General features: G+C 55.9%; 146 protein-coding genes and 1 pseudogene (1 of these 147 only partly in view). 79 read left to right on the top strand and 68 right to left on the bottom strand.

Going from position 1 to position 190589, the window contains the following annotated elements:
• Positions 1 to 110, top strand: a pseudogene (locus F5984_RS26800) (IS5-like element ISMra2 family transposase); the annotation flags it as partial.
• Positions 111 to 731: 621 nt separating this feature from the next.
• On the opposite strand, the gene F5984_RS21725 reads toward F5984_RS26800, so the two are convergent.
• From F5984_RS21725 to F5984_RS21665, 14 genes are all read right to left on the bottom strand, one after another.
• Positions 732 to 1427, bottom strand: coding sequence for a sulfite exporter TauE/SafE family protein (locus F5984_RS21725; protein WP_152126314.1), 696 nt, complete (start codon positions 1425 to 1427; stop codon positions 732 to 734).
• Positions 1424 to 1852, bottom strand: coding sequence for a FixH family protein (locus F5984_RS21720; RefSeq protein WP_152126313.1), 429 nt, complete (start codon positions 1850 to 1852; stop codon positions 1424 to 1426). The genes F5984_RS21725 and F5984_RS21720 overlap by 4 nt, the downstream gene beginning before the upstream one ends.
• 59 nt (positions 1853 to 1911) lie before the next feature.
• Entirely contained in the window at positions 1912 to 3399 is a 1488-nt protein-coding gene (gene ccoG, locus F5984_RS21715) for a cytochrome c oxidase accessory protein CcoG (RefSeq protein WP_152126312.1), read from the bottom strand.
• Between the two features lie 13 nt (positions 3400 to 3412).
• Positions 3413 to 4237, bottom strand: coding sequence for a cbb3-type cytochrome c oxidase N-terminal domain-containing protein (locus F5984_RS21710; RefSeq protein WP_152126311.1), 825 nt, complete (start codon positions 4235 to 4237; stop codon positions 3413 to 3415).
• Between the two features lie 10 nt (positions 4238 to 4247).
• Positions 4248 to 4418: a hypothetical protein gene (locus F5984_RS26605; protein ID WP_185155606.1), complete on the bottom strand. Its 171-nt coding sequence runs from the start codon at positions 4416 to 4418 to the stop codon at positions 4248 to 4250.
• A gap of 78 nt (positions 4419 to 4496) precedes the next feature.
• Positions 4497 to 6695 (bottom strand): cytochrome-c oxidase, cbb3-type subunit I, encoded by a 2199-nt coding sequence (ccoN, locus tag F5984_RS21705; protein ID WP_152126310.1) that lies wholly within the window; start codon positions 6693 to 6695, stop codon positions 4497 to 4499.
• A gap of 12 nt (positions 6696 to 6707) precedes the next feature.
• A complete protein-coding gene (gene ccoS, locus F5984_RS21700) occupies positions 6708 to 6881 on the bottom strand; it encodes a cbb3-type cytochrome oxidase assembly protein CcoS (RefSeq protein ID WP_152126309.1) in 174 nt (57 codons plus the stop codon).
• A gap of 179 nt (positions 6882 to 7060) precedes the next feature.
• A complete protein-coding gene (locus F5984_RS21695; RefSeq protein ID WP_027302685.1) occupies positions 7061 to 7813 on the bottom strand; it encodes an acyl-CoA desaturase in 753 nt (250 codons plus the stop codon).
• Between the two features lie 208 nt (positions 7814 to 8021).
• Complete coding sequence (locus tag F5984_RS21690; protein WP_246169245.1) at positions 8022 to 10457, bottom strand: heavy metal translocating P-type ATPase; 2436 nt, start codon at positions 10455 to 10457, stop codon at positions 8022 to 8024.
• A gap of 84 nt (positions 10458 to 10541) precedes the next feature.
• Positions 10542 to 11246, bottom strand: coding sequence for an alpha/beta hydrolase (locus tag F5984_RS21685; protein WP_152126307.1), 705 nt, complete (start codon positions 11244 to 11246; stop codon positions 10542 to 10544).
• A gap of 2 nt (positions 11247 to 11248) precedes the next feature.
• Positions 11249 to 11788: a DUF4442 domain-containing protein gene (locus tag F5984_RS21680; protein ID WP_152126306.1), complete on the bottom strand. Its 540-nt coding sequence runs from the start codon at positions 11786 to 11788 to the stop codon at positions 11249 to 11251.
• Positions 11789 to 11945: 157 nt separating this feature from the next.
• Positions 11946 to 12905, bottom strand: coding sequence for a YheT family hydrolase (locus F5984_RS21675; protein WP_152126305.1), 960 nt, complete (start codon positions 12903 to 12905; stop codon positions 11946 to 11948).
• Positions 12906 to 12920: 15 nt separating this feature from the next.
• Positions 12921 to 13370, bottom strand: coding sequence for a DinB family protein (locus F5984_RS21670; RefSeq protein WP_152126304.1), 450 nt, complete (start codon positions 13368 to 13370; stop codon positions 12921 to 12923).
• A gap of 123 nt (positions 13371 to 13493) precedes the next feature.
• Complete coding sequence (locus F5984_RS21665) at positions 13494 to 13907, bottom strand: MarR family winged helix-turn-helix transcriptional regulator (RefSeq protein ID WP_246169242.1); 414 nt, start codon at positions 13905 to 13907, stop codon at positions 13494 to 13496.
• Positions 13908 to 14055: 148 nt separating this feature from the next.
• Between F5984_RS21665 and F5984_RS21655 the strand changes: the two genes are divergently transcribed.
• The 3 genes from F5984_RS21655 to F5984_RS21645 all read left to right on the top strand — a co-directional run bounded on the left by F5984_RS21655 (position 14056) and on the right by F5984_RS21645 (position 20369).
• On the top strand, positions 14056 to 14442 hold the full coding sequence (locus tag F5984_RS21655) for a hypothetical protein (protein ID WP_152126303.1): 387 nt from the start codon (positions 14056 to 14058) through the stop codon (positions 14440 to 14442).
• Positions 14443 to 14621: 179 nt separating this feature from the next.
• The gene (locus tag F5984_RS21650) at positions 14622 to 19031 is read left to right on the top strand and encodes a CusA/CzcA family heavy metal efflux RND transporter (protein ID WP_152126302.1); all 4410 of its coding nucleotides are present in this window, start codon (positions 14622 to 14624) and stop codon (positions 19029 to 19031) included.
• 141 nt (positions 19032 to 19172) lie between these two features.
• Complete coding sequence (locus F5984_RS21645; protein WP_152126301.1) at positions 19173 to 20369, top strand: efflux RND transporter periplasmic adaptor subunit; 1197 nt, start codon at positions 19173 to 19175, stop codon at positions 20367 to 20369.
• Between the two features lie 68 nt (positions 20370 to 20437).
• On the opposite strand, the gene F5984_RS21640 is transcribed toward F5984_RS21645, so the two are convergent.
• From F5984_RS21640 to F5984_RS21570, 15 genes are all read right to left on the bottom strand, one after another.
• Entirely contained in the window at positions 20438 to 23224 is a 2787-nt protein-coding gene (locus F5984_RS21640; protein WP_152126300.1) for an ATP-binding protein, read from the bottom strand.
• A gap of 41 nt (positions 23225 to 23265) precedes the next feature.
• The gene (locus tag F5984_RS21635) at positions 23266 to 24633 is read right to left on the bottom strand and encodes a sigma-54-dependent transcriptional regulator (RefSeq protein WP_152126299.1); all 1368 of its coding nucleotides are present in this window, start codon (positions 24631 to 24633) and stop codon (positions 23266 to 23268) included.
• 149 nt (positions 24634 to 24782) lie between these two features.
• Positions 24783 to 25877, bottom strand: a complete 1095-nt coding sequence (locus tag F5984_RS21630) for a glycosyltransferase family 4 protein (protein ID WP_246169239.1) — start codon at positions 25875 to 25877, stop codon at positions 24783 to 24785.
• Positions 25878 to 25934: 57 nt separating this feature from the next.
• Positions 25935 to 27143 carry a DUF1972 domain-containing protein gene (locus F5984_RS21625; protein ID WP_152126298.1) on the bottom strand — a complete coding sequence of 403 codons (1209 nt, stop codon included), beginning with the start codon at positions 27141 to 27143 and terminating at the stop codon, positions 25935 to 25937.
• A 105-nt stretch (positions 27144 to 27248) separates the two neighbouring features.
• On the bottom strand, positions 27249 to 28388 hold the full coding sequence (locus tag F5984_RS21620) for a glycosyltransferase family 4 protein (protein ID WP_152126297.1): 1140 nt from the start codon (positions 28386 to 28388) through the stop codon (positions 27249 to 27251).
• A gap of 144 nt (positions 28389 to 28532) precedes the next feature.
• Complete coding sequence (locus tag F5984_RS21615; protein WP_152126296.1) at positions 28533 to 29813, bottom strand: glycosyltransferase; 1281 nt, start codon at positions 29811 to 29813, stop codon at positions 28533 to 28535.
• A complete protein-coding gene (locus tag F5984_RS21610; protein ID WP_246169237.1) occupies positions 29810 to 30538 on the bottom strand; it encodes an acyltransferase in 729 nt (242 codons plus the stop codon). Before F5984_RS21610 ends, F5984_RS21615 begins: the two co-directional genes overlap by 4 nt.
• Positions 30535 to 32949: a hypothetical protein gene (locus tag F5984_RS21605; protein WP_152126295.1), complete on the bottom strand. Its 2415-nt coding sequence runs from the start codon at positions 32947 to 32949 to the stop codon at positions 30535 to 30537. Before F5984_RS21605 ends, F5984_RS21610 begins: the two co-directional genes overlap by 4 nt.
• Before the next feature lie 257 nt (positions 32950 to 33206).
• Entirely contained in the window at positions 33207 to 34523 is a 1317-nt protein-coding gene (locus tag F5984_RS21600; protein WP_152126294.1) for an O-antigen ligase family protein, read from the bottom strand.
• Positions 34524 to 34590: 67 nt separating this feature from the next.
• A complete protein-coding gene (locus F5984_RS21595; RefSeq protein WP_152126293.1) occupies positions 34591 to 35718 on the bottom strand; it encodes a glycosyltransferase family 4 protein in 1128 nt (375 codons plus the stop codon).
• Positions 35670 to 36962 carry a lipopolysaccharide biosynthesis protein gene (locus tag F5984_RS21590; RefSeq protein ID WP_152126292.1) on the bottom strand — a complete coding sequence of 431 codons (1293 nt, stop codon included), beginning with the start codon at positions 36960 to 36962 and terminating at the stop codon, positions 35670 to 35672. The genes F5984_RS21595 and F5984_RS21590 overlap by 49 nt, the downstream gene beginning before the upstream one ends.
• A complete protein-coding gene (locus F5984_RS21585; protein ID WP_152126291.1) occupies positions 36959 to 39154 on the bottom strand; it encodes an exopolysaccharide transport family protein in 2196 nt (731 codons plus the stop codon). Before F5984_RS21585 ends, F5984_RS21590 begins: the two co-directional genes overlap by 4 nt.
• Before the next feature lie 153 nt (positions 39155 to 39307).
• Complete coding sequence (locus F5984_RS21580; RefSeq protein ID WP_152126290.1) at positions 39308 to 40072, bottom strand: polysaccharide biosynthesis/export family protein; 765 nt, start codon at positions 40070 to 40072, stop codon at positions 39308 to 39310.
• On the bottom strand, positions 40069 to 40512 hold the full coding sequence (locus F5984_RS21575; protein ID WP_152126289.1) for a response regulator: 444 nt from the start codon (positions 40510 to 40512) through the stop codon (positions 40069 to 40071). The genes F5984_RS21580 and F5984_RS21575 overlap by 4 nt, the downstream gene beginning before the upstream one ends.
• Positions 40513 to 40755: 243 nt before the next feature.
• Positions 40756 to 43263 (bottom strand): glutaminase family protein, encoded by a 2508-nt coding sequence (locus F5984_RS21570; RefSeq protein WP_152126288.1) that lies wholly within the window; start codon positions 43261 to 43263, stop codon positions 40756 to 40758.
• Between the two features lie 170 nt (positions 43264 to 43433).
• Between F5984_RS21570 and F5984_RS21565 the strand changes: the two genes are divergently transcribed.
• On the top strand, positions 43434 to 44414 hold the full coding sequence (locus F5984_RS21565; RefSeq protein WP_152126287.1) for an alpha/beta hydrolase: 981 nt from the start codon (positions 43434 to 43436) through the stop codon (positions 44412 to 44414).
• 566 nt (positions 44415 to 44980) lie between these two features.
• Here F5984_RS21565 and F5984_RS21560 read toward each other — a convergent pair.
• The 3 genes from F5984_RS21560 to F5984_RS21550 form a co-directional block, all read right to left on the bottom strand.
• Positions 44981 to 46231: an NAD(P)/FAD-dependent oxidoreductase gene (locus F5984_RS21560; RefSeq protein ID WP_152126286.1), complete on the bottom strand. Its 1251-nt coding sequence runs from the start codon at positions 46229 to 46231 to the stop codon at positions 44981 to 44983.
• On the bottom strand, positions 46228 to 47232 hold the full coding sequence (locus tag F5984_RS21555; RefSeq protein WP_152126285.1) for a 4-hydroxyproline epimerase: 1005 nt from the start codon (positions 47230 to 47232) through the stop codon (positions 46228 to 46230). The genes F5984_RS21560 and F5984_RS21555 overlap by 4 nt, the downstream gene beginning before the upstream one ends.
• A 184-nt stretch (positions 47233 to 47416) precedes the next feature.
• Complete coding sequence (locus F5984_RS21550) at positions 47417 to 48331, bottom strand: dihydrodipicolinate synthase family protein (RefSeq protein ID WP_152126284.1); 915 nt, start codon at positions 48329 to 48331, stop codon at positions 47417 to 47419.
• A gap of 173 nt (positions 48332 to 48504) precedes the next feature.
• Between F5984_RS21550 and F5984_RS21545 the strand changes: the two genes are divergently transcribed.
• From F5984_RS21545 to F5984_RS21535, 3 genes are all read left to right on the top strand, one after another.
• On the top strand, positions 48505 to 49389 hold the full coding sequence (locus F5984_RS21545; RefSeq protein WP_152126283.1) for an AraC family transcriptional regulator: 885 nt from the start codon (positions 48505 to 48507) through the stop codon (positions 49387 to 49389).
• A 164-nt stretch (positions 49390 to 49553) separates the two neighbouring features.
• Positions 49554 to 51773, top strand: a complete 2220-nt coding sequence (locus F5984_RS21540) for a S9 family peptidase (protein ID WP_152126282.1) — start codon at positions 49554 to 49556, stop codon at positions 51771 to 51773.
• Positions 51774 to 51812: 39 nt separating this feature from the next.
• Positions 51813 to 53456, top strand: coding sequence for a M1 family metallopeptidase (locus F5984_RS21535; RefSeq protein WP_152126281.1), 1644 nt, complete (start codon positions 51813 to 51815; stop codon positions 53454 to 53456).
• Between the two features lie 228 nt (positions 53457 to 53684).
• Here the strand turns inward: F5984_RS21535 and F5984_RS21530 are convergent, their stop codons facing one another.
• Positions 53685 to 54938 (bottom strand): Hsp70 family protein, encoded by a 1254-nt coding sequence (locus F5984_RS21530; RefSeq protein WP_152126280.1) that lies wholly within the window; start codon positions 54936 to 54938, stop codon positions 53685 to 53687.
• A 184-nt stretch (positions 54939 to 55122) separates the two neighbouring features.
• Between F5984_RS21530 and F5984_RS21525 the strand changes: the two genes are divergently transcribed.
• The 4 genes from F5984_RS21525 to F5984_RS21510 all read left to right on the top strand — a co-directional run bounded on the left by F5984_RS21525 (position 55123) and on the right by F5984_RS21510 (position 61010).
• Complete coding sequence (locus F5984_RS21525; protein WP_246169233.1) at positions 55123 to 57531, top strand: TonB-dependent receptor; 2409 nt, start codon at positions 55123 to 55125, stop codon at positions 57529 to 57531.
• A 96-nt stretch (positions 57532 to 57627) separates the two neighbouring features.
• Positions 57628 to 58194, top strand: coding sequence for a hypothetical protein (locus F5984_RS21520; protein ID WP_152126278.1), 567 nt, complete (start codon positions 57628 to 57630; stop codon positions 58192 to 58194).
• Between the two features lie 360 nt (positions 58195 to 58554).
• Complete coding sequence (locus F5984_RS21515) at positions 58555 to 59664, top strand: 5-methyltetrahydropteroyltriglutamate--homocysteine S-methyltransferase (RefSeq protein ID WP_152126277.1); 1110 nt, start codon at positions 58555 to 58557, stop codon at positions 59662 to 59664.
• 47 nt (positions 59665 to 59711) lie between these two features.
• Positions 59712 to 61010: an MFS transporter gene (locus tag F5984_RS21510; protein ID WP_152126276.1), complete on the top strand. Its 1299-nt coding sequence runs from the start codon at positions 59712 to 59714 to the stop codon at positions 61008 to 61010.
• 10 nt (positions 61011 to 61020) lie between these two features.
• On the opposite strand, the gene F5984_RS21505 is transcribed toward F5984_RS21510, so the two are convergent.
• Positions 61021 to 61377: a type II toxin-antitoxin system VapC family toxin gene (locus F5984_RS21505; protein WP_152126275.1), complete on the bottom strand. Its 357-nt coding sequence runs from the start codon at positions 61375 to 61377 to the stop codon at positions 61021 to 61023.
• A 10-nt stretch (positions 61378 to 61387) separates the two neighbouring features.
• The gene (locus F5984_RS21500; RefSeq protein ID WP_152126274.1) at positions 61388 to 61567 is read right to left on the bottom strand and encodes a hypothetical protein; all 180 of its coding nucleotides are present in this window, start codon (positions 61565 to 61567) and stop codon (positions 61388 to 61390) included.
• Between the two features lie 57 nt (positions 61568 to 61624).
• Between F5984_RS21500 and F5984_RS21495 the strand changes: the two genes are divergently transcribed.
• From F5984_RS21495 to F5984_RS21435, 13 genes are all read left to right on the top strand, one after another.
• On the top strand, positions 61625 to 63115 hold the full coding sequence (locus F5984_RS21495; protein ID WP_152126273.1) for an acyl-CoA synthetase: 1491 nt from the start codon (positions 61625 to 61627) through the stop codon (positions 63113 to 63115).
• 129 nt (positions 63116 to 63244) lie between these two features.
• Positions 63245 to 63640: a malonate transporter subunit MadL gene (gene madL / locus F5984_RS21490; protein WP_152126272.1), complete on the top strand. Its 396-nt coding sequence runs from the start codon at positions 63245 to 63247 to the stop codon at positions 63638 to 63640.
• Entirely contained in the window at positions 63615 to 64379 is a 765-nt protein-coding gene (madM, locus tag F5984_RS21485; RefSeq protein WP_152126271.1) for a malonate transporter subunit MadM, read from the top strand. The genes madL and madM overlap by 26 nt, the downstream gene beginning before the upstream one ends.
• A gap of 56 nt (positions 64380 to 64435) precedes the next feature.
• Positions 64436 to 65896 (top strand): BTAD domain-containing putative transcriptional regulator, encoded by a 1461-nt coding sequence (locus tag F5984_RS21480; protein WP_152126270.1) that lies wholly within the window; start codon positions 64436 to 64438, stop codon positions 65894 to 65896.
• A gap of 84 nt (positions 65897 to 65980) precedes the next feature.
• Positions 65981 to 67210, top strand: coding sequence for a cytochrome P450 (locus F5984_RS21475; RefSeq protein WP_152126269.1), 1230 nt, complete (start codon positions 65981 to 65983; stop codon positions 67208 to 67210).
• Between the two features lie 47 nt (positions 67211 to 67257).
• On the top strand, positions 67258 to 68331 hold the full coding sequence (locus tag F5984_RS21470) for a PEP/pyruvate-binding domain-containing protein (protein WP_152126268.1): 1074 nt from the start codon (positions 67258 to 67260) through the stop codon (positions 68329 to 68331).
• Positions 68332 to 68467: 136 nt separating this feature from the next.
• Positions 68468 to 70279, top strand: coding sequence for a PEP-utilizing enzyme (locus tag F5984_RS21465; protein ID WP_152126267.1), 1812 nt, complete (start codon positions 68468 to 68470; stop codon positions 70277 to 70279).
• Between the two features lie 215 nt (positions 70280 to 70494).
• Positions 70495 to 71085 (top strand): HD domain-containing protein, encoded by a 591-nt coding sequence (locus F5984_RS21460; protein WP_152126266.1) that lies wholly within the window; start codon positions 70495 to 70497, stop codon positions 71083 to 71085.
• Positions 71086 to 71087: 2 nt separating this feature from the next.
• Positions 71088 to 72515: an aldehyde dehydrogenase family protein gene (locus F5984_RS21455; RefSeq protein WP_152126265.1), complete on the top strand. Its 1428-nt coding sequence runs from the start codon at positions 71088 to 71090 to the stop codon at positions 72513 to 72515.
• A 3-nt stretch (positions 72516 to 72518) separates the two neighbouring features.
• Positions 72519 to 73166, top strand: coding sequence for an HD domain-containing protein (locus F5984_RS21450; protein WP_152126264.1), 648 nt, complete (start codon positions 72519 to 72521; stop codon positions 73164 to 73166).
• A 153-nt stretch (positions 73167 to 73319) separates the two neighbouring features.
• Entirely contained in the window at positions 73320 to 74075 is a 756-nt protein-coding gene (locus F5984_RS21445) for an SDR family NAD(P)-dependent oxidoreductase (RefSeq protein ID WP_152126263.1), read from the top strand.
• Between the two features lie 272 nt (positions 74076 to 74347).
• A complete protein-coding gene (locus F5984_RS21440) occupies positions 74348 to 74668 on the top strand; it encodes a 2Fe-2S iron-sulfur cluster-binding protein (RefSeq protein ID WP_152126262.1) in 321 nt (106 codons plus the stop codon).
• Positions 74665 to 75873, top strand: a complete 1209-nt coding sequence (locus tag F5984_RS21435; protein ID WP_152126261.1) for an NAD(P)/FAD-dependent oxidoreductase — start codon at positions 74665 to 74667, stop codon at positions 75871 to 75873. Before F5984_RS21440 ends, F5984_RS21435 begins: the two co-directional genes overlap by 4 nt.
• A 49-nt stretch (positions 75874 to 75922) precedes the next feature.
• On the opposite strand, the gene F5984_RS21430 is transcribed toward F5984_RS21435, so the two are convergent.
• Positions 75923 to 76801: a helix-turn-helix domain-containing protein gene (locus F5984_RS21430; protein ID WP_152126260.1), complete on the bottom strand. Its 879-nt coding sequence runs from the start codon at positions 76799 to 76801 to the stop codon at positions 75923 to 75925.
• Between the two features lie 193 nt (positions 76802 to 76994).
• On the opposite strand from F5984_RS21430, the gene pcaH reads away from it, so the two are divergent.
• The 7 genes from pcaH (at position 76995) to pcaF (ending at position 85086) form a co-directional block, all read left to right on the top strand.
• The gene (gene pcaH / locus F5984_RS21425) at positions 76995 to 77702 is read left to right on the top strand and encodes a protocatechuate 3,4-dioxygenase subunit beta (RefSeq protein WP_152126259.1); all 708 of its coding nucleotides are present in this window, start codon (positions 76995 to 76997) and stop codon (positions 77700 to 77702) included.
• 10 nt (positions 77703 to 77712) lie between these two features.
• On the top strand, positions 77713 to 78231 hold the full coding sequence (pcaG, locus tag F5984_RS21420) for a protocatechuate 3,4-dioxygenase subunit alpha (protein WP_152126258.1): 519 nt from the start codon (positions 77713 to 77715) through the stop codon (positions 78229 to 78231).
• A 24-nt stretch (positions 78232 to 78255) separates the two neighbouring features.
• Positions 78256 to 79563, top strand: coding sequence for a 3-carboxy-cis,cis-muconate cycloisomerase (gene pcaB / locus F5984_RS21415; RefSeq protein ID WP_152126257.1), 1308 nt, complete (start codon positions 78256 to 78258; stop codon positions 79561 to 79563).
• A gap of 103 nt (positions 79564 to 79666) precedes the next feature.
• On the top strand, positions 79667 to 80827 hold the full coding sequence (gene pcaDC / locus F5984_RS21410; RefSeq protein ID WP_152126256.1) for a bifunctional 3-oxoadipate enol-lactonase/4-carboxymuconolactone decarboxylase PcaDC: 1161 nt from the start codon (positions 79667 to 79669) through the stop codon (positions 80825 to 80827).
• A gap of 280 nt (positions 80828 to 81107) precedes the next feature.
• Positions 81108 to 82301: a 4-hydroxybenzoate 3-monooxygenase gene (locus F5984_RS21405; RefSeq protein WP_152126255.1), complete on the top strand. Its 1194-nt coding sequence runs from the start codon at positions 81108 to 81110 to the stop codon at positions 82299 to 82301.
• 154 nt (positions 82302 to 82455) lie between these two features.
• Positions 82456 to 83799 carry a 3-oxoacid CoA-transferase gene (locus tag F5984_RS21400; RefSeq protein WP_152126254.1) on the top strand — a complete coding sequence of 448 codons (1344 nt, stop codon included), beginning with the start codon at positions 82456 to 82458 and terminating at the stop codon, positions 83797 to 83799.
• A gap of 81 nt (positions 83800 to 83880) precedes the next feature.
• Positions 83881 to 85086, top strand: coding sequence for a 3-oxoadipyl-CoA thiolase (pcaF, locus tag F5984_RS21395; protein WP_152126253.1), 1206 nt, complete (start codon positions 83881 to 83883; stop codon positions 85084 to 85086).
• Positions 85087 to 85153: 67 nt separating this feature from the next.
• On the opposite strand, the gene fbp is transcribed toward pcaF, so the two are convergent.
• The 3 genes from fbp to F5984_RS21380 form a co-directional block, all read right to left on the bottom strand.
• Positions 85154 to 86173 carry a class 1 fructose-bisphosphatase gene (fbp, locus tag F5984_RS21390; protein WP_152126252.1) on the bottom strand — a complete coding sequence of 340 codons (1020 nt, stop codon included), beginning with the start codon at positions 86171 to 86173 and terminating at the stop codon, positions 85154 to 85156.
• A 4-nt stretch (positions 86174 to 86177) separates the two neighbouring features.
• Positions 86178 to 87770, bottom strand: a complete 1593-nt coding sequence (pckA, locus tag F5984_RS21385; RefSeq protein WP_152126251.1) for a phosphoenolpyruvate carboxykinase (ATP) — start codon at positions 87768 to 87770, stop codon at positions 86178 to 86180.
• Between the two features lie 192 nt (positions 87771 to 87962).
• Positions 87963 to 89021, bottom strand: coding sequence for an NHL repeat-containing protein (locus F5984_RS21380; protein ID WP_152126250.1), 1059 nt, complete (start codon positions 89019 to 89021; stop codon positions 87963 to 87965).
• Between the two features lie 338 nt (positions 89022 to 89359).
• On the opposite strand from F5984_RS21380, the gene F5984_RS21375 reads away from it, so the two are divergent.
• Positions 89360 to 90847, top strand: a complete 1488-nt coding sequence (locus F5984_RS21375) for a helix-turn-helix domain-containing protein (protein WP_152126249.1) — start codon at positions 89360 to 89362, stop codon at positions 90845 to 90847.
• 6 nt (positions 90848 to 90853) lie between these two features.
• Here the strand turns inward: F5984_RS21375 and F5984_RS21370 are convergent, their stop codons facing one another.
• From F5984_RS21370 to F5984_RS21350, 5 genes are all read right to left on the bottom strand, one after another.
• Entirely contained in the window at positions 90854 to 91852 is a 999-nt protein-coding gene (locus tag F5984_RS21370; RefSeq protein ID WP_152126248.1) for an ABC transporter ATP-binding protein, read from the bottom strand.
• An 87-nt stretch (positions 91853 to 91939) separates the two neighbouring features.
• Positions 91940 to 93439, bottom strand: coding sequence for a SusD/RagB family nutrient-binding outer membrane lipoprotein (locus F5984_RS21365; protein WP_152126247.1), 1500 nt, complete (start codon positions 93437 to 93439; stop codon positions 91940 to 91942).
• A gap of 21 nt (positions 93440 to 93460) precedes the next feature.
• A complete protein-coding gene (locus F5984_RS21360) occupies positions 93461 to 97078 on the bottom strand; it encodes a SusC/RagA family TonB-linked outer membrane protein (protein ID WP_152126246.1) in 3618 nt (1205 codons plus the stop codon).
• 22 nt (positions 97079 to 97100) lie between these two features.
• A complete protein-coding gene (locus F5984_RS21355; RefSeq protein ID WP_152126245.1) occupies positions 97101 to 98111 on the bottom strand; it encodes a FecR family protein in 1011 nt (336 codons plus the stop codon).
• Positions 98104 to 98811, bottom strand: a complete 708-nt coding sequence (locus F5984_RS21350; protein ID WP_152126244.1) for an RNA polymerase sigma-70 factor — start codon at positions 98809 to 98811, stop codon at positions 98104 to 98106. The genes F5984_RS21355 and F5984_RS21350 overlap by 8 nt, the downstream gene beginning before the upstream one ends.
• Before the next feature lie 123 nt (positions 98812 to 98934).
• Between F5984_RS21350 and F5984_RS21345 the strand changes: the two genes are divergently transcribed.
• Positions 98935 to 99459: a GNAT family N-acetyltransferase gene (locus F5984_RS21345; RefSeq protein WP_152126243.1), complete on the top strand. Its 525-nt coding sequence runs from the start codon at positions 98935 to 98937 to the stop codon at positions 99457 to 99459.
• On the opposite strand, the gene ruvC is transcribed toward F5984_RS21345, so the two are convergent.
• Positions 99431 to 100015, bottom strand: coding sequence for a crossover junction endodeoxyribonuclease RuvC (gene ruvC / locus F5984_RS21340; RefSeq protein WP_152126242.1), 585 nt, complete (start codon positions 100013 to 100015; stop codon positions 99431 to 99433). The genes F5984_RS21345 and ruvC overlap by 29 nt on opposite strands.
• 32 nt (positions 100016 to 100047) lie before the next feature.
• Here ruvC and F5984_RS21335 point away from each other — a divergent pair, with 32 nt between their 5' ends.
• From F5984_RS21335 to F5984_RS21270, 14 genes are all read left to right on the top strand, one after another.
• Entirely contained in the window at positions 100048 to 101019 is a 972-nt protein-coding gene (locus F5984_RS21335) for a lysylphosphatidylglycerol synthase domain-containing protein (RefSeq protein ID WP_152126327.1), read from the top strand.
• The gene (locus tag F5984_RS21330) at positions 101016 to 102191 is read left to right on the top strand and encodes a glycosyltransferase (protein ID WP_185155605.1); all 1176 of its coding nucleotides are present in this window, start codon (positions 101016 to 101018) and stop codon (positions 102189 to 102191) included. The genes F5984_RS21335 and F5984_RS21330 overlap by 4 nt, the downstream gene beginning before the upstream one ends.
• A gap of 165 nt (positions 102192 to 102356) precedes the next feature.
• The gene (locus F5984_RS21325; RefSeq protein ID WP_246169247.1) at positions 102357 to 102938 is read left to right on the top strand and encodes a polysaccharide deacetylase family protein; all 582 of its coding nucleotides are present in this window, start codon (positions 102357 to 102359) and stop codon (positions 102936 to 102938) included.
• On the top strand, positions 102931 to 103998 hold the full coding sequence (locus tag F5984_RS21320; RefSeq protein ID WP_152126240.1) for a glycosyltransferase: 1068 nt from the start codon (positions 102931 to 102933) through the stop codon (positions 103996 to 103998). Before F5984_RS21325 ends, F5984_RS21320 begins: the two co-directional genes overlap by 8 nt.
• A 70-nt stretch (positions 103999 to 104068) precedes the next feature.
• The gene (locus F5984_RS21315; RefSeq protein WP_152126239.1) at positions 104069 to 104593 is read left to right on the top strand and encodes a GAF domain-containing protein; all 525 of its coding nucleotides are present in this window, start codon (positions 104069 to 104071) and stop codon (positions 104591 to 104593) included.
• Between the two features lie 218 nt (positions 104594 to 104811).
• Positions 104812 to 106875, top strand: a complete 2064-nt coding sequence (locus F5984_RS21310; protein WP_152126238.1) for a patatin-like phospholipase family protein — start codon at positions 104812 to 104814, stop codon at positions 106873 to 106875.
• Positions 106876 to 106989: 114 nt separating this feature from the next.
• Positions 106990 to 108405: a Gfo/Idh/MocA family protein gene (locus tag F5984_RS21305; protein WP_246169230.1), complete on the top strand. Its 1416-nt coding sequence runs from the start codon at positions 106990 to 106992 to the stop codon at positions 108403 to 108405.
• 506 nt (positions 108406 to 108911) lie between these two features.
• The gene (locus F5984_RS21300; protein ID WP_246169227.1) at positions 108912 to 109706 is read left to right on the top strand and encodes an OmpA family protein; all 795 of its coding nucleotides are present in this window, start codon (positions 108912 to 108914) and stop codon (positions 109704 to 109706) included.
• 23 nt (positions 109707 to 109729) lie between these two features.
• Positions 109730 to 110500: an oxygenase MpaB family protein gene (locus tag F5984_RS21295; RefSeq protein WP_152126237.1), complete on the top strand. Its 771-nt coding sequence runs from the start codon at positions 109730 to 109732 to the stop codon at positions 110498 to 110500.
• A gap of 39 nt (positions 110501 to 110539) precedes the next feature.
• Complete coding sequence (locus F5984_RS21290) at positions 110540 to 110962, top strand: DUF4174 domain-containing protein (protein ID WP_152126236.1); 423 nt, start codon at positions 110540 to 110542, stop codon at positions 110960 to 110962.
• A gap of 56 nt (positions 110963 to 111018) precedes the next feature.
• Entirely contained in the window at positions 111019 to 111462 is a 444-nt protein-coding gene (locus F5984_RS21285) for a DMT family transporter (RefSeq protein WP_185155604.1), read from the top strand.
• A 2-nt stretch (positions 111463 to 111464) separates the two neighbouring features.
• Complete coding sequence (locus F5984_RS21280; RefSeq protein WP_152126234.1) at positions 111465 to 112040, top strand: PD-(D/E)XK nuclease family protein; 576 nt, start codon at positions 111465 to 111467, stop codon at positions 112038 to 112040.
• Entirely contained in the window at positions 112033 to 113316 is a 1284-nt protein-coding gene (locus tag F5984_RS21275) for an MDR family MFS transporter (RefSeq protein WP_152126233.1), read from the top strand. The genes F5984_RS21280 and F5984_RS21275 overlap by 8 nt, the downstream gene beginning before the upstream one ends.
• A gap of 61 nt (positions 113317 to 113377) precedes the next feature.
• Complete coding sequence (locus F5984_RS21270) at positions 113378 to 114847, top strand: Gfo/Idh/MocA family protein (RefSeq protein ID WP_152126232.1); 1470 nt, start codon at positions 113378 to 113380, stop codon at positions 114845 to 114847.
• Positions 114848 to 114937: 90 nt separating this feature from the next.
• Here the strand turns inward: F5984_RS21270 and F5984_RS21265 are convergent, their stop codons facing one another.
• Positions 114938 to 115102, bottom strand: a complete 165-nt coding sequence (locus F5984_RS21265; protein ID WP_019986810.1) for a lmo0937 family membrane protein — start codon at positions 115100 to 115102, stop codon at positions 114938 to 114940.
• A 478-nt stretch (positions 115103 to 115580) separates the two neighbouring features.
• Here F5984_RS21265 and F5984_RS21260 point away from each other — a divergent pair, with 478 nt between their 5' ends.
• Both F5984_RS21260 and F5984_RS21255 read left to right on the top strand, forming a co-directional pair.
• Positions 115581 to 118772 (top strand): TonB-dependent receptor, encoded by a 3192-nt coding sequence (locus F5984_RS21260; RefSeq protein ID WP_152126231.1) that lies wholly within the window; start codon positions 115581 to 115583, stop codon positions 118770 to 118772.
• 105 nt (positions 118773 to 118877) lie between these two features.
• Positions 118878 to 119741: a glycerophosphodiester phosphodiesterase family protein gene (locus F5984_RS21255; protein ID WP_152126230.1), complete on the top strand. Its 864-nt coding sequence runs from the start codon at positions 118878 to 118880 to the stop codon at positions 119739 to 119741.
• A 109-nt stretch (positions 119742 to 119850) separates the two neighbouring features.
• On the opposite strand, the gene F5984_RS21250 is transcribed toward F5984_RS21255, so the two are convergent.
• Together F5984_RS21250 and F5984_RS21245 are read right to left on the bottom strand one after the other, a co-directional pair.
• Positions 119851 to 120843 carry an aldo/keto reductase gene (locus F5984_RS21250; RefSeq protein ID WP_152126229.1) on the bottom strand — a complete coding sequence of 331 codons (993 nt, stop codon included), beginning with the start codon at positions 120841 to 120843 and terminating at the stop codon, positions 119851 to 119853.
• A gap of 54 nt (positions 120844 to 120897) precedes the next feature.
• Complete coding sequence (locus tag F5984_RS21245) at positions 120898 to 122340, bottom strand: glycoside hydrolase family 30 protein (RefSeq protein ID WP_152126228.1); 1443 nt, start codon at positions 122338 to 122340, stop codon at positions 120898 to 120900.
• A 276-nt stretch (positions 122341 to 122616) separates the two neighbouring features.
• Between F5984_RS21245 and F5984_RS21240 the strand changes: the two genes are divergently transcribed.
• Positions 122617 to 123309 carry a hypothetical protein gene (locus F5984_RS21240; RefSeq protein WP_246169225.1) on the top strand — a complete coding sequence of 231 codons (693 nt, stop codon included), beginning with the start codon at positions 122617 to 122619 and terminating at the stop codon, positions 123307 to 123309.
• A 79-nt stretch (positions 123310 to 123388) separates the two neighbouring features.
• Here F5984_RS21240 and F5984_RS21235 read toward each other — a convergent pair whose 3' ends face one another.
• Both F5984_RS21235 and F5984_RS21230 read right to left on the bottom strand, forming a co-directional pair.
• A complete protein-coding gene (locus tag F5984_RS21235; protein ID WP_152126226.1) occupies positions 123389 to 125917 on the bottom strand; it encodes an ATP-dependent Clp protease ATP-binding subunit in 2529 nt (842 codons plus the stop codon).
• A gap of 81 nt (positions 125918 to 125998) precedes the next feature.
• Positions 125999 to 126583, bottom strand: a complete 585-nt coding sequence (locus tag F5984_RS21230; protein ID WP_317163131.1) for a WbqC family protein — start codon at positions 126581 to 126583, stop codon at positions 125999 to 126001.
• Between the two features lie 119 nt (positions 126584 to 126702).
• Between F5984_RS21230 and F5984_RS21225 the strand changes: the two genes are divergently transcribed.
• The 5 genes from F5984_RS21225 (at position 126703) to F5984_RS21205 (ending at position 136623) form a co-directional block, all read left to right on the top strand.
• Positions 126703 to 127572 carry a lysophospholipid acyltransferase family protein gene (locus F5984_RS21225; protein ID WP_152126224.1) on the top strand — a complete coding sequence of 290 codons (870 nt, stop codon included), beginning with the start codon at positions 126703 to 126705 and terminating at the stop codon, positions 127570 to 127572.
• 161 nt (positions 127573 to 127733) lie between these two features.
• Positions 127734 to 129086 carry a sigma-54-dependent transcriptional regulator gene (locus F5984_RS21220; RefSeq protein WP_152126223.1) on the top strand — a complete coding sequence of 451 codons (1353 nt, stop codon included), beginning with the start codon at positions 127734 to 127736 and terminating at the stop codon, positions 129084 to 129086.
• Between the two features lie 161 nt (positions 129087 to 129247).
• Entirely contained in the window at positions 129248 to 130387 is a 1140-nt protein-coding gene (locus F5984_RS21215; RefSeq protein ID WP_246169218.1) for an FIST signal transduction protein, read from the top strand.
• Complete coding sequence (locus F5984_RS21210; protein WP_152126222.1) at positions 130374 to 133760, top strand: PAS domain-containing hybrid sensor histidine kinase/response regulator; 3387 nt, start codon at positions 130374 to 130376, stop codon at positions 133758 to 133760. Before F5984_RS21215 ends, F5984_RS21210 begins: the two co-directional genes overlap by 14 nt.
• Before the next feature lie 319 nt (positions 133761 to 134079).
• Positions 134080 to 136623, top strand: coding sequence for a DUF5686 and carboxypeptidase-like regulatory domain-containing protein (locus tag F5984_RS21205; protein ID WP_152126221.1), 2544 nt, complete (start codon positions 134080 to 134082; stop codon positions 136621 to 136623).
• 38 nt (positions 136624 to 136661) lie between these two features.
• Here the strand turns inward: F5984_RS21205 and F5984_RS21200 are convergent, their stop codons facing one another.
• Positions 136662 to 137669, bottom strand: coding sequence for a bile acid:sodium symporter family protein (locus F5984_RS21200; protein ID WP_152126220.1), 1008 nt, complete (start codon positions 137667 to 137669; stop codon positions 136662 to 136664).
• A 71-nt stretch (positions 137670 to 137740) separates the two neighbouring features.
• Positions 137741 to 138709, bottom strand: a complete 969-nt coding sequence (locus tag F5984_RS21195; RefSeq protein WP_152126219.1) for a Ppx/GppA phosphatase family protein — start codon at positions 138707 to 138709, stop codon at positions 137741 to 137743.
• Between the two features lie 81 nt (positions 138710 to 138790).
• Between F5984_RS21195 and F5984_RS21190 the strand changes: the two genes are divergently transcribed.
• Together F5984_RS21190 and rpsU are read left to right on the top strand one after the other, a co-directional pair.
• Positions 138791 to 139141 carry a histidine kinase gene (locus F5984_RS21190; RefSeq protein WP_152126218.1) on the top strand — a complete coding sequence of 117 codons (351 nt, stop codon included), beginning with the start codon at positions 138791 to 138793 and terminating at the stop codon, positions 139139 to 139141.
• A 183-nt stretch (positions 139142 to 139324) separates the two neighbouring features.
• Entirely contained in the window at positions 139325 to 139522 is a 198-nt protein-coding gene (gene rpsU / locus F5984_RS21185) for a 30S ribosomal protein S21 (RefSeq protein ID WP_019986836.1), read from the top strand.
• A 302-nt stretch (positions 139523 to 139824) separates the two neighbouring features.
• Here rpsU and F5984_RS21180 read toward each other — a convergent pair whose 3' ends face one another.
• The 6 genes from F5984_RS21180 to F5984_RS21155 all read right to left on the bottom strand — a co-directional run bounded on the left by F5984_RS21180 (position 139825) and on the right by F5984_RS21155 (position 147090).
• Positions 139825 to 140787, bottom strand: coding sequence for an SGNH/GDSL hydrolase family protein (locus F5984_RS21180; RefSeq protein WP_152126217.1), 963 nt, complete (start codon positions 140785 to 140787; stop codon positions 139825 to 139827).
• Positions 140788 to 140817: 30 nt separating this feature from the next.
• Positions 140818 to 141645 (bottom strand): alpha/beta hydrolase, encoded by an 828-nt coding sequence (locus tag F5984_RS21175; protein ID WP_152126216.1) that lies wholly within the window; start codon positions 141643 to 141645, stop codon positions 140818 to 140820.
• 93 nt (positions 141646 to 141738) lie between these two features.
• Entirely contained in the window at positions 141739 to 142791 is a 1053-nt protein-coding gene (locus F5984_RS21170) for an LLM class flavin-dependent oxidoreductase (protein WP_152126215.1), read from the bottom strand.
• Between the two features lie 117 nt (positions 142792 to 142908).
• Positions 142909 to 144762: a glycoside hydrolase family 97 protein gene (locus F5984_RS21165; protein ID WP_152126214.1), complete on the bottom strand. Its 1854-nt coding sequence runs from the start codon at positions 144760 to 144762 to the stop codon at positions 142909 to 142911.
• A 22-nt stretch (positions 144763 to 144784) separates the two neighbouring features.
• Complete coding sequence (locus tag F5984_RS21160) at positions 144785 to 145801, bottom strand: zinc-binding alcohol dehydrogenase family protein (RefSeq protein ID WP_152126213.1); 1017 nt, start codon at positions 145799 to 145801, stop codon at positions 144785 to 144787.
• Positions 145802 to 145884: 83 nt separating this feature from the next.
• Positions 145885 to 147090 carry a class I SAM-dependent methyltransferase gene (locus F5984_RS21155; protein ID WP_317163130.1) on the bottom strand — a complete coding sequence of 402 codons (1206 nt, stop codon included), beginning with the start codon at positions 147088 to 147090 and terminating at the stop codon, positions 145885 to 145887.
• 100 nt (positions 147091 to 147190) lie between these two features.
• On the opposite strand from F5984_RS21155, the gene F5984_RS21150 reads away from it, so the two are divergent.
• A complete protein-coding gene (locus F5984_RS21150) occupies positions 147191 to 148804 on the top strand; it encodes a SulP family inorganic anion transporter (protein WP_152126212.1) in 1614 nt (537 codons plus the stop codon).
• Between the two features lie 229 nt (positions 148805 to 149033).
• On the opposite strand, the gene F5984_RS21145 is transcribed toward F5984_RS21150, so the two are convergent.
• Complete coding sequence (locus tag F5984_RS21145) at positions 149034 to 149330, bottom strand: LysR family transcriptional regulator (RefSeq protein ID WP_152126211.1); 297 nt, start codon at positions 149328 to 149330, stop codon at positions 149034 to 149036.
• Between the two features lie 226 nt (positions 149331 to 149556).
• On the opposite strand from F5984_RS21145, the gene F5984_RS21140 reads away from it, so the two are divergent.
• The 13 genes from F5984_RS21140 to F5984_RS21080 all read left to right on the top strand — a co-directional run bounded on the left by F5984_RS21140 (position 149557) and on the right by F5984_RS21080 (position 165898).
• Positions 149557 to 151230, top strand: a complete 1674-nt coding sequence (locus tag F5984_RS21140) for a hypothetical protein (RefSeq protein WP_152126210.1) — start codon at positions 149557 to 149559, stop codon at positions 151228 to 151230.
• Between the two features lie 10 nt (positions 151231 to 151240).
• Positions 151241 to 151690 (top strand): hypothetical protein, encoded by a 450-nt coding sequence (locus F5984_RS21135; protein ID WP_152126209.1) that lies wholly within the window; start codon positions 151241 to 151243, stop codon positions 151688 to 151690.
• Between the two features lie 101 nt (positions 151691 to 151791).
• Entirely contained in the window at positions 151792 to 152211 is a 420-nt protein-coding gene (locus F5984_RS21130; RefSeq protein WP_152126208.1) for an IS1/IS1595 family N-terminal zinc-binding domain-containing protein, read from the top strand.
• Positions 152212 to 152333: 122 nt separating this feature from the next.
• The gene (locus F5984_RS21125; protein ID WP_185155603.1) at positions 152334 to 153749 is read left to right on the top strand and encodes a porin; all 1416 of its coding nucleotides are present in this window, start codon (positions 152334 to 152336) and stop codon (positions 153747 to 153749) included.
• Positions 153750 to 153805: 56 nt separating this feature from the next.
• On the top strand, positions 153806 to 155389 hold the full coding sequence (locus F5984_RS21120; protein WP_152126207.1) for an MFS transporter: 1584 nt from the start codon (positions 153806 to 153808) through the stop codon (positions 155387 to 155389).
• Positions 155390 to 155471: 82 nt separating this feature from the next.
• Positions 155472 to 155702, top strand: a complete 231-nt coding sequence (locus F5984_RS21115) for a DUF6814 family protein (protein WP_152126206.1) — start codon at positions 155472 to 155474, stop codon at positions 155700 to 155702.
• 133 nt (positions 155703 to 155835) lie between these two features.
• On the top strand, positions 155836 to 156048 hold the full coding sequence (locus tag F5984_RS21110) for a hypothetical protein (RefSeq protein WP_152126205.1): 213 nt from the start codon (positions 155836 to 155838) through the stop codon (positions 156046 to 156048).
• On the top strand, positions 156041 to 158806 hold the full coding sequence (locus F5984_RS21105; protein ID WP_152126204.1) for a sensor histidine kinase: 2766 nt from the start codon (positions 156041 to 156043) through the stop codon (positions 158804 to 158806). Before F5984_RS21110 ends, F5984_RS21105 begins: the two co-directional genes overlap by 8 nt.
• A complete protein-coding gene (locus tag F5984_RS21100) occupies positions 158793 to 159167 on the top strand; it encodes a response regulator transcription factor (RefSeq protein ID WP_152126203.1) in 375 nt (124 codons plus the stop codon). Before F5984_RS21105 ends, F5984_RS21100 begins: the two co-directional genes overlap by 14 nt.
• 81 nt (positions 159168 to 159248) lie before the next feature.
• Positions 159249 to 161186, top strand: a complete 1938-nt coding sequence (locus tag F5984_RS21095) for a propionyl-CoA synthetase (protein ID WP_152126202.1) — start codon at positions 159249 to 159251, stop codon at positions 161184 to 161186.
• Positions 161187 to 161284: 98 nt separating this feature from the next.
• Positions 161285 to 163186 carry an acetate--CoA ligase gene (acs, locus tag F5984_RS21090; RefSeq protein ID WP_152126201.1) on the top strand — a complete coding sequence of 634 codons (1902 nt, stop codon included), beginning with the start codon at positions 161285 to 161287 and terminating at the stop codon, positions 163184 to 163186.
• 231 nt (positions 163187 to 163417) lie between these two features.
• A complete protein-coding gene (locus F5984_RS21085) occupies positions 163418 to 164146 on the top strand; it encodes a 3-keto-disaccharide hydrolase (RefSeq protein ID WP_152126200.1) in 729 nt (242 codons plus the stop codon).
• Between the two features lie 111 nt (positions 164147 to 164257).
• Positions 164258 to 165898, top strand: coding sequence for a catalase (locus tag F5984_RS21080; protein ID WP_394367443.1), 1641 nt, complete (start codon positions 164258 to 164260; stop codon positions 165896 to 165898).
• A 322-nt stretch (positions 165899 to 166220) separates the two neighbouring features.
• Here F5984_RS21080 and F5984_RS21075 read toward each other — a convergent pair whose 3' ends face one another.
• The 4 genes from F5984_RS21075 to F5984_RS21060 all read right to left on the bottom strand — a co-directional run bounded on the left by F5984_RS21075 (position 166221) and on the right by F5984_RS21060 (position 170637).
• Positions 166221 to 167426 (bottom strand): DUF1624 domain-containing protein, encoded by a 1206-nt coding sequence (locus tag F5984_RS21075; RefSeq protein ID WP_152126199.1) that lies wholly within the window; start codon positions 167424 to 167426, stop codon positions 166221 to 166223.
• On the bottom strand, positions 167410 to 168321 hold the full coding sequence (locus F5984_RS21070; protein ID WP_152126198.1) for a 3-keto-disaccharide hydrolase: 912 nt from the start codon (positions 168319 to 168321) through the stop codon (positions 167410 to 167412). Before F5984_RS21070 ends, F5984_RS21075 begins: the two co-directional genes overlap by 17 nt.
• 107 nt (positions 168322 to 168428) lie before the next feature.
• Entirely contained in the window at positions 168429 to 169694 is a 1266-nt protein-coding gene (locus F5984_RS21065; RefSeq protein ID WP_152126197.1) for an asparagine synthetase B, read from the bottom strand.
• Positions 169695 to 169860: 166 nt separating this feature from the next.
• Entirely contained in the window at positions 169861 to 170637 is a 777-nt protein-coding gene (locus F5984_RS21060) for a UDP-2,3-diacylglucosamine diphosphatase (protein ID WP_152126196.1), read from the bottom strand.
• A 119-nt stretch (positions 170638 to 170756) separates the two neighbouring features.
• Between F5984_RS21060 and F5984_RS21055 the strand changes: the two genes are divergently transcribed.
• From F5984_RS21055 to F5984_RS21045, 3 genes are all read left to right on the top strand, one after another.
• A complete protein-coding gene (locus F5984_RS21055) occupies positions 170757 to 171542 on the top strand; it encodes a hypothetical protein (protein ID WP_152126195.1) in 786 nt (261 codons plus the stop codon).
• Positions 171543 to 172045: 503 nt separating this feature from the next.
• A complete protein-coding gene (gene gltB / locus F5984_RS21050; protein ID WP_152126194.1) occupies positions 172046 to 176659 on the top strand; it encodes a glutamate synthase large subunit in 4614 nt (1537 codons plus the stop codon).
• Between the two features lie 173 nt (positions 176660 to 176832).
• Complete coding sequence (locus F5984_RS21045; RefSeq protein ID WP_152126193.1) at positions 176833 to 178320, top strand: glutamate synthase subunit beta; 1488 nt, start codon at positions 176833 to 176835, stop codon at positions 178318 to 178320.
• A gap of 96 nt (positions 178321 to 178416) precedes the next feature.
• Here F5984_RS21045 and F5984_RS21040 read toward each other — a convergent pair whose 3' ends face one another.
• The 3 genes from F5984_RS21040 to F5984_RS21030 form a co-directional block, all read right to left on the bottom strand.
• Positions 178417 to 179259 (bottom strand): endonuclease/exonuclease/phosphatase family protein, encoded by an 843-nt coding sequence (locus tag F5984_RS21040; protein WP_152126192.1) that lies wholly within the window; start codon positions 179257 to 179259, stop codon positions 178417 to 178419.
• 109 nt (positions 179260 to 179368) lie between these two features.
• Positions 179369 to 180028 carry a DUF6766 family protein gene (locus tag F5984_RS21035; RefSeq protein ID WP_152126191.1) on the bottom strand — a complete coding sequence of 220 codons (660 nt, stop codon included), beginning with the start codon at positions 180026 to 180028 and terminating at the stop codon, positions 179369 to 179371.
• A gap of 23 nt (positions 180029 to 180051) precedes the next feature.
• Positions 180052 to 181131: an AI-2E family transporter gene (locus F5984_RS21030; protein WP_152126190.1), complete on the bottom strand. Its 1080-nt coding sequence runs from the start codon at positions 181129 to 181131 to the stop codon at positions 180052 to 180054.
• Between the two features lie 331 nt (positions 181132 to 181462).
• On the opposite strand from F5984_RS21030, the gene F5984_RS21025 reads away from it, so the two are divergent.
• Positions 181463 to 184381, top strand: coding sequence for a hypothetical protein (locus F5984_RS21025; protein ID WP_152126189.1), 2919 nt, complete (start codon positions 181463 to 181465; stop codon positions 184379 to 184381).
• Positions 184382 to 184425: 44 nt separating this feature from the next.
• Here the strand turns inward: F5984_RS21025 and F5984_RS21020 are convergent, their stop codons facing one another.
• Positions 184426 to 184959 (bottom strand): hypothetical protein, encoded by a 534-nt coding sequence (locus tag F5984_RS21020; protein ID WP_152126188.1) that lies wholly within the window; start codon positions 184957 to 184959, stop codon positions 184426 to 184428.
• Between the two features lie 84 nt (positions 184960 to 185043).
• On the bottom strand, positions 185044 to 187545 hold the full coding sequence (locus tag F5984_RS21015) for a TonB-dependent receptor (protein WP_152126187.1): 2502 nt from the start codon (positions 187543 to 187545) through the stop codon (positions 185044 to 185046).
• Between the two features lie 332 nt (positions 187546 to 187877).
• On the opposite strand from F5984_RS21015, the gene F5984_RS21010 reads away from it, so the two are divergent.
• From F5984_RS21010 to F5984_RS21000, 3 genes are all read left to right on the top strand, one after another.
• Positions 187878 to 189350, top strand: coding sequence for a DEAD/DEAH box helicase (locus tag F5984_RS21010; protein ID WP_394367444.1), 1473 nt, complete (start codon positions 187878 to 187880; stop codon positions 189348 to 189350).
• A 6-nt stretch (positions 189351 to 189356) separates the two neighbouring features.
• The gene (locus F5984_RS21005) at positions 189357 to 189707 is read left to right on the top strand and encodes a bleomycin resistance protein (RefSeq protein WP_152126185.1); all 351 of its coding nucleotides are present in this window, start codon (positions 189357 to 189359) and stop codon (positions 189705 to 189707) included.
• A gap of 188 nt (positions 189708 to 189895) precedes the next feature.
• On the top strand, positions 189896 to 190589 hold the 5' end (the start) of the coding sequence (locus tag F5984_RS21000; RefSeq protein ID WP_152126184.1) for a carbohydrate binding family 9 domain-containing protein. It continues 1478 nt past the right edge of the window; only the first 694 of its 2172 coding nucleotides appear in the window; it begins with the start codon at positions 189896 to 189898; the stop codon falls past the right edge of the window.

Genomic DNA, 190589 nt, shown 5'->3' with positions numbered 1-190589 from the left:
ATTTTAACCGCTTGAAACAGTATCGCCGGGTAGCAACTCGCTACGAAAAAACAGCCAGCAGCTTCTTGGCGATGGTTCATCTGGCTTCAAGTATGATTTTGTTGCTCTGATTGTCCACACACTCTAGGTTAGGGGGAGATGCTTTACCCGAACGCCCCGTCAGGGGCCCAATATTGGTAGAAAAGACGTCTCCTCGGAACACCAGAGCCCCGAAGGGGCGTAACCTTAAACAAGTTACGCCCCTTCGGGGCTCTGACCTTGGGTCCATGCTCGGGTTGGCTACCCATGTTCAGCCCCTACGGGGCATCAAAACGAGCGTTGAGCCAAAAACATCAAGACTTTAAAATTTGGGATGACTCCTATTCTGTAGTTTTACAACACTATAAATTAACGTGTGTTGAGGAAAATTGCTGGCGCTCAGGGCTTCGACAGGCTCAGCCTGACTGGATGCTCCCAAGTTTATAATTGAAGGTCAACCCCTCTGGGGTACTACAAGATCGTTTTCTTTCGGTAGTGGAGCAGAATTAGTTTGGACTTCGAATTAGCCATCCCACCACGGGGGCAAAATACGTTGCCCCATCGGGGCTCCCTGTTAATAGCTCATGCGTAACGAACCCGGTTTAGCCATTGGGGGTTTTCCGGCCCAAAAACTCCTGTTTTGAATAATTCGGTTTAATGCTGCCTGATCGCATACCGTGCATAAAGTAAATCTCCCGGCACTTTACCCCTCTTCAGCCGTGGCAAACAGGAATTGGCTTGTTGGGTGCCGTTTTATCCATCCAGTGCGGGTACACACTCAACCCCCGAATCAGTAGCAATACGCCCACCAGAATAGTGGCTACGGGCAAGGCACGGGTGAGTCGTTGGCGAAGCGGTACTGTGAGGTAGGCCGTCAGGGTGCGAATGCCCAGCAGGGCGGGCAGGGTACCGAGGCCAAAGAACAGCATGTAGGTCATGCCAGCCAGTGGGCTCGCACTCACGAGCGTACCCGTAAGGGCCGTGTAAATAAGCCCACAAGGCAACAGTCCGTTCAGGAAACCCAGGCCCAGAAAAGCCCCCAGCCGAGGCTGAGTTAGCAACCGCGCCATCACTACCGACAGGCCCAGCTTGTGCGTGAGCGAACTCGCTACGCCACCGTGTGCCCGGCCGCTAAACCCCCAGATCAGCAGCAACAGCCCCGACCCGATGGATACCGGGCCTTGCAGATTAACCAGCCAGAGCCCCTGCCCTACCAGGCCCACTACGGCCCCCAACAACCCATAGGCCGAAAGCCGCCCGAGTTGGTAGGTAAGTAAGCCCCAGGCCCGTTGGTGCTGCGGCAACCGTCCCAGTGGAAGGGCCATGGCCAATGGGCCACACATGCCTACGCAATGCAGGCTACCCGCCAGCCCCGTCAGGAAAGCCGCTGCCCACCACCACGTGCTCATAATACCAGCTCTTTTTCTGCGTAGTAATCATGCTCGCCGTCCGACCAGCTGATCTGCACTTTCCAGAAGCCACTCGCCAGTTTGGCGGTCGATACCGTTCGGGCACCGGCCGGCCCGGCCATCAGTGTCTGATGAACGTCGAGCCGACGGTCGGCGGGGCGGTAAAACGTTACTTCGCCTTTCTGCACGGCAGCCGCCAGTGTAAACGCGACTTCCTGCCGGGCGGCCTCGTAAGTCATGCTCACAGGCGCACCCAGCCGGGCCGTATTGACAACGCGGTCGATGTGCTGCTGGTATTTAATCTCGTCCTGATAGTAGTCATCCCGAACGAGGTCAACACGCTGACGGGTCATCCAGAACACCATGCTGCCGATAAAACCGGCAAACAAAACGAAGGTGAGCACAATGCTTTTTCCCCAGTTCATAGGTTTGTTGTGGTCATGGCGGGCGGGGCCGGTGTTACCGCAGCCCCGCCCGCCGGTGTTTATTTCATCGGACCCAAAAAGGTCGTTTTTACCTTGTCAACAACTTCCCCATCCGACAGCACCTCAATTTGGAGTGGGGTACTCGCCATCTGAATCGAAGATTCGGGCAGGAGAATAAAGAAAGTACCCTTAGCCAGTTCGTTGGCGGGGGCTTTGGTTATGGGTTGCACAAACCGCAGTTTGGCGTCGGGGTTGGTAATCCGAAACTGCACCGTGCGGGCGTCGTAGCTTTTGTTGACCAGCTCGACCAGGTACAGGTTCGACACCAGGTTGCCGGCTTCGCGCTGATACAGTTGGCCCGGTGCGCGTAACACGGTCACTTCGAGGGCAGTGCGGCTTACCATCAGGTACACGAGCACGCCAATCAGAGCGAGCAATACGCCCGTGTAAGCAGCCATACGGCCCGAAAACCGGGTAGGCTTACCTTTTTCAATGCCGTTGAGCGAGTCGATACGGATAAGGCCACGGGGGCGCTCAATCTTGTCCATGATCTGATCGCAGGCATCAATGCAAAGCGTGCAGTTGATACACTCCAGCTGGGTGCCGTTGCGAATGTCGATACCCATCGGGCAAACCTGCACGCATAGCTTACAGTCCACACAATCGCCTTTGGCCCTGGGGGCCATAGCGGGCGCTGTGGGGGCGGCACCAGCCTTCAATTTAAGGGCTTCGGTCACCGCGTTCCAGCTTTCGGGCTGAGCCGGCGAGGCCGCCCGTTCCTTCTTGCCACGGGGTTCGCCCCGGATGTAATCGTAGGCGACAACGAGCGAGCTTTTATCGAGCAAAACGCCCTGCAACCGGCCGTAGGGGCAAATGGTTGAGCAAACAATCTCGCGAAGCTTCGCAAAGACGAGGTAAAAAACAGCCGTAAAAATGAGCATGGCCGACAAACCGGCGAGATGCTCGGTTGGGTTGTCGGTGATGAGTTTTACCCACTCATCGCGCCCAATGATATAGGCCAGAAATGTGTTGCTGATGATGAACGAGATGAGAAAAAACACCCCGTGCTTCAGGCTTTTTTTGAGAACTTTCTCGGGCGTCCAGGGCCCGGCATCCAGCCGCTGCCGGGCCTTGTAATCGCCTTCGATCAGGTGCTCGATCTTGCGGAACACCATCTCCATAAAGATCGTCTGCGGGCAAGCCCAGCCGCACCACACCCGACCATATACCACCGTAAACAAGGCCACAAACGTGATAAACGTGAGCAACCCAATCGCAACCAGGTGAAAGTCCTGCGGCCAGAACGTAGCCCCGAAAAAGATAAACTTCCGCTCCATCACGTTGAACAGGAACAACGGGTGTCCGTCAATCCAGATAAACGGTCCGGCAAATAAAGCGGCCAACAGTACCCAGGCCACAACGGTGCGCCAGCGGGTAAACCGACCACTCTGCGCGCGGGGATACAGCCAGCGCCGTTCACCTGTCGAATCGGCAATGGGCACCCGGTCGCGGAAGCTTTGGGGGGGAGGTACTACGTTACTTTCCATGGTTGTTGAGTAGTTAATTCATAGCGACGGGGGTCGCTTCTTTTTCGCCCTGCGGTTCTTTAGCACCGGCGGGCTTGGTTCCCTGCAACGACAGAATATAGCTGGATACCTGCTGAATTTGCAGCGGATTCAGCTGCTTTTTCCAGGAGATCATGCCCTTTTCGGGTACCCCTTCGGTCACAACGTGGAAGATCGACTTCACGTTGCCACCGTGTAGCCAGTACTCATCGGTGAGGTTAGGGCCTACTTTACCTTCGGCATTAGCACCGTGGCAGGCCGTACAATACTGCGTAAACAATACCTGCCCCTCGCCAATGCTTTTGGCATCCTTAAGCACCGTCACCGAGTTTTCATTAATTGAGCCCGCTACTTTCTTGATATACTCTTCGCGTTGCTGCTCGGCAATGGCTACCTCCTGCGTGTACTCCTGCAACTGATCGTCGCCGGTTTTGAAAACCTCGAAAATGGCCAGATACACAGCCGCAAAGGCAATTGTCCCGTAAAAGAGGTACATAAACCAGGGCGGGGTTGGGTTGTCGAGTTCATGGATATCGTCATAGGCGTGTTCCATCATCAGCTCACGCTCCTGATGCAGGGGCTTCAGGCCGGTGAAGTGTTGCCAGAACGTTTTGCTTTCCTGAGCTTCGGCAGCCGGGTTGAGCATCGCCCGAATCTTGTAGAACAACATAAGCGACACCACCGCCAGCACCACGCAGCCAGCCAGCACCAGCAGCAGAATCGTAACCATCAGCAGGTCTTCGCCATCGCGCAGCTTCCAGAACGACGACGATTCGGGTGCCACCATCAGCACCAGGCTATTGAACAAATGGGTATTCATAATTAGGAGGTTAAGCATCGAGGGAATCTTCCAGCGGCAAACGACTGATTCGTTCTATGTGCTTACGATCGATAAAAAACAGGTACAGCCCCACCAGTACGAAGAAGACCAGAAAGATCATAAATGAGGTGACGAGGTAAACGTCGGCACCGGGCATCTTGGATATGAATTGCTTAAACATGGCTTTATTTGAGGAGTGATGATCGATGACTGGAAAGCTAACGCAACCAACCACTCACCGATCATCCCGTGTCATTCGTTAATTACTGGCAGTTTCGAGTTTCTTGATGTCGGTACCCAGCCGTTGCAGGTACGCAATCAGGGCAACAATTTCCCGATCCGACTGCACCTTGATGCCTTCTTTGGCCAGCCGGTCGCTGATTTCCTGCGCCTGCTTGTTCAGGTCGGCGTTGGCGTTGGCAATGGCTGAATCATCGTACGGCACCCCTACTTTGCTCAGGCCGCGCATCTTGGCCGAGGTGGTCGATACGTCAAGTTGCTGGGTCAACAACCACGGGTAAGCCGGCATAACAGACCCTGGCGACATCGACTCGGGCTCCCGCATGTGGTGGTAGTGCCACGAGTCGGGATACTTGCCCCCTTCACGGTGCAGGTCGGGTCCGGTACGTTTCGAGCCCCACAGGAAGGGGTGATCGTACACAAACTCACCGGCTTTCGAGTAGTCGCCGTATCGTTCGGTTTCGGAACGGAATGGCCGCACCATCTGACTGTGGCAGTTCACACAACCCTCACGGATGTACAAGTCACGGCCCTGCACCTCCAGCGGTGTGTACGGCTGTACCGACGCGATAGTGGGTACGTTGGACTTTACCATGAAGGTCGGCACCAATTCGACGAATGAGCCAATCAGGATCATCACGAGCGAGCCAACCAGCAGCGGCATCGGCTTGCGCTCAAACCAGCGGTGCCAGTAGGTATCGGAGCCCGTTGGGGTGTAGGCTTTAGTCAGGGCGGGTGCTTCGGCGGGTTCGTTGGCCGTCAGCGAGCCGGCAGCCATCGTTTTAAAGAGGTTGTACGCCATCACGATAGCCCCGATCAGGTACAAACCGCCACCCAGGGCCCGCATTTTGTGCATCGGCAGAATCTGGAGCGTGGTTTCGAGGAAGCTCGGGTATTTCAGCACGCCTTCGGGCGTAAACTCTTTCCACATCATACCCTGCGTGAAGCCCGAAATGTACATCGGAACGGCGTAGAACAGAATACCCAGCGTACCGATCCAGAAGTGCACATTCATCAGTTTTTTCGAGTGCAGGGGCGTGTGGTACATGCGCGGGATGAGCCAGTACAGAATGGCAAACGACAGGAAGCCGTTCCAGCCCAGAGCCCCTACGTGTACGTGCGACACGACCCAGTCGGTAAAGTGCGCAATGGCGTTCACGTTTTTGAGCGACAGCATCGGGCCTTCAAACGTGGCCATACCGTAGGCGGTCAGGCCCACCACCATGAATTTCAGGATGGCATCTTCGCGTACTTTGTCCCAGGCCCCCCGCAATGTAAGCAGACCGTTGATCATCCCTCCCCACGAAGGCGCAATGAGCATAATCGAGAACACCACACCCAGCGACTGCGCCCAGTCGGGCAGTGAGCTATACAATAAGTGGTGCGGACCAGCCCAGATATAGATAAAAATAAGGGCCCAGAAGTGCAGAATCGACAATTTGTACGAGTATACCGGACGGTTGGCCATTTTGGGCAGGAAGTAGTACATCATACCCAGGTACGGCGTTGTCAGGAAGAATGCCACCGCGTTGTGGCCATACCACCACTGCACAAGGGCATCCTGCACACCGGCGTAGAGCGAGTAACTTTTAAACAGGCTCACCGGCATCTCCATCGAGTTGACCAGGTGCAGCACAGCCACCGTAATAAACGTGGCGACGTAGAACCAGATCGCTACGTACAGGTGACGCTCCCGGCGCTTGATGATCGTACCGAACATATTCACCCCGAAAGCCACCCACATGAGCGTAATGGCAATGTCGATAGGCCATTCGAGCTCAGCGTATTCTTTGGAGGTAGTCAGGCCGAGCGGCAGGGTAATAGCAGCCGCCACAATAATGGCTTGCCAGCCCCAGAAGTGAATCCGGCTCAGCAGGTCCGAGAACATCCGGGCCTTACACAACCGCTGAAGCGAATAGTACACACCCATAAAAATGGCGTTGCCCACAAAGGCAAAAATAACCGCGTTGGTGTGCAACGGCCGAATCCGCCCGAAGGTGGTGTACTGATTGCCGAGGTTAGCCGCTGGTGCAAACAACTGCGTGGCTACGAGCACCCCGACGAGCATTCCGACAATACCCCAGATGATGGTGGCAATGGCGAAATTGCGGACAATGGCGTTGTCGTAGCTGAAATGCTCCACGTCGGGAGATTGACCGCGCCCAAGCTGGGTTCGGTCGGCTGAGATGATCGTAGGGGGTTGCTGCGAAACATTCATAAAGGTAATAGACTAGTTATTGGGTACGTCGGTCGTAGAAGTTGAGTCAGTATCATCGAGCAGAATACGCATCGAGGGTGTGTAGAGGTCGTCGTGCTGACCGTTGCGCATCGACCAGAAAAAGGCACCCAGAAACCCCAGGGCCATCATCAGGCTGACGCCGATCATAAAAAAGATAATGTGCATAACCGTCGATCTTTGGTTATGCAAAACTGCCTTCCGGCCGGTTGGCAAAGCATGAGGTACATCAGGCCGTAGGTTGATTAAGTTCAGGCGCAAAAGTCAATGAGCGAATGAGTGACTGAGCGATTGAGTGAATTATACGCTCAATCACCCATTCGCTCACTCGCCCAATCAACCATTAACTACATGTATTTCAGGTCATTATTCGCCTTGAGCCGGATAATCCCGATGGCGTTCATCAGGCGGATGATCGGGTAGGTCGGGTCGAACTCATGCCAGCGGAAGCCGCCAAAGTTGGCCCGCCCCCCAAATTTGTGGTGATTGTTGTGGTACGATTCGCCCATCATCAGGAAATCGAACGGCAGCAGATTTTTGGCGGTGTCTTCCAACTCAAAGTTGGCGTATCCGTAGCGGTGGGCGTACCAGTTGATGATTGCCCCGTGAATAGGCCCCATCAGGAAGTGAATCGGCAGCAACAAAAAGAACCAGGGCGAGGGCGCAAAGGCAATATACACCAGCGTATACAGCGTGCCCCAGGCCAGGCGTACGGGCCACCGGTCGCCGAGCCACTCCATAAACACCCAGTTGGGCACCCCTTTCTTAAACTTGGCCGGAATATGGTCGCGGTTGTTGACGATGTCGTTGTAGAACAGGCGCGTTTTCCACATCATATCGAAAATGCCTTTGGAGTACGAGGGCGAATGCGGGTCATACTCGGTATCGGCATGGGCATGGTGCAGGCGGTGCATAATCCCATACGCCCGTGGGCTCAGAAACGACGAACCCTGCCCGATAAACGTCAGAATATAAAAGAATTTCTCCCAGCGGGGACTCATCGTAAACATGCCGTGAGCCGCGTAGCGATGCAAAAAGAAGGTTTGTGTAAAAATGGACAGGTACCAATGACCCAGAAAGAAGAGGATAATAACAAGCATAGTACAAATGAAAAATGGCAAGGCAAAGTTGCCCCCGCCCCCCGGTTACAGGCATGACGAAGGTCAAGCAAAGGGCTGATTTGGGACAGGAGAGATTGAGTGAATGAGTGATTGAGCGAATGAGGACTGTACGCCCTGATTGGCAATTGTGCCCTACCATTTCAAAACTCACCAATTCACTCAATCACTCATTCACTCATTCGCTCAATCACTCAATCGATCTATTCACCCGCATCCCGATGGTTGCAATGAGGACCATGGTGGTTGAGCTGAGGGGCATCAGGATGGCGGCAACTACCGGCGAGAGATTGCCGGTGAGGGCGTAGCTAAGGCCCACAAAGTTGTAGAGGAGCGAAATCATGAAGCTGAACCGGATGAGCCGCATCCCGAAGCGGCTATAGCTCAGGAACTGGGGCAACTCGCGCAGGGCACCCGCTTCCAGAATACCGTCGCTCGCGGGGGTAAACTGCACTGTATCGTCGGTGACAGCAATCCCCACATCGGCCTGTTTGAGAGCTCCCGCATCGTTGAGGCCATCACCAACCATCAGTACCCGGTGGCCTTTGGCCTGAAGCTGCCGCACCACGTCGAGCTTTTGTTGCGGACTGCATTCAAACACCATCCGGTCTTTGCGGAACCAACGGCTCAGTTGAAGCCCGGTTGAGCTGCGCAGGGCCGAGGCATGGTCGCCCGAGAGCAGGTGTAATGTATGGGTTTTGCCCAATTCGGCCAGCATCGACTCGATACCCGGCCGGTACTGACCGGGGAACCGGAAGCAGCCCCGGTAGTGCCCCTCGATGCTCAGGTGAACCACGGAGTCGCCGGTATTGACGGGTTGGCCCGCCCCTTCGTCGCCGACAAATTCGCGCCGACCGAGCTTGACCAGCCACCCATCTACCAACGCCAGAATTCCCTGACCAGCCACCTCCGTGAAGCTTTCGGTTGGCAACGGGTGTGCTGCTTCAAAATGGGTATTGAGCCGCCGACTCAGCGGGTGCGCCGACTGCCGAACCAACGATTTTACCATCGATTGCTCGTACGGGGTCAGTGGGGCCGTAAACTCTTCCTGCACACGGGCGGGGGTTGTGGTGGTCAGGGTACCGGTTTTATCCAGAATAACGGTATCACAGGCGGCCATCTGCTCAATCACATCGGCATTGCGGAGGTATAACTTCCGCTTGCCTAACAGCCGCAGGCCATGCCCAAGGGCCACCGGATACGAGAGCGACAACACGCACGGACAGGCTACAATCAGAATGGCTGTAAAGGCATTGACAGCCGTACCGGCATCGCCCCGGTATGCGTACCAGTACAGCCCCGTGAGGGTAGCAATAGTCAGCACCGAGAGGGTAAAATACTTCCCTACGTAATCAGCAAAGGTGGTAAACCGACCCGATGAGGCCGGGGCCGGGGTTTCGCCCGCTTTTTCGGCTTTTCGGAAGGTGTCGTTGTTCCAAAGCTGGGTGAGGTAGCTCTGCGAGGTTTCGCGCACCACTTCGAGGTCGATGGCCTCGCCTGTTTGCCGACCACCAGCAAACAACAACGTGCCCGGCTCCCGGCGTTCAGGCTCCGACTCTCCCGTTACAAACGAATAATCAATCAGACCGGAGCCCCGGTAAAGCATTCCATCGGCCGGAATCAGCTCACCGTGCCGAATGCGGATATGGTCGCCTTTGCGGAGATTCCCCACCGGCACCGGCACTTCGCGGTCGGCTTCGAGCCGCATCACCGCCAACGGAAAATAGGACTTATAGTCGCGCTCAAACGACAGAAAATCGTAGGTGCGTTGTTGAAACCACTTTCCACACAACAAAAAGAAAATCAACCCCGTAACGGAATCGTAATACCCCGCGCCGTTGAGCGCAAACACCTCGTAGGTACCCCGGAAGTAGGCTACCAGAATACCGAGCAAAATTGGAAAGTCGATGTTGATGATACCCCGGCGCAGGCTTTGCCAGACGGACTGGAAATAGCCCGAACCCGAAAAAAACACCACGGGCGTCGCCAGAATCAGGTTGATAACCCCAAACCATTGCTTAAAGGTGGAGTCTTCGAGGCCGAGGTATTCGGGAAAGCTGAACAACATGATGTTGCCCGCGCAGAAACCGGCCACCGCCAGGCGATACAGCAAGGGGCGGTACGTGGGTTTCTGGGCATCTTTGACCACATCGTTGAGGCTGATAAGCGGCTCGTAGCCGAGCGAACTGAGCAGCTCAACTACCTCGCGTAACGACAGGTCGGGGTGCGAAAATGTCAGGTGTACCTGCTTTTTAAGAAAATCGACGCGGGTTTGCCGAATGGCCGGGTTGATGCGGTACAGGTGCTCCAGCAACCACAGGCACGAACTACAGTGGATAGTGGGTACGTAAAACGTGACCGTGGTTTGCGTCTCGTTCCGAAACTCCACCAGTTGTTGCTGCACTTCGGGCAGGTCCAGAAACGCAAACCGGGCAATAGCCTGCGGCCGCGCCTGCTGAATACCCGGCCGGTTGTTGAGGTCGTAGTATTGGCAAAGCTGGTGTTCACTCAGGATCGTATAGACCGTGCGGCATCCGTCACAGCAAAAGCTTTTTTCGCCAGAGGTGATGGGCTGTTCAGGACAGGGGTTGCCGCAGTGATCGCAGGAGGTGGCAGTCGTAACCATGAGAATGCTATCAAACGTACCTGCAAGGTCTCTCCCCCACGCCCAAACTGGCATGACCCCCGTCACCACCCGTTCTGATTCCCGTCAGTCCTGTTCGGCAGCACCCGGCAGCCCACGCCCGAATAGTCGCTTAATCACCTCGCGTTCAACCACATGCTTACCGTCGAAAGGCACTACCTGCAAGGTGGGCAAATCAGCTTGCAGCCGGGCTATGTAGGCTTCGGGGTCAGGCATTTGCACAATGTATTCGTCGGCCTGGCCGTAGATATACAGCGTTTCGAGGGAGGCCAGGGCTACCGGGTCAATCACATCGGCCAGCCCGTTGGGAAAGAAACCCGCCCAGAGCACCAGCCGCACCACGGCCTCGCCCCTACCCGCGCCCAGCCGATTGGCCAACCACCGACAGGCTGTAGCGGCTCCCTGCGAAAAGCCAAACAGGGTTACGCGCAGGGGCTTACCGGTCAGGTGGTACTGAGCCAGCACGGTATCGTACAGGGTGTTCAGGTAGGCGGTATAATCGGCAATTTCGTGGTCGCGGTCTTCGCGGGTTATCCACGAAGCCCCGATTTTGCCGTATTCGGCATCGAGGTACAACCGCGACAACCCCTCCGGTGCCACCACAAGTGTGTGGTCGAGGGCGAGCACATCGAACCGCCGGATAAAGTAGCGGGCTAGTTGGCCATAGCCGTGCAGCACAAACCAGACATCGGTAATCTGTTCGGGAGAGTTGCCACCCAGGGTGTAGTAGCGAGCCGTTCGGCTCACGGTCAAATGGTGTTCCTGCGCCATAATTAGTGATTTTGAAAGCGCGACGACTGCCGGTCACCTTTGCGCTGTTCGTAGTGGGCTTTATCGGCAATGTAGCATATCCGTTCAATTTCGGCGTGCACAACGCCCGCGCTATCCACCCATTGCAGGGTAAACGGGTATTCGGTCTGCCCCTTTTGGGCTACCTCCTCCCGTATCCGGGCCAGCACATCGTCGGTCAGTTCGTAGCGCATGTAGAGCGTTGTTCGGCCGGGTTTCCGAAACCGAATACTGGCCGCTTTGTCCCAAACCACAAACCGGCTGCCCAGTACCTGCAAGATCATGAGCATGTAAAACGGGTCCGACGCGGCAAACATACTCCCGCCAAATATGGTCCCGACAAAGTTGTAGGTCCACACGTTGCGCCGGAGCCGCAGATGCACCTCGCGCCAGTCGCCCGACCAGAACAGGATTTTGCCGCCCGTTCCGAAATACATCGGGTACCAGTTCATAATCGTCCGAAACCGCCAGGTTTTGAACGATTCGCGCCGGTGGGTTTCTAAAAATTGAGGTCGCTTAGCCATTTTGTGCTGATGTCTTGGTCTCAGTGCTGGACATTAGATATTGGACATTAGACGTTAAACCTCCATCTCTAAAGGTAGTATGTCTAACGTCCAGTGTCTGAAATCCGAAGTCCAGTACTGAATATCTTGGTTGCCATTATCCCGTCAGAGAGGCTCTCTACACGCCCGATTCCAGAAAGGCTACCGCTCGCTCTTCGGCCCAGCATCGGTTGAGCGAATGGTGCGAAAACCCGCAGTGCCCGCCGTGCCGGGGAATTTCGAGGGTTACGGCCGGGGCATTTGCCACCAAGGCCGGATTGTAGCACTCTTCGGGCAGAAACGGGTCATTTTGGGCATTCAGAATTAAGGTCGGTACGGTAATCTTGTCCAGAAAATACATCGACGCATTGTGCGCGTAATAGTCGTCGGCATCCTTAAACCCGTGAATAGGCCCACTGTAATACTCATCAAAATCGCGCATGGTTTTGATGCGGTCGATATATGACAGGTCGATGTCGTGCTGCGTTGCCTTCTCGCGGACCTTGGCAATGAGCGTTTTCAGAAACCGCTTATCGTAAATCCGATTACTCAACCGCTTGAAATGATTGGCCACCGCATCGAGGTCGAGCGGCACCGAAAACGTCACCACCCGCTTAATCAGGCTCGGGATGTTGGCTCCCTGCTCACCTGCGTACTTGAGCGTCATGTTGCCCCCGGCGCTGAACCCCAGCAGAGCCACCTCATCGTACGCGCCACTCGCCACCACCCGCCGGACAATCAGGTCAAGGTCGTCGGACTTACCAATGTGGTACGAGGTACGCAGCCGGTTCTGTTCGCCGGCGCAACTCCGAAAGTTCCAGCCGAGGGCGTCCCAGCCTGCCCCATTCAGGGCCTTCACCATGCCTTTGAGGTACGGGCGGTGGGCGTCGCCTTCGAGGCCGTGGGCCACGATGCCCAACCGCCGATTACCCCGGCGTGCCCAGTCGAGCAGGAGAAAGTCGTTATCGGGCGTGTCGATGCGCTCACGCTCGTACGTGACCCCGTCCACGCGTCGGGCCATGCTCGGCCAGATGGTTTGCAGGTGTCCATTCCAAAGGTAAACCGGGGGTTTTACCCGGTCATGCGTAACGTAGGGCATTGGTTAAGCGAACGGTTAAAACTGACTGCCTTTCTTGGCCGCCTGCGCAATCTGACCGGCATGGTACGAGTTATGGTGCATCAGAAACGCCAGCACGCCCATGCGGGTCGAAACCCCGAAAGGCGTCTGAATCTCTTCGGTCCACTGTTCGTCGGGCAAGGCCGAAATCTGCTCCGCAATCAGGGCGAAACTATCCGTTACAAACTGCTTTAGCTCGTCGAGGTCAATGGGTTGCCCGGTATCCGATACGCCACCCACCGCCCGGGTTTTGATAGTTACGGGCCTGCCAAAGATAATCTGGGCGAAGTTGTGCATGGCCTCGGCCGCGTGGAGGGCAATAAACCCGGCCGAAGCCGTTTCGGGCGTCAGTCGATTCTGGTAGTTTTCAGGGGTCAGCTTGTTGATAGGCCCTTGCGCACTTGCCTGATTGATGCGCCACAGGTTAGCCAATAATTCTCCGGTCATACAGATTTTTAGTTTATACGTTTTGGTTCAGCGTTCGTAAAAACGAGGAAACAGCCGTTTTGCTCAGACCCTGCTTGCGGTTTCGGTCCGGTCATCAATTTTCGTTTAGTCCCACACACGAAGTCAGGGCTCCGGGCGGGCGGGTGGCTGAAGCCGGGCCGAGAGTACACTCAAACCATCAATGGCTTCGGGGCCCAGGTCTTCGCGGAGCGATGCATTCAACTGTTTCCAGATTTTATGGCACCGCTTGGCCGTTATCGTGCCCGACTCGGTCAGGTGCAGCCCCGCCCGCACGTTGGCATCGAGCCAGCCGTGGCGCTGCAACAACTGAATATCGCGGCTCATAGCCGACTTCTCAATCAGCAACGCCTTTGAAAGCGTCACCTGCCGAATACCGGGCTGGGCAAAAATTCGCATCAGCAGCGCGGCCTGCGCCATCGTGACGCCCTCCCCCGCAAACGCGTCGTTGTAGCGCATCGTCACCACCCGCGCCAACATGCGCAGTCGGCCTGCTACACAGTAGTTTTCTGTTTCCACGTCGTAAAGGTAAACGGTAAAGTTGTATATGCAACTATACCGTACATCACCTACCAAATTGTTGGACTACTTCTAAATTAGGTAACAAAGGATTTCGTCGGGAATTTTTACATTTGCCGAACGTTACCGAAGTAACCTCTCCAACCGCATGAAGTCGATTGTCGCCCTTTTACTGGCCACACTGATTCTGGGAAGCAGCACGCTGCCCATTTTCAGCATCGATCAGTCGGCGCGGTGGGCACAGGTGCTCCGGCATTACGAGCAGCATCAGCAGGAGAACCCGCAACTCGGTTTCATCGATTTTCTGAGTATGCACTACGGGGCTGATTCTGAACACCAGAAACACCCTAACCACTGCCACCACGATATGCCGATCGTGGGTCATTCGGTGCCGGTATCTCCGCCCGCTATTCTGGGTTTCAGTGCCTCCCCTCTTGTGCAGATCATACCCCTCGCACAAGCTCTTTTCAAACGCCAGAACGACCTCTATTCGTTTCTGGGTGTATTCTCCCTGATTAATCCGCCCCGACGGTAGTTCGGACTCTTCGGCCGGATTCGTATGCCCGTACCTTTCGGTAACCGGGCCGTAATACCCCGATTTGGCCAGTTTGCGCACGTCGGGCCGTAGGTTTCCTCGCGTCGGCACTCCGACTCCATTTTCCGTTTATCCCCTTTCCGAACAGGCGGCCTCAGGTCGTCCTTCCCGCTTATCCCATGCTGGACAGTATCATTCATTTTTCCATCCGTAACAAGCTGATTATTGGGCTCTTTACGGCCGCCCTTGTTATCTGGGGGGGCTATTCGCTCACGCAACTCCCCATCGACGCCCTGCCCGACATTACCAATAATCAGGTGCAGGTCATCACCCGTAGCCCGGCCCTGTCGGCTACCGACGTCGAACGGCTCATTACGTTCCCGGTCGAACAAACGATGGCCACCCTACCCGACCTGGTCGAAATCCGATCGTTTTCGCGCTTTGGGCTCTCGGTGATCACCATCGTGTTTACAGAAGACACCGACGTGTACTGGGCCCGTCAGCAGGTTTTTGAACGGCTGGCGCAGGCCCGTTCGCAAATACCGCCCTCAGCCGGAGACCCCGAACTGGCTCCTGTTACGACCGGTCTGGGCGAAATTTACCAGTACGTGGTGCAGCCCAAAAAAGGGTTTGAAAAGCGTTACTCCCCCACCGAACTCCGCTCCATTCAGGACTGGATTGTCCGGCGGCAACTACTGGGCACCCCCGGCGTGGCCGACGTCAGCACGTTTGGCGGGTACTTAAAACAGTACGAAGTGGCCGTAGACCCGGCCCGGCTGGCGGCTGCGGGCGTGAGCATGAACGAGCTGTTTACGGCCCTCGACCAGAATAATCAGAACGCCGGCGGGGCCTACATCGACCGGCGGCCCAATGCCTTTTTTATCCGAACCGAAGGTCTGCTCACCAACCTCGGCGATGTAGGCAGCGTAGTGGTGAAACAAACGGGCGAAGGGGTGCCGGTACTCGTGCGCGACCTGGCCGAGGTGCAGATTGGCCATGCCGTGCGGTACGGGGCCGTCACGCGCAACGGCGAAGAAGAGGTAGTGGGCGCAGTGGTGATGATGCTGAAAGGCGAAAACTCGTCGCGCGTGATTGCCAACGTGAAAGAACGCATAACCCTGATCGAGAAGTCGCTGCCCGAGGGGGTCGAGATTGTGCCGTTTCTGGACCGAACCGACCTTGTCAACCGGGCCATCAGCACGGTATCGCGCAACCTGATCGAAGGGGCACTCATTGTTATTTTCGTACTGGTGCTCATGCTCGGCAACTGGCGGGCGGGCGTGGTGGTGGCTTCGGTGATTCCGCTGGCCATGCTCTTTGCGGTGTCAATGATGAACCTGTTTGGGGTATCGGGCAACCTGATGAGCCTGGGGGCCATCGACTTCGGCCTGATTGTGGATGGGGCCGTGATTATTGTGGAGGCTACGCTCCATCACCTCGCCATTCGCACACGGGGGCTGGGCCACCGGGCCACGCTTACGCAGGCCGAGATGGACGATGAAGTGTTTGAATCGGCCAGCCGGATTCGGTCGTCGGCCGCGTTTGGCGAGCTCATCATTCTGATTGTGTACCTGCCTTTGCTGGCTCTGGTGGGCGTGGAGGGCAAAATGTTTCGGCCGATGGCCCAAACGGTGGCCTTTGCCATTCTGGGGGCGTTTATCCTGTCGCTCACCTACGTCCCCATGCTCTCAGCCCTGTTGCTGAGCAAAAACGTGCAGCCCGAAGGCCATCAGACCATTTCGGACCGGATCATGGGCTTTTTCCATCGCATTTATGACCCAACTATCCGCTGGACACTGGCTCACCGGGGGCTGGTTGTGGGCACCGCTGTGGCCGCGTTTGTCGGGTCGCTGATGCTCTTTTCCCGGTTAGGGGGTGAGTTTATCCCGGAACTCGACGAGGGCGACTTTGCCGTGGATACCCGCCTGATTCCGGGCAGCTCCCTCTCCGAATCCATCGACGCTACGCTCAAAGCCGAGCGGATGCTCAAGGCCAAATTCCCCGAAGTAAAACAGATTGTGGGCAAAATTGGCGCGGGCGAAATTCCGACCGACCCGATGCCTATCGAAGCGGCCGATATGATGGTGATTCTGAAAGACCCGAGCGAATGGAAATCAGCCACCAACATGAACGAGATGGCCGAAAAAATGCACGCCGAACTCTCCAGGTTGCCGGGCGTCAGCTTTAGTTTTCAACAACCGATTCAAATGCGATTCAACGAATTGATGACCGGCATCCGGCAGGATGTGGCCGTAAAACTCTACGGCGAAGACCTCGCTCAACTTTCTGAATACGCCCGCCGAATTGGCCGGGTGGTGGGTGGTGTACCCGGCGCTACCGAGCTGTACGTAGAACAAGTGTCGGGCCTGCCCCAAATCGTAATCCGGTTCGACCGGGCGGCCCTGGCCCGCTTTGGTATCGCCATTAACGACGCAAACCGACTGGTACAGGCCGCGTTTGCCGGTGCCGAGGCCGGTATGGTCTACGAGGGCGAGCGCCGGTACGGGCTGGCGGTACGCCTGCGCGAGCAGAGCCGTCAGCAACTCAACGACGTGCAGAACCTCTTGCTCAGCGGGGCCAACGGGCAGGCCGTACCGCTCGGACAGGTGGCCGATGTACGGTTTGAAAACAGCGTGAACCAGATTCAGCGCGACAACGCCCAACGCCGGATTACGGTTGCCTTCAACGTGCGGGGCCGCGATGTTGAATCCGTTGTGAACGACCTCAAAGCCCGGCTCGACAAGGAAGTAAAGCTCCCGGCGGGGTATTACGTGACGTTTGGTGGGCAGTTCCAGAACCTCGAAGAAGCCCGCAAACGGCTCTCTATTGCCGTTCCGGTGGCCTTGGGGCTTATTTTCCTGCTCCTCTACTTTACTTTCGGCTCACTCCGGCAGGCGCTGCTGGTCTTTATGGCCATTCCGCTCGCAGCTATCGGGGGCATTCTGGCCCTTTGGGTGCGCGATATGCCGTTCAGTATCTCGGCCGGGGTGGGTTTCATTGCCTTGTTTGGGGTTTCGGTGCTCAACGGCATTGTGCTCATTGGCGAGTTTAATCACCTTCGGCAAGAAGGCAATCTCTCGCTTTTCGACCGGATTCTGGCCGGTACCGCCACCCGGCTGCGGCCGGTGCTGATGACCGCTCTGGTGGCATCACTCGGCTTTTTGCCAATGGCCCTCTCCACAACGGCCGGGGCCGAAGTGCAAAAACCGCTGGCCACCGTCGTGATTGGCGGGCTTATTTCGGCCACCCTGCTCACGCTGCTTGTGCTGCCCTGCCTGTACTGGTGGGAACAAAACGGATTTCGGGGCCGGAAGGGTGAATCACGGTCAACCCCGACACCAGCGGCCGGTACGGTAGCCCTCTTCGTGCTGATGGGTTTGGTAGGGCTTGGCCTCCCGAAAGCGACTGCCCAAACGCCCGCACCGGTATCCTTGCAACAGGCTATTGACCGCGCGCTGGTCGATAACGGGGCTGCCCGAATCGGCGAGCTACAGGTGGCCGTACAGCGAACCGCCCGGCCTACGGCTCTGGTTGTACCCCGCACCGATGTCACACTCCTGAGCGGCCAATACAATAGCTACCGGTGGGATAACAACCTGACAGTAGCCCAAACACTCCCCAACTTTCGGCTCAACAACCGGTTGGGCCAACTGGCCGATGCAACCATCCGTGGCAGCGAACTGGCGGCTCAGGTAACGCGCAATGAATTGCGTACGCAGGTCCGGTCGGCCTATTACCAACTGGTGTACCTCAACGAACGGGCCCGGCTGCTGGGTGGGCAAGATAGCCTGTTAGTGGAGTTCCGACGGGCTACCGACGTACGCCGACGTACCGGCGAGGGGACGGCCCTTGAGGTGGCTACGGCCGACAACCTGCTGGGTGAAGTTCGGAATCTGGTGGCGCTGACAACGGCCGATCAGGCCATTGCCCGCAACGACCTGCAAACGTTACTTCACACGACCACCCCACTCACCGTGGCCGATACTGAACTGAGTCGGCGGGCTATTCCGCCCCTGTCCGACTCTGCTCTGGCCCAAAACCCCACGCTCGCCCTGTTGCAGCAGCAAACAACCATTGCTCAGCAACAAATTGGTGTAGAACAGGCCCGGCTCCGGCCCGACCTGACCGTGGGCTATTTCAACCAGTCGCTGCGGGGGCCGCAAACCACCGATGCCGGGCAGGAACGCCTGTACGGGGGCGGCAACCGGTTTCAGGGCATTCAGGCCGGGGTTTCCATTCCGATCTTTGCCAAGGCTGGCCGGGCCCGCGTGGCTACCGCCCGGCTGGAACAACAGGTCACTGAGGCCACGCTGACGTACAACCAACGAGTGTTGCAGGGAAGTCTGGCCGCAGCCGTGCAGGAGATTCGGAAGCAACAGGCCAGCCTGTCGTACTTTGAGCAGACGGGCCTCCCCACTGCCCAACAACTGGCCGAAGGAGCCCGTAAGGCATTTCGGGCGGGCGAGATTGGGTACGTGGAGTATTCGCAAGCCCTCACCCGCTCCTACCAGACCCGCACCAACTACCTCGACACGATCAACGCCTACAACCAGGCCGTTATCATCCTCGAAGGACTGCTGGGGCAGTAAGTGATTGAGTGATTGAGTGAATGAGTGATTGAGCGGGCGCGCAGCCTGAATGAGTGCATCAAACTCATTGTTCATTCTGCATTATCCATTCCTCATTGTTCATTCCACATTATTCATTATTCATTACGAACAATTCCGTCCATGAACTATATAGCCATTGCCCTGATACTTACCCTTTCCTTCGCCTGTAAGCCTAAAACTGAGTCGGGGGAGAGTACCGATAAACCGACAACCGAAGCCACTGCCCAAACCCCGGCGGATTCGGCCGAGGCACCTTCCGACGAGGTGATTCTGACGGCCGACCAGATTCGGCTGGCGGGCGTCGCCACGGGTCCGGTTGAGTACCGCAACCTGAGCCAAACCCTCGCCCTGAACGGCCGGGTGGTGGCCGGTGCCCAGAATCGGGTATCTATTTCAGCCCTGCAAGGTGGGTTTGTTCGCCAGATCACCCTGTTGCCCGGTCAACGGGTGCGCAAAGGGCAGGTGCTGGCGCGGGTCGAAAACCCCGACCTGATTCAGGTGCAACAGGACTACGCCGAAAACCGCGCCCGCCTAACCTACTTAGAGGCCGAATACGCCCGGCAGCAAGAGCTGAGCCGCGAAAATGTGGGGGCTCTGAAGGTATTTCAGCAAACCAGTGCCGACCTCAACGCCACCCGCGCCCGCCTGAGCGCGCTCGCCCTGCGCATCCGCCGGTTGGGTCTCTCGCCCGAATCGGCCACGAAAGGGCAGTTTACGAGCACCTATACCGTCAGCTCACCCGTCAACGGTGTGGTGACCGAGGTGCCCGCTAATCTGGGCCAGTACGTACAACCCGCCGACGTCATTGCCCAGTTGGTAGGCACTGATCAGCTGTTTGCCGAACTGACTGTGTTTGAAAAAGACCTGCCTCTGGTTCAGGAGGGCCAACGGGTACGGGTGCGGCTGGCGGGCGCAGGCCGGGGCGAACAAACGGCCCGGATTTACCTCATTAACCGCAGCATCGACACCGACCGTTCGGTTCGGGTACTGGCCCGGTTTGAGGGAGGCTCATCGGCGGCTACCTTCCCGCCCAACGCGTTTTTGCAGGCCGTTGTGGAGCTGGGGGCCAACCGCTCACCCGCCCTCCCCGAAGGAGCCATCGTGTCGTCGGAGGGGAAGGAATATATTTTTGTTGCACAGACTCCGCAGGGCGGCAATACACCTTACAAGGCCCTGCCGATCCGCCGGGGCGTTACCGAAGATGGATACTCGGCCGTTGTGCTACCCGCCGGTTTCGACCCGGCCCAAACACCGGTGGTTGTCAAAGGTGCCTACGCTATTCTCTCGCAATGGAAAGGCGGAGGGGAGGAAGAATGATTGAGTGAATGAGCGAAACGCATTATTCATTCCCCATTATTCATTATTCATTCCCCCATCCCCATTTCTCACAACATTTTCAACTGTTGTACTACGGCCCGAATCGACTGTTCAAATTCATGGAGAAGCACCCCCAGCTCTTCGGATTTGGTATCGGTTTGGGCCATTTTTTCAATTTGACGAATAACTACGCCCTGTCCTTTTACCTCCAGATTGTCGATTGACGGTTTGATTCGGTGGGCCAGTTCGCGCACCGTTTTCATGTCGCCATTATCGTGGGCGGTTATCATACGCGACGCAATGGCGGGCGTTTCCCGACAAAACAGCTCGACCATAAGCCCGATAAACTCACGGTTGCCACGGCCCACAGCCTCCAGTTTTGCGAGGCTGTAAAGCACCGGCGGGGGCGGTTCGCACGGGGCCGAATGCCCTGAGTCCAGCCAACGCGTAAGCTGATTCAGGAGGGCGCGTTCCTCAAAGGGTTTGGCCAGAAAATCGTTCATACCGGCGCTATAACAGGCTTCTTTCTCGCTGCGGATAGCACTGGCTGTGAGGGCAATAATTGGCAGTGTGGAGCTGATGTCGCGCCGAATGAGCCGGGTAGCTTCCAACCCATCCATCACAGGCATTTGTACGTCCATCAACACCAGATCAAACGACTCCTGCAGCAGGGTACTTACGGCCTGCTTGCCATTAACAACCTCGGTAATCTGTACATTGTACGGCTTGAGAATCATTTTCACCACCAGCCGATTCATCTCGTTATCTTCAACCAGCAGAATCCGTTTCCCCGGCAAAAAGCCTTCCTGCGGAGTCAACTGTTCCTGCTTGTTCATATCCGCCGTATGGCCAATGGGGAAACTCAGCCGAACGGTTACGGTTGTGCCTTTTTGGGGCCCACTCTCAACCGCAATGGTCCCACCCATGAGGCCAACCAGTTGCTTCGTGATGCTCATACCCAGACCAGTTCCGCCATATCGGCGCACAATGCTACCGTCTTCCTGCGTAAACGTATTGAAAATCTTCTCTTTGAAATCAGGATCAATGCCGATACCAGTATCAATCACCTGTAGCTCTACCTCCTGCACCCCCTCTTTCTGCCAACCCAGGCAAGCCACCGTTACCCGACCCTGATCGGTAAATTTGAGGGCATTGCCCAGCAGGTTGACTAAAATCTGATTGAGCCGATAAGGATCACCGAGCAAGACCGGCGCAATACCCGAATCGATGCGCGTAACCAGTTCGAGTTGCTTTTCTTCGGCCTGATGCGCCAGCACATGCACCGCCCCCTTCACCAACTCCGGCAGGTTGAACCCGATTTGTTCGAGCGAAAGCTGACCGGCTTCAATCTTCGAAAAATCCAAAATATCGTTCAGAATCACGAGCAGATTACTGGCCGCCGTGTTGATCGTTGTCAGCAAAAACTGCTGGCCTTCGGTGAGGGTCGTTTTGGTCAGCTGCTGCCCCAGGCTCAGAATGGCATTCATCGGCGTCCGAATCTCGTGGCTCATGTTGGCCAGAAACAGTTCTTTAGCCCGCGAGGAGTCTTCGGCCTGTTGCTTGGCAATGCGCAATTCGGATTCCAGCTGTTTTTGCTTTGTAATGTCGAGATGAATACCCGTTGAGCCAATCACCTCGCCCGTATCAGCGTATACGGGGGCCCCACTGATGAGCCACCACATGGCTTCGCCATGCTTGTTCTGAACGGCTATCTCATAGGTGTCCGTGGCACCCATCAGCCGACTTTCGTTCTTCGACTTAATAAAGTCGGAGGTACGTCCGCCCAGCATAATCTCGCTGGCAACCCGGCCAATCAGCTCGTCGGGTTCGTAGCCGCTCATCGCGCAAAAACTCTGATTGGTGTACACCACTCGCTCGTCGAGATCAACCTCAATGAGGCCCAGGTTCATGTTTTCGATGATGCGCTGGTATTTTTCGCGTTGCCGCTGTGAAGCATCCTCGGCCCGTTTCCGGCGCGAAATATCGGAGTATTTCCAGAGGTTACCGGCAAACGCGCCGTCGATCATTAGGGGGATGTAATCTCGCTCAAACGTCCGGCCGTCGGCCAGTTCCATTTCTTCGCCCAGCACCGGCTGTCGCTCGGTCAGAATCTGATTCACCCGACTGACAAACGTATCGGGCGTCCGAAAAAACGACTTGTACTGCTCTACCATAGAGCGGCAGTCGAGGCCCGTCAGCGTATCCGGCGAGTCGGAAATCCGGAACATATCACAAAACTTGCCGTTGGCCACCACCACTGTGCGGTGTTCGTCTTCGAGCAGCACCCCTTCCTGCAATTGAGCCACCAAATTAGCCAATCGGCTTGCCTGACGGCTCAGCCGGTGTTCCTGCTGATGGTGATCGGTCAGAATAGTCGATACCCCCCGGAGCAGCAACGGCTGCCCCTCGGCCGAGTAACCGAACACCCGCCCCCGGTCGAGGAGGTAATAATAGCCGCCATTGTACCCACGAATCCGGTACGTGACCCGAAAATGGACTTGCCGCCCCAACCGGCAGGCTTCCTGCTCATACAGCCAGGTCTGTAAGTCCTGCGGGTGCACCAGCGTTTGCCAGTCGGCGGGGGGTTGGCTGTCGGCCGGGTAACCCAGGCACTGGTAGTAAATTGGCGATCGGTGCAGTTGATCCGACCGCAGATCGACCGACCAGTTAGCCTCACCAAGCCCATCAAACAGCGATTGCCATTGGGTATCAAGTCTATTTTTTTCATCCTCAAGCGCCTTAATCTGCGCTTCGAGTTGTTTTTGCTGAGCCAGTAACTGGTCAATCTGATTCTTGGGCATACCCACTGAAAGTTCGGCAGAAGGTATTGTAAACGAAGCCAATGGCTGTTCCATACCTGGTCAATGTTGGGAAACGGGGAGAGGTACTTGTTTTTTCAAATGAGCGAGAGTTCGTTATTCTGAATCATCTTATAAATCGTCGATTTGCCAATGTCCAGCTTTGCCGCGACCAGCACGACATTGTTATCGTACCGTTTCAGGTGCGACCGAATGATCTGAATCATGTACTGACGCAGCGTACCGCCCTCGGGCTCCACAGAGAGTTGGGAGACCGGATGGCTGGTCATCAGCAGGTCATCGGGCCCGATAATCTGCCCGTCGGACATGACAGCGGCCATCTGCACCAACGCCCTCAGCTCGCGAACGTTGCCCGGAAACCCGTACCGGAGCAGTTTTGCCGTAGCCGGGGGAGCAAAGGCGGGCGGAGTCATGCGGTTTTCGTGGCAAAAATCATCCAGAAAATGCCGGGCCAGCAACATAATGTCCTCGGGGCGGTCGCGGAGGGGTGGCAGGGCAATTGGCAGGCCCATAAGCCGGTAATATAAATCCTCGCGAAAACGCCCCTGCCGGACCTCTTCGAGCAGGTTTTTGTGCGAAGCCACCACCAATCGAATATCCAGCCCCACGCGCTCAGAGCCGCCCACCCGTACCAGTTCGCGTTCCTGCAATACCCGCAGCAGCTTGCTTTGCAACGACGGGTCCATTTCGGCAATCTCGTCGAGAAACAGTGTGCCTTTATTCGCTTCTTCAAACCGGCCAATCTTGCGGCTTACAGCCCCGGTAAACGCCCCTTTTTCGTGACCAAACAACTCGCTTTCAACCAGTTCACGCGGAATAGCGGCCATATTAACGGCCACAAACGGTCGTTTGTCCCGGTCGGAATAGTCGTGAATAGCCCGGGCAACCAGTTCTTTTCCAGTACCGGTTTCGCCCGTGATCGACACGTTGATGTTGGTTCGGGCGGCCTTCCCGATCAGGGCAAACACCTTCCGAATAGCGGGGCTGTTGCCGATAATGAGCGGACAACCCACCGGACCACTGCCCAGCGGATCGGGTGCCATTTCTACCTCCGACAAAACGGGTTGCCCTTCCCTGATTTTCAGAATCGCGTTCCAGAGCAGGTCTTTGGTCCGGTCGTCTTTCACAAAATAATCGTGTACGCCAGCCTGCAAAAGCGCCACGGCTGTTTCGACATCCTGCTGCTCGCTAATGACGATAACGGGCGTGTTCGGAAGCCGCTCCCGAATCCGCGCAAACAGTTGTGCACCGTCGGTATCGGGCAGCGAATAGTCGATCGTTATCAGGTGAGGTGGGTTCTCGGCGATCTGATTCAGGCACGCTTCACCCGTCACAAATCGGTGAAGTTCGTAGTCTGGATTAAGCGACAGATGGTATTTCAGCACTTCGCCATACCAGGGATCATCCTCAACAATGAAAATGCGGTAAGGACCCGACTCCTTCATAAAACATATAGGTTACCCAAAAGAAACTACTTACGATTCAATACATATGAACAAAGCAAATATGATTAAAATTTGTTTCAAATTGCCAGAATCAGGCAATATTTAGCACTATTTAATATACAAGCCCAGCTTTTACTATTCATTATCAATTAGTTACTTTCCAGCTTCTTAACCAGTCTATAACTTTGAAGGAACGAATGGCTCAGCTGAATCAGCGCCGTATAGCCTATTGTAACCCCAATTTGCCCGATAAAGACGGTAGATATACTCAGGAAATATAACGCAACGGGCGACAGAATCACAACCAGACTATGAACGCTCAGTAACCGGAGGGTAATTTCAGAGTGAGCAAACCGGTGTTTAAGTAGCCAGTGATGCATATGATTTCGGTCGGCGGCAAACGGCGAATTGCCCCGCATCATGCGGCTGCCAAATACCCGAAGGGCGTCAATTACCGGTAGCATACAACAGGCCGTGATGAGGCACAATGCCTGGGGAGCGTAGGCGTTGGCCTGCCCATACGCCCCCTCCATCAGTGCCATACCGATGCTAACCATCAGAAACCCCAGCACCACCGACCCACCATCGCCCATAAACAGGCGGGCCGGTCGCCAGTTGAACTTCAAGAATGCCAGTAACGCCCCGGCCAGCGGACACAACAACGCCAGCCAGCCGGGCTGATGCAGAAACCACGCCAGGCCCGACAGCACCAGCGTATTGAGTAAGGCCAGGCTCCCGGCCAGCCCATCGATGCCGTCGATGAGGTTAAATGCATTGGCCATACCGGTCAGAATGAGCATGGTGAGACCATACTGCACCAGCAGCGGCAGGGTCTGAATCCCGAACAATCCGTGCAACGACGTAAGCCGGATCCCGTAATGGGTAACCGCCAGCGCGCACCCCAGCTGGATACATAACCGAACCAGAGCGGGCAGGTTGAGCCGATCATCAATCACCCCGGTGACCATCAGCACCAGCGATGCCAGAATCAATACGGGTTGTTGCCCGGCGAGCACCTGCATAGGCGTGTATAACACCGACACCGCTAACAGGGCCAGCCCAATGGTTAGCCCCCCGATAGCCGGAATCAGCTGCTGATGAACCTTTCGACTATTGGGCCGATCGACCAGCCCCAGCCGGGGGCTCAACCGAATCAGTACGGGCAACAAGGCCCAGCAAACGCCAAGGCCCAGAACAAAACCAAGCAAGCGCAGGGGTATTCCGTCAAGTTCAGTGGGAATCACGGGGAGTAAAAGTTTACGGTTTGCAGATTACGGTTTACAGTTGGGGCACTTATTCACTCATTCATAAAAATGCGAGGGGGCTTTCAAATGGGCCAGCTCCGACTCGACGAGCCAATCGGCCGGTAAGCGCCGACCGGCCAACGACGTCAGCTTGCTCTTGTGGGGGCTCTGAATCACTTTCCGCACCAGAAACGCGTATTTCTGCGCAATGACCGCCCAGGTGTACCGCCGGTAAGCAATGGTTTTCATGGACTCGGCCTGCCGCAGGAGTTCGGCCACCGAGGTTTGCTGAATATGCTCCACCAACTCGCGGGCCGACCGGAAAAACAAGGCCTGGTTTTCGGTCGTGGTGCGGTTGTAATTCACGTCATAGGCAATGACGGGCAAACCGAGGTACATGGCCTCCACCAGCGACGGGTTGGTACCGCCCGCGCTATGTCCGTGAATGTACACGAGGCAGTTGCTACGCAGCAGGTCGAGTTCGCGCTGATTATAGATCGGGTCCAGAAGCAACAGGTTAGCGTGCTTCTCGTAGCGGGTGCGGAGGTCGATGCCGTACTCGCTGTTGGCCCAGTTACCCACCAGCACGAGCGTATGCCGGGGCAGTTGGGCAAAGGCTTCGAGAATCAGGTGAATGTTGTTTTCGGGCTCAATCCGGCACACGGTAAAGGCATACGGCCGGCTCAGAAATGGGTACTTCTCGCGGTCCGTAGCATTAGGACTTACCGACAGGGTGTGGTCGGCCCCGTACTCGATAATATTGCTGAGGGTTTTGTAGCGAATGGCCGTGTAGTTCTGAATCGACTCGTTATCGGCAATATCGGCATGCGAATAGCGCACGGCCATCCACTCGGCAGCCCAGAGGTACCAGCGCGCCAATTTGCTCCATTTGTTGCGCTTCCATTCAATGCCGTCAATGGAGATCACGATTTTTTTGCGGGTAAACCACCGTACAAACGGCAACATCATCCCCCCGCTTACGCCCAGAATCAGGAGCACGTCGGCGTACAGCAGGGCGTGCAGAATACTCACGCAGTCGTACACAATACTTTGCAGCCCGTTGGCGTCGAAGGGCAGATAAATAAGCCGGGCCCCTTTGTAATGGGTCTTTCGTTGCTCGGGGGTGTATTTTTTGGCGGTGCAGTAAACCGAGATGTCCAGTTCGGTGCCAAGCTGGTCTACCAGATGTTCGGCCAGGGTTTCGAAGCCGCCGTATTTGGCGGGCACTCCTACCGTTCCAATGATTGCTACTGAGGTCTTTTTCATCGAATTCGATGCATACGCTTGAATGGTGACAAAATTGAGTACCTAATCCGTGCCAAACCGCTCAGAGGGCATTATACCCCCTTTTTCGGGCCTGAACGGGCGTGTTTACTCCCGATTCTGGACAACGTTTTCCAGCCTGTGTATTAAGTGCGTATCGGACAAACCAAACGCGGCAGCCATACTCTGACGAAAGCGGGCAGGCCCGAAAAACCGAGCCCGTTTGCGGGCTGCTTCGGCCATCTGGAGATACAACTGTATGTCGGACGACAGTTGCCCCAGCGACTTTACGAGGGCGGGCATCCGGTTCACATCAATTTTGAACCCTTCGCGGCCGTCGTCAATCAGCTCACAAATGCCGCCCACCGTGGGTGTAATGACTGGTCGCCCGCAGGCCATCGCTTCCAGAATTGTCATGCCGAAGGTTTCGACCCAGGCATCAGGATGCGACAGGTTCAGCACCACGTGTGCCTGTCGGTAAAACGGAATGGTATCAGTCTGCGCCGGGTACACGGTGCAGTTGGCAGGCGGGTGGGTCTGTGCAACAAAGTCCGCTACGCCGTTCGGGTCGGTGTTGAGCACCAGCAAAAACCGGATGTGCGGCAGTTGACGGGCGCAGGCCACCAACTCGTTGATACCCTTGTAGGCTTTGTTGGAACACAGCATCAGAGCCGTAAACGGCGTTACCATGTTGGGCGTACTGATTCGGGTGGCTTCTACCCAGAACCGGTCGGGCAGGGTGTTGTACACCAGTTGGGCGGAGGGCCGGCGGAGGGCCGTTTGCTGCCGGGTGTACTCCGACACAAACAGGGCCCGCTGAGCCGTACGGTCGGCCACCCACCGCAGCCCGTCTCGCAACAGGCGGGGCCGGATACTGACCTCGTGCACGTGGTATGTGACGGGGCACCGCCGAACCTTGCCCGCCAGCGCAGCCCCAAACGGTAGCAGGGTATTAATGTACAACTGGTCGCCGGGCCGGAGAAAAAATAGCAGCCGGACAAAGAGCCGTACCTGCACCCCCAGAAAATTGAGCAGGGTTACGAGTTTACTCGGCGACCATCGGTACCCAAGCGGGTGCGTATTGGCACTGGGGAAGTCGCTCAGAAACCCACCGGTAGACGCGGTCGCGGTAAACAGCTCGACCGAATACCCCGATTGCTGGAGGGCTTCGAGGGCCTGCCTGAACACAAGCGGGCTCCCGCTCCAGTCGTTGAGGAGATGCACCGCAACCAGACGTTTGGAAGACATAGTTTAGCTCTGTTTAAAATTGAATGTATAGTGTAGAATGCAGAACAAACAATAAACAATCTGATAATCAGCATACTAATCCATCATTCGTTGTGCGTTATTCATTCTACATTACGCATTGTACATTATGCATTATCCATTCATTCAGCTAGTTTGGATACCCGGAATCCCGGCGTAAATCTGCCGGATCTGCTCGCCCCGCACCGACCAGGCAAAGGCCGTCTCGAAGCGTTGGCGAGCCAGTTGGCTTTCGTGTCGGAGATAGTCGGGGTGCCGAAACAGCCGGAGCAGATGCCGGGCCATTTGGACCTCTCCAGCCGTCAGATCGGTGTCAGGCACACGCAGCTCGGAGTCGGGCGGCACCAGTTGACCGGGGCCTTCGTTGTCCCAGCAAAGCACTGGCAGGCCGTAGCTCATGGCCTCGGCCACCACCATGCCCGCCCCTTCGTGCGACGGAAACAGGAATACCGATGCCGACCGGTAGCAGTCGGCCACCTCGTGTTTGGGCAACCAATTGATGATGTCGGTGCAGTCCATAAGCCCCTCCTGCGCCAGCAACTGACGGATCAAAGGTTCGGCGGGTCCACTGCCCACCAGCGTTAGCCGAACGCGGCTTTGTTCGGCCCGGCTCAGTTGCCGGTGAAATTGGCCAAAAGCCCGCACCGTACTGGTAAACCCTTTGAGTGGCACAAACCGCCCCACCGAAAGCACCCGAAAACAGTCAGCTTCGGATGTATCAACCTCTGCCGAACCAGAACCAGTCGGCACCATCTCTGCCAGCGAAACGGGCTCAGAGGCCACGGAGGGCACAATTGTGTAGCGATGCGGGGCAAGCCCCAGCACCCGAGCCGCCGACGGATTCATGCAGAGCACATGGGCCGCCCGACGTTTGGTTAGGCTCAGAAACGGGTCCAGCGCCCAAAACGCCCGCTTGAGTGCCCAAAGGAATCGGTCTTTCAGCAGGGCACCGCGCCCAAACGGACGCAGAGCGGCTTCGGGCACGGCCGGATGGTGTCCCACCGGCCCCCACACGAGCGGCTTGCCCAGCAACCAGAGAAACGTGGGCGTCCAGTCGTTATGAAAATTGAGGTTGTGAACCAGCTGCACGGGCAACCTTTGGGGCCACAGCCACAAGGCCAGACTCAGTTGCCAGCCATAATAGTAGATCATGGACAGCAAAGGCCCTTTTTTCCAGAAACGCAGCCAGGCAGGCCAGTCGAAGTACAGAAACCGAATCCGTTGCCGCAACGAGTCCAGCTCAGGGTGTTCGGCCCAGTACCGGTCGATGGCGGGTTGGTTGTTGGCTCGGGTTACGGCAATCACCTGCGCACTTCGGGCAATCTGGAGGATAAAATTCCAGCCCATGCCGTCTTCGGAGCCTTTGTAGGGATTCACGGCATAGGCCGTTACGAGTACCGTTTTCATGCCTGTACCGGGTTAGATGGAACACCCTCTGCCGGCACCCGCGACCGAATAAGCCGGGCCGGTACCCCACCAATCAGGCTGTTTGCCGGAAAACTCCGGGTTACCACAGCCCCAGCCGCCACCACGCAGCCCGACCCGAGCGTAACCCCACTGAGCACCGTAACCTTGCTGCCAATCCAGCAGTCGGACCCGATCTGAATGGGCAGCCGGTCGACGCCCTGCAACCGAATCGGCACCGTTGGGTCGTCGAATCGGTGATTTTCGGGGTGGCAGCTGAAATACTGCCCGATAATGCAGTCATCGCCGATACTGAGCCCCCCGGCCCCGCCCAGATACGCAAACTCGCCAATACCCACCCGGTTGCCAATCCGAATGTACTCGCCGGGGTTGTCGAGCGTTGTCGACACAATCAGTCGGCTAAACGCCCCGATGCTCACCCCATCGCCGAGCCAGATCCCCCCGGTGCTCAGGGCCGAACAATACACCCCATCGCCCAGCTTCAGAAACCGACCCCAGCGAATCTGAGCGAGGTTAAAAAACCGGACGCCCCGGCCCCGCAGCATCCACCGGGGTGTTCGGCCCCATAGCAGCACACGCCCTCCGCGAGCCAGCGCACCCAGCTGTTGCAGACCGAACGACGCGATTACCCCCAGCCCCAGGGCGCTTGAAAACCGGAACTGCGGGTTACGGAGCCGGATTAACCGTTCGAGTACAGAACTGATCATAACGAATAGGTTTGAATACGGTCGATAATCAGACGGATGGTGCGGGGTAATTGCCGGTTGAGCACGGGCAGGTACTCCGACGACGGGTACCGCTCCTGCAACTCGCTGAACAGTTGCAGATATTGATCCGTCAGTTCGGTGATGGTGGCCGCGTCGAGTTCCTGTTTCCGGCGCAGAATTTCGTCGGCCGGGGCGTAGAGAAACACATTGAGCCGGGGCTTGAGCAACAGACTGTACAACCGGCGGGCTAAGCCCTTGGGCAGGTTGATGTTGCTCCGGCGACCGTCGTTGATAAAATCGAAGTAGTACCGATCGTACAGAACAATGTAGCCCCGCCATACGTACTTCACCTGAATGTAAAACTGCCCGAACAGGTAGTCGGCGTAGTAGTACCCAAACCGTAACAGCGACGACAACCGACTTTGGTTGGTACCCTGCCGGGGCAGGGTGTCGGCCGCCCGTTGTTCGGCCTGCTGCTTGCCGTATTTCCAGGCACTCAGAATTGGCAATACCGACGGCCGGTGCCGCAGCACCACCACGCGGTGCCGCAATCGCTTCTCGATCTGATACCGGGTTTGCTCAATCACGGTCGATTTTCCGGCCCCGTCGACTCCGCTGAACGTGACCACCAGCCCCCGCCGGGGCCGGAACGAACTAAGTGTATCGGCCGCGTAATTGATCCGGTTGAACAGCCCCCGCCAACCCCGGTTTTGGGGCATCTGCCGGATTTGCATCAGCTCATCGGTCGCCGTCATGGTAGCCTCTGATGCGCCGTACAGCCTCTGATACCGCTCGGGGATGGGTGCCTTGTTGAGCCGGTAAAACCGTTGAATGAATTGCATAGCGTGTTCGTTACGGGGTAAATTGAGACCGTGGGGCGCGGTGGTAGCCTGCTCCCAGACCGGCCCGGCATTCATGAATTCGATTTGTTTCCGCTTGAATCGCCAAAGCAGATCAATGTGCAGCCGGGTCCGGTCGGGGCACTGAACATGAAGCTGCGCCATAAAACTGCGTGACTCCACCACGCCCTGCTCCCAGAGCGGGTGTTTCTGTAAATAATCAGTCAGCCGGGTGGCCTCCAGTTGGGGTAAACACAAATCCAGATCCGATGACTCAGGCAGGTCGATCAGTTGCCGATGGGTGAACTTGAGCGCGGCATGGGGCCGACCGTGCAACCAGAACGCCAGATCGTACAGAAGCAATTGCCGGTCGGCCAGTACGTGCCGCCGGTGGAGCCAGTAGGTCAAGGCGTCGTTCCAGGTCTGGAGGAGCCAGTGAATCTGCCCATGCCAGTCGGTTTGCTCACTGTACACGCCCAAGTAGTACGTGACCGTGTAGATGAGGTAAAGCATTTCGGCTTCCTCGGTATCCAGGTCGTAGGCATCGCCCGCGGGTTGCCATTCGGGGCGGCTCAGCAGGGCGTCCACCTCCCGCCGAATAGCTCCGTAGCCCCGGTTTCCCACCAGGATAGCCGACTGATACACATAATGAAACAGATCGTACCAACCCGGCAGGGCGTCGTGCTGCAACTCCCAGTCGAACACACACAGCCGATGGTCACGTACCATCACGTTCCAGGGCGTGAAATCGCCATGTGCCGACGCCACCGGTACGAATTGCCGGTCGTCGAGACTACCCATGAGCCGGTCGAGCTTGTCAATGAGACTGACAGGCAGCCGTGCGTCGTTGCGGTCGCGCAACCGGGCCAGCCGTTGGCGGGTCTGTTGCCAGAAAACGGTGTCGCGCAGGGGCTGCTGCTGCCAGTCGCGATGAAGCAGTTCGGTGAGCCCGGCCACTGGCAAATCGGTAAATGAACCGGCCGGGCGGGATGGCGTCGCGCCCATGTCTTCCTGCACGAGCACACCCTGCCGGTAGCCCAGCAGTTGGGGAACATCGACTTGTTGGAACGGTTGTGCCTGCACCCGACGGAGTGCCCGCGCTTCGCGACGTAAGTTGCACACAGCCGGGGGCGCCAGGGCAATTTTGACAAACCCACCCGCAGCCTGACCGTCGTTATACCAAATCACCAGCTTACGATTGGGTCCGGCCGTTCCGGTGAACAACGCCCACCGCTCAGCCCGTTGCCGCAACCATTGGGCACCCGTGGGTGTGGTGTACAACGTGATCGGTTCGTGCGCAACCAGCCGACCCAGCCCCCAACGGAACAGGATTTGGGTTACGCGCACAAACAGGCGCCCCCGTACCCCACCCGGATGGTAAAACCGGAGAAAATGGGGCGACTTAGCCCCGGCCGGCCACAACCAACGGATGGTGCCGTCGGGGTTGCGGAACAACTGACAGGGCAACGGCTCCGAATGGGTCGCCGACCGAACCGCAGCCAGCGGGACACCCAACCGACCCAACCCGGCCTGTAACCGGCTCACATCTGACGCGTAGCGATATTCATTCATAAGTACCAGGACAAAATCGAATGTATAGTGTATGATGCACAATACAGAACGGTAACTAATAATCTGACAATCAACAGAATGAACCTCATTTATAGTACATTCTTCACTTCTGGACCTTCGGACTTCAGACACTGGGCGTTAGACTTATTACCATTCTGTAGGGAGGTCTAATGTCCAGTACTGAGGGGGCATTGTCCATTCACTTAATTTCAAAGACTTTATACCACCCACTAGCCGGATCGCCGGGCCGCACTCTTTCAGGCTACTCGCCCCGCTCTTTCGCTCTTTAATTCCGGCCTTCGTCGGAACAGGAAAAGCTTTTCGCGGGGGGTAAGCCGCGGGTTTATCGAGAGGCTGATGTAGAAAATGAGGAGTTGGTAAAACAGGATACCGTAGTTGGTTTCGCCGAAAATGCCGAACTCCGTAAACGAGTTGATCATGATCGGAATAAGCACCCCCACGCAAATGAGGCTCTTTTCGCGTTCGGCCACCTGCATGAAGCCACGGATGGTGAACACCAGTTGAAACACCACAATGGCGAAGCCCACAAAGCCCAGATTCATCAGCACCTGTATGAAGGTGTTGTGCGTCATTTTAGCCGCGTAGGTAAAAATGTGTTCGCCCTGGAAATAATCGGTGTTGGCAATCCGCATGAAGCCGAACCCGAAAAACGGGGCTTTGGGCAGTCCCTCGGTAAGTAGCGCCTGCCAGAACGGTAACCGGCCAGTCATGCTCATCACCTCATCGAGGCCACCGCCATGCTCTTTGATCAGGAGTGTGTTTACCGCCACCGGAATGGCCAGCAACGCCCCGGCGTACATGAGGATCTTGAGCCGGGTGTTGGACGACTGGCGGATATGAAAAAACGCAATGAGCAGACAGCCGATTGTGGACGAACGGGAGCCCGTCAGGACAATAGCCCACAGCAGCAAACCGATTTTTACGGCCGTCCAGACGACCCGGTGTTTGCGGTAAAAATTGAAAATAAAACACGACACCCCCACGGCACAAAGCATCCCCAACTCATTGGGATTCATGATGAAACCACCCAGTCGGGCCTCTTCGCCCCCGTGCGTAAGCCGGTAAAACGTGTCGGGATCGACGTACATACCCACCAGAAAAATGGCAATCATCATCATGACCGCGTTGCCAATAACGTGGTACATCTTGACGGCACTCCCGGCAAAAAAATAGTCGATCAGGATAAAGCAGGCGATGAAATAGTAGCAAAACACCAGCGCTTCGAAATCCATAAACCACTGCAAACCCGAGTACCCCGGATCGGTAGACCACAGAATGGAGATAAATCCCAGCAACAGGTACGCCCCATAGAGCAAGGGCGACAGGCTGTGCTGCCAGCCAAACGAAGCAATAGCCCCCCGCCCGATTATAGACCGGTACAGGTACCAGATGGAACCCGTCATGGCAATCCGGCTGATAACCTTGATCACCCGCGTAATGGCGATGTTGTTGCTCCAGGTAAAGAATCCACCCAGCTTCACAAACAGGATGATTGTCAGCCAGAAGCTTACCATCCGCAAAAACCGGGTATGATCGGGCGCAAGGGAGGGCATGGGGGTTTATAGTTTTGGGTTGCTGGTTTTTGGTTCGAGGTTTGACGTGGGGGATGGCCTCGCCCATTCACTCATTTACGCATTCGCTCATTACTTTCTCGTAGAGCTGGTTCAATCGGTCGAGTTGGCGGGGCCAGTTAAACTCTTCCTGCACCATTCGGCGGGCGTTTTGCCCGAGGGGCCGAAGTCCGTCGATCAGCCATTGGGCATACAACCGATTCAGTCCGTCGGTCACTTCGGGGGGCGTCCCTTCTCCGGCCACCCAACCGGCCTCGTAGGTTCGTATTTCATTGGCGAGGTTGGTAGCTTCGGAGACAAGGCACGGGATTCCGAGCGAAGCGGCTTCGAGCACCGACACCGGCAGCCCCTCGTAGCGTGACGCATGAACAAACACGCTGCATCCGTAGAGAAGCTCAAACTTGTCGGAGCCATATTGCCCACCCCAGAATTTCACCGAGTCACCCAGGTCCAGCCGATTGGCCAGATCTTCGAGGGGTTGCCGGTCGGGGCCGTCGCCAATGAGCCACAGCCGGGCCGAGGGCACCGTTTTGGCAAACTCCGCAAACCCTTCAATCAGCCGGTCGATGCCTTTGTGGTCAATATCGAGCCGACCACAGAACCCCACCGTAAACGTGCCGGTATCGTGGGTGATCCGCTCAGGCATGGCGTTGTATCCGTAGGGCACCATGACCGATTTCTGGTTCGGGTACAGGCGTTGCAGTCCATCTACTTCGCTTTGCCCCAGCATATGCACAGCCCCGGCTCCGGCCAGCAATCGGCTCTCGAACAGGCGGAAATACAGCTTCTTCTGAAAGAAATTGCGCTGGAGCGCGTGCCAGTTGTAGTTCCCGTGGGGGGTAATCAGGTACGGAATATGATGCTGTTGCAGAAACCGCGCGGCCGCATAAAACCGGGGTACAAACCCACCGTGCAGCTGCACAATCACCTCACCCCGGCGGGCCAGCATGGCCTCTTTCCACGATTGACCCACCCGAAACGGGTTCGGGCTCGCTTCAAACAGTCGGGTTTTGTAGACTCGCTCCGGGTAGTTGTGCACCATATGCGCCGTAAACCCCCAAACCTCCACAGCCATCCCGGCCTGTTGCTGTTGGGTAGCCAGCTCATGCACCACTTTGTTGACCCCGTTCATTCGGGCCGGATTGGCTTTGCCGAGAATAAGGTGAATGATTTCCATGTGAATAATCCAGAATGATGTAACACCAGCAGCCAGTACCCGATAAGCACCGCCTGCGTCAGAAAAAGGCCCGCCAGAACGCCCTTCAGGCCATGCTCGCGAATCAGCCAGGATGCAGAAGCCAGGTTGAGAGCCGTGGCCAGCGCATACCCGATAAAGTAATGTTTGGCCAGCTGCCGCACCCGGAGCAGTATCCGAATCGGGTAGCCCAATACCACCAGCACGTACACTAACGCCAACCCGTACACGACGTACGCAAACGGTTGGTAGTCGGCACCGCCTGCCAGCACCAGCAGGGGCTCAGCTCCGAGCACCAGCCCCACCAGCACGGGCACCATAGCCAGCCCACTTTTGCGGAGTATAGCCCCCAGATACCCGACCAACTGGGCGGGTTGGTGAGCCAGTTGGGCCGCCCGTGGAGCCACGTAACTTTCGAGCGCCTGCAACCCCACGTTGAGCAGGCCAAACACGTACTGCGCCAGCCGAAGGGCACCCAGGGCCGCAGCGCCCAGCCACCAGCCGCCCGCTACAAGGAGAAAGTTACCAGCCAGCCATTGCGTCAGGGCCGAGAGCAACATCCAGCCACCCTGTTGCCGGTGTTCCTGCCCGACCCGAGCCAGATCGGCGGAGTGCGGGCGGGCCGGCCGGAGCCACCAGATACCCAGCCCTACCGAGGGCAGAAACGTGAGCCCCACCAGCCAGAGCGCCACCGACAACGACAGGCCGCCCTGCACCCGAAACCAGACCAGCCCGGCCAGTTGGCCCGCGTTGGTGAGGGCATCGAGCCAGAGTGCCTGCCCCGCCCGTTGCTGTGCCAGCAGGGTTTTTCGGACGAAATCCTGCAACAGATACAAGCCCGTAGCCACCACAGCCGCCCCCAGTTCCGCCGGACCAAAGCCCGGCAGACCGCCCGACCACAGCCCATTAGCCAGGCCCGCCAGCGCCAGCAGGCCTACCAGCCAGCCCAGTTGTGCGTACAATAGCCCGTCGGTGTAGGGCTTTTTGTCGGCCTCGGGCAGGCTTGGCCACACCACCTGATAGAGGCCGCTGCCAGCCGCCTGTTGGAGCGAAAGCAGAAACAACTGCGCCAGCACTACGGCTGAGTAACGCCCGTAAGCCACCGGGCCGAGCGCCTGCGCCAGCAACAGGTTGGTAGCAAACGCCGACCCACTGACCACCACCTGATCGGTCAGGACCAGTCCTTTTTCGGACGTAAAAAGCGGTATCAGACGGCGGACTATCATGCGGGCAACGATTTGGGTTCGGTAGCCGGGAGCATGGGCCGACTACGCCGAACGATTCCTTCGAGTAGTTCGCGGAGAAGCGACGGCATGTAGCCCGCCCGGTTGAGCACAAATTGCAGATTGGGCAACCGGAGCGAATCGCGCAGCAAATCGGCCTCACTAATGCGGTCCTGCCGCGTGCGTCGGCTGTCAAGCAGCATCAGGTTCAGCGTAGCCGACGCCATCAGCATGGCCCCGGCCGACTCGTGGGCGATGGCCGCATTTTTGACCAGCACCACGTCGAACCGGCTCCGCCAATCGGCCAGCATGGGGTGCCAGCCAATCGGCCGCTGCCAGTCCTGCCCGGTTTTAGGCAGGTTCACGTATTCCAGAGCCGACCAACCGCTCAGTTCGGGCAGGGTACCGTCGGCATCGACGACCAACACGGTTTTACCGAGGTTCACCAGGGCGCGGGCCAGCCCCTTGGTAATGGTGCGTTTGCCTTCGAGCGGATCGAACGACGACACCACCACTACCGAGCCGGGCTGTAACCATTCCCGTATGTCCATGTGCAGGGACCACTGCCGAAACAACAGCTCCGACTGCCCCCGTTTGGTCAGGCGAGGCACCGAAGCCACCACGGGCGTATCGGAATTTTTCTGAATCACCGTCTCCGAATCGACCCGGGCTTTAAGAAAATGGACCCCGTAAATCACGATCACCGCGCTCAGCAGGCTCAGAAAACCAGCCAGCACCTTAATCAATGTTGGGTTGGGCGATACGGGCGTGCGGGGCACTTTGCCTTCCGTAATAACCCGGTGAAACGAGATCGTAGCCGCCCGGGCAATGTCGGCCTCAGTCCGTTTTTGGTGCAGAAACCGGTAAATCTGCTCGTCGAGGCTGAAGTTGCGCTCCAGCACGGTCATTGTCTTTTCTTTGGTAGGCAAGCCCACAAAAGCAGCTTCGGCCTCTTCGATGGTTCGGTTTAGATCACGGTATTTGATCTGCTGATTCACGAGCGTATTGTTGATGCTCTCGCGCATGTAATCGGCCAGGTCCTGAATCTGGGTATCCACCAACCGCACCTTTTCATGGTCGGGGGTGTAACGCACCAGCAGATCGCGCCGATCGCCCTGCAACTGCTTCATTTTCTTCACGATCTCGGTTGAGAGCAGATCGGTGAAAGCCTCGAAGTTGGGGGCTGTTTTCAGAAAATCAGGGTTACGCCGAAGCGACTTATTGAGGCTGTCGATGGCCAGAACATTCATGTGGACGCTCGACAGTTGTTTTTTCAGATCAGCAATTTTCCGAAGGTCTGTTTCGGTTTCCTGCCGGATGTTGATGATGTTTTTGGCATTGCGATAGTCTTCAATGGCCCGCTCACTCGCCGTGAGCCGGTCACGGTAGTGGGTCAGCTCTCTATTCAGGAAACCAGAGGTGGTGTCGGCCGCCCGGAACCGATCCTCTACCCCATCGGCAATGTAAGCCGCAGCAATGCCATTGACCACATCGGCCGCTTTCTGGGGCACCGAGCTTTTGTAGCTGATCCGTAACACCGGAATATCCTTGTCCATGGCCATCACGTCGAGGTCAGCCATCACCGACTCCACCACGCTTTCGGGGGTTCGGACCATAAACTCGTACCGGTCGTTCAGCACCAGATTGGGGCGGGCTGCCAGCACGGCCTCATTCCGACCGATGTACAGCGTGCCGCCCTCGATATGCACCACCCGGTTGAGTTCGCAGGGCACCGTTTTCCCGTTGGGCAGGGTAATTGTGAGCAACGAATCGCGGTACACGGTCAGGCCAAACGGCAGATTGTACAGGGCCGGATCGGTGAAACCCGCCGAAATCCGCACCGGCGACTGACCGTACAGGTCGGCTTTACGCAGGTTGCCCACCCGCCGGATAGTCACACTCAGATCGAGCGGGGCCAATGCCTTTCGGAGCAACACGTTCGATTTCAGCAGCTCGACTTCGGCCAGAATCTTATTGGTACTCACAAACACATCAAAATCCTTGTACAGGTTGGCGCTTGGGGTTCCTTCGCTTACGTCGGCCAGCTTTATCTTCGCCATGCTCTCGTACATAGGCGTTGCGTAGCCGAGGTACCGATTGGCGGCAAAGAGGCTCAGCCCCATGCCCACCACAATCAGCGGCAGGCCCCGCACAAACGGCCTCAACAATCCCAGCGTTTTGGACAGCTCAGACATGCTACTCGTTTACGTGAATGGATACTGAATAATGCACAATGGGACAATGGAAAATGAACAATGAGTAATGGGCAATGAATAGCGAATTAATTCACTGATTATCAACCACCTAATTATCCATTCTACATTATACATTTCATTTTGACTGGATACTTAGAAAAACGTTTTGAACAACACTGCGAGGGTGGTGATGGCGCTTGCAATGGGCAGCACGCCCGGCCCGGCCCGCTTGTCCCAGAGCTTGCTCTTACGCGCTGGTACGTAGATCACGTCGCCGGGCAGAATGGCAATGTTTCTCGCTTCGTAATTGTCCATCCGGGTCAGGTCGACCACGATGGTGTGCGGCTGTTTGTCAATCGTCCGAATGACTTTCACCGCCTGCCGGTCGGCGTACATATCGAAGTCGCCCGCCCGACCCACCATCTCCACCAGGGTGTTAGCTTCTTTTTCGAGCAGAAACTTACCGGGGCTACGTAACTCACCCAGCACCGTCACCTCGCGGTTAAGCACCCGCACGTCGACAATCGGGTCGACAATCCATTTGCGGAACTCGGTCAGGAGCCGTTCACGGGCTTCGAGCAAGGTCAGCCCGGCCACACGTACCCGGCCAATTTTGGGCACGGCCACATCGCCGTTAGCATCCACCATCACCCACTTACCGTACACCTCGTTGGCGCTGTAAATGCTGTACAACGAGCCCACGCTGAGGTCGTCGTGGTTCCAGATGCTGATGCTCACCTTATCGTCGGGCCGGATTCGGTACTGCACCTTATCGAGTCCGAAAAAGGTTGAATCAACGGGCGCGGCATTGGCCGACGAATCGGCCTGAAACAGGTTGTGATGGGTAGCGCAGCCCGAGAGCCAGATCAGGCCCACGAACAGGAGTAAGCGACCCACTCCGTGCACAAGCCAACTCATACGCGTCCGAACAGATTTTTGAGTTTACGCCAGCGGTTGTGCGGAGCCTGCTCCAACAGTGCAATCACGTGTTGAATTTTTTTCAGAACCCCTTCAATTTTGGGGAGCGTATTTTCCCCTTTGATGATGTAGTCGAAGGCACCATACTTGAGCGCATCAACGGCCACCTGCAGGTCGTCCTGCCCCGAGATAATAACCGGGTAAATGTCGGGGTTGAACCGCTTGATTTTCCGGAGAACTTCGAGGCCGTCGAGGGGTTCCATCCGGTAATCCAGGAAGATGATATCGGGCTGATCGGTCAGGTGATTGAGGCATTCCTGCCCGTCGCTGAACAAGGTAATCTGGCTGTAGCCCAGGCTCCGAATCTGCTGTTCGTACAAGCTCTGACAGAACGGATCGTCATCAACGATGAAAATGGACAAGGTGTAGTTATGGGGCATATCACGGAATCGTTTGGCCTCCCTTTAGTCCAATTCTGTGCCATCAGGTCAATTCCTTGAAAAACAATGCCTTACCCCATTTTAATCTCCTATATTTTCTACCGGGTGGAATCCATGTCTACGATCTGGAACGTTAGTTCCTGTTCTTCCACCCGCACCGAAGCGTCCCGGTAGTAAACAAAAACCCCTGTCCGAACACGTCGGACAGGGGTTTCGAAAGGGTGTTTCAGAACGGGCCTGAACTTACTTTTTCGCCTTGCCGGGGCCAATGCGGCTTTCGAGCATTTTGATAAAATACCCACCTACCACCGAGCGGGCCTGAAAGCCCACTTGCTTGGCGTTGGTGGTCTCGTGCCAGTCGGTGAGGGGAACGCGGCTTGGGGTCTCGTTAGCAAACTTCCAGATTGGTGTAATCAGGGCCTGAAAGTCGCGCTCAGAATCAGCCATTGTCGCCGTCCACATAATCCAGTCTGATTTGGTGTAGGTTTTCCGGCTGTCGAGGGGCAGGCCGTAGGGTTGCTGGTTTTTGAGGTAGAACGCAATCTCTTTTTGTGCCACCTCTTTCGGGAACACATTCAGCCCGAGCAGCTTATCCCACACGATGTTGTATTTCTGGCTCCAGCTACCCGCCGTTTTGTCAAACGTCAGGGCGTAGCGGTCGCCGAGGTCGTCCATCTGCATCCATTTGCGGGCCAGTTCGCGGGCCAGCGTCAGGTGCTCATCGGCCGTTTTTTGGTCGCCCAGCGCCTGTGCCATCTGCCCATAACAGGCAATACCCATAATAGCCTTGGCCGAGAGGTTGGCATTGCGGGCGAGGTGGCCGGCAAAATCGTCGGTACAGAGCTGATTGGCCGGATCGAAACCGTCGCGTTTCAGAAACCCAACCCATTTGGTCAGCGTGGGCCAGTGTTGGCGGGCAAAGTCGGGCTTGCCGTCCATCTGCACGGCGGCCGCCGTCAGAATCACCATGTTACCGGCTTCTTCCACGGGCATATCTTCGCCGTAGGTTTGCCCGTTAGCCAGCGGGTAGGTGCCTACATCGTGGGCCGGGAAGTCTTTTTTCCAACGACCCGACTCGCTGTACTCGAATATAAACCGGAGCAACCCTTTAGCCAACTCGTTGTTGTACACCAAAAAGAGCGGGGCCGAAGGGTACGTCACGTCGACGGTGCCGATGGAACCGTTGGAAAAATTCTCTTTGGAGAAAAACAGGACTTCGCCGGTTGGGCTTGCCACAATTTTATGGGCTGCAATAGCCTGCCGGTAAGCCAGCACGCACAGATCGGCGTACTCTTTACCGCCCGCTTTCTGGGCGTCGGCCCGGAGTTTGGCGTCGAAGGCGGTGCTTTTCTGCCGCAATTGGTTGTATTCTTTACCGGCCGTCTGCAGCAGCTCGTTCATGGTCGTTTTACCATCCCGACGCCACCAGGGCCGCAGGTTCTCGCCGAAGTACTGTACCGAGTACAGGTCATCGTAAGCGAGCATCAGGTATTTTTGCACCGGCTTAGCCCCTACCGAACCCATCGGCAGATTAACGGCCAGGGCCAGTTCGGCGGCAGCTCCTTTTTTGCCACCCAGCGCACCGGCGGGCAGTTTACCGCTCTCGGCAAACGCCTGTTTCAGGCTCTCCAGCGAGCCCGTAGCCAGTTGCATACCGGCTCCATTAGGCACGGCGAGGTACGCGTAGCCCCAGTCGATACGCACGTTATCGCCTTTCTTTTTCAGTACGGGCTGATCCTGCGTGCCTACCTTGAGCCAACGCAAATTACCCGACTGCCCCGCATCCGTAACCACACCCTGTCCGGCGGTGTTAGTGGCTACCGCGCCCGATTCGCCAAAGAACACTTCCACTTTGTGGGCTTTTCCGTCGCGGGCGCGGGCGTTGAACGTCACATACGTAACCGGACGGGCAACCACCTCCAGATCCTCCAGCAACAGGGGCGACAGGAAATTAACTTTCAGATCGACGGGCCCCGCCGTAAACGTGTATTCGGTTTGCGTGGCCGTGACCTTTACGTCGGTTTGGGTGGCTTTAGTGAGTGTCGGTACCTCGGCCGGGCTCACCAGGCCCACGTCAATAATGGCCCCGCCAACCGGACTCACGCAGTGCGCAGCCAGCACATTACGACCGGGTTTGAGGGCTTTCTGCCCCTCGGCCGAGAGCGGCAGGTATATGTGGTCGCCCGCGCAGCATTTTTTCTGGAGAATCTGCACGCCGTTCAGGTACACCTCCACGTCGTCGTCGTGGCTGATGGCCAGCAGGAGCTTCGAGGGGTCAGTTTTACCGTCGTACGTAAACTCGCGCCGAACGTGAATCCCGTTTTTGTCGGACCGGCTACTGTTCCAGACCGTGCGGGCATCGGGCGTATTCCCAAACGGGCCGGGACCTGTTTTCCAGCCCTCAGCTTTATAATCAAGTTGCTGCCAGCCCGGCTGCGGTTGCTCAAAGGTGTATTGCGCCATGTAGGGCTTTGCCTCGCCGGTAGGCAGCAGAGCGTTGTACACGGTTGGCGCAGCCCCGAGAAACCCATACGCTTTACCATCGACACGTACCACGCCTTCGAGCGACTGTGGTTTGCCGGTCCAGTGGCGGGTAGGGCTATCGTTGAGGTTATCGGTATTGCTCCAGAGGCTAAAGTAAGGGTCGTGCGTAACCAGCGGGTACGAAGGGGGCCGGAGCGTTTGCGCTGAGGCCGGGCCAACCGTCAGGGCCGAGGCCAGCAGGATAAGTTGAAGAGATAGTTTGGTCATTCGTGTACAGTTAGCAGCCGACGAGTCGCCAGCCGTTTCATAAAGACACAAAGCGGGGGAGTGTCTACTAATTGGGGGCAGAAATTTCGTTCAGTAGCTCATCTGAGTCAGAAACTTCCAGACGCGCCACCGTTTACCTTTGCGTTCCGAACTCTCCTTTTCGACACAGTATGCCACGCACTTTGCTCTTTTTGGGGGCTTTCCTCCTCGGCTCTTCCTTAACGTCGGCTCAGATAGGCCCTACGGGTGGCCGCGATACCTCGTTCACGGTACGTAAATCGTTTATTCAGGAGAAAAAAAAGCAGCCGAACATCACCCTTGCCGACTCGACGCTGCCACTGGGCGTACGCGTGACCCGTAACCTCCCGTACAGCACCCCGACGCCCGGCCGCTCCCTCCTGCTCGACGTTTACGCGCCCCCGCAGAGCCGCACCCGCCAGCACCCGGCCGTACTGATGATTCATGGGGGTGGATGGCGCTCCGGCGACCGCTCGCACAACAACACGATGGCGGGGCGGCTCGCCGAGTGGGGCTTTGTGGCTATTCCGGTCGAATACCGCCTGTCGACGGAAGCGCTGTACCCGGCGTCGGTGCATGATGTAAAAGCGGCTATTCGCTGGATGCGGGCCAACGCCAAACGGTACCAGATCGACCCGAACCGGATAGCGGTGCTGGGGTTTTCATCGGGTGGGCAACTGGCAGCGCTGATAGGCAGCACCAACGACAAACCCCTTTTTGAAGGTATGGGTGGGCATCCGAACCAATCGAGCCGGGTGCAGGCCGTTGTTGATATTGACGGGATTCTGGCGTTTATTCATCTCGAGTCGGGCGAGGGCAATGATACCCGGTCGACCTCGGCGGCTACGTACTGGTTTGGGTACTCTAAAACTGAAAAACCAGAGCTCTGGAACGAGGCTTCGGCCCTGCATCAGGCCGGCCTAACTACCCCGCCCATGTTGTTTCTGAATAGCTCCGTGGAGCGCATGCACGCCGGTCGGGATGATCTGATGAAAAAGCTAAACGGATTCGGCGTTTACACCGAAGTACACACCTTTGCCGACGCTCCGCACACGTTCCTCTTTTTCGAGCCGTGGTTTACCCCGACGCTCAACTACATCACCGGGTTTCTGAATCAGACCCTGAAAAAGTAGTGCTGGGGTTTTAGTTTTTGGCTCCCCTGATGGTCTGCTCTCAGTATCGCATGATCCGCGAAAATGGGCTTAATCCGCGCCGTTCGCGGGCTGATTTGTTTGGATTTAAATGGCACGCGAATGACACAGATCAAGCAGATTGACGCTGATAGTTTCGATGGTCAATCCGTGAAAATCAACCAAATCTGCGTCATTCGCGTGCTAATTTCCTGGATTAGCTCATCAATATAAATAGCACGCGGATGACGCGGATTGGCCGGATAGACGCCGATAGTTTTTGATTAACAATCCGTGAAAATCAACCAAATCTGCGTCATTCGCGTACCAATTCATTTAAATAATTGCACGCGGATGACGCGGATTGGCCAAATTGACGCTGATAGTTTTGATGGTTAATCCGTGAAAATCGCCCTAATCCGCGTCATTCGCGTACCAATTCATTTAAATAATTGCACGCGGATGACGCGGATTGGCCAAATTGACGCTGATAGTTTTGATGGTTAATCCGTGAAAATCGCCCTAATCCGCGTCATTCGCGTACCAATTCATTTCATTCGTCGCCCTCCCTAAAACCGATCCAGTCGGAACGGGGTCAGATCCATACTTTCAGGCCGGTTAGCTACAGTTTCGGCGACCAACAAACCGGTAGCAGGCCCCAGACTCAGGCCCATCATGCCGTGGCCGGTGGCCAGCGTAACGTTATCGAACCGACCCGCCCGACCAATGTACGGCAGACCATCGGGTGAACAGGGCCGCAGGCCCCGCCATACGGCATCCACGGCGGGCATCTGCACGGGCAGTTCGGGATAGTACTGATTGATGGACTCGGCAATGCCCCGCACACGGTTCAGGTTCACGGTCAGGTCGGTACCGGCCACTTCGAGCGTACCCGCAAATCGGAGGTCACTCCCCATCGGCGTGGCCGTGGCGCGGGCTTCGAGCATGATGGCTGGCACACGCACATTGGGTGTGAGACCGCGTAACATAAAGCTGTACCCTTTGCCCCCCTGCAACGATAGATTTACCCCCAGCCGGGCGGCAATCTCCGGCGACCAGGCTCCGCCCGCCACCACTACTTCATCAACTGCCACCTCATTTCCAGCCGTTTGCACCGCCGTAACCCGGTTACCATTCGTACCGAAACCCGTTACGGCCGTACCCGTTACGAACCCGACGCCCTGCCCACGCAGGTAATCGAGCAGAGTCCGCACCAACGCGCCGGGGTTCAGGTGCGCATCGCCGGGGTAGTACACCGCCCCGCGCACGTCTACACGTACATCGGGCTCCAGGTCCTGCACCTGTGTACCATTGAGCACCTGTGCTTCGATACCGGCCCGGTTGGCCACCTCAGCTTCTTCGGCCATTTCGTGCTCGGCCGATGCCGTTTTGTAAAGCATAAACAAACCCCGCTCCTGCCAGCCAAAATCGGCCAGCGGACTCGAGGGGCCAGCCAGTTCGATATAGAGTTTCTTGCTCAACAGGCTCAGGTCGCGCAGGGCCGGAATGGCCCGCTCAACATGCCGGGCGTTGGCATGGCGGTAAAACAACCAGCCCCACCGCAGCAGGTCGGCACTCAGGCGGGGCCGCACATAAAACGGGCTTGTCGACCGGAGCATCCAGCGCATTCCTTTTGCGATCATGCCCGGTTGAGCCAGCGGGATAATGTGGCTCGGGACAATCATGCCCGCGTTGCCAAACGAACACCCGTCGGTAATGGGGTTCTGATCGAAAACCGTAACGCGGTAACCCGCCCGGTGCAGGTAGTACGCCGAGCTAAGCCCGACAATCCCCCCGCCAATGATACCTACGTGTGTCATACTACCTGAAAGCCAAATCGATACGGATCGTTTTCGTCCAGAATAAGGTGATTGTAGCCGTGAATAATGGCCCACCCTTCAATGCTTGGCACAATAGCGGGCTTACCGGCCAGAGTAGTTTCGGCCTCTATGCGTCCGTTGAAAATAGACCCGATAATGCTTTCGTGCACGAAGGTTTCGCCCGGTTTAAGCCGCCCCTGTGCGTACCATTGCGCCATGCGCGCCGAGGTGCCGGTGCCACAGGGCGAACGGTCGATGGCTTTGTCGCCGTAAAAAACGGCGTTGCGGGCCGTGGAGGTTTCCTGAAGAGGTGTGCCCGTCCAGAGCACATGGCTCAGCCCGTTGATGGTCGGGTTTTCGGGATGCACAAACGTGTGCTCGGCGTTGATCCGCTGCCGCATGGCCCGTGCCCAGTCGACGAGCTGACTCGCGTTGAAATGCTCCAGACCGGGGAAATTGGGTTGTGGATCGACAATAGCGTAGAAATTGCCGCCATAGGCCACATCGACCACCAGCTCGCCCAGGTCGGGGCACTGAACCGTGATATTTTCGGCGGCCAGGTACGACTTGATGTTCGTGATCTTCACCGACTTCACCTTTTTCCCTTCCTGAACGTACTCGGCCCGGACCAGCCCGGCTGGTACTTCGAGGTGGAGCACACCGGGCGTTTTCGGTACAATCAGGCCCTGCTCAATGGCAACAGTTACAGTACCAATGGTGCCATGTCCGCACATAGGCAGGCAACCCGACGTCTCAATAAACAGCACCCCGGCATCGTTGGTGGGGTCGGTGGGTGGGTACAAAATACTGCCCGACATCATGTCGTGCCCACGCGGCTCAAACATGAGCGACTGCCGAATCCAGTCATATTCCCGCAGGAAATGCTGCCGTTTTTCGCTCATGGAATTACCCACCAGATGCGGAATACTACCGCCCGTAACCACCCGCACGGGGTTACCGCAGGTGTGCGCGTCGATGCAAAAAAAATGGTAATCTGGCATTGCTAATGCAGTATGAAGTGATTAAGGGTTTAGGAGTTAATGAACAATGAACAATGAACAATGAACAATGAACAATGAACAATGAACAATGAACAATTTATAATTCATAAACTGATAATCAGCACCATTATTCATTATGCATTGTACATTATTCATTATGCACTATCCATTCACTTAGTCTCCCTTATTGAGCAACAGCGAGGCTTGGACGTACGGCCAGCTGCTTTTGGATGATATTCCAGACCCGCTCGCGCTCTTCGCCTTCGAGCACCAGGCGGGGAGCCCGCACGTACTCCGAACCGATCTCAGTAGCTGTAGCGGCCAGCTTGATGTACTGCACCAGTTTGGGCAGAATATCCAGTTCGAGCAGGGGCATAAACCAGCCGTAGAGCGCGCGGGCCGCTTCGAGCTGACCGGCTTTCATCATATCATACAGGGCCACGGTTTCGGCGGGGAACGCATCCACCAGGCCAGCCACCCAGCCGTCGGCACCTACCGCAAGGGCTTCCAGAGCGAGGGTATCCACCCCGTTCAGAATCTTGAACCGGTCGCCAAAGGCATTGCGCATCCTGACGATGTTCGTCACGTCGCGGGTCGACTCTTTCACAGCCTGAATGTTGGGTAGCTCGGCCAGTTGCTCAAACATGGCAATGGTGGTCATGATCTTGTAATCGACCGGATTGTTGTAAATCATCACCGGCAGCGATGTCGACTCGGCTACGGTACGGAAAAAGGTGACCGTCTCGCGCGAATCGGCAAAGTAGCGCATGGGGGGCAACAGCATGAGTCCATGAGCACCGGCGGCCTCGGCCTCGCGGGCACAGGCTACGGCTTCGCGGGTTGCCTGCTCCACCACATTCATGATCACGGGCACCCGGCCGGCGCTCACATCAAGGCCACACTCCAGCAAGTCGAGTTTTTCGGGGCGGGTAAGCGTGCTGGCTTCACCGAGCGAACCACCGATAATCAGGCCATGTACACCCGCGTCGATCTGAGCGTGCAGGTTCTTTTCAAAAAGGGCCAGGTCCAGCCGATCGTCGGCGGTGAAAGGGGTCAGAAGGGCGGGGTACACACCTTCCCATTGTACAGGCATTGGCATAGTCAGTTCGGGGTTATATGGTACGTGTTTTGAGTTCGCCGTTAAGCAGTCGAAAGTATAGCCTCAAATTTCGGCCGGTTTCGGTCCGTACCCTTGCACCTTCTTTGGCCGGTTCTAATACAATTTTCACCAGTATTACCCGACTATCGCCCCATCTCCTTATTTTTAGTACCATGAAGCCTTTACTTTTCCGGGTTCCTTCGGTTGATACCCGCTCGTTTCGGGTACAAGTCGACCGGGGGCCGTACTTTTACGACCGACTGCACTTTCACCCTGAATACCAGCTTACCCTCATTCGGGAAGGCACCGGAACGCAGGTGGTTGGCGACCGAATCGATCAGTTTCGGCCGTTCGACATCTTGTTGCTGGGTACCAACCTCCCCCACGTTTTTCGGAACGATCCGGCTTATTTTGAGCCCGGTTCACCCTTACAGTCGCTATCCTATTCGGTGTACCTGCGTTTCGACCCAGCGCAGGGTCCCCTGTTTGGCCTGCCCGAACTCGACCACCTGACCACGCTCTTCACCGAGTCGCGCCACGGTATTCGGCTACGGGTGGGGCAAGCCAGCCCCCTCACCGAAAAACTGGAGCAACTGCATACGCTCCGGCCATTTGAGCAACTGACCCAACTCCTCGACGTGCTTGACCAGTTGACCACCCACCCCGGCCGTGAAATGCTCTCGGCCGTAGCCTACGAGAAGCCCCGACGACCCGACGACCATCAGCGGCTCGACCGGGTGTTTGCCTATATCATGCGGCACTACGCCCAACCCATCACGCTCGACGATGTGGCGGCCGAAGCGAACCTGACTCCGGGGGCTTTCTGCCGATTTTTCCGGCTGCATACCCGCAAAACATACTCGCAGCTTCTCAATGAGGTGCGGGTTGAGCACGCGTGCCGGTTGCTTCAGGAAACCCCACAACCCGTGAGTCAGATTGCCCTCGCCTGTGGGTATCCGAACCTGTCGCATTTTAACCGGCAGTTTCGGCAGATTACCGGCATGACCCCAAGCCGGTACCTGCGTACCCTCCACGACCACCCACAAATTGATGAGTAGCCCCTCAGCCACTCGTTGCCATCCGTGTAAATGTCATTTGGCAAATGTTCCAAATGGGCTTTTTTTGTGTAGCAAAACAAGGGAGCGGACCTACACTCTTTGCCGAACCGGTGCACCGGGGCGCGGCCCGCACTCATTCACTCTTTCACTCTTTATTTCTCCTGATGCGCGTTGCTTCTTTTTTGCATCCACGGGTAACTACCGCTCTGCTGTTAGGTCTGGTGAGTACACCGTTTTTATCGCTCGGACAGGGCCGGGGAACCGGTGGTGGACGATGGTCGGCCGACGGACGCACCCTGCTGGCCGTGGATAACGGCGGTATTGTTCGCACCGATGTGGTCACCGGCCAATCGACCGTGCTGGTACCTACTGCCCAGCTTAAACGCCCCGACGTTCGGACGGGCGACACCCCGGCCCCTTTGCCCGTTGCTGATTTTGAGTTCAGCCGCGACTCCAGCAAGGTGCTCCTGTTTACCAACACCGCCCGGGTTTGGCGGTACAACTCCCGCGGTGACTACTACCTGCTCGACCGGGCCTCGGGTACGGTTCGGCGCGTGGGAGCCGGTCAGCCGGGGCAATCGCTGCTGTACGCCAAACTATCGCCCGACGGCAGCCGGGTAGCCTACGTGAGCCGTAACAATATCTACGTGGAAGATGCCGCCAACCCCGGCAAAGCCACCGCCCTCACTACCGACGGCACTCGCAAACGCATCAACGGCACCTTCGACTGGGTGTACGAAGAGGAATTTGGATGCCGCGACGGGTTTCGGTGGAGCCCCGACAGCAAGCAGATTGCGTACTGGCAGGTGGACGCGACTAACATCCGCGACTATCTGATGATTAACACCACCGACTCGGTGTACTCGCGGGTGATTCCGGTCGAGTACCCCAAAGTAGGTGAAGCCCCCTCGCCCACCCGAATCGGCGTGGTGAGCGCGTCGGGCGGGGCCACGACCTGGCTCCAAATTCCCGGCGACCCGCAACAGCACTACCTCACCCGCATGGAATGGGTACCTACGGGCAACACACTGATTATTCAGCAGCTCAACCGCAAGCAAAACAGCAGTATCCTGTTTCTGGGCCAACCTACTGGTTCGGTAACGCCTATTCACCGCGAAACCGATGCGGCCTGGATCGACGCCAAAGCCCGCTGGAACGGGGGCGACCCAAGCGGCTGGGAATGGCTCGACGGCGGTAAGTCGTTTTTATGGGTTTCGGAGAAAGACGGCTGGCGGCACCTCTACCGCATCACCACCAACGGCAAAACCGAGACGCTGCTCACACCGGGGCAGTACGATATGGCCAAAATTAACCGCATCGACGAAGCGGGTGGTTATGTGTATTTCACGGCCTCGCCCGAAAACCCCATTCAGCGGTATCTGTTTCGGGTGCGGCTCGATGGTAAAGGCAAACTCGAACGGCTGACACCCGCCGGGCAGGTTGGCACGCACGATTACAATGTCTCGCCCAACGGCCGCTACGCCCTGCACTCGTTCAACAGTCACCAACAGACACCCGTGCGCGAGTGGGTACAACTGCCCGATCATAAAGTAGTCCGGCCACTGGGTGGCAGCGTGGGCACCCGGCCCGGTCGGGATGTGCGTTTCTTTACGGTCACGACGGCCGATGGCGTGACACTCGACGGCTGGATGGTACGCCCTGCCAATTTCGACAGCACGAAGAAATACCCCGTGGTGTTTCATGTGTACGGCGAACCCGCGAGCGTGACTACCAACGACGTGTTCTCGGCGGGCAGCAACAACCTGTTTGCCGGCGATATGGCCAAGGCTGGGTATTGTTATGTGGCCCTCGACAACCGGGGCACGCCCAACCTCAAAGGGGCAGCCTGGCGCAAAAGCATCTACCGGCAAATCGGGCGGCTCAACATCCGCGATCAGGCTATGGGCGCGCGGAAGCTGTTTGAGCAACATAACTGGCTCGATACCAGCCGCGTGGCCGTTTGGGGCTGGAGCGGGGGCGGCTCTACCACCTTGCACCTGTTGTTTCAATATCCCGAAATATACAAGACTGGTATAGCCATTGCGGCCGTTGCCAACCAGTTGTTTTACGACAATATTTACCAGGAACGCTACATGGGTCTGCCGCAGGAAAACCGCGAGGATTTTGTGGCCGGGTCGCCCATTACCTACGCCAAAAACCTGCGCGGCAACCTGCTCTATATTCACGGCACAGGCGACGATAACGTGCACTACGACAATGCCGAGGTGTTGGTCAACGAGTTGGTGAAGCACAACAAGCAGTTTCAGTTTATGGCCTACCCCAACCGAACCCACGGTATTTCGGAGGGCGAAGGCACCACCGAACACCTGCGCACGCTGTACACCAAATTCCTGACCGAACACTGCCCTCCAGGACCACGATAAGCGGGGTTTAGCTACCCCATATATAAACCCATCTACTGAATGCAGAACAGACTAAAAACGCTTTGGCTCGGAAGCCTGCTGTTGCTGGCCACCACCGGCCTGGCACAACGGTATGAGTTTACCCGCGCCGATACGCTCCGGGGCTCTATCACGCCCGAACGGGCCTGGTGGGACCTCGCCTATTACCACCTGCAGGTTCGGGTGCAACCTACCGACAGTACCCTCAGCGGAAGCACCACCATTCGCTACCGGGTTCTGAAACCCGCCCAAACGATGCAGATTGACCTGCAACGGCCCTTACGCATCGAAAAAGTTGAGCAGGACGGCCGCACGCTGACGTTTCGGCAGGATGGCGACGCGTATTTCGTGACGCTCCAGAAACCGCAGCAAACCGGCCGCACCGAATCCATTACGGTCTTTTACGCCGGAAAGCCCAAAGTAGCCAAGCGCCCCCCCTGGGATGGTGGCATGGTTTGGGCCCGCGATGAAACCGGCAAACGGTTTATCGCAACGGCGTGTCAGGGTCTGGGCGCAAGTGCCTGGTGGCCCTGCAAAGACCATATGTACGATGAGCCCGACTCGATGCGCATCAGCGTGACCGCCCCCGAAGGTCTCACCGATATTTCGAACGGGCGGCTCCGGCAGGTAACCCCCAATGCCGACGGCACCCGCACCTTCGACTGGCACGTGGTGAACCCCATCAACAATTACGGGGTGAATCTGAACATTGGCGACTATGTGCAGTGGGCCGACACCCTTCGGGGCGAAAAAGGGGTGCTCGACCTCTCGTTTTACGCCCTGCGCCATCACGAAGACATGGCCCGCAAACAATTTGCGCAAGCCAAACCCATGCTGCGGGCCTTTGAGCACTGGTTTGGCCCCTACCCGTTTTACGAAGACGGCTACAAACTGGTCGAGACGCCGTATCTGGGTATGGAGCACCAAAGCTCGGTCACGTATGGCAACGGTTTTCAGAACGGGTATCGCGGCCGCGACCTCTCAGGCACCGGCTGGGGGTTACTCTGGGACTTTATCATCATTCACGAGTCGGGCCACGAGTGGTACGCCAACAACATCACGTACAAAGATGTGGCCGATATGTGGGTGCACGAAAGCTTCACGAACTACTCCGAAAACCTGTACATCGAGTACCTCTACGGCAAAGATGCCGGTGCCGCCTACGTGATTGGATGCCGCAACCTGATTCGCAACGACAAACCCATTGTGGGCGTGTACAACGTAAACCAGTCGGGTTCGGGCGATATGTACTACAAAGGGGGAAATATGCTGCACACGATTCGGCAGCTTGTGGGCAACGACGAAAAATGGCGGCAAATTCTGCGGGGTATGAACAAGACGTTCTACCATCAGACCGTAGCGGGTCGTCAGATTGAAGCGTACATGAGTAAGCAGGCCGGGCGCGACCTGAGCAAGGTATTCGACCAGTACCTGCGCGACACCCGCTTACCTACCCTCCAATACCGCCGGACGAAAAGTGGTTTTGAATATCGCTGGGCCAATTGTGTGGAGGGATTCAACATGCCGTTGGAGGTGTGTCTGGGCGAGTCGGGGCCGCAACAGTTGCTCAGCCCCACTACGCGCTGGCAGAAACTGACAACCAAAGCCACTACCCTCACCGCCGACGCCGACTATTACGTGCTGGTGACAGTAGTAACCAAATAGGACAAGTTTATTTTTTGACCGCCCGGCGGCCCGGAGGATTACAGGATGTACAGGATTTTCTTCAATAAAAAGAATCCTGTACATCCTGTAATCCTGTCGAAAAAAGCTTTCATCGAGCTTATCACAAAGAACTTGTCCTGCACTCGGTCGCAAAGACCAGAGCTACCCTTGTGCATTTTATCCAGTGCTGAGAATTACGGATACGATACCCCGCATTCACATTCAGGCTCAAAACCGGGCGCGGCTATCATAACCCAGTCCCAACCCCACACTCGACAGTTTGTTCTGATCGGCAAGTTCGGCTTTGGGAAACAACTGCCGAAACAACGCCTGTACCGACCTGACTTCGGTAGAGCCACCCGTCAGAATAACCAGCTCAATGGCTTCGGGGCCTACGCCAGCGGCTTGCAGACACGCCCGCGCCGAGGTCTCAATGGCCCGTACATCGTCGGCAATAGCTTCTTCAAACAGAGTCCGTGCAACCGGAATCCCAAACCCTTCCTGAATAAAATCGAACTGTGTATCGTAGAGGTCTACGTCCGAAAGGGCAATTTTGGCCTCTTCGGCCCCGGCCAGCAGCATATGCCCCGTTTCGCGGACAAGCACATCGAGCAGCCGACCGTACCGCGTTTTATCGTGCGACTCGTGCAGGAGTTGCCGGGTCTGCATGATTAGCTTGGGCGTGTAGAGGAAGTTGACCTTACTCCACTCCGCCAGGTCGTGAAAAGGCTTAAGCGGCACTTCCAGATTCTTGGAGCCGTAGGTGGTTCGGTAGCCTATTTCGGGCATGATGGCCGCCAGACTTAGGGCTTTATCAAAATCATTTCCCCCGATACGAACTCCGGTATTAGCCAGAATATCCGACGCCCGGTCAGGCTTGTTCACGTACCGGCTCGACAAGCGGATGACGGTAAAATCGGACGTACCACCGCCCAAATCGGCAACAATAGCCAGCTTTTCGCCCGAAATACTAGCCTCGTGGGCAAACGCGGCCGCAATGGGCTCAAACTGAAACTCGATGTGCTTGAACCCCAGCCGCCCGGCAATGGTCCGAAGTTCGGCCTGCGCCTGCTCGTCGGCCTGCGGGTCATTATCGACAAAATGGACCGGTCGGCCCATTACCACATTGTCAATCGTGGCCCCGGCCTGAGCCTCTGCTCCGTCTTTCAGATGCTTCAGAAAGGCCGTGATGATGCCCCCGAAATTCATGGCCGCCCCGTTTACGAGCGTCCCCTGTTTCATGAGTGAGGTACCCAACACCCGTTTCAAACTCCGCATAAACCGCCCCGGCTCCCGGTCGAAAAACCGCCGAACGGCCACCCGACCGTACAACGCCTTGTTGTTTGCCTGTTGAAAAAAGATGGCACTCGGCATGGTAACGTGGTCCTGCTCAATCGGCACCAGCCGAATCTCGCCGTTCAGATCAATGGCAATGGTGGAGTTCGACGTACCAAAGTCGATGCCGCAGGAAAGGGGTTTCATTTGCTTCACGTGTTAGGCCCGTTTCTGGGCAAAAAGGCCGCAAAAGTACCACTTTTTACCCAAAACTGTTTGTTATACGGCTCTTTTGTCGATGGTTAGAGGACCTCTCCCTCCTTTTTACAACATTGTTGCAGAAAGTTTTTGCAACAATGTTGCGGCTGCTGTAGTTTTGTGGGTACGAATGATGAACCAGTATCTAATCAGTAACCGGGCCAACGCCTATCTGCGTCCACTCATCAGCCTGTTGAGTCTGGCGTGGTTCCTGTTGCCACTCGGGGTTCAGGCCCAACTGACCCCAGCCTGCACGGGTAGTTTATCCGGTCAGATTCTGACGAGCGCGCCAGCAAGTGCGGGTCTGCCCGGCGCCACTATTTATATCCGCGAGCTGCAACGCGGCACCCTTACCGATACCGAAGGTCGGTTTCGGCTCGACAATCTGTGCCCCGGCCAATACACCGTCGAATACCGGTTTCTGGGCTTTACTTCAGTTACTGAATCAGTACGGGTGCCGGTGGATTCAGTTCGGCAGATAACCCTGAGCAACGACGCCCGCAACCTGCCCGGCGTCGACGTGACGGAGCACCGGTCAGAAGCCAAACAGATTCTACAGACACAAAGCGAACTGGCCGGTATAGCCCTCGACCAAAGCCGGGGTCTTACCCTCGGAGAGAGCCTGAAAGCCATTGCCGGGTTATATTCCATTCAGAGCGGGCCCGCCATTTCTAAGCCCGTTATTCACGGTCTGTATAGCAACCGGATTCTGGTGTTGAACAATGGGATTCGGCAGGAAGACCAGCAATGGGGCAGCGAACACGCTCCGCAGGTAGACCAATTTGTGGCCTCGCGGCTGACGGTGATTAAAGGGGCAGCGAGCATCCGGTACGGTTCCGATGCCATTGGTGGCGTTATTCTGGTTGAACCGAAAGCGATGCCCTCTGCACCGGGCATTCACGGCGAGGCCAACCTGGTAGGGGCTACCAATGGACGTATGGGCGCGGTATCGGGCTTTTTGGAGGGCGCATTCGACCGCAAACTGACCGGACTTAGCTGGCGGGCGCAAGGGACTCTGAAACGGGCCGGCAATGCCCGCGCACCGGGTTATTTTCTCGAAAACACCGGTTTTCAGGAACGCAACTTCTCGGCCGACCTCCACTACGACCGTAAGCACTGGGGGGCCGAAGTGTACTACAGCCAGTTTAACAACCAGATTGGGATGTTCAGGGGGGCGCAGGTCGGCAGCCTGAGCGACCTGTACGCGGCCATTGCCCGCCCGGAACCGCTCGTACAACCGGGCTTCACGTACACCATCGACCGCCCGTTTCAGGACGTTCAGCATCAGTTGCTCAAAGGCCGGGCCTATTACCGCTCCGAATCGTTTGGCGAACTGACCCTGACCGTAGCCAGTCAGCAGAACACACGGGAGGAGTACGACCGCTTGTCGTTCAGCCGGGTAACCACGCCCGAGTTGTACCTGAAACTGAATACCCAAACCGCCGACCTCATTTGGGAACATCCCGTAAAGCGTACCCCATCGGGTGGGGTGTGGTCGGGGAGTGTGGGCGTCAATGCGCTCACACAGGGCAACGTTCGGCGGTATCTGTTTCTGATTCCGAATTTCAGGGCCAACGGCCTGGGTGGGTTCATCATCGAACGATACGCCTATAACCGCTGGATTTTTGAAGGGGGCCTCCGCTACGATGTACGCACCCTGCGGGCCTTTTTCCTCAACGAAACAGACGATCAGGTCTTTAGCCGCTCGCACCGCTGGGATAACGCCAACGGCTCATTCGGGGTCTCGTATGAGCTGCGCCCCAACCTGACCCTGACCACCAACCTGAGCACGGCCTGGCGGGCTCCTAACGCCAGCGATCTGTACGCGAATGGCCTGCACCAAAGCTCAGTGGCTTACGAACGGGGCAACCCCAACCTCAAAGCCGAGCAGGCTTACAACGGAAACCTGGCCCTCGCCTACACCGGAGAGCGGTTGTCATTTGATATTGGCATCTTCAATAACCTCATAAACAACTACATCTATCTCAAGCCCGATTCGGTACCGACCATTCGGCAACGGGGGGCCTTCCCGGCCTACAGCTACGATCAGGTGCGGGCCTTGTTTCGCGGCATCGATGCCACCATCAGCTATAAACTAAGCCAGCCACTCACGTTTACCTCGAAAACCTCGTTGCTGTGGGCCTACAACCAAACCGCCCGCGACTACCTGGTGCTGGTTCCTCCGCAACGGTCCGAAAACAGTATCCGGTACGAGTTTACCGACCAGGGGCGGGTATCGGGTCTGTACGTACAGGCAAGCCTGCTCGCCGTTGCCCGGCAACACCGGGTACCAACGGTGTCGAGCGAGATGCGCGAGGGGACACTTATTTTCCGGGGCGACTTTGCCCCTCCGCCACCGGGTTATGTGCTGCTCGGCGCCGAAGCCGGCCTGACCCTGCGACTAGGTAACCAACCGGTACAAGTGATTCTGACCGGCGCAAATCTGGCCAATACAGTCTACCGCGATTACCTCAATCGGTTCCGGTACTTCGCCGACGAACCAGGGCGTAACCTCAGCCTAAAACTCAAAGTAGCAATCTAAAACTCTTAACCGATTTGCTCCCACTCGCCCACGTTGGCGGGGTTCGGAGTACTATGTTCAATTGCAAACTGTTTCACCTAAAAACAATCTACCTTCATGTTTACAAAGCGCTTATTTCTCCCCCTCCTTGCCGTAGCTCTGCTGACAGGTGCCTGCAACCGTGACGAAGAAAATGTAGCCCCCGACGAAGACAACGAGCGCATCACCACCGTGACCCTGCGGCTCACCAACAAAGCCAATGCCGGGGAAACAGTAACAGCCGTACTGGATGGACTCGCAGCCGATGGTAGCCAGCCGGGCACCTTAGCCGCCAGCCTGATTCTGAAACCGAATGCAGCCTACTCAATGCGAATTGAACTAGCCGACAAGAGCAAAACGCCAGCCGCTGATATCACCGCCTACATCAAAGACGAAGCCAACGAGCACCTGCTGGTGTACCGTCCATCGGCGGGCCTGAATATGACTGTAACGCCCAACGACCGGGATACAAACCCGGCTCCCGGGCCGTTTCCGGTTGGTCTGACGGCCGACGTAACCACCGGTGCCGCCAGCTCAGGGAAACTCAATGTGGTATTACGCCACCAGCCCGGCACTAAAAACGGCACCGCTACCCCCGGCACCTCCGACCTCGACGTGAATTTCGACGTATCGATTCGGCAGTAGTGGGTTAGCGTTTATGGTTTTGGCGGACGCCTGTTTGTTTACCAGATTGTGCTACTATGTGTCTTTGATTTAGGCACGACAACATAGACCCTGACAAACAGAAGGCACAATGGCGATGTCTGTGTCAGACTGTTAAGCCACCCCCTCCTGATTTCAGGAGGGGGCAGGGGGTGGTTAAAACTCAGCCCCCCTTCGGCTCTGCCCGAAATTATATTTTACCTAAAAAAGTGAATAAAGCCCTTTGCGTCATTTAGACGTAAAGGGCTTTTATTATTTTTGGCCAAATGAGCCACGGGTGAAACCTCCATCTGTAACCACCTTGCCGCTTTACAACCTGATTCTTAGCTGATTCATATTCCTATGAAAACTCCCCCCTTCCGCGCCGACCATGTCGGCAGCCTGTTGCGTACCCCGGCCGTCAAAGAAAACCGTCAGAAATGGAAACAAGGCGAAATTCCGGCCGACGAGTTGCGGGCCATTGAAGACGAAGCCATTGCCGAGACCGTTCAGCGGCTCGAAGCCACCGGGATGCGGTCAATTACCGACGGAGAATTCCGACGGGACTATTTTCACCTCGACTTTTTGAAAGAACTGTCGGGCGTGAGTGTCACGGGGGGTATCGAGGCTAATCCGCAGGCCAAAGTGGCCGAAGATGGGTTTAAACCACCCGTACTGAGCGTGACGGGTAAACTCCGGCACGTGAAAGACATTCAGGTGGCCGATTTTAACTACCTCAAGTCGGTCACGACGCAAACGCCCAAAGTGTCGATTCCGTCGCCCACGATGATTCACTTCCGGGGTGGCCGCAAATCCATCGATATTCAGTCGTACCCCGACATGGACGAGTTTTTTGCCGATTTGGCGGCCGCCTACCGGCAGGAAATTGACCACCTGTACGCGGCCGGTTTGCGGTACCTACAACTCGACGACACGAACCTGGCTTACCTCTGCGACCCCAAAATGCGGGCGGCCGCCGTGGAGCGGGGCGAAGACCCCAACGAGCTTCCCCGAACCTACGCGGCTCTGATCAACTCGGTGATTGATAACCGACCCGACGACCTTACCGTGGGCATTCACCTCTGCCGGGGCAACTACCGTAGTACCTGGTTTGCCGAGGGTGGATATGAGCCCGTGGCCGAGGTGCTGTTCAACACGATTAACGTCGACGCGTATTTTCTGGAGTATGACGACGAACGCTCCGGCGATTTTGCCCCGTTGCGGTTTGTGCCCAACCACAAATCTGTCGTACTCGGTATTGTTTCGTCGAAAGTACGGGCGCTGGAAGACATGGACGACCTGTGCCGCCGAATCGACGAAGCGGCTGCCTACATGCCACTCGATAACCTGTGCATCAGCCCGCAGTGCGGTTTTTCATCGACCCACCACGGCAACGACCTGACATCCGACGATCAGTGGCGCAAACTTGAGCTGGTGGTCGATACGGCCCGAAAGGTATGGGGAACCGCCTAACGCCTTTAGCTATCTAAACGCCTTTATTCCCTTACCGGCTCGTATTTATGGAAGTAAGTCCTACCCTGCTGATTGATCAGCGCCCGATTTCGCGGCTCCAGTACGCTACTGTCTGGATTTGTTTTCTGATGAACATGCTCGACGGCATGGATGTCATGGTGATTTCGTACGCGGCCCCGGCCATTGCCAAAAGCTGGAACGTACGGCCCGAAGCCCTCGGAGCGGTGTTCAGCTCGGGCCTGTTCGGGATGACGGCCGGGGCCTTGTTCATGGCCCCCTACGCCGACAAAATCGGCCGCAAAGCCATGATTATGCTCAGTGCCCTGATTATGGGAATCAGTATTTACCTCACGGCGCTGTCGACGGGCATTGGTCACCTGATTATCTACCGGTTTATCAGCGGGTTAGGTATTGGTTGTATGCTGGCGAGTACGGCCGCGCTGGCGTCGGAGTACACCCCCCACAAAACCCGCGATTTCTGGGTGAGCTTCGTCATTGCGGGCTACCCGGTGGGGGCGGTGCTGTCGGGGCTGGTAGCGGCCCGTGTTATTCCCGACCTGGGCTGGCAGAGCATTTTCGAGATTGCGGGCGTGGCCACGTTTGTAACCCTGCCCCTGATTGGGCTTTTCCTGACCGAATCGCTCGAGTTTTATCTTAAATCGCAACCGGCGGGGGCCCTGGAAAAAGCCAATTCGATCCTGACCAAAATGGGGCAATCGACGTACAGCCAACTACCGGCCAAACCGGCTCGTCAGGCTGTTATTCCGGTCAACTCACTGCTGGCCAACGACTACAAGATTCCAACACTTCAGCTTTGGGCGGCCCTGTTTCTGGCGTTTGCCACCCTGTATTTTCTGACCAGCTGGATTCCCAAACTCGCCACCAATGCCGGCCTTTCGATGGAACTGGCCATTTATGCGGGCACGGTGTTTAACGTAGGCGCGTTTTTCGGGATTACCATTCAGGGGTACTTTTCTAGCCGATTTGGCCTCAAACGCACCATCGGTTTATACCTGATTATGACGGGAGTGGTGATGATCGCCTTCCGGTTTTTTATGGGTTCGGATACGCTGTTGCTGGTGTTTGGCCTGCTTGGATTCGGGATTCAGGGCGGCTTCGTGGGGCTTTACGCCGTAGCGGCCCGGATGTACCCAACCGAGTTTCGGACAACGGGCGTGGGCTGGGCTATCGGCATGGGCCGGCTGGGGGGAATCATTGGCCCGGCAGTGGGCGGTATTCTGATCGGAATGGGGCTCTCGATGGTCACTAACTTCCTGATCTACGCCGTTCCGACCATTTTCGCGGGCATCATGACCCTGTATATTTCCTCGAAAAAAGTGAGTTAGGTCAAGGGCACTAATACTCCAGTAAGATGAGGTCTAACCCACTTATTTTGGCGAAGTCTGTATCGAATGTGAGCAGCGGAATACCTAAAAATAGTGCTGTAGCAGCAATGACAGCATCTGGGAGCTTGATGCGATGCCTTTTACGAAGCTGAATTGTCTGCGCTTTAATGGCAGGAATCAGTTCAATGAGTCGACAATTTTCATCATCAATGAAATACCGAATTTGCTGTTCACTTTCTTCATCAAGACGAGGAAAACTGAGCAACTCAATTTCAGTGATAGCAGAAATATACAAGACTTTATCCTCAATGGCTTCGACTACTTTTTCGCTTCCATTAAAGAAATAAATCAGGGAGTTCGTGTCCATCAAGATGGAATCACTGCCACTCATCGCGCATCTGTTTTTGATACGTCAAGCCATCGACGGGGAATTTAATCTTCCCTGCATACTTTTTCGGGTCGAAACCTTTGCGGGCTTTTTTGGGCTGGCTCGCTATTCGTTTCAAAGCCTCATCAACGGCTGAGGCTGGCGCATCTTTAGGAATCCGAATAACCATGCTGTTCTCTTTTTAATCAAATATACAACGACAACCTGACACATAAAAGACCATTTCATGCAAGGAATTTTTACCAATGCGTACCGTAACCCGGCCGCTACGGCGATTGTGGCCGACGGTCATGCCTACACCTATGGTCAATTGCTCGATGCCTCGGCCCTGATGGCTACGCAACTCCTCAACGGCACTACCGACCTCGCCGAAGCCCGTGTTGCGTTTATGGTAACGCCCGGCTTCGACTACGTACGGGTACAATGGGGAATCTGGCGGGCGGGTGGTGTTGCGGTGCCCCTGGCCCTGTCGTACCCGCTGCCGTCGTTGCGCTATGTGATTGAGGACACCGACGCCCAAATTGTGGTTGCCGATACGGCACATGCCCAAATACTGGCTCCTCTGGCGGCCGAAAAAGGGTTTCGGTTGATTACCCTCGGCGACGATGAGCCAAGCCTTCAGCCCGCCACGCTGCCTAACCTGACACCCGAACGCCGGGCCATGATTCTGTACACGAGCGGCACCACCAACCTGCCCAAAGGGGTAGTGACTACGCACGCCAATCTTGAAACTCAGATTTCGACCCTCATCGACGCCTGGCAGTGGTCGTCGGCCGATTACACATTGTGCGTGTTGCCCCTGCATCATGTGCACGGTATTGTCAATGTGGTGTCGTGCGCACTTTGGGCGGGGGCTACGGTGCAGTTTATGCCCCAATTCTCGGCCGAAGCCGTTTTCGACACCTTCGCCGAGGGGCGTGTCAATGTATTTATGGCCGTTCCGACCATCTATTTCAAACTGATTTCGTACTGGGAGAGCCAACCCGCCCCACGTCAGGAGGCTATTTCGGCCGTATTAGCCCGGTTCCGGCTAATGGTGTCGGGCTCGGCTGCGCTGCCGGTGTCGGTGCTCGAAAAATGGCAGGGCATCAGCGGGCATACGCTGCTCGAACGGTACGGCATGACCGAAATCGGCATGGGAATCAGCAACCCCTACGTGGGCGAGCGCCGGGTTGGCTGCATCGGAAAACCTTTGCCCGGTGTGGGGGTTCGGCTGGTGGATGAAGCCAACGCCGAAGTTGGCAACGGGCAACCGGGCGAAATTCAGATCAAAGGGGCCAATGTGTTTCTGGAATACTGGAACCGCCCCGAAGCCACCCAAAACGCGTTTACCCCCGACGGCTGGTTCCGTACGGGCGACATTGCCGTGGTCGAAGATGGCTACTACCGTATGCTCGGCCGCGACTCTATTGACATCATCAAATCGGGGGGCTATAAAATATCGGCTCTTGAAATCGAGGAAGTTTTGCGCACCCACCCCGCCCTGAGCGATTGCAGCGTGGTTGGGGTGCCCAACGACGAGTGGGGCGAACTGGTTTGTGCCGCGTTGGTACTAAAAGATTCTTCGGTTTCCGCAGCCGACATTAACACCTGGTTACGGGAGCAGATGCCAGCCTACAAAATTCCCCGGCAGTACCGAATCGTGGACGAGCTACCCCGCAATGCAATGGGCAAGGTGACTAAAAACGACCTTAAACCTTTGTTTCAAACGGCTTAAAAACACAAAACCATAAACTCATCTCAGTACTGGACATTGGACTTTAGACACTGGACTTTAGACCTGTTGAGCGGTTGTAGCGAAGTCTAAAGTATCATGTCCAGCACTGAATAAACTCATCCCAAACCGATGATTATTTACGGCGTTGCCATTCTGGCATTTTGCTATGTGATGGGTCAACTGGCGGGCGAACTTCTGGGTCAGCTCATTGGCGTTGACGCCAACGTGGGCGGGGTTGGCTTTGCCATGCTGCTGCTGATTCTGTTTAACGACTGGTTCACCCAAAAAGGGTATACCGACCGCCTGACCGAAGGCGGTATCCAGTTCTGGAGCCAGATGTACATCCCGATTGTGGTGGCTATGTCGGCCACACAAAACGTGAAAGTGGCCGTTTCGAGCGGTCTGATTGCTGTACTGGCGGGCGTTGTTCCGGTACTCCTGTGCGGGGCCGTAATTCCGCTGCTGGCCAAACTCACTACTCCCAAAACCACCGAACAACATGGAGCTTATAGGCCGGTTTCTTGAAAAAAATGGGCTGATTGTCGCGTTTCTGCTCGTCGGTCTGCTCATGTACCTCTCCGAGATTCTTTCGCGCCGGCTCACCAACCGTAAAATCCCCGGCTCTGCCATTGCTATTTTGGCCGGGCTTACCCTCGCCTACTGGGGAGGGCTGTATTCCGGGGGCGAAAAAGGGGTAGCTGATCTGAAAATCTTTTCGGGTTTCGGGCTGATGGGCGGGGCTATGTTTCGCGATTTTGCCATTGTCTCCACCGCCATGGGTGCCAGCTTTACGGTGATGCGCCAAACCGGTTGGGTAGGTGCACTGTCGCTGTTTCTGGGCATTGTGCTTTCGTTTGTGGGTGGCGTAGCGGTAGGGTTGCTCTGGGGGTACACCGACGCCGTCAGTCTGACTACCATCGGGGCCGGTGCCTGTACGTACATTGTGGGGCCGGTAACGGGCGCGGCCATTGGGGCCAGCTCCGACGTGATGGCCCTGAGTATTGCCGCAGGCGTGGTGAAAGCCGTGGTAGTGACCATTGGTACCCCGCTGATGGCCCGCAGCATTGGCCTGAATAATCCGCACACGGCCATGATTTTCGGTGGGCTGATGGGCACCACCAGTGGCGTCTCGGCCGGATTAGCCGCCACCGACCCAAAACTGGTGCCTTACGGCGCCTTAACAGCCACGTTTTATACGGGGCTCGGTTGTCTGGCGTGTCCTTCCGTCTTGTATCTGCTGATGCGCCTGGTGTTTGGCGGGTAACGAGCTGATTAAACTGCTCGTTTTATCTTTACCGTTCTAACGACCCCGCTCCCGTCATGTCGCGTTTTATCGGCCTGTTTACCGCATCGGAAGAAAGCCTCTGGCAGGGGGTTACGGCTCTCTTGTCGGCCGGGCAAACCGTGTACATCACCGACGAACACACCCTGCCACAGGTTCGGGCGGCCTTGCCCGTGAGCGATTCGGTGGAGGTGGTGTCTTCGGCAGAGGTTTACCTGCGCGAGTTGGTGGTGCGGGCCCGGCCCGTGGTGGAGTCCCTCGCCCGGCGGCTCGATGAGCTGCCCCCCGGCCCCGTGACCGTTTTTCTGGAAATGACCTGGGCCGTGCGGACCCCTTCGGGCGACATCTACCTCCGCGAACTTCAGGAAGCCCTGCAACAACTGCTTGCTGAGCGCCCTGCCCTAACGCTCGTTTGCCTGTACAACGAGTCGATTCTGCTCGAAGACCAGTTGTTACTCGGTCTGTTTTCGCACCCGGTCGTGTATGCGCAGGCGGGGGTTTGCCCAAACCCCTACTACCTGCCGCCCGCCATCATTCGGAAAAACAACGCCAAGCAGCGGTTCGATTACTGGCTGGCCAACATCGACCCACACCGGGCCGCCCCCACGCCATCACCAGCCAAAGACCCCGTTGCCGAAAAAAAAGCGTACCCGGTTGAGAAACCGTTTCAGAAAATGGTGGCCCAAACCGCCGAAGGACGCTGGAAAATCCGGTGCTTTGGCGAACTCCGGATTCACCGCGAAAACGGCGAACTGGTCGACTGGAACACCAAGGCTGGCTCTACCCGGAAGCTCAAAACCATTTTCGCGTTTTTGCTGCTGCGGGGCGAAAAAGGAGCCACCGCCGACGAAATGGCCGACCTGCTCTGGCCAGAAGCCGAAAGCGAACAGCAGGCCATGAACCGACTCTACCATGCCGTACGCTACCTCCGGGCCGTACTCAACGGCAGTGCCACCGACACCCGGCAGTCGTCGTTTGTGGTGCAACAGAGTTCAATTTATTACCTCCGCCTGCCCTACGATAGCTGGATTGACCTGCCTATGTTTCAGGAGCTGTGCTTCAAGGGGAATCAGCATCTGACCGACGGTAATCTGGAAGCGGGTAAGATATGCTACGAATCGGCCGAACGATTGTATAGTGGCGACCTGTTCAACGATATTCCGCTCAAGTACATCGACAACAACGAAAACGACTGGTGCTGGAGCAAACGCACCTGGTACCGCGATATGTACCACAAACTGCTCTACAGCCTGGCCCGGATTCACCGGCAAATGGGCAACCTGGCCCAGGCCATTGCCTACGCCGATAAAACCCTCGACGAAAACCCGAACCTGGAAGAAGGCCACCGCGAAAAAATGCTGGCCCTGGCCGAATCGGGCCGAATAGATGCTTTACATCGGCAATACCGGATTTACGCTGAATCGCGTAAAAAATTCAACCTGGGGGCTCCTTCCGACGAAATCCGGTTATTGTACCTAAATCTTTCAAGAAATAATTAAAAAACTTCTATAAAAACCAAAGATTAACCAAAGAAAGGCCAGTTATATTTGGTTACGTTTTTACAAAACCAACGTGTAACGCCCATGAGTGGTTGCCCCTATCACCAGACCCGCGAGGAGTTCAAGCCTTTCGACTTGACCAACCCCTTTCCGTTTTACAAGCAGGCCCGTGAAGAGGAGCCTGTTTTCTTCAGCGAAGAACTCGGCTACTATGTCGTGACCCGCTACGAAGACATCAAGGCGGTTTTCAGCAACTGGAAAACGTACACCTCCGAAAACGCACAGTCGCCGTTTAAGCCCATTGCCCCCAAAGCCAAGGCCCTCATGGAAGCACACGGCATGATTGGGCTGTCGGGGCTGTCGGGGCGTATCCCACCCGACCATACCCGCATCCGGCGCATTGTGAGCATGGCGTTCAACGTAAGCCGGTTCAAGAAACTGGAGCCGCGCATTCGGGAGCTGGCAATTAACATGATTGGTCAGTTTCAGGCCGATGGCCACGCCGAAATGGTCCGTCAGTTGGCCTACGACCTGCCTGCCTTTGTTATTTTCATGCTCCTGGGCGTACCCAATGAAGATGTGCAGCAGGTGAAAAGCTGGGCCGAAAGCCGCCTGCTCATGACCTGGGGCGACCTGACCGAAGACGAGCAGCTGGTTCATGCCGAGAACATGATTAAGTACTGGAACTACTGCCAGAATCTGGTGAAGCTACGTCACGAAAACCCCACCGACGACCTCCCCGGCGACCTGGTTCGGCTTCAGGCCGAAGGGCACGAAATAAGCGACCGCGAGATTGCCGCCATGTGCTACAGCCAGTTGTTTGCAGGCCACGAAACTACCACCTCGCTTATTGGCAACGCCATCCGGGAGTTGCTGCTCAAGCGCGAAAGCTGGGAGGCTATCTGCGCCAATCCGGCCCTCATTCCGAACGCGATTGAAGAGGTGCTGCGGTATTCACCCTCCATTGTATCATGGCGTCGGCGGGCCCTCGAAGACAGCACCATCGGCGGGGTACACATCCCGGCGGGCTCAAACCTGCTGCTTGTGATGGGCTCAGCCAACCGCGACGAAGCTCAGTTTGAACAAGGCGAAACCTTTGATATTGAACGCACCAACGCCAAAGAGCACCTGTCGTTTGGGTACGGGATACACTTCTGCCTCGGCTCTCCCCTGGCCAAGCTCGAATCCAAAATTGTCCTGGAAGAACTCACCCGCCTGATCCCGAATCTCCGCATCAAGCCCGATCAGGTGTTCAAATTTGCCCCCAACACCTCCTTCCGTGCCCCCGTAGCCGTTGAGGTGGAGTGGGAATAAAGCTGAACGCCAATTCGCTCATTAACCCTTGTAAGCATTCCTACCTGATGAAGTATACCCTGTTTTTCAAAGAAGCCCAACCCGAAGACTACCCTCTGCTGGGTGGTAAGGGTGCCAGTTTGGCCAGCATGAGCGCGGCTAACCTGCCCGTACCGGTTGGTTTTTGCGTGACCACGCACGCTTATTCGGCGTTTCTGCACGCATCGGACCTGTTCGACACGATTATGGCTCAGGTCGACGGGATTGACTGTGCCGATGTGGCTCAGCTCGACCAAAAGTCGGCCGAAATCCGGGCCCTGCTTCTGGACAAACCCCTGCCGGCCGAGGTTGAATCGGTGATTCGGGGTTCGTACCGGCAACTGTGCGACCTGACCGGCCTGCCGGGCACCCTGCCCGTAGCGGTGCGGTCGAGCGCCACGGCCGAAGACCTGCCCGACGCGAGCTTTGCCGGTCAGCAGGACACCTACCTCTGGGTAGTTGGTGAAGATGAAGTGATTGAACACGTACGCCGGTGCTGGGCCAGCCTCTACACGGCCCGCGCCATCAACTACCGCCGGAATCAGAATATCCCCGAAAACGATGTGCTGATGAGCGTAGTGGTGCAAAAGATGGTCAACGCCCGCACAGCCGGGGTAGCCATGACCCTCAACCCCACTAACGGCGACCGGTCTAAAATTGTGATTGATGCCTCCTGGGGACTGGGTGAGGCCGTGGTATCGGGCGAGGTAACCCCTGATAACTTCCTGGTCGACAAGGTGATGCTGGAAATTATCAAAGCAGACATTCAGCACAAGGCCATCGAACACGTGCCCGACCGGGTTAATCGCCGGGTACTCACCCGCGATATTGAGCCCGACCGGGCTGCTCAGCCCTGCCTCACCGACGATGAGGTGAAAGCCGTGTGCCGAATCGCCAAAACGATTGAAAAGCACTACCGCTGCCCGCAGGACATTGAGTGGGCGCTGGATGCCGACCTCCCCGACGGCGAGAACTTTACGCTCCTGCAAAGCCGCCCCGAAACGGTCTGGACACAGAAAAAAGCGACCACCCAGGCCACGACCAAAACCGGCATGGAGGGCATTCTGAATACCCTGATGAACCCACTCGCGGCCCGTCAGTAACCTCCTTTTACCCCCGTAACATACGATCAACCGGCTTCAGGTTCACCCGTTTGCACAGCCTCTAGGGCAAACTCGGTGGACCAGAAGTCCGGCTACTGCTCACCCGTAATCGAATTTCCTTTAACCACAATCCAGCATGGACAACAAATTCATTAGCCCGTATGACCACCACGCGCCAGCGGGTGCCGAGAATTGGAAAGACCTGTACCCGTACTATATGGTGTTTCAGGACAACCTCAAGGAGTCGGAAAATGCCAAGTTTTTCTTCTGCGACTCGCAGCACTGGCCCAATGTGTTTAAACCGTTCGACGCCATTACGGTTGAGTTTGCCGTAAAGTGCCTGAGCCAGTACAACACCCGGCAGTGGCTTATTCCGCCCGCCAACGGCATCGACTTCAAAATTCACAACGGCTACTGCTACATGAGCCCCGTAGCTGTGGCTCCTGAGCTGATTGCCGAGCGCGTACCGCAGTTTCTGGAGCGGGCCGGGTTCTACTTCCAGAACTGGAACGACCTGCTCGACAACTGGCACAAAAAAGTAAAAGCGACCATCGACGAGATGGAAGCCGTTACGTTTGAACCGCTGCCGGAAGTGATTCCGATGGACTGGGTAACGGGCGGTGTGGGCCTCGACCCTACCTACCACCTCATTCATAACTACACCAAAATGATTGACCTGTGTTACAAGACATGGATGTATCATTTTGAGTTTCTGAACCTTGGCTACGCAGCTTATCTCGATTTCTTCGGGTTCTGCAAAGAGGCTTTCCCCGGTATCCCCGATCTGTCGATTGCCAAAATGGTACAGGGTATCGACTCGGAGCTGTTCCGGCCCGACGATGAACTGCGTAAGCTGGCCAAGCGGGCCGTGGAACTGGGTGTAGCCGATACCCTCATCAACCACGATCTGACGGCAGCGCTGGCGGCCCTCGCCGAAACCGAAGCCGGGCAGCAGTGGATTGCCGCCTGGGAAGGAGCCAAGTACCCCTGGTTCAACTTCACGGTGGGCAACGGCTTCTACTCGACCGATAAATACTGGATTGAGCACCTCGAAATTCCGTTTGGCTACGTGCAGGACTACGCCCGCAAGGTGCTGGCTGGTGATAGCATCGACCGCCCAACAGAGGCCATTGCCGCTGAGCGCGAACGCATTACCGAAGAATACCGCGACTCACTCTTTGACGAGGAAGCTCAGGCTGCTTTTGATGGCAAGCTGGGGCTGGCCCGCGTGGTGTTCCCCTATGTAGAGAACCACAATTTCTACATTGAGCACTGGGCAATGAGCGTGTTCTGGCGGAAAATGCGCGACCTGGCCAACGTACTCACGGGCGCGGGCTTCTTTGCCGACCCGAACGATATGTTCTACTTCCGGCGCGAAGAAATCCAGAACCTCCTGTTCGACTACGGTCGGGGTTGGGCCATGGGTGTACCGGCCATCGGGCCAAGCTACCTGCCCGGCGAAGTAGCCCGCCGGAAAGCCATCGTCGACGCGCTGTCGACGGCACCACCCAAGCCAGCCTTCAACGAGCCGCCGACCGTAGTAACCGAGCCCTTTACCATTATGCTCTGGGGTATTACCACCGAAAGCGTGCAGGGCTGGCTGACCACAGCCGAGGTAACCAACAAACTCAAAGGCATGGCGGCTTCGCCGGGCACGGTGGAAGGTGTGGCCCGTGTCATCAACAACGCCGATGAGCTGGGTCTGCTTCAGGAAGGCGAAATTCTGGTGACCCGTATCACCGCCCCCAGCTGGGCACCGGTGTTCGGCAAAATCCGGGCAACTGTCACCGACATTGGCGGCATGATGTCGCACGCGGCTATTGTATGCCGCGAGTACGGCCTGCCCGCCGTTACCGGCACGGGTTCGGCCAGCACCACCATTAAAACCGGCGACCTTATCCGTGTTAACGGGGCGCAGGGCGAAGTAACGATTTTACAGGCAGCTTAATTTTTGTTTTGGGTTTATGGTGTTGCTACCTCACCCCCAACCCCTCTCCTTAACCAGGAGAGGGGAGACGAAACCGCCCACCTTGACATTCTGAGGCCACTTTTGGGCCATAGTGAGACCTAAAAGCCTCTACAAGTTGGGGTAGACCGGGGTGAGGTAGCTTCTATCGCACGGCTCAATCATCTAATTTCCAATACCGCTCTTTACCTATTTACATGGACGACGCCCACTCAACCATCCTGAAAGCGGCCGAAACGTATATGCGGGTGCGCCAAAACGATGTGCATATCCCAATCTCATATGGGTACGCCATGCGCCTTGCCCACTCGTACCCGGAGGCCGATAGAGACATTGTGGCTGCGGCCATCATCCTGCACGACATTGGCTGGTACTCTATCGACGAGGACGATATTTTCAAGAAAGGCTTTCAGACCGAAAATTACCTCTACAGCGATGTGCGCTACCTCCACGAGTCGGAGGGCGTTCGGTTGTCGGCCCCGTTGCTGACCGAGCTGGGGTATTCGGCCGACTTTATCCAGCGCGTAGGCACCATTATCGACGGGCACGATACCCGCCGGGAGGCCCACTCGCTCGAAGACAAAATTGTGCGCGATGCCGATAAACTCTGGCGATTTACCGTCACGGGGGTCAGCATTGCCAGTACCTGGTTTAAACTGGTTCCGAGTGGGTACTGCCGTCGGCTCGTGACCGAAGTGATTCCTTATTTGCACCTGCCCGAATCGGTAGCGATGGCCGAGGCCGACCTCGCCGATACCCGCGCAACGTTGTGCTGTGACGTAATCTGAGTATGGAAAACTTTATCAAGGGTAGCTGGTCGAAGCCGAATTCGGGGCGATATGCCGAGGTGCTCAACCCCTGTACGGGCGCGGTCGTGGATACGTTTGCCTGTAGCGACCTGACCGATGTGGCGCAGGTAATGCAGGTGGCGCAGGAGGCTTACCGCGACTGGCGCAAAACACCCGTAGCCGTGCGGGCCCGGTTGCAGCACGCAGCCGCCCGCCTGATGCGCGAACAGGCCGACGAACTGGCCCAAATCCTCGCTCAGGAGCTGGGACGACCCATGGTCGGTTGCCAAACCGAGATAAGCCGCAGCGCTGACCTCCTCGACTTTTACGCCGAGGAGGGGCTTCGGCTCAAAGGCGAAATTCCGCTGCATAACCTCGACGGCGAAAAGGCCCTGATTGTCCGCGAACCGGTTGGCGTAGTGGTGGCTATCACCCCGTTCAACTACCCCATTACACTGCTCACCATGAAGCTGGGCGCGGCCCTGATTGCGGGTTGCGCGGTGGTGTCGAAGCCGTCTGAAGATACGCCCCTGTCGACGCTCCGGCTTGCCGAACTGTTTATGCAGGCCGGTTATCCGGCGGGTGTGTTCAACGTGATTACCGGCTATGGCCACGAAATCGGTAACGCCCTGATTGATCACCCGGCTACGGCCAAAATAGCCTTTACGGGCGGTACCGGCACCGGCAAGCGCATTGGCGCATTGGCGGCCATGCACAACAAGCGGGTCACGCTTGAACTGGGCGGGCAGTCGCCGGCTATTGTCTGCGCTGATGCCAACCTCGCCGTGGCCGTACCAGCCATTGTGCGGCACGCGTTTGCCAACAGTGGGCAGTTTTGCTACCGCGTGAACCGGCTGTACGTGCACGAGAGCATCTACGACGGGTTTCTGGAGCAGATGGTGGCGCTCACCGCTAACCTCCGCGTGGGCCATCCCCAGTCGGGGGCCGACATGGGGCCGATGGTGAACGCCAAAATATACCAGAACAGCGAGGTACAGGTAGCCGATGCCCTGAGCAAAGGGGCTGTCCTGAAAACCGGAGGTCAACGGCTAACGGGACCCGACTACGACAATGGCTGGTTTTTCCCGCCAACGGTTCTGGCCAATACCGATCATTCGATGAAAATCATGACCGAAGAGACCTTCGGGCCGGTGGTGGGTGTGATGCCGTTTAGTACCGTGGAAGAAGCCGTCCAACGGGCCAACGATTCAGAATACGGCCTGGCTGGGTATGTGTTTTCAGAAAACCTGAGCACCGGCCTGCGCGTAGCGGAGTCGCTGGAGGCTGGGTCGGTCTGGATTAACAACATCCATCGTTCGTACCACGATGTTCCCTTTGGGGGCTACAAGCAGAGCGGAATCGGGCGGGAGAAAGGCCGGTACGGGGTGGAGGCTTATACCGAGCTGAAAACCATCTACCTCAACTACTAAGCCATGACCTCAACGCAAACCGCTCTCTTTTTCGATACGCCCGCCGGGAATCTGGAGGCTGTTTGGCTCCGGGCGCGGCCGCATCTGAACGTGCGCAACAACGACGAACACACGCTTTTTTCGTTTTTGTACGCCAAAACGCTCTGCGAAACCTACCCCGATGCCGACGCCGGACTCGTACTACCCGCCATTCTGTTGCACGATACGGGCTGGTCGAAGATTCCGCCCGACAAGATTCTGCACGCGTTTGGCCCGAACAATAAGTACCCCGAACTGACACGGCAGCACGAACTGGAAAGCCTCGACATTGCCATGCCGGTGCTGACTCAGTTAGGCTACGCCGATGAGGCCGTCGAGCAGATTCTGAACCTGATCGACGGGCACGATACCACCAAACACGCCCGCTCACTCAATGATGCCATTCATAAAGATGCTGACAAACTTTGGCGGTACACGCCCCACGGCAACCGCATCATTGGCGAGTGGTTCGAAATCGGCCCGGCCCAGGTGCTGGATATACTCGAGAACTTTGTGTTACCGGGTTTTCTGACCGACGAAGGCCGCCGACTGGCAACCCTGCTGCTGCAAACAGCCCGGCTTAATCTGGAAATGAGTGAATGGGGGCGGGTCGTCGCTCCGGGGCGGCAGTGAGTGATTGAGAGCTCAACAACAATAAGTACCCAAGCAAAAGTAAATGCACGATGTAAAATGTATAACAAATCGACTGATAATCAGCCACAACCCCATTATACATTTTACATTGTACACCCAAACTAGACCACTACACTCTTTCACTCTTTATTCATGCTCAACTACACGGACAAAATAGTCGTCATCACTGGGGCTGCCGGGGGCCTCGGCCGAACCTTTGCGCAGGCCTTTGCCGCTCAGGGAGCCCACGTTGTGGCCTGTGACAAAAACAAAGCTGGAGCCGACGAAACAGCCCAACTGGTTGGCGGTCTGGGGCTGGAGGTCGACGTAACGGATGCCGCATCGGTCGAACGCATGACCGGGCAGATTCTGGAAGCCTACGGACGAATTGATGTGCTGATCAACAACGCGGCCATCTACGCGACCATCAACCGCAAGCCGTTTTACGAACTCGCCGATTCGGAATGGGATTTGGTAATGAACGTCAACCTCAAAGGAGTTTGGCAGTGTACCAAAGCGGTAGTCAAGCCCATGATAGAGCGGTTTAAGAACGAGGGCATTGGGGGTAAGATCATCAACATCTCATCGGCAACGGTTATGAGTGGCTCGCCCAACTGGTCGCACTACGTAGCCTCCAAAGGGGGGGTTATTGGCCTCACCCGCTCCATGGCGAAGGAATTGGGTGGTTTCAACATCAACGTTAACGCCATTGCGCCCGGTTTCACCTTGACCGAAGCCAGCCTGAACCTGATGGAAAATGCCGGGCAGTACGGCGTCGACCGGGGGGCTATCAAACGTCCATCAGCCGCCGAAGATATTGCCGGAACAGCCTTATACCTGGCCTCGCCCCTGTCGGATTTTGTAACGGGCCAAACCGTCATTGTCGACGGAGGAAAGCAGTTTATTTAAAAAAAGGAGAAAGGAGGAAGGGAGGAAAGGCAGTAAACGCTATTTCACCCCCATGCCCAGTCCCATCTTCAAATGGCCAACACAAAGATCAGCGTTCATCCGCTCTATCTGTGTCATCTGCGTTCAATTTACACGGATTCGCAATCCAAACGGATTAGCACGCGAATAAAACGGATTAGGCAGATTTTCACCCGTAAATCAGTGGCCTTAGTACGGAACAAACCATTTAATCGAGCAGTGCTGGATCGCTGGCTCATTCACTCAATAGAATCATGCCAAAAGTAACCTACATCGAAACAAGCGGAAAAGAGCATCTGGTCGATCTGCCGCTCGGCGCTACCCTCATGGAAGGGGCTGTACAAAACGACGTGAAAGGCATTGTAGCCGAGTGCGGGGGTTCCTGCATGTGTGCTACCTGCCATGTGTATGTCGACGACGCCTTTCTGGACCGGCTCCCCGACATGGAGGAGGAAGAAAACGAGATGCTCGACGGAGCCTCGGCCGAACGCCGGGCTAACAGCCGACTGGGCTGTCAGGTACGTATCTCGAACCAACTGGACGGGCTGATCGTCCGTATTCCCGATAAACAATGAAACCGCGTATTGTCATAGTCGGGGCGGGTCACGGGGGTATTCAGGCAGCGGCATCGCTCCGCGAAGAGGGTTTCGAGGGAGATATTACGCTGCTTTCTGAAGACCCCGCCCTGCCCTACCAAAAACCACCGCTGAGCAAAGGCTATTTGCAGGGCAAACAAACCGACGAGGCCATCCTGTTTCGGTCGGCAAACTGGTACACCACCAACCAGATTGACCTGCAGTTGGGCGTGTCGGCCACGCACCTCGACCCGGCAACCCATCAGCTGACCACCTCGGCAGGCGATACCCTGACGTACACGCACCTGATTCTGGCAACAGGTGCCGCTAACCGGCGGCTTCCGCTACCCGGTGCCGATGAAGTGTTGTACCTCCGTACCCTGGCCGATGCGCAGCAAATTGGCGACCGCCTGGCGCAGGCCGAGCGGGTCGCCATCATCGGCGGTGGTTTTATCGGCCTCGAACTGGCGGCCGTAGCCGTTGAAAAAGGCAAGGCCGTAACGGTCATCGAGTATCAGCCGCGACTCATGCAGCGGGTGTTACCCCCGGTGATCTCCGACGTGTTTGGGCGTACCCATCTGCAACATGGTGTTCAATTACGGCTGGGCGTGGGGCTACAGGCTATCCAAAAACAAGGACATTCACACACCTTGACCCTGACCGACGGCCAAAGCCTGACTGCCGATCTGGTGGTTGCGGGAATTGGGGTTATTGCCGAAACGGGCTTGGCCGCATCGGCGGGTCTGGTGTGTGAAGATGGTATTCGGATCAATGAATACGGGCAAACCTCGGTACCAGACATCTACGCCATTGGCGACTGTGCCGCGCACGATAACCCTTATGCGGGCAAGTGCCTCCGGCTCGAGTCGGTGCAAAATGCTGTCGACCAGGCCAAAACCGTAGTGAGCCATCTGCTGGGGAATCCACGGCCGTACCGGGCCGTACCCTGGTTCTGGACCAATCAGTACCATCTGAAATTGCAAATGGCCGGGATTTCGGCGGGTTTTGATACCTACGTGATCCGGGGCGACGAAGCCGCCGACAAGTTTTCGGTGTACTACTTCAAAGCGGGCAAGCTGCTGGCGGTCGACTCGCTTAATCGCCCGGCCGACCACCTCAACGCCCGTAAGCTCCTCGAAGCGGGTGTTACGCCCACCGAAGCGCAAATTACCGACCTGATTTTCAACCTCAACGGGGTTTTATAGTCAGGAACACGGATTGCAGGGGGCAACAATCCGTGTTCCAACCTCGCCCCTACTTCCCCTGTCGCCGGAACGCCCCCGGCGTTAGGCCCGTCTGCTTCTTAAACAGGCGCGAAAAGTAAGCCGGGTCTTTGAAATTGAGCAGATACGAGATTTCTGACAGCGAATAACTCGTACCGAGCAGGTATTTCTTCGCTTCGCCAATGAGGTAATCGTGCACCACCTGCAAGGCCGATTTACCCACCACCGACTGGCATACCCGATTCAGATGCACCGTCGTAATTGACAACTCACGGGCGTACTCCTGCACCGATTGGGTTTGGTAGCCCGACTGCCTGATGAGTTTCTGAAACCCCTGAAAATACCCCAGCGTGCGGTTGTCGGCCTTCTGAATAAACACACTCGAAGCCAGACTCAACCGGTATAATTGCACCCAGAGTAGCTGCACCCAAAAGCCCAGCGCCCGCTCCTTCTCCAACTGATCGCCCGCCAGCTCGGCACAGATCCGATCCCGCAGCGCCACCAGTTGAACAAAATCTGGCTCCGACTCACGAAACGTCAGGTGATTCAGTCGGTTTACCTCCAGCAGCACGTGCGGGGCCGTTTTAAAAAAAGCGTCGAGTGCCCCTTCCGTAATTGTAAATACTTCGCCGACCATGCCAGCTTCAAACAGAAACCCATGCAGCGTATTGGTCGGGATAATGAGCACACAGGGCGGATTGAGCGGCACCCGGTTTTGCTCGGTGAGCAACACGCCGTTGCCTGAGGTAAAGAAAAAGACCTGCAACAAGTCAGTGTGCAAATGCGTGTCGATAGCCCAGTCGTACCGCCGACTCCTCACCTCCAGCAATTCATGGTGAATAAAGCCGTCGGTAAACGGATGCTGTTTATCGCCATAGAGCCCTTCAAAGTTTTTGAGTGCCTTCCGCATGGGTTCTGGAGTATCGGTTCTGGTGTCTAATGCGTAAAGCCAGTCGTGCAATTATGTTCCAATTAGACAATTTCAGACCTCAATAACCAATAAATGTTCGATTTGTACAAGCTTAATTTTTATTTATCCAAGATAGTTTAGCACCCTAACGGTAGTTTTGCGTAGTGACTTTCCTAAGCAAATACGCGCACGAATGAGCCAGCTTATCTATAATCCGTTTGATCGGGAGATGCACCCACCGTACCTGTCGCCCGAGTACAAATCAACCCTGTTGCGGGCTCCCAGCCAGCCGTTGGTGGTGGTTAAACAATCGCTTTCCGAACTGTCGGGGCCTGTTTTCGGCGATACGAATGTCGGCCCACTCGACCACGACCTGACCAAAAACGCCCGCCGGAACGGTGAACCCCTCGGTGAACGGATTGTGGTTCACGGTAAAGTGACCGACGAAAACGGCCGACCGGTTCCGTTCACGCTCATCGAGATTTGGCAAGCCAACGCAGCCGGGCGTTACGTCCACAAGGTCGATCAGCACGATGCGCCCTTAGACCCCAATTTTCTGGGTGCGGGCCGGGTTCTGACCGATGCCGAGGGCAACTACAAATTTTACACCATTAAGCCGGGCGCTTACCCGTGGGGCAACCACCACAATGCCTGGCGGCCCAATCACATCCATTTTTCGCTGTTCGGGCCCAACATTACCACCCGGCTCGTCACGCAGATGTACTTCCCCGGCGACCCGCTCCTGCAGTACGACCCTATTTTCCTGGGAGTGCCCCCCAAAGGCCGTGATTTGCTTATTTCAACCTTCGACCTCGACATTACCGAACCCGCTTTTGCCCTGGGCTACCGGTTCGATTTTGTCCTGAGAGGCAGTAAGGCCACCCCTTTCGAAACCGTTTAACCCGACCGACATGCTACAGACACCTTCGCAAACTGTGGGCCCGTACTTCGCTTACGGCCTCACCCCCGAACAATACCTGTACGACTTCAAAAGTCTGGTCGGGAATCAATTGGTTGATCCCCTGAACACCCCCGATGCCATCACCATCACGGGCCGGGTATTCGACGGACAGGGGCAACCCATTGCCGACGCCATGATTGAGCTATGGGACCCCGCCAACAAGCGGTTTGGCCGGTTTGGTACCGGTACCGACCCGCAGAACCGGTTTGTATTTCAGGCCACCAAGCCCGGCTCGGTCGATGGGCAGGCTCCGCACTTCTGGGTGATTGTGTTTATGCGCGGGCAACTGATTCACTCATACACCCGGCTTTATTTTGCCGACGAGGCCGACCTAAACGCAGCCGACCCCCTGCTCAACACCGTACCCACCGAACGGCGGGCAACTCTGCTGGCGCAAAAAGCACCCGGCGGCTATACCTTTGATATTTTTATGCAGGGCGACAACGAAACCGTGTTTTTCGAGGTTTAGCCTGCTCACCCAACCGGCCTGATTATGTCTCTGTACAGCGGTCTTTTTTACAGTTCGGAAGTCGAGCCAATGGTATCGGCCGAGGCCATGCTGGGCCGTATGCTCGCGTTTGAGGGGGCATTGGCACAAGCACAGGCCGGGTGCGGGCTCGTTCCCGAACCGATGGCCCAAATCATTGCCGATTGCTGCGCGCACCCGCTCCTCGACCTTTCGAAACTACAGGCTGAAGTCGCGCTGGGGGGCAATGCCGCCATTCCGCTGGTAAAGCAGCTGACGGCACAGGTACGCGGACAAAGCGAAGAGGCTGCCCGGTACGTGCACCTCGGCGCCACCAGTCAGGATGTCGTCGATACGGCTACCATACTGACAATCAAAGCCTTTTCAGACTGGCTAAACAACCGGCTGGCGGCTGTAGAGGAACAACTTACCCGGCTCACCCGCACCTACCGAACCACCGTGATGCCCGGCCGCACCCTGTTACAACAGGCCAAGCCCATTACGTTTGGGCTCAAAACCGCGGGCTGGCTCGACGCGCTTCGGCGGAGTCGGCAACGGCTGGCGGAGGGGCAAAAACGGGTGCTGGTGCTGCAACTGGCCGGAGCGGTCGGAAGCCGTAACGCGTCGATTCCGGCCGGGGTCCATCGGGCAATGGCTACGCGGCTGGGTCTCTCCGAATCGGTTTCGTGGCATACCCAACGCGACAATCTGGCCGAGTTTGGGGCTACGTTGGGGATTCTGACGGGCAGCTTCGGCAAAATAGCCCGCGACATTGCCCTGCTGATGCAAACCGAGGTAGCCGAGGTATTCGAAGGCAAAGCCGAGGGTAAAGGCGGGTCGAGCACAATGCCGCACAAGCGTAATCCGGTTACCTGCACGGCCATATTGGCCAACGCCAACCGGGTGCCGCAGCTGGTAGCAACTCTGCTCGCGGCAATGCCGCAGGAACACGAGCGGTCGGCGGGGTTGTGGCATTCGGAGTGGGATGTGCTGACCGAGATAATGCAGCTCACGGCCGGGGTCGTGGACAAGGGTCTTGATCTACTGACCAATCTGGAAGTAGACCCCGACCGGATGCGGTATAACCTCGAACAAACCAATGGCCTGATTTACGCCGAAACCGTCTCGCTCGCTCTGGCAGCCCATCTGGGGAAAGCCGAAGCCCATGCGAGGGTGGAAGAGGCAAGCCGGGTTGCGGTTGCCGAAAAGCGGCACTTGAAAGCGGTGTTGGAAGGCATGAATCTCCCCCTAACCAACCTCGACGCCCTGTTTGACCCCATGAACTCACTCGGCGAAGCCCTCGCCCTCATTGACTCGGTTCTGGCGAGGTCATAACGAGTTTATAGTTTTTAGTTTATAGTTTTTGGTTAGCTCGCATTGCCGTCTGTCGCCCACACCCATTCACTCATTCACCAATTCGCTCATTCGCTAATTGCCCATGTCTCTGAACTACAAACTTTCTGGCACACCCAACAGCCCGGTTTTGATTTTCTCAAACTCGCTCGGTTCGGAAATGAGCATGTGGGACGAGCTTTTGCCGTACCTACTGCCTTATTTCCGGGTACTCCAGTACGATACCCGGGGGCACGGTGGCAGCTACCAACCGACAACGCTGCCGGGCGACGGTTCGCCCGGCGACGCCTACACCATTGCCCAGCTCGGCGAAGATGTAATCAGTCTGATGGATGAGCTGGGTATCGAGCAGGCTTATTTCTGCGGCCTGTCGATGGGTGGCCTTACAGGTCAGTGGCTGGGCATCCACCGGCCCGACCGAATCAAAAAGCTGGTTATCAGCAACACAGGCGCTAAAATCGGCAACGACGAACGCTGGAACGGCCGCATTGCCACGATCACTGAGCACGGCATGGCCGCCATTGTCGACGATACGATGGAACGATGGTTTACCCCCCTGTTCCGGGCCGACAATACCAGCCGTGTCGCGCAGATGCGGGCCATGTTTCTCCGAAGCCCCGTGCCCGGCTATGCAGCCTGTTGCGCGGCCATCCGTGACGCTGATTTTCGGCAGGACCTCAATCGGGTTTCGGTCGAGACACTCGTGATTACCGGCGACGAAGACCCCGTGACCAACGTGGAGCAGGCTCAGTTTCTGCAAGCCAACATCCAGTCGGCCAACCTGGTGGTGTTGCCCGCCCGGCACCTCGCCAGTACCGAGCTGCCCCGCCAATACGCTCAGATACTCATCAATTTTCTGGTCGGCGACACCCGCTACGAGCAGGGAATGCACGTTCGGCGGACGGTGCTGGGCGATGCCCACGTAGACCGGGCCAACAGCCAGACGACCGAGTTTACGGCCGACTTTCAGGATTTTATCACGCGCTACGCCTGGGGCGAAATCTGGACCCGGCCGGGCCTTCCCAAGCACAGCCGGAGCCTGATTACTCTCGCCATGCTCATTGCGCTGAACCGGAAAGCCGAATTTCAGATGCACGTGCGGGCAGCCATTCACAACGGAGTTAGCCCCGACGAGATCAAAGAAGTCATCATGCAGTCGGCCCTGTATTGCGGGCTACCGGCAGCCAACGAAGCCTTTCATGCCGCACAGGAAGTGCTGGCAACCTTACCGATAAACCACTCGTAAACAACCCGATTCGGGCGTTTCAGGCGATTGTTACTGGCTGCTGAGGCAAGCCACAGCTCTCCTATTGCCCAGGTAAGTACAGAAATGGGTAATGCAGAAATGGAAAATGTAGAATGGACAATGCAGAATGGACAATGCAGAATGGATAATTAACAAAATGCACCCTTGTTCACTGTGTATTATCCATTATTCACTATTCATTTTTCACTGTTCATTATTCATTCCCCTACAAGCCCAGGCGCTTTCGGCCGAAACCCGGAATCCAAACCACAATTCATGTATGAAAACGATTAAAACACAGGTAGGAATTATTGGCGCAGGCCCCGCCGGGCTCACGCTGGCTCACTGGCTCAAAAAACACGGCATCGACTCGGTCATTATTGAGCACCGCAGCCGCGAGTACGTGGAGGCACGGGTGCGCGCAGGCTTGCTGGAGCAAAACACCGTGGATATTCTCAAAACTCTGGGGCTGGCCGACCGGCTCGTACGTGAAGGCCACGAGCACCACGGCGTGTACCTGAGCTTCGACGGCGAACGTATCCGGGTACCTTTCGGCCCCTACACCAACGGGCGGCACATTACCATTTACGGGCAGCAGGAGGTTGTTAAAGACCTGACCGATGCCTGGATTACGGGGGGCGGCACGATTCTGTTTGAGGCCCCCGCCCTCGAACTGGCCGATTACGACACGAAGCACCCAAAAATCTATTTCGAGCAAAACGGCCAAAAAGGCGTTGTGGAGTGCGATTTCATTGCCGCCTGCGACGGATTCCACGGGCTGGGCCGTAAAACCCTGCCTAAGAATTCGTACAAAGAGTATTCGCTCACGTATCCGTTTAGCTGGCTGGGGATTCTGGCCCACGTGCCGCCCTCGTCAGACGAGCTTATTTATGCCTACCACGAGCGGGGCTTTGCCCTCCACAGCCTGCGGTCGTCTACGGTGAGCCGTTTGTATATTCAGGTTGAAAACGACGACAAAGTGGATAACTGGTCTGACGATCAGATTTGGGAAGAACTATCAGTACGGCTGGGCACGCCGGGCTGGAACCTGCAATCCGGCCCAATTTTTGAAAAAGCCATCACCCCTATGCGGAGTTATTTTATCGATAACATGCAGGCCGGGCGGCTGTTTCTGGCGGGCGATGCCGCGCACATTGTACCGCCCACGGGTGGCAAAGGTCTCAACCTCGCCATTGCCGATGTGAAGCACCTGGTAGATGCATTTATCGATTATTACCACAACAACTCGACCACCGGGCTGGACATGTACACGCCCACGGCCCTCCGGCGCATCTGGCGGGCACAGGATTTTTCGAACTTTATGACCACGCTCCTCCACAAGCAGGACGAACACGGGTCGTTCCAGTACCGTCTGCAACGGGCCAAATTCGACTACATTCGTATTTCAGACAATTACGCGGCCACCGTCGCCGAAAACTACGTCGGTCTGCCTTTTGAATCGTTTACTAAATGAATAGTTAAGTGAAGGAATAATGCACAATGGGTAATGAATAATGTACAATGGGTAAAGGATAATGCTATTGATTATCAGCTTATCCATTATGCACTATACATTATTCATTGTGCACTATACATTATTCATTCTCCACGACACCTACTCCAACATAATGAAGCAAGTACCAATAATTGATAGTCAAACGGCGGCCGGGCTGGTTAAAGAGGGCGATGTGCTCCTGCAAGGCGGTTTCGGAATGACCGGCAACCCGGTTCACCTCATGCACGCCCTCGCCGAGCTGGGAACCGGGAATCTGACCTTTGTGGGCAACAATACCGGCGAGGCCGGTCTGGGCGGAGGCCGTCTGTTGCGCAACGGGCAGATTCGGAAAATGATTGGTTCGTTTTTCACATCGAACCCCGACGCCGTTAAGGCCGCCCAAAGCGGGCAGGTTGCCTACGAACTGTTGCCACAAGGAACCCTCGCTGAGGCCATCCGGGCCGGTGGAGCCGGAATCGGTGGTTTTTACACCCCGACATCGGCCGGTACACCGCTCGCCGAAGGTCGCGAAACCAAGGTGATCGACGGGGTCGAGCAGGTGTTCATCAAAAGCATTCGGGGCAACGTGGCGTTTATTCGGGCCTGGCGTGCCGATACGGCTGGGAACCTGCAATACCGCATGACCGAAAACAACTTTAACAAGGCGATGGCGACAGCCGCCGACCTGGTTATTGCCGAAGTGGAAGAAATTGTACCGGTGGGCGCTATTGCCCCCGAACACGTGCATACGCCCGGCTGCTATGTCGACTATCTGGTGCAGGCGACGCTTACGCTCGAAGACCTCGGCAGTTCGGCCTCGGTATCATCGTCGAAAAAAGTAGACGAAGTCCGCATGAATATGGCCCGGCGGGCATTGGCCGAGCTGAAAAAAGGCGATGTGGTCAATCTGGGCATTGGTATTCCAACGCTCGTAGCCGACCTGATCACCGACGAGCACGGCATCATTATGCACACCGAAAACGGGATGTTGGGCGTTGGCCCCGTACCAGCCGACGGTGGTGGCGCGATGGATTACCCCGTTAATGCGGGTAAGATTCCGGTAACGGCCCTCAAAGGCAGCAGCTATTTCGACAGCGCCGACTCGTTTGCCATGATTCGGGGTGGGCATATCGACGTGGCCATTATGGGCGGCCTGGAAGTGGACGAACAGGCGAATCTGGCCAACTGGGCCGTGCCGGGCAAGCCGTTGCTGGGCGTTGGCGGGGCTATGGACCTGGCCAAAGGAGCTAAGCGGCTGATCATCACCATGACGCATACCAACCCCGACGGCTCGTCGAAGGTGGTGCCCCAATGCTCGCTGCCACTCACGGCAACGGGTGTTGTCGATATGATTATCACTGATCTGGCCGTTTTTGCGTTCCCCGACGGGCAGCTTACCCTAATCGACCTTATGCCCGGCGTGACCCTGGACGACGTTCGGGCCAAGACGAGTGCGACATTTAATGAGCGCATTTAATGAGTGAATGAGTGATTGAGCGAAAACGGAATACATTCACTCAATCACTCATTCACTCAATCGCTAATTCACTCAATACCTATGGATTCATTCATCATCGATGCCGTCCGGACGCCTATTGGCAGTTTTGGAGGTAGTTTGTCGCCCGTGCGGGCCGACGACCTGGCGGCTTTGCCTATCCGAGAACTCCTGTCGCGCAACCCAAACGTCCCGGCCGACGCCATCGACGACGTGATACTGGGTTGCCACAATCAGGCCGGCGAAGACAACCGCAACGTGGCCCGTATGGCCTTGCTACTGGCCGGTTTACCCTATACCGTACCCGGCGAAACCGTCAACCGGCTCTGCTCGTCAGGCATGTCGGCGGTCGTACACGCCAACCGGGCTATTAAGGCTGGCGATGGCGATCTGTTTGTTGCGGGGGGCATGGAGCACATGACGCGGGGCCCCTGGGTCATCTCCAAAACCTCGAAACCGTTTGGCAACGACGCCCAAATGTTTGATTCGAGCTTTGGCTGGCGGTTTGTCAACCCTAAAATGCAGGATCTGTACGGCACCGATGCGATGGGCGTTACGGCCGAAAACCTCGCCGATCTGTATACTATCAGCCGCGACGATCAGGATTTGTTCGCTTATAACTCGCAACAAAAAGCGGCCAGAGCCCAACAGGCGGGTCGTTTTGCCGATGAAATTGTAGGCGTTCAAATTCCGGCCCGCAAAGGCCCCGCTACGGTGTTCGATGCCGACGAGTTCATTAAGCCCCAAACCACGCTGGAGGTACTGGGCAAACTGAAGCCGGCATTTAAAAAAGAAGGCGGTACGGTTACGGCAGGCAACGCGTCGGGCCTGAACGATGGCGCAGCGGCCATGCTGCTCGCTTCCGACGAGGCTGTTCGGCGGTACGGCCTTACACCCAAAGCCCGGATTGTGGCCTCGGCCGTTGCCGGGGTGGAGCCACGCATCATGGGCATCGGCCCCGTACCGGCTACCCGCAAAGCCCTTCAGAAAGCAGGCCTAACGCTCGATCAGATCGACATTATCGAGCTGAACGAAGCCTTCGCGGCTCAGTCGCTCGCCTGTACGCGGGCCCTCGGGCTGGCCGACAACGACCCCCGCATCAATCCCAACGGCGGAGCCATCGCGCTGGGGCACCCGCTGGGTATGTCGGGCACCCGAATTATTCAGACGGCCGCGCTCGAATTAGCCAAAACCGGCAAACGCTACGCCCTCGCTACCATGTGCGTAGGCGTAGGCATGGGGTACGCTATCATCATCGAACGGGTATAAACTGAATGAGATTTACCCCAAAGGCCCGCCAGATTATCTGGCGGGCCTTTGGGTTTATAAAACATGGCTACAGCTCGTCGACCATGGCGGCCGAGCCGATGTACAACGCCGAGCGCTGATGCACCGAAACCGGGGCTACGTCGAGAATCGACTCGTGCCCGTTGGTGGCCCGCCCCCCGGCTTGTTCGACAATGAAGGCCATCGGGTAACATTCGTACAGAAGCCGCAGCTTGCCGTTGGGCGATTTTACCGTGGGCGGATACAGGTAAATCCCGCCTTTGATCAGATTCCGGTGAAAATCGGCCACGAGTGAGCCAATGTACCGCCCCGTAAACCGACGTCGGCGGCAATCGGACAGGTAGGCCTGTACATGCGCGGGGTAGTCCTCTACGTTGCCATCGTTGCACGAAAAAATAGTACCGACCGGCGGCTGCCGCAGGTTAGCGTGCGACAGGATGTATTCGCCCAGCGAATTGTCGTATGTGAAGCCGCTCACACCCGCGCCCGACGTAAGCACGAGCAGGGTCGATGAGCCGTACAGAATGTACCCGGCGGCAATCTGGCACCGCCCCCCCTGCAAAAAGTCAGCTTCGGTAGCCTCGGTCCCCACGGGCGTTATCCGCCGATAAATCGAGAAAATAGTCCCAATGGACACGTTTACGTCGATGTTCGACGAGCCGTCGAGCGGATCAATAGCCACCACATAGCGGGCATTCACGTTGCCGGTATGCACAATATCGTCGTCTTCTTCCGAGATAATGGCGCATACCTCACCCCCATTTTTCAGAGCCCGGATAAATCGGATATTGGCGATCACATCGAGTTTCTGTTGGGTTTCGCCCTGTACATTGCCCGAACCGGCCGAGCCGGCAATATCCATTAACCCCGCCCGATTGATTTCGCGGTGGACAATCTTGCTGGCCAGGGCAATGTCGCGCAGCAATTGCGACAACTCACCCGTTGCGTACGGGAAGTCATTTTGCCGACGCATGATGTACCGGTCGAGCGTAGTGCCCACCGGCATGGCCAACTCACCGTTTTTCGATGCATTAGACCGCCCCGTGATTCGTTCCTGATGGATAAGCATACCGTTACAGGGCTGGAGAGTATGATGCTAACTTACTCGCAAACAAGCTATTCAGGTGCTCGGCTTTAGCATCATACGCGGCCGGATCGGCCCAGGTCTGACGGGGGTTGAGTACCGTTTCGGGCACGCCGGGGCAGCTTGTAGGCATCTGTACGCCAAACACGGGGTGTTTCTCAAACGTCACCTCGTTGAGCGTGTGGTTGAACACCGCCCGGATCATGGCGCGGGTGTAACCCAATTTCATGCGCTCGCCCACACCATAGCTGCCGCCCGTCCAGCCGGTGTTGATCAGCCAAACGCTTGTTTGATGCTCCCGGATTTTGTCGCCCAGCATCCGGGCATACACTGTCGGGTGCAACGGCATAAAGGCCGCCCCAAAACAAGCCGAAAACGTTGCCTGCGGCTCCGACACGCCCATTTCGGTACCGGCTACTTTCGCGGTGTAGCCCATCACGAAGTAATCCATAGCCTGCTCAGGCGTAAGCCGTGAAATAGGCGGCAATACCCCGAACGCATCGCAGGTGAGGAAGAAAATGGCCTTCGGGTGCGAGCCAACCGAGGGTACAACGGCATTGTCGATAAAATCAATGGGGTACGAGGTCCGCGTGTTTTCGGTAATCGACGTATTGGTGTAGTCAACGGTATGGCTGTTGCGCTTGAAACAGGTATTTTCCACGATAGACCCATACCGAATCGCGTCGAAAATCTGCGGCTCCCGCTCGCGGGTGAGGTCGATCACTTTGGCGTAACAACCCCCTTCGAAGTTAAACACGCCCTCATCGCTCCAGCCGTGTTCATCGTCGCCGATGAGCCCGCGTTCGGGATCGGCCGAGAGCGTGGTTTTGCCCGTGCCCGAAAGCCCAAAGAAAATAGCGACATCGCCCTCAGCACCCCGATTGGCCGAGCAGTGCATGGGCAATACGCCCTGAGCAGGCAGCAGGAAGTTCAACGCCGAGAATACACTTTTTTTGATCTCCCCCGCATAACCCGTGCCTCCAATCAGCACCACCCGCTTGCTCAGGTTCAGAATAGCGAAGTTGGCGTTGCGGGTACCATCTTCGGCCGGGTGCGCCAGAAACTCAGGCACGGCCAGAATGGTAAAATCGGGCTCAAAATCGTCCAGCTCGTCTTCGGTTGGCCGGAGAAACATGTTCGCACAAAACAGGTTTTGCCAGGCAGAGGTCGTCAGAATACACAGTTTCAGGGAGTAGCGGGGATCGGCCCCGGCCATAGCGTACCGTACGTACACCTTCTGGTATTCCAGAAAATGACACATTTTACGGTGCAGCCGATCAAATTGTCCGGCATCGAACGGAATATTGACAGCCCCCCAGTCGACTCTCGACTCGGTCAGTTCGTCTTTAACAATGTAGCGGTCTTTGGGCGAGCGCCCTGTAAACTGCCCGGTAGAGCACATCAATGCCCCCTGATCGGTCAGTTGCCCTTCGTTGCGTCGTAGCGCGTGCTCGACCAGCGCAGCGGGCGGCAACTGAAAGTTCAACTCCTTTACATCACTGATTTTGAGGAAAAGCAACGCTTTTTCATCGGGCGTGTCGAGAGCAAAAGCAGAAGTTGGCTGTATTTCCTGGGCTACCATGCGGTTATTTTTTAGTTGGTCATCCTATTCTGGGCATGAAGATAAAAAGCGGATTGGATAAAAATAGCGAACGTTCGCTATTTTTATCCAATCCGCACAAATTCTCTCTTTTATACTAAAAGCTCCTGAAATAATTTAAACAGGAGTCGTAAACGGGTCAATTCATACAGCCTGGGCGCGTAGCCTCGCTCCTTACTTCAAAAAGGTGCTGACTATTCCCTCAGCCGAAAGCTTCCGAATACAGTTATTACCGCCGTCGACAATGTAGAGATTGCCCCGACTATCGAACGTAATGGCGTTGCCAAGCGGAAAATTGAACATGGCCTGCCGGGCCGGGCCATCTTTGTAGCCCTCCGTGGCCCGACCACCCATATTCACGCCTTTCTGGATTGTACTGTTCCCGGCCACATCGGTCACCTGATTCTGGGCAATTTTGATAATCCGATGCAGCCGGACATCAGCAAAATGGAGTTCCCCTTTCGGCGAGAAAGCTAATGGGCCGGGAGTAAACAGCTCGGCAGTCTTTACATCGCCGGGCGTGTACACCGGGTGAAACTCACGCTTGCCGCATTGCCCGGCCACCACACTCACCGTAGCTTGCTTACGGTCGGGGGTCAAGGTCAGTTTTTTGATACAGCGCGGGTAAGCATCACTGATGTACAGGTTGCCCTGGGCGTCGGTGGTTAGCCCATCGATTATGTCAAACCAGAGTTTTTCGCCGGTAGCTTTGTCGCGCAGTGTGGTCACCTCCCCGGCCGGGCTGATGTGCCGGATCACGTAGTTGTGATAACTCAGGTTGGTATTGGGCGTTTTCTCATCGGCGTCTGTCACGTACATATTACCGGCCCGGTCCATCGTGATATGGTCGAGACTCCGAAAATTAGCTTTGGCCAGCGGCCCGTCGATTACGCTGTACTGGTACGGCTGTCCGGCAAAGAGGCTGATTTTACCGTCGGGGGTTATTTTTCGGATGAGGTTATCGCGGGTGGCTACTACAAACAGATTATCGCGGGCGTCGATAGCCATGTAGTTAATTCCGACGGTCAGGGGTTTGATGTAGTTTTTCCAGCCATCGAGCACCAGCGTTGGCTTACCGTCGGGGGTCACTTTGAGCAGCCGGTCACGAACGCCCACCCACACATTATCGCGGCTATCAACGGCCACGCACCGTACCCCGCTTACCGACAGGTTGTCCTGTGCCTGCGCGGTGAGGGTTACTAAAAGGAAAAAGTAAAGAAATTGTGTACGCATAGCTCGTATCTATTTAGGAATGAATGGTGCCATTGTCTGGCCTGAGGTTCGGTTAAGTTAGTGTACCCTACCGTGAAATTTACCATGACCGGCTGCTGGTGTTGCTGGTTTTTCGTGAATGGTTATGGGGCGTATCGTATGTTTGTCTGCGCAAGCCGGTAAAGACCCTCGTCTCAGTACTAGACATTAGATGTTGGACATTAGACGTTAGACCTCCATATATAAAGGTAGTAAGTCTAATGTCCAGTGTCTAAAGTCCGAATGTCCAGTACTGAGGACCCTCGTGTGTATTAGGTGCTAAACCCGGCTGGATCAATCTCTACACTTATTTTTGCGGCATGGCATCGGATCGGGAAAAGGTACGTTTGGTATTTGGGTTAAAAGTAAGGCAGTTGCGCACAGAGCTGGGTTTGTCGACCTACGACCTGGCCGATCAGACCGGTCTGTCACCTTCGTACCTGAATGAAATCGAGAAGGGAAAGAAGTACCCGAAGACCGAAAAAATCTTCGCGCTGGCCAAAGCGTTACAAACCGATTACGACTCACTGGTGTCGCTGCGGGTGAGCAAACAGCTGGAGCCGGTCGTTGAACTGTTCGATTCGAATATTCTGAACGAGCTTCCTCTCGACCTGTTTGGCATTGAACCGGGGTATTTTCTGGAAGTGATGGCCAATGCCCCGGCCAAACTGAGCGCCCTCATCAGTACGCTCATCGAGATTGGGCGGAATTACGACTTGCGCGTCGAGCAGTTTTATTTCTCGGTGTTGCGGACGTATCAGGCCATGCACGACAATTATTTTGAGGACCTCGAACTGGAAGCCGACCAGTTTCTGAGCGAACACCCGCTCCCCTCTGACCCAACCCACTGCCCCGACTGGCTTTTCGACCTCCTGACGCATACCTACGGCTGCACCATTCAAACCTACGATGCGGCAGAACAACCCGATTTGGCGGCTCTGCGGTCGGTGTACTTACCTGAAAAGAATACCCTGCTCCTCAACCGGCAGCTTTCCAACGAGCAACGGGCCTTCACGCTGGCGCGCGAAATTGGCTACCGGCGGCTCAAGGCAACCATCCGGCCGCTCGAATCGTCGGTGCTATCGGCCCGGTCGTTTGAGGAGGTGTTCAATAATTTCAGAGCCTCGTACTTTGCCCGCGCCGTGCTCATTCCCCGGCAGCGGCTCATCAACGAGCTGACCGAGGTGGCCGCGTCGGGAACGTGGAGCAATAACCGGCTCCTCGACATGATGCTGCCGTTTGCCGTGACACCGGAGATGTTTCTGCTCCGCATGACCAACGTGCTTACAAGTCATTTTGGGCTGAAAGAGCTGTTTTTCATCCGGTTCAATCAGGGCGCCGACGGGCGGTACACGCTCAACAAGGAGCTGCACCTGAGCAAGTTGCACACGCCCCACGGCACCGCCCGCAACGAGCATTATTGCCGTCGGCAGGTGTCAGTTACGATTCTGACGGAGTTACGGCAGCTACAGCAGTCCGGTGCCTGGAACGGGCAACCCATCTGCCGGGCGCAGCAGATTACCTTTTCGACCAACGGCAACACGTATTTCGTGTTTTCCATTGCCAAGTCGTCGCCCCCAACCACCACTAACAGCAGCATTAATATCGGCTTTCCGCTCACGCCCCAACTGCGGGAGGTGTTTCGGTTTCTCGACGACCCCGCCATTCCGAGCACGTCGGTGGGCGAAACCTGCGAGCGGTGCCCTATTGCCGACTGCACCGTACGGGCCGCCCCTCCGGTGGAACGAGCGCGCGAACATCAGACGCACCAAACACTAACCACTATCGAAAAACTCCGGTTTGGGTAAGCGGCCTCAATCAACCCACACAACGGCTGCGGGGTCGAGGGTCAGTCGAACCCGGTCACCTTCAGAAATGGGCTCAGCGGTATTGGCGAGCAACCGGACGTACCTTGACATGGCCACCTCAATTTCGGAGAACCCACCCTTGTAATATACCGCCTTCACGACGCCCTCCACGCCGTCGGGGAGGCCCACCCGGATTCGTTCGGGCCGGATACAGGCGTAGCGTTCGGGGTTTGGGTCAGTACCGAGGCCCAATTGCGGCAGGTATTTAGCTTTGATCAGATTGGCAGGCCCCGTCATCCGGGCCACGTAGGCCGTGCGGGGGGCTGTGTACAGCTCGCGGGGCGTTCCCATCTGGATAATCTGTCCCTGATGCATCACACCGAGGGTATCGGCAATAGACAGGGCGTCGGTGGCATCGTGCGTCACAAACAGGCAGGCCGTTTGGTGTTCGGGGTCGTGGCGCACCAATTCGAGCAGCATAGCCCGTACAATGGTCCGGTTGGGCAGGTCGAGGTGCGCAAACGGCTCATCGAACAGCAACACAGGCGGCTTCTCGGCCACGGCCCGCGCAATAGCCACCCGTTGTTTCTCGCCCCCCGAAATCTGTTTGGGCGTTCGGTCCTGCACGGCCTCAAGCCGACAGATTCGGAGCAACTGGTCGACCCGGTAGTTCTGGTACGCTTTTTCGTAGTACCGGATGGTGTAGGCGATATTTTCGCGCACCGATACATTGGGCATAAGCTGATACTCCTGATGCACGAGCCGGATGTCGGGGTGCCCGGCCACGAGCACTTCCGAGGGCCCCTTGAGCCGCTCACCGTGCAGGCGCACCTCGCCGGTATCGGTATCGGTCAGGCCAGCCAGCAAATTAAGCAGCGTGCTTTTACCCGAACCGCTGGCCCCCACCAGGCCCATAATCTGACCCGGCTGCAACTGGAGCGACACGCGCCGAACGGCCCGGACATCGGCCGTAAAGGATTTAGAGATAGAGAGGGCTTCGAGCAAGTTCGTAGGGGTACGTGTTGAACGGGCAAAAATAGAAGGGCCCGGCCTTCTTTCTGCAAGAAGCCGGGGCCCAACGGGTATTTTATTCTATCGTTTGTCCCACCACACGCGGCTCAGGTACGTGTCGCCCCGGTTCAACCGGCTCGCAGCTTCGTTGTAGTTGGTCGCGTTGCGCAGGCGCTCCGTACTCGAATACACCCCCCGGCGCGGAATCTGACCGCCGGTCACACCGGGATTCGGGCCGGGCGTCAGGCGGGGATACCCCGTCCGGCGCCACTCAGCGTAGGCCTCGTAGTTGCGCATAAACAGGCTGATCCATTTCTGAGTCATAATTTGCTCCAGCTTCTCCTCGTCGGAGCCAGTCAGTTTACCCTGCCGACCTATGTATTCGGCAATGGCCGTCTCGGCGATGTTGTACGGCTGCACCTGCATGGCCGCCCGAATACCGGCCTGATAGAACCCTTCAGCCTGCGACGGGTTGAGGCCCGCCCAACCGAGCAGGGCGGCTTCGGCCCGGTAAAAACAAAGGTCCGAAAACGTCAGAAACAGGTACGGGAAGGTGGCTTTGCGGTCGTTGAAAACCGCGATATTCATGTACGAATAATCGTCGCGGTTGATAATCACGCTACCGCCGAGGGCCACCCCAAGCCCCCGGTAAACAGGCTTACCGGCTTTCTTGGAGTTCTCAGTTGGCTCGGCTATCCGGGGCAAACGGGGGTCGTTGCGGGTCTGGAGGGCGTCGACAAAAGCAGCCGCCATCTGATTCAGTTCCTTACTGCTGTTATAACTCGCAATAATCGGGTGGTAGCCCAGGGCGTTGCCATCCAGCGTGTTGGTAGGCATGGCTGCGTTGTCGGCGTTGCCCACAAATACGGGGCCTGCCAGAGCCTCGGTCACGGTTTTCTGGGCCAGGGCGGGGTCGGCAAAGCGAATCCGCATTCCCATACGCAGCTTCAGCACGTTGGCAAACTTGCGCCACTTCTCAATATCCCCTTTGTAGACAATATCGGCGGACCCGAACGACACATCATTCCGGCTCAACTGGGCCACGGCCCCATCCAGATTACTGATGAGCGAACGGTAAATATCCTCCTGCTTATCGTACTTGGGCAACAGGGCCAGATTATCGTCGGGCATACCGGCCTGGGTGTACGGAATGTCGCCCCAGAAATCGGTCATGCGTTGCCAGATAAACGTTTCGTAGATTTTGGCAATGGCGAGTTTGGTACGGCCGTTGGGCGTATCCTCCTGCCCTTTCAGGGCTCGGTTCCGAATTTGGGCCAGGTTCTTAATCAGGTCGTAATGGTTACGCCAGTTGTTGGTCTCGTACAGGTCGCGGTCTTCGAGGTACTGCGACGGGGCCGAGAGGGAGCCACTGGCCCACTGCTGAATCCAGGAGCCAACCTGCCAGTTGTTGTCGCCATCGGCCGTAATACCGGAGAGTTGCGCCTGCGTGAGCAGGTACTCAGCCGGCACGCTGGCCGGGGCTACCGGCGAGGTATTGATCTCCTCAAAATTTTGGGTACAACCGACTGCCAGCGTCGTCAGCGCGACCATCAGCAGGCGGGGTGTTGCTATCGTTTTCATCTTCACGGAAACAAATGCCGGTTAAAAACTCAGATTAAGGTCCAGACCCACGGTCCGCATCAGGGGCAGCGAGTGTTGCTCCATACCCATAGTGCCGGAGTTCACGTTGACCGACGCATTTTCGGGCGAGAACCCATCGGTATGCCGTTCGAGGTAGCCGAGGTTACGTCCGTACACGCTCACTGCCAGCGACTTAAACGGTGTCCGCTTGAGCCAGTCGGCCGATAGCTGGTAGCCCAGCCGCAGCTCGCGGATAGCAATGTAGCTGGCGTCGTACAGGAACTCTTCGGCAATGGCAAAGCCCTTGTCTGAGGCCACCCGGTTCCAATACGCCTGCGCCGTTGTCGGGATGTCGTTGGGCTGACCGGTGCTGACCCACTTCCCGTTTTCGAGCTTCGCCTTCACGCCTTCGGCAATGAGGCCGCCCTCACGTCCTTCCAGGGTACGCTTCGAGGTTCCGTAGGCAGCCTCCTGCACACGACCCTGCGAGAAAATCTGACCACCCCGCCGGATGTCGATCAGCGACGAGAATACCAGACCCTTGTACGACAGGCTGTTGCTCAAGCCGCCAATCCAGCGCGGGCTGGCGTTGCCAATAGGCTGGGTCGAGATACTCTGCCGAACGGGCAGGCCCTGCGTGTCGATCAGACGGTTGCCTTTCTCGTCTTTCACCCAGGCATAGTCGGCCTGGCTCAGTACACCATAGGGTTCACCGGGCTTAGCCGTCACACGGATGTTCCGGTCCGACCCAATCACCAGTTCCGATACCCCGTCGATCAGTTCGAGAACCTTGTTGCGGTTCACGGCGAGGTTGAAACTGGCTTCCCACGTCAGGCCCGACCGCGACCGCACGGGTGTGCCGCCCACAAGGAGTTCGATACCCTGATTCTGAATTTTACCCGCGTTGGTGAGCTTGGTCGAGTAACCCGTCGACTCCGAAATCACGATGGGCAGAATCTGGTTGCTTGTTACCGAGTGGTAGTACGTGAAGTCGATGTTCATCCGGTTGCGGAACAGCCGCACCTCAGCCCCGGCCTCGTACGATTCTTTCAGCTCGTTTTTGAGGTTCGGGTCCACAATGGTGTTGGTGTATGTCGCCAGCGGTAATCCCTGAAACGTGTTGGCATTCAGGTTGTAATAGCCCGTGGTCGTGTACGGGTTGCCCGACCGGCCAGCCTGTGCCCACGACCCACGTAGTTTGAGGTAGCTGAGGTAGTTGTTTTGCAACCCCAAAGCGTCGGATACCACCAAGCTGCCCCCCACCGAGGGATAGAAATACGAGTTGTTCTGCACGGGCAGCGTACTCGACCAGTCGTTACGTGCCGACAGGTCTAAAAACGCGTAGTTTTTAAACCCTACACTGGCCGATGCGTACACCGAATTGATAACCGACTCCACCAGGTTGTAGCTTGGCGTGTTGAGCACGGTACGACCCACGGCGTACAGGCCCGGAATACTCAACTGCGACCCGAAGTTGCCCACCAGCCGGTAGCGGTTGTTCTGGTGGTTGGCCCCGGCCAGTACGTTCATCGACCAGGTCTCGCCAAAGTCGTGGTTGTAGGTCAGCAGCAGGTCGGCGTTTTCGGTTTTGTTGTACTCATTATTTTCAAAGACATCACCGGTTTGGGCTACCCGTGTGCCTACCGCCCGCCAGCCGTACTGCCGTTCGTAGTAAAAATCGGTGCCGTAACGCCCCTGTACCGAAAGCCCTTTGGCAATTTCGTAGCTCAGTTTGGCGTAACCAATTACCCGGTCGCGGGTGTCGCCGTTGCGGGTGTTGTTGATGGTCCAGAATGGGTTGGATGTAACCGAGTTGCTCTCAAAAATTTTCTCCCCACCCACAAAGAAGCCGTTGCCGCCCAAATCGCGCGACAGCCGAATATCTTTGGCACTGTACTCATACCGGCGCAGGCCATCCATCGACAGCGAGCGGGGCACGTACAGGAAGCGGTACACCGGGTTGGCCCCGTCGTCGCCTACGTAGGGGCGGTTCACCACGGCCTGATTGATGTAGTTCAGCTTCATGTCGAGGTTGAGGCCCTTCACAATATCGGTAGCTACCTTCACAGTCACGCTGTTGCGCTTGAGGGTATTGGTCGGCACAAAGCCATCATTGCTGAGGTTGGCCACCGAAATGAAGTAGTTTGTATTTTCACCGCCCCCATCGACGCTCAACGTGTGGCTCATCTGCCGCTCAGGGCGGAAAAAGGCGGTGTATGGATCGTCGATTGGCCGGTACTGAAGCGTATCGCCCCACATATCCTCGTAGGTTTGGCCCTGCATTTTGGGCCCCCAGCTACCGCGCGTAGTTGGGTTACGCCCACCAGCCAGTTTAGGAATACCGCCCGTCAAAGCCGCATCGTAAGGCACCACCGAACCATCGGCTTTGCGGTAAAATGTAAAGGCTCCGTTGTACCCTTGTCCATACTCACTCTGGTAGTCGGGTTTAACCAGCGCCCGACCGACCGACACGTTACCGGAGTATGACACCGTTGGTTTCCGGTTGCGCCGACCGGCCTTGGTCGTGATGAGGATAACCCCATTGGCACCGAGTTGGCCGTACAAAGCCGCCCCGTTGGGTCCTTTGAGCACCGAGATTGACTCAATATCGTTTGGGTTGAGGTTCGAAATGCCATCGCCCCCATCCAGACCGCTTTGCAGCGCAAACGAGCCAATGCTCCGCCGGTTGGAGTTGTCGATGGGCACCCCGTCGATCACGTACAGCGGCTGCGAATTGCCCGACAGCGACGAGTTTCCGCGAATCACCACCCGCGACGAGCCACTCATGCCCCCCGCCGAACTGGTCACCTGCACGCCCGGCACTTTGGCCGAAAGCGCGTTGGCCAAATTCGTTTCGCGGGCGCCCACCAGGTCGCGGCCCTGAATCTCGCCCGTTGCGTAGGTCAGGGCTTTTTTCTCCCGCTTGATACCCAGCGCCGTGACGACTACCTCATTGAGTGTCTGGTCTGACGACGAAAGAGCTACGGCCAGCACCGACTCGCTCGTGAGTGGCACCTCGCGGGTTTGGTAGCCGATAAACGAAAAAACAAGCGTGGTAGCCTCCGCCGGAACTGCCAGCTTGAAGTTACCTTCGCCATCGGTGGTAGTTCCCCGGCTGGTGCCTTTCACGGCGATGTTTACGCCCGGCAGACCCTGCCCCGACAGGCCGTCGGTTACTTTACCGGTAATAGTCCGGTCATCGGCCAGGCGGGTTGTTTCGGGTCGGTTGCCGGTCTCGTCGGCCGTTGATTCGGGCAGGGTAGCCTGGTCGGTTTGTGATACCGATCGCGCCCGACGGTCGGCCCGGCGCACCACGTAGGCACCATTTTTTAGCTGGCGAAACTCAAACCCTGTCGATTTGAGCAGCTCGGTCAAGCCCGCTTCGAGGGTGTTGGTCCGGCTCAGCACCTGACCCGGCACCATTACCTGGTTCATACCTGCTTCTTCAAACAGAATATCAACGCGGTAACGCTGTTGCAGACTATTGAGTGCGTCGGTCAGGCGCACCGCCCGGGCCGGTTGCCCGTCGGACGTTTGCTGGCGGGCAAGGGCCCGGGGGGCCATCGCCAACGTCTGGGCCGAGGTGGTATGATGCAGCAACCAAAGCCCCATACACCCGTACAGTAGTGGTTTGTTCATAACTTATCTAGTAAGGATTCTTCTATTCGGTACTATCATTATCGGCAAAAGCGGGCTCTATCCGCACGGCTTTTTCGGTTTGGGTTACCCGCACATCAAACAGTTCGGTGAGGGCCGTCAGAATATCGTCGGCAGTGCGGGCGTGGAATTGCCCGCTCAGTTTCCGGTCGGCAAGTTCAGGGGCAAGAGTCACCCGCAGGCCGAAGTTATCTTCCATTAGCTGAGCCACTTCGGGCAGGGGGGTCTGCCGAAAATCGTAGCGAAACAGTTTCCAGGCAGGTTCGGTAGGCACCGGGTCGGCACTACGCCCACGCTGCAACGCCGTGCCGGGCCGTACCCGCACCCACTCGCCGGGGAGCATCGTGAGGGTTTGCGGGCGCTGCTGCCTGCCGTAACGGAGCTGAACCTTACCCCGGTTGAGAACCACGCGGGTGCCCCGGCGGGTGTTCATCACAAACTCGGTTCCGAGCACCACCACCTCGACCCCATCGGCCCCGGTCACCACAAACCGCTGGGCATCGGGGGTATGTACTACAGCAAATTCGGCTTCACCGCGCAGGCTCACCTGCCGGGTCGAGCGACCAAACCCGAAGCGGGGCAGCTGGAGCGCAGAGTTGGCGTTGAGCGTCACCCGGCTACCGTCGGGCAACACCACCGACCGAATTTCGCCGTACTCAGTGGCAATGGTTCGCGTATTCCAGTACGGCTCCGTAAGCGTTAGCAACCCGGCTAAACCCGCCAGGCCGAGCGAGGCCGCTACCCCCATGAACAGGCGTGGCCACCGGCGCACACGCACCGGAGTCGCGGGTTGGGCCTCGGCCGTTTGGGCGAGCTGGGTCACAAACCGGGCATAGGCTTCGGTATCGTCGACCACGAGTTGGGGCTGTTGTTGCTCCCGGCGCTGCAACTGCGCGTAAAATATTTCCTGATTGGCCGGGTCGAGTAACCACGTTCGGATCAGTTGCTTCTGCAATGGAGTAGCCCGCCCATCGAGGTAGGTCTGAAGCAGTTCGGGCTGAATCGGGTTATCCATTGGTGGGTGTGAAATAACGTGAAAGCAGATAAAGACCGGGGCCGTACGCCAGTATCAGCACAAGCCACTCGCCCCGGAGGGCTTTACGCAGCCGCCCAAGGGCGCGGGTCAGGTGATTTTCGACGGTCTTGGGCGTGAGTTGCAGTTCGGCAGCAATGTCGGCCTGACTTTTACCTTCAAACCGGCTCATCATAAACACGCGCTGTGCCTGTGGGGGTAGCGTTTGCACGGCCGCCCCAATCTGTTGCACCAGCTCATCGAGAAAAATGATCCGGTCGGGCTGATCGTAACCTGTGGTGGCGGTCAGCTCGTCGAGCGAGTCGGGCAACGACTCAATGGGGCCAAATTCGGCACGCAGATAGTCGATAGCCCGGTTGCGCACGGCCCGGAAGAGATAAGCCCGGTAACTGCTGGTTATGTTTTCGTACGCACGGGTACGCCAGAACGTCAGAAACACTTCCCCGACGATATCCTCGGCCACGTCGCGCCCGTACACGAACCGCACGGCATGGCTGCACAAATCGCGGTAGTACTGCCGAAACAGCAACGCGCAACCCTGCGTCGGGTCTTTGGCAAACGCCTGCCGAACAAAAAAGTCGGGGTCGGTACCCGCCCGGCTCACATCCGGTTGCTGTCCCAAACCAGGTGCGGGTGGCCCAGCTGGCGAGGAAGCATTTTCAGAAGAGGTAGAAAAAGGCATAGGCAGGCTGAAGGACGTATAACGTGAAGACGATTTTTTTGGACGTTACCCCCAATGCAGACGGAAAACTTTTCAACACCGATATAAGAAGGTGTTATTTTGTGCTTACTCCGTTTACCACGCATGACTATCCGCCCTGCCACGCCAGCCGATCAGGCTGCCCTGCTCGCCCTACACCGGGCCGTTGCCGAAGACCCCAACGGCATTGCCCGTATGCCCGACGAAATCACCGATGTCTACATTGCGTCGTTGCTCGACCTGCGCCCGCCCGTAGGCCTGCAACGGGTCGTTACCGACAAGTTGGGTGAATTAATGGGCGAAATTCATGGAGAGCGGTACAGGTTACGCATTTTTGACCATATTCTGACCGGCCTGACGGTTGTGGTGCATCCCCGGCATCAGGGCAAAGGGGTGGGTAAGGCTTTATTTAGCCAGTTTTTGCGCGATGTACGGCGGGTGTTTCCTGCAATCAGGCGGGTTGAGCTGGAAGCACGGGCTACCAACGAAGCGTCGTTGCGGCTATACGAAAGCCTTGGCTTTGAGCGCGAAGGTATTTACCGGCACAAAACCCGCAACCGCGACGGGAGCTTTGTCGACAGTGTCGCTATGGCGTTGACGTTTACAGAATCCGATCGTTATTCTCGCTGACAAACGCGCCCCAGGCCCCTTTTTTGGTTTTTTTATTCGATACTACCGGCTGAGCGTTGGCGTGGAAATGGTGGCAGATGGCAATACCCAGCGCGTCGGTGGCATCGAAAAACTGCGGGTCAAGGTCCGCCTTGAGCAAGTGCGACACCATTTGCGAAACCTGCTCTTTTGAGGCATTGCCGTTGCCCGTAACCGATAGTTTTACCCGACGCGGGGCATACTCAACAATCGGAATATTACGCGACAGAGCAGCCGCCATGACAACGCCCTGCGCCCGGCCTAGCTTGAGCATCGACTGCACGTTTTTCCCGAAAAAGGGGTCTTCGATGGCCATTTCGTCGGGCTTGTGCTGATCGATAAGCCGGATCATGGTTTCGTGCAGTTTCTGAAGCTTCAGCTGGTAGGTTGTATATTTGCTCAGTTGAACCACGCCGTATTGCAACAGCCGCATGACACCCCCGTTTTGCACCGCAATAACGCCGTAGCCCGCTACCTGCGTACCGGGATCAACGCCAAGGATAATTTTTTCCGTATTGTGTGCAGTTGGTAAAGCCATGTGTGCAAGGTAACGCTTTCGGAACCGCTTTGATGCGTTTAGAAGACAAAAAAATCGCGTTTGGGCTCAAAATGGCCGTTTTATCCGGCCTGATTGCCTACATCGCCTACACCCTTACCCGCCAACCCACCGACCTGGGTGTTATTCGGCGGGCGTGGGCTCAGGCCCCCAACCCTGCCCTTTGGGTAAGCCTGCTCCTGCTGCTTACGCCCGTCAACTGGGGCTTCGAAGCCCTCAAATGGCAGGGCCTCGTCCGTCGGGTGGAGCCCATTTCATTCGCCGATGCGTACCGGGGCGTACTGGCCGGGCTGGCCCTGAGCATGGCAATACCAACCGGCATAGGCGATACCGCCGGGCGGGTGCTCTCCCTCCAATCAACCCGTCGGGCCGACTCCATCGGGGCGGCCCTGGTATCGGGCGGCATGCAGTTTTACGTCGCCATTTGTCTGGGTGCCCCCGCCTGGACACTCTACCTCGACCGGGTGCCCCAACGTGACGGCAGCGCGGCCCGGACCCTGGCCCTTGGCCTGTGGGCGCTGGTTGGGCTGGGCGTACTGCTGGCCAACATACGGCCCGCATTGCTTCGGTGGTCGGGGCGAGTGCCCCTGTTGAACCGGTTTCGCGCGTACTGGTCGGTAGCGGCACAGTACACCGGCCGTGAGCTACTGACCGCTTTTGGAGCCGCCACCGGCCGTTACCTGATCTTCTCCATTCAATTTCTGCTTGTTCTGCACCTCTACGGCTTATCGTTGCCCACGACGGATCTGCTGGCGGGTATCGGGCTGGTGTTTCTGGTGAAAACCATCACGCCGGCTTTCAACTGGCTGAGTGATCTGGGTGTACGTGAGGCTGCAGCCCTGTGGGTATTTGCCCCGTATGATGTACCCGCCCCTCTGCTGGTAGCCGCTACGCTTACGCTCTGGGTGGTTAACGTACTGGCTCCGGTGCTGGTCGGGCTGGTGAGCGTTTGGCGAATCCGCCTGGCAGGCACCCATACTCCATGATTTCAACTATCCTGCTCATCATCAGCGCCCTGTACGCCCTCATGACCCTTATTCTCTGGTGGGGCTGGCGACGTATTCCCTACGCCCAAACAACCCCGACAACCGACGGGCCGCTTATTTCGGTCGTGATTCCGGTGCGTAACGAAGCGGACAACCTCCCCCATCTGCTGGCCGATCTGGCCCGGCAAACCTACACCCGGTTTGAAGTCATCGTGGCCGACGACTCCTCGACCGATACTACCGTAGCAGTGGTGCAGGCGCTCCTGAACGACCTGCCCTATACGCTTCACTTACTCCCCCTGCCCAACGAGAAAACCGGTGCTCCCAAAAAACGGGCCATTGCCGAAAGCATTCGTATTGCCCAGGGCGAACTGATCCTGACTACCGACGGCGACTGCCGGGTTGGCCCCGATTGGGTGCGGAGTTTTGCTGCGTACTACCGCCAGCACCACCCCCGCATGATGACCGGGCCGGTCACATTTACGGATAGCTCTATGAAACCAGGCTGGACAGATGACATCTCTCCAAACGAGAGATCATCTGCAAACAGGGTGTTTGGGCAGTTGCAAACCGTTGAATTTTCGAGTTTGATTGGGTCCGGGGCGGCCACATTGGCCCTAAATAACCCAACTATGTGCAACGGGGCCAACCTTTGTTACGAAAAACGAGTTTTTGAGGAAGTCAACGGGTTTGCGGGCATCGACCATGTGGCTTCGGGCGACGATGAGTTGCTCATGCACAAGATTGCCCGACGGTATCCGGGCGGGGTTCAGTTTGTAAAAAACCGGGGGGCCATTGTGCAAACGGCTCCGCACAGCTCATGGGCGGCTTTTTATCAGCAACGCAAGCGCTGGGCGAGTAAATGGCGGGCTTATGAAAGCTGGCACCCCTCAGCCCTGGCGGTTTTTGTATTTGTAAGCAACGCGGCCCCAGTTCTTGCCGTACTGGGGGGTACAGCTGGCGCAATTGTATGGCCCACAGTTCTACTAATCATTGGATTAAAAACTATACCAGAGTTTATATTTTTGCGGGCAATCCTTCGTTTTCTGCAAAAACCTCAGGCAGTTTGGTGGATACCGGCTACGCAGCTTGTTTATCCCTTTTACGTCTTATTGTTCGGGCTGGCCGCTCAGCAAAAAGGGTTTACCTGGAAAGGTCGATCGCTAAAGTAATTCGTTTTTAGGTGCTTAGTTTTTCGTTCTTTACCCGCAGACTACCGGACCAAACCGTCTATCAACTCATCTGAATCCAGACACTCCACTAATCAACATACAACTTTGTTCCTGCATAAATCCAATTTTCTACTCCGTTCGGTTTACCCGGAATTCTGGTGGCGCATGGACCCTTCCGAGCCGGTTATCTACCTGACGTTCGACGATGGGCCTATACCGGATGTGACGGAATTTGTGCTCGAACAATTAGACAAATTTGCGGCTCAGGCCACGTTTTTCTGCATTGGCGATAACGTACGCAAACACCGCAACGTATTTTACCAGGTCATTGAAGCCGGGCATCTGATTGGCAACCACACGTTTAACCACCTGAACGGTTGGAAAACCGACGACGATGAATACCTGGACAACATAGACCGTTGCCGCGATCAGATGCGCATCGAAACGGCCTTATTCCGACCGCCTTATGGTCGTATCAAGAAAAGTCAGGCGGCCGAAGTGCTCGAACAATACGCCGTTGTGATGTGGGATGTGCTGTCGGGCGATTTCGACCAAAGTCTTTCGCCGGAGGTTTGTTTGCGCAAAACCCTCCAATACACCGAACCAGGTTCGATTGTCGTCTTCCACGACAGCATCAAGGCATTCCCGAATATGCGGTACGCCCTGCCCCGAATGTTACGGTATTTTGCCATGCGCGGGTACGAATTCAGGGCCTTGCCGCAGCCCGTTTTGTCGGTGTATGAGTGAGCTACCAACCGACGAATTACCCAGGGTAACGGTGCTGATTGCAGCCCGCAACGAAGAATCGACTATTCTGGACTGCCTCCGGTCGGTAGAGGGGCTCGATTACCCTACCCACCGCTTACAGGTACTGATTGGCAACGACGGCTCTACCGACCGCACCGGTGCGGTCGTGCGCGACTTTATTCAAGGCAAGCCCCAGTTCAGCCTCCTTACTATTACTGAACAGTTGCCCGGTCAGGCGAGACCCGGTCAGGCGAGACCCGGTCAGGCGAGACCCGGTCTCAACGGGAAAGCCAATGTACTGGCACAACTGGCCCACGCTGCCACGGGCGAGTACCTCTTCACGACCGATGCCGATGCCCGCGTGCCGCCCGGCTGGCTACGGGCCATGCTGGCTCCGTTTGGGCAGCAGACCGATGGGCAGCCGATGGGTATTGTCAACGGGTGTACGCTCGTATCGGGCCACTCGGTTGGGGCAAAATTGCAGGCCGTTGAGTCGGTACTGGTGTTCAGGCTACTGGCGTTAGCAGCCCAAATGGGCGTGGCCCTCACTGGCGCGGGCAACAATATGGCCATTCGAAACGAGGCTTACACGGCCGTGGGGGGCTTCGAGGGGCAACCGTTTTCGGTGGTTGAAGATTACACCCTGTTTCAATCGATTGTGCGGCAGGGGTATGGTTTCCGGCAACTCATGGGTCCCGAAACGCTCGTCTGGACACTGCCACCTCCCTCAATCGGGGCTTATTTTCGGCAACGCAAACGCTGGATGCAGGGCGTTTTCGACCTTCCTTTTTTGTTACGTCTCACCACCCTCGGTCAGTACCTACTCGCGCCCCTGCTGCTGATTCTGGCGTTTTGGTTTCCGGCCCTCGCGCTCGGTTTATACACCGCCAAAGTAGTTACCCAAACACTTCTTTTGGGTGATGGGTTAATTCGGTTACGACAAACGCGCTATTGGCCTTATGTGCTACTCTACGAGCCTTACCAAACCATAGCCGGCCTGCTGTTGCTGCTGTATTACAGTTGGCCGGGTCAGGTGGAATGGAAAGGCCGTCGGTACTAGGCTGCCTGCTTCGTACCAATACAGCAAGAACGCGGGTTGTCGGCTTCATCACACTAACCTGCCATTTTGTATGTCTCAGCCCCCTTCGGACACGGCCCACCAGCTACAGCAAATCGTCACCGACGTTGGGCAACGTCTGAACGCCGACCGCTGTTTTCTGCACATCCGCAAACCCGAACAGGGTTTGGGCCGCATTGCCTACTGCTGGCGACGTAATGATAGCATCCCCGACGCTATTCGGGCGGAGTGGGAAGAGGATGCCCGCACCCTGCCCGATATTGATCCGTTGTTCCGGGCGGCCCTACTCGCCCAGCCCTCTGTGTACGTCGACGATGTAGAGACAGCGCCCGCTACTGTACTCAATCGCGAGTTTGAGGCCCAGACCTTCGGGCACCGGGCGCTTGTGCATGCCCACGTGGTTGAGGGCGATACGCTCTGGGGAATTCTGCAACCCTGTATGTTTGGGCAACCCCGGCACTGGACCGAAACCGACCGGGCTTACATCAACAGTCAATTACCTCGGTTGTTGGCCTTACTAAAGAAAGAATGGAAACGAGAGAAAGAAGAAGGCCCAAAGCAGGCAGGAAGCGAGTAGGACACGTTTCGGACAGGATTACAGGATAAACAGGATTCATTCTGGTCGGAGAAAATCCGGTTTATCCTGTAATCCTCCGGGCCGCCGGGCGGTCCCAAAACTATTTTGGTAAGCCTGCCGTAAAAAACTTGTCCTGCACCAGAAAGGAAGCGAGTAGGATGAATTTCGCTCCCTTGTGCTTACATTTCCCCATTCACACCTTGTAAACCAGCTATCCATTGCTCCGTCGAGTTCGTCATATACTGCTTAGCTTTCAGTACTTTCTCATTTATTCGTGGGCGGTACTCCGGCATGTGCTGATGCACCTGTTGCTGCTGCTGGTGGCTTACCTGAGCCTCACCAGTGGCCCGCAGATCGACGATATATTCCGGTCACTCAACGCCAGTGACCCCAATTTTTTCACCAACCGCCCGTTCCGAATTGCCACGCTTTACACCGCTATCTGGGGGCTGAGCATCTGGTTCTGTGGGCGGACTCTCCTGACCCTGGCCGATGTGCGCGGCCCCAAACTGCTGGCTACGTTCCGGCGGTTTCCGCAGCAGGAGTCCGAACGTGAGCGCGAACGGCTCACGGTATTTATTCGGATAATACCGATGTTGCTGGGGGTACTGCCCCCCATTCTGATTGCGATGGCGTTTGCCCGGGCCGAGAATGTACAACCGGTTTACGTGATCTGGTTCGTTGTGCTTGCGCTGGGGTTGGGCGTCTGGTTTTTATACCACCGGGCCTTGCTTCGCAAACTGCTGCCCGGCATTCGGTTCGATCCGTATCTGTACTACCCCGATCGGCGGCACTGGCACAACGTGTGGCTGGCGTCTAACAACCCTACCCGGCTAATTTATGCCTTTCTGGTGGGCAACTGGTTTTTGTGGATGGCCATTATGTTTATCCCCGCCGACTGGATGATTTACCGCAAGCTTGGGCCGTTGGGGGTACTGCTCATCGGGTTCGTGTGGCTTACCCCACTCGTATCGGTGCTTACGTACTGGAACCGCCCTACCCGCCCGGTTCTGCTCTTGACGCTTCTCTGGATCATCTTTTGCAGCTTTTTCAACGATCATACCGAGATCCGCTTTACCGATACCCGGCCGAGTGCGTTAGTGGCTGCCCGCCCAACTGTACCGGTCCATTTCGACCGGTGGCTACAGGCCCGAGCAGATTGGCCGGGCGATACCCTGCCGGTTTTCATTGTGGCCACCGAGGGGGGCGGCATCCGAAGCCTGAACTGGACGGCGGGGGTACTTCACAAGCTCGATTCGCTCTTTCCGGCGTTTCGGCAGCAGACCTTCGCCATCAGTGGCGTGTCGGGCGGAGGGGCCGGAGCTGCCTTATACGCTACGTTTCAGCACGACCGGCGTACCCACCCCCAACTAAAAACAAGCCGATTTCAACAGGCCATCGGTGAGGATTTTCTTTCGCCAGTGCTGGGGCCGCTTATTTTTCACGAATCGTTTCAGCGGATGCTGCCTGTTGCGGTGCAGCAACTGAACCGCAGCAACTGGCTCGAAGATGCCTGGAGCCTATCGTACCAGAAACACCTGCGGCTGGAAACCCTCGAAAAGCCCTTTATGGATCCCTTTCGGGCCGATCCGCTCCACACGCCGAGTCTGTTTCTGAACAGTGTACTGACCGAAAGCGGGCAAAAATGTATTCTGAGCAACCTACGCATCGACAGCACGTACTTCCGCGATGTGATTGATATTTACGGCATTACCCGGCGCGACATGCCCGCTAAAACAGCCGCTTCGCTCACGGCCCGGTTTCCGTGGCTCACGGGTGGAGGCCTAATAACCCGGCCTGACGGACGGGCGTTTGGGCACGTAGTCGACGGGGGGTATTGGGATAATACGGGCCTCGAAACGGCTCTCTCGGTTCTGGCGGCAATAACGCCCACCATCGAAACCCACAACCGACAACCCGACGCCCGGTTTCGGGTGGTGCCGGTGCTGCTGTACCTGCAAAACTCCATGCTCGACCACGACATTCGGGTGTCTGATACATTTATCGACGTGGTCATGCCCATTGAGGCCTCGATGAATGCCAACCAGCGCAAATCGGCCTCGGTGGCGGGGCAGACTCGTAATATGCTGGCCCGATACACGCCCCAAACAGCCTTTTACCAGATTTCGCTCGACCGGCACACGGGTGTTCCACTACCCCTCGGCTGGTACCTCTCCGACGATGCCCGGCACGACCTGTGGCGCAAAATAAACGCCATGCCGCACGATGCCGCCCCCACCATTCGGGCCATTGGGGCCTACCTTCGGGCGGCAGGTCGTTAGGTTTTGGGTTTATGGTTTTTAATGGATGACAGGATAAAATTCTACCATTTAAGTAGATTTTACGGAAAAATCTTCAGACGACGGGTTTACCCCCTGAACAAAACAGGAGGTAGTATGTCGTTACTGGACAAATTCATGAAGGGCCGGGCCGAGCTGGCGATGCCGGGCCCCGACGGGCTCATCAGCCGAAAAAGCTTTTTACAGGCGGCTGGCAGTGCGGTCGCGGCCGGGGTAGCTACAGGGATGGTGGCTTCCTGCCAGACTCAGGGGCAGTCGCCTACATACCCGGTGCCTACCTCGGGCACCTACAAAGCACCAACGGGTCAGCAGGTGCCCAGTTCCCCACCCTATTCCCCACCGGCCAACGTACCCGCCCAATCCGATACCCCTATTGAGCTGGAAGCCTGGAAATCGGATGCCGACCGGCAGTCGGGCCCTGTTCCTACTCCCTTACCCAACGACGAGCGGGTTGGCTATGCCTTAGTGGGCTTAGGGCACCTGACTTTAGAGGAGCTGCTGCCCGCCTTTGGAGCCTGCAAAAAATCGAAGCCTGTGGCGCTCGTGAGCGGTAACCCCGAAAAGCTCCAGAAAGTGGCCCGGCAGTACGGCATCAAACCCGAAAGTTGCTACAGCTACGACACCTACGATAAGCTCAAAGATAACCCTGAGGTGCAGGTCATCTACATTGTACTGCCCAACTCCATGCACGCCGAGTACACCATTCGGGGGGCGCAGGCGGGTAAGCACATTCTCTGCGAAAAACCAATGGCCAATTCCTCGGCCGAGTGCCGGGCCATGATCGATGCGTGCCAGAAAGCGAACCGAAAACTGATGATTGCCTACCGGATTCAGTACGAGCCGTACAACCGGTACGTGCGCGAGCAACTTCAAAAAAATGAATTCGGTAAGCCCAAGTTTGTAGATGCCTACAACTGCCAGTCGTCGGCCAATCCCAATCATTGGCGACACATCAAAGCGTTGGCCGGGGGCGGTGCCCTACCCGACATTGGGTTGTACTGCCTCAACACGACCCGGTTTATTCTGGGCGAAGAACCCACCGAAGTATTTGCCTACACCGCCAGCGACCCTGCCAATCCGTTGTTTAAGGAGGTGGAAGAAGTCTGTTCGTGGCAGATGAAGTTTCCGAGTGGCGTAATTGCCAACTGTGCTACCCATTACAATGTGCACGACGCCCGGCAGTACCGGGTTATGACCGAACGCGGCTGGTACGAGCTCGGCAATGCCTACGCCTATGAAGGCCAGAAACTAACCACCTCCCGCGCCGATGGCCCAATTGTGCGGCAGGAAAACGTGAGCATTACACCCAAAAATCAGTTTGCTACCGAAATGGACCACTTTTCGGACTGTATTCTGAAAGATAAAGATCCGTACACGCCCGGACAGGAAGGCTTGCAAGATCAGCAGATTATGGAGGCCATTTACCAGTCGGCGCGCGAAGGCCGACCGGTCAAACTGCCACCTGTTGACCAGAAAGACCGTTTTCGTGGCCCCGAGCCTAACCTGACCTGACCCGTCGTGATTCAGAATGGGCTTTCGCGTTGAATCTGTATTCGGCTTACAACCTTAATCTGTATTCGCTACACCACTGACAGGGTCTTTGACCACTGTCAGGGTGTGTACAATCACACCGGTGGCCCGACCAAACCCTGACAGTGGTCAAAGACCATGTCAGTGGTTGCTTCCCTCAACGTAAGTTCCGAGAAATAGCATAGACCGAAACCTCAACAACAATAAACCAACGTGAGTTATGGTAAATGCCCATTGTGTTTTATGTAAATAGTTGCTGACGCCAGGGCCTTCGACAGGCTCAACCGCACGCGGTCCGGGCTGACCACAAATTTGCGAGTTACCCGTCAGCCTGAGCCTGTCGAAGGCCCTGGCGTCAGCAACTATCCATGACTCACGTTAAACCAAAAACAATAAACCAGAAACATACATCCCGCCAATTAGAGCGGTAAGGTGAGGCTGGTACAGTCTTTGTGAGACGAAGTAACTGTTACCAACTCTCTTTCATCGTGCCTTGTCTGTACCGCCGTAGCCTTGTTCTGATTAGTCTGTTGAGCGTTCTGATTTTGCTCACCCACGCCCGATTGGTGGCCCAGAACGTAACCGTCAAACGTACCGACGTACCGCAGTCGGCCGTATCGGGAGCGACCCAAAGCACCATAACAGCGAATCCCGTTGACTTTACAGTGCGAGCGATCGACGAAAAAACGCAGGCCGACATCAGTGCGCAGTACGATATACAGGCGGTGCTGGCCAAAAAGTCGTTCAAAGGGAGCAGTAAGCCGGGGCAACCCTTTCGGTTTGTCCTTACCCGGACCGATACGCTCGTGGTCAAAACCGATGTGAAAGGCTACTACAAAACCGAAGAAGTCTTGCTGGTGTCGTGCGATACCTGCGGCACCTACGAGCATATTGCCGTCATGGAGCGGATTGATACGGTATTTACAGACCTGAAAGTGAATCAGTCCATTCGGCTCGATAATGTGTATTTTGACCAGAGCAGCTACGTACTCCGGCCCGAATCAGGCGCGCAACTCGACAAACTGCTCAAAACCCTCCGAACCAACCCGAGTCTCACAATTGAAATTGCGGGGCATACTGATAACGTAGGCGACCGTCGGCTCAATCAGGCCCTGTCGGAAAACCGGGCGCGGGTCATCACCAACTATCTGGTAACGCGGGGCATTACCGCTAATCGGCTTATTCCCAAAGGCTACGGCGACGCCCGACCTGTGGCTCCTAACGATTCAGAAGACAACAAAAAGAAGAACCGGCGCGTTGAATTTGTGGTTTTGAAACTGTAAACAACAAATCCCAACCCGTAACTATGACGACGACGTATTTCGTCAAACCCGATTCGATTGTCCGGCGTATTTGGGGCGATGCCGACGTAATTCTGCTCGTATTTGCCGGCTCAGCGGCCGAATTTGCCCTCAATAAGGCGGTCGACTGGCTGTTTTTCACCGGTAAGCTCCCTGCCGACCCTATTGCCCGGCTTTTTTCTACCGTTCGGTACGCGCAGGAAATCGTGTTCGCCCCCGAAGACCGGGCACAGCAGGCCGTTCACCGCATGGGTGCAATTCACGGCGGGGTTGAACGGCAACGCGGGTACGCCATTCCCGACTGGGCCTACCGCGATGTTCTCTACATGCTCATCGACTATTCGGAGCGGGCCTATACCCTGCTGCACCGGCCCCTGCTACCCCACGAGCAAAATGAACTGTTTACCGTATTCCGGGCGGTAGGTGCGGGTATGGGCGTGGCCGACCTCCCCACAAACTACACCGACTGGCAACGCGACCGGCAACAGCACCTCGACCGCGACCTGGCTCATAGCGACTTTACCGACCGGCTTTTTACCCGCTACCGCGAACAATTGGGCAGTTGGCGATACAATCTACTGCTACAGGCGCAGGCACTGCTGGTGCCTAAGGCCGTAAGCGAACGACTGCCCCTGCCCCAGAAACCAGTACTAGCCCAAACCATTGGCCTGTACCGAATCCTGAACGGCCTCGGGCTGCGGTCGGTGGTACAACGGGTCTTGTTACCTACCGAATACCTCGATCAGATTCGCGCTCTCGACAGGCGAAACAGTTAGCCGCTGGGCGTGTTAGTCAGAGACCAAACTGCTACGTCTATGCGCCAATTATTGCTGCTGTCTATGCTCCTTTTACCGATTGACGCCCAACCTGCCGAACCAACCCTCCGGCAGTGGCTCGCCGAACGCCAGTGGAAAAACCGGATCGTGCTTCTGTACGCACCCTCCGCCAACACGCCCGAACTCCGGCAGCAACGTCAACTGTTCAGCGCCGACCGGCCCGGCCTCGATGAACGTGACCTTTTGGTTCGGGAGCTAACTGCCGACAACCTCTCGGCCACCGACCGGGCCTACCTCTCCCGCACACTCGACGTACCCGAAACGGGCTTTCAGGCGTTGCTAATCGGGAAAGATGGCGGGGTAAAGCTCCGTCAGTCGTCGCCGTTTACGCTCAAACAACTCTTTAGCACCATCGACGGGATGTATATGCGGCAACAGGAGATGAAAAAGAGCCGCCGGTAACCCGGATGCCGGGGGCAACCGCTATTTTTGCGGTTGAATCGTTTTGCCTTCTCTGCATGCAGTATCTGTTTTTTATTCTGGCCGTTCTGACGGGCGTTGGCATCAGCGTACAGTCGGGGGTCAACTCCTCGCTTCGGCACGCCCTGAGTAACCCCGTACTGGCCGCCCTCATTTCGTTCGGAACGGGCTTTTTTGCGCTGGTGGCCGTTCACCTGTTTTCGGGCAACCCAACCCCCACCGCCGACGAACTTCGGCAGATTAACTGGTGGAAATGGACCGGTGGCGTCATTGGTGCCTGTTATGTGACCACGGTGATTATCAGCGTCTCGAAAATAGGGCCCGCCAACCTGCTGAGTCTGAGTGTGGCCGGACAGCTCATTGCCGCCGTTATTCTCGACCACTACGGGTTACTCGGATTTCAGTCGCACCCGGCCAATATCTGGCGGCTGGTTGGGGTGGCCCTCATCATTGCCGGAGTCGTATTTGTCGTCAAAAATTAGGCATGATTCGTTACCGCTTCTACCCCACGCTGCTCAACGTTTTTTCGCGCTACCTGCACGGCGGCCCGGTGAGCGAGGCCGATGTACTGGCCACCATCAACCGCGTGCCCAGGCCCACCACAGCCGCTCAGGAACGGGGCAGTTCGTTTGAAGAAGCCGTGATTAAGGGGACAGACGAAGAGCGGTTCGACCCGGCGATTCTGGCCAACGTACGCAAGCTACTCCCCCGGCCTATTGTGGATGTGCAGGTGTATTGCCAGTGGGAAATTGACGACGTACTGTTTTACGGCTACGTAGACCTGATCGGCAAATTCAAAGCCGTCGACCTGAAAACGACCTCCTCCTACCAGAAAGACCGGTACGTGCACAACCATCAGAATCTGTACCTGCACGCCCTCAAAAAGAAAGGGATTCGGCTCATGGAGTACGTGATTACTGATTTTCAGGATGTGTACGTGGAAAGCTACGCCCTAACTACCCCGATTGACCGGCAACTGGAAGAAATCCGGCTTTTCAAGGCGTTTCTGGATGAACACCGCCCGCTCATCACCGACAAGAAAATTTTCGTGAATGAGTAACCGGGTCATTCAACTCTACCGAAATGCGTACCAGGGTCTGTCGCCTTCGGTTTGGCTTTTGTCGGGGGTGATGCTCATCAACCGGTGCGGCACCATGGTACTCCCCTACCTGAGTCTTTACCTGACCCAAAAGCTGCATTACACTGTAGCTCAAACGGGCGTAGTGATGGCCTTGTACGGCTGCGGAGCCATTGTGGGCGTTTACCTCGGCGGTCGCCTGACCGACCGCTTTGGGTTTGCTCCTGTGCAGTTGTACAGTCTCTTTTTTGGTGGGGTCTTTCTGCTGGGCTTTCAGTTTGTCACCGACTTTACGGCTATGTGTGGGGCGGCTTTTTGCTTCACGCTCCTTGGCGACACCTTTCGGCCGGCCAACTCGGCGGCCATCGCCCATTACAGCGACGAAGCCAACCGGACCCGGGCGTTTTCGCTCAACCGGCTGGCTATCAACCTCGGCTGGGCCGTGGGGGGCGGCCTGGGTGGTTTCCTGGCCGGCATCGACTACAGCCTGCTTTTCTGGGCCGACGGCCTGACGTGCATTCTGGCCGCCGTGGTTTTATACCTGACCCTGCCCCGCGCGCAAAAAGCACCTGCTTCACCCGAACCGATCTCCGCCGAAAGTACCCATGCTACCCCACCATCACGCTCAGAACCCGTGCAATCGGCCTACCGCGACGGGTATTTTCTGCGTGTTATGGGCCTGACGTTGCTCTTTGTTTGCGCGTTTATACTGATGTTCAGTCTCTTGCCGCTGTACTTCAAGCAGGTACTTCACCTCCGCGAAGCCCAGATTGGCCTGCTCATGAGCCTGAACGGGCTACTGATTGTAGCGGTCGAGATGGCGCTGGTATTTACCCTCGAAAAACGCCTGCCCGATGCCCGCTCCAAACTCATGATCATTGCCCTTGGCGTGGGGCTTACCGGACTGGCCTATGCCGTGCTTACGTTGAGCACCTGGCCGGGCCTGGCGCTCATCACCATCCTGCTCATGACCTTTGGTGAGATGCTGGCTATGCCGTTCATGCAAACGCTGGCCGTTACCCGGTCAAATGCCCAGAATCGGGGCCAGTACATGGCTTTGTATTCTATGGCCTGGGCCATTTCGCAGCTCATCAGCCCGTTGCTGGGTGCCCAGATAGCCGGGTCGGCGGGGTTTGTTACGTTGTGGTGGGTAGCCGCTGGCGCCTGTACCCTCTCGACGGCAGGTTTCTGGTGGTTAAGTCGGCCGACGAATTTTCAGTCGGTTGCGGGTAAAATGCAGGGGAGCGACCCTTTCTAATTTAGCCGACTGCTAAGGGGCAGTCACGCGCGCAACTATCAACCACATTTCCACCTGATTCATGGATCAGTCAGAACAGTCAACGAGCCCCTCACGGCGTCAGTTCCTGCAAACCGGGGCACTGGCCGCAGCGAGTAGCTTCTTTATCGTACCCCGCCATGTGCTGGGCAAGGGGTTCATTGCCCCCAGCGACAAGCTGAACATTGCTGGCGTCGGAATCGCTGGCAAAGGCTTTTCGGACACCAACAATTCGTTTAACAACGGAGCCAACAACCTGGTAGCCCTCTGCGATGTCGACTGGAGCCGCGAACAGGTGCAGGCTCAGTTTAAGAAGCACGACAAGGCTACGCGCTACAAGGACTTCCGCCAGATGCTGGAGAAGGAAGCCAAAAACATCGATGCCGTTACGGTTTCGACTGCCGACCACACCCACGCTGTTGTGGCCATGGCCGCTATGCAGCTGGGGAAGCACGTGTACGTGCAGAAGCCGCTCACTCATAATATCTACGAAGCCCGGATGCTGACCGAAGCCGCCCGCAAATACAAGGTGGTGACGCAGATGGGCAATCAGGGTGCCTCAAACCCGCAGCAGGAGCAAATGGTAGCCTGGTTCGACAAAGGGCTGCTCGGTAAGGTGCATACCGTACACCTCTGGACCAACCGCCCAGTATGGCCACAGGGAATTCCGGTACCGCCACCGGCTGGCGAAGTCCCCGCCGACCTCGACTGGGATACCTGGCTCGGACCCGCCCAGAAAGTAGGCTATACGCCAGCCTACCACCCCTTCAAATGGCGGGGTTGGTGGAACTTCGGGGCAGGTGCCCTCGGCGACATTGGCTGTCACATCATGGATGTACCGTTCCGGGTACTCCGCCTGGGCTACCCCACGGAAGTGGAAGCCAGCATTGGTTCGGTGTTCCTTAAAGACTGGACACCCGAGTACATTCCCGAAGGCTGCCCACCGTCGTCGCACGTGGAGCTGAAGTTTCCGGCAACGGCCAAAAACAAGCAGGACGTTCGGATGACCTGGTCCGATGGTGGTATTCGTCCGTTCCGGCCCGAATGGCTACCGGAGGGCGAGCCGATGCCCGAAAACGGCGAAAATGGCATGTTGATGATCGGCGACAAAGGCCTGCTTGTCTGCGGTCTGTACGGCAACGATCCCCGTCTGTACACCAAGAGCGGTCAGAAATACGTGGGCGACCCGAAACCAGAAAGTGTAACCAAACTGCCCGAAAACGGCCACCAAATTTTGTGGACCGAGGCTTGTAAGGCTGGTTTCAACAGCAAGGAGCACAAAGCTCTGCACTCGTCGTTCGATTTTGCCGGCCCGCTCACCGAGTCGGTACTGATGGGTAACCTTGCCATTCGGAGCTACACGCTGCGCACCCCGCGCGCCAACAGCCGCAATTTCGACTACCCCGGCCGTAAGCGCCTGATGTGGGATGGCGTGAACATGAAGGTAACGAACTTCGACGATGCCAACCAGTTTGTAAAACGTGAATACCGCGAAGGCTGGAAGCTGGTTTAATGCCAATTGATTAAAAACGGTCGAGGGGAGCAAGTAACTGATACATCAGTTACTTGCTCCCCTCGACCGCTTGTGTCTTTTCCGTTTATCTTACACCGGCGAATTCCCTCGAATAATCCGAAGCAAAATTACAACGACTGCGATAACGAGCAGAACGTGAATCAGGTTACCAAGGCCAAAGCCACCAAAACCTAAGAATCCGATGAGCCAGAGGATGATGCAAATCACCGCAATGGTGTACAGTATGTTTCCCATGATAGTTTGAATGTTAGAATGTACTAAGGGTATATATAAATATCATACCAAAACAATTACCCTACTGTTTATCAGTCACTTACCCCTTGTTAACGTTTAACCCATCACGTTACATTGTGGAAAAGCATTCTCAAACTGTTACAAAATAGTGGCACACCTGTATCCACACCCATTTCAACTATCTCTCCCGTTTATTTAGGTAAAGGCCCGTTCACGTCTACAAACCCGCCAAGTATGTGTAAACAAACTGTTACGCCCACCGAAGCCAATGCCCTCGTAGTACGGCTTCTTTCTAAATCAGACAGTTGCTGAGGAAGTGTCGTACTTCATTCCGGGCAGAAAACACCCTGCGGGCCGCCTAAACCCCATGTAGCATACGATTTCATGTACTAATGGTTACGAATTGGTAATCGTTGGATAACACCTACGTAACGTAGCGTGTGTCTCTTTGCAGCGGTAACTATACGTACCGTCTTTCATGAAAAAACTATTATTCTCACTTCTCTTTTTAAGTGCTTTTGTCGTCACCGGACTACGCGCCCAAACCACCCAAACATCTATTGTTGGCGTGGTGCTCGAAAACGGCAAGACACCGCTCCCCGGGGCAACCGTGCTGCTCCGAAACGAATCGACGGGCTTTTCTACCGGCACCGTAACGAACGTAAAAGGTGAATACTCGTTCAAGGAACTTCCGCTCGGAGGGCCCTACACCGTACGCGCTACATTTGTGGGGTTTGGCGAGCAGAAACAAACGGGTTACATGCTCAATCAGGGCGATCTGATCCGCATTAACCTCTCCATGCAGGAAAGCGGGCAGAACCTCGACGTGGTGGACGTGGTCGCTTCGGGCCTCAAAAACAAGGTCGAGAACTTTGGCGCGGCAACCGCCGTATCGGCCCGTTCTATTGCAACACTGCCCGTAAACGGCCGGAACTTCACCTCCCTCACCGACCTCTCTCCGCTCGCGGGTCGGGGTGGGAACCTGTCGGGGCAACTCGGCTCATCGACCAACTTTACCATTGACGGGATGACGGCTAAGAACCCCACCTCGGCGGGGTCAACAACCAGCCGGAGCGGTGCCCCCTACTCCATCTCGATTGAAGCCGTTCGGGAGTTTAAGGTGATTACCAACCAGTACGACGTCGTGTACGGCCGGGCCGGGGGCGGGCTGATTTCGTCGGTGACGAAGTCGGGTACCAATCAGCTTACGGGGAGCGTGTTCAACTACACCCGTGCCAACTGGCTCGCCAGTAAATACGACATTCGGGGCAATCCGCGCTCGGTTAAATACTCGACCAACCAGTTTGGTTTTTCACTCGGTGGCCCTATCATCAAAGACAAACTGCACTATTTTGTGGTGTGGGACCGGCAGCAGGATTCGCGCCCGCTCATTGTAGCCGACGTGCAGTCGCCGGTCGATGAAAACCGCTTCAACGTGACCCGGACCACGCTCGACCGGTTTGTGGGCATTGCCCGCTCGCTGTATGGTACGGCCAACACGCCCCAGTACGGGCAGTTTGACAAGGTGCGCGGCTCCAACGCGGGTTTTCTGCGGCTCGACTGGCAGATTAACAACCGAAACCTGTTGACCATCCGCAACAACTTCACGAGCGACCGCAACAAGCTGGGTCTGGCCGACAATACCTCGATCAATATTTACGAATCGTACGGCAACGACTTCAACTGGGACAACAGTATGCTGGCTACGCTGCGGACCTCGGTAAGCCCACGCATCACCAACGAGCTTAAATTCCAGCACCTCTACACCTACCAACTGAGCAGCCCCGGCGACCAGTTGCCCACGGCTAACATTCCTCGGGCCATTGTCGAAAACGTCGTGTCGACTGTTGGGGGAGCCAACCGCTCCACCAACATCCAGATGGGCGGGCACCGGTTTGCGCAGGAGGGTTTTAAAAACAACGTACTGCAACTGGTCAATAACCTGTATTACAACACCGACAAAGCCCAGTTTACGTTTGGCACGGACCTGATGTACACGCATTCGAATTCGGTGTATGGTAGCGAGGTTAACGGCCGGTTCCACTACACCGTGGACGGGTCGCTGTCGGCCCTCGACAAGTTTGAGCGGCTCCAGCCCTACCGGTACTTCCGCGAGGTGCCTCTTAAAGACGACTGGAGTGTGCGCGGAAGCATCTGGAATGCGGGCATTTACGGCCAAATGAGCACCCGACTGGCCACCGGCCTCGACATGACGGCCGGCCTCCGGTTCGACTATGCGCACTACCCCAAAGCGGCCCTCAACCAGACCGTATTGCAGGACCTGAACCTGCGCACCGACAACCGGCTCCGGTCATTTGTGGTACAGCCGCGCCTGCAATTTACCTGGGACGTGAACGAGCAACGGCGTGACATTATCCGGCTCGGGGGTGGGGTGTTTGCTTCAGACATCAACAACTACGTGCTGATCAATAACCTGACATTCGACGGCACCAATCTGGCCACCGTCGACGTTCGCGGGGCCAACGTACCGACGCCCAACTTTGCGGCTTATCGGGCCAACTACAGCAGCATTCCCTCACTGGCGCAGTTTCAGCTTCCCACCATCAACATGACCGGGGCCAACGCCCGCGTGCCGGTTCTGTACAAAGCGAACCTCTCTTACACCCGGTTTGTAACCGACCGCCTGAAGGTGAGCCTGTCGGGCTTTATGTCGCTGGCCCGCAACAACTACACCTACGTAGACCGAAACATGGTAACGGAGCCATTTTTCCGGCTCGCCAACGAAGGGAATCGGGGGGTGTATGTGCCACTCAACACTATGCCCGCCAACGGTGCCGGCGATTGGCTGCAGGGCCGCGTAAGTCAGCGGTTGGGCCGGGTGCTTGAGCTGACCAGCGACGGAAAAGTAAACAATTTTGCCGCCGTAGTCGACGCTACGTACCGGTACTTCCGCGATGGAGAATTTACAGCCAGCTATACCTGGAATGATACCCGCGACAATACCTCGTACAATGGTAACGTAGCCAATACAGCCACGCTGGTGCAGCCCGTGGCCGACGACCCGCGCAACCTGAGCCGAATGACCTATTCCGACAACCATTTCCGGCGCAAAGTAGTCGTGTACGGTACGTTGCCCACCTTCTGGGGCGTATCGGTAGGGGTGCGTTATTCGGGCCTGGGCGGCACGCGCTACACCCTACTGTCGGGGGCTAACAGCAATGCCGACTTTGTGGCTGGTCAAAACGACCTTGCCTTTATCTTCGACCGCAACAGCGAGAGCGTCCCAGCCAATGTGCGCACGGGCTTGCAGGCTATTCTGGACAACCCCAATGCGAGCCAGAGTATCAAAGACTACATCAACCGGTATTCGGGGCAGATTGCCGAGCGTAACGGAGGTATCAACGGTTTCTACGGCATCTTCGATATTCGGGCCAGTAAGCGGGTGCGGGTGTACCGGAACCACACGATTGAGGTATCGGCCGACATCTTCAACTTCGCCAATTTCCTCAAGAAAAGCTGGGGCACCAATCGCTCACTTGGGTCACAAGCCCTGTACGCACTGGGTATTCCGGCATCGGGTAGTACCCCGGCCGTATCACCCTTCGACCGGGCCAATGCCCGTTATGTGTACCGGGTCAACACGGCCGGGGTGGTTACCCCTTCTGGCGATCCGTTCCAGGTGCAGCTCGGCATTCGCTACGGATTTTAAGCGTTGCAGTAGTTGAGTCTCCTTTTTCGGTTTTGCGTTTGGGGTAACGATACCCGATTCCCCAAACGCAAAACCATTTTTATAAACTGACCAATCCCAAACTCAATGTTCAAATCAATCGGTGTGATGGGCCTGCTGGTATGCGCCCAACTCACGTTTGCCCAGACCAAACTCGACCGTCAGGGCCACCGGGGCGCCCGTGGGCTCATGCCTGAAAATACCGTAGCTGCCATGAAAAAGGCGCTCGATGTGGGTGTCGAAACCCTGGAGCTGGACGTAGTGATCTCGAAAGATAAGCAGGTGGTGGTATCGCACGATCCCTATATGGCTGCGAGTATTTCAACCAAACCCGACGGCACGCCCGTGACCGAGGCCGAGCAGAAATCTATTAACCTGTACCAGATGCCCTACGCCGACATTCGGGCGTTTGATGTGGGCAGCCGGCCCCATGCTCAATTTCCCGATCAGAAAAAGGTTAAGGCCTACAAACCCCTGCTGACCGAACTGATCGACTCGGTTGACACGTATGCCCGCACAAAGGGTCTGCCGTTGCCCCGGTACAACATTGAGATAAAATCGGCACCGGCGGGCGACAATGTATCGCACCCGGCCCCGCAGGAGTTTGTCGATCTGGTATTGCCGATTTGCCAGAAAAAGCTGGGCAAGCGGTTTTATATTCAGTCGTTTGATGTGCGGCCGTTGCAGGTTATTCACAAGCAGCACCCCGACGTACCCATTGCTTACCTGACCGCCAACGCCAAAACAATTGACGAAAACCTGGCTACGCTTGGTTTCACACCCTTTGCCTACAGCCCCTATTACAAAGGCGTAACCGATCAAACCGTAAAAACCTGCCACCAAAAAGGTATGCAGATCATCCCTTGGACGGTTAACACAAAAGAGGAAATTCAGAGCCTCGTAAAACTGGGCGTCGACGGTATCATTACCGACTACCCTAATCTGTTTTAAAACGGGCTTTACCTAAAACGCGCTCGGCGGGCCGGAAAGAGTTTGTAACTCTCTCCGGCCCGCCGTCTCGCTTATCAAAGAGCCTGTATTTAAGGCTGGTAGAGCATAACTACTCAAAAACAACTGACTCAAATTGCGCATTAATAAACGCAATCTCGTCGGCAGAGAGTTTTACGTCAATGGCCTTGGCATTCTGAATGGCCTGTTCGGCATTACGGGCCCCTACCAGCGCCACCGTGATACCAGGCCGCTCGATGGTCCAGCGGATTACCAACTGACTCAGAGTAGCCTGTTTGCTGTCGGCCAGTGGCTTCAGGGCATTCAACAGCGTATCGGTTTTGGCGATATTCGCTTCTTTGAAGAACCGGTAGCCCGCCCGATGGTCGCCGGGCGCAAACTGATGACCGGGCTTGATTTTGCCCGTCAGCAAACCTCGCTCCATGGGGCTATACGCCAGAATCGACTTTTTATGGGCAATGCAATAGGGCACCAGCTCGTCTTCAATACCCCGGTTAATCATGCTGAACGGCACCTGATTCGAAGCGAGCGACAAGACCGACTCGGCCCGCTTCATCTGCTCCACATTGTAGTTGCTCACCCCGGCCTGCCGCACTTTACCCTGCTCAATCAGCCGCAACACAGCCTCCATCGTCTCTTCAATAGGGGTTGTTTTGTCGGGCCAGTGAATCTGATACAAGTCAATGTAATCGGTGCCGAGCCGCCGGAGGCTGTCTTCACACTCCTTCATGATGCTTTCCTTACCGGCATACTTATACACATCAATCGGGTTCCCATCGTTATCCTGACTCTTGAAGCCAAAATCGCCCTGGGTTGAATCCCAACGCATCCCGTATTTAGTCAGAATCTGCACCTTATCGCGGGAAATGCCTTTGATAGCCTCACCCACAATTTCCTCACTGGTTCCCTGCCCATAAATCGGGGCAGTATCAATGGAGGTTACCCCCAGATCATACGAAGCCCGAATGGCTTCAATAGCGCCCTGTCGTTCAGTACCACCCCACATCCAGCCGCCAGCCGCCCAGGCACCAAAGGTTATGGCCGATACGGCCAGATCAGTTTCTCCTAACTTCCGATATTCCATTGATTATAAAACGGTTTACTGTTTTGAAGAGTCATTTATAGCGCATGCATCGGTCTATTTCCCGGCCCAGACGTAGGTTCCTACGGCTCCGGCTGGCAACGACGCTTGGGCGAGAGTTCCACTCTCCCGGATGGCAAACGACTGCGCCGTTTTCGTATCATTGTACACAATAAGTACCCGGCGGTTATCCGGCGTCAGAAACGCTACATTCGGTAATGAATCCGGCCCATCGGAGCCAACCCGAACCGAGCCCGGCCGCACAAACTTGGAGGCCACGGCAACCACATAATACGGCGAGTTGCGGGTCACGGCGTTACCGTCGAGCGTGAGCGCGCCCAGGCACTGCGTGCAGCCCCCCGGCGTGTGCGGTTGCTGCCGGGGGTCGGCGGCCAGATTCCACTCCAGCACCGTCCGGCTCCAGTTGCGCGTAGCGCCAATAATGAGGTTTTTAACGTGCCAGCCCAAGTCTCCTTTCAGATTACCCGGTGCCCCCGTCCATTGTTCAGTGAAATACAGATTTTTGTCGGGATGGGCCTTGTGCACTTCCGACAGGGCCGAGATTGGGCCTGCGTACAAATGAAACGCCGAGCCATCGACATAGGGCTTTACCTCGTGGTCGTTCAGAATTGAGATCGGGTAATCGGGCCGGTCGGCGTTGTGGTCGTACAAGATAATTTTAGTCTTGATACGAGCCGCCCGGAAAGCCGGGCCGAGGCTTTTTTTGATAAATAGCCCCTGCTCTTCGGGCAACATCAGCAAACTGGGGTTATTACCCGGATGCAGGGGCTCGTTCTGAATCGTCACGGCATCGATACGGATACCTTCGGCCTGCATCCCCCGAATGTACTTCACGAAATACTGCGCGTAGGCATCATAAAACTCGGGTTTTAGGCTGCCTCCTTTGGGGCTGCCGTTGGATTTCATCCAAGCCGGGGGCGACCAGGGAGAGCCCAGAATCTTGATGGCCGGGTTGATCGCCAGAATCTGTTTCAGAATCGGAATCAGGTACTGCCGGTCGGGGTCGAGCGAGAACCGTTCCAGCCTGGGATCGGTCTGCCCCTCCGGCAAATCATTGTACGAAAATACGCGCTCGTCGAGGTCCGACGCCCCGATGCTTACCCGTAGATAACTTACGCCGATGCTGTTGCCTTGCGTGCCAAACAGTTCCCGTAGCAAGGCCGACCGCTCCGAAGCCCCCATTCGGCTTAGCAGCATGGCACTGCCGCCGGTCAGGGTATAGCCAAAGCCATCAATCGACTGAAACCGTTGCGCTTTATCGATGGTGATGATGGGGTCAGAAACGGTCTTGGCGCGTTCATCGAACCGTAAACCACCGGGTTGTTTGACGAACAGAGCCGCCGGATCGTCGGGGTTGGTGAGCCATACCGAAACCGATGCGGCCGAAGATCGGGGCGGAGGCTGCTGCCCCATGACCTGTGTTGTCAGCGCGCACCCCATCAGTACGCCGAACAGAGTATGTTTAAATGAATCGTGCATGTGAAGGGCGATGCCCCGGCAGGACAGTGTTGCCCGTCGGCGGGGAACTGCGAAGATAAGCCCATTTAGGCTGGCAAATACCCATTCTGGAGCCACAAAACACCCCGGTTCCTGATTGCCCGAAAATAGGGCAACCGTTCACGAAGTGCTTTATTCGGATTGGGCACCACAGAGCCGATCGTTCTGTATCTTTCGAACCGGCTTTGTCACACAGGCATTAGCTGGTTTCATTTACCTTCATATTTTTCAAAACTCTGCATGTTTAAACATCTCCTAATGCTCTGCCTACTCCAGGGTCTGCTTATTGTGAGTGCATCGGCTCAGCAGTTTCTGCCGCCCATCGAACGCTATTCGGGCAGTAAGCCCGGTTATCTGATTCTCAAAACCGGCGAACGAATTGAGTTTACCCTCGACGATCTGGATCGAAAACGCGGCCTCATTGTCAACGTAGCTGGCAAAACTGCCGATGGCAAGAAGTTTTCGTATAGTGCCGAACAAATTCAGGAGTTAGGCCTTACCCCGTCTGACTACGCCAAACTCGCTTCCATTTCGGAGAGCACCCGGTCAATTACCAAGATGCAACGGAATCAGGTAAACGAGTCGGGCCGGAATCTGGTCCTGTTTTACAATGAGCAACTCGACGAGCCAAAGCGCGAGGCTTTATTACAACTGGTGAACCCGGGCTTTGAATCGCGTATTCGGGTGTACAATGACCCCTTTGCGGCCGAGACTATGGGCGTTGGTTTTGCGGGCGTGCAGGTAACGGGCGGCATGGACAAGTCGTTTTATGTCCGTGCCAACGGTAAAACATTCCGGCTCAAAAAGAAGGATTATGACAAGGCCTTTGTCGATTTGTTTAGCTCCTGCAAAGGTCTCATGACCAAATATGGTAAAGACTTCGCCTGGCGCGACTTCTGTTACCACGTGTTTATGTTCGATCAGGAATGTGTCGATCTGGCCAATAAATAGACCACCGATATAAGCTGACAAAAAAAGGCCCGAACGTGCGTTCGGGCCTTTTTCACTTCAATCTATCTGTCAGGACAAATTATTCTTCAACAACTTCCTGCTTCTTTACCGAAATCGTCAGGGCTTCGCCTTCGCCTGCATAGTCGGCCAGAATCACATCGCCTTCCTTCAGATCACCCTTCAGAATTTCTTCAGCAACGGGATCTTCCAGATAACGCTGGATGGCGCGGTTGAGCGGGCGGGCACCGTACTGCGGATCGTAGCCTTTTTCGGCCAGGAAATCCTTCGCTTTCTCGGTCAGCTCTACCTTGTAGCCCAGGCTTGTAACACGGCCCAGCAGCTTGGCCAGCAACAGGTCGATGATCTGGTGCAGGTCTTCGCGTTGCAGCGAGTTGAACACGATCACATCGTCCAGACGGTTGAGGAATTCGGGCGAGAACGCCTTCCGAAGCGCACTTTGAATCGTGCTCTTCATCATGTCGTCCTGGTTTTCGGTGCGGCTGCGTGAAGCAAAACCAATACCGGCTCCGAAGTCTTTCAGGTCACGAACCCCGATGTTTGAGGTCATGATGATGATCGTGTTGCGGAAATCGACCCGGCGACCCAGACCATCGGTCAGGATACCATCGTCGAGCACCTGCAACAGGATGTTGAACACATCCGGGTGTGCTTTCTCGATCTCGTCAAGCAACACTACTGAGTATGGCTTCCGACGAATCTTCTCGGTCAACTGACCGCCTTCTTCGTAACCTACGTAGCCCGGAGGAGCTCCCACCAGTCGGCTTACACTGAATTTCTCCATGTATTCCGACATATCGATCCGCACCAGCGCGTCTTCTTTATCGAAGAGGTACGTTGCCAGTACTTTCGCCAGCTCCGTTTTACCAACCCCGGTCGGGCCAAGGAAGATAAACGAACCAATGGGCTTCTTGGGGTCTTTCAGGCCTACCCGCGTCCGCTGAATGGCTTTCACCAGCTTTTCAATGGCGGGGTTCTGACCAATCACGCGACCTTTCAGCTCCTCGCCCATGTTAATGAGCTTCTTGCCTTCGTCGTTCGAAACGCTCGTTACGGGGATGCCCGTCATCATGGCCACTACTTCGGCCACGTTGTCTTCGTTTACCGTGTACCGGCGCTTCTTGGTATCTTCTTCCCAGGCTTGCTTGGCACGCTCCAGCTGATCGATCAGGCGCTTCTCCTTGTCGCGGAGTTGGGCAGCCTCTTCGTATTTCTGGCTCTTAACCACCTGGTTTTTCTCCTTCTTGATATTCTCAATCTGCTCTTCGAGCTTCAGAATATCTTCAGGTACAGTAATGTTCGAGATGTGTACGCGGGCACCCACCTCGTCGAGCACGTCGATGGCCTTATCGGGCAGGAATCGGTCAGAGATATACCGCTCCGACAGTTTCACCGCAGCCTCTACAGCCTCTGGCGTGTAGTTTACGTGGTGGTGATCTTCATACTTATCCTTGATGTTGTTCAGGATTTCGATGGTTTCGTCAATCGACGTCGCATCGACCATCACCATCTGGAAACGACGGGCCAGGGCACCATCTTTCTCGATGTACTGACGGTATTCGTCGAGTGTAGTAGCCCCGATACATTGAATGTCGCCCCGCGCCAATGCCGGCTTGAACATATTCGACGCATCGAGCGAGCCCGAGGCTCCACCAGCGCCCACAATTGTGTGCAGCTCGTCGATAAACAGAATCACTTCGGGCGACTTCTCCAGCTCGTTCATTACGGCCTTCATCCGCTCTTCAAACTGACCCCGGTACTTGGTACCGGCCACCAGCGAAGCCAGATCGAGCGTAACCACGCGCTTGCCAAACAGCACCCGCGATACCTTCTTCTGAACGATGCGCAGGGCGAGGCCTTCCGCAATAGCGGTTTTACCAACCCCTGGTTCACCAATCAGAATCGGGTTATTTTTCTTCCGGCGGCTCAGAATCTGGGCCACACGTTCAATTTCTTTTTCACGGCCAACGATTGGGTCGAGTTTGCCGAGTTCAGCGAGCTTGGTCAGGTCACGGCCAAAGTTATCAAGGACGGGCGTGCGCGATTTCTCGCCCCCTTTTTCCTTGCCCTGACCGGTGCTGCCACCTCCGCCGAACATCCCCCGATCGTTGTCATCGTCGTCGGTTTCAGGTCCCATGTGTGGACGGGTTCCGGATGATTGATATTCCAGCATCTCCTTAATCACTTCGTAATTAACGTTGTACTTGTTCAGAATCTGCGTGGCTACATTGTCTTCGTCACGCAGAATGGACAACAGCAGGTGCTCTGTACCGATCAGCGGGCTTTTGAAGATTTTGGCCTCCAGATACGTAATCTTGAGCGTCTTCTCCGACTGACGGGTCAGCGGGATGTTCGCCAGATTTTTTACATTGTTGGTGGCCGTTCCTTTCGTCGCCTGCTCAATGGTCACCCGGAGTTCGTCGAGCGATATTCCGAGTTTTTTCAGCAAGCCGATGGCCACCCCTTCCCCCTCCCGGATCATGCCCAGCAGCAGGTGTTCGGTGCCGATGTAATCATGGCCCAGCCGGAGGGCTTCCTCCCGGCTCAAGGTGATTACTTCTTTAACGCGATTCGAAAATTTTGCATCCATTCGCTTTGGCTCTCCAGTCGTGTGCGTCTTATAATGGGGTAACGAAATATATTTCCTCTTTGTTCATTGGGCCTAAACAACTCATTGGCGGCTTTTACGCAACACATCGAGTGCATCGGGGCCTGCGCAAAACAACAGATCCACTATACTCAGGTTGGGGGCAAAATGGGGGCCAAAGTTTTGCATGTACGGCTCCGGGTGGTAAAACAGCGGCTTATCGGGCGGATTCTTAGCGTTCATCCGCGAACGTGCGTCAAATGTACCATCGGGCGGGTTTTTCTGGTACCATTCTGTCAGTAAAAGTGGGGTCTTTATCCCCAGCATTTGCCGACAAATTGTCAGCATCTCCCACGATACGTCAAACAGGAACTCCCACTCCCGACGATAAACGGCCTCCAGTTGGGGCGCATAGTACTCAAAAAACGGAGCCTTGCGATAGGCACTCTCCAAACACCGCCAGTGCCGCTGTTGCCAGGGCGTCCCGTTGTCGATCCGAACCTCACGAATGGGCTGATGGTTGGTGGCTCCGGCTACCGGCACCGTCAGACAGTCGATCTTGTTGGCCGTGAGCACATAGCACCGGTTTCGGTAACTCTGTTTCTGGTACTGCTCGTGGGCTTCAAGGTGCACTTCATCGTGCGTGAGCATGCCCACAAAAAAATCCAAACAAGGCAAAAAAGGCAATTCAATCAGTAAACGCGACGGGGTGTTGTTTTCCAACTTAACTCAACTTTTTACCAATTAAAGAAAAAAAAGAAATCACTCCAACTAATTTTGGAAGAATTATGATTTTCTTCCATTGGTTATCCCGACTGCCCTTTTCGTGGCTCTACGCCCTGTCGGATTTGCTGTACGTTGTACTGAGTTACGTGGTTCGTTACCGTCGCCGGGTAATTGTTCAGAATTTATCTACGGCCTTTCCCGAGAAGTCGGCCGCCCAAATAAACAAGCTGACACGGGGGTTCTACCGCAACCTGACCGACCTGATTGTGGAGACGATTAAACTCCCCGCCCTGAGCGCCGACGAACTGCTTCGACGGGTGCGGTTTCAGAACCCCGAACTCATTAGCAGCCGGATTGCCGCCGGGCAGCCCGTTATTATTCTGGCCTCACATCAGAGCAACTGGGAGTGGCTCCCGGCTTCGGCGCAACTCAACGGCATTATTGCCGATAGTGTGTACAAGCAACTGTCGAGCCCATTCTTCGAAAATCTGATGCGCGAAATCCGGTCTACGTTCGGCGTAAACCCCATTCCGATGCACCGGCTCCTGCGCGACGTGGCTGTGCGCCGACATGTACCGCGGGCCATTGCGCTCGTGGCCGATCAGATTCCAGCCTCGCCCGAGGTGGCTTACTGGCTGCCTTTTCTGAACCACGAAACCGCGTTTTATCCAGGGCCCGAAAAACTGGCTCGCTCGCTACAACTGCCTGTTTTCTATGTTGAAATGGTGCGGGTGCGCCGGGGTTACTACGACGTTACCCTGCACACCCTGGCCGAACCGCCGTACAAAGACCTGCCCGATGAAGCAATTCTGACCCGGTACCGCGACCGGTTGGAACGGACCATTCAAGCCAACCCCTCCGACTGGCTCTGGTCGCACAAGCGCTGGAAACATCAGCGGGAAGAATACATCGGGCGAGGACGGCAGAAGTAGGCTCACTCTTATTTTTTGGTTAGGAAAACGCCCGAACTGGAGTTATTCCGGCTATGGCGTTGGCAGGCTATGGTTTATGTTAGTATGAACCATAACTTGTCCGCTTTTCTCCATGTTCCCACACGCTTGAGCCCTCGAGCAACTAACCTGTATCAGCCCCTATGAAAGCCGAAGCCTACACCATTTTTATTGTCGAAGATGACCCCTGGTACGGCGAGATTCTGGAGTATCACCTGAGCCTAAACCCAGACCATAAGGTGGCCCGCTTCACAACCGGACAGGAGTGCCTCGACAACCTGGGGGTGCGCCCTGACCTGTTTGTGCTCGACTTTTCGCTGCCCGATACCACCGGCGATAAGCTCTTCGGAAAAATTCGGAATCTGATGCCCGGTATTCCGGTAATCGTGATCAGTTCGCAGGAAGACATCTCGGTAGCCATCAATCTACTCAAAATGGGCGTTACCGATTACTTGGTCAAGGACGATAACACCAAGGATCTGCTCTGGAACAGCATCATCCGGATTCGGGAAAACCAGAGTCTCAAAAAGGAAGTTGAGCACCTGCGCGAAGAACTGGGGCAGAAATTCTCATTCAGCAAAACCCTTATTGGGCAGCACGAAAGCCTTAAAAAGGTGTTTGCGCTGATGGAAAAAGCCATTAAAGTCAAAATCAATGTCTCGATCACGGGCGAGACCGGTACGGGCAAAGAGGTGGTAGCCAAGGCCATTCACTACAACAGCGACCGAAAAAAGAAAAACTTTGTTGCGGTCAATATGGCGGCCGTCCCCCGGGAACTGGTCGAGAGCGAGCTGTTTGGCCACGAAAAGGGTGCATTCACGGGCGCGCTGGTCCGCAAGATCGGTAAGTTTGAAGAAGCCAACGGCGGCACCATTTTCCTTGATGAAATTGCCGAGATGGACCTAAACATTCAGAGTAAACTTCTGCGGGTGCTTCAGGAACGCGAGGTAGTTCGGGTGGGCGGGCAGGAAAAAGTGAAGCTCGATATTCGGCTCATAGTGGCCACACACAAAAACCTGGCGCAGGAAGTAAAAAAGGGCCTCTTTCGGGAAGACCTATATTTCCGAATCATGGGCCTGCCAATTCACCTCCCTCCCCTACGGGAGCGCGGCAATGATGTCCTGATTCTGGCTAAACATTTTATTGATGGCTTTACCAGGGAGAACCACCTGGAGCCTATTCAACTGACCAAAGAAGCCAAAGAGAAACTGCTGCGCTACCCATTCCCCGGCAATGTGCGGGAGCTGAAAGCGGTGGTGGATCTGGCCGCGGTGATGTGCGAAAACAACGAGATCAAAGAGAACGACATTATATTCAGTGAGTTGCGGGAAGAAGAACTCTTTACCGGCGAACACAAGACTCTGCGACAATACACCTGCGATATTATCAAGTACTACCTGCGCAAAAACAACGACGATGTACTGGCCACCGCCCGGCAGCTCGACATCGGCAAAAGCACCATTTATAAGATGATTCAGTCGGGTGAGATTACCTAAATTTTTGTCCGAAGTTTGGATAATTTTCCTTTTTTCGGAAATCAGACCAAAAACGCCAAAACATAACCCTTTGTCTATCAAAATATTAACTAGCCAGTTAGCTACTGGCACTATTTTTTTATTCAGCTTTTGCCTTCATCCCATCTTAGCAGACCCGCTCTATGCGCACGGCACTTGTTCAGTTGTCAGATAACACCTGGAGTCGACACCCCGTCAGCCAGCCACTACCTGATACTGACGTTCAATTATTCCTTTGCTTTGCAGCCGATGAAATTCTCCGTTCCGAGACCATTTACGATCAGGTAAGAGCCCGTTTCCCACACGCCCAGATTGCGTTGTGCAGCACCTCAGGCGAAATTTACCACGATACCGTTCAGGATGATTCGCTGGTGGGGCTGGCCGTTGCGTTCCGCGAAACCACTATCCAGACCGCTTCGGTCAACATGCGCGAGTTTGGATCGAGTTACGAAGCCGCGCAGGCACTGGTGCGTCAGTTACCGACCGAGGGGCTCACCTACCTGCTGATTCTGTCGGATGGCAGTCTGGTCAACGGCAGTGAATTGGCGCAGGGGCTCAATGTAGCTACGGATAATCTGCTCATTACGGGTGGCCTGGCGGGCGATGCCGCCAACTTCAAATCGACCCTGCTGGGGCTGAATACCCAACCCGCTACGGGCAACATCATTGCCATTGGTTTTTATGGCGACAAGCTGATTGTTCGGCATGGGTCTGAAGGGGGTTGGGATACATTTGGGCTCGAAAAGGAAGTGACGCATTCGGAGAGCAACATTCTGCACGAAATTGATCACCAGAACGCCCTCGACCTGTACATCAAGTACCTCGGCTCCGATGCCGACGATCTGCCCGCTTCAGCCCTGCTCTTTCCGCTGTCAGTGCTGGTTCCGGGTGCCGAGCAACCCATTGTCCGGACAATTCTGTCGGTCGATACGGAGCGAAAAACCATGACTTTTGCGGGCGATGTACCGGTCGGCTCAAAGGTCCGGTTTATGAAGGCCAACTTTGACCGCCTGACCTCGGCCGCATCAACTGCCGCCCGGCAGCTGTCCGACCAGTTGCACCATCATCCGCACTTTTCGTTGCTTATCAGCTGCGTAGGGCGTAAGCTGGTACTGGGTCCGCACATTGACGAAGAGGTAGAGGCCGTCAGCCGAACCCTGGGCAGCAACGTTCCCCTGATCGGATTTTATGCGAATGGCGAACTCTCCCCGTTTCCCGATGGAGGGGCCTGCCAGCTGCATAACCAGACCATGACCATCACATCGTTTTATGAATTACCATAAAATGCTGGCCAAGCAGGTAAGCAAATACCTGCCCGACGACCTGCGGGATAACCCGGCTCTGGCGAAATTTCTCGACGTTGTCAACCAATCGTACAAAACCCTGAACCGCGATCGCGAACGGGCCGAGCGGGCCTTTAGCATCAGCGAAGAAGAATACGTAGAGCTCAATAACAAGCTCAAACACGAAATTACCGTCCGGAAACAGTCCGTCGAACAATTGCGGGAGGCCGTGAACGCCATTTCGGAGGTGGAACTTCAACCCGATTCCGACGACCTGCTGACCATTGCCCGGCTTTTATATCAGCAGGTAAGTAAGCGCAAAAGTGCCGAAGAGGTGTTTATCTCGCTCATCGCCAATATGCGCAGTGGCATCCTGCTCGAAGACGAAAACCGTAAAATTGTTTACTGCAATCAGGGTTTCTGTAATCTGTTCGGCATTCCGCTCAACCCGGAGCAAATGCCGGGTATTGATTGCAGCAATACCGCCGAACAAACCAAAGACCTCTTTCGGAACCCCGACGAGTTTGTCAAGAACATCAGCCACATTCTTCAGAACAAACAGCTGGTCACGGGGGAGATTCTGGAACTGGCCAACGGCACTATTTTCCAGCGCGACTACATCCCGATCTACATTGATCAACGCTACAAAGGGCACCTCTGGAGCTATACCGATATTACCGAGCGCAAAAAAGCGCAGGACGCCCTCGAGCAGAGCGAGCTAAAAAACCGCCTGATTATGAACGGGGCCCTCGACGCCATCATTACCATTGATATGACGGGGGCCATTACATTCTGGAACCCGCAGGCCGAGAAAATCTTTGGCTGGCAGGCGCATGAAGTGATCGGGGCTCAGCTGGCCGAACGGATTATTCCAGAAGTACACCGGGCAGCCCATAACCGGGGGATGGCCCGCTACCAAAGTACCCAAAAGGGCCCGGTACTGGGAAAACAGATGGAGCTGGAGGCTGTAAACCGCAACGGTGAGCACTTTCCGATTGAACTGTACATCATTCCGGTGAAACAGGGCGACGACGAATTTTTCTGCTCGTTTATCCGCGACATTTCGGAGCGCAAAAAGAACGAGGCTCAGCTCGAGGGGCTGTCGCTGGTGGCGAGTGCCAACAAAAATGGGATTGTATTTGCCGATTTGAACGGCCGGATTACGTGGGCCAATGAAGGCTTGAGCCGGATTACCGGCTACTCAAATGCTGAAATTCTGGCCGAGCATCCGGCTTGTCTGTTGCGGGGGCCACTCACCGACCCTATAGCGCTTAAACGGCTCCAGAACCTGTTTAAGCTGGATGAGCCGTACACAGGCGAGTTGATTTTTTACCGCAAAGACGGCTCCTGGTTCTGGGGCCGGGCGCATAGCCAGCCCGTTGTGGGGAAAGATGGGGCCATTTCGCACTACTTCGCGATGCTCGAAGACATCTCGGAGGAGAAAGTAGCCCAACGAAAAGTGAAAGAGTACGAGGAACGGCTCAAAATGGCGCTCACCAACGTGGGCGACAATTATTGGGAACACGATTTCCGAACCGGCGTCACTTCGTTTTCAAACCCCGACAATGCCATGCTCGGCTTTTCGATGGATCAGCATGACGATCTGGCCAGTTTGTGGTGGAGCCGTATTCACCCCGACGACCGGTATATTCTGCAGCAAAATGACGAAAACTACAAAAAAGGGCTAATTAACAATCACCATTACGAGTACCGGATGATTCACCAGAATGGATCGGTACACTGGGTACTTGACCGGGGGGTGGTCACGGAAACATCCGACGAAGGCAAACCTCTGAAAATTATCGGCACCCACGTTGACATCACCCGCCAGAAAAAACTGGAACTCGAACTGACCCAGGCCAAAGTAGCCGCCGAAGAGTCGACAAAGGCGAAAGAGCTGTTTTTGGCCAACATGAGCCACGAAATCCGCACGCCCATGAATGCGATCATGGGCATGGCGAATCAGCTCAACAAAACAGCACTCAACTCTGAGCAGCAGTTTTTTGTCAACACCATCCAGTCGGCTACCGACCATCTGCTCATCATCATCAACGATATTCTGGATTTATCGAAGATTGAGGCCAGACAACTCACCCTCGAAAAAATCGGGTTTGAGCCCAAACTGGTGGTTGGGCAGGTGATGCAGGTCTTGATGCATAAAGCCGAAGAAAAGGGGCTGTCGTTGGTCAACTCATTCTGCGATGATCAGCTTTGGCCCGTGCTGCTGGGCGACCCCTACCGGCTCAATCAGATCCTGCTCAATCTGATTTCCAACGCAATCAAGTTCACCGAGAAAGGGGGCGTTGATATCAATTGCCGCGTCGTAAGCGACGACGAGACCCAGCAAACCATCCGCGTGACCGTGAAAGACACGGGCATTGGTATGGACCAATCGTTTGTCAAAAGCCTTTTCAAAAAGTTTCAGCAGGAAGACGAATCGGTTACCCGGCGATTTGGCGGCACCGGCCTGGGAATGAGTATCTGCAAGCATCTGGTTGAATTGATGGAAGGTACCATCGAGGTTGAGAGCCAGAAGGGCGTTGGCACAACGGTATCGTTTATGGTATCCTTTCAGAAAGGCACCGAGGATCAGTTACCTGTAAAGGAACCCGGCTTCACCAATGTCGAAATCTTGGCAGGCAAGCGGATTCTGGTAGCCGATGACAACGAAATGAATCGGTTGGTGGCCTCCACAATCCTGCGTACCTACGGGGCCCTGATCGAAGAAGCGCAGAACGGTCAGGAAGCCCTTGAAAAACTAAAAGTAAAACCCGTCGATCTGGTTCTGATGGACGTGCAGATGCCGGTTATGGACGGTGTTGAGGCTACGCAGGCCATTCGGCAGCAGATCAGTGCGCAACTACCCGTAATTGCCCTAACGGCGCTGGCGGTCAAAGGGGACAGTGAGAAGTTTATTGCCGCCGGCATGAGCGACTACCTCTCCAAACCATTTGAGGAAACCCAGCTACTCTCGGTTGTTGGCAAATGGATTGACAAACAAAAGGCAGACCCACAACGCACCGAAGCCGACATCCCACCGCTTTACAACCTCACAACGCTGGAGACCATAGCACGCGGTAACAATGCCTTTGTGCACAAAATGATCGACCTGTTTATCCAGCACGTACCGGCTTCGGTCGCCGAGATTAAAGAGGCTTATGCCAACCGCGATTTTGAGCGAGTTGCCAAGACAGCCCATCGCATTAAACCCTCGATCGATAATTTGGGCGTCGCGTCGCTCAAGGAGCCAATTCGGGAGATCGAAAAGAAGGCTACGGTGTACCAGACGTCGGCACAACTCGAAACACTCCTTACCCGGCTCGATAAGATCGTCAACCGCGTTGTCATTCAGCTTCAGGCGCTGCAGCAATAAATTTAGAGTTTGCAGTCAACAGTTTAGAGTTGAGGTGGCCTGTGATCGCACAGAGCCACTCACTCATTTTTGCCCTCCGTACTCCCTCATAAACCCTGCTCAGCGTACAGCAACCCATAATAGCATAAACGCGGGTTCAGACAGACCAAACAAATTATTCTCGAAATAGTATTATTCTTTTCTGCCTATGTGCTCGCTTACAAAGGCGTAAGCGAGCATGCACCCATTTCCCCTACCGTTCATCACAATATTTATCGGCTGGTAAACCAAGTTGACGGGTTTGTCGTTAATAGGACAATTCTAATTCCCCCCGCTGTTCATGATTCCATCGATACGATTTGCGATTTCTGGCTTTGTCTGGTTTTTACTCCTGTTTCCACTACTCGTACAGGGTCAGGTTGTTTACACCATTACGGGTCAGGTAAAGGAGGCCGCCAATAATGCGGGCGTCCCCTTCGCTTCGCTATCGATCAAAGGCCGTACCGTGGGCACAACAGCCGACGCCGAGGGACGTTTTCAGCTTAAGACCACCCAAATTGGCGACTCACTGCTGGTAACCAGCCTGGGCTTTCGTACCAAGGCCGTAGCCCTCACCCGCGAGCCTGTTCAGACGATCACCATTGCGCTCGAATCGGCCGAGAACCGGCTTCAGGAAGTGCGCGTGTACGGCAAAGGGGGCGACCCCGCCTACCGGGTCCTCCGGGCAGCCCTCGCCCGGCGCAACGAGTTCAACCCCGAACAACTGAGCGCGTTTCAGTACGAAAGTTACACGAAGGTTGAAGCGTACATCAACAATGTTGAGAAGAAGACTCGGACCAAACGCAATGGCGAAACGGTAGTCCGGCGCAAGGGGCCCATTGGTAAGGTACTGAACCGGCTACCGGCCATTACCGACGACAACGGGCAGCCGGCCGTTCCGGTATTCATCACCGAAAATCACTCGGAATACTATCAGCGCAACCAGCCCGACCGAACAAAAGAAAAAATTCTGAAAACCCAGATCAAAGCCGTCGGGATTCAGGAAGGTGGACTGCTTTCTCAATTTACCGGCGCTTCGTTTCAGCAGTACAATTTTTACCAGAATTACGTCAGGGTTTTGCGTAAAGACATCCCCTCGCCTTTGGGCGAGGCCTGGGAGGCCCTTTACAAAGTACAAATGATAGACACGGTGGCTGTGGGCGATCAGATCTGCTACGAGATCGACTTTGAGCCCAAACGCGCCACCGACCTCGCTTTTGTGGGTACGGCCTGGCTCGATACCAACCGGCTGGGTTTGGTGCAGATTGAAACCCGCATTGATCGGCGCGCCAATATTAATTTCATCGACGAGATTCGTGTTGGGCAGGAACTGGAAACGCTGCCCGGTGGAGCCCGCTTACCGGTGCGCACCGAAGTCCGTATCGACACCGACGAACTGACTCCCAACGCCCCCGGCGCACTGGTCCGTTTTTTTGCGTCGGCCCGTAATATTGTCATCAATCAACCGCAGCCCCTCGCGTTTTATAGCCCCTCGCTCGAACTGGCCGATGATTACCGCGATGTGCCGAAAGGATACTGGCAGGCGGCCCGGCCCGACTCCATCTCGGCCGATGAACTCCGGGCGTTTCGGGTGGTCGATTCCGTCCGGAATGTACCCATTGTGAAAGTCACCGGCGAGGCTATCCGGCTGTTTGCCAACGGGTATCAGCCCATTGGTAAGGTCAACGTCGACGTAGGGCCCCTGCTTTATACGTATGCGAACAACGACATCGAAGGCAACCGGTTTCGGGTGGGCCTGCGTACCAACAGCTATTTCAGCCGCCGGTGGACCCTCAGTGGGTATCTGGCGTACGGCACCCGCGATGAACGCTTTAAATACGCCATCGGTGCCGATTATATTTTGAAGCGTAAACCCTGGACGGTAATCGGTTTCCGGCACTCGTACGACCTCGAGCGGCTGGGTGTTTCGTCGGAAAATATCGGCACCAATTACCTGTTTCTGGCCTACTCCCGCTTTGGCATTATCCGGCGGCCTTACATGCAGGAACAAAGCTCGGCCTACATCCGGCGGGAACTGGGCAAAGGATTCACGCAGACCGTGACCCTCCGCGAACGCTCGTTTAACCCGCTGTTTCCGTTTGCGTACTACGCCAACCCCGACAACCCGGCCGACGAGAGTATTCGTAGTCAGTTCCGTACAGCTGAGATGGTATTTGAAACCCGGTTTGCGCCCGATGAGGTGGTCGTGCAGAGCGATAACGAGCGGTTAAGTTTTGGGGCTACGCGCAAGCCCGAACTTACATTCCGGTACACACTCGGCCTGCACAACAGCTCGGCATCGTATGTGCCCTACGGCCGGTTTCTGCTGGAGATGAAACATTCCTTCCGAATGGGGGTACTGGGCCGCACGAGCTACACGCTGGGGGCAGGTCTGATACCCTCGCGGGTGCCGTATCCGTTGCTGTTTATCCCACTCGGCAACGAAACCTCTTTTTACGTGTATAACGCGTATAACCTGATGAATTTCTTCGAGTTTGCCACCGACCGCTACGCGTCGGCACACGTGGAGCATAACTTCGAGGGACTGTTTTTCAACCGGATTCCGGCCATCAAGCGGCTCAAATGGCGTACGCTGGTCACGGGTCGTATTATGGCGGGTGGCATTCGCCCCGAAAATGTACGGCTGGTGGCCCCTGTCAATGATCTGGGGCAGCCAGTTACGGGTTTCCAGTCCTTAGGCAAGGTGCCTTACATTGAGTTAGGCTACGGTATCGACAATATCTTTAAGCTGTTCCGCGTCGATGCCACACATCGGCTCACCTACCGCGACAACCCCGGAGTAACGCCGTTCGCCATCAAAGTATCGGCCTGGGTAGGGCTTTGACAGTGAACAACTGCCCTATTGGGTAAAAACCATATTGTTCATTGATCGTTGCTCATTGTTCGCTGATCGTTGTTCACTGTTGGTTGTTCGTTGCCAGTTGTTACGGGCCGTTGACTCCAGTAGGTACCCAGCAACGAGCCCGTTGTGTTCATGATCGGGCCAAATAAAGCCGGAGCCAGCCCAACGGTAGCTACTTTACCCATTTGTACAGCCAGGCCCGACGCCAGTCCGGCATTTTGCAACCCTACTTCAATCGCTATAGTCCGGCTGCTTTGCTCGTTGAGGCCAAAAAGCCGGGCAGACCAGTAGCCGAGTGCAAAACCCAATAGGTTGTGGGTCAGTACGCACAACGCCAAAACCCAGCCTACATTGAGCAGGCTCTCCCGGCCTGCGGCCGTGATAATGGCTACAATAAGGACAATCCCCCCCATCGAGATAAGCGGCATAACCCCGTTGATAAACACGGTCGATTTCCGGAATACCCGGTTCAGCACCAAACCAACGGCAATGGGAAGAATGACCATCTGCACGATTTCCACCATCATTTTCCAGAACCCGATCTCGATAAACTGACCCGCCAGTAGGGTCATCAGAGCGGGTGTCAGGAATGGGGCCAGCAACGTAGCCACTGTGGTTACGGTGATCGATAAAGGCACATTGGCTTTGGCCACAAAACTGATCACATTGGAAGCCAGTCCACTCGGCGAGCAGCCAATCAGTACGACACCGGCCGCAATTTCGGGCGAAAAATCAAAGCTGTTGGCCAGCACAAACCCCAGCGTGGGCATAATGGTGAATTGACAAAGTACCCCGATCAGCACGGCCTTAGGCTGTTTGACAACACCCTCAAAATCGGCAAGCGACATGGTGGTACCCATACCCAGCATGATGATCTGCAACAGGGGTACAATCAGCTTTTTGAGCGGAAACCCACCGACCTCGGTAAAGAGACCCGGAAACAACAGAGCCAGCACAACGGCCACCCCAATCAGAAGCGTGTAAAGAAGATTACGATAAGAAGACGATGTACTTGTTTCGCCATGCATAGGGGTGGTAGTCAGGCCGGGAGGGCGCTTATGGTTTAGGGGTTTCAGTTGAGGTAAGTCAGGCGCAGGCGTCAGATACCCGCCAGTACGCCCTCTTTCAACGAGTACCGGGACACGGTTATGGTCTGAATCCCAAAGGTGGTCAGAATATAATCGATCAGGCAAACAGCCACCACAATCATGTCGACGCGCAACTCGATCATACCCGGCAGTTGCATCCGCTCGTCATGATTACGGGTCAGCAACAACTCGTAAGCCCGGTAAAATTCGGCGACGGGCAGCACAAACGCAGCCTGTTCAGAGTCGGGCCAATGGCCGGTCTCGTGACAATACTGCATATCAATCAGGGTATCAAACGTACCCGACGAGCCCACAAGTTGCAACGGTCGGCCGGTAGTGGGAGCATACTGATGAATCGCGTTGACTAGCGGCAGGAGTTGCTCCCGGAAATAGTCGTTCATGCGCTCCACAGCCGCCAGACTGATGGCGTTTTGTGGGTTGGGCATAAACCGGTCCATGAGCCGCTGCCCGCCCATCTCAAAACTTTGTTTCCAGAAAATCCGCTCGGTAGTCCCCAGAATAAATTCAACACTTCCCCCGCCAATATCCATCACGAGCGATACCGGCGGCTCGGGGTCGCCCGACGGCAGGAGGTTCATGGCCCCCGACGCCAGCACGCCAGCATAGATATACGCGGCCTCCTGATCGCCCGAAATCACCTGAATTCGGATACCCGTTGCCCGCGCCACCGTCTCGACAAACTGGTCCTGATTGCCCGCCACCCGGATCGCACTCGTACCAAAGGCCTGCACCTGAGCCGGGTCAATACCGTGCGCGTCGAGTACCGACCGAAAATAGGTCAGTACCGTCAGGGCCCGTTCGATGGCTTCGTCGGTGATTTGGTTCTGACCAATGCCGCCTTTACCTATTTTAGCGGGTCGGCTTTCCCGAAACAGCACCGTCCAGGGTTGGGCAACGGTCTGTTCGACAATCATGAGGTGAAAGGTATTGGTACCTAAATCAATAACTGCTTGTTTCATCCTGACAAAAGTACAACTTGCCCTCGTTCGGCAAACCATCCCGCACGAGACGGGTTTATCTGAAGCGACTCTCTGTATCGTATGGCTACGAAACAATCCACCCAAAATTCAGACATCCATATTCCACCAGTCGTCTCGTTGGTTAGCCAGGAGGCTTCCACCGCTCCCCTCGACACCCAGCGTGAACCGTTGACTGGACTTCCGGCAGTATCACCTCCCGAAACGCAATCCAATCAGACCGAAAAAAACGACCGGTTACGAGCCATCTCGCACGACCTCCGTAGCCACTTTGGCGTTATTTCAGGCACGGCTAATATGCTCCAGATGGCCCAATCCGATGCGGACCGGGCGCACTTGATTACCATGATGCAACGCAACTTACAGCAAGCCAGCGAGCTTCTGACCGAGCTGCTCGGCATTACCCGGCTTTGATAAACCAGCCTGCTAAACCGCGCACTAACCGGGTTAAACGGCTTACCAACAGGCTCAAATTAACTTACTAACGGAATGTTTATGGGCTTTAGCGGCTTAATTTCGAGGGTTTGGCTTTGAAAAGCGATCGTAAAACACTACTTTTGCCGACCGTTTAAACGAAAAAAAAACAGTATCCGGATTATGTTAATCATTAACGTAAAAGAAAACGAGTCAATCGACAAGGCCCTGAAACGCTTCAAGAAGAAATTTGAGAAGACGGGCGTGTTGCGTGAACTCCGGTCGCGGACGGCTTTCCAAAAACCGTCGGTTAAGCGCCGGACAGAGGTCATCAAAGCTGCCTACAAAGAAAGAATGTACGGCAAACACACGGAGCAATAGTATCCGGTGTGAGGCTTCGATGCTCCAGCCACTCAAGCGCGCAACGAGTGGTATCTGAAGTTGACAAGCTATTCCTCGCATAAAAAAGCAGCGGTCCTCTCGGATCGCTGCTTTTTTTATGGCTTTTAATTTTAACGTGAATTATGCATACTGGCTGACGCAGGGGCCTTCGACAGGCTCAGGCTGACTGGCGGCTCTCAAGTTTATAGTCAGCCTGAGCCTGTCGAAGGCCCCTGCGTCAGCAATCATTTGTTAAACAGATAGTTGTAATACAAATTATCCATAATTCACGTTAATTTTAATCAGGGGCGGCCTTTTTTCTCCTGCACAACGGCCCGAATCTGTCGTTCGAGGGTGTCGTATTGCGCTCGTGCTTCGGGCATGGGTTTACCCACGGCCATTTCGGGCCGTTTATGACCCGTAGCCCGCAACCAGGCATCTTTCATGACGCCCTGCCGTTGGCCAACCAACCGCCTGATTTCGTCGGCCCGCACGTTTTTGGCTAAACCGACGGCTTCAAAAGCTGCCTGCGCCGTTGGTTCGTCGGTTACTTTCTCGCCCAGATACCCCAGCACAGCCCGCGCCATGAGCCAATGCCCCAGCTCGCCGGGATGTACGCCATCGGCCGCCAATTTGAAACCGGGGTCTGTCTGTCGCCTGTTTTCCAGAAAACGGACCATCGGAAAATGCACATCGGCAACCTCCCAGGCCAGCGTGTCTTTCTGCGCCAGCAACCATTCTGAATACCGGTCGAGGGTGCGGTTATAGCCATTGAGGCCCAGCTGCGGGTCGTCGTGCACGGGGGGCGTCAGAAACACAATTTGCCGGGCCCCTACCTTTTTCAGCTCGGAGTGCAACCACTTCATCCCCTCGCGGTAAGCCCGAAACCGCGACTCGTCGAGGGGAAGATAAATCCCATCGTTCATGCCATAGCAGGCAAAAACTACATCGGGGCGGGTTTGCGCCAGCACCCGGTCGAGCCGCTCGTGCAGGTCGGGGCGCGGAAACCGGCCGTTGGCATGATTGGGCTCGCTCAGGCCCGACACCGTTTCGCTTGGCAACCCTACATTGATAAACTCATAGGCCTGTTTGGGGTATTTAGCCACCAGATACGCTTCTATGTCGGCTACGTAGGTCCCCGCATAGGTGATGCTATTGCCCAGAAACAGTATTCGTTGCGCCCGGCGCGGAAAAGGCCGGGCGGTAGTAATTTCGGTCAGTAGCAGGCCAATCAGCAGCCAAACCGCACAAAGAACCCATTTCATACGTGTGGCGATTTACCTCGAAAAAACGCGTTAATTCCGTTTGGGCTTATCGAAAAACTGCCGCATAAACAGCAACTGGTAGTTCACGGCGTTGTTCCAGTACGCCCAGTTATGGCCGCCGGGCCGGGTAATGTAGTCGTGCGCAATATTTCGTTCGAGCAGCTTATCGTGCAGATTGTTGTTGACCCGAAAAAAGAAGTCTTCCGTGCCGCAATCGATGATGAGCGCGAGTGAACCCGGCATGAGCAGATGCAGCATGTTGATGACCGTATTTTGCTCCCACCGCTCAGGAAACTGTGCGTAGGTACCCAACCGCTTGGCAATATCCCAATTGGCCGGAAACGGCCGAATATCCACCCCGCCACTCATACTGCCCGCAGCCCCAAACACATCCTGATGCCGAAACGCCAGATAAAGCGCCCCGTGGCCGCCCATACTCAGCCCCGTAATGGCACGGCCCTGCCGGTTCTTGACTGTCCGATAGTGCGTATCGACCCAATTCACCAGCTCGTTGGCCAAGTAGGTCTCGTACCGAAACGACGCATCGACCGGGCTATCAAAATACCAGCTCCCGTAATTTCCATCGGGGCACACCACAATAACGCCCTGCGCATCCACTGCTCCGGCCAATGCCGGTGCTTTTTTAACCCAGTCCGCGTAGTTGCCGCTGTACCCGTGCAACAAATACACCACCGGAAACTCACGGCCACTGTTGTACGAGTCGGGCGTCAGGACAACGGCTTTAATCGTTTTCTTCATCGATGCACTGTAGGTCTCTACCGTGTCGATTTTGGCCGCCCGGAGCGAGCCAGCACTCACCAAAAGAAAAAACAGGAACAGGATACGAACAGGGTTCATGCAGGTATAGGTACGGTTTGGGGGTTATGGTTTTACGGTTTGGGTTCTTCGTGCATCGTTTCTGGCTGGAACCGAACAGCGGGTTCCTCAGCATCAGGCTGTTACGATAGCCGACACCCCGAGTGCTTTTCGAACTGCCGGGGCTACTTTTGTCCCAAACAGCTCGATCGAGCGCAGCGTGCGGGCATGCGGAATACCGTAACCGCTAATGGTTTGCGCAATGTAACGCGTGTTGCCAAATAGCTCGTGGAAATACAGGATTTTATCGATTACCTGCTCCGGGCTCCCCACCATAAGTGGCCCCAACTGCCGCATCTGCTCAAAATGCGCCCGGGTTATGGGCGACCAGCCCCGCTCCCGCCCGACTCGATTCATCAGGATTTCGTAGGGTGGAAAAAACTCATCGGCGGCCCGCTGCGAATCGTCAGCGAGGTAAAACTGCGAGTTTATACCCAATTGTTGCTGGGTGGTATCGTGCCCGGCATTGCGGGCCGCCTGCCGGTACAGGTTCACAAACGGCACAAACCGGTCGGGTGTACCGCCCAAAATCGCGACCGTCATCGGTATATTGAGCGTTCCCGCCCGAACGGCCGAAGCGGGGGTGCCCCCTACTGCCAGCCAGATTGGAATAGCCGGCTGAATAGGCCGCGGGTACACACCTCGCTCCTCAATAGAAGCCCGCAGGTTACCCTCCCACGTTACGATTTCGTTTTTATTGATGTTCAGCAGTAAATCGAGTTTCTCGGTGAACAGCTCGTCGTATTTGTTCAGATCGTACCCAAACAATGGAAACGACTCGATAAACGACCCCCGGCCCGCCATAATTTCGGCCCGGCCATTCGAAACCAGGTCGAGCGTGGCAAAATTCTGAAAAACGCGCACGGGGTCGGCCGAACTCAGCACGGTTACGGCACTCGACAACCGAATCCGGCGGGTTAGGGTAGCCGCAGCCGCCAGCACTACTTCAGGGACTGTCACCACAAAATCGGGGCGATGATGCTCACCCAGACCAAATACATCTAAGCCGACCTCATCGGCCAGTTTTATTTCCTCGAGAAGTTCCTGCATTCGCCGATGTGCATTGACAGCTTGCCCCGCTACCCCATCCGGCTTCATTTCTCCAAAACTGCTAATGCCTAATTCCATACGTCGATTTTGTCTTCTGCTTGAGGTAACCAACTAATACTTTATTGATTACATTTGATACTAGAAAGACCAAAGTTAGTCTCCTTGCCTATACGGACGTCGAAAACAACGTTTATGTTACAGGGACTGAAGCATTATTACCTGCCCTCCCCGCGCCTTAATTTGAACCGGCCACGATTCGCCACCGGTCAGAGTAACACTCCGCTTCTGGATACTCCCCTCACCATCGTCTTCGTAGACGGTAGCGGTATACGTTTTCCCCTTCGGCAAAAATGAGAGCGGGATACCCCCCTCCCAATCGGTCAGGCCGGCTACCGTTCCGACATACCACGTATTGCCCTTCCGGCGGGCCACACTCACATGACGGCCTATTTCGCCCGTGAGGTAGTGTGACTCATTCCAGACGGTGGGCACCCGCGCAAACACCTCCAGTTCGACTTCGTTGGTGTAGTGGACGGGGTTGCCATACCAAAGCATAGCCTGCAACGGGCTAAAGTACACCACTGTCAGGGCGAGTTGCTGGCCTTTTGTAACCTGAAGCTTCGTTTTCAGAAGGTTGTCGGAGAACTGCTGGTTTGCGTTTGGGTAGCAAAACGTGTAATCAGCCGCTCCGGCCACAAATCGGGTAAAGGGGAGTACGGTGTTATGAAAGGCATCCGGGTTGTTCTCGTTGCCCCGAATGCCCTCCTGCGTAAGCAAATTTGGGTACGTTCGGCTCAGACCCGTGGGCTTGTAATTGTCGTGAATGTTGAGCACAAACCCGTGGTCGTACACTTTTTTAATGGCCGGAATAAGCCAGTTGAGCCCCTCATGGCTCAGGCCATCCACAAACCCAAACTTGAGCCCGGCCACGCCCCAGCGCTTGTATAACGGCAAAATGGTGTCGAGCTTGGCCCGCAATCCTACCCGGTTCACGTACAGAATCACCCCAATAGGCTGGCCGGTGCGGCCTTTGTCTTTGCCGTATTGAATAACCCGGGGCATGTCGATAGCCGGGATGACCTGAGTCGGGTCAGAGCTGGACCGAAATTCGGCTCCGTACCATCCCGCATCGAACATGATGTAGCTGAACCCGTGGGCCGCAGCAAAGTCGATACAGTCGAGGCCGCCCTGCGTGGTGAGAGCCGCCCGGATCAGCTTGCCGGGTTTAATCCAGCCCGGAACCCCCTCTCGTGGGGGCGGGCAAAGGCGCAGCGCCAAATCACTAAACTGATGCAGCCCAATGGCCGAAGTAGCCACGCTAATGGTGCGCCAGGGCGACACAAATAGGCCATTGGTTCTGACAGAATCACCACGGTGAAACGCGGTCGTTAGGGCATTGGGAGAGTCGGCCCGTGCGAGAACCGCCTTCGTGTACGACTGGTTGTGGGCCTCTCCGATAGACAGGTACAGCGTGCCGTTTGTGAGCGTAGCGGGAAAATCGCAGGTTTTGGTCAGCGCGCTCAAAGACGTTGGCGTAAACACCGACTCTTCGTTGTACTGGTACACTGTGTAGCCCGCTGCCAGATCAAATGAGGTCAGCTCCTGCCGGATTATACCGGGTGCCGCTGTTTTGGGCAGCACGTACCGAAACGCCACACTGCCATCGAATACCCGAGCCACCAGCGTATAGGGCACCCCTGCCGACCGAGCCTGCACGCTCATTTCGGTGTAGTGGTTACGGATGATGTCGTTCTCCCCCAACGGCCACTTAATCTGCTCGCGGTGGGTGCGCTGGCTCATCTTCCCAAGCACGGTCTGCTCACCGATGGTTAGCTCATTCAGCCGGAAACCCAGCACAGAGGGCCCTACCACCGTCTTACCAGCCTGAATTACCCGATACACCAGCCGCTGCCGGGCATCCACCCGTACGTCAAACTGTGTCTGTTTGTCGGGCGAGGCAATTCGGTAAGCCGGTGATGCGGGGGCCGCCACCGAGATCAGGGCCACGAACCAACTACAGAGCTTGGCAAAAAAAGTGATTAACCGCATGGACTTCGGTTGAAAGAAAGGGTTACGCCAGGCTGACCATTGCTTTGATAACGCCATTGGCCGGATCGAGCCAACCGCTAAATTCGGACTGCACCTCGCCAAACCCCACCCGGTGGGTAATAAACGTCATGGGGTTTATTAGACCGTTTCGCATAGCGGTCATCACCGTATCGAAGTCGGTACGAGTCGCGTTGCGGCTGCTCATGAGCGTGGCTTCGCGCTTGTGGAATTCGGGATGGCTGAAACGAACCGGCTCCCGTTGCAGACCCACCAGTACGTACCGGCCACCGTGGGCCAGATACCCAAACCCGGCCTCAATGGCCCGGTGGCTACCGGTGGCATCAATCACCACGGTGGGCATATCGCCCCCGGTAATGGCCCGAATTTGTTCGTGGGCATCGGCCGAAGTCGCGTTTACCAGATGAGCGATGCCGAGGTGCTTCCCGCAAAAGGCCAGTCGGCCCGCGTTCACATCCAGCACAATCACCTGCGCCCCAGCCATTTGGGCAAATAGCATCACCCCCAGCCCGATGGGCCCGGCACCCACCACCAGGACGTACTCGCCCGGCTGAATCTGAGCCCGCCGAACGCCGTGTGCCCCAATCGAAAGCGGTTCAACCAGAGCCAGTTCGTCGTCGGAGAGGCCGCCCCCCGGCACCAGCGCGTACGTAGGCACCGAAAGAAACTCGGCCATACCACCGTCGGTATGGACTCCGCAGACCTGCAGCCGCTCGCAACAGTTGGTTTTACCAACCCGGCACGCTACGCACTGCCCGCAGTAAAAATACGGCATGATCGTGACCGAGTCGCCCGGCTGAATAGCCGTCTCGTCAACCGCATCGACTAATTGACCAGCCAGTTCGTGACCCAGCACGCGTGGGTAAGTGAAATACGGCTGCGTTCCCTCGAACGCGTGCAGATCGGTTCCGCAGATACCGATTCGGGTGATGCGCACCAACGCCCGGCCCGGTTCGGGCTTAGGTTTGGGCGCCTGGGCGTACTCCAAGTGACCGGGAGCCACACAACGTAATAATTCCATACATTCAGGTTCAAAACCACTTCTGAAATAAGCCCGCGAAGGGCGTTCAATACTCCAAACGGAGCCCTAAACTTTTATCCGGCTCATAGCTTACGAGTTACAAGTAGCCGCTTGTCGCCGTTGAGTAGCGTCGTGGCGAAGATGTACACGTCTCCTCCTTCTTTCAGACCCACTTTCTTGCGCAACTCTTCGACCGACTGGGGGTAATTCCGAACCGTCAGATTCGCTTTCATCGCCGGTACCAACGCCTGTACATCGGCCCGGTTCGGTTTACAGATGCCTTCCAGTTTAAACGCCCGGCCCGGAAAATCCCCTACCGGTTCGGCCGACGTATAGAGGTGACTGTGAGGGGCCAGTTTGGCCAATCCAAACCGCTCGGCTACCGCCCGAAACGCGCCCGCTTTCAGCACAGCCGCATTGGGTTCGTAGAGGTAAGCTTGCGGGTCGGCAAACGACACGGCAACGGCACGTTCATCGCCCCGCCGAAACGAAAACCGAACCTCCGAATCGGGCAGCAGATCGACCGCGGTAACGGCAACCTCGTCGGGGGCCACCTCGTCGGGTGTGGCGACAAACAGCACCTCTTTCACCTCGTGCCGCACCGCCACCACCTGCACCGCCCGAATACCGGGTAACTGCCGAAGGGCAGCTTCAATGTCGATCAGGGGTGAGGTTTTGAGCAGGACATACGTTGCTTTCTGGCGTAACAAGGGCCACCAGGCAACCGCATTGGGCTCACACTCGTCGAGCCGAACGACACGACCACCCCGGTCGTCGCGCCGGGCCGGATCGAGGTAAATCCAGTCGACAGGGGCATCCAGCTGCTGGAGTACCGTTTCGCTTTGGGCATTTAATACCTCCACATTGTGGCACGCTAATTGGGGAAAATTGTGCGTTGCCAGTTCGGCGAGTGGTGCCTGCCGCTCCACGTACGTTACGTGCCCAGCTACGTTGGCGAAGGCCCAGGCATCAACGCCGAGCCCCCCGGTCAGGTCGACAAGGCGGTTTAGCCGGGGGGTAAAAGCCGACACAACAGCGGCTTTGTAGCGCGCTGTTTGCTCCGACGAAGCCTGTTCGAGCGGGAGGGTCGGGGGGAACAAAACCCCTGGGTTAGCGCACCAGGTAGGTAGTTTGTCGCGCACGCGCTGCCGAGCGGCAATCTGAACAGCAACTTTTCGGATATCTATCTGTTTATTAGCTGCATACCGCAACAATAACTGTTGCACATTGTCTTGAAGGTGTGCAACCATAAAGTCTTTCTCGTCGACTGTCAATCCGATTGATTCCAAATTAATATTGGTTAAAACTAACTTTTTGTTTAATGTCCTTTTAATTTTGTCTGAACCACCAACTGTATCTTACAACTTTTTCCATTTTATCCAACGATCGATGAAGACCTCAAACCCTCTCTATACCTTTTCCACGTACTCGTCCGGGTTACTCCGCAGTGACCTCCCGGCCGGGTTATCCGTTTTTCTGGTTGCCCTCCCTCTGTGCCTTGGCATCGCGCTGGCATCGGGGGCTCCGTTGTTCTCGGGCCTGGTAGCGGGTATCGTCGGCGGAATCGTGGTTGGCTTTTTGTCGGGCTCCGAAATGAGCGTTAGTGGTCCGGCAGCCGGTTTGGCCGTCATTGTTGCCGACGCCATCACAAATGTAGGGGCTTACGAAGTTTTCCTGGTAGGTGTTGTACTGGCCGGTGCCATTCAGCTCGGGCTGGGTCTGCTGAAAGCGGGCAAGCTAAGCAGCTTTTTCCCCGACAGTGTAATCAAAGGTATGCTGGTGGCTATCGGGATTGTAATTGTGCTCAAACAGATTCCGCACGCCCTCGGTCGGGACAACGATTACGAAGGTGAGTTTGCATTTCAGCAACTGGCCGACGGCGAAAATACCTTGTCTGAAATTTACCGGGCCGTAGAAACCGCCAGTATGGGTGCTCTGATCATCAGCGCCGTATCCCTGGCACTGCTTATTGGCTGGGAGCGTTTAGCCGGCCGGGGGTGGCGTTTTTTCAAGACCCTACCCGGCGCCCTGATGGTGGTGTTTGTGGGTATCGGCCTTAATCAACTGTTTCGGTTGTACATGCCGGAGTGGTACATGGGCGACACGGCCCATCAGCACATGGTGCAGATTCCGGTCGTAGCGGCTGATAAGCCCTGGTGGTCCATTTTTACGTTTCCCGACTTCTCGGCTTTATCGAATCCGCGCATCTGGGCCGTAGGTGCAACCATTGCCATTGTAGCCAGTCTGGAAACACTGCTCAATCTCGAAGCGGCCGATCAGCTCGACGAGCAACGCCGGGTATCTTCAACTGATCAGGAATTGATTGCGCAGGGTGTTGGCAACATGGTATCCGGGCTTGTTGGTGGTTTACCCGTGACCTCGGTCGTGGTGCGTACCTCAGCCAACGTGTTTAGTGGGGCCAAAACCCGCGTCTCGACTATTGTGCACGGTGTATTGCTGGCTATTGCGGTATTTGCCGCCGGGTCGTTGCTCAACTACATCCCGCTATCATGTCTGGCGGCTATCCTGATTATGGTGGGCTACAAACTGGCCAAACCGAAAATCTTCAAGAGTGTTTACAATGATGGTCTGAACCAGTTTATCCCGTTCATCCTGACGGTGCTGGGTATCATTTTCACCGATCTGCTCATTGGCATCACCATCGGTGCTGTCATTGGTGTCATGTTCATTCTGTATACCAACTCGCAGTCGACGGTGAAGGTGATTCGGCAGGGCAAGCGCATCGAAATCAAGATCCTGAAAGATCTCTACTTTTTGAGCAAACCTCAGCTGAAGGTCATTCTGCGCACACTGCAACCCGGCGATCAGGTAATTGTCGACGGAACCGACGCTCAGTTTATTGATCACGACATTTACAATATGCTCCGCGATTACACTGATACCGCGAAAGCACAGGGCATCTCGTACGAGCTGAAAAACGTAATCAAAACGAAAAGCGCTCTTCCGAAAGTGGAGCCGGTGAAAGAAGTACTGATTAACTAATACGCCCTCGAAGGCGTAGACATGGCATACAGCGGCCCGCTGCGTGGTTTACCCAACCCCACGCAGCGGGCCGCTGCTTAGAAGCTGTTTGAGTTAATCACTTTGGCCCATAAGGGCAGCTTTTTGTCGCTGTCTGCGCCACTTTTTTGGGCCGTAGCAACCGCTACGACCGGCAAAAATTGGCTTGTCAGCAACCAAAATCCGCTCCCTACGGTCTCAAATCGCTAACTCAAACAGCTTCTAAGTTATACACCGCGAGCTCCTTCCGGTTCAGTTGCCGGGCAAACTGCTCTAACGCGCGCACCTCGGCCACAATCCCCCGTGCTTTTTCAAGAATTAGCTGCCCCTCTAGTGTTGGCACAACGGGCACCTGCTGGCGATTAAAAATCTCAATATTCAGGTGGGCTTCGAGGCAACGGATTTGCTGGCTAAGCGTGGGCTGCGTGATGCAGCACCGGTCAGCGGCCCGGGTAAAACTGCGCTCCGTATCGACGGCAATAATGTATTCTAACTGGCGAAGTAACATAAAGGCAAGCAGTTAAGGTGGTTGATGAATGTATTCTCAAACTGTTTGGTCTGTCTTTTGTTGGCGGCACAAAAGATAATTTTGCTAAAATACTATAGATAAACCGCGTTCCAGATGCTAAAAAGGGCATTATTGATAGTATCTATTTGACCTCATATAGGCGGCCCGATAACCTTTGTGCAAGTTTTTATCAAATGAGTACAAACACTTCACAAACGTTTCGTTTATGTCCAGTCCATTACGGCATGTACTTTTAGGTATCTTACTGCTTGGCTCTGCACTGTTCTGTTCGCCGGCCTCGGCTCAGGGTTACTGGGCCGGTTCCAACTACAAGAACGGTTTACGACTGTATCTCAACAAAGACAGCACGAGCTTTATCCGACTGCTGATGTGGTCGCAGATCTGGATGCGCTGGCAACAGCAAAATCCTGGCACCAGTATCTCCGGCAATAACAATGTGCCGCAAACCTGGGATGTGGGTATTCGGCGGAGCCGGATTCTGATGCACGGGCAACTGACACCCCGCATTCTGGTTTTCTGGATTATTGGCGCCAACAACCAAACCTTCAATACGGGGGGCGGTGGCCTGCTGACGGGCCCTGATGGGGTTACCGACGGCAAACGACAGTCGGTGTTTGTACACGATGCCTGGACCGAATTTAAAGCCAGCCGGGCTTTCTCGTTCGGGGCGGGGTTGCTCACCTGGTCGGGACTGTCGCGGTTATCCAATGCCGCCACGCTCAACTTCCTCACGCTCGACTCCCCGCTTTATGGCTGGGCCTTGCTCGACGCCAACGATCAGTTTGCCCGTACCTTTGGTCTGTACGCCAAGGGTGAGATTGGCAAACTCAGCTACCGGGCCGTGCTGACCAAGCCTTTCACCATACCCGAAGCCGCCACCGGCTGGACAACCCCTTACACGCAGGCGCAACGTACGGGAGCCTCCCCCATGACCACGTTGGCCGGGCGGGGTGCCGGCTGGGCCGCCGGTCTTACGGCCCTGCCCAACGCGTACAACATCTCCCAATACAACTCGCGTACGCTCAACAAGCCCCTGTACCAGTTGTATGCTACCTACGATTTCTTCGAGCAGGAAAGCCAAACCCTGCCGTTTATGGTGGGCTCGTATCTGGGCACTAAAAAAGTATTCAACATTGGGGGTGGTTTCATGATTCAGCCCGACGCCATGTGGCACCGCTCCCGGATTTCGGCCACGCCAACTATTCCGGCGGGGGTGTCGCTCACGGCTGCGCAAACAAGCGAATTGCAGGCTGGGCGGTACCCGGCAGCGATCACAGGCTTCTCGTCGCTACCCGAGAATCAGCGCATTGCCCTGCAAACGGCCAACGTTGATACCACCGTGACCGCCATGAAACATTTTGCCCTCGACAGCTTTCTCGAACTCCCCCTGGGGCCGGAGGGGGAAAATCGCTCGTCGATCACAGCGTATGCGGCTCATTACTGGTTCAACTACGGCCCCAACTTTGTGCGCAACGCCGGTACCATGAACCTGGCCAGTGCGCCCACGCAGCCGGGCTCGCAGCCACAGGCGTTCAATGGGGCGGGTAATACGTACCCGACCTGGGGCACAGGCTCCGTATTCCACGTTCAGGCGGGTTATATGTTTCCGCGTGCCTGGACGCGTAGCTTTGGTCAGTTTCAGCCGTATGTATCGTACAGCCGGGCTAATTTCGAGCGGCTCAATCAGCCCTATAACCTGCTCGAGGGTGGCCTGAACTGGTTGCTGGCCGGGCATAATGCCAAAATTACAGTACACTACCGCCCACGCCCGATTTATTCGGCAGCAACCAACGACGTACCCGGACAGGAAGGCCTTGGGGGTATGCGGATTACCGATCGAAAGTCCGAAATTATCACCCAGTTTTTCATCTTTTTCTAACCGCCATGCTATGAAAAGGGCATCCTTTCTCTACTTGTCTGTACTGTTGCTGGTAGGCCTCCAAACGGGCTGCATCAATACCAAACCCCGCCCCATGTACATTCCGTGCGCGGTGTCGCAGGATGTTTTTGTGGAACGCTGCACCAAACTATTGACCGACAACGGCTACAAGATTATTGAGGCAAACCCCACGCTGGCGCGGGTGCGGGCCACCAAGGCGCAAAGCCAGTACAACCAGGGCGAAAATATGCAGTACAATGGGCCTTACCTGTTCGATGCCACCTACACGCAGGGCAGCAACATTATCATCAGTGTAGCTACCACCATTCGGGTGTACCAGGCCGACGAAACACCGTTTGTGCTGCAAACGCATAACGAAAGCCGTAACACCAGCTCGGCCGACAAAAAATACTTTGTGCCTATTCTGAACGGATTACGGAAAGTATGCGCCCAGCCGTAGCGGATAATGGACAAAATAAAAGGATAGCAAGATAGAATTAGCTTAATCCGCTAATTTGCTATACATTCGCTAATTAACTATAGATTTTGTCCTAATCCCACATGGCAACGCCCAAATGCCCAAAGTGCTCAAACACAAATGCCGTTCGGAATGGCGTACTCAACGGCCGACAGCGGTTTCGTTGTAAACAGTGCCACTACAACTTTACGGTTGAAAAAGCGGGAAAGAGTATCAGCAGCTACTATGTGATCAAGGCGCTACAGCTTTATATAGAGGGTGTTAGCTACCGAGAGATCGAACGACTGCTGGGAGTTAGCCACGTTTCGGTCATGAACTGGGTGAAGAAGTATCAGATCAAAGTCCCCGAAAATAACAGCTACCACCCTACTTATAAAATACTCAGCAACAAAGAGTTAGCCGAGTATTTCAGCAAACCGGAGAATGTGAGTGGCGCGGGCATGATTGTTACCGAGCTGGGCGACAAGTTCATGTTGATCAAGTGGGAGCGGTTTCGGGAATGAGAGGCAACCTGGAAATATCTATAGGTTTTAGCATAGCTATAGCATCTATTTCCATCGGACGAGACAGATGAGCAGTTTTGACCTGGTTTTCACGACCACCTAAACCGCTACTTGTCTTAACTATGTTGTCCCGTTCCGTAACGTTTACGCTGGCGTTGGCTCTGCTGAGCCTGGCCACCACTACCCGGCTGAGAGCCCAGGGGTCGAGTGAATATGGTTCTGGTCTCAAATTCAATCTGAGCCCAGATGGTACCAAGTACGCACGCATCATCATGTGGAATCAGATCTGGTTCCGATCCATGCAAATGAACCCCGGCACCAGTGTCAACGGAACGCCAACCGACCAACTCACCGACGTGGGTGCCCGCCGGCTCCGGTTGCTGGGGTACGCCCAGATTTCGCCCCGGTACCTGATTCTGGTGCATGCCGGTATCAATAACCAAACGTTTGTCAACGGCGGAGCATCGGGTAGCAGTGGTACGGGCGGCTACGGGCAGGGCAAGAAACCCGGTATTTTTTTCCACGACGTATGGAATGAATACGCGGTGGTACCAGCCGGGAAGAAACCCGACGGGTCAGTGGCTAAAAACACGCTCTACGTTGGGGCGGGGCTACACTACTGGCATGGGGTTTCGCGAATGACGTCGGCCAGTACGCTCAACTTTCTGGCTATCGACGCGCCCATTTTCAACTGGCCGCTCATCGAAAACTCCGATCAGTTTGCCCGTTTGTTTGGGGTGTACGCCAAGGGGAAACTGGGCAAGTTTGAATACCGGCTTAACTACAACAAGCCGTTTGCCACCAACCAGACCCCGCCCACCTCGGGTACGGTAGTTACGCCCGACGTAGCCGTCGACAACAACGGGGTAAGTAAAATGTCGTACGGCGCGTACTTAGAGTATCAGTTTCTGGATCAGGAGGCCAATATTTTACCGTTCAAGGTTGGCACGTACGTGGGCACCAAACGGGTGTTCAACATCGGTGCCGGCTTTTACCGCCAACCTGAGGGCACCCGCTATTACAACGGGGGCAGCCTGAAACCGAGTGATATTAATCTGTTCTCTGTGGATATGTTCGCGGATCTGCCGTTTGGCGACAAGAAAAAGAACATGGCTGTGACTGCTTACAGTGTCTTTTACGACTATAATTTCGGCCCTAATTACATCCGAAACCTGGGGATCATGAACCCCGGTGCCAACAACCCCGCTTTTGAAGGGAAACGGGCATTGGCCGGGCCGGGCGATGCCCGCCCCTTGCTCGGAACGGGGCAGATCTGGTACACGCAGGCAGGCTTGCTGCTGCCCAAAACAACCGACAAACCCAAAATGCGGGTGCAGCCCTTTGCCGCCTATACCTACAAGAACCTGGAAGCACTCGGAAAGGCCGGTAGCTACTACGACCTGGGCTGTAACTTCTACCTCGATGGGCATCATGCCAAAATTACCCCCCAATGGTCTGTAAGGCCTATTTACACCGACAAGAACACCATCAGCGATTACAAAGGTGAGTTCCTGTTGCAGGCGCAGATCTACCTCTAACCCGTTTTTTACCAACGCATCGTATTCCAATTAACCAATAAAACCTTATTTCTCCCATGGTATCAGAACCAAAAGCCGCTAAGGCCAGCAGCACCCGCACGCTTATGAGCGTTATCGGGGCATCGTCTGTCGGGACACTCATTGAGTGGTACGACTTCTACATCTTCGGCTCGCTGGCCACGGTGCTGGCCACTAAATTTTTCCCGGAAGGCAACCCAACGGCCGCTTTCCTCTCTACGCTGGCAACGTTTGCCGCCGGTTTCGTGGTGCGTCCGTTCGGGGCTCTGTTTTTCGGGCGACTCGGCGACCTCATCGGCCGGAAATACACCTTCATGGTCACCCTGATGCTGATGGGGGGCGCTACGTTTGCCATTGGCCTTATTCCGAGTTACGAAACCATCGGGTTCATGGCCCCGCTGCTGGTGTTGATCCTGCGTTTGTTGCAGGGGCTGGCCCTCGGGGGTGAATACGGGGGAGCCGCTACCTACGTGGCCGAGCACTCACCCGCCGACAAGCGTGGTTTCTGGACCTCCTGGATTCAGATCACGGCTACCGCCGGTTTGTTTGTATCGCTGATTGTGATTCTGATTACCCGCACGTCGATGAGCAAAGAGGCTTTCGACGACTGGGGCTGGCGGGTACCGTTCTGGGTATCGGTCCTGATGGTGTACGTATCGTTCATCATCCGGCGCAACATGAGCGAGTCGCCCCTGTTTGCTAAGGCGAAAGCCGAGGGCAAAACGTCGACCAACCCGCTCAAAGAAAGCTTTGGCAACAAGTACAACTTCAAGTTTGTGTTGCTGGCCCTGTTTGGTGCTACGATGGGGCAGGGTGTGGTTTGGTACACCGGTCAGTTTTACGCCATGAGCTTCATCAAAACGGTGTGTAACGTTGACGCCATTCAGGCCGACAGCCTGATGAGTGTGGCCCTGCTGATGGGTACACCGTTCTTTATCGTGTTTGGCTGGCTATCTGACAAAATCGGCCGGAAAGGCATCATGCTCGTGGGTATGCTGGTAGCCCTGCTCACGTACCGCCCCATCTACGAGCGGATGTATCAGACCACCAACGTGGCCAACAAGCAGGAGGTAACGGCAGCTACTACCATCGACTCCGTCGTGACGGCCGACCCCAACGTAGCGGGCGTGTCGATTATGACCAAGACCGTGAAAAAAGAGTACACCGACGGCACCAAGCTCACCGAAGTTACAAAGCTCAAAATAGCGAGCGCCCCCGCTGCCGAACCGGCCAAGCCAGAAATCAAGAAAACGCTGACCCTCAACGACAGCGACCGCTGGACTCTGATCTGGCTCGTATTCATTCAGGTGATTTACGTAACGCTGGTGTACGGTCCCATTGCTGCTTTCCTGGTCGAGATGTTCCCCACCAAGATCCGGTACACCTCCATGTCGCTACCCTACCACATTGGCAACGGGGTGTTTGGCGGTCTGCTACCGGCCGTGGCTACCTACCTGGCTACCGGTGCGAAAGACGCCAACCTGGCAGCCGAGAAAGCCGGCGCAGCCCTACCCTACGCAGCTCCGTACCTGGAGGGCCTCTGGTACCCGATTATTGTGGCGGCCGTAAGCTTCGTAATTGGTGTACTGTACATCAAAAACCGACCATCGGCAGCTGACTAACCAACCCTTACCCGTTGGCGGGCTAACTACACCCGCCAACGCCCTAATCATTCAAAAAAACAGTATAAACCGTTTCAAAGACATGGACGCAATCAAACGCATAATGGGTGTTGTGTGGCTCGGACTGGCCGCTGTGTGTGGCTACTACGGCCTAACCGCCTTTGGTTTACCGAAACTATCGACCGGCAAACAGGAAGATCTCGTGTTTGGCATCATCATCGTATTTGTGCTGATGCCGATTATCGTGGGCGGACTGGCTACGTTCGGGCTGTACGCGCTTCAGGGCGAGTACAACGACGAGGCCAGCCGATAATGAGAGTAGGGTTTCTGGCCGAGCGTCAGAAAATCGGATTGGAAGATACTGGCAAACGCTGCACCCGGCTGGGTGCAGCGTTTCTACCCCGAACCGCCCTACGGCTTATATGTTGTACTCACCGTACCTTGTCATGAAAACGAAGCGGCTCCTTTTTATCAGTCTCCTGTTTGCGGTACTGCTCAACGAGCCAGTCCTGTCAATTGTGAGTCAACCCCGGTTGCTGGCCGGGATTCCGCTGACGTATGCCTACATTCTGCTGGTCTGGGGGCTGATGATTATTGTACTGGTGGCCCTTTTGCACAAGCACCACAATACCGACGACACACCCCACGCCGATGAATAGTCTGATTCTCCTCTTTGTATCGGCGGGGTATCTGTGTCTGCTCTTCGTTATTGCCGACATTGCCGAGCGCCGAAGCCGCACCGGCCGGAGTCTGGTCAATAACCCGTACATCTATTCCCTGTCATTGGCTGTGTACTGCACCGCCTGGACATTCTACGGCAGCGTGGGCCGGGCCGCCGAACACGGCGTGCAGTTTCTGACAGTCTACATAGGCCCAACGCTTACCGCCCCACTTTGGTGGATAATCCTGCGCAAGATTATCCGAATCTGCAAGCAGCAGCGGATCACCAACATTGCCGATTTTATCTCGGCCCGTTACGGCAAAAGCCGGGGGCTTGGCGTGTTCGTTACGGTGCTTTGTCTGGTGGGCATCATCCCCTACATTTCGATTCAGATCAAGGCTATATCGGGCAGCCTGTCGCTACTCTCGGGCAGCCCCGACGCGTACGACAGAAGCTTTTTTCTGACCGATCCAGCGTTTTACACCACGCTGTTATTGGGCATTTTCACCATTCTGTTCGGGACCCGCACGCTCGAAGCCACCGAACGGCACGAAGGCATGGTAACGGCCATTGCGTTTGAGTCGCTGGTGAAACTGGTAGCATTTGTAGCCCTGGGCGTGTTTGTCACGTTTGGCCTGTTCGACGGCCCCGCCAGTATTTTCAGTAAAGCGATACAACTACCCGCGCTCAAAGAACAACTGACCTTTGGCCCCGGTCATACTACCGGCGATTGGTTCTGGAACTGCCTCATGTCGATGGCGGCCGTCTTGTTCCTGCCCCGTCAGTTTCAGGTAGCCGTGGTCGAAAATGTGGACGAGAGACACCTCGACCGGGCTATCTGGCTGTTTCCGCTGTACCTGTTTGTGATTAATCTGTTTGTACTGCCGCTTGCGTTTGGCGGTCATATTCTCCTGGCCGACCTGCCTATTCATGCTGATAGCTACGTGCTCATGCTACCGGTTCAGTACGGGCAGAAAGGGCTCGCCCTACTGGCTTACATCGGTGGCTTTTCGGCCGCTACGGGCATGATCATCGTCGAAACCATTGCCCTGAGCGTGATGGTGAGCAACAACGTGGTGATGCCGCTGGTCATTGGCCGCCCGAGCTGGCAAAGCCGGGTGGGTACGGGGTCATTTGTCATCAACACCCGCCGAATTACCATTCTGGTGTTTCTGCTCATGGCCTACGTGTACTACCGGGCGGTGTCGCATCACTTTTCGCTCGTGTCGGTGGGCCTGATTTCGTTTGCGGCCGTTGCGCAGTTTTTACCGGCCGTTATCGGCGGCTTATTCTGGAAAGGGGGCAACCTGCCGGGGGCCCGTCTGGGCTTGTGGGCAGGCAGTCTGGTCTGGTTTTACACCCTGGTACTCCCCACGCTGGTGCCCGCTTTACTACCGGCCGAGTTGCTGACCGACGGGCCGCTGGGCATTGGATGGCTACGGCCGCAAAACCTCTTCGGCCTCAACACCCTCGAACCCATTGCCCACGGTATGTTCTGGTCGTTACTGGCCAATCTTATCGGGTATTTATGGGGCTCGGCCAACTGGCCCCAATCATCCATCGAATACAATCAGGCCATCCTGTTCGTTGATATTTTCAAACTCTCGCGGGCGCTCGATAACTCAGTCGTCTGGCGGGGCAAAGTGCTCATTGCCGACCTCCGCTCGCTGCTTACCACCTTTTTCGGCCCCGAACGCGCCAACCGGGCCATCCTTCGTTACGCCCCCGACGAGTCATCGGGTCAGAAAAGCCTGTACGCCGACGCCCAACTGGTAACCTACACCGAGCGCGTACTGGCCGGAGCCATCGGTACGGCGTCAGCGCGCACGCTGGTGGCTTCGGTGGCAAAAGAAGAACCGATTCTGGTTGATGAGATGATTCGGATTCTGAAATCGTCGCAGGAACTGATCCTTGTCAACAAAGAACTGAAACGCAAATCGGCCGAACTCGAACGAACCACCCGGCAGCTCAGCGAAGCCAATGAGCGGCTCAAAGCGGCCGATATGCACAAAGATGATTTTCTGTCGACGGTGACGCACGAGATCCGCACGCCCATCACCTCTATTCGGGCCCTGACCGAAATTGTGCACGATACGCCCGATATGGACCCCGACGCCCGGCAGCATTTTCTGGGTACGGTCATCAAAGAGTCAGAACGGCTTACCCGGCTCATCAATCAGGTACTGGACCTGGAGCGGATCGAGTCGGGCCGGTATCAGCTATCGACCGAAAGGCTGTACCTGCCCGAGCTGGTGACCGAGGCCGTCGATGTTGTTGGGCCGTTGGCCACCGAGAAAGCGATTCCGATTCGGGTTGCTAACCACACTGAACCATCCGACTCGGTATGGGGCGACCGCGACCGGCTCATGGAGGTGATTGTGAATCTGCTGTCGAACGCCATTAAATATTCTGACCGGGCCGCCGGGCCAATTACCATCACCACCCACACCGATGCGGGAGCGTTGGTGCTTACGGTGCAGGACAAGGGCATCGGTATCGATCTTGCGCATCAGGAGTTGATTTTCGAGAAGTTTTACCAGACGCACGCCGTTCGGCAAACCGAGAAGGGAAGCAGCCGGTCGGCCAAGTCGGGGCGGGTTCTGAAAAGCAGCGGACTGGGCCTGGCCATTACCCGGCGAATTATTCATTTGCACCGGGGCACCATCACATTAGAAAGTAAGTTAGGCGAAGGAAGTTGCTTTACCGTTCGACTACCATTGGCTCCTGAAGGGGCTGTCGCTTATGAAAAACAATAAGTTCACTGTACTCATTGCCGACGACGAACCGAACATTCTGTTGTCGCTCGAATTTTTGATGAAAAAAGAAGGGTACCGGGTGCTGATAGCCCGCGACGGGGCCGAGGCCTACGAGCTGATTCAGCGCGAGAAACCCGACTTGCTCTTACTCGACATTATGATGCCACACATGAATGGATACGAGCTTTGTCAGTTTGTGAAGCAATCGCCCGAGCATCAGCACGGAAAAGTCATTTTTCTGAGTGCCAAAAGCCGCGATACTGAAATTCAGAAAGGGTACGATGCCGGTGCCGACCTGTACCTGCCCAAACCGTTCTCGACCCGCGAGCTGATGGCCAAAGCGCAGGAATTGCTTGCCTGAGTGTACCCTTTAGGTTTATCAATTTTGGGTTAGGTCAAATCAGTACAACACTCCATCTCTTCATTAACGTAACGAAACGGTATGTTGCCAACCTCTTACACCACTGCCCATCAGCGTAGCCTGAACGACCCGGCCGGTTTCTGGCAGGACGAGGCTCGGGCCATACCCTGGGTGCAGTTTCCCGAACAGATTCTGTCGACCGATGAGCATGGCTACCCACGCTGGTTTGCCGATGGCGTTCTCAATACCTGCTATGCCGCCCTCGACTACCACGTCGAAAACGGCCGGGCCGACCAAACCGCGCTGATCTACGATTCGCCGGTGACGGGCACCATACGCCGGTACAGCTACCGCGAGATGCTGGCCCAGGTAGCCCAACTCGCCGGGGCGTTTCGGCAACTGGGTGTTGGCCACGGCGATACCGTCGTGATTTACATGCCCATGGTGCCCGAAGCCGCTTTTGCCATGCTGGCCTGCGCCCGCATCGGCGCTATTCACTCGGTGGTGTTTGGCGGCTTTGCCCCGCACGAGCTGGCCCTGCGCATCAACGATGCCCAGCCCAAGCTAATTCTGTCGGCCTCGTGCGGCATTGAATTCGACCGGGTGATTCCGTACAAACCCCTGCTCGACGAGGCCATTCGGCTGGCCACCCACCAACCCAACCACTGCCTTATTCTGCAACGGCGCGAATGCACGGCGTCGATGGTAGCCGGGCGTGACCTCGACTGGGCCGAAACCGTTGCCCGAGCCACACCCGCCGAGCCAGTACCCGTAAACGCGACCGATCCGCTGTATATTCTGTACACCTCCGGCACAACCGGCAAACCCAAAGGCATTGTACGCGACCACGGTGGCCATGCAGTGGCGCTCCGGTACAGCCTCAAGGCAGTGTACAACGTAGAACCGGGCGACGTGTTCTGGGCAGCCTCGGACCTGGGCTGGGCCGTGGGCCACAGTTACATCGTGTACGGCCCATTGCTGGGCGGCTGCACAAGCCTGTTGTACGAGGGCAAACCAGTCCGAACACCCGATGCCGGGGCTTTCTGGCGGGTAATCGAACAGCATGGGGTGAACGTATTCTTTGCAGCCCCCACGGCGTTCCGGGCAATCCGCAAGGAAGACCCGGCGGGCAAACTCCGTCAACGCCACAATCTGGGTTCGTTGCGCACGGTTTTCGTGGCTGGCGAACGCTGCGACCCGCCTACATTGCACTGGCTCGAAGAGGTGTCGGGCGTGCCGGTTATCGACCACTGGTGGCAAACCGAATCGGGCTGGCCGATGCTCTCCAACCCAATGGGCATCAGCCCCATGCCCGTAAAGGCGGGCTCGGCTACGGTGCCCGTTTGCGGGTACGACCTCCAGATTCTCGACGAAGCTGGCGACCCACTCGGCCCCAATCAGGAAGGGTTCGTATGCCTTAAACTGCCTCTGCCGCCGGGTTGCCTGCCTACCCTCTGGCGCGACCCGGAGCGGTTCCGGCAGTCGTACCTGAGCCGGTTTCCGGGGTATTACCTCTCCGGCGATGGTGGCTACATTGACGAAGACGGCTACGTGTTTATCATGGGCCGGGTAGATGATGTGATCAACGTAGCCGGACACCGGTTGTCGACGGGCGAAATGGAAGAACTCGTGGGCAGTCACCCGGCCGTAGCCGAATGCGCCGTGGTGGGGCTGGCCTGTTCCCTGCGCGGGCAGCGGCCGGTGGGGTTCGTAGTCTTGAAAGACGACTGGGCCGGCACGTCAGAGCAGGGTAGCCACGGGACCGATACCCCCCGCTCGGTCGAAGCCGAACTGGTCAACCTGATCCGCGATCAGATTGGGGCGGTGGCTTATTTCCGGCAGGCCGTCATCGTAAAACGATTACCCAAAACCCGGTCGGGCAAAATTCTGCGAAAGACCATCCGACAACTAGCTGATGGCGAATCGTTTGCGATGCCTTCGACCATTGACGACCCCGTTATTCTGGACGAAATCCGGGCTGAATTGGCCGCACGGGGCATCGGACTTGCTTTTGAATAATTTTTCCTGTCGGTACGCAGCGGGGGCAGAACCCATTTATTTTGCAGCCTAACCACCCCAACGCGTTCCGACGCCATCCATCTATACAAAAACCTACTATGAATTTTCAGCTTAAAACCTTTGCCGAGTACGAAGAGGCCTACCAGAAAAGTGTATCAGACCCCGAAGCCTTCTGGGCCGAGGTGGCCTCTGAGTTTAAATGGCGCAAACCCTGGACAAAAACCCTGCAATGGAACTTCGACGAGCCCAACGTGAAGTGGTTTCAGGGTGGTAAACTGAATATTACCGAAAACTGCCTCGACCGGCACCTCGAAACCCGCGCCGACCAACCGGCTATTATCTGGGAACCCAACGACCCGCACGAGTCTGGCGTGACGCTCACCTACCGGATGCTGCACGATCAGGTATGCCGTATGGCCAACGTGCTGAAACGTAACGGCGTAGCCAAAGGCGACCGGGTGTGTATTTACCTCCCCATGGTGCCCGAACTGGCCATTGCGGTGCTGGCCTGTGCCCGCATCGGGGCCGTTCACTCGGTGGTGTTTGGTGGCTTCTCGGCCCAAAGCATTGCCGACCGGATCAACGACGCCAAATGCCGGCTCGTGATTACGGCCGACGGAGCCTACCGGGGCAACAAAGAAATTCCGCTCAAAAGCGTGGTCGATGATGCCCTCATCGGGTGCCCAAGCGTGGAGCGCGTGGTGGTGATGACCCGTACCCGCACCCCGGTGGCCATGCTCAAAGGCCGCGACGTCTGGATGGAGCAGGAACTGAAGCAGGTTACAGCCGACTGCCCTGCCGAGGAGATGGACGCTGAAGATATGCTGTTTATCCTGTACACGTCTGGCTCAACGGGCAAACCCAAAGGCGTGGTGCATACCTGCGGGGGCTACATGGTGTACGCGGCTTACACGTTTGCCAACGTATTCCAGTACAAACCTGGCCAGGTGCATTTCTGTACGGCCGATATTGGCTGGATTACGGGGCACAGCTACATTGTGTACGGCCCGCTGGCCTGCGGAGCAACCACCCTGTTGTTTGAGGGCGTGCCTACCTGGCCCGATGCTGGCCGGTTCTGGGAGATTGTCGACAAGCACAAGGTGAATATTCTGTACACAGCCCCCACGGCCATCCGGTCGCTGATGAGCTTCGGGCTGGAGCCGGTGCAGAAACACGACCTGAGCAGCCTGGAGGTTCTGGGCTCGGTGGGTGAGCCTATCAACGCCGAGGCCTGGCATTGGTACGACGATAACATCGGCAAAAACCGCTGCCCCATCGTGGACACCTGGTGGCAGACCGAAAACGGTGGTATTCTGATTTCTCCGCTGGCGGGCCTGACCAAAACCAAACCGACCTACGCTACCTTGCCCCTACCGGGTGTGCAGCCGGTGCTGGTCGACGAAAACGGCACGGTTATCGAGGGCAACGGCGTGTCGGGCAACCTCTGCATCAAGTTCCCCTGGCCGGGCATGCTCCGCACGACCTACGGCGACCATGAGCGTTGCCGCCAAACGTACTTCTCAACCTACCCCGGCATGTACTTCACGGGCGATGGCTGTCTGCGCGACGAAGATGGCTACTACCGGATTACGGGCCGTGTCGACGACGTGCTGAACGTATCGGGCCACCGGATTGGCACGGCTGAGGTCGAGAACGCCATCAACATGCACACGGGCGTGGTAGAGAGTGCGGTGGTGGGCTACCCGCACGACATCAAAGGGCAGGGTATTTACGCATACGTGATTACGGAAGCTCTTCCCGCCGACCACGATGCCGACCTGACCAAGCGCGACATTCTGGCCACCGTAACCCGCGTGATTGGGCCCATTGCCAAGCCCGACAAAATTCAATTTGTAACGGGCCTGCCCAAAACGCGCTCCGGTAAAATCATGCGCCGGATTCTCCGCAAAATTGCCGAGGGCGACGTGAACAACCTCGGCGACACCACAACCCTCCTCGACCCGGCCGTAGTGGACGAGATCAAGGCAGGGGCGGTGTAGTCAACTGGCTTTGCCATGCTGCTTAAAACCTGACGACTGAAGCATTATGGGTCAAAATGCTTCGTTCCTAAGCAGGACAAACACCAAAACGCCGGGCAGTAAGGTCCGGCGTTTTGGGTTATATTTGAGGGGAACGTTATACTGCCAGGGGTCCCTTATCCCAAAATCCTCTAAAGCTCCGACATACACTCTTTTTCCCAGTACCTAATCCCTATAACTAAGCCAATTCCTATGCATCTTCCTCCCAAGTTTCTTACCGTACTTTTCTGTCTAATCGGCACTCTCACCCACCTCCACGCCCAGAATACACTCACGGCCAAAGAGAAAGCCGATGGTTGGCAACTGCTCTTCAACGGGCGGAACACCCAGGGCTGGCACACCTACAACGGTAAAGGCGTTGGCGCAGCCTGGCAGATTCAGGACAACGCCCTGCACCTTTCGGTACCGAACCGGGCAGGCAACAAGGCCGTCAACGGGGGCGATCTGGTAACCGATGTGGCCTTTACCGGCGATTTTGAATTTAAAGCCGACTGGAAAGTAGATCGGCTCACCAACAGCGGCATCTTTTTCTTTGTGCAGGAATCGCCCACGCACAAAAACGTGTACGACACGGGGCTGGAATTACAGGTGCTCGACAACGCGATCTATGGCGAAGCCGACGAGAACAAACACCGCGCCGGCGACTTTTTCGGAGTAGCCAACGCACGGGTTCGGGAAGTAAACCCGGTTGGGTCGTGGAATCAGGTGTACGTGAAGAAGCAGAAAAACCAGCTGATAGTCACCCTCAACGGGTTTACCGTTCACGAGTTCGACCTGAGCAGTGCCGACTGGAAATCGCGTCTGTCGGGCAGTAAACTGAAAGATGCCCCCATTGGTAAGGGTGTTTTTGCAGGCCGTATCGGGTTGCAGGACTGGGGCAGCCCCGTCTGGTTCCGAAATATCAAAATCCGGCGGTTGTAAGAGAACAGGCGGTTTAGGTTGGACGATTTTCGTCGCTCACAATAATCTATAAAAACACAAGACTGTATAGAGAAGTTGACCTCACTGAGAACCACTTCTCCGAATACAGTTATGGAAAACAACGAAAAACAAACCCCGAACGGCCACGTGCCCATGCCACCCAACGGCTCAGGCGCTACTAACGGCAGTACCGAAACCGATCAGACGCTGACCACCCGGCAGGGCCATCCCATCACGGACAATCAGAACACCCGCACGGTAGGGCGTCGGGGCCCGGCTACGCTGGAAAACTACGCTTTTATCGAGAAAATCACCCATTTCGACCGGGAGCGGGTACCCGAGCGGGTGGTACACGCCCGGGGCGCCGGGGCACATGGTTACTTTGAAGCCTACGGAACCGCGGGCGATGAACCTATTAGCCAATACACCCGCGCCAAACTGTTTGGCCAAAAGGGCAAACAAACGCCCGTATTTGTGCGGTTTTCGTCGGTTATTCACGGCGGACACTCGCCCGAAACCCTCCGCGACCCGCGTGGCTTTGCCGTGAAGTTCTATACCGAAGACGGTAACTGGGACTTGGTGGGGAATAACCTGAAGGTGTTCTTTATCCGCGATGCCATGAAGTTCCCCGACCTGGTTCATGCCTTCAAACCTGACCCGGTCACCAACATTCAATCGGGCGAGCGCATCTTCGATTTTATCTGCAACACGCCCGAAGCCATGCACATGATTACGTTCCTGTTTTCGCCCTGGGGCATTCCGGCCAATTACCGGCAAATGCAGGGCTCCGGCGTGAATACCTACAAATGGGTGAATGAGGCCGGCGAAGCCGTGTTGGTGAAATACCATTGGGAGCCGAAACACGGAATCCGCAACCTGACACAGGCCGAAGCCGAGCAAATTCAGGCGAAAAACTTTAACCACGCTACGCAAGACCTGTTTGATGCCATTGAGCAGGGCAACTACCCGGAGTGGGAGCTCTGCGTGCAGATTATGAGCGACGACGAGCATCCCGAACTTGATTTCGATCCGCTCGACGACACGAAAATCTGGCCGACAGATCAGTTTCCGTTTCTGCCGGTCGGTAAAATGGTGCTGAACCGAAACCCGCAAAACTACTTCGCTGAGGTAGAGCAGGTCGCGTTTGGTACGGGAGTGCTGGTAGATGGGCTGGAGTTTTCGGACGATAAGATGTTGCAGGGCCGCACCCTCTCCTACTCCGACACGCAACGGTACCGGGTGGGGGCCAATTACCTGCAACTCCCCATCAATGCCCCTAAAAAGCGGGTAGCAACCAATCAGCGCGATGGCCAGATGGCCTACAACGTCGATATGGCACTGGGGCAAAATCCGCGCGTCAACTACGAACCATCCATTCTGGGCGGTTTGCAGGAAGCTCCCAAAAGCGGTGCCGACTATACCCCCCGGTACGATGCCAATCTGGTACGGCAAAAAATTGACCGGCAGAATAACTTCAAACAAGCTGGCGAACGGTTCCGGGCGTTTGAAGACTGGGAACGCGACGACTTGATTACAAACCTCGTAAATACCCTGAAACCCGCCGACAAACGGATTCAGGAAAAAATGGTGGAGCTGTTCAGCCAGTGCGACGAGGAATACGGCCGACGCGTACGCGAGGGTTTACAATCAGCGCAGAGTCCGCAACAAACGAGCGGCCCCATTGGTAGCGCCCATACCGACGAAGCCGTTCGGCAAGCCAAAGAGCAATCGCACCCGGCTCAACCGTATTAGCAAACGTCAACTGTCTAAGTGAGTGAATAATGTAGAATGAATAATGATTTGCCCTGCTGACTAGTAGCTTAACGTGAATTATGCATAATTGCTGACGCAAGGGCCTTCGACAGGCTCAGGCTGACTATAAACTTGAGAGCCCCCAGTCAGCCTGAGCCTGCCGAAGGCCCTTGCGTCAGCAATCGTCTGTTAAACAGCTAGTTGTATACAGATTATCCATAATTCACGTTAGCTTATACATCACAATTCATTCTACATTATTCATTACACATTTAAATGCGCCCGGCTTGCAGGTTTATTTTCAGCCTGGGTTTATCTCCCTTTAAACATACCGCAACCAGCCTTTTTCGGGGTGTTCAGCCTTATAACGGCCATACCACTTACAAAGCGGGTACAGCCCAATAACCACTCCTGCCCAGACCAGATATACCCAGCCCAATTCAACCCCCGACCCTTTGGGCCGCCCGAACGAGAAGGGCGCAGGGTTCAGGTTGGACAGCGAAAAGCCCTGTAGCACCAGCAGGCCCAGCAACAACAGATGCACCAGATACCAGTGCAGAATGTAGTAAAACATTGGCACAGCGCCGTACACCGTGAGCACACGGCTTACGGTATTCGACACGCCATCGGCCCAGGCCAAAAGCAGTAAGGCGATACCCAGCATGAGCAGGCTATACAACAACGAGGGCGGGTACTTGCTCACGTTAATGAACGACAAAACCGTAAACAAGGGAGTAGCCTGCACCGACCAGGGCGATCCATCACCGTAAACATTGGGCAACCGAAGTCCCACAAACAGCACCAGAGCCCCCACACCCAGCCGGGCCAATGTTCGCTTGCGCTCGTGCAACGGCTTCTCGAATAGTGGCCCCAACCCATAACCAACCAGCATGATACCCAGCCAGGGAACCACCGGGTAGCCGACCAGCACGGCAAAATCAGGTGTAATCTGAAAAAAGTTGGTTTGAAACAAAAGAGCCCATACAAACCCAAACGCGGGGTTGGGTGGCAACGTAACCAACCCCAACAGGTTGTGCCCGAACAGAATAACCAAACCCACAATTCCGAGCGTGCGCGCCCGAAAACGAGCCAGAAATGAAAGTATTACAAACCCGGCCCCAATGGCGTAAATCACTTGCAAGAGCAGGGCCCGAAACGGGATTTCGAACCAAAACGCAAAGTTGACAATGGTTAGCTCGAACAAAATGAGCACCAATCCCCGTTTCAGCAGAAATTGGCGAGCGGCTCCGTCGTTCCGCTTTCGTAGCGACAGATAGGCCGAGGTGCCCGACAAAAACACAAACGTGGGCGCACAGAGATGCGTAATCCAGCGGGTCAGAAAAAGCGGAGCCGTGGTGGTAGCCAGATTAGTAGGGTCCTGATCGGTGGCTGTCACATGCAACAGGTCGCGGACGTGGTCGAGAGCCATGATGACCATCACCAGGCCGCGTACCACATCGATCGATGTAATTCGGCCGGCTGGGTTTCGGGCGATTGGCAGAGTAGTAAGGCTACCGTCGGTTTGCATAGCGACACTGACTGTTGTCTGACTTCACAAAATACGACTTGTAATTCAGCGCCTTAGGATCGGTACACCCTTTAAGGTTAAGCAGTTCGACCCGGCGGAAATCAATCGGATGGCTTTCGGCCTGCAACGCAATGTAGCCGCTGCCAAGGGGGGTATTCTGCCGCTCCATCCAGTAACGGGCACCGGCCTCATCGACCCCGGCCGAAATAAACGTGTAGTCTTTGCTCACAAAACCGCCCCCCACTTCGGGCCGATTATAGGTGAGCACGGTATCGCCTTCGATAATGTGGTGCACAATAGAATCGCCCAGTACAACGGCATCTATCGTCACCCAACCGTCGCCATCATACGTTTTTGAGTCCGAATCAATACAATGAGCCGGGTTTAGCTTACCGTTCATGTACACCTGCGTGCCGGGCGTGCAGAGGTTAGCCGTGTGCCGGGGGCCTTTTCCCAGCCCACCCAACATCTGGATTTCGAGCGAGACCGGAAAATCCTGCTTCAACGAGAGGCTCTTTGCCGACTGCGAGTGTACCATCACTCCGCTGTTGCGCACATTCCAGGCAGCTCCGCCGGGTATTTGATTCCCCACAAACCGGTACGTAAACCGCAGGATGTAGTGCGAATACGGCTTGTTGTAATAAATATGCCCAAACTTCCCGTCGAAGGATTTGTATTGGTCATAGGCAATGCGCAGCATCCCATCTTCGACCCGAAACGTGTTCAGATAATTATCATTGAGCGGATGCCCGGCAATTTTAATATCCCAGCCGCTCAGGTCTTTGCCATTGAACAGGGGTTCCCAGTCTTGCGGTCGGGGTTTGGGCTGTGCCTGAGCATACGACAACAAACTGAGCAGCCAAATGGCTGAGAGAAGAATTCGGCGAAAAAGCATACGAAAGGCTGGTCAAAGGCGACAGGTTTACAAAAACGCAAAAGCCTATGGCAGGGCGTTTTTACCTCATTTATTGACCAGCGGTACCCGATACCAGCCCGTGATGCTTACGTTTTGCGCTTTTTCTTGCGGGCCGATGGAAACAGTACATTATTTAGAATGAGCCGGTAACCCGGTGAGTGCGGATGCAGGTTCAGATTGGTAGGCATTCGGAAGTTGCCGCCCCGGACGCCCTCCGGGTCATGCCCGCCGTAAAACGTCCATTGCCCCCGGCCGATTTCGCCATAGATGTAACGGTGTGAGGTTTTCCCCTCGCCCATGACCAGCACATTGGGCTTCACGGCCCCTTTTCGGAAGGCCGTTGTTTGACCGGCAAACTCCCGGATGGTAGCCTCATGGTTTTGCGTCAGCATAGCCGGAATGACGTCCCACTTAGCCGAGAAATTGAACAATTCGAAGTAGGTATTCCCGCTTTCGTATCCCCGACTCCCGTTGGCGTTAATGTCTGAAAACGTCGAGAAACCCCGGTAGCCGTTGTCGCCCTCGAGGGTGAAATTCTGAAACGCCACCGTCTTGCTAAAATCCAGTTTCGACTGCGCATCTGGGTCGGCAGGGTCGCCATCATAACTGCTGGGTACAATATCGACCCCCTCGGCAGCAAGCGCAATATCGAAGGTCTCAGCGCCCGAACACATGGCAAACAAATAGCCACCCCCAGCGCAAAATTCTTTGATTCGTTTAGCCACCGCCAATTTCATGTGCGACACCTTCGCGTGCCCGAACTTTTTCGCAATAGTTTCCTGGGCTTTAATATCATCGACGGTCATGCGGTGCATACTCCGGCCAAACTGCCCCGTAAAGTCTTCGTGGTGCAGGTGAAGCCAGTCGTACTTAGGCAGGTCGCCTTTCAGAATTTCCTCGTCGTACACCACCTCGTAGGGAATCTCGGCATAGGTGAGCACCTGCAATACGGCATCGGTATTTTCAAACTCAGCGGTACTGATTTTGATGGGCGAATACACCACAATTTTGGCCGCTTTGAGCAGCTTCACCACATCGCCGTTGAGGTTAGGGTCGGCCAGTTTTTGCCGGATAGAAGCTGCTTCGGCATCGGAGATAATTTCAGCCGAAACACCCCGGATACGGCACTCGGCCTCAAACGCAGCCGAATGGGCGATCATAAAGCTACCCCCCCGGTAATTGAGCAGCCATTCGACCTCCGCATCGGCCTTCAGCACGGCGTAGGCAATCCCGTAGGCTTTGAGGTGATTGGATTGTCGCTCATCCATCGGGATAAGAATCGACCGGGCCCAACCTGCCAACGGAGCAGCGAGCAGACACAACAGCAACACGGAAGCGAAAGACCGTCTCATAGCCGATGCTTTTTTCTGGCTAAAGAACTTCAAACTCCCGCTTTACCCCTTTAGTTTCAGAATATTAGGAAGGGGAAAGAAAGGAGGAGGGGAGGAAAGGGAGGAAGGACTAATCCGCCCGCAGATTTTTCCCCTTTCCTCCCTTTCTCCCCTCCTCCTTTTTTCCTTACTTCCACTCCTTCAACGCCATCGTTTGGCCGTCAAAGACGCCGTAGGTACGGGCGTGGAGCCATTCGCCGATGTTGACGTATCGGCTGTTTGGCGTTACCGAGAGGTCGAGGGGCAGATGCCGGTGTCCGAAAATATAGTAATCGTGATGTTGACGCTTTTCTACCTCCTGGCAATAGAGGTACAGCCATTCGCGGTTTTCACCCAGAAAGACCTCCTCCCCTTTTTCGGCCCCACTCGCGCGGCTCTTCCGTGACCATGCCAATGCAAGTGAGATACCAATATCGGGATGAACCCACCGAAACAGCCAACGGGCCAGCCCGTTCTCAAACACTTTCTTGAGCTGTTTGTACACATGGTCGCCGGGGCCGAGGCCATCGCCGTGCCCGATATAGAACCGTTTGCCACCTATGTCGTACACACGGGGTTTACGGTACACCGGAATACCCATTTCAGACGTGAAGTAGTCCGACATCCACATATCGTGGTTACCAGTAAACAGCGTAATGGGCAGGCCCGCGTCGGTCAATTCGGCTAATTTCCCCTGCAAACGGGCAAAGCCTTTCGGGATGCTCTGCTTGTACTCAAACCAGAAATCGAACACATCACCTACCAGAAAAATGGCGGCCGCGTCGGCCCGGGCCGTTTCGAGCCAGTCGACAATAGCACGTTCGCGTTCGCGGCTTTTCTCGGGGGTTGGGGTACCGAGGTGAAAATCGGAGGCAAAGTAAACTTTCTGGCCGGAGCGCAGCTCAATCGTTTCAACGGGGGGCATTCAGCAGATGTCCTGATTCGGGCGCAAAGATAGGGCATTGCGGGGTACGCTAAGACCCGGAAACATCTACCCGCCAAAATAGTATTAGTCTACAGAACAACTCATCTTTTCGTACAATTATGCGCTATCCATCCATCTTCATCGCCACACTTCCCGCCTTACTTTTTGCCTGCGGAGGCTCATCGACCACCACCGACGCGGCCAACGATGCCGCCGGTACCGGTAGCCCGTTTCTCGCCCGCGAGGTGGTAGGCGTCCATATGCTCAGCACCGACATTAATTATGACGAGCCCTGTAACTATCTGGCCGAGGAGTTTGTAACCGAAACCTTCGGTCTGGAGGGCGTCACCCTCGAAAAATTCGACAAACCCAATGGGTGCGAGTTTGTCTGGGGCAGTAATAAAGTATCGCTTATGCTGGGCGACAAACGCCCGTTCCCGTCGATCTACCATGCCGAGTACGTGTTCGATCGGCTGTATCAGCCCAAAGCGGTGGCCCTCACCACGGGCCAAACGGGTGCGGGCGATACGCGGGAACCCCTCAGCGGACCGAACTCCGAAGGCACCGGAGCCGAACTACCCGCCACGAACCTAAACAGTGCCAAACGCGACACATCGGCCGCCAACGACACCGCCAACACGGTATCGGGTAGGCCCGCCCGTGCCGCTCAGTTTACCGAACCTGTTCAATCAACGGCTGGGTTCAAGGCCGTACCCGAGATAGGTGACAAAGCGGTTTGGGAACCCGCTAAGCAAACGTTACACGTATTACTGAACAACCACATCCTGAATGTTCAGGTAAAAACAGCAGGCAGCGACGCCCAAAAACAAGAGCGGGCTACCACACTGGCGCAGGTAATCCTGAGTCATCTGGTCGATAATTACCACGGCACACGGGCTCATTAACCCCCAACAAGAGTCCATTTACCCCCTTTTTGGAGGATAAACCCATAACGCCTGAGGACCTTTTCAGCTGAGTCGGTCTTTGGGCGTTTATTTTGTTTACAGACCTTTCAAACTATACGTATAGGTGGCTTACGTAGTTACCAAAATAGGCTTTTCAATACGCTCCAGCACCCCTGTAGAAAGAACCGTCAAAATGAACGTTCTTAAAAAATGGCTAAATGTTTTTGCAAAATAGTCAGTATCCAAGAAGATTTATAATCAATTTCACAAAATGAACTTTGTAAAATGAAATTTGGCCAAACCACCTGTTTTCAAAATAAAATGCGTACTATATTGCAAGGCTTTATCACAAACACGTAAAAGTCCGGCTCCTGACGCTATTTATTCTTATCGCCGGATTACCTTTTGATTTAACGATTTTTCAATTATATAAATGTCGTAGCGACGGTAGCCGACGAGTACAACCTACCGGCGCGAGGGCTTGACAACAATCCGTTACGTCTATGTCTGACCAAAGCGACCAGCCCGCCCAAAGCGGGTTCTCCTATGAAACAGGTCTGTATCGTCCTGAATTCGAGCACGACAACTGCGGTATTGGCTTTGTAGCCGATATCAAAGGCCGAAAATCGCACCAAATTGTGGCAGACGCCCTGCACATGCTGCACCGGATGGAACACCGGGGCGCGTGCGGCTGCGAAACCAACACGGGCGACGGCGCGGGTCTGCTCATTCAGATTCCACACGAATTCTTCGTGGACGAATGCCGCCGTCAATTTATCCAACTTCCGGCCGCCGAAGAGTACGGCGTTGGTATGGTGTACTTCCCCCGCGAAGCCCGGCTTCGGGAAGAGTGCCGCGCCATTCTGAACCGGAAAATCAAGAAGTTGGGCATGGAACTCCTCGGCTACCGGGTAGTGCCTACCAACAACAGCGATTTGGGTAATGGCTCACGCTCGGCCGAGCCACAGATGGAGCAGGTATTTATTAAACGCCCCGATAGCGTTACAAACTCAGACGATTTTGAACGGAAACTCTACGTTTTAAGAAATTACAGCTCGCGCATCATCAATGAAACGGTGAAGGGCGTCGACAATAATTTCTATTTCGCGTCGCTCTCTTGCCGGACTATTACCTACAAAGGGCAGCTCACAACGGGTCAGTTGGCCGAGTACTTCCCCGACCTCGGTCGTGAAGAAGTGGTTTCGGCGCTGGGGGTTGTACACTCACGCTTCTCAACCAACACGTTCCCGTCGTGGAAACTGGCGCAGCCATTCCGGTACATTGCCCACAATGGTGAAATCAACACCGTACGCGGCAACGTAAACTGGATGAAGGCCGCCGAGACGATGCTCAAGTCGTCGAAGTTTACCGACGAGGAAATGGCGATGTTGCTGCCCATCTGCGACCATAAACAGTCGGACTCGGCCAACCTCGACAATGCCATTGAACTGCTCGTGATGAGCGGTCGCTCGCTGCCGCACGTCATGATGATGCTGATTCCCGAAGCCTGGGACGGCAACACCCAAATGGACGCACAGCGCCGGGCGTTTTATGAGTACCACGCTAGCATGATGGAGCCCTGGGATGGCCCGGCTTCCATCTCGTTTACCGACGGGCGCATTGTGGGCGCTACGCTCGACCGTAACGGTCTGCGGCCTTCGCGCTACTGGGTTACCGACGACGACGTGGTCATCATGGCTTCGGAAGCCGGTGTACTCGACCTCGACCCGGCCAAGATTGTGAAGAAAGGCCGTTTACAGCCCGGTAAAATGTTCGTAGTGAACATGGAGCAGGGCCGAATTATTGCCGATGAAGAGCTGAAAGCCGAAATCTGCGCGGCTCAGCCCTACCAGCAGTGGCTCGACGAGTACAAGATTCACATCTCTCAGCTCGAAGCCCCCGCCCGTACGTACAGCCACTACGGCGAAAAAGAGTTGCTGACCCGCCAGAAAGCATTCGGCTTTACGTCGGAAGACCTGCGGATGATTCTCGCCCCCATGGTCGAAACGGGCAAAGAAGCCCTCGGTTCGATGGGTGTCGATGTGCCGCTCGCCATTCTGTCGGAGCAAAGTCAGCACCTGAGCCACTATTTCAAGCAGCTCTTTGCGCAGGTAACCAACCCGCCGATTGATTCGATCCGGGAGCGGTCTATCATGTCGCTCATTTCGTTTGTGGGCGCTACCTACAACCTCCTGTCGGAGTCGCCTGAGCATTGCAAGCAGGTAGAACTGGATCAGCCGGTGCTGACCACCAAAGAGTTCGACAAGCTTCGTTTCATCGACCGGCACCATTTCCAGGCCAAAACCATCAACACCTATTTCCGGGCAGATGGCAACGGCAAGTCACTGGAGCGGGCCCTGGAGCGGATCTGCCGGTATGCCGAAGACGCCATTGACGACGGTTTTGAGATCATCATCCTCTCCGACCGCGCCATCGACTCCGACCACGCCCCGGTACCGTCGCTGCTGGCAACGGCCGCCGTGCACCACCACCTGATTCGTCGGGGACTGCGTGGGCAGGTAGGGATTCTGGTTGAAGCGGGCGATGTGTGGGAAACGCACCACGTAGCTACCCTTATTGGCTACGGGGCATCGGGTGTAAACCCCTACATGGCTTTCGAGACCATTGCCAACATGAAAGAAAAAGGCTTGTTGCAGGTGGATTATGACCTCGACAAGCTGTACAAAAACTACGTGAAGGCAGTCAACGGTGAGTTGCTGAAGATTTTCTCAAAAATGGGCATCTCAACCCTGCAATCGTACCAGGGTGCCATGATTTTTGAGTGCCTCGGCCTCAACGAAGACGTTGTATCGCGGTATTTCACGGGCACCGTTTCGCGCATTGGCGGTATGGGCCTGCACGAGATAGCCAAAGAGATTCTGGTACGTCACCGGACGGCATACCCCGAGGTGCCCTCGGCTGCCGTACAACGGCTCGAAGTAGGCGGGGTGTACCAGTGGAAGCAACGGGGCGAAAAGCACATTTTCAACCCCGACACCATCCACCTGCTCCAGGAGTCGACCAAGCGTAACGATTACGGTCTGTACAAAAAATACAGCAAGCTGATCGACGATCAGTCGAAGAAGGCCATCACCCTGCGGGGTCTGTTGAAATTCAAGAAAGGCCAGCCGATTTCGGTTGATCAGGTAGAGCCGATTGAATCCATTTTCAAGCGGTTTGCGACAGGAGCCATGTCGTTCGGGTCTATCTCCTGGGAAGCCCACACGACCCTTGCCATCGCGATGAACCGCATTGGTGGCAAGAGCAATTCGGGCGAGGGTGGCGAAGACGAACTGCGCTACACCCCGCTCGCTAACGGCGACAGCCTCAACTCGGCCATTAAGCAGGTGGCTTCGGGCCGTTTTGGGGTTACAAGCCACTACCTGAGCAACGCCCGCGAGCTTCAGATCAAAATGGCGCAAGGTGCCAAGCCCGGCGAGGGTGGTCAGTTGCCCGGTCACAAGGTGGATGACTGGATCGGACGGACGCGGCACTCAACCCCCGGTGTAGGCCTTATCTCGCCCCCTCCTCACCACGACATTTACTCGATTGAGGACCTGGCCCAGTTGATTTTTGATCTTAAAAATGCCAACCGGGAGGCTCGTATCAGCGTCAAGCTCGTGTCAGAAGCGGGCGTTGGTACCATTGCGGCCGGGGTTGCCAAAGCCCATGCCGATCATATCCTGATTTCGGGTCATGATGGCGGCACTGGAGCGTCTCCGCTGTCGAGCATCCGGCACGCGGGGCTGCCCTGGGAGCTGGGTCTGGCCGAAACCCATCAGACCCTGGTGCGCAACAAGCTACGGGGCCGGGTGACGGTGCAGGCCGACGGACAGATTCGGACTGGTCGCGACCTCGTGATTGCCGCCCTGCTGGGTGCCGAGGAGTTCGGTGTGGCTACGGCCGCCCTCGTAGCTGCCGGTTGTATCATGATGCGGAAGTGTCACCTGAACACCTGCCCGGTGGGTGTGGCTACGCAGAATAAAGAGCTGCGCGCCATGTTTACGGGTAAGCCTGAGCACGTGGTGAACATGTTTACGTTCATGGCCACTGAAATGCGCGAAATCATGGCCGAACTGGGCTTCCGCTCGGTCGATGAGATGGTCGGTCAGGTGCAGGTACTCGAAACCCGCGACGATCTGCCCCACTGGAAATACAAGAATATCAACCTGACAGCTCTGCTGTACAAAGAGCCCGTTAGCCTCGATACGGCCCTCTACAAGCAGGAAGAGCAAGATCACGGTATTGACTCGGTACTCGACCGCGAACTGATCGAACTGGCACAGCCGGTACTGACTGGCGGCAAACCCACCGAACCCGTTTACGGCGAGTTTACGGTGAATAACCTCAACCGCTCGGTGGGCACGATGCTCTCGAACGAGGTATCGAAGGTGTACGGCGGCCCCGGCCTGCCCGATGGCACCATCCATGTGAAGTTACGCGGCACGGCGGGTCAAAGCCTCGGTGCGTTCTCAACGAGCGGCCTGAAACTCGAACTCGAAGGTGATGCCAACGACTACTTCGGCAAGGGCCTGTGTGGAGCGCAACTGATTGTGTACCCCGACCGCACGGCCACGTTCCAGCCCGAAGAAAACAGCATCGTGGGTAACGTTTCGTTCTACGGGGCTACTTCGGGCGAAGCGTTTATCCGGGGTATGGCGGGTGAGCGGTTCTGCGTTCGGAATTCAGGAGCCAAAGTAGTGGTGGAAGGTGTGGGCGACCACGGCCTTGAGTACATGACCGGTGGTTTGGCCGTAATTCTGGGTCAGACAGGCCGCAACTTTGCCGCCGGTATGTCGGGCGGGGTAGCGTATGTATGGGATCAGGACGGTACGTTTGCGAGCAAGGTAAACCCCGAAATGGTCGCCGTTGAGCCGCTCAACGCCGAGGATTCGGTCATTCTGCGCGAGTACATCGACAAGCACTTCCAGTACACCACCAGCAACGTGGCTCTGGCTCTGATTCAGGACTGGGACAACAAGCTGACTCAGTTTGTGAAGGTACTGCCCACTGACTTCCGTCAGGCACTGGCAAGCCGGGGCATCTCGCTTTCGGAGCAGATTCGCGACAAAAACGTGGTTTACCAGGACATTGTCGTCGACGTGGTTGGCGGGTAAGCATGAGGCTATAGGAATCGCCACACGAAGGCGCACCAAACAGATAATACGTAGAAGCTTTTAACGCCGTTGGCAACACCATTGCTGTGTTTGTTGTGGAAGAAGATGCTCTCAAAGCACTCACCGGACACGACGTGCTAACCAAGCGAACCTTAGAAACTGTTTAAGTATCAATGGGAAAGCCCACAGGATTTTTAGAATTTTCGCGTGAACTGCCCGCCAAGCGGCCGGTTCAGGAACGCATACATGATTACCAGGAGATTGATACCCCGTTCAGCGAAGCCCTGACCCAAAAACAGGCGGCCCGTTGTATGGATTGCGGTACGCCATTTTGCCACAGCGGCTGCCCGCTGGGCAACATCATCCCGGAGTTCAACGACGCCGTGTATGAGCAAAACTGGCAGTACGCGTATGAGATTCTGAGCACAACGAACAACTTCCCGGAGTTTACAGGGCGTATTTGCCCGGCCCCCTGCGAGTCGTCGTGCGTGCTTGGTATCAACAAACCACCCGTAGCTATCGAGTTCATCGAAAAATCGATTATCGAGGTGGCTTTTGCTAACGGCTATGTGAAACCCAACCCGCCCCAAAAGCGGACCGGCAAAACCGTGGCCGTTGTGGGTTCTGGGCCGGCGGGTCTGGCGGCTGCGGCACAGCTCAACAAAGCAGGCCATACGGTCACGGTCCTGGAACGAGCTGATCAGATTGGCGGTCTTCTCCGCTACGGTATCCCTGACTTCAAACTCGACAAAGCTGTAATTGACCGGCGACTGGCCGTGATGGAAGCCGAAGGCATTACCTTCCGGACGGGCGTCAACGTGGGTGTCGATCTGAAAGCCTCCGAACTGTTCGATAGCTTTGACCTGGTGTTGCTGGCTGGTGGCTCTACCGTACCGCGCGACCTGCCTATTCCGGGCCGCAACCTCAAGGGGATTTTCCCGGCTATGGAATTTTTGAGCCAACAAAACAAACGCGTAGCCAACCGGCCACTCGAAGTTGACCACCGGGGGGCTGTATACGCCAACGGCGATTTGCAGGCAACCGGCAAGAACGTGGTGGTGATTGGCGGGGGCGATACCGGCTCCGACTGCGTAGGTACGTCGAACCGGCACGGAGCAGCCTCAATCACACAGATCGAGTTGTTGCCCATGCCACCCAAAGACCGGGCCGAAAGCACCCCCTGGCCCAACTGGCCCATGATGCTCCGCACGAGCACCTCGCACGAGGAAGGCTGTGAGCGGCAGTGGTCAATCAATACCAAGGCGTTTATTGGCGACGAAAACGGTAACCTGAAAGCCCTTCAGCTCGTGAATCTGGAATGGAAAAACGAAAACGGCCGAATGCAAATGGTTGAGGTGCCGGGTTCAGAGCGCGAAATCCCGTGCGAACTGGCCTTGTTGGCAGCTGGCTTCCTGCACCCGCAGCAGGAAGGCCTACTGGCTGACCTCGGTGTTGAGCTCGACGAGCGCGGCAACGTGAAAGCCACCAACTACCAAACGAGCATTCCGAACGTGTTTGCCGCAGGCGATATGCGCCGGGGACAGTCGCTGGTGGTTTGGGCCATCTCGGAAGGCCGCGAAGCCGCCCGGGCTGCTGATACCTTCCTGATGGGCGAAAGCATGCTGGAAGCCAAAGCGGAATCGATGCTGGCGGCTGTTTAGTAAGCAAGAAAACGAATGCAAAACGCGCCCGGGATTGCTCCCGGGCGCGTTTTGGCTTTTGTAACAGTGCAATTCACAAACAACTTCTCGAACCTTTTACTTCAACACAACGGTTGCCACAACGGGCTGATGGTCTGAGGGGTAACGTTGCTCAAGAGCGTCGGTCAGTACCGCGTAGTTGTTTACGGCGATGTCTTTGCTCACAAAAATATAGTCGATGCGCTGTTTCATGGGGGCATCAAACTTAAACGCGTTGAACGTCCCTACCGGACCGTAAGGCGGTGTAGCTGTTACGCGGTAGGTATCGTTGAGTAACGTCTCAATGGTTTTTACCTGCTCCGTTTCGGGCGTTGAGTTAAGGTCGCCCACGCAAATAACGGGAGCGTTTTTCGCGATTTCCTTAATCTTCTGCACCATTAGTTTCCCCGATTCGCGCCGGGCTACTACCCCCTGATGGTCGAAATGCACACTGAAAAAGTAGAAGTCTTTTTTGGTAGTCAGGTCTTTGAACTTCGCCCACGAACAAATGCGGTTGCAGCAGGTAGCATCCCAGCCTTTGCCGGGCTTTTCGGGGGTTTCGCTCAGCCAGAAATCACCCGAATCAAGCACCTTGAAACGGTCTTTTTTATAGAAAATAGCCGAGTGTTCGCCCGCTTCCTTGCCATCGTCGCGGCCCTTACCCAAATATGCAAAATCATTCAGCTCGAGCAGGTCATTCATTTGCCCGCGCAGAGCTTCCTGCACGCCAAACAACTCAAAGCCGTGGTACCGAATCAGGCCCTTCACCATCTCTTTACGGTTGGGCCAGGCATTAACACCGTCGTTGGGGGTATTGTACCGCAGGTTGTAGGAAGCCACCCGGATGGGGGCATTTTTCTGGGCCGTGCCTTGGTGGATCATCAACAGGCTACAGGCCAGTAATAAAAAAATGGACTTCATGAAAGGGTATGTTTAGATAACGGCGGCTCAGTTGGTTAACCAGACCCGTCGGGCAAGTTGCCAGAAAGCCGGTTCAGGCACCGTTATCAAACAAATCACCAAGTCGGGATTATTTACCCGTTTGGGCGTTCGGAGCATCTACCGGCTTGGATTCGGGCGAGCCTTTCTGCCGCAGAAAAATCGACAGTACCACAATCGCCAGTACGGATAAAAACTCGCTTTGCCAGTTTTGCAACGACTGAAACCAGAAATCACTCGTCCCCAGAAACGCCCACAGGGTAAGTTGTTCGGGTTGCCCATTCAGGCTTTGCTCCATGTTGTACTGCTCCACACCGCCGAGGGCGTGCAGGAAAAACGAAATCACAAACAAGAGGAGAAACGCCAAACTGAGCGAATTTTTGTACAAGGCCAGTACCCAACCACCCTGCCGAACCGGCCACGGTGCGCCCGGCCGGCCCGCCGACGGTTCGCAGTCAACCTCTTCGGGTTCATCGAGGCTCTTGGATTCTGAGGAGCCTTTCTGGAAGAGCGAGGCCGTCAATAACACATACAAGCCCATTTGCAGAAACTCACTCTCCCAGTTTTCAAAGATCGCTTCGATGCAATGCCCACTGCTAACGTAGGCCACCAACGTCAGTGGAGCCCGACCGTAGTCGGCTAACTCCTCATTAAACGTATGCCAGCCCACCAGAATCTGCCCCATCAGCGTCAGGAGGGTGATGACCAATAAGACCAATGACAGGCCATTTTCATGCAGAAACCGCTTCATAATCAATTGAGTAAGTGAGCAGATCAGCCCATTTTTTTCTTGACGGCCTTGACCCAACTCGGCTCTTCGACCTCATTTTCGAGCAGAAAAGCATATGGGTGCAGTTGCGGAATATGCGCGCATACAATCCGAATTACCGCAAACAGGGGCTCGAACAGGATCATACCCGGAACACCCCAGATCAGCTCACCCAGCACAATGGCGATGATGGTAAAAATCGGACTTAGGTCGAGCTGTGCGCCCATTACCAGCGGCTCGATGATGTTGTTGTCGATAATCTGCGCCGACACGAGCACCGCGAGCGTTGGCAAAAGCATATCGGGCGAGCCACTTACCAACGCCATAAACAACGGGAAAGCCCCTCCAACAAACGCCCCGATGTACGGAATCAGCGTGGGAATCACGGCAACCAGACTCATCAGAATGGCGTTTTCGACACCGACTATTGAAAGCCCAATGCTGTAAAACAGGGCCAAAAATCCCATTGAAACCAGACGACCACTCAGGTACTGCGCGGATACGCTGCTGATCTGACTCAGGGCATCATTGACCGACGGCCGATTTTCGGGCGAGGCCAGTTTCAGGATGAAATCCCTGTATTTTTCGCGCTTCCAGAGCAGGAAAAAGAGGTACAACACCACCAGCACCAGCCCCGTCAGGAATCCCGATAAGCCACCAAAAACGGCCAACAGTGACCCGCTCGATGTACTCGACAGTTTGGAAACCCCTTCTTTGAGCGCCTGTAGCTGCCGTTGCCTACTCACGCCAAACTGCTGCTGAATCCAGGCTTGTGCCTGCTCGATACCGGTAGTCAGCTTGGTTTGAATCTGCGGCCAATCTTTCGAAAAACTGGCGGCCTGCGCATAAATAACCCCGACAAATGACCCAATCAAAAGCAAAAACAGCAGCACGCACAAGAGTGTGGCCCAAATTCGGCCGATGCCCCGGCGTTCGAGCCAGTTACTTACCGGCATAAAGAGTAACGACAGAATGCCGGCAAAGGCTAGGGGCACCAGAAATGGCCGACCGAGATACAATATTCCAATGGCTAAAACGGCAAAAGCCAGCCGGGTATTTACCTGGCTCAACGAAAGTGCTTTCATGGTAGTGTTGGGGTGAGACAATGGTTGCCCGCTTGCGGCACGCTTACGCCCTCGCACTGGCAACCTAACTTTGCAACCGTAAAGACCACCAAACAGACAGACCCGACCAGCGTACGGCCCCTTTTTTTATCCAATGTCCCCAAACGGGTCAGCCAATGCCCTGCCCAAACAGATTTTACCGTTGAGAGCGGCCCGCCTACAGAAGAAACGCCAACGTGAGTCATACATGGCTCACTGCCGAAAACGATGAACCACAACCTCAATAAACCAAAAACGACAAACCACAAACCTGTACGATACGGGCAATTGGTTTTCTTTGTTACTTAGCGTTATGTCGCTCAAAACCCGCGTGCTGCCCCTTTTGGCGGCTTTATCGTTTGCTTCGGCTACGGCACAAACGCTTCCTATCCTCGAACAAACACCGGCCCAGTTGCGCTGGTACCGTATTCGCACCCCGCACTTCTCGGTTTTGTACCCCGAAGGATTTGAGAAACCTGCCCAACGAACCGCGCACCGGCTCGAAGGCGTGTACGAGCCCGTCAGCGCAACCCTCGGCAAACGCCCGCGTCGACTGCCGCTGCTGCTCCAAAACCAGACGACCATCAGCAACGGGTTTGTGACCCTCACGCCCCGGCGGTCGGAGTTTTTTACCACGCCCCCACAAGACCCGTTTTTGCTTGGCACCTACGACTGGCTCGACCTCCTGACGGTGCATGAGTACCGCCACGTGGTTCAGTTCGAAAAAGCCCTGCAAGGATTTGGCAAAGCAGCCTACTACCTGTTTGGCAACAATGCGCTGGCCCTGGCGACATTAGGCGTACCCGACTGGTTTTCGGAAGGCGATGCCGTGGGCGTCGAAACAGCCCTGAGTGGGTCGGGACGTGGCCGGATTCCAAACTTCGACATGGGGTTCCGGGCCAATCTGCTGGCCGGTCGGCGGTTTAGCTACAACAAGGCGGTTGCGGGCTCGTTTCGCGACAACGTGCCCGACCACTATGTACTGGGTTATCTGCTAACCACCAACCTCCGGCGCGAAAACGGGGCCGATGGCTGGAGCCGGGTCCTCAACGAATACTATCACCGGTTTCCGTGGCCGTTTTCGTTCTCAGGTAGTGTAAAAAAGGTAACCGGCTCGCGCGTCGACAATCTGTACAAACGTACCCTCACCGACCTGACCGAAACCTGGACCAAACAACAGGAAGGGCTTAAGCTAACGCGGGCCACGCCCCTGCCCGTACGGCCCGAAAAACGGGTGTTTACCAATTACCAGAATCCGCAGTATGTATCGGATAGCACCCTTCTGGCTTTGAAAACAGGATTAGGCGACATTGCCCAGCTGGTGTTGCTTCGGCGCAACGGTACGGAGAAAAAGGTATTTACCCTCGGTCTGTACAACGACCCCGATATGCTGTCGGTCAATGCCGGGCGGGCTGTATGGGTGGAATTTCGGTACCACCCCCGCTGGGGTCAGAAAGTCTGGTCGGAACTCCGCTCACTCGACCTGACCACCGGCCGCCAAACCCGCCTGACAAGCCAAACCCGCTACACGGCCGTGGCCCTCTCGCCCGATGGTTTTAGCATTGCCGCCGTTGAACATACCGCCGACTACAAAACCCGACTACTCGTGCTCGACGCCGAGACAGGCCGGGTGAAGCAAACGCTGCACAACCCGTTCGACTATTTTTACCTCCACCCCCGCTGGACCGACGACAGTAAATCCATCATCGCCGTGGCCCTCCGCGACGGCCGCAAAACGATTCAGCGTATCGACCCCGTCACAGGCCAACGTACCGACCTGCTACCCGAACTGAACCGCAACATCAGTCACCCCCAACCCTGGGGGCCATACGTCCTGTACAACTCGCCCCAGTCGGGCATCGACAATATTTACGCCGTCGACACACGTAACGGACGCACTTACCAGGTCACATCGCGGCCATTGGGAGCCTACCACGCGGCTATTTCGCCCAACGGCAAACAAATGGCTTTTCATGATTTTTCGGCCGACGGACACCGCGTGCAGGAGATGCCGCTGAATCCGGAAAGCTGGGCACCCGCCACCGAAGTAGACGACCGAACTGTACGGTATTTTGGCCCGCTCGTAGCGCAGGAGCCCGGTGTGGCGCAGGCTCGCGTTGCCCTGAGCGACTCGGCACCGCTACCGGCCCCCTTCCCGGTTTCGCGGTTTCGGCGGTTGCCACACGCGCTGAATATCTACGGCTGGGGACCTATTTTCTCGTCGACAGGGCAGGAATTGACGCTCGGCATCGACTCGCGCGATTTGCTGGCCACCACGCAGCTCTCCACGGGTTTTCTGTACAATCAGGCCGAACGAACCGGCGCTTTTTTTGCCAATGCCAGCTACCAGGGTCTGTTTCCGGTATTTGACCTGTCGTTTCAGTCGGGCCGTAACCAGACAAGTGTTTACGTGGACCGGCGGCTTCCGCTCGACAGCCTGCGTTCCGACACCTGGAACTACAATCAGCTTACGGCCGGTATCCGACTACCGTTTCAGCTCACCCAAACAAAATACCGGCAGAGCCTGACCCTTTCGGCGCAGTACAACCTGATTCAGGTATCGGGCTACGACCTGCCTGCCCGGCCACTCAATGAGGTTGGGGGAGCCCGCGTACTCAACGCGCTCAGTTACGGGCTCACGTACCAACGGCTCCTGAAACAAAACAAGCGCGATGTAGCGCCCCCCTGGGGGCAAGCCCTGAACCTGACCTGGCGTACAACGCCCTTTGGCGGGGCCTTGCGGGCCGAACAGCTCAGCCTCCAGAGTAACCTGTTTTTCCCCGGCCTTATCAAGCATCACTCGCTACGCTTGCGGGGTGGCTACCAGCAACAGTTTCAGGACACCTACCGGTTTAGCCCGGCTACGTTCTACCCGCGCGGGCAACTGTACACCAGTTTCGACAAACTTTGGGTGGGCGGGGCCGAATACCGATTCCCCGTGGCCGACACCCACTGGAACATCGGGCGGCTGGCCTACATTCAGCGCATCAAAGCGGCCGGATTTTACGATGCCGCCCAGGGCGATGTGCAGGTAGCGGTTGTGAATCAGAACGGGCAGTTATTACGCTTCGAGAACCGACGCCGAAACCTCGCAACCGTCGGGGCCGACCTTTCGTTTGTGTTTAACGTGCTGCGGTTCCGGTTGCCGTTTGAGGTAGGAGCGCGGGCAACCTACGCCCTCAATACGGGCGAGTTTCAGATAGAACCTCTGGTGCTCGATATTGGCTTTTAATGGAGTGTGAAGGGTGGCACGCTTAGTGCGTGCCACCCTTCACACTATTTTACCCGTAAAATCTCGCCGTTATAGTTCATATACACCGTAAAATCGGTGGTTTGGGCGGTTTCAGGGTCGCGCAGGCGCATGGTCAGGCTTACATACTTCTGGCTGTTGAAGGTCGGTTTATACTGCACTGATTGCAGCACTCCCTTTTCAATCACGGCGTCGCTCTCGGAGAAGTAGCCCAAATCTTCTTTAATCAGGGTGCGTCGAAAAACCGGTTTCCCCGATTTACGGGTAGCTGTCACATCAACCAAATTATTAAAGTAACACCCATCGGGCCCCGGCGTTGTGTTGTCGGCCTGGTTGAGCGTCAACGTCACTTTCAGGTCTTTGCCCGACTCCTGGTATTCGTCGGCTTTACCCAGTTTGGCCGGCTCAACCACCGACTTGCAGTTTTCGGGCTTGGCCGGGGCTGCTGCCGTCACCGAGTCGGCCGGGGTGGTGGATGCACTGTCAGTTTGGGCGGTTTCGGAACGGCCGCAGGCAGCCAGAACGGCCATCAGGCTCAGAGTAAGGACGCTTTTTTTCATAACACAAACGAAGACTAAACCAGACAGCCAGCGCCGACGGGCGTTGCGGGTCGACGCTGGCTGTGAATCGGGCTCAAAGAAAACCTAAAAATCGATTCGGTAGTAAAACACCGGCAGAAAGCCCAATTGATACTCCTGCTTGATAAACGAGCCATCGGGCTGGGGCGCGTAGCTGAGCGACAGTAAATTCTCGATACCCAGAATGTTAACCAGATCCACGGCAATGGTGTGCGTCAGGCGGCCACCCCGGGCGTTCATTCGGTTCATTTTATAATCGACCTTAATGTCGAACCGACGATACGGCGCAAACTGAAGCGTATTGCGGGTCGCATCCTTGAACAGAATCTCCTGCGCCAGTTGCGACGCGGCCTCATCGACCGGGCCGTACCAACGCCCACCCACAGCCGTGTATTTGGCCCCTACATTCAGACTATTCCGCTTGCCCTGCCCACGTTCAAACGTAAACTCTTTGGCCACCAGCGCGTTGAAAGCGTAGCGCCCGTTGAAATCAGTATTCCGCAACACTCCGTCGGAACCCCGGTAGCGGGCATCAAACAGCGACCCCGTCACAAGAAAGTAATAACTGTTGCTGAAGAATTTTTCGAGCGTCAGCTCAACCCCGTAGTTGCGCCCGGTGCCACCGTTGTAGAGTTTCTGTGGAAACACACGTGTAAAACCCGCCCCGGTGTTCAGAATCGAAAACGAAGTGCGCCCTTCCTCCACCGGCACATTGAACAAATGCTGGTAGTAGGCTTCCAGCTTCAGACGCATGTTGCGGCCCAACAGACGGTCGTAAGCAGCCACGTAATGCCAGCTTTTGGTAAGCCCTATCTCGCGGTTCAGCTCTCTCATGGGCGTGGGCCAGAACGACGACGTAAGGTCGGGCGTCTGGTAGAAATACGCGTACGTTGGCATCATCTGGCTATGTAGGCCCACGGCCACGCTCAATTTCTGGCGGTTAGGCAGCTCGTACACCAGCCCAGCCCGGGGCTCCACCGGCGATACACTGTTTTTGTTCAGGGTAAAAATGGTACTCGTCAGCCCGGCACTTAGGGTCAGTTTTTCGGTCAGATTGGTGCGCCACTGTACAAACGGTTGCAGCAGCAGAGCCGTTGTACGGGTATCCCAGCGAGGTTGCCAGGGCCGTAATTCGGCCACCACACCCGGCCGGGTAACCACTACCCGCACGCTATCGTAGAGGTTGAAAAAGTACGTGTCTGCGTTCAGGCCCGCCTTGAGCGAGCTACGGGCGTTGAATTTATGGGTCAACGCAAGCGATACCGACGCCTTGGTATCGGCAAAGCGGTAATCGAGAATGGGGGCAATCCGATCAATCACAAAGCGGTCGTTTTGCACGGCAGGCTTACCGTCGGGGCCATTCCGCAAAAAAAGATAGTTGTGGTTGGCATCCTGCACTGTACCCGACGCAGCTACCGTCGCCTTGAGGAACGTTTGGCGGCTGAGTGGCTTTTCAAACGTCAGACCCGACACAAACATGCGCGAGGTGTAGTACTGATCGCGGTCGTTCTGACCGAAAATATTCCGATCCGACACCGACTGCTCACTGACCAGAATATCAACCGTACTGGTACCGCCAAAGCCCCAGAATGAAAGCCGCCCACCGGGGGCACCGTCGCGCCCTTTGAGCGGAAAACTAAACCGAAACGATGCATCCTGATACGTCGGGACAGCCTGCGTGCCAATATCGATGCCTATTTTGTTGAACAACCACAGGTTGGCGTACCGGTACGTAACCAGGTACGACGCGCCCGACTTGCGCGAGAGTGGCCCCTCCGCCATTGCTTCGGTTCCGAGAAAACCGAACTGAAGCGACCGCTGATGCCGCTCGTTGTTACCATTACGTAGTTTCAGGTCGAATACCCCGGCAATACCGTTACCGAATTCGGCCGGGAAAGCCCCCGTAAAAAAGTCGGAGTTGGCGAGGGTGTTGTTGCGAATAATGCTCACCGGCCCGCCCGACGTACCCGGTATGGCAAAGTGATTGGGGTTTGGAATACTGATTCCCTCGACCCGCCAGAGTACTCCGCTGGGCGAATTACCCCGAATCACGATGTCGTTGCGCGAGTCGTCGGCCCCCTGTACCCCGGCAAAGTTCGACGCCATCCGGGCGGGTTCGCCCCGGCTCCCCGCGTACCGGTCGGCCTCATCAACCGTAAACTGCCGGGCCGACACCAGGGCCATCTCGTTTTTAGCATCGCCCGTGCGTTGCGCTTTCACGGTCACGGTTGCGAGTTCGTTTATGGCTTCGTCGAGCTCCACATCCAGAATAGTCTCGCGACCAGCATCCACGACAATGTTGTTCAACAGGGCATTTTTATAGCCGATGAGCGTAACGAGCACTGTTTGCCGACCAACCGGCACATTGGGCAACCGGAACCGCCCAAGCGTATCGACCGTAGTGCCGGTGGTGGGTTTATTGGCTTTATCAAGCAGTTGAACGGTCGCGCCGAACAAAGGGTACTTCGATTCCCGGTCGACAACCCGACCGCGCAGCGTTTGCGTGGGTTGAGCCCAGGCCATAGCCGAGCTAAGTAGCAAGCCCAAAAATGGTAGTAAGTGTTTCATGGGGAAAAGGTAAGTAAGAACGAGAAAAACGGTTTCTCGTCGGATGGTGAGTTAGTAAGCGAAAATTGGTGGTTGAGGGGTAGCGCAGCAAAACAAATTGAATGTACGGTAAACAAAGTTTATGGTTAAACAGATTACCCCCTTCTGATGCCTGACTGCCACTCGAACGATAATGTGGATATTCCGGTTAAGGAATTGTATATTTGAAAAATTAAGCGGTAAACTGGCCGGGAACCAAAGGTCAGTTGCAGTTGCATTCACATTTTATTTCTCTGCACGTGACCTTTCACGACTTTAACCTCCACGACGACGTACTGACGGGCGTCGACGCCATGAATTATCAGCAGGCCACCCCGATTCAGCAGATGGCCATTCCCAAGATCATCGAGGGCAAGGACCTGATCGCCTGCGCACAAACCGGTACCGGCAAAACAGCCGCTTACCTCATTCCACTGCTCGACAAAATCTCGCATGCCGGGCATCAGCACACCAGTACGCTTATTCTGGTCCCCACCCGTGAACTGGCTAAACAGATCGACGAGCAGGTCGAGGGGTTTGCCTATTTTGTGTCGGCCACGAGCATTGCGCTCTATGGCGGTGGCAAAGGTGAAAACTGGGATCAGCAACGCAATGCCCTTACGACTGGTGCTGATATTATTATTGCTACACCGGGCCGTTTGATGGCGCATATGCAGCTGGGCTACGTGAAGTTCGACCAGCTGAATTATCTGGTACTCGACGAAGCCGACAAAATGCTCGACATGGGCTTTTCCGACGATATTCTGAAAATTGTGCGCGAATTGCCAAAAAACCGGCAAACGCTCATGTTTTCGGCCACCATGCCCGGCAAAATTCGGGAGTTTGCGAAGAAGCTGCTGACGAATCCCGACGAGATTACACTGGCGGTTTCGAAACCAGCCGAGAAAATTGACCAGCAGTTCTATCTGGCTAAAGACCACCAGAAACTCCCCCTGCTGATGCACCTCATTCAGCAAGCCAACGCCCAAAGCATGGTACTGTTTACCTCGCGTAAGTCGGAGGTGAACCCCATTGTGCGCGCCCTGACGAAACTGGGCTACGAAGCCCACGGTATCTCGTCGGATATTGAGCAGGACGAACGCGAAAAAGTGCTGCGGGGCTTCAAAAACAAGCAATTCCCGATTCTGGTCGCTACCGATGTACTTTCACGCGGTATCGATATTGACAGTCTGAGCCACGTGGTGAACTACGATGTACCACGCGATGCCGAAGACTACGTACACCGGATTGGCCGCACCGCCCGCGCCGAAAATACCGGCACTGCCATCACGTTCGTCAATGAGATGGATATGCAGCGGGTGCGGAAAATCGAGCGGCTTCTCGACAAAAAGCTTGAAAAACGAGCCATCACCGAAGAACTGGGCCTCGGCCCCGCCCCCTCGGAAAACGGTGGTGAACGACCCGGTGAGCGCGGCCGCAACGACCGACCCAAGTCTGGCAAACGAAACGACCGCCGACCTGAACGTAACGAATCGCCCCGCTCCGAAGCCCCCCGCCCCGAAGCACAGGCGAATGCCGATACCCCCCGCCCCAAAAACCGCAATCGCAAACGCGGTGGTCGCGATGGCAAACCCGGCACACCCCGCCCAGAAGGTACCGTTGCCGCTCAGGCAAGCGGAGCTGTTGAGGGCGAAGTCGTAGCTAACCCAGCCGTTGGAACAACCGAGGGAGAGGCCAAAAAGCCGCGTCGGCGCAACCGCAACCGGGGTCGTAAGCCCAGTACGCAGGGCGAAGGCGCACCCGTACAACCCTCCATTGAAGCATAACGAACCATGTTCAGCGCCATTCACCCTAAATTGCCCATGCGCGACAAGCAGGTCACGCAGGCGTTTTACGTAAATCAATTGGGCTTTACGGTGGGTGGTAACTACCCGGATTACCTGATACTGTACCGGGATGAGGTGGAAATTCACTTTTTCCATTTCCCCGACCTTGACCCGCATCAGAACTATGGGCAGGTTTACATCCGCACGAGCCATATCGATGCGGTTTATCAGTCGCTGGTGCAAAACGGAACCCCGATTCATCCTAACGGTGCATTGGCCGTAAAGCCGTGGCATCAAAAAGAGTTTTCGGTACTCGATCCCGACAGTAACCTGCTTACGTTTGGGCAAGCTCTGTAAACAGACTCTCCTACCAGCCCGTACCGGGCCATTCACTTTTTTTAGCTTCTTCACAGGTGACCTTATCAGTATGATGAGGTTACCTTTTGTTTTTGTCTATAGGGATTTAGCGACGACCTTTGTAGCGGCCAAATGCGTGCTGAACGCAACCGGCTTACCCACTTACAAAACCACTTACAGACTATTTCGTGAATCGTTTACTGCTACTAGTGTGCCTGGGCTGGCTATCGTTACCGGCCTGGGGTCAAAAAAAGAACGACGCTTTTCAGTACCATATTTCCAGAGCCACCTCGCCGATTCGGATCGACGGAGCCGCCGACGAAGCTGCCTGGCAGAGTGCACAGCTTGCTACGGACTTTTACATGGTGCTCCCGATGGACACCAGCCGGGCCCGAATCCGCACCGATGTTCGGATGGCTTACGACGACAATAACCTGTACATGGTGGCCATTTGCTACCACCCCGAAAATCAGCCCTACGTAGTCGAATCGCTCCGACGGGACTGGAATTTTGGTAAAAATGACAATTTTCTCCTGTTTCTGGATACGTTCGATGACCAGACTAATGGGTTTAGTTTCGGGGCCAACGCCGTAGGGGCACAATGGGACGGCCTCATGTTTGAAGGGGCCAAAATCAATACCAGCTGGGACAACAAGTGGTACTCGGTGGTACGCAACTACCCCGACCGGTACGTGTTCGAAGTAGCGATCCCGTTCAAGACCATCCGGTACAAAAAAGGCGTTACCCGATGGGGTGTCAACTTTAGCCGGCAAGACCTGACAAGCACCGAAAAATCGTCGTGGACACCTATTCCCCGGCAGTTTCCGACGGCATCACTCGCTTACACAGGCACCCTCGTGTGGGACCAGGCACCTCCGCAGG

Origin of the sequence: Rudanella paleaurantiibacter, assembly GCF_009184635.1 — a bacterium.
GTDB classification, from domain to species: domain Bacteria; phylum Bacteroidota; class Bacteroidia; order Cytophagales; family Spirosomataceae; genus Rudanella; species Rudanella paleaurantiibacter.
Note: the sequence above shows the minus strand (reverse complement) of the source record. Positions and strands in the feature narration are given on the sequence as shown.

Excerpts from the sequence above, each read along its gene's own strand:
- F5984_RS21725 (WP_152126314.1), bottom strand. The coding sequence starts at position 1,427 with ATGAGCACGTGGTGGTGGGCAGCGGCTTTCCTGACGGGGCTGGCGGGT.
- F5984_RS21720 (WP_152126313.1), bottom strand. The coding sequence starts at position 1,852 with ATGAACTGGGGAAAAAGCATTGTGCTCACCTTCGTTTTGTTTGCCGGT.
- ccoG (WP_152126312.1), bottom strand. The coding sequence starts at position 3,399 with ATGGAAAGTAACGTAGTACCTCCCCCCCAAAGCTTCCGCGACCGGGTG.
- F5984_RS21710 (WP_152126311.1), bottom strand. The coding sequence starts at position 4,237 with ATGAATACCCATTTGTTCAATAGCCTGGTGCTGATGGTGGCACCCGAA.
- F5984_RS26605 (WP_185155606.1), bottom strand. The coding sequence starts at position 4,418 with ATGTTTAAGCAATTCATATCCAAGATGCCCGGTGCCGACGTTTACCTC.
- ccoN (WP_152126310.1), bottom strand. The coding sequence starts at position 6,695 with ATGAATGTTTCGCAGCAACCCCCTACGATCATCTCAGCCGACCGAACC.
- ccoS (WP_152126309.1), bottom strand. The coding sequence starts at position 6,881 with ATGCACATTATCTTTTTTATGATCGGCGTCAGCCTGATGATGGCCCTG.
- F5984_RS21695 (WP_027302685.1), bottom strand. The coding sequence starts at position 7,813 with ATGCTTGTTATTATCCTCTTCTTTCTGGGTCATTGGTACCTGTCCATT.
- F5984_RS21690 (WP_246169245.1), bottom strand. The coding sequence starts at position 10,457 with ATGGTTACGACTGCCACCTCCTGCGATCACTGCGGCAACCCCTGTCCT.
- F5984_RS21685 (WP_152126307.1), bottom strand. The coding sequence starts at position 11,246 with ATGGCGCAGGAACACCATTTGACCGTGAGCCGAACGGCTCGCTACTAC.
- F5984_RS21680 (WP_152126306.1), bottom strand. The coding sequence starts at position 11,788 with ATGGCTAAGCGACCTCAATTTTTAGAAACCCACCGGCGCGAATCGTTC.
- F5984_RS21675 (WP_152126305.1), bottom strand. The coding sequence starts at position 12,905 with ATGCCCTACGTTACGCATGACCGGGTAAAACCCCCGGTTTACCTTTGG.
- F5984_RS21670 (WP_152126304.1), bottom strand. The coding sequence starts at position 13,370 with ATGACCGGAGAATTATTGGCTAACCTGTGGCGCATCAATCAGGCAAGT.
- F5984_RS21655 (WP_152126303.1), top strand. The coding sequence starts at position 14,056 with ATGAAGTCGATTGTCGCCCTTTTACTGGCCACACTGATTCTGGGAAGC.
- F5984_RS21650 (WP_152126302.1), top strand. The coding sequence starts at position 14,622 with ATGCTGGACAGTATCATTCATTTTTCCATCCGTAACAAGCTGATTATT.
- F5984_RS21645 (WP_152126301.1), top strand. The coding sequence starts at position 19,173 with ATGAACTATATAGCCATTGCCCTGATACTTACCCTTTCCTTCGCCTGT.
- F5984_RS21640 (WP_152126300.1), bottom strand. The coding sequence starts at position 23,224 with ATGGAACAGCCATTGGCTTCGTTTACAATACCTTCTGCCGAACTTTCA.
- F5984_RS21635 (WP_152126299.1), bottom strand. The coding sequence starts at position 24,633 with ATGAAGGAGTCGGGTCCTTACCGCATTTTCATTGTTGAGGATGATCCC.
- F5984_RS21625 (WP_152126298.1), bottom strand. The coding sequence starts at position 27,143 with ATGAAAAAGACCTCAGTAGCAATCATTGGAACGGTAGGAGTGCCCGCC.
- F5984_RS21620 (WP_152126297.1), bottom strand. The coding sequence starts at position 28,388 with ATGTCTTCCAAACGTCTGGTTGCGGTGCATCTCCTCAACGACTGGAGC.
- F5984_RS21615 (WP_152126296.1), bottom strand. The coding sequence starts at position 29,813 with ATGAAAACGGTACTCGTAACGGCCTATGCCGTGAATCCCTACAAAGGC.
- F5984_RS21610 (WP_246169237.1), bottom strand. The coding sequence starts at position 30,538 with ATGATCAGTTCTGTACTCGAACGGTTAATCCGGCTCCGTAACCCGCAG.
- F5984_RS21605 (WP_152126295.1), bottom strand. The coding sequence starts at position 32,949 with ATGAATGAATATCGCTACGCGTCAGATGTGAGCCGGTTACAGGCCGGG.
- F5984_RS21600 (WP_152126294.1), bottom strand. The coding sequence starts at position 34,523 with ATGCCCTCCCTTGCGCCCGATCATACCCGGTTTTTGCGGATGGTAAGC.
- F5984_RS21595 (WP_152126293.1), bottom strand. The coding sequence starts at position 35,718 with ATGGAAATCATTCACCTTATTCTCGGCAAAGCCAATCCGGCCCGAATG.
- F5984_RS21590 (WP_152126292.1), bottom strand. The coding sequence starts at position 36,962 with ATGATAGTCCGCCGTCTGATACCGCTTTTTACGTCCGAAAAAGGACTG.
- F5984_RS21585 (WP_152126291.1), bottom strand. The coding sequence starts at position 39,154 with ATGTCTGAGCTGTCCAAAACGCTGGGATTGTTGAGGCCGTTTGTGCGG.
- F5984_RS21580 (WP_152126290.1), bottom strand. The coding sequence starts at position 40,072 with ATGAGTTGGCTTGTGCACGGAGTGGGTCGCTTACTCCTGTTCGTGGGC.
- F5984_RS21575 (WP_152126289.1), bottom strand. The coding sequence starts at position 40,512 with ATGCCCCATAACTACACCTTGTCCATTTTCATCGTTGATGACGATCCG.
- F5984_RS21570 (WP_152126288.1), bottom strand. The coding sequence starts at position 43,263 with ATGACCAAACTATCTCTTCAACTTATCCTGCTGGCCTCGGCCCTGACG.
- F5984_RS21565 (WP_152126287.1), top strand. The coding sequence starts at position 43,434 with ATGCCACGCACTTTGCTCTTTTTGGGGGCTTTCCTCCTCGGCTCTTCC.
- F5984_RS21560 (WP_152126286.1), bottom strand. The coding sequence starts at position 46,231 with ATGACACACGTAGGTATCATTGGCGGGGGGATTGTCGGGCTTAGCTCG.
- F5984_RS21555 (WP_152126285.1), bottom strand. The coding sequence starts at position 47,232 with ATGCCAGATTACCATTTTTTTTGCATCGACGCGCACACCTGCGGTAAC.
- F5984_RS21550 (WP_152126284.1), bottom strand. The coding sequence starts at position 48,331 with ATGCCAATGCCTGTACAATGGGAAGGTGTGTACCCCGCCCTTCTGACC.
- F5984_RS21545 (WP_152126283.1), top strand. The coding sequence starts at position 48,505 with ATGAAGCCTTTACTTTTCCGGGTTCCTTCGGTTGATACCCGCTCGTTT.
- F5984_RS21540 (WP_152126282.1), top strand. The coding sequence starts at position 49,554 with ATGCGCGTTGCTTCTTTTTTGCATCCACGGGTAACTACCGCTCTGCTG.
- F5984_RS21535 (WP_152126281.1), top strand. The coding sequence starts at position 51,813 with ATGCAGAACAGACTAAAAACGCTTTGGCTCGGAAGCCTGCTGTTGCTG.
- F5984_RS21530 (WP_152126280.1), bottom strand. The coding sequence starts at position 54,938 with ATGAAACCCCTTTCCTGCGGCATCGACTTTGGTACGTCGAACTCCACC.
- F5984_RS21525 (WP_246169233.1), top strand. The coding sequence starts at position 55,123 with ATGAACCAGTATCTAATCAGTAACCGGGCCAACGCCTATCTGCGTCCA.
- F5984_RS21520 (WP_152126278.1), top strand. The coding sequence starts at position 57,628 with ATGTTTACAAAGCGCTTATTTCTCCCCCTCCTTGCCGTAGCTCTGCTG.
- F5984_RS21515 (WP_152126277.1), top strand. The coding sequence starts at position 58,555 with ATGAAAACTCCCCCCTTCCGCGCCGACCATGTCGGCAGCCTGTTGCGT.
- F5984_RS21510 (WP_152126276.1), top strand. The coding sequence starts at position 59,712 with ATGGAAGTAAGTCCTACCCTGCTGATTGATCAGCGCCCGATTTCGCGG.
- F5984_RS21505 (WP_152126275.1), bottom strand. The coding sequence starts at position 61,377 with ATGGACACGAACTCCCTGATTTATTTCTTTAATGGAAGCGAAAAAGTA.
- F5984_RS21500 (WP_152126274.1), bottom strand. The coding sequence starts at position 61,567 with ATGGTTATTCGGATTCCTAAAGATGCGCCAGCCTCAGCCGTTGATGAG.
- F5984_RS21495 (WP_152126273.1), top strand. The coding sequence starts at position 61,625 with ATGCAAGGAATTTTTACCAATGCGTACCGTAACCCGGCCGCTACGGCG.
- madL (WP_152126272.1), top strand. The coding sequence starts at position 63,245 with ATGATTATTTACGGCGTTGCCATTCTGGCATTTTGCTATGTGATGGGT.
- madM (WP_152126271.1), top strand. The coding sequence starts at position 63,615 with ATGGAGCTTATAGGCCGGTTTCTTGAAAAAAATGGGCTGATTGTCGCG.
- F5984_RS21480 (WP_152126270.1), top strand. The coding sequence starts at position 64,436 with ATGTCGCGTTTTATCGGCCTGTTTACCGCATCGGAAGAAAGCCTCTGG.
- F5984_RS21475 (WP_152126269.1), top strand. The coding sequence starts at position 65,981 with ATGAGTGGTTGCCCCTATCACCAGACCCGCGAGGAGTTCAAGCCTTTC.
- F5984_RS21470 (WP_152126268.1), top strand. The coding sequence starts at position 67,258 with ATGAAGTATACCCTGTTTTTCAAAGAAGCCCAACCCGAAGACTACCCT.
- F5984_RS21465 (WP_152126267.1), top strand. The coding sequence starts at position 68,468 with ATGGACAACAAATTCATTAGCCCGTATGACCACCACGCGCCAGCGGGT.
- F5984_RS21460 (WP_152126266.1), top strand. The coding sequence starts at position 70,495 with ATGGACGACGCCCACTCAACCATCCTGAAAGCGGCCGAAACGTATATG.
- F5984_RS21455 (WP_152126265.1), top strand. The coding sequence starts at position 71,088 with ATGGAAAACTTTATCAAGGGTAGCTGGTCGAAGCCGAATTCGGGGCGA.
- F5984_RS21450 (WP_152126264.1), top strand. The coding sequence starts at position 72,519 with ATGACCTCAACGCAAACCGCTCTCTTTTTCGATACGCCCGCCGGGAAT.
- F5984_RS21445 (WP_152126263.1), top strand. The coding sequence starts at position 73,320 with ATGCTCAACTACACGGACAAAATAGTCGTCATCACTGGGGCTGCCGGG.
- F5984_RS21440 (WP_152126262.1), top strand. The coding sequence starts at position 74,348 with ATGCCAAAAGTAACCTACATCGAAACAAGCGGAAAAGAGCATCTGGTC.
- F5984_RS21435 (WP_152126261.1), top strand. The coding sequence starts at position 74,665 with ATGAAACCGCGTATTGTCATAGTCGGGGCGGGTCACGGGGGTATTCAG.
- F5984_RS21430 (WP_152126260.1), bottom strand. The coding sequence starts at position 76,801 with ATGCGGAAGGCACTCAAAAACTTTGAAGGGCTCTATGGCGATAAACAG.
- pcaH (WP_152126259.1), top strand. The coding sequence starts at position 76,995 with ATGAGCCAGCTTATCTATAATCCGTTTGATCGGGAGATGCACCCACCG.
- pcaG (WP_152126258.1), top strand. The coding sequence starts at position 77,713 with ATGCTACAGACACCTTCGCAAACTGTGGGCCCGTACTTCGCTTACGGC.
- pcaB (WP_152126257.1), top strand. The coding sequence starts at position 78,256 with ATGTCTCTGTACAGCGGTCTTTTTTACAGTTCGGAAGTCGAGCCAATG.
- pcaDC (WP_152126256.1), top strand. The coding sequence starts at position 79,667 with ATGTCTCTGAACTACAAACTTTCTGGCACACCCAACAGCCCGGTTTTG.
- F5984_RS21405 (WP_152126255.1), top strand. The coding sequence starts at position 81,108 with ATGAAAACGATTAAAACACAGGTAGGAATTATTGGCGCAGGCCCCGCC.
- F5984_RS21400 (WP_152126254.1), top strand. The coding sequence starts at position 82,456 with ATGAAGCAAGTACCAATAATTGATAGTCAAACGGCGGCCGGGCTGGTT.
- pcaF (WP_152126253.1), top strand. The coding sequence starts at position 83,881 with ATGGATTCATTCATCATCGATGCCGTCCGGACGCCTATTGGCAGTTTT.
- fbp (WP_152126252.1), bottom strand. The coding sequence starts at position 86,173 with ATGCTTATCCATCAGGAACGAATCACGGGGCGGTCTAATGCATCGAAA.
- pckA (WP_152126251.1), bottom strand. The coding sequence starts at position 87,770 with ATGGTAGCCCAGGAAATACAGCCAACTTCTGCTTTTGCTCTCGACACG.
- F5984_RS21380 (WP_152126250.1), bottom strand. The coding sequence starts at position 89,021 with ATGCGTACACAATTTCTTTACTTTTTCCTTTTAGTAACCCTCACCGCG.
- F5984_RS21375 (WP_152126249.1), top strand. The coding sequence starts at position 89,360 with ATGGCATCGGATCGGGAAAAGGTACGTTTGGTATTTGGGTTAAAAGTA.
- F5984_RS21365 (WP_152126247.1), bottom strand. The coding sequence starts at position 93,439 with ATGAAAACGATAGCAACACCCCGCCTGCTGATGGTCGCGCTGACGACG.
- F5984_RS21360 (WP_152126246.1), bottom strand. The coding sequence starts at position 97,078 with ATGAACAAACCACTACTGTACGGGTGTATGGGGCTTTGGTTGCTGCAT.
- F5984_RS21355 (WP_152126245.1), bottom strand. The coding sequence starts at position 98,111 with ATGGATAACCCGATTCAGCCCGAACTGCTTCAGACCTACCTCGATGGG.
- F5984_RS21350 (WP_152126244.1), bottom strand. The coding sequence starts at position 98,811 with ATGCCTTTTTCTACCTCTTCTGAAAATGCTTCCTCGCCAGCTGGGCCA.
- F5984_RS21345 (WP_152126243.1), top strand. The coding sequence starts at position 98,935 with ATGACTATCCGCCCTGCCACGCCAGCCGATCAGGCTGCCCTGCTCGCC.
- ruvC (WP_152126242.1), bottom strand. The coding sequence starts at position 100,015 with ATGGCTTTACCAACTGCACACAATACGGAAAAAATTATCCTTGGCGTT.
- F5984_RS21335 (WP_152126327.1), top strand. The coding sequence starts at position 100,048 with ATGCGTTTAGAAGACAAAAAAATCGCGTTTGGGCTCAAAATGGCCGTT.
- F5984_RS21330 (WP_185155605.1), top strand. The coding sequence starts at position 101,016 with ATGATTTCAACTATCCTGCTCATCATCAGCGCCCTGTACGCCCTCATG.
- F5984_RS21325 (WP_246169247.1), top strand. The coding sequence starts at position 102,357 with ATGGACCCTTCCGAGCCGGTTATCTACCTGACGTTCGACGATGGGCCT.
- F5984_RS21320 (WP_152126240.1), top strand. The coding sequence starts at position 102,931 with ATGAGTGAGCTACCAACCGACGAATTACCCAGGGTAACGGTGCTGATT.
- F5984_RS21315 (WP_152126239.1), top strand. The coding sequence starts at position 104,069 with ATGTCTCAGCCCCCTTCGGACACGGCCCACCAGCTACAGCAAATCGTC.
- F5984_RS21305 (WP_246169230.1), top strand. The coding sequence starts at position 106,990 with ATGTCGTTACTGGACAAATTCATGAAGGGCCGGGCCGAGCTGGCGATG.
- F5984_RS21295 (WP_152126237.1), top strand. The coding sequence starts at position 109,730 with ATGACGACGACGTATTTCGTCAAACCCGATTCGATTGTCCGGCGTATT.
- F5984_RS21290 (WP_152126236.1), top strand. The coding sequence starts at position 110,540 with ATGCGCCAATTATTGCTGCTGTCTATGCTCCTTTTACCGATTGACGCC.
- F5984_RS21285 (WP_185155604.1), top strand. The coding sequence starts at position 111,019 with ATGCAGTATCTGTTTTTTATTCTGGCCGTTCTGACGGGCGTTGGCATC.
- F5984_RS21280 (WP_152126234.1), top strand. The coding sequence starts at position 111,465 with ATGATTCGTTACCGCTTCTACCCCACGCTGCTCAACGTTTTTTCGCGC.
- F5984_RS21275 (WP_152126233.1), top strand. The coding sequence starts at position 112,033 with ATGAGTAACCGGGTCATTCAACTCTACCGAAATGCGTACCAGGGTCTG.
- F5984_RS21270 (WP_152126232.1), top strand. The coding sequence starts at position 113,378 with ATGGATCAGTCAGAACAGTCAACGAGCCCCTCACGGCGTCAGTTCCTG.
- F5984_RS21265 (WP_019986810.1), bottom strand. The coding sequence starts at position 115,102 with ATGGGAAACATACTGTACACCATTGCGGTGATTTGCATCATCCTCTGG.
- F5984_RS21260 (WP_152126231.1), top strand. The coding sequence starts at position 115,581 with ATGAAAAAACTATTATTCTCACTTCTCTTTTTAAGTGCTTTTGTCGTC.
- F5984_RS21255 (WP_152126230.1), top strand. The coding sequence starts at position 118,878 with ATGTTCAAATCAATCGGTGTGATGGGCCTGCTGGTATGCGCCCAACTC.
- F5984_RS21250 (WP_152126229.1), bottom strand. The coding sequence starts at position 120,843 with ATGGAATATCGGAAGTTAGGAGAAACTGATCTGGCCGTATCGGCCATA.
- F5984_RS21245 (WP_152126228.1), bottom strand. The coding sequence starts at position 122,340 with ATGCACGATTCATTTAAACATACTCTGTTCGGCGTACTGATGGGGTGC.
- F5984_RS21240 (WP_246169225.1), top strand. The coding sequence starts at position 122,617 with ATGCTCTGCCTACTCCAGGGTCTGCTTATTGTGAGTGCATCGGCTCAG.
- F5984_RS21235 (WP_152126226.1), bottom strand. The coding sequence starts at position 125,917 with ATGGATGCAAAATTTTCGAATCGCGTTAAAGAAGTAATCACCTTGAGC.
- F5984_RS21225 (WP_152126224.1), top strand. The coding sequence starts at position 126,703 with ATGATTTTCTTCCATTGGTTATCCCGACTGCCCTTTTCGTGGCTCTAC.
- F5984_RS21220 (WP_152126223.1), top strand. The coding sequence starts at position 127,734 with ATGAAAGCCGAAGCCTACACCATTTTTATTGTCGAAGATGACCCCTGG.
- F5984_RS21215 (WP_246169218.1), top strand. The coding sequence starts at position 129,248 with ATGCGCACGGCACTTGTTCAGTTGTCAGATAACACCTGGAGTCGACAC.
- F5984_RS21210 (WP_152126222.1), top strand. The coding sequence starts at position 130,374 with ATGAATTACCATAAAATGCTGGCCAAGCAGGTAAGCAAATACCTGCCC.
- F5984_RS21205 (WP_152126221.1), top strand. The coding sequence starts at position 134,080 with ATGATTCCATCGATACGATTTGCGATTTCTGGCTTTGTCTGGTTTTTA.
- F5984_RS21200 (WP_152126220.1), bottom strand. The coding sequence starts at position 137,669 with ATGCATGGCGAAACAAGTACATCGTCTTCTTATCGTAATCTTCTTTAC.
- F5984_RS21195 (WP_152126219.1), bottom strand. The coding sequence starts at position 138,709 with ATGAAACAAGCAGTTATTGATTTAGGTACCAATACCTTTCACCTCATG.
- F5984_RS21190 (WP_152126218.1), top strand. The coding sequence starts at position 138,791 with ATGGCTACGAAACAATCCACCCAAAATTCAGACATCCATATTCCACCA.
- rpsU (WP_019986836.1), top strand. The coding sequence starts at position 139,325 with ATGTTAATCATTAACGTAAAAGAAAACGAGTCAATCGACAAGGCCCTG.
- F5984_RS21180 (WP_152126217.1), bottom strand. The coding sequence starts at position 140,787 with ATGAAATGGGTTCTTTGTGCGGTTTGGCTGCTGATTGGCCTGCTACTG.
- F5984_RS21175 (WP_152126216.1), bottom strand. The coding sequence starts at position 141,645 with ATGAACCCTGTTCGTATCCTGTTCCTGTTTTTTCTTTTGGTGAGTGCT.
- F5984_RS21170 (WP_152126215.1), bottom strand. The coding sequence starts at position 142,791 with ATGGAATTAGGCATTAGCAGTTTTGGAGAAATGAAGCCGGATGGGGTA.
- F5984_RS21165 (WP_152126214.1), bottom strand. The coding sequence starts at position 144,762 with ATGCGGTTAATCACTTTTTTTGCCAAGCTCTGTAGTTGGTTCGTGGCC.
- F5984_RS21160 (WP_152126213.1), bottom strand. The coding sequence starts at position 145,801 with ATGGAATTATTACGTTGTGTGGCTCCCGGTCACTTGGAGTACGCCCAG.
- F5984_RS21150 (WP_152126212.1), top strand. The coding sequence starts at position 147,191 with ATGAAGACCTCAAACCCTCTCTATACCTTTTCCACGTACTCGTCCGGG.
- F5984_RS21145 (WP_152126211.1), bottom strand. The coding sequence starts at position 149,330 with ATGTTACTTCGCCAGTTAGAATACATTATTGCCGTCGATACGGAGCGC.
- F5984_RS21140 (WP_152126210.1), top strand. The coding sequence starts at position 149,557 with ATGTCCAGTCCATTACGGCATGTACTTTTAGGTATCTTACTGCTTGGC.
- F5984_RS21135 (WP_152126209.1), top strand. The coding sequence starts at position 151,241 with ATGAAAAGGGCATCCTTTCTCTACTTGTCTGTACTGTTGCTGGTAGGC.
- F5984_RS21130 (WP_152126208.1), top strand. The coding sequence starts at position 151,792 with ATGGCAACGCCCAAATGCCCAAAGTGCTCAAACACAAATGCCGTTCGG.
- F5984_RS21125 (WP_185155603.1), top strand. The coding sequence starts at position 152,334 with ATGTTGTCCCGTTCCGTAACGTTTACGCTGGCGTTGGCTCTGCTGAGC.
- F5984_RS21120 (WP_152126207.1), top strand. The coding sequence starts at position 153,806 with ATGGTATCAGAACCAAAAGCCGCTAAGGCCAGCAGCACCCGCACGCTT.
- F5984_RS21115 (WP_152126206.1), top strand. The coding sequence starts at position 155,472 with ATGGACGCAATCAAACGCATAATGGGTGTTGTGTGGCTCGGACTGGCC.
- F5984_RS21110 (WP_152126205.1), top strand. The coding sequence starts at position 155,836 with ATGAAAACGAAGCGGCTCCTTTTTATCAGTCTCCTGTTTGCGGTACTG.
- F5984_RS21105 (WP_152126204.1), top strand. The coding sequence starts at position 156,041 with ATGAATAGTCTGATTCTCCTCTTTGTATCGGCGGGGTATCTGTGTCTG.
- F5984_RS21100 (WP_152126203.1), top strand. The coding sequence starts at position 158,793 with ATGAAAAACAATAAGTTCACTGTACTCATTGCCGACGACGAACCGAAC.
- F5984_RS21095 (WP_152126202.1), top strand. The coding sequence starts at position 159,249 with ATGTTGCCAACCTCTTACACCACTGCCCATCAGCGTAGCCTGAACGAC.
- acs (WP_152126201.1), top strand. The coding sequence starts at position 161,285 with ATGAATTTTCAGCTTAAAACCTTTGCCGAGTACGAAGAGGCCTACCAG.
- F5984_RS21085 (WP_152126200.1), top strand. The coding sequence starts at position 163,418 with ATGCATCTTCCTCCCAAGTTTCTTACCGTACTTTTCTGTCTAATCGGC.
- F5984_RS21080 (WP_394367443.1), top strand. The coding sequence starts at position 164,258 with ATGGAAAACAACGAAAAACAAACCCCGAACGGCCACGTGCCCATGCCA.
- F5984_RS21075 (WP_152126199.1), bottom strand. The coding sequence starts at position 167,426 with ATGCAAACCGACGGTAGCCTTACTACTCTGCCAATCGCCCGAAACCCA.
- F5984_RS21070 (WP_152126198.1), bottom strand. The coding sequence starts at position 168,321 with ATGCTTTTTCGCCGAATTCTTCTCTCAGCCATTTGGCTGCTCAGTTTG.
- F5984_RS21065 (WP_152126197.1), bottom strand. The coding sequence starts at position 169,694 with ATGAGACGGTCTTTCGCTTCCGTGTTGCTGTTGTGTCTGCTCGCTGCT.
- F5984_RS21060 (WP_152126196.1), bottom strand. The coding sequence starts at position 170,637 with ATGCCCCCCGTTGAAACGATTGAGCTGCGCTCCGGCCAGAAAGTTTAC.
- F5984_RS21055 (WP_152126195.1), top strand. The coding sequence starts at position 170,757 with ATGCGCTATCCATCCATCTTCATCGCCACACTTCCCGCCTTACTTTTT.
- gltB (WP_152126194.1), top strand. The coding sequence starts at position 172,046 with ATGTCTGACCAAAGCGACCAGCCCGCCCAAAGCGGGTTCTCCTATGAA.
- F5984_RS21045 (WP_152126193.1), top strand. The coding sequence starts at position 176,833 with ATGGGAAAGCCCACAGGATTTTTAGAATTTTCGCGTGAACTGCCCGCC.
- F5984_RS21040 (WP_152126192.1), bottom strand. The coding sequence starts at position 179,259 with ATGAAGTCCATTTTTTTATTACTGGCCTGTAGCCTGTTGATGATCCAC.
- F5984_RS21035 (WP_152126191.1), bottom strand. The coding sequence starts at position 180,028 with ATGAAGCGGTTTCTGCATGAAAATGGCCTGTCATTGGTCTTATTGGTC.
- F5984_RS21030 (WP_152126190.1), bottom strand. The coding sequence starts at position 181,131 with ATGAAAGCACTTTCGTTGAGCCAGGTAAATACCCGGCTGGCTTTTGCC.
- F5984_RS21025 (WP_152126189.1), top strand. The coding sequence starts at position 181,463 with ATGTCGCTCAAAACCCGCGTGCTGCCCCTTTTGGCGGCTTTATCGTTT.
- F5984_RS21020 (WP_152126188.1), bottom strand. The coding sequence starts at position 184,959 with ATGAAAAAAAGCGTCCTTACTCTGAGCCTGATGGCCGTTCTGGCTGCC.
- F5984_RS21015 (WP_152126187.1), bottom strand. The coding sequence starts at position 187,545 with ATGAAACACTTACTACCATTTTTGGGCTTGCTACTTAGCTCGGCTATG.
- F5984_RS21010 (WP_394367444.1), top strand. The coding sequence starts at position 187,878 with ATGAATTATCAGCAGGCCACCCCGATTCAGCAGATGGCCATTCCCAAG.
- F5984_RS21005 (WP_152126185.1), top strand. The coding sequence starts at position 189,357 with ATGTTCAGCGCCATTCACCCTAAATTGCCCATGCGCGACAAGCAGGTC.